Here is a 230,686-nt window from a genome sequence, read left to right as displayed (position 1 = left end):
CGTGACCGGAGGTGTCGGCGAGCACCGTGCCGTGGAGGCGGACCGAGGCGCAGCCGAGCGGGACCAGGCGCAGCCACGGGTCGGCCATCAGCATCGGTTCCAGGGTGGCGAGGGAGGCGCGCCACGTCGGCGGGGCCGGGACCGGGTCCGGGGTGCGGGAGCCCTCCAGCTCGCCCAGGGCCACCCGGTCCGAGCCCGGATAGGGGTGGACCAGGGCCGAGGACTCCTGGCCGTGCGGCAGCAGCGGGACCGGGGCGCCCACGGCGGAGTGGCGGATGGCCACGACCCAGCGGCCGGTCTGGCGGCCCCAGCACCACTGGCGGACCGTGCGGACGCGGCCGTCGTCGGTTTCCAGGCGCAGCAGGGCCACCCAGCGGTCGGTGATGCCGGGAGAGGCCTTGACGGTCTCCTCCGGGATCGTCACGCCCAGCCTGGAGCGCGGCTGCACGTGGCAGAGCAGGTGGAGTCCGCCCAGGCGGTCGGCCACGTCGGAGGTCCACCGGGGGCCGGAACGGGCGACGATCTCCTGGATCTCGGCGACGGCGGCGGCGACGCCGGGGACCTGGGCGTCGATCATGCGGGCCGTGAAGGCCTGCCACCACGAGGCAGGGCGGCCGGGCAGCGAGGCCACGCCGGCGGAGGCCACGTCCAGCAGCCAGTCGCGGAGGCCCTCGATGCCCGACGACATCGCCGCCGCTCTGCGATCCGCCGTCTTCTCGCGGGCGCGGGCCCGGCGTGCCACGGCTTCCGGCGACGAGTCGAGCTCGCGGGTGGCGCGGCGAGCCGTCCACTCCTCCACCCAGGCGGGCGGCAGCGCGTCCGGGATGTCGAGCTCCTGCAGGCCCACCGCGTGTTTGCACGGGAAGCGGCGGGACGGGCACGTGCACTTCGCGGAGCCGGCCGCCAGGTCGACGCACACGCGGTACGGGGTGGAGCCCGACCCCGTGTAGACGCCCCACAGCACCGGCAGGGCCTTGCCCAGGCCCTGCCAGCGCGTCGGAACGGCTCTTGTCCTCACGTCGACCAAAGTAGCGAGGACCCCTGACAGAAAATCAGGCCGGACCGCGACGGGCCCAGGTCCACGCGTACGCCGGGTCCTCACAGGCCTCCGCGGCCTCGCCGAGCTCCAGCGGGCGGAACGTGTCGACCATGACCGCGGTCTCGTCGAAGTAGTCCACGCCGAGCGACGCCTCGACGGCACCCGGCTGCGGGCCGTGCGTGCAGCCGGAGGGGTGCAACGACATCGAGCCGATGCCGATGCCGGAGCCCTTGCGGGCCTCGTAGTTGCCGCCCACGTAGAACATCAGCTCGTCCGAGTCGACGTTCGCGTGGTTGTACGGCACGGGCACGGCCAGCGGGTGGTAGTCGACCTTGCGCGGGCAGAACGAGCACACCACGAAGTTCGGGCCCTCGAAGGTCTGGTGCACGGGCGGCGGCTGGTGCACGCGGCCGGTGATCGGCTCGAAGTCGCGGATGTTGAACGCCCACGGGTACAGGCACCCGTCCCAGCCGACCACGTCGAACGGGTGGTTGGCGTAGGTGAAGCGGGTCAGCCCGGCGCGGTGCCGCACGAGCACGTCGACGTCCTCGCCGTCGACCAGCAACGGCTCGGAAGGCCCGCGGATGTCCCGCTCGCAGTACGGCGAGTGCTCCAGGAACTGCCCCTTCGCGGACAGGTAGCGGCGAGGCGGCCCGATGTGCCCCGTCGCCTCCAGCACGAGCAACGACATCGGCGACGAAGGCACCACGCGGTACGTGCACGAGGTCGGGATCACGACGTAGTCGCCGTCGCCGACGGTAAGAGCCCCGTAGATCGTCTCGATCACGCCGGAACCGGCCTGCACGTACAGCAGCTCGTCACCGAAAGCGTTGCGGTACAACGGCGACGGAGCGTTGGCCACGACGAAACCGATGGTCACGTCCGGGTTCCCGAACAGCTTGCGCCGTCCGGTCACCGCGTCGACCTCGTCGGAAGCCCAGGTCAGATCGGTCGTCTTGAAGTGCCGCGGCTTCAGCGGCAGGTTCGGCGCGACGGATCCGCGCTCGTCCTTCACCGTCTCCGCGTTCACGATCGCCGTGGGCAGGTACCGGTGGTAGAGCAGGGCCGAATCGGCCGAGAACCCCTCGACTCCCATCAGCTCTTCCGCGTAGAGCCCACCGTCCGGTTTGCGGAACTGGGTGTGGCGCTTTCGGGGGATCTCCCCGACCTGGCGGTAGTAGGCCATGACGTGTCTCCGGGCGTTCGACTATCGGACATCTTTGTTCAGTTGGCGGTACACGGCTAGCGTGTCAGCCGTGTCAAGCGCTGTCGAACTCCGTGCGCCCGGTCCGCGCGGTACTCCGCCCCTGCTCGCGAGGCTTGTGGACGATGCCGCGCTCTTCCCTCCGGGGAACGCGTCGATGCCCGACGCGGTGCGTGGCCACCTGGACGGACGAGTCGGCGAGTGGTCCGGTGTCATGGGCCTCTTCCTGTGCCCGGCGTCCAGACTCGCCGAGCTGATCACCGAACTGATCAAGGTCAAGCCGCCGAAGCCGATCGCGCTGAGTCTCGTGATCGACACAGGTCTCGGCGGGGTGCCGAAAGCCGTGTCCATCGTCGAGAGCAGAAGCGAGCTCCTGGCGCTGCGCATGGTCGAGATGCCCGCACCGTCCGATGTGGACGAGGTGTGGCTAGAGCGCGTGTCGGAGTTCGTGCCGGAGGACGTCATCCGCGTCGTGGAGCCCCGTCGCGGCGGCTCCGAGTGGCTCGACGGCGTCCGCAGGGTCATCGAGCACGGCAGCTGGCCCAAGCTCCGCTGCGGTGGCCTGAGCCAGGAGAACTTCCCCAGCGTCGACGAGGTCGCGGACTTCCTGTCCGTCGTCAGCGGTGGCGGCGTCGCGTTCAAGGCGACCGCGGGCCTGCACAAGGCCGTCCGCCACACCGACGAGCAGGGCTTCACCCACCACGGCTTCCTGAACCTCCTCGTCGCCACGGCACGCTCCCTCAGCGGCCGTGACGTCCGCGAGGCGCTCGCGAGCACCGACGCCGAGGCGCTCACCGCCGAGGCCAAGGCGCTCAGCGACCAGGCCGCGCACGCCGTCCGCGGCGTCTTCGCGAGCTACGGCTCGTGCTCCCTCGCCGAACCGATCGCCGACCTCGAGGAGCTTGGACTGCTGTGAGCTGGATCAGCGACCCGAACTTCACCGAAGACCAGCCGTTCGGATCGCAGACCCTCCCCTACGGCGTCGTCGACGGGGGCGTGGCCGTCCGCGTCGGCGACCAGGCGTTGCTCCTGAAGAGCCTCGCGCTGGGCAAGTGCAGCGAGCTCGTCCAGGGCGACTCGCTGGACCCGCTGCTGAAGGCGGGCCGGCCGGCCTGGAGCGCGCTGCGCGCCAAGCTCAAGGAGATCGTCACGGCGACCTCCGCACCGAAGGGTGCCGAGCTCACGGGCATCGAGTCCGCGAAGCTGCCTTTCACCGTCGGCGACTACGTGGACTTCTACTCGAGCAGGCACCACGCGGAGAACGTCGGCCGGATGTTCCGCCCGGACGGCGACCCGCTCACCCCGAACTGGACGCACCTGCCGATCGGCTACCACGGCCGCGCGGGCACGGTGTACGTCTCCGGCACGGACATCGTCCGCCCGAACGGCCAGAAGCGCGGCAGCGAGGGCCCGAAGTTCGGCCCCTCCGAGCGGCTCGACATCGAGGCGGAGGTCGGGTTCGTCTGCGGCGGCCCGCCCGCGGCCAACGTGTCCACGAGCAGGGCAGCCGAGCACGTCTTCGGCGTCGCGCTGGTCAACGACTGGTCCGCGCGCGACATCCAGGCGTGGGAGTACCAGCCGCTCGGCCCGTTCCTCGCCAAGTCGTTCGCCACGTCGATCAGCGCGTGGATCACCCCGCTCGAAGCGTTCTCAGTTGCACGCGTCCCGACGCCGCCGCTGCCGAACAAACTGCACGACTACCTGACCACCGACCAGCCGTGGGGCCTGGACATCACGATCACGGTCGAGCTGAACGACACGATCGTCGCGCGGCCTCCGTTCCGCGAGATGTCGTGGTCATTTGTGCAACAGCTGGCGCACATGACGGTGAACGGGGCTACCGTGCGCCCAGGTGATCTGTTCGCTTCCGGCACGGTCTCCGGACCGGAGAAGGACGAGCGCGGCTCGTTCCTCGAACTCAGCTGGGGCGGCAAGGAACCGTTCAAGCTCGACGACGGCTCCACGAGGTCCTTCCTGGAGGACGGCGACACGGTCAGGCTGACCGCGACGGCTCCCGGTGAAGGCGGCTCGGTGGTGGGTCTAGCCGAGGTGGTGGGCACAGTTCGGAGTGCGTGATGGTCGGAGCGACGAAGGAGAGCTCGCTGACCCTGGAACGGGGTCTGGCGCTGCTCCAGGCGGTCGCTGAGGCGGAGTCCGAGGCCCCGTCGATCTCGGAGCTCGCCACGGCCATCGGCGCGTCCAGGGCCGCCGTGTACCGGCTCCTCGTCCCCCTCCAGGCGCGCGGTCTCGTGCGCAGGGAGGGGTCGAAGGTCCGGCTCGGCCTGGGCGTGCTGAGACTCGCCTCCAACGTCCTCCCCCAGCTCCGGATGGCGGCGAACCCGGCTCTGCGCGAGCTCGCGGAGAAGGTCGGCGCCACCGCGCACCTGACCGTCGCGGACGGCAGCGAGGCCCAGGCCGTCGCCGTCGTCGAACCGTCGTGGACCGCTTTCCACGTGGCGTACCGGGTGGGTTCCCGCCACCCGGTGCACCGCGGGGCGGCGGGCAAGGCGATCTCGCAGCCCGTGGAGAGCTGGGTGGTCTCCGCCGGCGAGCTGCAGCCCAACGCGTACGGCGTCGCGGCACCCGTCCGCGGCGTTCCCGGCCTCCGCGCCTCCGTGGGCGTCGTGGCGCTGGAGAGGCTTGACGCGGACATCGTCGGCCCACACGTCGTGCGTGCGGCCGAAGAAGTGGCGGCAGCGCTCAAATGACGGAAGAGCGGTTGAGGCGCTGGCGGTTGCTGCTCGGCCCGAGCGCGGAAGACGTGGCTCAGCTGGGCGATGACGACCAACGGCGTGATGGCGCGCTCACGGGGCTCTACGGCGGCGGCAGCGAACGCGGTGCCGGTCTCGGCGCCAGCTCCCCGCAGCTGCACCGGTGGCTCGGCGACGTCCGCAAGTACTTCCCCACCTCGGTCGTCCAGGTGATGCAACGGGACGCGGTCGAGAAGCTCGGTCTCAAGCAACTCCTGCTCGAACCCGAACTGCTGCAGTCGGTCGAGCCGGACGTGAACCTCGTCGGCACCCTGCTGCAACTCTCCCGCGCCATCCCCGCCCGCACCCGCGACACCGCGAAAGCCGTGGTGCGCAAGGTGGTCGAGGACATCGAGAAGCGCCTGAAGGACCGGCTCGTCGAGGCCGTCCGCGGTGCCGTCGACCGCTCACGGCGCACGCACCGGCCGCAGCTGCAGGACGTCGACTGGGCCACCACGATCAAGGCCAACCTCAAGAACTACCAGCCGCAGCACAAGACCGTCGTCGTCGAGGACCTGATCGGGCACCTCAGGCGCAGCCGGACCGCGGCGATGCGCGACGTGATCCTGCTCGTCGACCAGTCCGGTTCGATGGCGGACTCGTTGGTGCACGCGGCGGTTCTCGGTTCGGCGCTCGCGAGCATCCGCTCGATCTCGACCAGGCTCGTCGTGTTCGACACCGAGGTCGCGGACCTGACCGACCAGCTCAGCGACCCGGTCGACCTGCTCTTCAGCGCCCAGCTCGGCGGCGGCACGGACATCAACCGCGCGGTCGCCTACGCGCAGACGCAGGTCCGCAGGCCCACCGACACGGTCATCGCGATCATCAGCGACCTCTACGAGGGCGGGTCGGAGGCCGAGCTGCAGCGCCGCGTCCGCGAGCTGGTCGCGAGCGGCGTCACGGTCGTGAACCTGTTGGCGCTCAGCGACTCCGGCACGCCCGCCTACGACCACGAGCTCGCGGCGAAGCTGTCCGCCCTCGGCGCACCCGCGTTCGCCTGCACGCCGGACAAGTTCCCCGAACTGATGGCGGCGGCGCTGCGCAAGGACGACCTCACGCAGTGGGCGGAGTCCGAGGGCATCGCCACGGGCCGTTAGCGCTCCACGACCCGTCCACGCGTGAGGAACGCGAGCCCGCGCGTCATCGCCACGACGCGCCCGCGCTCGTCCGGTCCCGCGATCCACACCCGGCCGGTGTGCCGGATCAGCACGCGCGCCCTCTCCGGCAGCTCGGGCAGCCGCAGGTTGTTCTCCGAGCCGTCGACCCTCAGGTACGCCTGGCGCCCGATCCGCCGGCCGGGCACGAAGCTCACCGACACCGGCCGCCACGGGAACCGCTCGATCAGCTGCAGGGTGCCGCGGCGCGTGAAGAAGTGCCGCAGTCCCGGCGCGGCCAGCTCCAGCACCACCGGCACGGACAGCACGGTGAGCCACAGCCAGCCGATCATGAGCACGACGCCGAACACGGCGACGGCGAAGAAGATGTGCCCGACAGCGCGACGATCCGCCCGCACCAGGCAGGTGTCGCTCCAGTTCTGGATGATCATCTCTGCACACGCGCCGGGATGAGCTGCGGCACCCCGCGGAACGTGACCACCGTGTTCCCTGCCGAGTCCGGCGGCACGAACCACACACGGCGATGCCGCGCGATCCGGCCGCGGAGAAGAGGACCGACGCGCAACGTCAGCAAAAGCGGCGGCGAAGACAGCACGACCAGACGCCCTCCTTCCCACTGCACATGGGCGAAATGCCACGGTTCACCTTCCGGTAAACGCACCGGACGGCGACGCGTCACCACCCACAGCACGGCCGCGGCGAAGAACAGCAGCACCAGCGCCACCGGTGAGGACCACGACCACACGAGTACCAGCACGAACTGGAGGGCGAAGGCCGCACCGGCCAGAACGGTCCACATCAGGGCGCGACGGCTCGCCCGGTCGACACAGTGCCGGGTCCACCGATCGTCGAGCGCCGTCACCTCGGTGGACGGCTTGTTGGGCACGACCACCTGTCCACCGTACAGGTGACACTTCCGTCAGCTGATGTTGTGAACGTGAGCTCACAGTGTTCAGGCAGTCGTCGCCTTGCGGCGGCTGCGTTGGCCCGCACCGGTGATCCGGGCCTTTCCATGGCGATACCGCTACCCACATCGTGAGACCGAAACCGGTTCCATCGAGCGTGTTGACCCAACCGGTCTTGTCGCAGCCTGCGCCGCAACTCGGCTATGCCGACACGGGCGATCCGGCAGGCCAGGCGCCGGGCTGCGCAGCATCCCGATCGCGTTGAGATCGTCCAGCACCGACGTGCGGAAGCCGTGGACGAGGCGGGTGATGAGCTTGTGGAGGCCCGTCCCGACGCGCGTTCGCGACCTGGGCGTGCAGCGCGCAATACGAATCTGGGTCTTGCGCCACCGGTTCGATGGAGTCCGGCCCGGTACGCCCGGCGGCCTGCGGTTGCAGAGTGCTTGGGCCAGATCCCGCGTCGCCCCAGCTCCTCGATTCCACCAACTTCGCCACGGACACTTCCTCGCCGAGATTCAGTCCACCGATCCAAAACGCCGGAATACCAGAACTTCAAGGGAAGATCACTTAACTCGCAGCCAAATGGCCAGTAACTGCCCGAACCGTGCAAAAGGTGAGCTAAATACCATTTGAGTGCACCCAAATCCTCAGTCCACCAGAGCGTCGGCATCGAGACCGTACGCGCGCAGTGCCACTGCGGTGGCAGCTTCGACGTCTCGGGCCAGAAAAGCTTCTCGCAAAGCTTCTTTGGATTGTTGGCCGAGTTGGGCATAATCGGGCACACGAATCTTCTTGAGATACTGCGACTGGAACCGAAGCGTGTTGCCACGCATGCGGATCGAGTACGCCTCGACGAAGGCTTGCGCCACCCGCGACAGCAGGATTCCGCCGAGTACCTGCATGTCCCAATGCGAGGACACAATGTAGTACAGGTTGTGATGAGGGTAGCAACCTTCGTTCTCCAGGACAGGATTGAGCGAGATCTGCATGTCCTGAACAAGTAGCTTCGCACTCGAAAGAAGGTCGTGATTTACTTTGTCGACAGTGCGGTGCCAGTTCTGCGGGTTGACTTTCGCAGTATAGCGCTTGGCAAGGCGGGAGCGATGCCCAGCAAGGTAATTGGCGAGACCAGGATAGCTAGCAAGGTCAACCAGAACACCGCTCCGACTCCATGGATTGACCAAGTACCTCCTGCCCCACACGAAGTCACCGGATCTCGTGTCTCGCGCCATCGCGAGGCGCAGCAAGCGATCGCTTTCTATTCCATCCAATGCTGGGTCATCCTCGTTCAGGATATAGACGTTGTCCGCCCCCGTCGTGATTCCTATGCCAACCCGAGTACCTGTTTCAAGATTGTGCAGTGGAGCGAAGTTGTCATTGAGATACTTGACCAGGGATACGCGAGCAGGACTGCCAATTGGCCACATCTCATCGCCGGGAAACCACTGCGGAAGTCGAAATGCGCGGTATCCGCATCCCACTGTCGTCCTGTCGTTGGACTGGAGTGTCCAAGCCGTCAGCTCGTGCGCCGAAGGCTCAGCGAACCGTCTATTAGTCTCAGCCACGACCGCCGAGCGTTGCGCTCCACGACTCAAGACCGTAATAGCCGGGTATGCCGCAACGGGTGTCTCAAAAACATCGACATTACGCACACTCAACACGGCATCGACACTGTAGCTTTGAGCGACGAATTCCCTCAGCGCCGTACCGTACTGGTTACGCATCCAGCGATCGGGGCAGATGAAAGCCAGCCGCCCACCAGGTTTGAGCGACCGCAGAGCACACTCGTAGAAGCCGACGTACACGTCTACCCTTCCCGACATCGTCGGCCATCGCGATCTATACGCTCTACAAAGACCTTCGTCAATATCATCGAACCGAATATAAGGAGGGTTTCCCACGATCACGTCGAAGTCGGGTCGCACGCCTTCGGCGATCAAATCAGAATTAGCCTGGGCCGACAACAGGTAGTCACCGTGACAGACCCAACTCTGGGCCAGCACATTCGCCGTGCTATAAGACACCCCGAATCTCAACAGCACGGCAATCACCGCTTCCCGGCACCGCTCGACGTTGGATAGCTGCACGTCGCAAGCCTGGACCAACAGAATTGCGCGGTCATCGATGACGTGTCCGCGGGCAACCGCACTTGCCATCAACCGCTCCACCGCCGGGACCAGGAACGCACCCTGCCCACACGCCGGCTCCATCAACCGCAACTCGGTAAGATCTCGATCAACGGTATATCCAGCGAGGTCAAGCATCACTTCAGCGACCCATCGCCGAGTGAAAACTTCCCCGTACTCTATCTGAGCGGCTGACCGAATGGCCGTTATCACCGGCTTCTTCGCAGCGGGCAGACTTACCGAATGCGCCACGTAGCTCTGCACGGTCATGCTCCTCACTTGAATGGGGCAGATGACATGAGGCCATCTCGTCGCGGAGAGATTCGTCCGCGGCAGAATCCATGAGAGCACACAGCACCGACAGGAAGTTCCGCCCAACATCTCAGTAGAAGATCAACCTCAGGAGGACGCAAAAGAGTTTCACAAATGCCTATGGCACAAAAAGGAAGCCATAGCCAACATGCAAACTAACACCGATCACACAAAAACTCACCCACCGTCACTGGCTCGCGGTCGACGGTCGCGCCAACACGGCTGGACCCGAGCTCGCAGAAGTTCACCCGATTGCGCAAGCTGTGGCAGCAGAACCCACCGGACGATCAGTCACACATGCTGCGAACCAAGGTCAGGCGAAGAGTGAGGCTTGATCACCCTGCCCGAGAATGAGGTCGCCATTCACCCCGGCCTTGTACCCGAGCCCGGCAGAAAATTTCCGGACAGCGAGCCGGAAGTTTCTATGACCAACTTCATCCGCGACATCACGATAGCTGAATTGCCGTTTTCGAGGATCAGCAGTGATCATTATCCACACTGCCTGGTAGAGGTCCTCCCGGACAAGCTCTCGACCCATGATCGCCAAGCGTTCGACATAAGAGATTCCGCCAGGCTCGCGCGGTGTGAATAGGGAACGCTGAGGGTAGTGAGAGTTTGTGCGACGGGAACTCGCTTCGTGGATCGACGGCTCGTCCTCGGTCACGAAGACATACGCCAGCCAAGGTTGCGTGGGTCCCAGCAATTTGTTTTTGCAGGCATACCGGACATCGATGGCGTTTCCGATCGCTTCTTCAGCACGGTTGTTTGCGTTGTTTCCAAGGCTTCCCACCTGACTCTTCAGCTCGACGAGACCCACGATGTGGTCGCCGTGAATGACTGCGAGGTCCCAGCTCTTAGTGGGACGGAACCAGCCGGGAAGTACCCTCTTGGCAGTGCTGGTGAAGATCATACTTGCAGGAAAACCAGCAGCTACGAACTCCCCGAGAAGGAGGTCTTGCAGAGCGTTTAGATGTCTCCCGCCCGTCACTGAGTCCCTGGTGCCGCCTTGCGTGCGCTTGGCGTCCTGTTGCTGCTTGTCCTTCTGCGCCCAGAACGCGAGCAACGCGCGCTCCACCGGATCGTGCGGTGACGCCTCCACCTCAGCGCCCCGTCTTGGTGCAGCGCTTCTTTTCGGCTGCGACTGCCGCCATCACGACATTCACCCTGCCTACGATCTCGGCGGCGAACGTCGCCGCGCAGGCATTCGCCATCGGTTCGTCGTAGGAAACTCCCCCGTCAGGATCCCGCTTGGTGGTCAGGAACCAGCCACCTTGGTAGACCTTGTGGTTGAAGAACCGCTGAATCATGGTTTGGTAGCGCTGGCTGTAGGTCAGGCCTTCAAAAACCCGGTCCGGTGGGAACAACGTTCTCGCTGGACGCAGTGGCCGCTCGGTTTCTGTGGACTCCTGCAGGATGAAGACATAACCGAGCCATGCCGACATCTGCCCGAAAGGCTCGAACTCCTGCTGGGCAGCGTGAACATCGGTCGCCGACCCGAGAGCTTCCTCGAAGCGGTTGTTGTAATTCTTTCCCACGCTGCCGACTTGAGACTTGAACTCTATGGCAGCGACAAGGTTTCCCTCGTAGATCACTACGAGATCCCACTGCTTGGCGACCCGGTAGTGACCAGGCAACGTCGGTGTACCGACGTAGATCGACGATTCAGGCACACCTGCTTCGACGAAGAGCTGCTTCACCACACGTTCGAAGCCGCCGATGTGACCGCCGGCCCGCGCTGCTCCGCCTGCGGCACCTCCGTCGGGGAGACGAGCCGTCTGCTCGTCTCGTTTGAACCAGAACTCCTCCACGGCCGCTTGGATCTGGTCACCACTGATCGTTGCCACGTACGCCCCCCACCTCGATCCGGGCGGCTTACTCTAGATCATCAGGGGTGAGCTTGTAAGCCGTCAAAGCAGCAACGGTCGCTGCTTCCACGTCGCGGGCGCGGAACGCGATCTTGAGGGCCTCCTTCGTCTCATCGCCGACGTCATCGGGGTTGGGTACCCGGATCTTCTTCAAGTACTGCGATTGGAAACGCAACGTGTTTCCTCGCATGCGAACGCTGTAAGCCTCGATGAAGGCTTGTGCCAATCGCGACAGGAGCAGACCGCCAAGGACCTCCAGGTCCCACTTCTCGGAGACCACGAAGTACAGGTTGTGGTGCGGATAGCAGCCTTGGTTTTCCAGAACAGGATTGATGGAGGTCCTCATGTCCTGGATCAACAGCTTCTGCTGGTGGATGAGGCTGTGGTTGACCTTGTCGATCGTGCGATGCCAACTACTCGGATTCGCTTTGGCCGTGTGACGCTTCACCAGTTGATCTCGGTGCTTCTCGAAGTAACCAGCCAGGCCTGAATACTTGTCCAGATCGACCAATGTGCCATCCGGAGCCCATGGATTCACCAGGTATCTGCCGCCCCACTGGAAGGTTCCTGAGCGGGTGTCTGACACCATGGCCAATCGCAGCAGCCGATCCTGTTCAACGGCGGCAGCGTCCGAGTCGCCTTCCTTGACCACATAGACCTTGTCTGCACCGGTGGCAACACCGATCCCAACGCGCGTACCTGTGTGCGGGTCGTGCAGTGGACCGAAGTTGTCGTTGAGGTGTTCGATCAGCGCAACACGAGCCGGGCTTCCTGATGGCCACATCTCATCACCAGAGAACCAATGCGGAAGCCGGAATGCCCGGTAGCCGACGCCCTCAGCCGCAGTCTCACTGCCGGCGGTCCAGGTCGCCAGTTCACGAGCCGAAGCGGCAGTGAACTGGCTGGTGGCCTCCGCTACGACCGCCCGGCCTTGTTCCCGCCGACTCAACACCGTGACTGCGGGGTATGCGGAGACTGCGGACTCGAAGGCGTCGACGTCGTGCATTGTCCAAACGACATCGACGCTGTAGTCACGAGCGACGAGCTGGCGAAGGGAGGCTCCGTACTGGTTACGCATCCACCTGTCCGCGCAAATGAATGCGAGTCGACCACCAGGCTTGAGAGATCGCAGCGCCCTCTCGTAGAAGCCGACGTAGATGTCGGCCCGGCCCGACATCGTCGGCCACCGCGACCGGTACTGCGCGCTGACCTCGTCGTCCATCTCTTCGATCCGGATGTATGGAGGGTTGCCGATCACCACGTCGACATCGGGCTGGACACCGGGATTGATCAAGTCTGCACCGGCCTGAGCCGACAGGAGGTAGTCAGAAGCTCGGACCCAGTGCCGTGCCAACACGACAGAGACCTCTCGACTCACCCCTCGGTCTTGTAGGAGTGCGAAGATCGCTTCGCGACAATGAGCCACGTGCTGCGGCTGAAGATCAAAAGCAGCGATCGCGGTCTTCAGTCCCTCATCGACGGAGCGTCCAGTGGCAGCGATGCTGGCGAGCAATCGCTCGACTGCCGGCAACAGGAACGCACCCGCTCCGCAGGCAGGCTCCACCAAACGCAGCTCTGCGAGATCGCGATCGCTGGTGTAGCCAGCGAGATCCAGCATCACTTCCACGACCCATCGACGAGTGAAAACCTCGCCGTACTCGACAGGGCTGGGCGCAGGTGTTCTGACCAGTGTCACGCGCTGCACTGTACGGCGCGCTGGCCAAGCCGCAATCTGCGCGACGCGCTGTCGCCAGCACGACATTCCCTGATCGAGCCAGTGATCAACAGACGCTCATGAGGCACCAGTCAGCGGATCGCCGAAGATCCTTACGGCTGATCTGTACCTCCGTCTCGTTTGGGAGGCGATCGTGGAAGTATCGGTCACGTGAACTCCGCGGGCTCTGCCAATGGGCCGCGCAGCGAGCGCTGATCTCACGGAACGCGCGAGCGCGTTCTCACGCAGTGCGGACAGCTCGATCGCGCGAGCCGCGTAGCGACGCGCCGTGACAGGATCACCGCTGTCCAGGTTCTATGACCAGATCCGTCACCACCTCGGCCGCCTTGATCGGATCGCGCCAGGTGACCATTCCAGGTAAGGCCGAATCAAGTTCATCTGTTCGTACTGCCCATGCTCTAGGTCAAATAGGCAGTTCCAGGTGTGCCCGCTTACCTATGTGGTGACACTTCCCTTCCCGAGCGAAGCTAAGTTAGGCTTGCCTAACCTTCGAGGAGGTGGAGCGGTGACCGACACCCAGACCAAGCGCCCACCGGCGCCGCACGCCGCCGAGCGCGCCAGGACGATCACCGCTCGCGGTGGTCACGCCGCACTGCTTCCTCAGGCTGGTTCCCGCACCAGCCCGCTGTTCCACCACGTGCACCCGTGCGGGACGACGATCTTGCTGCTGCCGGATGAACATCCGCTGGTCGGGCAGCTGTGGCAGACGCCGCGGGCCGAGGTGACGGCGATGCTGGAGATCGCCGACCAGGCTCCGGTGCCGTTGCGCGAGCCCGTCCGCGGCCTGCTGTGGCTCACCGGGTGGGTCGCCGCGCTGGAGGGTCAGGAGGCGCGGGACGAGATCCTCGCGGTCGCCGACGTGCGGCCGGACCACCGGCTGCTGGACGCGGGCCACGGCGCTTCCGTGCTGAGGCTCACACCCGCGTCGATGGTGATCGCGGACGCCGAGGGCACGTCGTCGATCCGGCCGGAGCAGTTCGCGAGCGCGACGCCGGACCCGTTCTGCCGCAACGAGGACCACTGGCTGCGGCACCTGGAGGCCGCGCACCGCGACGTCGTCGGCCAGCTCGCCCGGCACCTGCCGGAGGAACTGCAGGGCGGCCACGTGCGGCCGCTCGGGCTCGACCGGTTCGGGTTGCGGCTGCGCGTCGAGGCCGAGTGCGACGATCACGACGTGCGGATCGCGTTCTCCAAGCCGGTCAGCACTGCGCAGGAGCTCGCCGCCGAGCTGCGACGACTGATGGGCTGCCCGTTCCTGTCCCAGAGGTAGCCTCGCGCGGGTGACCTTGATTCCCGCCGACGAGAAGCGCGGTTACCAGCTCGAACTGCTGATCGTCTTCAGCATGACGCTCGGGTTGTCCGGCCTGCGCAGCCTCGTGCGGCTGATCGACAGCCTGCTGCAGCCGACGCCGCTCAACCAGCAGTCGGTGGCGATCAACGTCCCGCAGGCGCGCGCCGACCTGCTGGACCTCGTGGCTCAGCTGCTCGGCGTGCTGCAGCTCGCCGCGTGGGGCGGCATCGGCCTGTACCTGTTGTGGCGCACCGGGATCAAGCTCCGGGTGATCGGCCTCGGCGGGACGCGCAAGCTCGCGGACGCGCTGGGCGCGCTGGGGCTGGCCGCGATCATCGGCATTCCTGGTCTCGCGTTCTACTTCGCCGCGTGGGCGCTCGGGCTGAACCTCGCCGTGCAGCCGTCCACTTTGGACAACGCGTGGTGGATGAACGTGGCACTGATCCTCGCGGCCGCCGGCAACGCGTGGGCGGAGGAGGTGCTCGTCATCGGGTACCTGATCACGCGGCTGCAGCAGCTGGGGTGGCGGCAGTACACGTCGCTGGTCGCCGCGGCTGTGCTGCGCGGGTCGTACCACCTCTACCAGGGCTTCGGCGGGTTCGTCGGCAACCTGATCATGGGCTTGGTGTTCGGGTTCTACTGGCAGCGGACCAAGCGGTTGTGGCCGTTGGTGATCGCTCACACGATCCTCGACGTCGTCGCGTTCATCGGTTACACAATGTTGCGCGGCAAAGTGAGCTGGTTGCCTTAATGATTCGAGGGTAGTGTCCGCTATTCCACACCATTTGTTGCGATTTTGGGCCTGAGAGCGGCGATTTGTGCTGTTCAGGGTTACGCTCGACCGGTGACTGCGCACACGATCGCTGAGACCGAAGCACTCCCGGACGCCGCGCCCCGCGTGGACAGCGAGGTCGGCCCGCTGCGCACGGTGCTGCTGCACCGGCCGGGCAACGAGCTCAAGAGGCTCACCCCGCGCAACAACGACCAGCTGCTGTTCGACGGCGTGCCGTGGGTCGATCGCGCGCAGGAGGAGCACGACGCGTTCGCCGCGACGCTCACCGCCCGCGGTGTCGAGGTCCTGCTGCTGGCCGACGTGCTGGTCCAGGCGCTGGAGGACAACCGCGCGCGCATCGCGGGCATCCACAGCGCCGTCAACGAACGCCGCCTCGGCATCGACCTGGCCGACGCGCTGCGCAGCCACCTCACCTCGCTGCCCGCTCCGCAGCTGGCGCAGGTGCTCATGACCGGCATGACGTTCGAGGAGCTGCCCGCCGCCGAGGGCGCCTCGCTGGTGCGCAAGATGCACCACCCGATCGACTTCGCCGTCGACCCGCTGCCGAACCTGCTCTTCACCCGCGACTCGTCGGTGTGGGTCGGCGACCGGGTGGCCATCACGTCGCTCGCGCTGCCCGCCCGCGACCGCGAGACGACGCTGACCGACCTGATCTACGCCTACCACCCGCGGTTCCGCCGCACGGGCCGCGCGTACGGCGCCCACTCGGCACCGCTGGAGGGCGGCGACGTGCTGCTGCTGGCGCCGGGCGTGATCGCCATCGGCGTCGGCGAGCGCACCACCCCGGCGGGCGCGGAGTCGTTCGCCCGCTCCGCGCTCGCGGACGGCCTCGCGCACACAGTGCTGGCGGTGCCGATCGCGCAGGAACGCGCCACGATGCACCTCGACACCGTCTGCACGATGGTCGACCGCGACGCCGTGGTGATGTACCCGGCGATCAGGCACAACCTGTCCGCGTACCCGATGCGGCTCGACGGTGACGGCGGCGTGCGCGTCGACGGCCCGGTGCCGTTCCTGGAGGCGGCGGCCGAGGCGATGGGCATCGAGAAGCTGCGCGTGATCGACACGGGCCTCGACCCGGTCACCGCCGAGCGCGAGCAGTGGGACGACGGCAACAACACGCTGGCGGTCGGCCCCGGCCTCGTCGTCGCGTACGAGCGCAACGTCGAGACGAACGAGCGCCTGGAGGCGGCCGGCATCGAGGTGCTGCGGATCGCCGGTTCGGAACTGGGCTCCGGCCGCGGCGGCCCGCGGTGCATGTCGTGCCCGATTGATCGCGCACCATTGGTGTGATCGTTAGGAATGCCTAACCTTTGTTTGGTTCACCTTTCCAAACAAAGGTTAGCTTTTCCTGGAATGCGGAGATCATCGCTTTGAGCTAACGTACTCCGCATGGCATCGAACGTGAAGAAGATTATCTCCAAGAAGTCGAAGTTCCACGAGCTCCTGCAGGCTCAGGTCGGCAACGAGTTCTCCGCTTCGCAGCAGTACATCGCGCTCGCCGTGTGGTTCGACAACGAGGACCTCCCGCGCCTCGCGTCGCACTTCTACAAGCAGGCTCTCGAAGAGCGCAACCACGCGATGATGATCGTCCAGTTCCTCATGGACAACGACATCCCGGTCGCCATTCCCGGCACCGACGCCCCGATCAACGACTTCAAGGCGCCGCGCGACCTCGTCGAGCTGGCCCTGCGCCAGGAGCAGCAGGTCACCGACCAGATCGTGGCGCTCGCCAAGGCCGCCCGCGAGGAGGGCGACTACATCGGCGAGCAGTTCATGCAGTGGTTCCTCAAGGAGCAGGTCGAGGAGGTCTCCTCGATGAAGACGCTGCTCACCATCATGGACCGCGCCGACGGCAACATGTTCTACGTCGAAACGTTCCTGACCCGCGAAACCGTGGGCGACAGCGGCGGCGACTCCGGCGCTCCCACCGCCGCCGGTGGCACGCTCTGAGCTTTTCCTTCGCACGCTCGGGTGCCTGGTTTCGCAAAGTCCGCCTCACCGTCACGGGTGGGGCGGGCTTTTTCGGTTGAGCCGCGCCGCCTGCCGCGTGAGGTATTCCCGTTCGGCGAGGTTCGCCGCTTTCTTCGCCGCCTCGGCGTAGAGCCGCGCCGCCGTTTGCTCGTCGCCGTCGCGTTCGTGGAGGTATGCGGCCACGGCCGTGTAGCGCGGCAATGAGTCGTCGAGTTCTCCGAGTGCTTTCAGCCCGGCGCGCGGCCCGTCCGCCTCGCCCACGGCCACCGCGCGGTTGAGCCGCACGACGGGGCTGTCGGTCAGCGCGGCCAGCTCGTCGTACCACTCGACGATCTGCACCCAGTCCGTTTCCGCGGCCTCTGGCGCGTCACAGTGCAGGGCCGCGATGGCCGCCTGGGCCTGGAACTCGCCGAGCCGGTCCTGCGCGAGCGCCGCCTGCAGGATCTCGACGCCCTCGGCGATCATCGCCGTGTCCCACCTGCTGCGGTCCTGGTCGGCGAGCGCGACCAGGCTGCCGTCGTCGGCGGTCCGGCTGGCCCGCCTGGCGTGGTGCAGGAGCATGAGCGCGAGCAGACCAGCGACCTCGGGGTGATCAATCGCGGCCGCGAGCTGCCGGGTGAGCCGGATGGCCTCGGCGGCGAGGTCGACGTCGCCGGAGTAGCCCTCGTTGAAGACGAGGTAGAGCACGCGCAGCACGGTGGCCACGTCACCGGGCTGGTCGAACCGCACGCCGCTGACCGTCTTCTTGGCCCGGCTGATGCGCTGGGCCATGGTCGCCTCCGGCACCAGGTAGGCCTGCGCGATCTGCCGAGTGGTGAGACCACCGACGGCCCTGAGCGTGAGTGCGACCGCCGACGAGGGCGTGAGAGAGGGATGCGCGCACAGGAAGTAGAGCTGCAACGTGTCGTCGACGTCCGAGGCGGGCCCCGGCTCGGGTTCAGCGTCGACGAGGTCCTCACGCCGTCTCCGCGCCGACTCGGCCCGCGTCGCGTCGATGAACTTGCGCCAGGCCACCGTGACCAGCCAGCCCTTCGGATCCCGCGGCGGATCGGCGGGCCACACCCGAACCGCCTCGAGCAGCGCGTCCTGGACGGCGTCCTCGGCCGCCGCGAAGTCGGCTCCGCGGCGGACGAGGATCCCGATCACACCAGGGGTGAGGCTCCTCAGCAGTGCCTCGTCCATGTCACTCCGTGATCGTCGGCGCGTTGCCGTAGAACGGACGCAGCTCGAGCCATTCGTGGATCGGCTTGCCGTCCTTGCCCGGCGCCGCCGACAGCTCCCCTGCCAGCTCGACCGCGCGCTCGTAGCTGTCGACGTCGATCACCATCCACCCGGCGATGAGATCCTTGGTCTCGGCGAACGGCCCGTCGGTGACCGGCGGCTTGCCCTCACCGTCGTACCGGACCCACGTGCCCTCCGGCGCGAGCGCCTGCTCGCCGACGTACTCGCCGGTCGCCTGCAGCTTGGCCGCGAAGTCGCGCATGTACTGCAGGTGGGCGGTGATCTCGTCCTGGGACCACTGGTCCATCGGCACGTCGTTCACCGCCGCCGGTGCGCCGCGGTAGTGCTTGAGCAGCAGGTACTTGGCCATCTCCGGTGTCTCCCTCTGTGCTGTCGCGACCCATCTTGGCCGCTTTCACGCAGGGGACGGAGCCGTTCGCCGCTTCTCGACATCGCGTCTCGACATTTTTCGGCTAGACACCTGGGCAGTCGCTGGCGTTGAGGCGCTTCCGGACAGTCGTGACCGTGGCGCCGTCGGTCTCGAAGACGTACGTCCACCTGGGCGTCCCGGTCATCTCCACGCGCAGCTCGGTACCGCTCTGCGTCGCGGCCGGGTAGGCGGCCTTCACCTCGGCCACCGTCGAGCCGACCCCGATGCCGCGCTGGGTCTTGGCGATGCTCGGGAGGGTGAGCCGCACGATGCCCCTGGCCGGCGAGATGATCACGGCGTTGTTGTCGGGCACCGACGTCGTCGCGTAGGCAACGCACTTGCCCTCCGGATCGGCCGGGGTGCTCGGCTCGACCAGCGACTTCGTCTTCAGCGCGTCCGCCTCGCTCATACCGAGCACGAGCGCGCCGACCCCAGCCGTTTCCGACGGCGGTGGAGACGGGGGGACGCTCGTGCGCGGCTTGGTCGGGCTTCCCGTGGTGGTGCTGTTCGGGGGATTCGGCGGCGGGTTCACGGTCACGACCGAGGTCACGATCACCGTGCTGATCGACGGCGGGGGCGGGGACGAGGAGGACGTGGACGGCAGGCTCGTCGCCAGCACGTCGGCCGAAGTGGTGTCCGTCGACGGCGGCAGCTGGGTCAGCCCGATTCCCGCACCGACCAGCGTCACCACGGCGAGGGCGGTGGCCATCGCGGAACGGCGTCGTCTCCGGCGGTCCGCACCGCGAAGCACGGCGTCGGTCGCGTCCGGACTCACGTGCACGTCCAGGCGATCGTCGCTGAAGAGCCTGCGCAGCTCGTCGTCGAGGTCGTCGGCCACCGGTCAGTCCTTTCCCAGGCGGGTCCGCAGACTCGCCATCGCCTTGCTGCTCTGGCTCTTCACGGTGCCGCACGAGATGCCGAGCGTGTCCGCGATCTCGGCTTCGGAGAGGTTCTCGTAGTAGCGCAGCACGATCACCGCGCGCTGCCGTGGCGGCAGTTCGCGCAGTGCCTGCCAGAGCGGTTCGTTTTCGAGCCTGCTCAGCTCGGGAGCCACGGCACCGGTGTCGGGGAGGTCGGCGACGAGGTTCTCCCGGCGACGACGGCGCCAGATGCTGATGTGCGTGTTGGCCATGGCCCTGCGGACGTACGCGAGCGGGTCGTCACCCTTGCGCTGCACCGCCACCCAGCGCGACCCGACCTTCTCCAGCACGGACTGCACGAGGTCGGCCGCGTCGTGCGGGTTACCTGTCAGAGCGTGTCCGTAACGCAGAAGTCCGGGCATCGACACACGCACGAACTCCGCGAAATCCCCCACGGCTTCCGCTCTTCCTCCGCCGCGTTCGGCGGCCGACTCCAGTCTCAGCACCGCCGTCACGGCACGCCCCCTCCCCGAAGCGCCTACTGGCTTCGGGAAGTCCACGCCCTGGGGCGCCGGACGGTTGCCTCACTCAATCACAGAACGGCAACGGCTTCCGGTAGAACGAACGAACCGTCCTGCTGACACGGGAAGTCGTGGACCTCGACGACGGCGCTCACCGGGATCGGCCCGTACACGTGCGGGAACCACAGCGGCGAGTCGGCCACCGCCTCCCACCTGACCGGCACGTCGAACAGCTTCGGGTCGATCACGAGCAGCAGCAGGTCGCTCTGCCCGCGGAAGAACTTGCTCGCCGTCACGTGCACGACGCCCCGGTCGGAGCAGTGCACGAACTCCTCGCCCGCGGGCGCGATCGAGCCGGCCGGCTGGGCAGCAGCCCAGCCGGCCTTCGTGATGATGTGCAGGAGCACTTATCCACAGCTCCTTGTGGACAACCCTGTGGACAAGGTCACCGGAGCGTGATCTGACGGCCGCGCAGGCCGTCACGGGCCCGGCGCTCGGCGTCGGTCAGCGGCTCGTCGGAGGCCAGCGCCTCCAGCAAGCGTTTGCCCAGCGCCTCCGTCGGCTCAGCCCACTCGCGGGCGTGCATCTCGCGGTCGAGGTCCCACACCGGGACGAGGAGGCCGTGCGCGCGGAACGAACCGGCGTAGCGCGAGCCCTCGCCGAGGTCCAGCTCACCGCGGGCGGCCAGGCGCGCCATCGCGGGCAGCAGCTTCTCCTCCGGCTCCGGGCGGACCCAGCGCAGGTGCGCCTTGTCGCCAGCGTCCACCCAGTACGCGGCCTTCACACCGGCGGCTTCGAGGCGCTCGGTCGGCAGGATCGCCGCGTTCGCGCGCTCGAGCGACAGCGCCACCTCGCCGGTCGGCTCGGTGCCCTCCGGCATCCACCAGAGGAAGTCGGTGTGCAGCTCGGGCGTGATCTCGGCCTCGGGGTCGAGCAGGTCCTGCAGGCGGCCGGGGTTCTCGCCGTTGTCAGGGCCGACGACCGGCAGCACGTCACCGGTCTTGGCCTGCTGCGCCCACTGCAGCGCACGGGCCAGGTCGCGGCTGATGTCACCGGAGCGCGTCTGCACCTGAAGGCCGACGAACGGCACGTCGTCGCCCCGGATCAGACCGGCGGCCGCCATCGGCAGCACCGTGGCCAGCGTGACCTCGCGACCCTCCTTGACCGGCAGCTTCGCGATCGCCGACGGCACGAACTCGCGCAGCGCGATCAGCTCGCACTCGGCGGCCAGACCCTCGAACGGGCGGGACACGATCACGTCCGTCGCGCCGCCGGGAGCACCGTGGCAGGCCTTGTAGCGCTTGCCGGACCCGCACGGGCAGGGCTGCTTCGGGTTGATCCCGTCCTTCGGTGCGTCCTTGACCGCAGTCCGCTTGGCCACCTCGGCCCTCCTCGTGTTCAGGCTTGTCAGGTCGCCAAGTTAGCCGTCAGCAGGCGGCGCGTGTTCGCCGGGGCGTTCGTCGCGAGGTAGCGGACCCCCAGGTCACGGCACAGCGCGACGTCCTCCGGGCTGTCCACCGTCCACACGTACGTCTCGTGCCCCGCGCGCCTGGCCCGATCGACGTAATCGGGGTCGTTGCGCAGCACGTGCACGCCTGGTCCGGTGTAGTCGGCGAACGACGGCAGCGCACCGGTGCGGTAGCGGACGAGCCGGTCGAGCAGCAGGACCGTGCGGATGTCCGGCGCCTGCTCGCGGAACACCTTCACGGCGGTCGGAGAGAACGACATCATCACGATCTGGCTGTCGAGCCTGTGCCTCTTGAGCGCCTCGACGAGCTTGCGTTCGATCTCGTTGCGGTACCGGACCGGGTGCTTGGTCTCGATGAAGAGCTGCACGTTCGTGCCCTTGACCAGCTCGAGCAGCTGGTCGAGCACGAGCAGCTCGGCCGGCTGACCGTGGCGGTGCCAGCTGCCGTAGTCGTGCTTCTTCAGCTGTTCCAGCGTGAGCGCGCTGACCGTGCCACGGCCGTTGGACGTGCGGCTGAGCGTGCGGTCGTGCACACACACGATCTCGCCGTCCTTCGACAGCCGGATGTCGCACTCCAGCCCGTCCGCACCCTCCTTCAACGCGAGCTCGTAGGCGCCGATGGTGTGCTCGGGACGGTCGGTGGACGCGCCACGGTGCGCGACGACGGAAGGTAGCTGCACAAGTACGAACGATAGTTCCTGCGCAACAATTTGAGTCATCAATCAAATGGACGTGGACGAAACCGGGATCGCGACTTACCGTCCCGCCTTGTGACGTTCGACCAGCGCGATCCCGCGTTCATCGCCGACCCGTACCCGGCCTTCGCCGCCCTGCGCGAAGCCGGTGAGGTGCATCACCACGAGCAGATGGGCGTTGCCGTCGCCGTCTCGCACGCCGCGTGCTCGGCCGTGCTGAGGCACCGGTCGCTCGGCCGGATCTGGTCGGACGTGAAGCCGGTCGAGCAGTTCATGGCGTTCAACCTGCTGCACCGCAACTCGCTGCTGGAGAACGAGCCGCCCACGCACACCCGCCTGCGCCGCCTGGTCGCCGCCGCGTTCGGCCGCGGCCACGTCGAGCGCCTCCGCCCGTGGGTAGCCGAACTGGCCGACCGGCTGGTGGACGAGCTCGTCGCGAAGATCGGCGACCAGGGCCAGGCCGACCTGCTCGCCCACGTCGCCGCACCGCTGCCGGTCGAGGTGATCGCCGAGCTGCTCGGCGTCCCCGGCCAGGACCGCTACCTGCTGCAACCGTGGTCGAACGCCATCGTGAAGATGTACGAGTACGGCCTGCCGCTTGAACAACAGCAGGCAGCCGAACGCGCGGCCGCGGAGTTCGTCGCCTACCTGCGCGAGCTGGTCGCGTTGCGCCGCAAGAACCCCGGCTCGGACCTGGTCTCCGACCTGGTCGCCGTCACCGACACCGACGGAGCCAGGCTCACCGAGGACGAGCTCGTCGCCACCGCCGTGCTGCTGCTGATGGCCGGCCACGAGGCCACGGTCAACGTCATCGGCAACGGCGTGTTCGCCCTGATGAAGCACCGTTCGCAGTGGGAACGCCTCTCGCCGGAGATGATGCCGACGGCCGTCGAGGAGCTCATCCGCTACGACTCGCCGTTGCAGCTCTTCGAACGCACCGCCACCGAACGCGTGGAGATCGCCGGCCACGTCGTCGAGCCCGGCGAGAAGATCGCCGCGCTGCTCGGTGCGGCCGCGCGCGACCCGCTGGTCTTCGAGAACCCCGACACCCTGGACGTCGGCCGCGAGAAGAACCAGCACCTCGGGTTCGGCATGGGCATCCACTACTGCCTGGGTGCTCCGCTGGCCCGGATCGAGGTGGAGGCGGCGCTGTCGTCCTTGCACCGCAAGCTCCCCGGCGCGGTGCTGGCCGCGGAACCCGACCGCCGCGCGGAGTTCGTGATCCGCGGACTGCACTCCCTGCCACTTGCTGACGGAGAGTGATCGTCCGACCCGAGCACTTCGGGCCAGAACATAGGCCTTGAATGAGTCAGGACCGGCGCGGACCACCCAACCCCGTGCCTACTCTCATGATTCGGCCCCGCTCGACCGTTGCCTTGCACCAACTCTCCCGCCCGGCCGCCAACCCGTCCATTGGACGTCGGCGCACGGTGCGGGGGCCGCAGCGGACGTCCCGGCGCACTGGAGAACCCCATGCGCAGACGTTTGATGATCGCGGGCGCCGCGGCGTCCGCCTTCGTGCTCGGCCTGCTCGGTCCGGCAGGCGTCGCCGGAGCGGCTGTCGGCCCGGTCGGGACCGCCGCCGGGTTCGAGGACGACGACGCCAACCTGATCCCCGAGTCCCCGATCAACTTCGACTGGAACAGCTTCTCGCCTGCCAGCTGGACCGGCACGGCCGGCACCAGAACCGCGAACAAGACCACCGCGGGCTGGGCTTTCACCGGCCTGGAGGACCGGCAGGCGACCACCTCCGACTCCGGCTTCGCCGGTGGCACCAAACAGGACGACAGCTGTGCATCCGTCATCACGGCGAAAGCGTCCAACAAGGACGACCTCAAGCGCGTTTACGTCGCGAGCAAAACCGTCAACAACAACGTGTTCCTGACGCTCGCATGGGTCCGCATTCCGCAGAACACCACCTCGCCGAGCGCGCACGTGGCGTTCGAGTTCAACAAGGGCACCACGGCCTGCGCCGGTTCGTCCGGCCTGGTGCAGCGGTCCGCCGGTGACATGCTGATCGTCTACGACTTCGAGGGCGGCGGCACCCCGGTGCTGAAGCTGTCCCGCTGGATCACCTCCGGCGCGTGTGAGGTCGGCAGCAACACGCCGCCGTGCTGGGGCACGGCGACCACGCTGGCGCAAGGGGTGGCCGAGGCGAAGGTCAACACCGCAGCGTCCGCGTTGGACACGGTGGCCCCGTCGAACGAGACGCTCGGCCTGCACGAGTTCGGTGAGGCGGGCATCAACCTGACCGCGGCCGGTGTCTTCGCGCCCGGCGTGTGCGAGGGCTTCGGCAAGGCCTACGCCGTCAGCCGCAGCTCCGGTCAGTCGTCGACCGCGCAGATGAAGGACCTGGTCGGGCCGGGCAACGTCAACATCCGCAACTGCGGCTCCGTCGCCGTCACCAAGCTCGGCAGCGACGGCGGCAGCCAGGCAGGCGCCGTCTTCACGCTGTACAACGGCACCGGCACCGGCGGCACGGTCGTCGGCACCTGCACCGTGCAGGCCAACGGCTCGTGCACTCCGGCGTTCACCGACCTTCCGGTCGGCACCTACACCCTGGACGAGACGACGATTCCCGCCGGCTACGACAAGGATCCGAAGCTGCCGGACACGTTCGGCATCGCGGCCGGTGAGAACAAGACGGTGACGTACACCGACGTGGCACGTCCGGCGACCGTGAACGTGACGAAGAAGGACGACACCGGCGCACCTGTCGCGGGCGCGGTCTTCACGCTGTCCAACGCGAACGGCAGCTCGTCCTGCACGACCGATGCCGCAGGTATCTGCCAGCCGCCGTTCACGAACCTGGCGCCGGGCACCTACACGATCGACGAAACCACCGTACCGACCGGCTATGCGAAGGCTGCCGGCCTCCCTGCGCAGATCACGCTCGTGCGCGGTGAGACCAGGAACCTCGAGTACACGAACCCGAGGACCTTCAAGGTGATCGTGCTCGTCTGCCGTGAAGCCGACAGCAAGCTCTACCCGAGCCCGGTCACGATCGACGGCCAGGCCTCCGGCAGCACGTTGTCGTCCGCTCAGGCGACCACAGCCGGTTTGAACGAGGCGGCGTTGTGCGGCATCTCGACCGGACAGCGCGGCGGGTTGCTGACCGGCAACCGCCCAGCCGACCCGATCAGCATCAACTAACCCCGCGGATAGCGCTTGGGGAGCTTGAAACCGCGCTCCTTCAACACCTTCCGCAACCGATCCGGGTAATCGGTGATCAGGCCATCGATCCCGGTGTCGATCATCTCGTGCATCCGTGACTCCTCGTCCACGGTCCACGGGATGACCGCGAGGCCCTGTCCGTGGGCATCGGTGACCAGTTCCTTCGTGGTCATCGTGTGCACCGGGGACAGGGCCTTCGCGCCGAAACTGCGCACCGCCTTCGCGACGCTGCCGCCGAAGTCGTCGAGGTTCAGGCCGCCCGTCCACGGCGAGCCGGGACGCAGGAACTCCGGCTGCGTCAGCGCCACCAGCGGGATCCGCGGCTCGACCTCGCGCACCCGCATCAGCGTGCCCCAGTCGAACGACTGGATCGTCACGTTGGGCAAGAAGCCGGAGCGGCGGATCTCGCGGACCGCGCGTTGCACGAACTGCTCGCGCGGTGCGGTCTCGTGCGGGGCCGCGGCCTCGACCTTGGTCTCGATGTTGAAGCGGATGCCCCACGCGTGGTGCCTGCGCGCCAGGTCGAAGAGCTCGGCCAGCGTGGGCATCCTGGCACCCGGCGAGAGCTCCTGGTCCGGGTACTGCGACCACCGCGTGCTGCCGCAGTCCAGGGTGCGGACCTGCGCGAACGTCAGGTCCTTCACGTACTTGCCCGCGTAGGGGAAGTCGGGGTCGCCGGGGAACGCGGGCTTGGTGTCGAGGCACTTCGCCGGGTTCGTCTTCCGGTCGTGCGTGATGACCTCGCGCCCGTCCCTGGTGATCTGGAGGTCGAGCTCCAGCGTCGTGACACCGAGTTCGAGGGCCTTGCCGAACGCCTTGAGCGTGCTCTCCACCGTGAGGCCGATGCCGCCGCGGTGGGCCTGCAGGTCGAAGTCCCGGTGATGAGCCTGGGCGACCCCTGGTGTGGCCATTGCGATCACCAGAGCCCCGATGAGCGTCCGCATTCACCCAACCTGGCACTCACGCGAGACGCCGGGAAGGTCCGTGAGGGCGAACGTCGGCTGAACAGATCAGCGCGGCGAGCCGGACGCGCGGAACGACCGCAGCGGCGGCTCGGGGGCGTCCTTCACCTCGAGCACCCGCATCAACCGCACGGACGCGGCGTCCACCGGCAGCAGCAGCGTGGTGATCCTCCGGACGACCAGCGCCGTCGTCACCGCGACGCCCGCCAGCACCAGGTCGCCGAACGCGTGCAGCAGCACTCCGTCGGCGAGCGCCTGGGTGCTGTCCCGGAACGACCACAGGACCGTGATCACGAACATCAGCCCCGACCCCGCCCAGAAGCCCCACCACCAGCGCAGGAGCTTCGACGGCCGGGGACGTTCGGTGGCGGACCCGTGTGCCACCGCGTGTTCGAGCTCGGCGAGCACCGCGCCGGGAACGACGAGGTTCATCCCCGGCACGATCAGCCCGATCAGGGCTTCGGAGTCCGAACGGGACGGCCCATAGCCCACGATGGTCGCGGCCACGTTCCGCGCGCGCCGCACCCAGAGCAGCGTGAGCACCAGCGACAGCAGACACCCGGTGATCGTGATCGCCGAGGACGACACCACCATTGCGTCCGACGCGCTGACCACCCCGGCGGAGAGCGCGCCGAAGCGGCTCAACGCGACCAGGACGTACCGCCAGACCTCGGAGAACGCGGCCCACACCGCCACGAAAGCGAGCAGCCAGAGCGAGTTCTGCGCCGTCCTGCCGAGCCTGCGCACGCCGTCGACCGAGTCGGCCTGCTCGACGGTGCCGGGCACCGCCGTCGGCCACCGCCACGCGAGCAACGGGAAACCCCAGCGCGGCGGGACCGGGTAGGTCGGCGGACCGCTGTAGGACAACCGCTGCGACCGGCGCGAGGGCTGCGGGTACGCACCGGGTGGCGGCGTCGCCACCCAGTCCACGCGCATCGGCTGCAACGGCTGCACGGTCAGATGACCTCGGGTTCCATGCCGTCGACGCCACCCTCGAGCGGACGGCCGTGGGCGTCCCAGTGCTGCATGCCGCCCTCGACGTTGACGGCGTCCCAGCCGTTCTCGTTGAGGTACTGGGTCACGCGGGCGGAGCGGCCACCGGCGCGGCACACGACGTAGAGCTGCACGTCGTTCGGCACCTCGTCGAGCCGGGCACCGATCTCGCTCATGGGGATGTGCAGCGCGCCGGGCGCATGGCCCGCGTCCCACTCGTCCTGCTCGCGCACGTCCAGCAGGACGGCGTCTTCCGGCAGCACGGCGGGAACGTCGGCGATCTCCACGCTTGGAACAGTCACGCCCTAGATGTTGCCATGCCGGAGGTTGCACGGACGTGAACCTCCGGCATGGCGCACCCTCAGCCCACCTCCGCGATGGCGGGCCCGAGCCTCGAGAACTGCTCCTCGCTGAGCGGCAGCGTGGCGCGACCGGCTCCGACGCGTTGCAGAACGCCCGGCTTGTCCGGATCAGGACGCACGTCCGGGCTGCCGAAGTTGCGCAGTTCGAGCCGCACGTACAGACCGTCCTTCCGGTACACCTCCAGCACCTGCTTGAGCGACTGGAACGGCTCGAACGGCCGAACACCGTGCAGCTGCATGACCGTGCCGTCGGCGAGGGACAGCCGTCTGGCCGGTTCACAGTCGCCGGTCGACCAGAGGTTGTCGTTCGCGTGCCACTGCGGGGTACCGGGGAACCTGCCGGCGGAGATGCTGAGGCTGCCGGTCCCGCCGGAGTCGGTCAGGTCGAACTCGATGGCGTCCTTGATGGAGTTGCCCGGCGCGTTGCTGACGGTCACCTCCGGCAGCTCCCGCCGCACCAGGTCGATCAACCCGTCGACGGTCTTGGCGGACAACACCTCCGTGCCGAGTCCCCACACCTCCAAGGGCTCCTTCGTGTTGCACAACGGAATCTGCAACACCGCGCGACCGGCGGGTGGAGGCGCGCTCGTCGCCGGCGACCACGTCCCGTACGGGATCTGCGGCGGGGTCTCGACCCTGGGCCAGCCCGTCGCGTGCTCCACCGTGGCGGGACCGTGGTCCGGCTGGTCGGCCGGCGTCGGGTCCGGCGCGGCGTGGTTCAGCGTCGTCGCACCGATGCCGATGCCGGCGACCACCGCGAACACGCCCAGCACGGCACCCGCGCGCTGGGCGAACACCCGGCGCCGGCCGCGCTTGAGCACCTGGTCCAAGGTCGTCGTGGGAGGCGGAGCGGAGACGTCGAGAGCTCCGCGCAGCTCGTCTTCGATGTTCATCAAGCACACTCCGAAGTGACCGGCTCGCCGTACGCCTCGCGGAGCGTCGCCAAACCCCTGGCTGTCTGACTCTTCACGTTGCCGATCGAGCAGCCCAGCTCAGCGGCCGTCTGCTCGATCGACAGGTCGTGCACGAACCGCAGCACGAGCGCCGCCCGCTGCTTCGGCGGCACCTGCCGCAACGCCGCGTGCAGCCGGGCGTCGGGATCGTCGAAACGACCGCCGACCCCGTGTTCGGGCAGGTCGGCGACCGGGTCCTCGCGACGACGGCGCCTGCTGTCGAGGAACAGCCGCGTCACGATGGTGCGCACGTAGGCCACCGCCGTGTCGCGCCTGATGCTCGGCCACTTCGCGTACGCCTTCACGAATGCGTTCTGCGCGAGCTCTTCCGCTTCCGACCAGTCACCGCACATCGCGTAGGCCGTGCGGCGCGCCCAGTCGAACCTGCTCGTGAAGAACTCCGAGAACTCTTCGTCTCGTCGCACTCCGGTCCCCCTGCTTTCGCTGCGTTCGCGTTGAATACGCGGCCAGCACCAGCAGGGTTGCACGCACGAAAAACGGGCCGCCCCCAGGGGGACGGCCCGTCTTCGAAGGTGGAACTGCTAGTGCGCGATGGCCTTTTCGGCGCCCGCACCGGTGAGGGAGCGGACCTCCATCTCGGCCTGCTTGACCGGGTCGGCCTTCTCCTTGGAGAGGATCGTGCCGACGTAGCCGAGCAGGAACGCGACCGGGATCGACACGATGCCGGGGTTCGACAGCGGGAAGAGCGCGAAGTCGGCGTTCTTGAACATCGAGGTCGGCTGGCCGGAGACCGCGGGCGACAGGACGATCAGGGTGATCGTCACGATCAGACCGCCGTAGATGCTCCACAGCGCGCCCGAGGTGTTGAACCGCTTCCAGAACAGCGAGTAGAGGATCGTCGGCAGGTTGGCCGAGGCCGCGACCGCGAACGCCAGCGCCACGAGGAACGCGATGTTCTGGCCGTTGGCGATGATGCCGCCACCGATGGACACGAGACCGATGACGATCGCGGTGATGCGGGCGACCTTGACCTCGGAGTCCTTGTCCTCCTCCTTGCCCTTCTTGATGATGTTGGCGTAGATGTCGTGCGCGAACGACGCCGACGCCGTGATCGTCAGGCCTGCCACGACCGCGAGGATCGTCGCGAACGCGACCGCCGCGATCAGGCCGAGCAGGATCGGGCCCCCGAGCTCCAGCGCGAGCAGCGGAGCGGCGGAGTTGGCCTTGCCGGGCGCCTTGTTGATCGCGTCCGGGCCGACCAGCGCACCGGCGCCGTAGCCGAGGACCAGCGTGAACAGGTAGAAGATGCCGATCAGCCAGATCGCCCACACGACCGAGCGACGGGCTTCCTTCGCCGTCGGCACGGTGTAGAAGCGCATCAGGATGTGCGGCAGACCCGCGGTGCCGAGCACCAGCGCGAGAGCCAGCGACAGGAAGTCGAGCTTCGTGGTGCCGTTCTTGCCGTAGGCGAGACCGGGGCCGAGCAGCTTCTCGCCTGCCTTCGGCGCGTTCTCGACGGCGGCGCCGAGCAGCGACGACAGGTTGAACTTGTACATGCCGAGCACCCAGAGGGTCATGATGCCCGCGCCGGCGATCAGCAGGACCGCCTTGATGATCTGCACCCAGGTGGTGCCCTTCATGCCGCCGATGAGGACGTAGGCGATCATCAGGGCGCCGACCACGGCGATGACGAGGGACTGGCCGCCCGTGCCCGTGATGCCGAGCAGCAGGGCGACGAGACCACCGGCACCGGCCATCTGGGCCAGCAGGTAGAAGAACGAGACGGCCATCGTCGACGTGGCGGCGGCTGCGCGGACCGGACGCTGGCGCATCCGGAAGCTCAGCACGTCGCCCATCGTGTACTTGCCGGTGTTGCGCAGCAGCTCGGCGACCAGCAGCAGCGCGACGAGCCACGCCACCAGGAAGCCGATCGAGTACAGGAAGCCGTCGTAACCGTTGAGGGCGATGGCGCCCGCGATGCCGAGGAACGACGCGGCGGAGAGGTAGTCACCCGCGATCGCGATGCCGTTCTGCGGGCCGGTGAAGGCACGACCGGCGGCGAGGTAGTCGGCAGCGGTCTTGGTGTTGCGGCTCGCCCTGATGACCACGAACAGCGTGATCAGGACGAAGACACCGAAGATGCTGATGTTGAGGATCGGGCTGGACTCGTTCACTTGCCGTCTCCCTCGAGCTCACCGCGGAGCTTCTCCGCCAACGGGTCGAGGTGCTTGTTGGCGTGCCGCACGTAGAGCGTCGTGATCACGAAGGTGGACACGAACTGCAGCAGGCCGAAGATCAGCCCGACGTTGATGTTGCCGATCACCTTGGTCGACATGAACCCGTGCGCGTAGTCCGCGAGGAGCACGTACAGCAGGTACCACGCGAGGAACAGTCCGGAGACGGGGAACACGAACTTGCGCAGACGATGCTTCAGCTGCGCGAAGTCATCACTTGCTTGGACGTCGACCCACTTCTGCGCATCGGGGGCCGACTCGCTCGGGGTGTGCTCAACAGTGCTCACAGTCCCCTCCTCGCGGTACTCGTCGTAGGTGTCAGCAACGTGACGGGCACGTAGCGCCTCCAGGTGCGGTCCTGTTCTTGGTGGAGAACCGTATGGAGACTTGAGTCACTCAGGTAAGGCCCCGTTCGTGCCCATGCGCCCAGCAGTCGGGTGATGCGACGAACGGTCAGTATGCGTAGACGAACAGCACTCTGCGTGACCAGATTCACCGTTCACCGATTCGAGTGACCAATTTTCACCCATTTGAAACAGTGAACACTCAGCGTGTTCGACTAGCTCCCCTGCGCTTGTCCTCGGCCATCCTCGCCTTCTCCTCGGCGGTGCCGAAGCGTGCGATGTCGCGGTCCCGGATGAAGCCCAGCGGGTCGGGCGCGTGCAGCCTGAGCAGGATCTGGTTGACGTCCGCGGGGGCACGCCTGCGGGTCGCCTTGCTGACGACGATCATGGTCATGAACGCGATCGGGACCGTGATCAGCGCTGGTTGCGTGAACACGGCGGGGGCCCAGCGCCCGGTGTAGGAGCTGACCACACTGATCACCTGAGCGCTGATCACCATGCCGCCGCCGACGACGAGACCGCACACGGCACCGACCCACGTGAGGCCGCGCCACCAGATCCCGAGCACGAGCAGCGGGCAGAACGTCGACGCCGCGAGAGCGAACGACATGGCCACGGTCAGTGACGCATCGGACCGCGGGAGCAGCAGAGCAAGACCGATTGCGACGAGTCCGGTGAACACGGTTGCCCACCGGAAGTCACGAACCTTGCCCGGCATGATGTCCGTGGAGACCACCCCGGCGACCGACACCACGAGCCCCGACGAGGTCGACAGGAACGCCGCGAACGCACCGGCCGCGACGATCGCGCCGAGGATCTGGCCGCCCAGGTTCGGCACCATCGTCTCCGGCAGCATCAGCACCGCCGCGTCGGTCTTGCCGTTCACCAGCAGCTGCGGCAGGTAGAGCCGGGACAGCACGCCGAGCACGGTCGGGAAGATGTAGAAGAGGCCGAGCAGGTAGAGCACGTGCAGCGCCGTCCGGCGGGCCGCCTTGCCGTCCGGGTTGGTGTAGAAGCGCACCAGGACGTGCGGCAGGCCCATCGTGCCGAGGAACGTCGCGAAGATCAGCGAGTACGTCTTGAGCAGGTCGGAGATGCCGCCGGTCTGCGGCCGCGTCCAGTCGTGGTTGTTCGTCGGCGAACCCTCGACCACCGGAACCGGGCTGCCGGCCGGGAACTCCATGACCGTGCCGGGGCTGAGCTCGTAGACGCCGCGGCTCCAGTAGACGGCACCGTCGGCCGCCCGGCCGTCGATCTCTCCGTGCACCGTCAGCTTGAGCGGCTCGTCGACCCGGAGCTTGATCACCTGCTCGGCCACGGTGATCGACTCGGCCTTGGGGAACCTGATCACGCCGTCGTCGCTGATCGGCTGCGTGCCCCGGTCCGGCGAGGCGAGGAACACCACGAACAGCACGAACGTCGGCGCGGCGATCGCGAAGAGCTTGCCCCAGTACTGGAACGCCTGCACCAGCGTGATGGCGCGCATGCCGCCGCCCAGCACGTTGATCACCACGATGACCGTGACGATCAGACCGCCGCACCACGGCGGCAGACCGGTGATCGTCGTCAGCGTGAGACCCGCGGACTGCAGCTGCGGCACCAGGTACAGCACGCCGATGCACACCACGAAGAACGTGCTGAAGTGGCGCACGTTCACCGAACCCAGCCTGGCCTCGGCGAAGTCGGGCAACGTGTAGGCGCCCGACCTCCGCAGCGGCGCCGCCACGAAGAGCAGCAGCGCGAGGTATCCGGCGGTGAAGCCGATCGGGTACCAGAGCGCGTCGATGCCGTCCTTGAGCACGAGCCCGGCCACGCCGAGGAACGACGCCGCGGACAGGTACTCGCCGGAGATCGCGGCGGCGTTGCGGGTGGCGGGAATGGCCCGGCGCGCCACCAGGAAGTCCGGCGTGGTGTTGGCCTTGCGCGACCCGACGTAACCGAGCAGGAACGTCACGGCGGCGACGGCGACGATGGCGCTGAGGCTCCAGATGGTGGCGTTCACGTCAGCGGTCGACCATGTTCACGAAGTCGCGCTCGTGCCGTTCGGCCTGCCTGCGGAACACCCACCCGACGCCGTAGAGGATCGGGAAGGGCGCGAGACCGAGCACGAGCCACGGGATCGGGATGCCGAGGATCTTCAGATCCCCGATCTGCGGGAACAGGAAGAAGGTGATCGGCAGCAGGCACATTCCGATCAGGACCGCGAACGCGAGCCCGAACGCGGAGCGGAGCTGCTGCTTGATGAGGTCGCGCACCAGCTTCTCACCGACGCTGGTCTGCTCCTCCAGCTCGATGATCGTGCGCAGCGCCTTGCCGCGGGACTTCGTCGAGTCCGCGAGCACGACCCTGCGCCTGCGTGGTTTGCGGGCCTGCTCACCGAGCCAGGCCTCGCGGGCGGCCTGCTCGGGCTTTCCCGCGTCGTGCCTGCTCACCAGCCGCTCTTCGGCGGTCGCACGATCCGTTCCTTGAGCTCCTTGGTGTGCCGGCGGCTGACCGGGAGCTCCTTGGCGTTCTCGCCGGTGCCGATGACCACCGCGTAGCCGTTCGCCGTCATCCGCAGCTCACTCACCAACGGCAGCGCGACGAGGTACGACCGGTGGATGCGCACGAACCCGGCGTTGGCCCAGCGTTCCTCGAGCTGGGCGAGCGGGATGCGCACCAGGTGGCTGCCGTCCTGGGTGTGCAGACGGGCGTAGTCGCCCTGCGCCTCGACGTACCGCACGGACGCGCGCGGCACGAGCTTGATGGTGCCGCCGAGCTCGACGGGGATGACCTCGTCGTCACTCGGTTCGGCGGCCTGGGCCATCGGCGCGGCGTTCGAGGCGGGCGGTGGCACGGCCGTGCGGCCCACGCGGTCCGCGACCCGGGAGATGGCCTTGAGGACGCGTTCCTCGTTGATCGGCTTGTTGATGAAGTCGAGCGCGCCGACGTCGAACGCCGTGACGAGCGCGTCGCGTTCCTCCACGCCCGTCACGAAGACGAGGGCGGGCGGATACCGGAACGCGCTGAGCACCCGTGCGAGATCCATGCCGGACAACCCGGGCATGTTGATGTCGGCGAACACCGCGTCGACCGGCGGCATGCCGGCCTTGGTCCTCGCCATGACCTCCTGCTCGTAGTCGCCCCTCAGGATGCGCAGGGCCTCGGCGGCGTCGAACGCCGTGAGGACGCGCCGGATGTGGGGGCTGCTCTCGAGCAGGAACTTGATCTCGCTCAGGCCGGGAGCCTCGTCATCGACTGCGAGGACGAGGAGACCGGCGTTGTCATGGGTACTCACTGTGTCGGGCATCTTGCCCATCAATGTGCGGTCATGTCTACGTCAGGGCTTGACTCGACACGCCATGCGAAACCGAACTGATGCTCACAGCCCGAATCGGGACCAGCGAGCACGTTCCTCGAGGCTCGCGAGCACCTGCGTCACGAGATCGCCCGATCGGGTGGACGCGGCCGCGAGCCCGAGCTTGGCCAGCAACGGCTTCTTCGGCTCGGCGACGGTCAGCTCGGCGTCCGGGAACCGCTTGGCGATGACACTGCGGATCGTGCCGATGCCGTCGACCAGACCGAGCTGCTGGGCCTTGGTGCCGGTCCAGATCTCGCCGCTGAAGAGGTCTTCCTCGGCCTTGAGCTTGCTGCCGCGGCGTTCGGTGACCCACGCCTTGAACTGCTCGTGCAGATCGGCGTGCAGGCCCTTGAGCCACTCGACGTCCTCGGGCTTCTCGGCCTGGAACGGGTCGAGCCGCACCTTGTTCTCCCCCGCCGTGTAGACGCGGCGCTCGACGCCGGCCTTGTCCAGCAGGCCGTTGAGCCCGAACCCGGCGCTGACCACACCGATGGACCCGACGAGGCTCGTCCCGTGCGCGTAGATCTCGTCCGCCGCGCACGCCAGCCAGTAGCCACCGGACGCCGCCACGTCCTCGCAGAACGCGAGCACCGGCACGTGCTTCTTGGTGGCGAGCTCGCGGATGCGCTCGGCGATGAGCGCGCTCTGGGTCGGCGCACCGCCGGGCGAGTTGATGAGCAGAGCCACGGCGATCAGCCGCTCGTTGTCGAACGCGCGGTTGATGGCCGTCTCGACGTTCTGGAGGCTGATCGTGTTGCGCGCGACCGGCGAGGACTGCGGGGTGATCACCCCGTGCAACCGCACCGCAGCGACGACCGGCGGCCGCTCACCCCGGTCCATGACCCTCGGGAGACGGGCCGCGATCTTGTCCGTGACGCTCATGTACTCGACAGTACGTGCGTTTCGCGTGCACGCGGGAGCCCAACTGCGCTGTCGGTTGCTCCCGCGTGACGTTGAACACGTGGTGCTAGGTTCGGCTTGTGACGTTCAACCCGATCCGCTGGCTCGAACGGTACGTCGAGTGGTGGGACGACCGGGGCAGGCAGAACGCCGCCGGGCCGACGCCGATGCACATCTACTGGATGTGGGTGAGCTGGAGCGTGTGCGCCGTCGTGCTGATCACGACTTTGGCTGTTGCAGCACGCTGACCTGCGGTGCTGTGGAACTCAGCTCAGCACTTGCAGCTGGAGAAACCCTTCGCGGTGCACTTGATGCAGACACGGACGCGTTCGGGTGCTTGTTGTTCCTGCAATGGATGATGCCCTTAACTCGCGGCCGGCCCTCGTTGCACAAAACGGCCGGCTGTTCATTGGTCAACACCACAATCGGCAGGTTGAGCTTCCGGGTTGAGGATGGTTGCGAACTCAACTTCAGGCCCGGGGAGTCAGGCGCGGATCGCGGGCTGCTCGTTCGTCATCGGCTCGTCGGTGAGCTGCGATCCCAGGTTCAGGTTCGGCAGAACGTTCCGCGCGAACTTCGGCACCTTCAGGATCACCTTGGTGCCCGCGTTGGGCGCCGTCTCCACGACCAGCGCGTACTCGGCGCCGAACACCGTGCGCATGCGGTCGTTGATGTTGCCGATGCCGACGTGCGCACCCGTCTGGTGCGCGTCCTTGATGTCGTCCAGCCGGTCCGGGTCCATGCCGACGCCGTCGTCCTCGACGCTGATCAGCGCCTCGTTGCCGTTGTCCTCGGCGGTGATCGTGAGCATGCCGCCGCCGGGCTTCTTGGCCAGGCCGTGCCTGACCGCGTTCTCCACCAGCGGCTGGAGCACCAGGAACGGCAGCACGACCTGCAGGACCTCGGGGGCGATGCGCAGGCGCACGTTCAGGCGGGAGCCGTAGCGGGCCTGCTCGATCGTCAGGTAGCGGTGGATGTTCGTGAGCTCGTCGGCCAGCGTCGTGAAGAGGCCGTCGGTGCGGAACGAGTAGCGCGTGAACTCGGCGAACTCCTGCAGCAGTTCGCGGGCGTGGCCCGGATCCGTGCGGATCAGCGAGGAAATGGTGTTCAGCGCGTTGTAGACGAAGTGCGGCGAGATCTGGGCTCGCAGAGCCTTCACCTCGGCCTGGGCGAGGGCCTGGCGCTGCTTCTGGACGACCTCGAGCTCGAGCTGCGTTGAGACGAAGCGGGCGGTTTCCTCGGCCATGCGGATCTGGCGCTTGGAGGCGACACCCGAGACGACGATCAGGGTTCCCGCCACGTCGCCCTCGACAACCAGCGGCACGACCACGACGCTGTGCAGGGAGCAGGGCCCCTGGAGCTCGCAGCCGAGTTTGCGGTGGTCGACGTGTTCCTTGTGGCAGTTGTTGATGGCACGGGCGACCGTGTCGCGGAGGTACTCGTAGTGGTCGTTCGCGCCGCCGTCCCAGGACAGGACGGTGCCCTCCTCGTCGGTGATGGCGACCGCGACGCACCGCAGCATCTCGCGCAGGTGAGGGGTCGCCTTGTCGGCGGCCTCCTGGGTCAGGCCCGCGCGAAGGTCGCTCGACGCCTTGGACATGCGGTCGAGCATGTCCATCACAGCATCCTCCACGGAGGTGCTGACTCGTCGAGCGCGGCACAGCATCACGAAGAGGCCCAGAACGGCCAGGGTCGCGATGACACCGAGCACGGCGCGCTCGGTCAACAGGTCGCCCACAAGGCACATGCTGTGCTGTGGGGCGCCCCTATAGCAAGAGGCGCGCCCGGCGTACCCCCGTACGGTCCACCGATCCGGGTAGACATCCGATGACTTTGGGGAGAGGGTGTGCGCGTGAAAGTGGCCCTGTTCGCGACCTGCCTGACCGACACGTTCTTCCCGTCGACGGCACGTGCCGTCGTACGTCTGCTGGAACGGCTCGGCTGCTCGGTGGAGTTCCCGCTCGACCAGACGTGCTGCGGTCAGATGCACTTCAACACCGGATACCGCGAGCAGGCGAAGCCTCTGGCGCGCAAGTACACCGACGTCTTCCAGGGCTACGACTACGTCGTTGCGCCATCCGGGTCATGCGCGGGCATGGTCCGGGAGATCCATCCCACGCTCGGTACGGCTCCGCCCCGGACGTTCGAGCTCGCCGAGTTCCTCGTGGACGTGCTGGGCGTGACGGACGTGGGTGCGTGGTTCCCCCACCGGGTCACCTACCACCCCACGTGTCACTCGCTGCGCATGCTGGGCGTCGGCGACAAGCCGTTGGCGCTGCTCAGGGCGGTCAAGGGACTCGATCTGGTGGAACTTCCGGATTCGACGCACTGCTGCGGCTTCGGCGGCACGTTCGCGGTGAAGAACGCCGAGACGTCAACGGCGATGCTCGCCGACAAGATGCGGTGCGTGCTCGACACCGGCGCCGAGGTGCTGAGTGCCGGTGACAACTCCTGCCTCATGCACATCGGCGGTGGCCTGTCGCGGCTGCGCGCGGGCGTCCGGCCGGTGCACCTGGCGGAGATCCTGGCTTCGACGGAGGAGGACCCGTGGCGCGCAACCCCGTGACGTGGCTGGGCAGCCCGACGTTCCCCAAGGCGGCCAAGGCGGCGTTGAACGACACCCAGCTGCGGCAGAACCTGCGCAAGGCGACGGGGACCATCCGGGAGAGGCGCGCCGCTGCCGTCACCGAGATGACCGATTGGGAACAGCTCAGGGTCGCCGGCGAGCAGATCAAGAACGACGTGCTGGCGCGCCTCGACACGCTCCTCGTCGAGCTGGAGGAGTCCGTCACGGCACGAGGCGGCGTCGTGCACTGGGCACGCGACGCCGAAGAGGCGAACCTGATCGTGCTCGGCCTCTGCCGTGAGGAGAACGCGAACGAGGTCGTCAAGGTCAAGTCCATGGCCACCGCCGAGATCGGGCTCAACGAGGCCCTCGAAGCCGGTGGCGTGCACGCGATCGAGACCGACCTCGCCGAGCTGATCGTGCAGCTGGGTAACGACCGGCCGTCGCACATCCTGGTGCCCGCGATCCACCGCAACCGCTCGGAGATCCGCGAGATCTTCCAGCGGCGCATGGGGGTCGAGGTCTCCGACGAACCGGCGGACCTCGCCGAGGCGGCACGCGTCTACCTGCGCGAGAAGTTCCTCACCACGAAGGTGGCCATCTCGGGAGCCAACTTCGCCGTCGCCGACACCGGGTCGATCGTGGTGCTGGAGTCCGAGGGCAACGGCCGGATGTGCCTGACGCTGCCGGAAACCCTGATCACCGTGATGGGCATCGAGAAGCTCGTGCCGACGTGGCAGGACCTCGAGGTCTTCCTGCAGCTGCTGCCCCGCTCGTCCACAGCGGAACGGATGAACCCGTACACGAGCGTGTGGACCGGTGTGACGCCCGGCGACGGCCCGCAGAAGTTCCACCTCGTGCTGATCGACAACGGCCGCACGGCGACGTTGCGGGATTCCGTTGGGCGCCAGGCACTCCGGTGCATCCGGTGTTCGGCGTGCCTCAACGTCTGCCCGGTCTACGAGCGCACCGGCGGCCAGTCGTACGGTTCGGTCTACCCCGGACCGATCGGCGCGATCCTGACGCCGCAGCTGGTCGGCGACATGCACGACCCGCAGGCGGCCTCTCTTCCTTACGCCTCTTCACTGTGCGGCGCGTGCTTCGAGGTCTGCCCGGTGCGGATCGACATCCCGTCGGTCCTCACGCACCTGCGCGCGGAAGCCGTGGAGGCGAAGGGACGCACGGCCGAATCCGTCGCGATGGCCGCGGCCGCGTGGATCTTCGCGGAGGCCTCGCGGTACGAGAAAGCGCAGAAAGCCGGTTCCCTGGCCCGGTTCCTGGCGAAGGACGGGCGGATCACGTCGTTGCCGTGGCCGGGTTCGAAGTGGACGTCCTCACGCGACGTGCCCGCACCACCGGCCGAGTCGTTCCGCGCCTGGTGGAGGAAGAACCGTGGCTAGCGCACGAGAAGAGATCCTGGCTCGCATCAGGAACGCGAAGGTCCCGGCGGCGCAGCCCGTCGTCCGCGGCTACCACCGGGAAGGCCCCGGCGGCGTCGAGCTGTTCGCCGAACGGGTCGCCGACTACCGCGCGGTCGTGCACGTCGTGTCGAACGTGCCCGAAGCGCTGACGTCGTTGCGGGGCAAGCGGATCGTGGCACCGGCGGGTGTACCGGAAGAGTGGCTGATCGAGGGCGTCACGTGGCTGCGCGAGCCGTTGTCGATCGAGGAGCTCGACCAGGCGGACGGCGTGCTGACCGGGTGCGCGGTGGCGATCGCCGACACCGGCACGATCGTCCTCGACGGTGGTGAGGCCCAGGGACGCCGTGCGCTCACGCTGCTGCCCGACTACCACGTGTGCGTGGTGCGTGCGGACCAGATCGCAGCGTCGGTGCCGGAGGCTCTTCAGCGGCTGGAGCCGACGCGGCCGCTGACGTTCATCAGCGGCCCGTCGGCGACGAGCGACATCGAGCTCAGCCGGGTGGAGGGCGTCCACGGCCCGCGCACCCTGGAGGTGCTCGTCGTCGATCAGCAGTGACCGCTGCCGCTGCCGATGCCGACCTCGTCGTAGTACCAGGTGCGGGCGACGACGTAGATGCACTTGTTCTTGCCGTACACCTTCACGGGACCCGCGTAGTACTGGAACTTCCCGCCGTCCTCGTCGATGTTGTAGCCGGGGCGGTTGTTGTCCTCGCGCCAGTCCTCGTTCATCAGCGTGATCGAGGCTTCGTGCTTGAACTGCGAGTAGTAGGCCGTCTTGACGTTGACGGCGCAGTTGTAGCCCGTGCTGCCGTTGTAGTAGAGCCGGATCGTGCTCAGGTGGTTGCCCACCTCGGACTTCACCTTGTAGGTGTCGATCAGCGAGCCGGAGCACCCGTACTCGGCGGCGTTGGCGTTCATCGGCGCGACGACGAGGGCCGCGGCAGCGGCCGCGACGACAGCGGCAGCCTTCCTCAGACGTGTCATGCGGCTGAGGCTGAACGAGGCCGGTTAAGCGGTGGTTATTTGAGCAGGCGGGACAACCGGCGGTCGGCCAGCGGCTTGCCGCCCGTCTGGCACGTCGGGCAGTACTGGAACGCCTTGTCCGCGAACGACACCTCACGAACGGTGTCGCCGCAGACGGGGCAAGGCAGTCCGGTGCGCGCGTGGACCCGCAGGCCGGACCGCTTCTCGCCCTTGAGCCGGGCGGCGTCCTGACCCACGGACCGCGCCACCGCGTCGGTCAACGTGCTGATCATGGCTTCGTGCAGCCGGTCCAGCTGTTCGGAGTCGAGCTTGCCCGCCGTCGCGTACGGCGAGAGCCGGGCCATGTGCATGATCTCGTCCGAGTACGCGTTGCCGATGCCCGCGATCAGGCTCTGCTCGGTGAGCGCCGTCTTCAACCGCTCGGTGCGCTTGGCCAGCAGGTCCTCGAGCTGCGTGCGGGTGATGCCCAACGCGTCGGGGCCCAGCCTGGCGACGCTCGCGATGGTCTTCGGGTCGCGCACGATCCAGGCCGCGAGCCCCTTCTTGGTGCCGGCTTCCGTCAGGTCGAACCCCGGCCCCTGACCGGGCGGACCCAGGTGCACCCGCAACGCCAGCGGACCGCGGCCCTGCTTGGGCGGTGGAGCGGACAGGGTGTCGGCCCAGCGCAGCCACCCGGCCCTGGCGAGGTGAACGACCAGGTGCAGGCCGTCCGCGACCTCCAGGTCGAGGTGCTTGCCGTGCCGGTGGGCGGCCACGACCTCCTGGCCGTGCAGCGCGGTCCACGGCGGGTCGAACGTCTTGAGCACCTGCAGTGACGCCACGTCGACGCGGTGCACGGTTCGGCCCACCGCGTTCTCACGCAGGTGGTGGACCAGTGCTTCTACCTCGGGTAGCTCGGGCACCGGTCCAGTGTCGCATCAGTCGACGGGTTGCAGCGGGCCCTCGACGTCGGGCAGCGAGTGCATCTCGATCGTGCGGGCAACGCGATTGGCCTCCTGGCGCACCGCGAGCGGGCCCCTGACCTGGCCGACCCACCGCTCGGGAGGCAGCTCGTCCGCGGTGGCCTTGCTCTCCGCGACCAGCGTGTGCGGCCGGCGCAACGCCCAGCGGACCGGGAAGAACGCGAACAGGAAGACCAACGCGAGGATCAGCCACGCGGGCACGACCACCTGTTCCGGCGTCCACGCGATCAGCACGACCGTCATCACGACCAGCATCCCTGCCATCATGATGCCCGGCAGGACGCCACCGCTGACGTCGTGCTCGAAGTCGTCGGACTCCACCGGGTTGCGCCACTCGATGCGGCTGTGGACCGTCCACATCCGCCCGTCGGCACCGCGCACCAGCCGCGTCATGAACCCGTCTCCCACGCTCGTTCGGTCTTGGGAAAACCGTACCGAACGCGAGGTGAGCCTTGTGGGTGAACTCCGCCGCCCTTGATCGTCACCGTCAGTCCTGAGCCGGCGGCGGCTTCGGGTAGAGCGTGATCGTGGTGGCCGTGGTCTGCGGCGTCGAGCAGGGGCTGGAGGACGACGGCGTCTCGGACGTCGAGGGCGCCGTGTTCAGCGACTTCACCTCGCGCACGGTGGTGGACACGGTCGTGACCACCTCGCTGGAGTTCGACGACGACGCGACGACCGGCATCGCCCGCTCGGCCGGCGGTTCCCTGCGCTGGTCGCTGACCGGCGGCGGCGCGTAGGACGTCGTCTTGCGCACGGTCTCCTGACGCTGACCACCACCGGGGTTGACCACGTTCTCGCGCGGCTGCTCCCGCTGCTGCTCGCCCTGGGGCGGCGGCGCGACCACGAGCTCCTGGTCGTGGCTCGAGCTGGACGACCCCGACGTGACCATGGCGATCACCGGGTTCTGGTCCGGCTGCAGCACCGCGACACCGGCCCCGCCGTTGAACACCGCGGCCATCGTCCCGATCAGGCCGACGGTCGCCACGCTCGCGGCGGCGACGGCCAGCTTCGCCTTGCTGATCAGCACCTTCCCGGCGAACGCGAGGCCGAGCGTGGACGGCACGATCAGGAACGCCGCGTTGGCGCGCAGGGTCGCGCAGACCTCGTTCAGCTCGGTGTAGAGCTGTGCACAGGAAGAACAGGTGTCCAGGTGGGCCCGGATCCGGCGTTCCTCCACGCCCTGGACCCCGCCGGCGGTGAACGTGCCGAGCTTCGACCTGATCGCCGCGCACGACGAACGCCCGTCGTCCGCGGCCAGGTGCGCCTGCAGGTACGCAGCACGCAGACCCTCACGCGCGCGCCGCGCCAACGCCGACATGGCATTGGGCGAGAGACCGAAGTGCGGTGCCACGGAGGCGGGCCGTTCGCCCTCCACCTCGACGCGCCACAACACGACCCGCCAGCGTTCAGGCAGGCTGGAGAAAGCCCTGGTGATGAGGTTGTGCTCGACCCGCCGGTTCGCGTTGTCACCCACGGGTTCGACGCGGCGGCCCAGCTCCTCGTCCTCGACCGGGACGTCACGACGCCGCCCGCTCCACTCCCACGCGACGCGGCGAGCCACCGTCAGCAGGTAGGTGCGGACGTGGTCGGTGGGACCGCTGCCACGCCGGATCGCCTGCAGCATGCGGAAGAACGCCTCGGCGGTGAGATCGTCGGCCTCGGCCGCCTCGCGGACGTGCCTGAGTGAGAAACGGCGGATCGCGTCCGCGTGCCGGGAGAACAGTTCGCCGTAGGCCGAGTCGTCTCCGTCGCGCACCCTGGCGAGCAGGTCCCGGTCGACCTCGTTCTCGTCGACCATCACGTGGTTCAACATGCCACAAGGGGCCAGAACTGCTCCTGGTCGAGAACAGGTCGATATACAAGACCATCCGATAGTCGTGGGCTGATCAGCGCAACGCATCCGGTGACGAGACGGTCACAGGTGGGCGTCGGACCGTCGGACGAAGAAGATCGAGCGACTATCGTCACGACCGTGGTGGACTGGCGGGAACGCGCTTCGGCTCTGGTGCCGGAACTTCGTGCTGTCGCCGAGACCGAGGAGTGGTCCTGCCACGTCTTCTTCTCGGAGCTCTCCCAGCTGACGATGGAAGCCCACCGCGAGCAGAACGACGACGTGCTGCGCCGCGCGTACGGCTTCGCGCACTGGTGCTTCCACCAGCCGGAGCAGTTCCTGGAGAACGCCGCGCTGGTCAGCTTCTACGAGCACGTGTTCGACGACTGGGACCTCCGCGAGGAGGTCGCGGCCTGGCTGCCGTGCGACGTGCTGCCCAAGGTGCGGGCGCTGTGGGAGTGGCGGTGGCCCAAGGAGCAGTTGACCGAGGTAGATCAACTGTTGGCCGGATTACAGCCCCCCGGTCGAGACGCGGTTTGAGGCTGTTGTATAGTTCTTCTCGTAGCAAGGCAGTGCGGATGTAGCGCAGTTGGTAGCGCATCACCTTGCCAAGGTGAGGGTCGCGAGTTCGAGTCTCGTCATCCGCTCGGCTTCACTCAGGACGGCCTATGCCCACCAAGGGCGTGGGCCGTTCTTCGTTTCGCCATGATGTTGGGGGGACGACCCCCCAAACCCCCCGCGTGAAGAACATCCGCGCGCCCATCGCTTGCCGAACCTCGCAGCCGCACCAGGCACCGAACCCCGCGGCCCCATCGCGTGCCGGACCCGCAGTCCCATCGAGTGTCAGACCCGCAATCCCATCGTGTGCCGGACCCCGCAGGCGCACCAGGCACCCAACCCCGCAGCCCCGCATGGACTCGGCGAGCACCTCATCGCTCGGGAAACTCGCGGGCTGCACGAGCTGGCCCCGATCTTCGGCACCGACACGGGGAGGCAGCACGACGGTCACGGGACGACTGTTCCATCCCGGCACGTGGTTCTCGGGGTGATCGCCAGGCCCGTCCGTGGAAAGGTGGTCGGTGTCCGCTCGAACCGTTCGGTTCGGGCTCGTGTGAGAAGGACTTGGAGACCATGGCAGTCACCCAATCGGCAAGCGCGCACTGGGAAGGCTCTCTCATCGAGGGCAAGGGCAACGTCAACCTCGACACCTCCAAGAGCGGCAGCTTCGACATCGACTGGAAGGCGCGCGCCGAGGAGGCGGGCGGCAAGACCAGCCCCGAGGAGCTCATCGCGGCGGCGCACTCGTCGTGCTACTCGATGGCGCTCTCGCACGGTCTCACCGGTGCGGGCACGCCGCCCACCTCGATCGACACCAACGCCAAGGTCACCTTCGTGGCGGGCCAGGGCATCACGGCCATCCACCTGACCGTGCGCGCCAACGTGCCGGGGCTGACGCAGGAGGCCTTCGTCGAGGCGGCCGAGGGCGCCAAGAAGAACTGCCCGGTGTCCAAGGCGCTCGCGGCCGTCGAGAACATCACCCTCGACGCTGCGCTCGTCTGAACCGCAGCTCCGCAGGCCCGTGGCTGATCAGGTGCCTGCGATAGCGCACGGGCTGCTCGGCCACCTCGTACGAGCGGTCGAGCAGCTCTTCGGCCACGATCCGGCCTTCCAGTCGCGCCAGCTGGGCGCCCAGGCAGTAGTGCGGGCCGTGCCCGAAGCCCAGGTGTCCCGGCACTGACGGCCTGCCGGGGTCGAAGTCCTCGGTGAACACGCGCGGGTCGCGGTTGCCCGCCGCGTAGTCGAGGAACAGGTGCTCGCCTTCGGCGATCTTGGTCCCGGCCATGGTCACCGGGCACGTCGCCGTGCGGAAGAAGCCGATGAACGGCGAGTCGAGCCGCACCACCTCCTCCACCACGCCGCCCAGCCGGCGTTCGCGGCGGTCGAGGCGCAGCAGCATGCTGGACAGCATGTTCGTGGTCGAGTCGGTGCCGGCCACGACCACCGCCAGGCACAGCGAGAGCCGTTCCTGTTCGGACAGCTGGCCGCCCTTGAACGCGTCCGAGCGCCCGAAGTAGGCGCAGAACTCGTTCATGCCCGTGAAGTACGACCCGAGGACCCGTTCGCTGACCTCCTCGCCGCTGGTCAGCTCCAGCACGGGTGCCACGAACTCGCGGAACAGCGGGAAGTCCTTCTCCGGCACGCCGAGCACGTCACCGACGACGCCCAGCGCGAACGGCGCGGCGAACTCGCTCACGAAGTCGGCTTCCTCCGGCAGGGCGTCGAGCAGCGCCCGTGCCCGTTCCCTAATTGGGTCAGCCATTCGGCGCACGGCCGTTGGAGTGAATTTCTGATTCGCCGCGGCACGAATTCGGGCGTGCCTGGACCCGTCCGCCGCGTTCAGCGATGACATCAATTCCAGCAATCGCCGCTGCTCCGGCGGCAGCAGTGCCGCTACGGCCGCGACCTGCGGTCCTGTCATGTTCCGGGAGGAGAACGTCACCGGATCAGACAGCACGGCACGCAGCTCTGCGTAGGCGGTCACCCGCTGGGCGTTGATTCTCGGGTCGAATTCCATTGCGATATCTTGGCGCGGTTCCAGCCTTTGTCGGGGGCTGACGACAGGACGAAAAACGTGATCATCCGGCTGCTCGGACCGCTCGAACTCACGGGCCCGAACGGAGCAGTTCAGCTCAGCAGCGCGGGACAGCGGACCCTCGTGGCTCGTCTCGCCCTCAAGCCAGGCGAGACGGTCCCGAAGAGCGCACTCGTGGACGCGCTCTGGTCGGACGAGGTGCCCGCGACCGCCACGAAGACGCTCCACAGCCTCCTCGCCCGTCTGCGCAACCAGATCCGGGACGCCGGGCTCGGCGAGCTGATCACGACCCGCGAACCGGGCTACGTGCTCAACGCGTCCGCCGACACCGTCGACGTCGCACGGTTCGAGGCGCTCGTCGCAGCAGCACGAGCGAGCAACGACCCGGTGGAGTCCGCACGGCAGCTGCGTGAGGCGCTCGCGTTGTGGACAGGTGATCCGCTGGCGGACTGCCGGCCGGGTGAGTGGACGCGGCAGGAGTCCGCGCGGCTCACCGAGCTGCGGATGGACGCGACAGAGGCGCTGATGGACGCGTCGCTCGCCCTCGGGGAGCACGCCGCGGTGGCGCCGCTGGTGAACTCGCTGGTCGAGCAGCACCCGTTCCGCGAACGGCTGTGGGAACAGCTGATGATCGCGCTCTACCGCTGCGGGCGGCAGGCGGAGTCGCTGGCCGCGTTCCACCGGGCCAGGGGTGTGCTCGTCGACGAGCTGGGCATCGAGCCCGGCACCCGGCTGCGCGACCTCGAACAGGCGGTGCTGTCCGGCGATCCGCGCCTCGACCTGCCCGAACGCGTTCCGGTGGTGGTGCGCGGAAATCTGCCGGCCGACCGGTCGAGCTTCGTGGACCGCCCGGAGACCGAGCACGTCGCCGACCTGATCAGGCAACACCGGCTGGTGACGCTCGTCGGTGTGGGCGGGGTGGGCAAGACCCGGCTCGCGGTGCACGTGGCGCGGGGTGAGCAGCCGCCGGACGGGGTGTGGCTGGTCGAGCTGGCCGCGTTGCGCGACAGGGCGCTGGTGCCGCACACGGTGGCCGAGGCGCTGGGCGTCGTGGACCAGACCGGGCGCGGGCAGCTGAGCGTTCTCACCGAGTTCCTGGCCGACCGGGATGCGTTGCTGGTGCTGGACAACTGCGAACACGTCGTGGACCACTGCGCGGTGTTGGTCGACACGCTGCTGCGGGTCGCGCCAAAGCTGCGTGTCATCGCCACGTCCCGGCGCGCGCTCCGGGTCTATGGCGAGCAGGTGATGTCCGTAGCGCCGTTGTCCGTGCCGTATCCGGCGGCGACCTTGTTCGCCCAACGGGCCAACGCCGCGGTGCCCGGCTCGTTCGTCATCACGGAGGCGAACGAGCAGGCCGTCACGGACCTGTGCCGGCGGCTGGACGGCATCCCGCTGGCGATCGAGATGGCGGCGCTGCGGGTGCGGGCCCTGACCCCGGCGCAGCTGCTGGAACGGCTCGACGACCGGTTCAGGGTGCTCACCGACGACGGACGAACCGCGTTGCCCCAGCACCAGACCCTCCTCGCGACCATGGACTGGAGCTTCGACCTCTGCTCGCCGCGCGAACAGCTGCTGTGGGCGCGGGCCTCGGTCTTCGCGGGCAGCTTCGACCTCGCCGCGGCCGAGGCGGTGTGCTCGGACGACGCGCTGACCGCGGATTACATGTTCGACGCGGTGGACGGCCTGGTCGACAAGTCCGTTCTGCAACGCGAGGAACACGCGGGCGTGGCGCGCTATCGGTTGCTGGAGACCATGCGCCAGTACGGGCAGACGCGGTTGCGTGCGAGCGATGAGGAGTCACGGCTGCGCTTGAGGCATCGCGACTGGTACGCCGGGATCGCCGAGCAAGGCGAGCGCGCCTGGTTCACACCGCGGCAGGCCGCGACCGTCGGGTGGATGACCGCCGAGAGCGGCAACATCCGCGCGGCGCTGGAGTACTCGCTGACAACGCCGGGTGAGGCCGACACGGGCCTGCGGCTGGCGGCGACGCTGTGGTTCTACTGGGTCGGCTGCGGCCGCTTCGCCGAGGGACGGCACTGGCTGAACTGGGCGCTGTCGCTGGAGACCGAGCCGTCGCGGGCGCGCTGCAAGGCGTTGTGGGTCACGGGGTACGTGGCGACGTTGCAGGGCAACACGTCCGCGGTGCCCGCGCTGCTGGAGTCGTGCCGCGCGGAGGCCTCGCTGCTGGACGACGAGGACGCCGACGTCTACGCGACCTACGTGCAGGGCGCGGCGGCGGTGTTCGACGACGACCTGCCCACGGGTGCTTCGCTGCTGGCGGAGGCCGATCGGCGGCACTCGGAGCTGGGTCACCTGGACAGCAACGTGATCATGGCGCGGGTCGCGTTGGCGATCACCGTGGCCTTCGGCGGGGAACTCGATCGGGCGGCTGCTCTGTGCACCGAGGCGCGGTCCGTGTGTGAGGAGAACGGCGAGCTCTGGGCGCGCGCGTACGCGTTGTACGTCCTGGCATTCGTCGCGATGGGACGCGGTGACGTCGTGGAGGCCCGTGAGCTGGCCACTTCTTCGTTGCGCATCAAGGAGAAGTTCGACGACCTGCTGGGCATAGCGGTGTCCGTGGAGCTGCTGGCGCTGATCTCGGTGGTCACGGGCTCCGCCGCGCACGCCGCGTTGCTGCTGGGTGGCGCGGACCGGGTGTGGCAGTCGGTCGGACTGCCCCTGTTCGGGTCGGCGAACTTCGCGGCCTCACACGACCAGTGCGTGGCGTTGTGCCTGCAGGCGTTGGGTGACGAGACCTATGCCGCCGAGTTCGCACGTGGGTCGGCGATGACCGTCGCGCAGGTGGTGGCGGCGGCGCAGTCGTGACGCAGGCGCGGTGCAACCGGGCGCGAGGACGCTGCTTGGCATGAGGACCACCGTGCGCACACCCGATGCGAACACGATCGAGGAAACCCTCAAGCTCGCGGCGCGGGCACCGTCGTTCGGCATCGTTCCACCCTGGCGGTGGCGCAAGGGCAACGAATGCCTCGAACTGCTGACAACACGCGACGACCAGACGGCGTTGCTCGCGTGTGGCGCTGTTCTGCACCACGTGCGCGTCGCTCTCTCGGCGATGGGCTGGGACTGCCACGTGCTGCGGTCCACGGGCCCCGACGGCCAGATCGCGTCGGTGCACCCGCGCTGGGAGCTCGATCCGTTCTCGTGCGAGGTGGCCCCGGCGGCGGCGATCTCGCTGCGGCGGGCGGATCCCCGGCCGTACCTGGCCGACGAGGTGCCGGACTCGGCGCTGACGTGGCTGCTGCACGCGGCCCGCGCCGAGAACTGCGACCTGGAGCTCGTGGCACGGCGCAACGGCGTGCTGCTCCGGCTGATCGGCCACGACTGGCTGCGGATGGGCGAGGCCGTCAGCGCCGTGCTGCTGGCGTCGACCGTGTGGGGTCTGGCGTCGCAGCCGGTGCTGCACGAGGGGGAGGTGCTCGTGCGCGTCGGCTGGCAGTCGCCCAACGCCGAACCGTTGCCCCAGTCAGCACGCTAGGTCTTCCCCTGGCAGGGACCATGTGTGCGTGGACCGCGACAGAACGCTCGCGCACCTGAGCGACGACGACTGGCTGAGACCCGACTCGTCGTCCACCCAGCTGTACCGCGACCTGTGCGCGTTGCGCCAGCTCCCGGTGCGAGAGCTGACCCCCACGTCGCTGCACCTGCTGGTCACGCATCAGGTGGGCCTGGACGTGACCGTGCTGCTGGCGCTGGAACACGTCGAGTCGGAGCCGCTGCGGTCGTTCGCGCTCTACCCCGGCGACCTGCTCGCCGCTCTACTGAGAGTAGATCCCTCGTTCTGGACCGATCACCCCGAGTTGCTGGCGCGGATGACGGTCCTGCTGGACCGCCTGCGCACGTTGCCGGAGGGCGACTGGCAGCTGCTGGTGTCCGCGGCCGAGCAGTTTCCCGGTTAGGCGCGCGTTAGGCGTCTCTTTGCCGCCGGGTGAGTTGCTGGTGCCATGGCAAAGACTCTCGCGGCCGCCGGCCTCACGCTGGCTTCTCTCGCCGCCACCGCAGTGTTCTTCTCCCCCGTGGCTTCTGCCGAGACGTGCAAGGCCTCCTACTACGACGGTGGCGGCACCACCGCCAGCGGTGAGCGCTTCGACCCCAACAAGCTCACCGCCGCGCACAAGACGTTGCCGTTCGGCACCAAGGTCAAGGTGAAGAACCGCTCCAACAACAAGACCGTGACCGTGCGGATCAACGACCGCGGCCCGTACGTGACCGGCCGCTGCATCGACCTGACCCCGAGGGCCTTCAAGGCCATCGCGCCGTTGTCACAGGGCGTGGTCGGCGTGACGGTCACCAGGGTTTAGTTGAGTAGAAAACAATCGTTTCGCTTGACCCGATCGAGTGAACGAGATAGGCAATCCGGGTGTTGGCGGCGATGAGTGGGCCGGGTCGGCTCGCAACCGGTGCGCTCCTGGGTGCTGTCGTCGCTGCGTTTTACGTGCTCGCACCGCATGTCGGATCGCTCGCATCGGGCGATCCGACCCAGCCCGGCGACGACAAACCGGCCCGTGTCTCACTCATCAACACGCCTTCGTTGATGCCCACGCCGACCGAAGTACCGTCACTGACAGTGTCGTCCAGCCCGTCGTCGTCCGCGCCGTCTTCTTCTTCCAAGACAACGACTACGACCACCACCACGACGACCGTCGTCACGACGACCACGACTCAGCCGCCGAAGCCCACCACCACGACGACCACGCGGCCGCGGCCCACCACCACGACCACGACCACGCGGCCGTGCGGAATCATCTTCTGCTGATGCGCAGTTTCAGCCGGTGATCGTGAACTCCACGATGTCGCCCGACTCGACGCGGTCGATCGGCAACCCGTCGACGGGCCGTGCCGCGAAGTCGACTCCGAACGGCCGGGACTTGATCACCACGACCTTCCTGATGCCGTAGTGCTTGAGCACGTCGACGCTGCGCTGGTCGGGGAAGTTCTTGGTCGCCTCTGAGATCTCCTGGTACTGCGGGGGGAAGTTGCCGGAGTTGCCGTTCGCCAGCTTCGGGAAGCCCTCGGTCGACCAGAGCAGGTAGGTGAACTCGCTGGTCTCGTCGATCGGCAGCATCAGCAGCGGCTCGCGCGTCTCCGCGAAGACCCGCCGCACGTCCGGCGGGATGCCGGGGTTCTCGACGTGCGGCCAGCGCGGAATGCCCTCCAGCAACGCCGCCAGCGCGGGCACCAGCAGGTAGATCGCGATGAGCTGCAGCGCGACCTGCGTCCGGTCGACCAGCAGCCTGCCGAACTCGGTGACCGCACCCGCCGCGAGCAGAGCGAGCGGCAGAATCGCCCAGAGCATCAACCGCCCTGGCGTCCGCATGGCGTTCCAGCCGGGCAGGTGGTCCCACAGGAACTGGTAGAGGGCGCCGTCGAGGAAGTTCACCCCGAGCGCCAGCACGACCGAAACGACCACCACCGACGCGAGCAGCGCCCGCACCCGGACCCGCCACGCGCTGACGAACAGGCCGATCACGGCGAGCAGCACCACGACCAGACCGGGGAACAGCAGCTTCTCGCCGATGCCGGGTTCGGGGATCGCGCTGTGGTCGTTGAAGATCGTCTCAACCCAGAGCCACGTCTCGTACGGAGTGGTCCACAACCCGTTGACGGGCGGCGAGAACACCTGGATCTCCCGCCAGGTGCGCTTGAACCCGTACGTGTCGAGCACCCGCATGTACGGCACGATCAGGAACCACATGACCACGAGGAACGCTGCGGCACCGTACGCGTTCGCGGCCACCACCCGGAGCCCGCGGCGCCAGGCCGTAGCCGCGATCACCAGCCCGACCACGCCCATCAGGTAGACGAAGGGCAGCCCGATCGCGAACCCGATCGACACCTGCCAGGCGGCGATCAACCACCCGGCGAAGATCCACCCCGGCCTGGCCTCGGTCCGCCCGCGGAACGAGTACCCGTGACCGCGGGCGAGCGCCCACAGCGCGAGCGCGATGCCACCGGTCGACACCACGTTGAGGTGGTGCAGGTGAGCGAGCCGCCACGGCGCCCACGCGAAGACCACACCGGCCAGCGCGGCACCCTGCCAGCTGCTGCCCAGCTGCTTGGCCAGCAGGTAGCACCCGGTGAACGCCAGCGCGAAGGCCAGCACGAACGCGACGTTGTACCGGAAGACCGCGGCGTACTGGCCGTCCCCGAAGAGGCTGAGCGGCAGGTACCCGAGCAGCGAGTCGGTGAAGGCGAAGTTGTCGACCGCCGGGTAGAACTGGTTGGCGGTCCAGAGGTCGCCGCCCTCGGTCGCGAAGTGGTGCAGCCAGGCCAGTTCCCACGTCTGCAGGAGCGGGTCGCCCAGCCCACCGGTGATCAGCGACCTCGGGTTCAGCACGATCCGGAAGTTGAAGACCAGCGAGATCAGCAGGCCGAAGTAGAACGCGACCGCGCCCTCCGAGCGGAACAGCCGTCCGGCTCTGCCGGCCACCGTGGTCCAGCGGACTCGCTGCGTGTCCTTGCTCGGTCCGGAAACAGCGTCCGGCGCCGAAATCGCCCCCACGAGCTGGCCCTTCTGTGCGTTCAGCCGGTCATCCCCCGAAATGGCCCAAGCCGATCGGGCACTCAGGTGACTGTACTTCGCGCGTGAAAGGAGTTGGTCAGGGTTGGCCGGAGACGTTCAGTCCTGCGGGGCAGCTCACTCCCGTGCCACCGAGCCCGCAATACCCGTACGGATTCTTGGCGTCGCTCAGGTACTGCTGGTGGTAGTCCTCCGCGTAGTAGAACTCCTCGAGCGGCTCCAGCTCCGTGGTGATCGCGCCATGACCACTGCCGAAGAGCGCCTGCTGGTAGACCGCCCGCGACGCCTCCGCGGTGACGCGCTGCCCTTCGTCGGCGTAGTAGATGCCCGAGCGGTACTGGGTTCCGACGTCCGCGCCCTGCCGCATGCCGGAGGTCGGGTCGTGGCCTTCCCAGAACACCCGGAGAAGTGCCTGGTAGGGCAGCACGACGGGGTCGAAGACGACCAGCACGGCCTCGGCGTGGCCGGTCCGGCCCGAACACACCTCTTCGTAGGTGGGGTTGGGCGTGCTGCCCGCCGTGTAGCCGACGGCGGTCGTCCACACGCCGGGGGTTTGCCAGAACAACCGCTCCGGGCCCCAGAAGCACCCCATGGCCACGACCGCCGTGCGCAACGCCGAGGGGAACGGCGGTGTGATGGGGCGGTCGGTGAACACGGCGTGGAACGAGGGTACCGTCTGCGGCGTCGAACGCCCCGGCAACGCGTCGTGCGGGGCAATCAGCTTCGTCTTGCTGCGACCGAACAACGCCATTGCTCCAATCTAAGGGTGTCGTGTGCCACAAGGCGGTCACAACTTGCCAGGTCGGCGCGATGGCAAACAGTCAGCTTCGGCACAATGTTGCGGTCTGACGGTTATCTGGAAGGGGGGTGCCAGGCGTGACCTGGCAAGAAGAGCTGCAGAAGCTTGACCTGGAGCTGGCCTCGGGTCGGATCTCTGCGGACGACTACCGCCGCCGCCGGGACGAGGTGCTGGCCGGTTCCGCGTCGGCCCCGGCACCGCCGCAGCAGCAGGGCCCCTTCGCGCCGCCGTTCCGCTGGCAGGCCACCCCTCCGCAGCAGGGGCAGCCGCCGGCCAACCCGGACGCGACCCAGGTCGTCGGCACCGGTCAGGCAGCACCGACCCCGGACGCGACGCAGGTCGTGAACACCCAGCAGAAGGGTGACGCCGACCGCACGCAGTTCGTCCGGCCGGTCACCGGGCCGAACCCGCAGCAGGGCGGCTGGCAGTCCCAGGCGCCGATCTCCGCGCCGCCGCCGTGGACCACCGGCGACGGCGGTTTCGGTCCGGTCGGCGATCCGTCGCCCGGCTGGATCGCCCAGGGTCCCGAGGCGTTCGACGACGCGGGCGAGCGCAGCGGCAAGGGCAAGATCTTCGCCATCATCGGCGTGGTCCTCGTGCTGGCGCTGATCGGCGGTGGCATCTGGTGGTTCACCAGCAGACCGAGCAGTGGTGGCGGCGGCGAGACGACGGCGCAGACCACCTCGCAGACGCCCACGAGCAAGCCGAAGCCGAAGGACGACCTGGAGATCGCCGAGCTGCCCGGCACCCAGGAGGACCAGTCCGGCATCAAGACGTTCGACGACGTCGTCGCGCAGAAGCTCCTCACGGACGAGGAGAACGCCGCGTACACCACGGCCGGTGCCTCGAAGGTCCGCGTGGGCGTGTCGAAGCTGCCGAACGGTGACGTCGTGCAGGTCATCACCGTGCAGGCGACCGACGCCGCCGCGGCGGCCACCGCCGTCGAGGCGCTCAGCGCCCTGCAGGTCAAGTTCGGCATGAAGCCGTACTCCGGCGTCTCTCCCGCCAGCGTGTCGACGCACCAGGTCGACGTCGCCGGCGACAAGAAGGGCTCTGTGCGCGCGCACTACGTGCACAAGAACACGATCGTGCGCGTGCAGGTCGCGGGCAAGGACCAGGCTGCGATCAGCAAGGACTTCGACACCGTCCTCGCCGCGCAGCTCAGTGCGCTGCCCACGGGCGCGTGATCTCGACGGGCGACCCTCGGGTGGTCGCCTGCACGGTGGCAACACGTGCCCAGCACCCCGCAGCGCGGGTGCTGGGCACGTCCTACCTGAGGCACCACCCCGAGCACGAGTTCGTCGTCGTCGATCTCGAGGACCCGCCGGACTGGCTGGGGTTCTCCGACGACGAGTACCTCGACCTGGCGACGGCACACGACGTTGAGGAACTCGCCGAGGTCGTGACGCCGAGAGCGGTGCGGGGTCTGCTCGCCAAGTACGACGTCGTGGTGAAGCTGCCGCCGCGCGCCCTCGTGCTGGCTCCGCTCGCGGTCGTCGCCACCAGGGGTTTCGTCGACCTGTCCGGCTCCGCGCTGGCGCACTGGAACCTCCACGAGCGGTCGGTGGAGGGCGCGAGCCTGATCAGGTTCGACGACTACGACCCGCGCACGCCGTGGGTGCCCGCGCCGAACTGCGAGCGCGTGTTGTTCTCCGAGCGGCCCGAGCTGAAGAAGATCTACGACGACTACGCGGCTCTCGTCGAACCGAACGACGTCCCGTACCGCTTCGGGTCCCTTTCGGACGGAACACCGATCACCGCACCGATGCGCACGCTCTTCCGCGAGGCGCTGACGCCGTCGAACCCGCTCAACCCCACCGTCGACAGGCCTCCGCACGCGTTCGACGGCGAGCGCTTCCAGGAGTGGCTGCGGCTCCCCGCGACCCCCGTCGAACGCGTCAACGGGTTCAACCGGCTCCTGCTGGCCGTGTGGCGATCACGCGTCGACCTGCAGACCGCGTTCCCGCAGCCGTTCGGCCCCGGTTTCCGCCAGTGGTGCCATCTGCACGGCCGGCACGAGGGCGTGCCGGAGTGGGCACTGCCCGGCGACCCGATCGAGCCCGCCCCGCCCGCTGACGAGTTCGGCGTCAACGTCGCCGGCTACCACACGGCCGAGCTGGGCATCGGCGAGATGGGCCGCGTGATGTTGCGGGTGCTGGCCGCGTCGAACGTCCCGCACGTGTCCGTGGTCGAGGAGCACTCGATCACCACGACCGTCCGAACCGGACTCGAAGCACCGGACTCCGTTGGCGCGCCCCGTTTTCCGGTCAGCCTGATCACCGTGAACGGCGATTTCACCGACCCGCTGCTGGCAGCGCACCCCGAGGTGGGGCACGACCGCTACCGGATCGGGTTGTGGGCGTGGGAGCTCGAGGAGTTCCCCGCGTCGATGCACCACGGGTTCGCCCACGTGGACGAGATCTGGACGGTCAGCGAGTTCTCCCGGCGCGCCATCGCCGCACACTCGCCGGTGCCCGTGCACGCGATCCCCGTTCCGGTGCCCGATCCCGGTGAGCCGCGCCGCGAACCGGCCGACCGCACGCGGTTCTTCTTCGCGTTCGACTACAACAGCACGGCCGGCCGGAAGAACCCGTACGGACTGGTCACCGCTTTCCAGACGGCGTTCGAGGGGCGTGCCGACGTCGAGCTGGTGATCAAGTCGACGAACTCCCACTCGAACATCTCCGCCGCGGAACGCCTGCGGCTCCAGGTCGCGGGCGACGAGCGGATCACCCTCGTGGAGCGCTACCTCTCCGTCGAGGAGCTCGCCGACCTGTACGCCACCAGCCATGCGTACGTGTCGCTGCACCGCGGTGAGGGCTTCGGTCTCACCGTCGCCGAGGCGATGATCCGCGCCATCCCGGTGATCTCGACGGACTACTCGGGCACGGCGGAGTTCGTCACCGAGGAGACCGGCTGGCTGATTCCGCACACCACGACGCCCGTCGGTCCCGGCTGGGCTCCGTACCCGGCCGACTGCCACTGGGCCGATCCGGATCTGGACGCCGCCGCGCGCGCCATGCGAGAGGTCGCGGACAACCCGGAGGAGGCCCGCCGACGCGGCGCGACCGCCCGAGCTCATCTCCTGCGGACCCGCACGGTCGAGGCCGCCGCACGGTGGACGACCGAACGCCTGACAGCGGCCCACGAGGCGTGGCGGGCCCGGCGCCAGGAACACGTGCCGGAGCCTCCGTCGCTGGCGAGACGTGTGGCGCGCCGGATCGTCAGGACTGTTCGAATCCCCTGATCCACCTCCTTGACCTGCACTAGAATTCGTGCACACCTCTCTCTGCACTCCCTGGACGGCTGATGTCGGAAGCACGCCTGGCGGACGCACTCGCGCGCCTGGATCAGAACAAGGAACTGCGGCTCCCACTGCGGTCCCGTGACCTGCTCGGCAGGCTCGCGCTGCGTTTCCTCTGGCGGCGCCAGGTGAAGTGGCAGATCGAGACGAACATCGCGAGCCGCGACGCTCTCACGGCGTTGAGCGAGATCGTGCACAACCAGCAGCAGGTGCCGAGGGCCGAGCTGGCGCACGAGGTCCAGCAGCTGCAGCGCGCGGACCAGAACATCACGGCCGGGCTGAACCAGCGCCTCTACGCGGCGATGGGCAGCATCCGCACCGAGCTCGGCGACCTGCGCCTGCAGCTCGTCGACACCGGTCTGCACGCAGAGAAGGTGGACCAGCGCCTCGACGCGATCGAGTCCCAGCTCGCCGAGCTCACCGCGGCCGCCCGCGACGCCCGCCTCCGCAACGCCCAGGTCGACCTCGTGCTCGACCGGTTCCGCAGGTCGGAGGGCACCGAGGTCGAGGTCACGGTGCCCGCCAGGGCGAACGGCGTGGAACTGGCCGTCGCGGAGCTGCTCGACGGCCCGGTCGAACATGTGCGCACCGCACGCGCGGCCCATCTGCCGGTGGTGGAAGGCCGCGGCACGGTGTTCGACGCCGCGCCGTCGCGAGGCGAGTGGTTCGAGGTGCTGCGCGAGGCTGGCATTTCCGTGCTCGGCGCGTCGGCGAACCCCTCGGTGGTGAAGCACAACGCGGAGCTCGGCTTCCACGTCGAGGAGGCGGATCCGCTGGACGCGCTCACCCGCGTCGACAAGCGCTCTCTCGGCGCGGTCACGGCGTTCCGCTTCGTCGAGCGGCTGTCGGTGGAGGCGTTGTCGCAGTTCGTGTCGCTGGCCGCGGAGTCGTTGCGGCCGGGCGGCGTGCTGCTGGTCGAGAGCCCGGTCGCCGGTCCCGAGTTCCACGTCGACCCGTTCGCGCTGCGGCCGGTGCACCCCACCTACCTGCGTTTCCTCGCCGAGACGGCCGGTTTCGCCGAGGTGTCCGTCGAGCAGCGGGAACACCCGCTCGGCGCACGTTTCACGCTGACCGCGCGGATGTGACCGTGCGCTACAGCATGTGGAGCCCGTTGCCGCCCGACCGCAGCGGGATCGCCGACTACACGCACGAGCTCCTCGCCGAGATGGACGACGTCGAGCCCGTCGGCCGCACGAGTCCGCGAGCGCGGTCGACGGGGCTGGCGTGCTACCAGATGGGCAACCACGCGGGCGCGCACTCGTGGATCTACGACCAGGCGCTCAAGGTGCCCGGCGTCGTCGTCCTGCACGAGATGTCGTTGCTGGACTTCAACCTCGGCTACTGCCGCGGGCTCACCCCCGAGTTCTACAAGGAGCTGAAGGACGCGCACGGCCCGATCTGGGGCGACCCGAACGACCCGGCGCTGCTGCACGGGCTGCCCGCGGTCGAGGTCGACGGGGTGAAGTCGCTCGACAGCCGCACCATGACGCTGGAACACCGGGTCGTGACGGCGAGCCGCGGTGTGATCGTGCACGACCCGCATTCGGCCGAGCTGCTCCGTGAGCGCTTCCCCGGCAAGCCCGTCTTCGTCGTGCCGCACGGCGCGCCGCTGCGCGACGACACCGACCGCGACGACATCCGGTCGCGCTTCGGCTGGACCGACGAGCACGTGGTGTTCGGTGTCTTCGGCGGGTTCAACCGGATCAAGCGCATCCTGGTGACCGTGCTCGCGTTCGCCGAGGTGCGCAGGCGCTGGCCGAACGCGCGGCTGCTCATCGCGGGCCACGTCGACTACCCGGACGTGCACGCCGACGTCGTCAGCACGATCGCGCAGTTCGGTCTCGAGGACTCGGTGCACCTGGAGCTCAGCCCGCCGAAGAAGGTGTTCGAGGACCTGATCACCGCGACCGACGTCGTGGTCAACCTCCGCTGGCCGACGATGGGCGAGACCAGCGGCGTGATGATGCGGGCGTTCGGCGCGGGCCGCATGGTGATCACGAGCGATCTGCCCCAGCACCGCCACCTCGACGAGGCCTTCTGCCCGCGCATCCCGATCGAGCCCGCCCGCGAGGCGGAGGCGCTGGCCGCCCTGCTGGAGAAGGTGGTCGAGAACCCGGCCGCGGCGCGGGCGGCGGGCAAGCTGGCGCACGACTGGGTCGCCGCGCACGCGACGTGGCCGATCGCCGCCGAGGGCTACCGGAAGGCGCTCGACAGCGTCGCCGCGGGCGAGCGGCCTGCCGACGTCGCGCTCCCCGGCGTGAACCTGTTCGCCGACCTGCGCGCGACGACCGGTCTCTCCGAGTCGTTCCGCCGCGCGGGCCTGGCGATGCGCCGGGCAGGCGTGCCGATGACGTACACGGAGTTCAACTCCCGCGCGCCGGTCCGCACGGTCCAGGTGCCGCGCGAGATGCTGGAGCTGCGCGGCGGCAAGGACTACCCGCTCGACCTGTGGATGGTGAACCTCAACGAGTTCCAGCTCATCCCGGAGACGGCGCTCGACCGGTACACGATCGCGCTGTGGGCGTGGGAGATGCCGGAGATCCTCGACTACACCCTTCAGCAGCTGCCGCGCGTCGACGAGCTGTGGGTCGTGTCGTCCTACGTGGCCGAAGCGTTCCGCACGGCGACCGACGTGCCGATCACGGTGGTGCCGAACGTGGTCACCGAGATCTCGCCGGTACCCGACCGGGCCAGGTTCGGCCTGGACGAGGACGCCTTCGTGGTGCTGTTCACCTTCAGCGCCTCGTCGAGCGACGCGCGGAAGAACCCGTGGGGCGTGATCGAGGCGTTCAAGCGGGCCTTCGCACCGCACGAGCGCGGCACCACCGCCCAGCTCGTGATCAAGGTCGTCGACCTCGACATCTTCCCGTTGATGGCCGCGGCGCTGCAGGACGCGGTCGCGAGCGTCAACGGAGTGCTGATCACGGGCGACCTGACCCGCGCCGAGATGGACTCGCTGCTCGCGAGCTGCGACGTGTACGCGTCGCTGCACCGCTCCGAGGGCTTCGGCATGGGCATGGCCGAGGCCATGTCGATCGGCAAACCGGTGGTGGCCACCGGTTACAGCGGCAACACCGACTTCATGCCGCCCGGATCGGCTGGCGTGGTCGGGTACCAGATCCGCCCGATCACCATGGCCGACCACCGCTACGACGAGCGCTTCGCGGACTGGTACCGCCCCGGCCTGCTGTGGGCCGAGCCGAACGTGGCCCAGGCCGCCGGATGGCTGCGCCGCCTGGCGGACAGCCCGTCGCTGCGCGCCCAGATGGGTGCGGCCGCGAAGCAGGCGATCTGGGAGCGGTGCAGCTACGAGGCGGTCGGCAAGGTCATCCGCGACCGCATCGAGGCTATTTACGAGGAGCGTTCTCCAGCTCGATGAGCCGTGCCTCGAGCGCGGCGATCCGCTGCCGGGCTCGCGCGGTCTCCCGTTCGGCGTGCTGTGCGGCCTTGCGCAGCGCGTCGAACTCGGCCAGCTCGTGCTCGTGCGCCCGTTCGGCTTCCTGCACGGCCTCTTCCAGCCGGCGGATGTACGCGATCTCGGCCATCCTGGCCGCCCGCTGTTCGGCGACCTCGGCCCGGACGTACTTGTCGAACACGTTCGCGGGCACCGCGAGCAGTTCGAGCGCCTCCGCGTCGCCGGCCTGCGCGTAGAACCTGTTCAGCCCGTCGAACAACGCGCACCGGTAGCCGGCCTCGGTCATCAGCGGGTCCCACTCGTGGTGCGCGGGCTTGGTGGAACCGGGCTCGGTCGCCTCGACGACCACCACGCGCGGCCGGTGCCGGTCCCAGTCGGCGCCCTCGATGACGCCGCGCTCCTCGCCCTCCACGTCGATCTTGAGGAAGTCGATGTCGCCGGGGTGCTCGTCGAGCACGTCGGCGAGCGTGCGGACCTCGACCTCGATCTCGACGATCTCCAGAGTCGACTCGGCCTGGTACGTGCTCGCGAGAACGCTGTCGAGCGTCGACCACCCGGACCGGTTCACGACGTGGTGCAGCACCGCCGAACCGGGCTTGGCCCCGAGCGCGACCGCCAGCGTCACGTCACCGGGCCGCGCCTTGCGCAACGCCTCCGCCTGGGCGGGGATCGGCTCGATGTTGATGCCGCGCCAGCCGAGGTCGTAGAAGTGCTTGGTGACCGAGTCCTCGACCGGATCAGACGCGCCGACGTCCACGTAACGGCCGGTCGTCCTGCCGTGGAAGAGCCGGGCGAGGAGGACGTCCTCCGCGTTCTGCGCGTACGAGATCACGGTGCAGACAATATCGGTCTGCCCGGTGCGGCAACCCGCGATCGCGGCGCTGCGTCTCTACCATCGACAGCTGAGGGAGCCCCGGGAGGACTCGATGGCACCAGTGGTGATATTAGTCACATTGGCCGGATTGGCGTTCCTGACGCGAACCGTAATGGCCGTCCTGGCCGTTTCCTCCAACAAGGACGCCAGTGATTACCCTAAGCCACAGACGTCCACCAATTGAGATACTCGTTCGGACTACGGCTTACGGACGAACGTTGACTTACCGTACGATCCTTTCGGGTCGTATGACTGAACGGTCACCCAATGGGGACCTCACAGGGGTAGGTGCGCCATGGACCACGCACTGAGCAAGGTCATCGAGCTGCGCGAGAGCGGTTTTCAGTTCCTCCACCTGAGGGACGACGCCGGGCAGCTCGACCGCATCATGGCGTTCAAGCAGCGCAGAGGCTTCATCGACTCGATCCTGTTCTGGTCCGAGACGGAGGCGCGCGCGGGTCGTCTGCCCGCCGTCCGCGACTCGGCTCGACCGGCCCAGGCCGTCTGGATCTACGAGGGCCCGCTCATCGAGGCCGTGGACCGGCTGCTGGACCTGCCGGAGCCCGGTGCGCGCAACGCACCCACGTTGATGAAGGCGACCGCTTCCGATCTGGCCGTCGTCACGACGTTGCCATTTAAGTTGAAGCTTCCACCGGGCGCGATCGCCTAACTTTTGTCAGTCGTTTTCGAAGTCGCCGCGCTTGATGGCGCCGATGAACGCTGCCCAATCGGGCGCGGCGACGACCGATTCTGTCCGGTTTTTGGAGTCGCGCACGCGCGCGACTGAGCCATTCAGCGCAATCTCGACGCAGGCACCGTCGCTGCCGCCTCCACTGCGACTGCTCTTACGCCACATATCTACCTCTCGGCAGCCAACCTCTCGATCCACGCGGCGGACTGTTCGGGGGTCAACGCCAGCTTCGAGAGGTGTTTGAAGACAAGGTTAGCGGTCTTCAGTCGCTCGGGATCCTCGATGTTGATCGAGCCTGCCATGTGCTCGATGTAGAGCACCTGCGGGTCCCCGGCGAACGGGAGATCCAGGAGGATGAACGGCCCGAACTGCCCGTCGTGCAACCCCGCCGACTCCAAGAGCACCTGGATCTTCACGTTCGGCAGCCGACCCGTTCTGACGAGATGCACCAGTTGCTCACGATCAGCGTTCCTGAGGGCGGCCTCGGCGATGATCGCGTGGTACTGCAGCGGCTTGTCGCCCACCAGCCGCTGCTGTCGGCGTTGCCGGACGGCGATGTCGTTCTCCGTCCACTTCTTGGACCGCGGACTCGTCGTCCCCGCGAAGACGGCTCGCATGTACCGCACGGTCTGCAGTTGTCCAGGGATGAACCCGAGCTGGAACTCCCGGACACGTGAGGCATCGTGCTCAAGGCTGAGGTAGCCCTGCTTCAAGATCCCGTAGGCGCGCCACCAGCCCTTCTCCTTGGCCAGCTCCCACATCTCGATGTACGGCGCTTCCTCGTCGCCGATGACGCCGTAGAGGTCGAGCATCGCTCGCAATGCGTGGATGTCCGGCACCTGGCCGTTTTCGATGCGGCTGATCTTGGGGACGTTGTAGCGCAGCCGCTCGGCGACCTGTTGCTGGCTCATACCCGCACGTTCACGCAGCAGTTGCAGCGCCTCTCCCAGGCGCTGCTGCCGGAACGTGGGTTCAGCCACGGTCCAAACGGTACGGGCATGATCCGCAGTTTGAGATTCTCACTTCGCAGGTGCAGTGAGGACCGTCGTTCGCATGGACCACTTCCACCGCATCGAGTACCACCGGCGGTTGCCTGGCGGCGGGCTGAGGCTCGAGCATGCCGAGGAGGTTGTGGATCATGGTTGGTACATAAGAAAAGGCGACGAGTGGCGGTGCCGGTACACCGTCGAGTGCGCCCACGACTTCATGGCTCGCGCCGGAACGAAGGCGGGTCTTTACGCGATATCGGTGTGGCGCGGCGAGGAGCGCGTCTGCACGGTCGCGGTGGACTGGCGTCCCACCAACGGATGAAGAAGTTCCCTCGCCTGAGTTACGGAGCTTGATGTAGAGGGGTCGAACACGACACCTTCGCGCCCATGAACCTCAGGAAGACCATCACGGGGGCCGCTATCGCCCTCGGCGGCGCCACCGTCATGCTCGGCCTGGGCGGCACCGCGCACGCGGACGTTGCCAGCACCGCAGTGGAGACGACGCCGGACCTCGGCGGCCAGCTGGGCGACGTGGCCAGCGTGAGCGACCTCGCGTCGGTCAACACGGCGGACGCCGCCGGCAAGATCCAGGCCATCAACGCGCAGGACCTCGACGCGACCGCGATCGTGGAGAACGTGGACGCTGGCGCCAACGGCGTTCCCGCCGCGACGCTGCTCGGCCTGAACGAGCCGCAGGGCCCGCCGCACGGCGAAGCCGCGCTCGACATCTGATCCAACCAGTACTTCCTGGCCGGGGCGGCGCCCGATTCCCTCCCCCTCGAATCGGGCGCCGTTCCACTTTTTAGGAGCGGAACGCCTTGAGCCTCAAGAAGATCGTCGCTTCCGCCGGTCTCGCGGCCGGTGCGCTCGCCGCGATGGCGGGCACTGCGAGCGCGAGCCCGCTTCCCCAGGTCGACGACTCGATCAAGCAGGTCTCCGACCTCGCCGGCAGCGCGGGCATCAGCACGCTGCACAACACCGGTGGCGGCGTGTCGATGGTCCACGACGGCACCGAAGTGATCGGCGGCTAGCGACCCACCGCGTAGCCCTGCGTGCCGCGCGGGTTCGCACCGGCGCGCAGGAGTCCGTCCGCTGCGTCCCTCGCCACGGCCGACATCCGGCCGAGAGTCCACTCGCCGGCGTCCACGACCTGGTGGCCCTTGCGCCGCAACGCTTCCAGGACGTCCGCGCCGGCGCGTGACTCGATGACGAGTTCGCCAGGGGTCCAGGCGCGCGGGTAGAACGAGCTCGGGAACGCGTTCGAGTGCCACATCGGCGAGTCGATGGCTTCCTGCAGGTTCAGGCCCGCCCTGTGCGCCAGCCAGAAGCCGAGCTGCCACTGGTCCTGCTGGTCGCCGCCGGGCGTGCCGAACGCGAGCGCCGCCTCGCCGTCGCGCAGCGCCATCGAGGGCGACAACGTGATCCGCGGGCGCTTGCCGGGGGCCAGCGAGTTCGGTAAATCCTTGTCCAGCCAGAACATCTGGGCGCGGCTGCCCAGGCAGAAGCCGAGCGACGGGATCGTCGGCGACGACTGCAGCCAGCCGCCGGACGGGGTCGCGGACACCATGTTGCCCCAGCGGTCCACGACGTCGACGTGCACGGTGTCGCCGCGCGTCACGCCGGAGCGGGCCACCGTCGGTTCGCCGATCGCCCCGGTCGGGTCGGACGTCAGCACCGCAGGCCCGCTGATGATGTGCTTGGGCAGCAACGGTTCCCGGCCGTCGGGCGAGCCGGGGCGAAGCTCGTAGGAGGCCGTGTCGTCGATCAGCGCACGGCGTTCGGCAGCGTAGGAACGCGACAGCAAGGTCTCCAGCGGCACGTCACCGGTGTCGCCGTACCAGGCCTCGCGGTCGGCGAAAGCGAGCTTCGCGGCCTCGACGGCGAGGTGCACGGTCTCCGCGGTGGGCTTGCCGTCCACATAGGACAGGTCGTAGCCCTCCAGCAAGCGGAGCTGTTGCGCCAGAACGGGTCCCTGCGTCCACGCACCGGCCTTGACGAGCGACCACGAGCCGAAGTCGACGATCAGCGCGTCTTCGTACGACGCCTCCCACGACGCCATGTCGTCACCGGTCAGCACACCGGCGTGGTCGCGGCCGGAGTCGTCGCGGAAAGCCGTGCGGCAGAACTCGTCGACCTGCGCGGCGACGAAACCCTGCGACCAAGCGCGGCGCGCGGCCTCGATCTGCGCTTCCCGGTTCGAGCCTGCGGCCTCGGCGGCGGCCAGCAGCCACTCCCAGGTGTCGGCCAGCTTCGGGTTGCGGAAGCGGCCACCCCGCACGGGAAGCGATCCGCCGGGCATCCACTGCGCGGCCGACGTCGGCCAGTGGTCGCGGAACAGGTCCGAGACCATCTCGATGGTGTCGACGACGCGGGCCACGAGCGGGAACCCGTCACGGGCGTAGCCGATGGCCTTGTCCAACACGTCGCGCAACGACTTGGTGCCGTAGTCACGCAGAAGAGTGAGCCAGCCGTCCCACGCACCCGGCACCGTCGCGGCGAGCAGGCCGCTGCCGGGAACGAGGTCGAGGCCCAGCGACGTGTAGTGCTCGATGGTGGCACCGGCGGGCGCCACGCCCTGCCCGCACAGCACGCGCGGCGCCGATCCGGCGGCCGCGAAGATGATCGGGACCTCGCCGCCGGGGCCGTTGAGGTGCGGTTCTACGACCTGAAGCACGAATCCGGCGGTGACAGCGGCGTCGAATGCGTTGCCGCCATCCTCCAAGATGGCCATGGCGGCCGACGAGGCCAGCCAGTGGGTCGATCCGACCATGCCGAAGGTGCCGACGAGTTCGGGGCGCGTGGTGAACACCCCATAAAGGTATGCGACGCTAACTAAATTGCGTGACTCCGAGTGACGCACGCCCCACGCCCGAATGGAGCAGTCCAGCGCGTGCCAACGCGTCGGCGTCGAGGTGGTTTCGAGCGTCGACGATGACGTGACCGTCCATCAGCTCGGCGACGCGCGTCCAGTCCAACGTCCGGAACACGGGCCAGTCGGTCAGCAGCACCACGGCCTCGGCACCCTTCACCGCCTGGTACGGGTCGTCGACCAGCAGCATCCCGGCCACCGGCCCGGTCACCTCCGGGTCGAACGCCGTCAGCTCGGCACCGTCGAGCACCAGCTGCTCCGCGACGGCCAGCGCGGGCGAGTCGCGCAGGTCGTTCGTGCCGGCCTTGAACGCGAGCCCGAGCACGCCGATCCGCACCCCGGCCAGCGAACCGCCGCACGCGGCACGAACCTTGTCCACGATCCGCAGCTGCGCCCGGACGTTGGCCTCGATCGTCGACCGGATCAGTCCGAAGTCGACACCGACCGCCTCGGCGATCTGCACCATCGCGTGCGTGTCCTTCGGCAGGCACGAACCGCCCCAGCCCGGCCCCGGCCGCAGGAACGACTGCCCGATCCGCTTGTCGTAGCCCATGCCCTCGGACACCGACTCGATGTCGGCGCCGAGCAGTTCGCACAGCTCGGCGACCGCGTTGACGTACGAGAGCTTCATCGCGAGGAAGCAGTTCGCGGCGTACTTGACCATCTCGGCGCTCGCGGCGTCCATGAGCACGGTCGGCGCACCGAGCTTCGCGAACAGCGCCGCGACCCGCTCGGCCGCGGACGGCGAGTCGGAGCCGACCACGATCCGGTCCGGGTGCAGGAAGTCGCGCACGGCGGTTCCCTCGCGCAGGAACTCCGGGTTCGAAACGACAGCCACGTCCTCACGCCCGAGCAACGCGCGCACGCGTCCCGACGTCCCGACCGGCACCGTCGACTTCGTGACGATGATGGCCCCGTACGGCAGCACGTCGGAGATCTCCGCGGCCACCGACTCGACGGCGCTCAGGTCGGCCGCCCCGCCCGCGCCCATCGGCGTCGGCAGGCAGAAGAACACAACCTCGGCGTCGGCCACCGCCGCGGCGGCCCCGACCACGAACTCCAGCCGACCGGCCGCCTGCCCCTCGACGACGAGCTCGGCGAGCCCCGGTTCGAGGATGTCGACCTGCCCGGCCCGCAGCCGCGCGACCTTGAGCTGGTCGACGTCCGCGCAGACGACGCGGTGTCCGAGCGAGGCGAGGCAGGCTCCCGTGGTCAACCCCACGTAACCAGTGCCCACGACGGCGATCCGGCGAGCGAACATGCGGGTCACCCTGACAGGCTCAGTTGGCGTCCCGGAGAACTCCGTACGACTTTCGATGTAGCTGACCGTGACAGATCTCCTACCAGAGGTCTACCGGCGCGGCCGATGCGTTCGAACACCTTCGAACGGCACAGTTCAGGCATGGGAGTACTGGCTATCGCGACGATCTTCATCGCCCTCGCACTGCTGGCGGCGGTGCCCCTCGTGGCACTGCTGCACTGGTCCGACCGTTGAAGTACAGGTAACGAGCGTTAACCTCCTCGCGAGCAGTTCGCTTTGAGGAGGATGAAGGCATGGAGATCTCGGGTACCGCGGCCATCGTCACCGGTGGCGCGTCCGGTCTCGGCGGCGCGACCGCACGTGCGCTGGCGGCGCGTGGAGCGCAGGTGTTCGCGCTCGACCTGCCCAGCGCCATCGAGAAGGCCGACGTCGTCGAGAACGTCACCTACCTGGCCGCCGACGTGACCTCCGGCGAAGAGGTCCAGGCCGCCGTCGACACGGCCGCAGGCTCCGGCAACCCGTTGCGCATCACGGTGAACTGCGCGGGCATCGGCCCGTCGTCCCGCACCGTCGGCAAGACCGGCCCGCACGACCTCGACCTCTACCGCAAGATCATCGAGGTCAACCTGATCGGCACCTTCAACGTCCTGCGCCTGGCCGCCGCCGCCATGGGCAAGACCGAGGAGCTCGAGCACGGCGCCCGCGGCGTCATCATCAACACCGCCTCGATCGCCGCGTTCGACGGCCAGATCGGCCAGGTCGCCTACGCCTCGTCCAAGGGCGGCGTCGTCGGCATGACCCTCCCGGCCGCCCGCGACCTCTCGTCGGTCGGCATCCGCGTGCTGACCATCGCACCCGGCATCGTCGACACCCCGATGCTCGCCACGGTGTCCGACGAGTTCCGCGCGGGTCTCGCGGCCGGGGTGCCGTTCCCGAAGCGCCTGGCCCAGCCGTCCGAGTACGCGCAGCTCGCGGTCTCGCTGATCGAGCACGACTACCTGAACGGCGAGGTCATCCGCATGGACGGCGCTCTCCGCATGGCCCCTCGCTAGAGGTCGCCCGCGTACGGCAGACGTGACATGGCGTCCGAGGTCATCCACTCGCGCAGGCGGTGGGTGGCCCGGACGTCGTCCTCGTTGTACTCCAGCAACCGCCGCCGCTGCTCGGTGTCGAGCGCGTCGCCGTTCATCCCGACGGCGGCCCGGTACCAGCGCATGGAGTTCTCGCCGCCTGCCTCCGGGTCGCGCCACTGGAAGCCCGCGACCGGAGCGATGATCTTCAGGCCCTTGCCGTGGGCGCACAGGAACTGCTCGCGGACGATGCCGAACAGGTCGACCCAGGAGTCGGACTCGATGAACTCCTTGACCTGGGCGGTCGTCGGGATGCCCGGCTTGCCCGCGAAGCGTTCGGCCGACGCCAGCAGCCAGCGGTTCTCCGCGAGCTCGTTGTAGCAGTAGGCGCGGAACGACAGCCCTCGTGCCTTGGCGCGCAGCCGGATGCCGGTCAGCCACGTCCAGAACTCGGCGAAGCTGCGCGCCTCGTCGTCGCACGGCAGCGCGTCCCACGTGACGAAGGCGCGGTAGCCCTGCTCCTCGTCGATGTCCTTTCCGGACAGCAGGCAGCCCCACATGTACGCGCCGAGATCACCGAAGCTCTCCATGTCGACGTCGACCTCGACGTCCGCGCGCGGCACCTTCATCTCGGGCACCCGGCGCACCAGCGTCAGGTCGCGCAACCACGCCCGCGCCAGCACGACCGCGTCACCGAACGGCATGCCCACCAGCTGGATCGGGCCTTCGGCGTGCGGGTCCAGCTCGGCCAGCGCGTCCACAGTGGACAGACCGATCTTGCGCAGCGCCACCGCGTCCTCGCCGCGCACGACGAGGCTGACGTCCCGCCCCTGCCTGAGGTCGGCGTCGCAGGTCGGCCACCACGGGCACGTCTTGCAGTCGACGATCCGCGACGGCCTGGCCAGCGGGTCCTTCTGGTTCACCGCCGCCAGCGCCACGGCCAGCCGGTCGGAGAACCGCGCGTCGTACTCGGCCAGCGCGGTGCGCCCGCCGGGCCACGTCGGCGCTTCGAGGTCGTGCCACAGCACCACGTCCGCGTCCATGCCGATCACGCCACCGGTCGCCCGGCCGTGCGCCGCGTAGCCGGCGGCCTGCAGCTGGCGCTGTGCGTGGGCCAGCCGGAGCTGGTCACGCGGCTGGGGCCGGACCTTGCGGTGCGGGTCCGTGCGGCTGCCACCGGGCAACGGCATGGTCAACGGACTCGTGCGCGCGCCCTGGCCGGGATCGGTGATCTTGTGCCGCACGACGAGCACCGGCACGTAGCCGGTGGAGTCCTTGACCAGCAGGTCGATGCCACCGCGACGACCACCACGCGGGTCACGCGGCAGCGCGGCGCCCCAGATGTACGGCGCGCCCATCTCCATCGCGGCGAGCGTGACGCGTTCGCGGTCCGCGCTGCGCACGTCCGGCCCGTTCGGCACCTCGAAGAGGTTCGAGCCGACGATCCGGCCGAGGGCGTCCGCCACCGCGCGACGATGGTTCGTCGCGTCCGCTTTCCGTTGTTCCGAAGCCGGATCCGGCGCCGCTTTGGGAGCGTCGCGCATCTCCGGATCGTTTTCGAGGTGCACCCGCCGCCGACAACGAGTGACCACGCCGGCGTCGAGCTGCACCTGGGAAGTCACTGATGCAGGGTATGTCGCGAGTCGACCTCATGTGTCAGCAACCTGGGCAGTAAGTTTCATCTGACGGAGGAGGTGTACCCGAATGGCGCGCAAAACCGGGCATCTGATCACGCCCAAGAGGGCCAAGAACCTGGTCGGAGTGGCGAAGGTGGTCGCCCCGGCGCTCATTCCGGTCCTCGCTCCGGTGCTGGCCCGCGGTGCCGGGATGCTGAGTGAGCAGTACGACCGCTATCGCGCACGCCGTCTCGGCATCGATGTCGCCGACATCGGCAAGTACTCGGGTTACGGCGCCCGATTGCACGCACGGATTGTCGGTTTCTCCGACTCGTTGGAGTCATTGCGCGCTTCCGACGAAGCGTGGGTTTCGAAGACCGAGACCCGGCTCGCCCAGCTCCTCGCCGCCGTTCGTGCCTCCGAACGCATGCCGACGGCCCGGCGCAAAGCCGCGCACCGGGCCGTCGGAACCGATCTGGACGTGCTGGAACAGGAACTGCTCAGGCGCCTGAACGTGCGCTGACCTCCGGAACCTTCCCGGTCACCTCGGCCACGGCCTTCACCGCCGCCTCCTCGACCACCTGACCGGGGTCGAGGTGCGCGGTGACCTCCTCCATCACCTCGGCCACCCGTTCCTCACGCTTGATCATCGGGTCGGACCGCAGGTCACGGGCCAACGACACGCACAGCCCGACCATCACGACCATGAACGGCAAGGCCGCGATGATCGTGAGGTTCTGCAGGCCTGTCAGCGCGTTCGAGCCGCCGACCAGCAACATCACCGCGGCGACGGCACCGGTCAGCACGCCCCAGAAGACGACCACCGGTTTCGTCGGCCTGATCGACCCGCGCTGGGAGAGCGTTCCCATCACGATCGACGCGGCGTCCGCGCCGGACACGAAGAAGATCGCCACCAGCACCATCACGACAACACCGGCGATCGCAGCCAGCGGGAACTGGTCGAGCAGCGCGAAGAGCTGCGACTCCGGCGACGACTGACCCGCCAGGTCGACCCCGGACCGCTGTTCGAAGATCGCCGTCCCGCCCAGGATCGCGAACCACACCAGCGACACCGCGGACGGCACCAGGATCACGCCAGCCACGAACTGCTTGATCGTGCGGCCGCGCGAGATCCGCGCGATGAACATGCCGACGAACGGCGTCCACGAGATCCACCACGCCCAGTAGAAGATCGTCCACCCGGACAGCCACGTCTCCGTCGCGTCACCGCCAGAGGCGGCGGTGCGGCCCGCCATGTTCGCGAGCTCGCGGAAGTAGTCGCCCAGCGCGGTCGGCAGCAGGTTCAGGATGAACACGGTCGGACCGACCACGAACAGGAACAGGGCCAGCACCACGGCCAGCACCATGTTGATGTTCGACAGCCACTGGATCCCGCGAGCGACACCCGAGACGGCGGACGCGACGAACGCCACCGTCAGCACCGCGATGATCGCGACGAGCACGCCCTTGCCGACGTTGCCCGCCCAGCCGGCCGCCTCCAGACCGGACCCGATCTGCAACGCGCCCAGCCCGAGCGACGCCGCCGAGCCGAACAACGTCGCGAAGATCGCCATCACGTCGATGGCGCGGCCCCAGCCGCTGGCCGCGCGGCGACCCAGCAGCGGGGTGAACGCGGCGCTGATCAGCGAAGACCGGCCACGGCGGAAGCTGCCGTACGCGATCGCGATGCCGACGACGGCGTAGATCGCCCACGGGTGCAGCGTCCAGTGGAAGAGGGTGGTGGCCATCGCGGTCTCGAGCGGATCGCCCGAAGTCCCAGGTGGTGGCTTCACGTAGTGCGAGAGCGGCTCGTTGACGCCGTAGAACATCAGACCGATGCCCATACCGGCGCTGAACATCATCGCGACCCACGAGACCGTCTTGAACTCGGGTTTCTCGTCGTCACGGCCGAGCGGGATCTTGCCGTAGCGGCTGAACGCGAGCCACAGGGCGAAGACCACGAACCCGGAGGCCGAGATCACGAAGGCCCATCCCAGATTCTGGATGATCCAGCCGAGCGCCGTCTTCGAGAAGGTGGCGAGACTGGAGGTGCCGACGATTCCCCAGGTCACGAACGCGAGCGTCAGACCTGCAGCAACGCCGAACACGACCCGGTCGGTACGGCCCGGCTGGTCGCATTGGTTGTGCATGCGAACCTAGCTACCCGCTCATAGACCGCGGCAAACTCACCCGATTACCCTCACCTGCGTGAGCACACGGTCGAGTGAGTTGCGCACCCTGCGTGGTGCCGCACTTGCGCTGACCTCGTCCGCGCTCACGATCGCCGCACACGGGCTGGGCGGCGGAGACCTGTCGGAGTTCGTCCACGCGGTGCCGCTCGTCGTGCTGATCGCGTTCGCCGCGGGCAGCCTCGCCGACAAGCGCACCGGGCGGCTCTCGGTCATCGCCGGGCTCGCCACGGCCCAGCTCGCGCAACACGTGCTGCTGACCTGGGTCAACCACGAGCACACGAACACGCTCACTGGCCGGATGTTCGTGGCGCACCTCGTCGCCGCGACGCTGACCGGACTGCTGCTGTTCCACGCGGAGAACGCCCTGTTCAGGCTGTTCGCCGCGGTCACGCGCCTGATCCCCCGCAGGCTCACGCCGTTGCCGGTCACCAAGCCGGTGCGGACGTTCACGAGCACGCCGTACACGCAACGGCAGCACGTGGCGTTGTACACGCGTGCGCACGGGCGACGCGGGCCACCGAACAACTCCTGATCACCCAATCACCCAATCCCCTTGGCAATCAGGAGCCACAACTTCATGTCGACAAATCGATTTGGCGTGCGCACGCTCGCCGTCCTCGGCGTGGCCGGGCTGGCCGTCCTCGGCACCCCGGCCATCGCATCCGCGCACGTCAGCGCCCAGCCCTCGGAGTTCACCCAGGGCGGCCGCGCGACATTCGCGTTCCGCGTCCCGAACGAGCGGGACAACGCGGGCACGATCAAGCTCGAGGTCACCCTCCCGCAGGACACCCCGCTCACCTCGGTGCGCACCAAGCCACTGCCCGGCTGGAAGGCCGAGGCCGTCAAGGGCAAGCTCGACAAGCCCGTGACGGTCGGCGGCAAGGAGATCACCGAGGCGTTCAAGACGATCACCTGGACCGCCGACCCCGGCGTGAAGATCGGGATCAACGAGTACCAGGAGTTCTTCGTCGCGCTGGGCACCCTGCCGGAGGGCAAGGACAAGCTCGAACTCCCGGCCAAGCAGACCTACGAGAACGGCGAGGTCGTCGACTGGAACCAGTCGACCGGCGCCGACGGCAAGGAGCCGGAGCACCCGGCGCCCGCGCTGAAGCTCGCCCCGAAGAAGGCCGCCGCCGACGACCACGGCCACGGCGCGTCCAACACGAGCACCGAGACGCACGAGGCGTCGGCCTCCACGAGTTCCGACCAGACCGCCCGCTACCTCGGTGGCGCCGGCCTGGCCGTCGGCGCGCTCGGCCTGGGCTTCGGTGTCGGCGCCATCCTGCGTTCGCGGCGCAAGGCATGAAGCGCGCGCTCATCGCGTGCCTGATCGCTGGTGCGGCCGTGCTCGTCACGGCCGCCCCCGCGGCGGCGCACAACGCACTGATCAGCAGCGACCCGAAGGACAAGTCCTCGCTGGAGGTCGGACCGTCCACGGTCACGCTGACGTTCGACCAGGACGTGCAGGGCGGCCAGGGCATCAACAAGGTCACGGTCGTCGACGGCGGCGGTGGCCACTACGAACTGCCCGGCGACCCGATGATCAAGGACAACACGGTCACCCAGGCTGTCGGCGCACTGGGCAAGGCAGGGCTGTACAAGATCGGCTACCGCATCCTGTCCGCGGACGGCCACCCCGTCTCCGGTGAGCTGACGTTCACGCTCACGAAAGACGGCACCGGCACACCGCGGGCGGGAGCGGCGAACGACGGCTCGGGCACACCGCGAGGGGAAGCGGCGAACGACGGCTCAGGCGCCGACCCGCACTCGCAGGGCGACCTGCCCATCTGGGTGTGGATCGCCGGCGCCGTGGCGCTGCTCTTCGGCGGCGTGTTCTTCGCCTTGCGCGGCGGAGGCACCAAGGCATGAGTGACGTCCGGACCGCCGCTCCCTCCCACTACCGCGTGCTCGCCGGTCTCGTCCTCGGTGCACTCGCGGGCATCGCGCTCGGCCTCCTGCTGGCACCACCCGTCGTGGTTGCCGGGATCGTGGACGCCGGGGCGGCGGTCCGGTACGGCCTGCCGGTCACCCGAGTCCTGCTGGACGTCTCGGCGACCATCGTCGTCGGGCTGTCGATCCTGCCGAAGCTGCTCGGCTTCGACCGGCCCACGCACACCGAACCGGTGATGCGCCTCGCCCGGCCGGCGGCGGTCGTCGCCGCCGCCGTCTGGGTCGCCACGGCACTGCTGGCGATCGCGCTGCAGGCCGCTGAGCTGCGGCCGGGCAGCGACGTCAGCATCGGCAACGCGATCGAGTACATCGCGAACGTCGGCGCGGGCAAGGGCCTGCTGTTCAGCGCGGCCTGCGCGTTCGTCTACCTGTTCGTCGGCGTGATGGCCGTGCGCAGCGGCGAGTCGGTGCCCGCCGAGCTGCGGATCCTCATCTCGATGTTCGGGCTGCTGCCGATTCCGGTGACCGGGCACGCCTCCAACTGGAAGTACCACGACTACTCGATGGTCTCCATGGAGCTGCACGTGCTGGGCGCCGCCGCGTGGACGGGCGGGCTCGGCGCGGTGATGGCGCTGGTCGCCTACCGCAAGGGGCTGCTGGCGGTCGCACTGCCGAAGTTCTCCAAGGTCGCGACCATCTCGCTGATCGTGGTGTCGGTGACCGGCCTGTTCAACGGGTTGCTGGAGCTGATCCTCAACCCGGTCGTGCCGTTCCCGCAGTCGCTGTTCACGACCGGCTACGGGTTGCTGTTCATCGGCAAGGCGGTGTGTGCGGGACTGATCGCGCTGCTGGGCGCGCACATCCGGTGGCGGTTGCTGCCGAAGATCTCGCAGCACAAGGTCACCGCGATCGTGCAGTGGGCCGTGCTGGAGGTGACCATCATGGGCGTGGCGTTCGGGCTCGCCGTGGTGCTCAGCCGGGCGCCCGTCAGCTGAACCTCATCGCCACGCGCACCAGGTCGGCCACAGCACGCGACCTGCTGTGCGGTGGCCACGCGATCACCGTCGTCACCTTCGGCGCGTCCACCACCGGTACCGCGACCAGGCCTTCGAGCAGACCGGTGCGCACCACCTCGGGCATGACCGCGACGGCACGGCCGAGCGCGATCATCTGGAACAGCTGCGTCAGGTCGTGCACCTCCACGCCGGGGCCGGGGAGGTAGGTGCCGTCGGGCTCCGGCCAGCGCGCGAGTTCTGGCAGGTCGACGACGTCGGCCATCCGCAGCTGCGTCGCTCCCGCCAGTGGATGCGAGCTCGACAGGATCGCGAACTGGCTCTCGGCGTGCAGAGGCTCGACGTCGAGACCCGCTGTCGAGTCGAACGGTTCGTGCAGGATCGCCACGTCGGCACGGCCGTCGAGCAGCGGCTGCGCGGTGTGGGCCTGGCACAGCAGCAGGTCGACGGCGACCGCGCCCGGCTCGGCGGCGTAGGCGTCGAGCAGCTTCGCCAGCAGTTCGCTGGAACCGCCGGCCTTGGCGGCCAGCACCAGCGAAGGCCGGTCGACGTTGCGTGTCCGCCTCTCGGCCGCGGCGACCGCACCGAGGATCGACCGCGCCTCGGCCAGCAGCACCGCGCCCGCCTCGGTGAGCGAGACCTTGCGGCTGGTGCGGGTCAGCAACGCGACGCCGAGCCGGTGTTCGAGCTGGGCGATCGTCCGCGACAACGGTGGCTGGGCGATGCCGAGACGGTCGGCGGCCCGGCCGAAGTGCAGTTCTTCCGCGACCGCGACGAAGTACCGAAGCTCCCGGGTCTCCACACGTGCACGCTATCGATACCGGCCGGGTATCGCTGCCACACCGAAGTGATGTTGGTCCTGAACGCGTGTCCGACCACGATCAACTGCATGAGCGAACAGACGATTGCGCTGGTCACCGGCGCGAACAAGGGCATCGGCTACGAGATCGCGGCCGGTCTCGGGATGACCGTCGGAGTCGGCGCGCGAGATGCCGGACGTGGCGAGGAGGCGGTGGCGAAGCTGCGGGCGAACGGTGTCGACGCGTTCGCCGTGCCGCTGGACGTGACCGACAACGAGAGCGTCAAGGCGGCAGCAGCGCTGTTCGAGGAACGGTTCGGCCGCCTCGACGTGCTGGTCAACAACGCGGCGATCGCCGGAGCCTGGCCGGCCGCGCCGTCCGCCGCCACACCGGAGAGCCTGCGGGAGGTGCTGGAGACCAACGTCGTCGGCGTCGTCCGGGTCACCAACGCGATGCTGCCGCTGCTCACCCGTTCCGCGCGACCGCGGATCGTCAACCTGTCGAGCCACCTCGCGTCCCTGACCTTGCAGACCACGCCAGGAGTGGAGTTCGGCGAGATCAACGGCACCTACACGCCGTCGAAGACGTTCCTGAACGCGCTCACCGTCCAGTACGCCAAGGAGCTCACCAACATCAAGATCAACGCGGCCTGTCCCGGTTATGTGGCGACCGATCTCAACGGCTTCCAGGGGAGGGACACACCCGCGGAGGGAGCCAGGATCGCGATCAGGCTGGCCACCCTGCCCGACGACGGTCCTACCGGAGGCCTGTTCGACCACAGCGGACCAGTCCCCTGGTGATTGTTCAACGTGAAACATTCACAGGGCTCGACGAGTGGTCCGATCGGCGCGACGAGCTGCCCACGAATGGACTAGTCGGTGATCAGTCGAGCCGAAGATTCCTCACGCATGCGCGCCAAGCGGTTCATCGTCCGCTGGCCGCGGCGGTCCAGCTCGCGGCTGTCGATCCAGCCGTTGGCGTAGTAGCGGTAGTCCTGCGCCAGAGCCACGAGCTCCGCGAGGTAGTCGGCCGAACGGCGCCGTCGCTCCTCGTCGAACGACGCCAGCAGCGGTAGCTGGGTGTCGACGACCTCGTCGAGCAACTGCGCGGACCGCAGCGCTCTCTTGGAACGCCACCTCCGAGTAAGGCTCACGCGCCGCACCTCGTCCTTCGCCCCGACCTGCCGCACCTTAGGCGTGGATTTCTCGCCCGTCGATGCTGCATTCGTGGGAGAAGGCTCTGGCGTTACCGGTTCGTGTCCCACACCATCCAAAAGTGGTGCTATAGGACCCAAACGAGATTCGACTAGGCGGCCGTGTCGGCTCCGGTGAAGCGGGCGACGCGGTCGGCCAGCTCGCGGGCCTCTGGGTTGTTGCGGCGCTTCTCGGCTTCCTGGCGCAGCGGCTCCATGCGCTGCTTCGTGCGGACCGACTTGAGGCTTTCCGACAGGTCGACGGCCTGGCGGCCGATCTTGGCGCCGTGGTCGATGTCGCCTTCGAGCAGGTGGTTGATCGCCATCGAGGTCAGGTTGAACGAGCGGCTGCGCGCGTACTCGTCACCGAAGTTGTTGATCGCCTTGGACAGGGCGGGGATCGCGGTCCGCGTGTACTTGGCATCCACAGTCTGTGCCAGCTCCGTGTGCACCGTGCCGATCATGGACGAGAGGTCGATCTCGTTGAAGAACTTGGCCCAGGCCGGGGCTTCCGCGACGTTCGCGCGGGAGAACTCGTCGCGCGCGCGGCCGAGCAGCTTGAGCGCCTGCTCGTCGGAACCCATCTTCGCGTAGGCCCAGGCCTCGTTCGCGCACAGGATGCCCACGGCCAGTTCGGAACCGGAGTTCTGCGCCGCCAGCTGACCCAGCTGGAACACCTTCAGTGCGTCGTCGGGGGCGTTCTGGTGCAGGTAGACGCGGCCCATGCGGTACAGGATGTTCGCCATCAGCGCCTCGTTCTCGCCCTGCTTGGCGAGGTCGAGCGCCTGACCGAAGTGGTTGCGGGCCGAGTCCATCAGGCCCGTGTCGAACGACGTCCAGCCGGCGAGGTTGTGCAGGTCGGCCAGCGCGACGTAGAGGCGCTGCCGAACGACGTCGGTCGAGCTCGCACCGAGCATCTGCTGTCCCCAGGACAGCTGGGCGACCACGGCGTCGCGGCAGGAACCGCCGCCGTACTGGTAGTCGAGGGCTCGCAGAGCACGCGTCGCCGCTTCGACCTGGCGCACATCGGTCATGCCGATGCGTCCCGGAGCCGGAGTCTGTGTGGGGTGAGAAACCCACGACCCGGAGTCCGCTCCGAACACGGCCGCGCCCACTGTCACGGCGGCGGCGTGCGCGAGGAACTTCCGACGCTTCACCGACTCGTCCTCCTCAGGATGGGGTGAGTCCGCGGTTGCGGCCACCCTCACTGCCGTTGTCTCGTCATAGGCGAGACCCATGTATCCACGTGGGACACCCAGGCCAACGGCGATCCGCGTCAGGACGTCATAAGCCATCACCTGGCGTCCCTTGAGGATCTCCGAGACCTCGGACTGCGACTGACCCGTGAGCGCCGCGATCTGGCGCTGGGACACGCCGTGCCGTCGGAGCAGCCGGTAGACCGAGCTGATCTCTCGTCGGGCCAGTGCGTCCCGCATCTCCTGCTGATCCCACACCTCGGCGGGAATCGGAGAGCCCTGGGAACCCATGGTGTTCATCGCGCACCCTCACAGTCCGTTGGGCGTCATCGGCAGACTAGGGGCAGGTCCCCGAGCCCGAGAAGTCCTCTTCGGCGAGGCTGATCGGCCCCACCGAACACCGCTTACCGCTCACCGTAAGACTTCCACCGGTCAGCGCTGTGACGTCCCGTTCCGGCATGAATCATCGCAATCTAGATTCCGGTAAGCGAGTGAGCACGGAGAGGAACGACCAATAGTGGACAGCTCCTCCCCGAGTTCCACCTCCATTGTGGAGACGGGTGACACCGACTCCACATGGCGCGGCACGACGACCGGGCAGCGTCGGACGTGGCAGATCAGCTGCGGCGACGTGGTCGACCGGGACCGCCAGCTCACCGTGAAGGTCGTTCAGGGCCAAGTGGTTCTGGTGGGACCTCCCGGTGAGACGGCAGTCTTGTCCCACGACCAGCTCGTACAGCTCAGGGCTGCGCTACGCGAAGCCGCCGACCAGGCGGAAAGGTGACGGTGACTTCTTCGATGGACGCGATCCTCGGACAGGTTCTTCGCAACGCTGTGTGGGAACGTCTCGACCTGCTCACGGAGCTGGCGAGCCGCGCAGATGCCCCGTCCCTGCTGTCGGTGGCTCGATCCGAGCTCCCTCGGCTGACCGAGGGATGGCGTGCTCTGCTGGCAGCGCACGAGCCGGACGAGAAGGGCAACTGCCCCGAGTGCTCCGGCCGCTGGCGCCAGCAGAAGTCACCTTGCTCGGTGTGGCGCGCCGCGTACGAACACCTGGTTGCGGGCGGACTCGCCCCGCGCCCGGCTCGCCACCTGCGCGAGGCTCCGGTGACCCCTCCTGTCACCAGAACCCGCCGCGCGGTGGCTCGAGCCCACTAACGGGCCTTTGCGACTGACCTGGCGTCCCCCCGACACGACCAGGTCTGCAAACGGCCTACTGACCGGTGGTCCGCGATGGGCGAACCCCCGACCGCGACATCGCGGACCCCGGTCAGCTCAACAACTCCACAGATTCCCGCGGGCCGGTGACGTGCACCTTCCCTCCCCGACCGTTGTCGGTCCGCGGTCACCACGTCGGCCCCTTGCCTGCACCTCCCGCGCAGGCAAGGGGCCGTTTCCACGCTCACGCAAGGGTCCCCCCGTGAAGGGGAACCCTTGCTGCAATTCTTCCAGGCACCACCGACAATTCCAGGCCAAGATCTCGACCTGTCCACAGGTCAGCGGTGGGTGCCGGTCCTCCAGGCCAGGTACGAGGTCAGGCCGGGGAACAGCCGGCCGGAGATCTCGAAGGCCTTGAGCTGCCACGGGAACAGGTGCTCAGCGCGTTCCTTCTCCACGGCGTCGACGATCGCCTTCGCGCACCGCTCCGGCGTCACCGTCGGGATCAGCCTCGCGATCGCCGGAATCCGCTCCTCGGCACCGGGGTTGTTGTTGAAGTACTCGCTGGAGACCTTGCCCGGCACCACTTCGCTCACACCGACGCCGGTGCCTCGCAGGTCGAGCCGCAGCGACGCAGTCAGACCTCGCAACGCCCACCGCGCCGACTGGTAGCCCACGCAACCGGGAATCGGGAGGCGTGACACCGGCGAGTTCACGTTGACGATCCAGCCGGACCGCCTGGAACGCATGGCTCCCAAGTACTCCCTGGTCAGCAGCAACGCCGCCACGTATGGCACAGCGGTCATCGTCTGCAGTTCGTCGGCCGAGGTGTCGTCGAGGAACAACCAGCGGCCGACGCCCGCGTTGTTGACGAGCACGTCAGGCGCTTCGACCTCCTCGGCGAGCGCGCGGATCTGCGCGGCGTCCGCGAGATCGGCCGGGTGGGCGGAGGCCGAGCCACCGAACTCGGTGATCCGCTTGACCTGTAGATCGAGCAGTTCGGCGCTCCGGGCCACAAGGTGGACGTGCGCGCCGTGTGCCGCGAACCGGAACGCGGCCTCCGCGCCGATCCCCTGGGACGCTCCAGTGACCAGAACCCTCTTGCCCGACAGCTGCATCAGACCACCGATCGCACTCGACTCATCAACACCGCCGCCAGCGCCGTCGCCAGCGCGGACGCCGCGAACAACCCGCGGTAGCCACCAAGGTTGGCCAAGATCAAGGCGGTCAGCAAGGGGGCCACGACCTGCGGCAACGCGTTGGCGACGTTCAGCACGCCGAGGTCCTTCGCCCGGTCGGACGCGGCGGGCAGCACCTGGGTGAGCAGGGCGATCGCGACCGCCCAGTACGTGCCGAAACCGATGCCGAGCAGCGGTGAGGCGACCAGAACGGCCGTCCAAGTGGGCCAGATGACCAACAGCAACGCGGCGAGCGCCATGACGGCCGACGCGAGGTACACATACGGCTTGCGGCGCCCAGAACGATCACTTCGTGCGCCGAACAGCACCGCTCCTGCGGCGAGTGCCACCCCGTAGAGCACCATCAGCACCAGCAGACCGTCTTCCGGCGACGGGTGGTGCACCACGTCACCGAGGAAGAACAACAGGTACAGCGTGCCGAACGCGTTGCCCAGGTTGATCATGAAGTGCCCGAGCCACGCCCACGCGAAGTCGGGGTGCTCGCGGGGCGAGATCCAGAACGTCGGCCGCACCGGCTTCACGATCAGCTGCGTGTCCGGTGTCCTCAGCACGAAGAACAACCCGCCGGTCACAACGATCACCGCACACGTCAGGTAACCCGCCGGCAGGCCGCTGACCAGCAACGTCACCACGACCGCACCCAGCACCGTGCCGAGCATCTGACTGATGCCGATCAATCCGCCGACCTGCGCCCGCTGCACGACCGGCACCCGGTCGGGCACGGCGGACGTCAGCGCGGCGAGCATGCCGCCGATCCCCGCCTGCACCAGGCACCAGCCGAGCGTCATGACGAACACCGAGTCCGCACCGGCCAGGACGCCGAGGCCGATCGCCCCGACGACCGAGCCGCCCACCGTCCACGGGTGACGACGGCCGAACCGCGAGGTCGTGCGGTCGGACAGGAACCCGATGAGCGGCACCACCAGCAACGACACCAGGGCGCCGACACCGGTGACAACGCCGAACACGAACTCCTTGCCCGCCTTGTCCAGCAGCTCGGCCTGCTGCGGCAACAGCACCTGGATCGGTGCGTAGATCGCGAGCCACAGTCCGAGGTTCGCGACGAACAGCCACGCCATCCAGCTCCGTCGAACCGGGACGATCGGCTCGGCCAGTGCCTCACTCACCACTGATCACCTTTCTGTACCAGTGGAACGAGTCGCGCGGAGTGCGTCGCTGGGTCTCGTAGTCGACGTGGACCAGCCCGAACCGCTGCGAATAGCCGGCCTCCCACTCGAAGTTGTCGAGCAGGGACCACACGAAGTAGCCGGACACGTCCGCCGCCTGCGCTGCCTTGAGGTGTCCGTCGAGGAAGGAGATCCGGTCGGCGTCCTCGATCTCGTCCGGGAAGCTGCAGCCGCTCTCGGTGACGTACACCGGCGGCAGGTTCGGGTACCGCTCGCGGAGCTGGGTGATCATCTCCGTCAGCCCGGACGGCACGATCGGCCAGCCGAAGCCGGTCCGCGGGTACTCGCCGATCTCCACCAGCTCGAACGGCAGCGGGTTGCCCTCCGACGGCGACTTCAGCCGCGTCGGGTTGTAGTAGTTCACGCCGTAGAAGTCGAGCGGCTGGTGAATCGTCCGCAGGTCACCGTTCTCGATCGGCAGCCGATCCGCGACTGCGTCGGAATATCGGCCCGACAGAAGTGGGTCCGCGTACAACCAGTTGTGGATTTCGCTGTACGCCTCGGCAGCTGCTACGTCGTTCGGAGCAGCCGGCCAGGCGGGCGTGTGGTTGTTCGCGGTGCCGACCTGGTTCGCGTTGAACGACCGGAGCACTTCCACCGCACGACCGTGAGCGAGGTTCAGGTGGTGGGCGGTCGGCAACGCGTCGAAGAGCAACGTCTTGCCCGGCGCGTGCTCACCGATCGCGTAGCCCTGCAACGTCACCATCGCGGGCTCGTTGATCGGGATCCACAGCTTGACCCGGTCGGCGAGACGGTCGGCGACCAGCGCGGTGTAGTCGGCGAACCGGTCGGCGATGTCCCGGTTGAGCCACCCGCCCTCGGCTTCGAGCTCCAGCGGGGTGTCCCAGTGGTAGAGCGTGACCACGGGGGCGATGCCGACGTCGACGAGCGCGTCGACCAGGCGGTCGTAGAAGTCGAGCCCCTCGGCGTTGACAGGTCCCTTGCCCGTCGGCTGGATGCGCGGCCACGCGATGGAGAACCGGTACGCGTTCACGCCGAGCTGTGTCATGAGCGCAACGTCTTCACGCCAGCGGTGGTAATGATCGCAGGCGACGCTGGCGTTGTGGTTGTCGTGCACCGGAGCGAACTCGTCCCACACGGAGGGACCCCGGCCGCCCTCGTTGAACGCGCCTTCGATCTGAAACGCGGACGTCGACACTCCCCAGAGGAAGTCGCTCATCGATCCTCCAAATGTGAAACTTGTTCGGATCGTAGGCGTGTTGACAGGTTCAGGGAAGTGAAAGAGCCGTACAACAGGCAAGATGGAAGCACCCGAACTACTGGGAGTCGCCGTGACGAGCACCACCCCGCTTCGCCGTCAGCCCGTCCAGCAGCGCAGCGCCAAGCGAGTAGAGCGAATGCTCGAGGCCTGCGCGACCCTCATCGACGAGGTGGGCTACGACGGCGTCACCACGACGTTGATCGCGGAGAGAGCGGGTGTGGCGGTCGGCTCGCTGTACCAGTTCTTCCCGGACAAGAGAGCCGTCGTGCAGGCACTGACCCTGCGCAACGTCGACAGGTTCTCCCAGGGCATCACCGAACGGCTCGAGAAGGCGACCCTCGAGCACTGGTGGGACGCCGTGGACACGGTGTTCGACGTCTACGTGACGATGCACCGCGAGATCCCCGCGTTCGGGAAACTGCACTTCGGCGACGTCGTGGACATGCGGCTGCTGGACGATCGCCGCGACAACAACGCCGTCATCTCCGACAAGATCTCCGAGCTGATCTCCGGCAAGTTCGGGATCCCGATGAGCGAGGTCCAGCTGCCGATCGCGATCGCGGTCGAGGCCGCGGACGCCGTGCTGAAGATGGCGTTCCGGAACAGCTCGACCGGCGACCAGGCGATCCTGCTGGAGGCGAAGGTGCTGGTCAGGGGCTACCTGTCGTCGCGCCTCCCGGCCTAGCCGAAGTTGCGGCGCTCACCGCGGTACGTGGGCACGGTCCGTTCGATCCGGTCACCTCGCACCAGGTGCACCTCGTCGAACCGCTCGAACAGCTCGCCCGCCTTGGCGTGCCGCATCCAGACCCGGTCACCGATCTTCAGCTGCTCGGCGGCCTTGCCGGTGACTGGCGTCTGCACCTCGCCCGCGCCTTCGAGGCCGAGCGTCTTCAGCCCCTCCGGCAGGTACGGCGACGGCTGCCGGTCGGGCGTCGGTGTGCCGGACGCGATGTAGCCGCCGGCGAAGAGCGTTGCCGTGCGCTTGTTCGGCTTGCGGACCACCGACAGCGCGAAGAGCGCCGCGGGCACCGGCTTGAACGACTGGTAGGCGTCGAAGAGGGTCGGGCCGAAGAGGCCGGAGCCTGCCGCGAGCTCGGTGACGGACGGGTCGGAGCCGGTCAGTTCGAGGCTGCCGGTGCCGCCGCCGTTGACGAACTCCAGGTCTGCCACCTGCCTGACGGCGGTGATCGCGGCGGTGCGGCGGGCCACCAGCTCGGGGCCGGACTTGGCCTGGATGAGCCGGATTCCGATGGCGCGCAACGGCTGGCCGGGCGGGTTGTCGCCGAGGCCCGCGATCTGGCCCTCGTACGCCATGACGCCGACGAGCTTGAAGCCTCGCCGTTGGGTGATCCTGGCGGCGAGCGCGCGGGCCTGCTGCGGGGTGTGGATCGGCGAACGGCGCGGACCGATGTGGACGCCGGGCAGCGGGCGCCACGAGACGTCCAGTTCGAGGCACACGCGGATGTCGGAGTGCGGGCCGATCGCGGCGTCCACGAAGTCGAGGTGCTCGATCGAGTCGACCATGATGGTGACGCGCTGACGTGCGGTTTCGTTGGCCGCGAGCTTTTGCAGCGCTGCGCGGTCAGCGGTCGGGTAGGCCACCAGCAGGTCGTCGCTGACGTTCTGCTCCGACAACCACAGCGCCTCGGCCAGCGAGTAGCACATGATCCCGGAGTAGCCGGGCCGTTCGAGTGCCCGGCTCACCAGGTCGCGCACGCGGATCGACTTGCTCGCGACCCGGATCGGATGACCGGCAGCGCGGCGGGCGAGGTCCGCCGCGTTGTGGTCGAAGGCGTCCAGGTCGACGATCGCGAACGGAGGATCCAGGTCCTTCGTCGCGACGTCGAGTCGTGTTCTGCGCATGCACTGACGGTACGTCGTCAACCCTTGAAACGTGAAGAGCTTTCACTTACGTTACTCGCAGGTCACACTCTCTCGTGGAGGTCCGTGTGTGGACGAACTGGGCTAGAACGGCTTCGTGCACGCCTACGCGCGTCGTCCACCCGACGAGCACGGACGAGATCGCGGCGGCGGTCGTGTCCGCCGGCCGTGTCCGCGCGCGGGGCAGCGGTCACTCGTTCAACGACATCGCGGTCGCGCCCGAGGTGGCGCTCGACCTGAACCGTTGGACGGGAATCGTGCGCGCGGACACGGAGTCCGGCCTGGTGACCGTCCGCTCCGGCACCCCGCTGCACGTGCTGAACGCCGACCTGCACCGCCTCGGCCTCGCCATGCCGAACCTCGGCGACATCGACGCCCAGACCATCGCGGGCGCCGTCTCGACCTCCACCCACGGCACCGGCGCCAAGCTCGGCGTCCTGGCCACCGCCATCGCCGAACTGGAACTCGTGCTGGCTGACGGATCCGTCGTCACGTGCTCTCGCTCGGAACGCCCCGACCTGTTCAACGCCGCCCGCGTCGGCCTCGGCGCGCTCGGCATCATCAGCACGATCACGCTCCAGTGCGTGCCGTCGTTCGTGCTGCAGGCCTCCGAGGCACCCGGCCGGCTCGACGCCGTGCTGGAGCAGTTCGACGACCTGTGCGCGGTCGAGGACCACGTGGAGTTCCACTGGTTCACGCACTCCGACCGGGTGATCCTCAAGCGCAACAACAGGATTCCCGAGCCGGCGAAGCCGCTCTCCCGCGCACGCCAGCTCTGGGAGTACGAGGTCATGGAGAACGCCGCGTTCGGCGCGGTGTGCAAGGTGGCCAAGACGTTCCCGCGCTACACCCGCAAGCTGAACGAGATCTGCGGCTCGCTGATCTCCGAACGGTCCTATTCGGACTACTCGCACAACGTCTTCGTGACGCCGCGCCGAGTCCGGTTCGTGGAGACCGAGTTCTCCATCCCGCGCGAGACGCTGATGGACGTCATCGCGGAACTCCGCGCGGTCGCGAACAAGCTCGGCGACCGGGACGCGCTGATCGTGCCGTGCGAGGTGCGAGTCGCGCAGGCCGACGACATCTGGCTGTCCACCGCGTCGGGCCGCGACACCGCGTACATCTCGATGCACCAGGCGCTCGGCATGCAGTACAAGGCCTTCTTCGACGCGTACGCGAGCATCGCCGCGTCCGTCGGCGGACGTCCGCACTGGGGCAAGATGCACGACCTGACGGCGACCGAACTCCGTCCGCTGTACCCGCACTTCGACGACTTCCTGCGGGTGCGGGACGAAGTCGATCCTGGCAGGACGTTCACGAACACCTACCTGGACCGGGTGCTCGGCTAGAGAATCGCGCGAACGGCGTCGGCGACCGGCGTCTCGCCGTTCGTGAGCTCCAGCGTCTTGCCGATCGTCTGCGGCGCGTTGAGCAACTCCGCCAGCACGGCAGCGACGTCCGCCCGAGTGACCGACGCCCGCGGCAACCGGGGCGCTGCCAGCGTGACCAGTCCGGTGGGCGGGTCGTTCACCAACGGTCCCGGCCGCAGGATCGTCCAGTCGAGGTCACGGGACCTGAGGTCTTCCTCGGCCAGCTTCTTGGCCTTGAGGTAGACCGCGAACTCCGGATCCACGGACGGGGAGTCGGCGGACTCGATCCCGACGGTCGACACCTGGACGAACCGCCGCACCCCCGCCTCGACCGCGGCCGAGGCGAACAGGGCGGCGGCCCCGTAGTCCACGGTGTCCTTGCGGGCGGCTCCTGAGCCTGGCCCTGCGCCTGCGGCGAAAACCGCGGCGTCCGCGCCGTTCAAATACGCGGCGACCGAGTCCAGGTCGGAGGACTCGAGGTCGCACAGCACCGGAACGGCTCCGGCTTCCTGCACGTCGCTGAAGTGATCGGGGTTGCGGACCAGTGCTGTCGCCGCGTCTCCACGGGTGGCCAGCTGCTGCTCCAGAAGCAGCGCGATCTGCCCGTGTCCGCCGGCTATGACTACTCGCATGCCCCCGACCGTAGATCAGGAGGCGGTGGCGAGCACCTGCTCGTAGACGAGCTCGTTGACCCAGCGGGTGATGGCGGTGTCCTCGGCCGGCACGGTCTCCTGGCGGCCGGAGACGTCGACCGAGAGGTCCTTCTCGTCGTCGGCCAGCAGGACCGAGACGCCGTAGCGGCGGACGCGCGGCAGGCAGTTCGACAGGTAGTCGTGCGAGAACGCGACCGACTCCGGGAGGACGACCGCGGCGTTGCCGTAGCGGGCGAAGGGGACGGCGGACGCGAGCGCGGTGCGCCAGTGGCGGGCGACGGCCAGGACGCCGACGATGCGGACGGCGGCCGGCGGGACGCGGCCTTCCATCTCCGGCCACACCCACGTGGAAACGGTGGTCTTGTCGGCCTCGGGGCCCGCACCCACGCACACGCGCTCGGCGTGGGCGTCGGCCAGGAGCTCGGCCACGACGACGACCTTGCGGCCCATCAGGACCATCTCCGGCAGAACCACGCCGTGCCAGCCGAGGCGGATCGCCGCAGCGGCTGCCAGCTCCTCGACGGACGCGGGCAGTTCCGGAACCGGGAGCGCGGTGGTCGACAGTCCCTGTGCGCTGCCGGGTGCCGCGATCCTTGCTGGGGTGCTGCTCACGCCAGTGCCTCCTCGCCACCCGCGGCGGGCGATCCGCCGCGTTTCGACTCGTGCTCTGGATAAGGCGTACCAGGAAGCGCGCGGCCCGCCCCCGGGTCACCGCACCCCCTGCGATCGACGGCGCCGACCGGTCGGTGACCGGTCGAAGAGCAGCGCGGGGAGTTCGGTCCTACGGTGCTGCCGTCTGGGTGACGTTAATCCGGTTGGACGCACCAAAAGTGCTGCTCAGAGTGGGTGCGCTACGCGTGGGGACGAAAAGCCGGTCAGCGGCACCGGTCACCGCCCGTCGACCGTTCACCGCGCCAGAACGACCACCTACATGATGATCACGGTCTTGCCAGGCCCGTGACCTGCGAAAACGTCAGTCGCCTCGCGCAGCGGCACCCGGCGGCTGATCGGCACGGTCAGGTCTCCCGCCTGAACCATCGACGCGAGGCGCACGAGCGTTTCCCGCGACCCCTTCATGCCGAAGTTCTGGGCCGGATCGCTGGAGACGTAGTTGGTGTTGAAGGCCAACGGCGCGTAGCGCGCGTTCGCCTCGAACGACGAACGGTCGGCGCTGACGAGATCGATCAGAGCGTCGGCCTCGACGAGAGAGTCGCCCCGGCCGATCGGGATCACCCGCTTGCCGGCCGCACGAGCGATCTGGACGGCGAACGAACCCACGCCGCCGTTCGGCCCGATGATCAGCACGGATTGCGCGGAACCCAGCGACTCGACCAACTGCAGGGCGGTCATACCCGCGGTCGGCAATGCGGCGGCAACGGCGGGATCGAGGTCTTCCGGCAACGGAGCCAACGCGTTCCCCGCCGGAACTGTGACGTACTCGGCGTATGTACCGATGCCGACGGGACGGTGGAAGAACGTTCCGAAAATCCTCTCTCCGGAACCAACGACCTCACCCGCCCCGTCAGTTCCGGGAACCAACGGGAACCGGTGTTCCGCGGAACCGCGAAGCATGCCGTCGACGACTTTGCGGTCGAACGGGTTCACGCTCGCCGCGAACAAGCGCACCTTCAACTCGTTCGGACCCGCTTCCGGCTCGGGAAGCTCCACGAGTTCGAGTTCCGCGCCGAAGTCCGCCGCCGCTATCGCCCACATGCCGACCCCCGAACGAGTGACAGACATCACCTGTTGGATCAAGGAATCTGATACTGCCGATCAACGAAAGAACCCCCCTCGCGGATTCCGCGAGAGGGGTTCCCTCTGTCTTTCGATGGGCAAGGGGGGAGTTGAACCCCCACGTCCTTTCGGACACACGGACCTGAACCGTGCGCGTCTGCCATTCCGCCACTTGCCCCTGGAGACGTGGAGAACACTAGCACGCGTCCAAACCAGGTTCCTAATCGCCCCCTGTAGGCCGGGTCGCACCCGGATACGATCGGTACAGGAGCCCGTCCGAGCGGAAGGAGTTGACGTGGGCCTGCAACGCTTCGAGCGCAAGTTGGAAGGTCTTGTCGGCAACACCTTCGCGCGCGTGTTCGGCGGCAACGTCGTGCCCCAAGAGGTGGCACAGGCGCTGCAACGGGAGGGTGAGAGCAACATCCGCGAGCTCGCGGGTGGCAGACTGCTAGCCCCCAACCACTACAAAGTGTTGCTCGGACCTCAGGACCACGAGCGTCTTGCGGGCGATGAGCAGGATGAACTACGCATCACCCAGCTTCTCGCAGAGGGCCTGCGAGAGCACCTGGCCGAGTCCGGATGGGATACCTATGGTGACGTCGTAGTCTCCCTGGAGCGCTCCGAGGCGCTGCACACCGGACAGTTCCGAACCAGCTCGTCCGTCGACCCCGACGTGAAAGCGGCCAGCCGACGGTCAGCACCACCTCGCACCGCAGGAGACCGATCCATGAGCCAGCCACCCGGCTACGGACAAGGACAGGGCCAGCCCGGCCAGGACCCTTATGGTCAGGGCGGCTACGGCCAGCAGGGTTACGACCAGCAGGGCTACGGCCAGCAACAGGGCTATGGCCAGCAGGGGTACGACCAGGGCTACGGCCAGCAGGGCTACGACCAGGGTTACGGCCAGCAGGGCGGCGGCTACGGCGGCGGCCAGCAGGGCTACGACCAGGGCTATGGCCAGCAGGGTTACGACCAGGGTTACGGCGGCGGCCAGCAGGGCGGCGGCTACGACCAGGGTTACGGCCAGCAACAGGGCTACGGCCAGCAGGGCTACGACCAGGGTTATGGCCAGCAGGGCGGTGGCTACGACCAGGGTTACGGCCAGCCGGGCGGGTATGACCAGGGTTACGGCCAGCAGCCGGCCTACGGCCAGCCTGGCGGCTACGACCAGGGCTACAACCAGGGCGGATACGCCCCTCCGGCCACCCAGGGCGCCAACCGCCAGCTCAACGCGACCCTGCACCTCGACGACGGTTCCAACCGCACGTACAACCTCAAGCAGGGTGGAAACGTCGTAGGACGTGGGCAGGAAGCCGACTTCCGCCTCCCGGACACGGGTGTCTCCAGGCGCCACCTGGAAATCTCCTGGGACGGGCAGAATGCGATGCTCGCTGATCTCGGTTCGACGAACGGGACCACGGTGAACGGCACGCCAGTGCAGACTTGGCAACTCGCGGAGGGCGACGTCGTCCGCATCGGCCACTCGTCACTGGTCTTCCGCACCGCGGGCTGAGGTCGACACGGGCGTCGGTAAGCAACTCAAGGCAGGAGCGGTTACAACCGGTGGCCGAGCTGGTGATGCAGCTGACCAGAGCAGGCTTTCTCGTGCTTCTCTGGCTCTTTGTGCTGGCCGCCCTACGTGTGGTCCGCTCTGATCTTTACGCAGCCTCAGGGCTCCGGGCGTCAGGTCTGCCCGGTTTCCGGAGGTCCGAGAAGTCGGCGAGGGGAAGCAAGGCGCCGCGTCAGCTCGTGGTCACCCACGGTGCGCTGACCGGCACCCGCATCTCGCTCGACGGCAGGCCGATCCTGATCGGCCGCGCTGACGACTCCACTCTCGTCCTGGACGACGACTTCGCGTCGACCAGGCACGCGAGGCTGTCCATGCGCGGCACCGACTGGTACGTGGAGGACCTCGGCTCCACGAACGGCACCTACCTAGACCGAGCCAAGGTCACCGCACCCCTGCGAGTACCTCTCGGCACCCCGATCCGCATTGGCAAAACGGTGATCGAGCTGCGCTCATGACCTTGGTTCTTCGATACGCGGCCCGCAGCGACAGGGGCCTGGTTCGCTCCAACAACCAGGACTCCGTGTACGCGGGCCCTCGCCTGCTCGCAGTCGCCGACGGCATGGGTGGCCACGCCGCCGGTGAAGTCGCGAGCAAGGTGGTCATCGCCTCGCTGGCCCACGTCGACGACGACGAGCCTGGCGACGACCTCCTCGGCAAGCTCCGCGACGCGGTCGCGGCCGGCAACGGCGCCATCTCCGAACTGGTCACGAGCGACCCGGACCTGGAGGGCATGGGCACCACGCTCACGGCCATCCTGTTCGCGGGCAACAGGCTCGGACTGGTGCACATCGGCGACTCGCGCGCGTACCTGCTCCGGGAGGGCACGTTCGCGCAGATCACGCACGACGACACGTTCGTCCAGTCGTTGATCGACGAGGGCCGGATCACGCCGGACGAGGCCGCGAGCCACCCGCAGCGCTCGTTGCTGCTGCGCGCCCTCACCGGCCACGACTTCGAGCCGAGCCTCACCGTGCGCGAGGCACGCGCCGGCGACAGGTTCCTGCTCTGCTCGGACGGCCTGTCCGGCGTCGTCTCGCAGGAGACGCTGGACGAGGCGATCCGCATCCCCGACCCGCAGGCCTGTGCGGACCGGATGATCGAGCTCGCGCTCAAGGGCGGCGGCCCCGACAACGTCACGGTGATCGTGGCGGACGTCGAGGACGTCGACTTCGGCGACGACTACCCGATCGTCGGCGGCGCGGCCGGTGATGGCAGCGAGGAGCACAACACCCCGCCGGACTCCGCTGCCTCCAGGGCGAGCGCGCTCACGCAGCAGCGCCCGCCGATGCCGCAGCGCATGGAGGCACCTCCGCCGCCACCGCAGGACCCGAAGCGCAAGAAGCGCAACGCCATCAAGGCGTTCGCGATCATCTTCGTGCTGCTCCTGCTGACCGCCGCCGTGGCGGTCGGCGGCAAGCTGTGGCTGGGCACCCAGTACTACGTCGGCGCCACCGAGGACGGCCAGGTCGCGATCTTCCGCGGCCTCAACGGCACCGTGCTCGGCTTCAAGCTGTCGTCCAAGGTCGAGGACTCGTGCCCGCCCGGATCGACCGGCTGCACGCCGATCACGCTGAAGGACCTGCAGGAAGGTGGTCGCAAGACCATCACCGCGGGCATCCGCAGCGACAACGGGATCGACGGCGCGCGCGCCGCGGTCAGGTTGCTGCGCACCGAACACCTGCTGCCGTTGTGCAAGGACACGTCGTCGACGTCGAGCAACCAGACCAGCCCGACGAGTCCCACGAGCCCGACGAGTCCCACCACCACGACCAGCCAGGCGCCGGCGAACGGTTCGCCGAACCCGGAGACTCCGACGAGCGAGTCGTCGCCCACCACCGGGCAGAAGGTCGGCGTGGAATGCCGGGAGGGTCCGTAGTTGAAGGGCTCGCCCGTCCCCGCCGGGGAAGGCTCACCATCCGCGTCGGTGGCGACCAGCACGTCGCCAGGACTGCGACCGCCGACGCGGCGCGGCACCGAGCTGGTGATGCTGGCGTTCGCGGCAGGACTCGTGACGCTGGCGCTGATCCTGGTGGAGCTCAACCAGGAGCGGTCGCTCAGCCTGAGGATCATCTACCTCGGTCTCGCGTACCTCGGTCTCTTCGCCTGTGCGCACCTCGCGGTGCGCAGGTGGGCGCCGTACGCCGACCCGGCGATCCTGCCGTGCGTCGCGTTGCTCAACGGGCTCGGCCTGGTGGTCATCCACCGGATCGACCTCGCCATGGAGGGCACCGTCTTCCCGGACGGCTCGACGTGGGACCCTGTAGCGTTCAAACAGGTCATCTGGACCGCGATCGGGTTGTTGCTGTTCGCGGCCACGCTGAAGTTCCTGCCGGACCACCGCACGCTCGCGCGGTTCGGCTACACGTTCGGCCTCGCCGGACTGGTCGCGCTGATGCTGCCCGGTGTGCTCCCCGGCTTCATCGCGCCCGAGATCAACGGCGCCAAGATCTGGCTGCGCGTCGGCCCGCTGTCGATCCAGCCGGGTGAGTTCGCCAAGATCCTGCTGATGGTCTTCTTCGCCGCGTTCCTCGTGTCGAAGCGCGATCTCTTCACCACCGCGGGCCGCCGTTTCCTCGGCATGGACCTGCCGCGCGCCCGCGACCTCGGTCCGCTGTTCGCCGCGTGGGGCGTCGCGGTCGCGGTCATGGTGCTGCAGAAAGACCTCGGCTCGTCGCTGCTGTTCTTCGGCATCGTGCTCGTGCTGCTCTACGTCGCCACCGAACGCGCGGCGTGGGTGGTGCTCGGCGTCGGCCTGTTCTCCGGCGGCGCGGTCATCGCCTGGAAGCTCTTCACGCACGTCCAGCAGCGCGTGGCGAACTGGCAGGACCCGATCGCCCGCTACGACGTGCTCGGCGGCGGCTACCAGATCTCGCAGTCGCTGTTCGGGCTCGCGACCGGCGGCATCGGCGGCGCCGGCCTCGGTGCCGGCCGCCCGGAGATGATCCCCGAGGCGAACACCGACTTCATCACCGCCGTGATCGGCGAGGAGCTCGGCTTCGTCGGCTTCGGCGCACTGCTGCTGATCTACATGGTCTTCGCGCTGCGCGGCCTGCGCGGTGCCATCTCGGTGCGCGACAGCTTCGGCAAGCTCCTCGGCGGCGGTCTCGCGTTCGCCGTGTGCTTCCAGGTGTTCATCGTCGTCGGCGGTGTCACCAAGCTGATCCCGATGACGGGTATCACCGCGCCGTTCCTGTCCTACGGCGGTTCGTCGCTTCTCGCGAACTACATCCTGGTCGCGTTGCTACTGCGAATTTCTGCCGCGGCGAGGGCCCCGCAGCGGGCTCCCAAGCCGAAACCGCAACAACCGGCTATCGCCGACCAGCACACTGTGATGGTGGAGCGTCCCAAATGAACACACCGCTCCGCCGTGTCGGCATGGCCATGATGGTGATGATCGTCCTGCTCCTGGGCAACGCGACCTGGGTGCAGGTGATCAACGCCGACGAGTGGCGCAAGAACCCGTACAACAAGCGGGTGCTCCTCGACGAGTACGCCCGCAAGCGCGGCCTGATCACGGTGGCCGACGGCACGGTGATCGCGGACGTCAAGGAGACGACGGACCGTCTCCGGTACCTGCGCACCTACAACAACGGTCCGGTGTACGCGCCGGTGACCGGCTACCTGTCGGTCACCTACGGCACCTCCGGCATGGAGCGCGCGGAGAACGACCTGCTGAACGGCTCGGACGACCGGCTGTTCGCCCGCAGGGTCTCCGCGCTGATCACCGGTCGCGACCCGGTCGGCGGCAACGTCCAGCTCACGCTGGACTCGAAGGTGCAGCAGGTCGCGTACGACCAGCTGACCGCGAAGGGCTTCACCGGCTCCGTCGTCGCGATCAAGCCGTCGACCGGCGAGATCCTCGCGATGGTGAGCACGCCGTCGTACGACCCGAACCGGCTCGCGAGCCACGACGGGAACGAGCAGCAGGCGGCGTGGAAGGAACTCACCGCCAAGGGCAACGGCAACCCGCTGATCAACCGCGCGACGCAGGGTCTCTACCCGCCCGGCTCGACGTACAAGGTCGTCGTGGCGGCCGCGGCACTCGCCGACGGCAAGGGCAAGGACACCCAGTACACCGCGGCGGGCACGATCAACCTGCCCGGCACGTCGAACGCTCCGTTCCCGAACTTCAACGGCCAGCCGTGCGGCCCCGGCCAGACGGTGTCGATGGAGACGGCGCTCGCCAAGTCGTGCAACACGGCGTTCGGTGAGATGGCGGCGCAGGTCGGCAAGTCCAAGCTGACGGCCCAGTCGAACAAGTTCGGCTTCAACGACTCCGACCTGAAGGTGCCGCTGTCGGTCGAGACCTCGACCCTCGGCGCGATCCAGGACGAGGCCGCGCTCTACCAGAGCGGCATCGGCCAGCGCGACGTGCGCGTGACGCCGCTGCAGAACGCGATGATCGCGGCGACGATCGCCAACGGCGGCAAGAGGATGCAGCCGTACCTGGTGTCGAAGGTGCTGGGGCCGGACCTCAAGCCGATCGACGAGACCGACCCCGACGAGCTCGACACCGCCATGACGACGGCGAACGCCGGCGTGCTGCGCGACATGATGATCCAGTCGGAGATCAACACCGGTGGTGAGGGCCGGCTGGCCAACATCCAGGTGGCGTCGAAGACCGGTACCGCCGAGCACGGCGAGAACGTCTCGCAGAACAAGCCGCACGCCTGGTACATCGCGTTCGCGCCGGCGCAGAAGCCGGAGATCGCGATCGCGGTCATCGTTGAGGACGGTGGCGACCGCGGTCTGGGTGCCACCGGTGGCAAGGTCGCCGCGCCGATCGGGCGCGCCGTGATGAACGCGTACCTGGCGGGTCGCTGATGCTGACCACGGGCCAGCTCCTCGCCGACCGCTACCGCCTCACCAGGCGGATCGCGGTCGGTGGCATGGGCGAGGTCTGGGAAGGCGCCGACGAACGGCTCGACCGCCGAGTGGCCGTGAAGGTCCTCAAGGCCGAGCTCTCCGGCGATCCCGAGTTCCTGCACCGCTTTCGCACCGAGGCGCGGATGACCGCGTCGCTCAACCACCCCGGCATCGCGTCGGTGCACGACTACGGCGAGACCGCGTCCGTCACCGACGGACCGGAGGACACCGCGTACCTCGTGATGGAGCTCGTCGAGGGCGAACCGCTCGCGACGATCATCTCGCGGGGCCGGCTTTCGGCGGACGTGACGCTGGATCTGCTGGAGCAGACCGGAAACGCGCTGCAGGCAGCCCACGAACGCGGGCTCGTGCACCGGGACGTGAAGCCGGGCAACATCATGGTCACGCCGTCGGGGAAGGTGAAGATCACCGACTTCGGCATCGCGAAGGCCGTGGACGCGGCACCCGTGACGCGGTCGGGCATGGTGATGGGCACCGCGCACTACATCGCACCCGAGCAAGCTCTTGGTGGCGAGGCCGAACCCGCGAGCGACGTTTACTCGTTGGCGGTGTGTGGTTACGAATGCCTTGCCGGACACCGGCCTTTTCTGTCGGACAACGCGGTGACCGTCGCCATGATGCACATCCGCGACATCGCCCCGCCGCTGCCGCCGGACGTGCCGCCGGGTGCTCGGGCGTTGATCGAGGCCACGCTGGTGAAGGACCCTCGGCAGCGCTACCGGACGGGTGGCGAGTTCGCCGCCGCGGTGAGCGCGGTGCGGGTGGGCCAGCCGTTGCCGACGCCGTCCGGGTTCACCATGCCCCAGATGGCACCACCGCCCCAGATGGCACCGCCTCCGCCGCCACCCCAGGTCTCGCAGCCGCTGCCGGTTCCGCCGCAGATGCCGCACCACGCGACCGGCCCCGGCCGTCCTGGCACCCATCCCGGCATGCGACCGGCGCACCAGACCGGCACGTTCACGCCGATGCCGACACCACCGGGGAGAAACCGGACCGTCGTCTGGGTTATGGTCGCTCTCCTGGTGACCGTGCTGCTGGTGCTCGGCGTGGTCGTCGTCTGGAAGCTGACCATGAAGCCGAACGACGGCAACGGGCAACGTGGCCTGCAGACCACCGCGAGTTCGACGATCCCTCCGGCGAGCGGACAGGCGAAGCCCGACTCCGCCGACCGGATACCGGGCAACGTGCCGAAGCGGATCGACGAGGACGACTACATCGGGCGTTCCGGCGACGAAGTCAGGACCGAGCTGATCGACCACGGCCTGGAGCCCAAGGTGCAGACCGCGCAGGGCACAACGCCGGGCGACCTGAAGAAGTGCCGGGTCACCGCCATCGCGCCGACAGGCGACTTGGCGGCTGGCTCGCAGGTGAAGGTGACATGCGCGCCATGAGCAAGACCAGAACCGAGTTGGGAACACCGTCGACGAGGAGCGGGACGAAGCACCGATGAGCACTCCGCGACTGCTCTCAAACCGCTACGAACTGGGTGAGACCCTCGGGTACGGCGGTATGTCCGAGGTCCACAAGGGGCGGGACGTCCGCCTCGGCAGAGACGTGGCGATCAAGGTGCTGCGCGCAGACCTCGCCCGCGACGCCCAGTTCCAGGAACGCTTCCGGCGCGAGGCGCAGAACTCCGCCGCGCTGAACCACCCCGCGATCGTCGCCGTCTACGACACCGGCGAGACGCAGACCGAGTACGGCCCGCTGCCGTACATCGTCATGGAGTTCGTCGACGGGCGAACGCTGCGCGACATCGTGAAGACGCAGGGTCCGCTGTCGGGCAAGCGCGCGATGGAGGTCATGGCCGACGTCTCGGCCGCACTCGACTTCAGCCACCGGCACGGCATCGTCCACCGCGACGTGAAGCCGGCGAACGTGATGATCACCAAGTCCGGTGCCGTGAAGGTGATGGACTTCGGCATCGCCCGCGCCGTGCACGACGGCCAGGCCGCGGTCACCCAGACCGCCGCGGTGATCGGCACCGCCCAGTACCTCTCGCCGGAGCAGGCGCGCGGCGAGTCCGTCGACGCCCGTTCCGACGTCTACGCCGCCGGCTGCGTGCTGTTCGAGCTGCTCACCGGTGAGCCGCCGTTCACCGGCGACTCCCCCGTCGCCGTTGCGTACCAGCACGTGCGGGAGGACCCGAAGCCGCCGTCGTCGCTGAACCCGAAGGTGTCGCCGCAGCTCGACGCGATCGTGCTGAAGGCGATGGCGAAGGGTCCGGCCAACCGCTACCAGTCGGCCGCGGAGATGCGGGCCGACCTGGTGCGCGTGCTCTCCGGCCAGCGTCCGTCCGCTCCGGCCGTGATGACGGCCGAGGACCGCACCGCCGTGATGAACGAGCAGGCGTCGCGCGCTCCTCGCACCCAGGTGATGTCCGGTGGCGGCGGCAGGCACCGCCCGGCCGCGTTGAAGTCGGAGCCGGAGGACGACTACGACCCGATCGCCGACGAGGAAGAGGAACGGCGCGCCAGGCGCAAGAAGGCCATCATGATCACGCTGGTGGCCATCCTGTGCATCGCCGTGCTCGGCCTGGCCGCGTGGATCACCAGCAACATCATGGACACCGGCAGCAAGACCACCGACAAGGTGTCGGTTCCGTCGATCGTCGGCCGGAGCCCGCTGGAGGCCAAGGAGCTGATCAACAAGGCCGGTCTCGTGCCGCAGCAGCAGGAGGTCGCCTGTGAGCCGGGTGCGAACGGCGCACCGGCCCCGTGCACGGCCGACCAGATCTCCAAGGTGATCAGGACCGACCCGCCGGAGGGCACCCAGGTGCAGAAGGGTGCGCAGGTCACGATCTTCGTCGGCGCGCCTCCCGGTGAGGCCACCGTGCCCGACCTGAAGGGCAAGACCCCTCAGGAGGCGCAGGCGATCATCGACAAGGACCCCGGCGGCTTCAAGCTCCAGCAGAGCGCCGACCCGGTCGAGGTCGACGACACCAAGCTGCAGGGCAAGGTCGCGTCGCAGAACCCGGAGTCCGGCCTGAAGCTGAAGAAGGGCGGCACGATCACCATCACGCTCGGCAAGGCACCGGACAAGCAGAACGTGCCGAACGTCGTGGGCAGTGACGTGAACGACGCCAAGCAGACGCTGGAGGGTTCGGGCTTCAAGGTCAGCATCGAGCAGACCGACAGCACCAAGCCCGAGGGCCAGGTCGTCTCGCAGACCCCGGCGGGCAACAGCAAGGTGACCAAGGACACGGTCGTCACGCTGAAGGTCTCGAAGGGCAACCAGATCGAGATGCCCGACCTGTCCGGCCTGACCCAGAAGGAAGCCGAGAACAAGCTGAAGTCGCTGGGCTGGAACGGAAACCTGAACGTTCAGCAGCAGCAGGTCAACGACCCGTCCCAGGACAAGACGGTGCTCTCGCAGAACCCGACCAAGGGATCGCCGATCACCAAGGGCGCGACGGTGACGATCACCGTCGGCAAGTTCGGGATCGTGACGACCTAGCGCGGTGGTTGTGCAGGGGGCGGCTTCCTTCGTGGGAGCCGCCCCTTTTTGTTACTGGCGAGCGGCCGCGGCGAGCGTGCGCATGCCGTTCTCGAGCTGCGCGACCGTGGCCTCCGGCACCTCGTAGCCGCAGACCTTGAGCCAGTTGGCGAGCATCCGGTGGCCGCCGTCGGTCAGCACCGACTCGGGGTGGAACTGCACGCCCTCGACCGGAAGTTCCTTGTGGCGCATGGCCATCACGATGCCGGTCTCGGTCTTGCCGGTGACCTCGAACTCCGCGGGAATCGTCTCCGGCAGCACCGTCAGCGAGTGGTAGCGCGTCGCGATGAACGGCTTCGGCACGCCGTTCAGCACACCCTTGCCCTCGTGGAAGACGATGCTCGTCTTGCCGTGCAGCAGTTCCGGCGCGCGGTCGACCGTTCCGCCCCACACCACACCGATCGCCTGATGGCCGAGGCACACGCCGAAGACCGGCTTGCCGGTGTCGGCACACCGCTTGATCACGTCGATGCTCGCCCCGGCGCGCTCCGGTGTACCGGGGCCAGGGCTGACGAGCACGCCGTCGACCTTCGCGATCTCGTCGAGGTCCACCTCGTCGTTGCGCCGCACGACGCACTCGGCCCCGAGCTGGGCGAGGTACTGGACCAGGTTGTAGACGAAGCTGTCGTAGTTGTCGACCACGAGCACGCGCATGTACGAAGCCTAGTCGGTCGCGTCGAGTGAGTTAGCTCTCGTCTTCGTTGAGGTTAGGCTACCCTAAAATAGGTGTCATGAGTCGTCCCTTGCGCGTCGCGGTCGTCGGCGCCGGTCCGGCCGGTGTGTACGCCGCCGACATCCTGACCAAGTCCGACGTCGACGTGCAGATCGACCTCTTCGAGAAGCTGCCGGCGCCCTACGGCCTCGTCCGCTACGGCGTGGCCCCCGACCACCCCCGCATCAAGGGCATCGTCGGCGCCCTGCAGAAGGTGCTCGACAAGCCGCAGGTCCGCTTCTTCGGCAACGTCGAGTACGGCGTCGACATCAAGCTCGACGACCTGCGCCAGTTCTACGACGCGGTCGTCTTCTCCACCGGCGCGTCCGCCGACCGCGAGCTGGACATCCCCGGCATCGACCTGCCCGGCAGCTACGGTGCCGCGGACTTCGTGTCCTGGTACGACGGCCACCCGGACGTCCCGCGCACCTGGCCGCTGACCGCCACGTCGGTCGCGGTGCTGGGCGTCGGCAACGTCGCTCTGGACGTGGCGCGAATCCTCGCCAAGACCGCCGACGAGCTCCTGGTGACCGAGATCCCGCAGAACGTGTACGAGGGCCTGGCGTCCTCTCCGGTCACCGACGTCCACGTGTTCGGCCGCCGCGGCCCGGCCCAGGCCAAGTTCACCCCGCTGGAACTGCGCGAACTCGACCACTCGCCGAACGTCGAGGTGATCGTCCACGCGGAGGGCATCGAGTTCGACGAGGCCTCGATGCACGCGATCAGGACCAACAAGCAGGTCGAAATGATCGTGAAGACCCTCCAGGAGTGGGCGATCCGCGACGTCGGCAACCGCCCGCGCCGACTGCACCTGCACTTCCTGGAGGCCCCGGTCGAAGTTCTCGGTTCCGATCGCGTCGAGGGCCTGCGCACCGAGACCCAGGAACTGACCGGCGACGGCACCGTCCGCGGCACCGGCGTCTTCACGGACTGGGACGTCCAGGCCGTGTACCGCGCCGTCGGCTACCTCTCCACGCACCTGACCGACATCCCGTTCGACCACGTCTCAGGCACGATCCCGCACCTCGCGGGCCGCGTGCTGGACCTGGACGAGGTGCCCATCCCCGGCGTCTACGTCACCGGGTGGATCAAGCGCGGCCCGATCGGCCTCATCGGCCACACCAAGGGCGACGCGCTGGAAACCATCACGAGCCTGCTGGAGGACGCGTCGTCCCTCCCCCGCGCCACCTCGGCTGCGCCGGACGCCATCGTGCAGTTCCTCGAGCAGCGCGGCGTGCCGTTCGTGACGAACGAGGGCTGGCGCAAGCTCGACCTGCACGAGATCGCACTGGGCGCCGCCGAGGGCCGCGAGCGCGTGAAGGTCGTGTCGCGCGAGGAGATGACCGCGATCTCGAACGGCTGACCGCCGTTTCCCCGATGAAGCCGCCATCGTGTGTGGGCGCGATGGCGGCTTCACTAATTTCGGTGGCGATCGCTCGGAGACTGGTCCTGTGAACGACGAGCTCCGCGACCGCCTGCTGCGCCTCAACGCCGCCTTCGTGGCCAACGAGGTGCAGCCGGACGTCGCGGTGCGACTCGCGTGCGATCTGCTGGAGGCGGGCGTGGACTCGCCCGCGTTGCGCGAGCTGGCCGGAGAGTCGCCGACCCGCCTCACCGTCCGCCAGGTGCGGCCGCTGGTCGCCGCGGCACTGGCCGAGCTGCGCCTCCCCGTGCTGACCCGGCACCAGGTGGGCTGGGTGCTCGCCCGCGACGTCGCACGTCAGCTGATCAGCGGTGAGTTGCGGCGGGAGCTCGGGGCGAACCGACTGTGGATCATCGGGCAGTGGCACGGCCTCGACGAGCTCAAGACGGAACTCGCACCGGAGGAGATCATCCGGCGGGCCGAGACCCAGCTCGCCGGGTGGTGACGATCGTGGACCCCGTGCTCCGCTCGCGGCTGCTGCGCCTCAACGCCGGTCTGCTCCTCCCCGACCAGGCCGTGTGGCTGGCGTGCGATCTGCTGCTCGCCGGGTACGAGACACCCGCGCTCGTCGAGCTGGCCGGCGAGTCCCCCACCGACCTGCGGGGCTGCGACGCGGAGGCGCTCGCCGACCGGGTGCTCGCGGAGCTCGGCACATCCCGGCTGAGCGAGGAGGAGTCGAACTGGGTCGAGTGTCGCGACCTCGCCCTCGACGTCATCAGCGGCGAGGTGTCACCCGATGACTGGGCTTACCGCCTCGTGCCGCTCCGCGAGCTCGGGGACGCCGACGAGCTCGACGAACTGAGGATGATCGCGATCCACGACCCCGCCGCGGTGGCGGACCGCGTCCTCCGGTTCGCTCACGAGTGCGTGCGGATCGTGGATGCGCGGCTCACTGGGTGGTGACGTTGTTGAACGGCAGCTTCGGCTCCGCCCACGGGAACACCACGAACATCAGCAGCGCCACGACACCGGCCACCAGCACGACCGCCTCGATGATCCGCAGATACAGCGGGCCCGGCAGGTGCCGCCAGATCCAGCCGTACATCAGCCCTCCGTCATCTCTGGCGGCACGAAGCCGTCGGCCACCGGGTAGCTCTTGGTCTCGATGGCGTGCACGATCAGGCGCTGCCGGTCGGAGAAGCGCGGGTGGCAGGTCGTCAGCGTGAGCAGCCGGGCCTGCTTGTCCGGGGGCACCGTGGTGTTGACCTGGTGCGGGATGGGGGCGATGACCTCGCCCTGGGTCGGCACGACGATCTCCTGGCCCACGGTCTTGGCGTAGGCGTCGCCGTGGGTGGTGGACAGCGGGGCCACACCGGCGCAGGCCGGGTCCTTGGACTTCGGGTTCGATGCCCAGCCCGCCACCTCGTTGCTCATCGGCAGCACCCGGTAGACGAACCACTGGGTCTGGGTCTGCACCACGACGGCGTTGCAGGACTGGAGCAGGTCGAGATCGTTGAACGGGGCGCCCTTGCCGACGCGGTGGCCCGCGATGGCGAAGTTGCCGGGTTCGCCCGGTTGGGCGGTGTCCTTGTAGTGGCCGGGGCCGATCTCGAGGTGCTTGTCGGTGGTGCCCTCGACGACCGAGAACTTCCAGTCGTTGCCGAAGATCGGGATGTACATCTTCGCGAAGGCCTTGCCCTCGATGAGGGTCAGCTTGTTCTGGCGGTTCGGGTCCGACGGGGGCGGCGTGACGGTGTTCGAGCCCCATTCGGAGTCGAGCGCGGCCGTGGCCTCCTCCTGCTTCTCCGCGGAGAGCAGGTCGGTCACGTAGACCTCGTACACGACGAACAGCAGCACGACCAGGCCCATCGTGATGAGGGCCTCGCCGAAGCCGCGCACCGCCTTGCGCGCGAAGCTGTCCGGCGGCGGGGCGGGCTTGTCGTCCTCGTCGTCGTAGTAATCGTCATCGTCGTAGTAATCGTCGTCGTAGTCGTCCTCGTCCTCGACGCGCGGGATCACCTCGGTGGGCGGATCGACCGGGCGGGGACGGGGCGGACGCGGAGGCATTCCCCGCGGAGGCTGACCCATGCCCCGCGGAGGAGTTCCCGGCGGCGGGCCCTGCGGCATCCCGCGAGGGGGCGTTCCCGGCGGCGGGCCGGCTGGACGGCGCTGCGGGGCGCCCGGAGGGGGCAGGCTTCCGGAGAAAGCGCTGGTGAACTGGGTCGCGTCGGGGGGCGGCAGCGGGCGCGGCGACGGTGTGGCCCGCACGTGCTGCAGGTCATCACGACGGGGTGCAGGACGCCGTGGAGGCGGCTGCTGCGGTCCCGAGTTCACCTGAGAACCTCCGCGCGGACTGTGAACTGAAAACAACTGCGTCTGCCAGGTGGTTCGCTGACCACCTTCGCTACGTTAACGTGTCTCCCGAGTAGTGCACGTAAACTTGCGTCACTCACGGATATCCACGTCAGGCGAGGACAGCATGCCCAAGTCGAAGGTCCGGAAGAAGGCGGTCTACACCGCACCCACTGACCGCCGCACGCCGGTCAAGGTCAAGGCAGCGGGGCCGTCTCACCCGGTCTACGTCGTTGTCATGCTCGGCTTCATGCTGCTGGGTCTCGCGTGGCTGGTCGTCAACTACATCGCGGCCGAGAAGATCCCGTTCATGCTCGAGCTGGGCGCGTGGAACTTCGCCATCGGCTTCGCGCTGATGATCATCGGTCTGCTGATGACGATGCGCTGGCGCTAGCCACGCAGGCTCACACGAGTCACCGTTCGTACAGGTCGGCCCGGACGTCACACGTCCGGGCCGACCTTTGTTCTCACCGGGTTTACCTGGTTCACCGCAGCGTCACCGAAGCACACGGCTGTAAGTCATCCCCATTGGGGACAAGTCCTGTGGACAACTTTGCGAGAAAATGCACAAGCGTCGGTTTCCCCTCACGCCGTGCCGTTCAGTTGTCCACATTTCATGCGGGACACTCGACGGTGTGACTCGCACCTGGTCCACTCCCGCCCCGCTCGTCGTCGGCGCGTGGGTGCTCGCTGCACTGCTCGCCGTCGCCACGGTCCTCGCCGACGACAACGCGGGCCGTCTCCTCGTCGGACTGGCAACGCTGCTGGTCAGCTACCTCGCGGCGTTCGCGACGATCGCCCGGCCGCGCCTGTCGGCGGACGCGAACGGGATCGCCGTGCGCGGGTTCGCGAACACCACGCACCTGCCGTGGCACGAGGTGAAGGTCAAGCTGCAAACCACCCGCCGGCTCGGCAGGGAGCAGCAGACATTGGAACTCGACGCCGACGACCGTCTCGTGGTGCTCACAAAACTGGACCTCGGCGCCGATCCGGAAGAAGTCGCCGGAGTGCTGCACGCCCTTCGGCCCTGATTGTTCAGCGGCAGGTTCGGAGCGTCTCGGCGGCGATCTCGGACAACGTGTCGAGTTGTGCCGTGCGCAGAGCGAACATCCCGAGGAGCAACAGGATCGCGAGCGTGAAGGCGACGGTCGTGTAGACGTTGCGGGTCTCGCGCGGCGCCTTGACCATGGCGAGCGTCAGCAGGCCGCCGATGACGGACCCGCCGAGGTGCCCGAGCAGCGAGGCGTTGGTGAAGAAGTTCGACACCAGGTTGATCACCACGACCACCACGACCGTGGAGATGTCCCGCTTCTTGCGCCGCCACACCACGAGCAGGGCGCCCATCAGGCCGAAGACCGCGCCCGACGCTCCCGCGAGGTTCTGGCACACCGAGCCGAAGTAGAACGCCGCGGCGCTGCCGCCGAGCAACGACAGGAAGTACACGCCGACGAACCGCAGCCGACCGAGCTCGGGCTCCACGTGGTTGCCCACGATGTAGAGCACGGCCATGTTCAACGCCAAGTGCAGAAGGCCGAAGTGCAGGAATCCCGAGGTCACGAACCGCCAGTACTCACCGGCGGCGGCGAAGGGCGGGATCAGCGACAACGTCTGGAAGAGGTCCGACCGGTCGTTGTCCTGCACGCTTCCCGACTGCACCACGGTGACCAGGTAGGCCAGCACGTTGAGCGCGATGAGGATCGGCGTGATGAGCACCCGCCTGCCGGAGTCCTCCGCACCCACGAGCGTGCGGGCACCGCGGACCGAGCGCTTGCCCTCGTTCACGCAGTCGACGCACTGCATGCCGACGGCGGCATCGCGCAGACATTCCGGGCAGGCCGGACGGTCGCACCTGGTGCAGCGCAGCCGGGTGGGCCGATCGGAATGACGCGCGCAGACCGGGGTTTCCGGCTCCGCTCCGATCGGCCCGTCCGGTGGCACGGGTGCGTTGCTCACGCGCGTTCGATCGTGATCCGCTCGATCTTGATGTCGTTGACGGGACGGTCGGCCGCACCGGTCGTGGTGTTGCCGATCGCGTCGACGACGTCGCGCGACTCCTGGTCGGCGACCTCACCGAAGATCGTGTGCTTGAAGTTCAGCCACGTCGTCGGTGCCACGGTGATGAAGAACTGCGAGCCGTTGGTGTTGGGCCCGGCGTTCGCCATCGCCAGCAGGTAGGGCTTGTTGAACTGCAGTTCCGAGTGGAACTCGTCGGCGAAGCGGTAGCCGGGGCCACCGCGGCCGGTGCCGGTCGGGTCGCCGGTCTGGAGCATGAAGCCGGCGATCACGCGGTGGAAGAGGGTGCCGTCGTAGAACGGGCCCGAGTCCGTGCCGCTCGCGTTCTTCTCGGTGTAGTTCTTCGTGCCCTCGGCGAGCCCGACGAAGTTCGCCACCGTCTTGGGGGCGTGGTCGGGGAACAGGTTGAGCCGGATGTCGCCCTGCGTGGTGTGCAGGGTCGCCGTCACCTTGGTCCCGACGAAGGATTCGTTGCTGTCAGCCACCACCCCATCGTGCCATCCACGGGCGCGGATGTTCAGGAAGGGGCACCATGGGGTATCTGCAGGACATCACCGGACGACAACGTGTGGAGCACAGAATGGACGAGGTGGACGTCATGACCCGTGCCGGCGAGTCCGTTGGCAAGGCTGTCGGCACCGGTCTGAAGGCCGCGCGTCAGGGTGTCGTTCGCGCTGGTCACGCCGCTGAGGTGAAGCTCGCGGAGCGTGGCATCACGGCTGACCAGGTGCGCGGAGCCCTCGTCGAGCGGGCCGACACGCTCATGAGCAAGGCGGAGGACTGGGAGAAGCAGACGCGCCGTTCCCGCAAGCGCCTCGCCAAGAAGAGCGCGAAAACGCGTGCTGAGCTCATGAGCAAGGCCGAAGAAGTGCGCAAGGAAGTGAAGAAGGCGGCCAAGCACGCGCGCAAGGACGCCAAGTCGCGTGCCAAGGAGATCCGCAAGGCCGCGGCCAAGATCGGTGCGGACGCCCCGAAGCGCCGCCGCTGGCCGTGGGTGATGGGCCTTCTGATCGCGGCCGCGGTGGCGGCCTACATCGCCATGACGCGCAGGCCGGAAGAGGTCCACCTGCAGGACGAGGAGCAGGCCCCGATGCCGGAGCCGGTCCTCAACGGGCAGGTGCCGACCCAGAAGGAACCCGTCAAGTAGGTCGCGAATACAGCAGAACGGGTGGTCTTCCAGTTCGGAAGACCACCCGTTCGCGTGTTCGGTTAGCTAGTCGGTCAGACCGCCATCGGCAGCTGGCCGGTCACCGCGCCGAGGTTGTTGAACTGGCTGAACGCCGGCACCTCGGTGGCACCCATGAGGCCGTCCGCGAACGCCAGGTCCAGCGGCAGGGCGCGGGTCCGCGCCTCTTCCTCCTCGCTCGGGTCCAGGTAGGTCACCTCGGTGACGGCCTGGCCCAGCACCTCGACGGGCAGGTTGTAGATCAGCAGGTCACCGGAGACCGGCACGTCCATGATGCGGCCCGACAGGTCGCTGCCCGCGGGAGCGGTGGAGTGCTTGCCACTGGCCACGGCCGCGGTGAAGGTCTCCGCGGTGGCGGTGGCGTTGCCCGCGGCGGCGACCGCGACGCTCACGACCTTGACGATCGCGGGCACCTCGGCACCGATGCTGTTGCCGGCGACCGAACCGTCCTCGGAGGTCGTGGTGTCGTCGCCGCCCGCCATCGCGACGGTCTTGTCGTGAGCGCACACCAGGGCCTGGCCGCCCAGCGAGCCCGCGAGGGACACGACCTGCACGACCGGCGCCGCGTCGCCGCGCACGATGTTGCCCGACACCGAACCGCCGTCGCCGTGGGTCTCGCGCGCACCACCGGCGGCCGAGAAGGTGTCGACGGCGGCGGACGATTCGGCGATACCGGGCGCGGCCGCGGCCACGCCGAAGACCTCGGCCACACCAGCCCAGGCGACCGGGACGATGTTGCCGGACAGCGACCCGTCGGTGCCGTCGGTGCTCTGCTCGCCACCGGCGACGTGGTTCACGACGCCCTCGTGCGAGGCGAACGCGTTGCCGCCGACGGTGCCGGCGATGCCCGCCGGGTTGACGACCGGCTGGGTCACGGCGCCCTCGAGGAGGTTGCCGGAGAGCGAGCCGCGGTTGCCGTTGGAGACGGCGTCGCCACCGGCGACGAAGTTCGCGAGCTGGGTGCCCTCGGCGTCGGCCAGGCCGAGGCCCGACAGCGCGTTGTCTGCCAGCAGGAGCGACGCGACGACCGGCACGTTCGCGACGTTGCTCGCGGCGGTGCTGTTCTCGCGCGTGCCGTCCGGCGTTCCGGCGACGGTGTCCCCACCGACCGTGACGTACTTGACCGAGTCGGGAGCCTTGGCGGTCGCCATGCCGCCCAGGGTGTAGGCCTGGCCGACGGCGTTCGCGGCCGCGATGACCGGCACCTGGGCGATGTTGCCGCCCAGCACCGAGCCCGTGCCCTTGGTCTCCAGCGGTCCACCTGCGGTGACGTGCTGCTCGCTGGTGGCGTGCGAGTGCGCCTGGCCCGCGGCCGAGACGGCGTCGGAGAACAGCTCGGCGAGCAGGGCGACCGGGACGGACGCGATGTTGCCGCCGAGGGTGCTGTCCTCACCGGTGGTCGTGGCGGGGCCGCCCGAGATCATCGTGTTGGTCTCGTCGTACTGCGCGGTCGCGTTGCCGGCACCGGCCACGGCCGTGCTCGACAGACCGTGCGGCAGCGAGACGGGCACCTGCACGACCTGGCCGGATCCGGCGCTCTCCGCGCCACCGGTCCGGATCGGGCCGGGGCTCGCGGTCGACAGCTTGGTCTTCGACCCGCTCGCGTCCGCGTTGCCGCCGACGGTGACGGCGTCACCGCACAGCTCGCAGGGCAGGGCCAGCGTCGGCTGCGCGACCAGACCCGACAGCACGCCGCGGCGGCCCTCGGTGAGGACGTACTCGCCACCGGTGCGCGAGGGCAGCGGGGTACCGACCTCGGCGATGCCGGTGTCGTGCGAGTGCGACGTCGTGTTGCCCACGAGGTTGTAGGAGCCGGCGTTCAGGCCGACCGGGTGGCCGTGCGAGAAGTCGGCGATGCTGCCGCCGCCCGCGCTCTCCGTGCCGTCGGACTTGAGCCCACCGTCGATGCGGCCGATGTCGGTGCTGCAGCCGTCGGTCTCGGCGGTGCCGAGGCCCGCGATCGCGTTGTTGTTGAAGCCGACCGGCAGGGACTGCCGGATCGCGGCGATGATGCCGTTCAGCGTGCCCTTCCGGCCGCTGGTCTCCCAGTCGCCGCCACCGTGGACCGCCATGAGCGCGCTGTTCTGCGTCTTGGCGGTGCCACCGACGCCGATGGCGTTGCCGGTGATCTGGGTGGGCACGTAGCCGGTGATACCGGCGATGATGCCGGTCAGGGTGCCGTTGTCGCCGTTGGTGGTCACGGCGTTCGGGCGGTGGTACCAGTACTCGGACTCGTTCGTCGTCTCGACGTCGCCGAGGACGGCGATGGCGTTGCCCGAGATGTCGATCGGAACCATGCCGTCGACGGGGATGGTGGTGCCGCTCAGCGGGTGCCCGGCGGGGAGCACCTTGAGCGGCGGGACCAGCTTGCCCAGCGGCCCGGTCTTGATCTGCTCGTTGTGGATCGGCGGCGGCGCGACCTCACCGAGCGGGGTGCCGATCTTGTTGTTCGCCGCGTGGATCGGAACGTCCACGCCGGGCCCGCTGAGCAGGCCGGCCGGCGCCGAGCCGTCGACGGAACCGTGCGGCAGCGGCGGGCAGGTCGCGTCGCAGCCGCCGGCGTTCGCGACGCCGGTGCCGAGGGCGATCATTCCTCCGGTAACCAGTGCGGCTTGGATACCGCGCTTGGCCCAGATGCGCATTGCTACTCCTGTTCGGGGATTTCTCGTGCGAAGGGGTCGCAACTGCGCGGTTCGACGGCGCTGGCACAACGCTGACCGAGGGGGCGGCGAAGCTCAGCGGGCTTCCGCGAACCGCGCGCTCGGATCAGTCAGGGGTGCGGCCGGGCTGCTTCCCGACCCGCACCGACATGACGCGGACGACAGACGTCCAGGTCCGGCACGCCAGCTGACCGGCTTCGGTCGTGCGCGTGGCGTGGCAGGTGCCGTTGAGCTCACCCCGGCGAGGAACGACAGGCGAAGAGTCGTTCCGCTGCCCGTTGGTGGCGTTCGACGACGGCAGCGTCGAAGCCGCCTCCGACACGATGACGTCGGAGGCGGCGGTGGGAGGAACCGGTTCGGTGACGAACCGGACGACCGGCGTGCTCGACGCCGGTGATCCCACGTGGACCTCGTCGAGGTCCAGGCGGGAGGCTGCGGATGCGACGACGTCGCCCTGCCGGAGATCGGCGGGCGACGCGAGCGGCAGGTCGGTGGCGAACTCGTGGAGCAGCGCGAGGCCGGTGTCCAACGAGATCGGCAACGCCGGTGCCGGCACGAGACCGCGTCCTGCGTCGAGCACGCGGCCCGGCAGTACGTCGGCCTTCGCCGCGTCGGTGACCGAACTGATCACAGTGGTGGTAGCGGTCTTGGTGACGGTCACGCCGTCCTCGACCACGTCCGCCCACGCGGGTGCGGACGTGATCACCGCTGCGGCGATGGCACCTCCGACGACCAGCAGCGCACGGCGAAGAAGCCGCGAGAGGCGGCTGTCCTTCCCCGTTTGCCGGTCTTCGGCGCGCACGAATCCCTCACTGCAGATCAGTTGACGATCCACAGCATGTACGCCAAATGGCCCAACGTCGCGCCGGAAACGCGTTGATCACCGCAACGAGTGATCAAATTCCTCAGATCTTGAGGTTGGTGATCGCGGTCTCGGCGATGCGACGCGCCTTGATCGACTGCTTCTGGTTGCTCGTCACGACCACCGCGGCATCGCCTTTCGAGACGGCGTAGACGACACCGGTGTCGCCGCTGACGTAGCCTCCGGTCCACCCGGCCGGTGAGCTGGCGGGCTGCGACCCGTCCGGCGCCGCCTCGTTCACGATGAGCTTTGCGACACGCGCATCACCGACGTACACCCGAACGGTCAACTGGATCTCAGTCGCGTTGGCGTAGAAGAAGCACGCCGGGTGAGGCGCGTCCGTTGACAGTTTCACTTTGGGAACGCGCTGCCCGTTCGCCTCGGCCACGAAGTTCGTCGCGAGGTACGGGCAGGCGCCGTCCTTCTCGGGCTGCGGCGCGGGCGGGACCGTCGGAGCCGCGCTGGTCGTGGTGGTGACCTGCTGGGTCGAGGTCGTGGGAACCGGCACGTTCTGGGCGGCATCAGGGCCGCACGCGGCGAGGACGCCGAGCAGGGGCAGCAACAGTGCTCGTTTCATAGGAGCAACAGTCAACCAGACCGCCGATCAGGCGTGAGCGGCAGACTAAGTGACTGGTCAACTTCTTACCCTGCCCGGAAGGACCATTCGCCATGCAGTTTCTGGAGCAAAGACGTGACCAGGCCTTGGCCCTGTTCCGGATCGTGATCGGCCTCTTCTTCCTGATCCACGGCGTGCAGAAGCTCCTCAAGGGAACCTCGCTGCTCTCGTGGCCCGCAGGCCCCGCCAGCCTCATCGAACTGATCGGCGGCGCCCTGGTGCTGATCGGCTTGTGGACCCGATGGGCCGCACTGATCAGTTCCGGCGCCATGGCCTACGCCTACTTCGTGGTGCACCAACCGCGCGGCCTGCTGCCAATCCAGAACGGCGGCGAGCTGGCAGCGGTCTACTGCTGGGCGTTCCTGCTCCTGGTCTTCACAGGCGCCGGCGCCTGGAGCATCGACCAACTCCGCACCGCCTCAAAGAAGAGGTCACTAACGAACGCCTAACCCCAACACATGCGGCAACCACCCCACACACCAGCCGCAAACACACCGAAGCCCTGTTCGCCACAGCAGCGAACAGGGCTTCGGCAATCAAGATCAGGTAGGGCGGCGATGCCGAAGGCAAGCCGACCGGGCGTCCGGGGGCGAAGCCCCCGGCTGGGGTCTGGGGGCTCGGCCCCCAGAAAACACTCGGAACGTAAAAGGCTCGCGCTCTCTGCGAGCACGAGCCATCCATACGTGGAGACGAGGGGAATCGAACCCCTAACCCCCGCCTTGCAAAGGCGGTGCTCTGCCAATTGAGCTACGTCCCCGGGATCTTGGGGCGGCGAACCGCCCACGAGATCAGACCGAGATCAGTCGGTGGGGGCGGTGGCCTCGCGCCACAGGTCCGCGTCAGCCTTGGCCGAACGGTTGCGCTTCACGAAGAACAGGACCGCACCGGCGACGACGACGAGTGCGATGATCTTCTTAGCCACTCTGAACCCCTCCAAAGACTGTTATGCCCCGACCTACCGGACCAGCCTACAGGCTTTTCAGGTCTTCAGCCGGGGCTCCGGAACTCGCATCCGGACAGAAACGATGATGATTCGAGAGAAGTTCGAATCGAGTGGGCCTAGGAGGACTTGAACCTCCGACCTCTTCATTATCAGTGAAGCGCTCTAACCGCCTGAGCTATAGGCCCTCGATCGCGTTACCCCCTTGGGGGCGACGAAGAAGACCTTACAGGATCGTCCTTCGTCGCCCCAAATCGGGGGTCACTCGCGCTCGGAGAGGGTCAACTCCAGGCCGCCGGCCAGGTCCGCGGACACGTTGTAGACGAACGCGCCGACGGTCGCGAGGGCGGTGAAGAGCACGATGTTGACGGCGCCGATGATCGCGGAGACGCCGAACACGCGGCCCGCGCTGATCAGCGGTTCGCCCGGCTCGTTGGCCTGGAGCAGGTCGTTCGCGGTGCTGTTGATCTTGTCCCACACGCCCATGCCGTGCAGCACGCCGTAGAGCACGCCGACCGCCACGAGCCAGACGAAGAACAGCGCGACGCCGAGCACCAGGGCGAGCTTGAGCACCGACCACGGGTCGACGCGCTTCACCTGCAGCGAGGCTCGGCGCGGGCCGCGGCCGGGGCGGCGGGCCGACGGGGTGGCCGCGGCTGGACGGGCGGTGCCGCCCATGTTCACCGACGTGCGGCTGCTGCCCAGGCCCACCGGCACGGCCGAGCCCGTGACCACGGGCTTCTGCACCTTGACGGTGTCCGGGTCGGTGGACGGGAACGCCGGTTCCTGGGGCGGGACGGGCGGCGCGGCCGGAGCCACGTACGCCTCGGTCGAGTCCTGCTGGGCGGCTTCCGTGTCGTTCGTCACGCGCTGCCAGGGCGGCGGTGCGGAGACGACGACCGGCTCCTCCGCCACGGCGGCGACCGGCGCCACCGGTTCGGCAGGAGCAGCGGGCGTCTCGACCGTGACCGTCTTCTCGTCGGCAGAGGCAGCGGCAGGGGCAGCAGCAGGAGCCTCGGCGGAAGCGGGTGCGGCGGCCTCGGCCGCCTTCTCCGCCGCCACGGGCTTGGTCTTGTCCTGCGCGTTGCCACCCGAGGAACCGGAGGCCGCCGGCGCGGCCGAGTCCGACTTCTCCGCGTTGTCCTTCTGCGGAGTCGGCTTGGTGATCACCGCGGTCTTGTCCGCGTCCCGACCTTCGCGGTTCTCGGGTGGAGTCACGAGCTGTCCTTAGCCTCTCGCTAGCAATTCCGACTACTCGGCCGAGTCGGTGGGGGTGACTGCCTGGTCGGCGGCAGAGCCCTCCGCGGCAGACGTCTCACCGTTAGTGACGTCGCTGGGCTCGTCCGCGTTGCGCGCGACGGCGATCAAAGTGGTGCTCTCGCCGAGGTTCATCAGCCGCACGCCCTTCGTCTGCCGTCCAGCCTTGCGCACCTGCTCGGCACGGGTCCTGATGACCCCGCCGCTCGAGGTGATGGCGTAGAGCTCGTCGTCGACGTCGACGATGAGCGCGCCCACCAGCCTGCCACGTCGGCGGTCGTGCTGAATGGTCAGCACACCCTTGCCGCCACGCCCCTGGACCGGGTAGTCCTCGATCGGCGTTCGCTTCGAGTACCCACCGTCCGTCGCGACCAAAACGAACATGCCCTCCTGGACGACGCCCACCGAGAGCAGCTCGTCGTCGGCGTTGAACCGCATGCCCTGCACGCCTGACGTGGCGCGACCCATCGGGCGCAGCACGTCGTCGGTCGCGTGGAAGCGGATCGACTGGCCGTCGGCGGAGACCATGAGCAGGTCGTCGTCGGCCGAGCAGAGCACGGCTCCGACCAGCTCGTCGTCCTCGCGCAGGTTGATGCCGATAAGACCACCCGATCGGTTGGAATCGAAGTCGGACAGCTTCGACTTCTTCACCAGACCCTTGCGGGTGGCGAGCACGAGGTAGGGCGACACCTCGTAGTTCTTGATCTGGATGACCTGCGCGATCTCCTCGTCCGGCTGGAACGCGAGGAGGTTCGCGACGTGCTGGCCGCGCGCGTTGCGGTTGGCCTCGGGCAGCTCGTACGCCTTCGTGCGGTACACGCGGCCCTTGTTCGTGAAGAACAGGATCCAGTCGTGCGTCGAGCACACGAAGAAGTGCTGGACGATGTCGTCCTGCTTGAGCTGCGCACCCTGCACGCCCTTGCCGCCGCGCTTCTGCGCCCGGTAGAGGTCGGTCTTGGTGCGCTTCGCGTAGCCGGTGCGCGTGATCGTGACGACCACGTCCTCGACGGCGATCAGGTCCTCCATGGACACGTCACCGTCGAACGGGATGATCTTCGTGCGGCGGTCGTCGCCGTGCTTCTCCACGATCGCGAGCAGCTCCTCGCGCACGATGGCGCGCTGCCGCTCCGGCTTCTCGAGGATGTCCTTGAGGTCCGCGATCTCGACCTCGATCTCGGCCAGCTGGTCGATGATCTTCTGCCGTTCGAGGGCGGCCAGGCGGCGGAGCTGCATCTCCAGGATCGCGTTGGCCTGGATCTCGTCGACGTCGAGAAGCTCCATCAGGCCGGTGCGCGCGATGTCCGGCGTCTCCGACCGGCGGATCAACGCGATGACGGCGTCGAGCTGGTCGAGCGCCTTCACCAAGCCGCGCAAGATGTGCGCGCGCTCTTCCGCCTTGCGCAGCCGGAACTTCGTCCGCCTGACGATGACCTCGATCTGGTGCTTCACGTAGTGGCGGATCAGCTGGTCGAGGCGCAGCGTGCGCGGCACGCGGTCGACCAGCGCCAGCATGTTCACGCCGAACGAGTACTGCAGCTGGGTGTGCTTGTAGAGGTTGTTCAGCACGACCTTCGCCACCGCGTCGCGCTTGAGCGTGACGACGATGCGCATGCCGATGCGGCGGTTCGACTCGTCCGCGATGTTCGCGATGCCGGTGAGCTTGCCGTCGCGCACCAGCGCGGCGATGTTCTCGACCAGGTTGTCCGGGTTGACCTGGTACGGCAGCTCGGTGACGACGAGGATCGTGCGGCCCTTGGCGTCCTCGTCCACCTCGACGACCGCGCGCATGCGGATCGAGCCGCGGCCCGTCCGGTACGCGTCCTCGATGCCGGAGGTGCCGAGGATCTGGCCGTACGTCGGGAAGTCCGGCCCCTTGATCCGGGCGATCATCGCCTCGAGGGTCTCCTCGTCGGAGGCCTCGGGGTTGTCCAGCGCCCACACCACGCCGTCCGCGACCTCGCGGAGGTTGTGCGGCGGGATGTTGGTCGCCATGCCGACCGCGATGCCGGAGCTGCCGTTGATCAGCAGGTTCGGGATGCGCGACGGCAGCACCTCGGGTTCCTGGATCCGGCCGTCGTAGTTGTCGCGGAAGTCGACGGTCTCTTCCTCGATGTCGGCCAGCATGTGCATGGCCAACGGGGAGAGCCGGCACTCCGTGTACCGCATGGCGGCGGCGGGGTCGTTGCCCGGCGAGCCGAAGTTGCCCTGCCCGTCGATCAACGGGTAGCGCATCGCCCACGGCTGGGCGAGACGCACCAACGCGTCGTAGATCGCCGAGTCACCGTGGGGGTGGTAGTTGCCCATCACGTCGCCGACGACGCGCGCGCACTTGTTGTAGCCGCGGTCGGGACGGAAGCCTGAGTCGAACATCGAGTACAGAACGCGGACGTGCACGGGCTTGAGCCCGTCCCGCACGTCCGGCAGCGCACGACCCACGATGACGGACATCGCGTAGTTGATGTACGAGTTCTGCATCTCCTGCTGGATTTCGACCGGCTCGATGCGGTCGCCCTCCGGGGGCAGGGTCGTCTCGGTCACTGCTTGAACTTCCTTTCGGGCTGCGGCCAATGCCCTTCGCCGCTACCACCACAGGCTGGACATGGAACGTTGATGTCTCTCGGGGTGTGCCCCGTGCCGTTGCAGACGGTGCACTGCTCGAGGTCCATGCGTTCAGATGTCCAGGAACTTGATGCTCTTGGCGTTGCGGGTGATGAACGAACGGCGTGCCTCGACGTCCTCGCCCATGAGCACGCTGAACAGCTCGTCGGCGGTGGCCGCGTCGTCCATGGTGACCTGCCGCAGGATCCGGTTGGCCGGGTCCATCGTGGTCTCCCACAGCTCCTCGGCGTTCATCTCACCGAGACCCTTGTACCGCTGGATGTTGTCGTCCTTGCCGAGCTTCTTGCCGGCCGCGAGGCCGTCCTTGATCAGCGCGTCGCGCTCGCGGTCGGAGTAGGCGTACTCCGGCTCCGCGCGCTGCCACTTGATCTTGTAGAGCGGCGGCTGCGCGAGGTACACGTGGTTGTGCTCGATCAGCGGCTGCATGAAGCGGAACAGCAGCGTGAGCAGCAGCGTGCGGATGTGCTGGCCGTCGACGTCGGCGTCGGCCATCAGCACGATCTTGTGGTAGCGCAGCTTGGAGAGGTCGAACTCGTCGTGGATGCCGGTGCCGAGCGCCGTGATCAGCGACTGGACCTCGTTGTTCTTCAGCACGCGGTCGATGCGCGCCTTCTCGACGTTGATGATCTTGCCGCGGATCGGCAGGATCGCCTGGTACATCGAGTCGCGCCCCTCCTTGGCTGAGCCGCCCGCGGAGTCGCCCTCGACGATGTAGAGCTCGCAGCGCTCCGGCTCGGTCGACCGGCAGTCCTTGAGCTTGCCCGGCAGGCCGCCGATGTCGAGCGCGCCCTTGCGGCGCACCAGCTCGCGGGCCTTGCGGGCGGCGATGCGGGCCTGCGCCGACGACACCGCCTTGGTGACGATCGCCTTCGCCTCGTTGGGGTGGCGCTCGAACCAGTCGGCCAGGTGCTCGTTCGTCGACTTCTGCACGAACGACTTGGCCTCGCTGTTGCCCAGCTTGGTCTTCGTCTGGCCCTCGAACTGGGGCTCCTTGAGCTTCACCGAGATGATCGCCGCGAGACCCTCGCGGATGTCGTCACCGGTGAGGTTCGCGTCCTTCTCCTTGAGGAGCTTCTTCTCGCGCGCGTACTCGTTGACCACGCGGGTCAGCGCGGCGCGGAAGCCCTCCTCGTGGGTACCGCCCTCGTGCGTGTTGATCGTGTTCGCGAACGTGTAGACCGAGGGCGTGTAGCCGGTGTTCCACTGCATCGCGACCTCGACCTGCAGGTCGTCGCCCTGCGCCTCGAAGGAGATCACCTTCTGGTGCACGGCGTCGCGCGTGTGGTTGATGTGGCGGACGAAGTCCTCCAGACCACCCGGGTAGTGGTAGACGCGCTCCTTCACCGCGGCCTTGTGGCCCTCGGCGTCGGCTTCCTCGTCCTCCTCCGAGATCCGCTCGTCGCGCAGGATGATCGTGATCCCCTTGTTGAGGAACGCCATCTCCTGCAGGCGGCGCGCGATCGTCTCGACGTTGTACTCGGTCGTCTCGAAGATCTCCGGGTCGGCCCAGAACGTGACGGTCGTGCCCGTCTCGTCGGTCGGCTCGCCCCTGCGCAGCTCGTGCGCGGGCTTCGAGTTCTCGTAGCGCTGGGTCCAGACGTACCCCTGCCGCTTGATCTCGACCTCGACGGCGGTGGACAGCGCGTTCACCACGGAGATGCCGACGCCGTGCAGACCGCCGGACACCGCGTAGGAGTCGCTGTCGAACTTGCCGCCCGCGTGCAGCACGGTGAGCACGACCTCGACGGTCGGCCTGCCCTCGACCGGGTGGACGTCGATCGGGATGCCGCGACCGTCGTCGATCACCCGGACGCCGCCGTTGGCCAGCAGGGTGACGTCGACAGTCGTCGCGAACCCGGCCATCGCCTCGTCAACCGAGTTGTCCACGACCTCCTGGACCAGGTGGTGCAGACCGCGCTCGCCGGTCGAGCCGATGTACATGCCCGGCCTCTTGCGCACTGCCTCGAGACCCTCGAGGACGGTGATCGAGGACGCGCCGTACTCATTCTTCTTAGCTGACACGGGCCTGGAGTCTCCTCGCTGATGCGGGCAGGGCCCGCACTGTGTTCCCACGCTTCTGGGATGTGGTGACGCTCTCCCGTGATTCTACCGGGCCACCCCGACAGAAAGGGGTCAAGGACACCTTTGATTCGGTCACAGACGCCCTCAAGTCGTCCCGGATGGGTGCGGACGGCTGAAACGGGGGTTCAAATCCGCTGGTGAACGCTCATTGCGCCACAGAACGGCCGCTGAGCCCTTGACAGGACCTCACCCGTAGGTGTCACGCGGACCGCGCCCTGGAACGTGCCTGGGGCCGTGTCGCCAGTTCGGGGCGTCCGGCCCCTTGATCTTGAGCCGTTTCACGACGCCGTGACCGATGCCCGCGGCGATCCTCTTCAGCAGGTCGCGCTGCAGCAGGCGCAGCTGAGTGGCCCACGCCGTCGACGAAGCCTGGACCGTCAGTTCCCCGTCACTGAGCGCGATCGGTTTCGCGTGCTCAGCGACGTCCTCTCCCACTAATTTTGCCCATCGGGCGAAGACCTGGCCACCCTGAAGTTGCTCGACCCAGCCCCGGTCGGCGGCGATCCTCGACGCGATCCGCCCGATCATCTGGGGGTCGCGGTCGTCCGGTCCCGGCCCCGACCAGCGACGCCGGCGCCGGTTGACGGGACGGCCCGTCGACTTGCTGCCGGGGGTGCGTCCGCGGGCCTTCGCACTCGCCTTCGCGGCCTCGAGAGCCGCTCGTGCGAGGTCAGAACCCTTCAGCGGCTCACCCTCAGGTGTGAATGAACCTGTGGACAAGTCCTGATTTGTGACGGAGTTATCCACACCATCCACAGACTTGTCCCCAGATGTGTGGGCGGACACACCCGATCGAGCTACATGTTGGGGATCTGAAGCCTGTGAGTCAGACACGCCGTACCTCCCCGCCCTGCACCTCGAACCTGGCACCGCTCAGCTCGTCGGGAACGTCCTCCGCCACCGCCGCGGTGATCAGCACCTGCTCGGCGGCGGCCGCGACCTTGGCCAGCTGTTGCCGCCGGCCGCGGTCGAGCTCCGCGAAGACATCGTCCAGCACGAGGACCGGTTCGATGCCGTCGACACGCATCAGCTCGTACCCGCCGAGCCTCAGCGCGAGCGCGAACGACCATGACTCTCCGTGACTGGCGTAGCCCTTCGCGGGGAGCTCACCGAGCGTGAGGTCGAGGTCGTCGCGGTGCGGGCCGACGAGGCACACCCCGCGTTCGATCTCCTGCCGCCGCACCCTGTCGAGCTCGGCCAGCAACAGGTCCTCGATGCTCTCCTTGTCCTCCGGCAGCTCGCCGACGCTCGACCGGTAGGAGATGAGCGCCGGACGTGACTCCGGAGCGACCTCCGCGTACGCCGAGGTCACGTGGCCCGCCATGTCGCGGACCAGCTTCATCCGCGCGGCCAGCAGCTCCGCGCCGTGCTTCGCGAGATGCCCGTCCCAGACGTCCAGCGTCGACAGGTCCGCCGATCGGGAGTGCTTCACCGTCTTCAACAACGCGCTGCGCTGCTTCAGGACACGGTCGTAGTCGCTGCGAACGCCGGCGAACCGCGGCGCGCGCAACACCAGCATCTCGTCGAGGAACCGACGCCGATCACTCGGATCGCCACGCACCAGAGAGAGGTCCTCCGGCGCGAACAACACCGTGCGCAGAATCCCGAGCACATCGCGCGGACGCGGCACCGGACCGCGGTTGATCCGCGCCCGGTTCGCCTTGCCCGCCGTGATCTCCAGTTCCACGAGCAGTTCGCGGTCGTCGTTGACCACGGCCGCCCGCACGACAGCGCGCTGAGCACCGTGCCGGATCAGCGGTGCGTCCGTGGCGACGCGGTGCGAACCCAGCGTCGCCACGTATCCGATCGCCTCGACCAGGTTCGTCTTGCCCTGACCGTTGCGCCCGACGAGCACCGACACGCCGGGCTCGAACGCCAGGTCCGCGAGCTCCCACGACCGGAAGTCGCTGACCTGGAGATGTCTGACGTGCACCTGCTAGCCCTGGGTGCTGCCCGAACCGGACGACGGACCGGCGAGGTGCACCGCGTGGCCACCGAACTGGTTGCGCAGCGCGGCGACCGCACGCATCGCGGGCGAGTCCTCCTGCCGCGACTGGAACCTGGCGAACAGCGCGGCCGAGATCACCGGGAGCGGCACCGCGTTGTTGATGCCCTCCTCGACGGTCCACCGGCCCTCACCGGAGTCCTCGACGTAACCGCGGAGATCGTCGAGCTCCGGGTCCGACTGGAGCGCGCGCACCAGCAGGTCGAGAAGCCACGACCGCACAACGGTTCCGCGCTGCCACGCCGAGATGACCGCGGGCACGTTGTCCACGACGTCGGTCTTGTCGAGCAGCTCGAAGCCCTCTGCGTACGCCTGCATCAGGCCGTACTCGATGCCGTTGTGCACCATCTTCGAGTAGTGGCCGGCACCGACCTTGCCCGCGTGCGCGAAGCCCTCCTCGCGCGGACCCTCCGGACGGAGCGCGTCGAAGATCGGCATCGCCTGCTCGACGTGCTTCGCGTCGCCGCCGACCATCAGCGCGTAGCCGTTCTCGAGCCCCCACACGCCACCGGACACACCGCAGTCGAGGTAGCCGATCTCCTTCTCCGCCAGCAGATCCGCGTGGATCTTGTCGTCGGTGAACTTGGAGTTGCCGCCGTCGATCACCAGGTCGCCGGGCTCCAGCAGCTCGGACAGCTCCTTCACCGTGTTCCTGGTGATGTCGCCGGCGGGCACCATGACCCACACCACGCGCGGCGCCTCGAGCTTGGAAACCATGTCCGCCAACGACTCCGAGTCGCTGACCTCCGGGTTGCGGTCGTAGCCGATCACCTCGTGACCGGCCCGACGCACCCGCTCGCGCATGTTGAAACCCATCTTGCCGAGGCCGACGAGTCCGAGCTGCACGGTGTTCTCCCCTAAACGTTTCTCGTTACCCGGTAAGGGTTTTAGCCGGGCAGGCGAACGGGCATCAGGAGGTACAGGTAGCCCGGCGCCACATTCCCATCCTCGTCCACCGGCTTGAGCAGCGCCGGTCGGCTGGGTGTGGTGAACGACAAGTGGACGCGGGGCGTGCGGACCGCTCCGAGACCGTCGAGGAGGTATCCGGGGTTGAACGCGATCGTCACCGGGTCGCCGGTGTACTCGACCGGCAGCTCTTCCTCGGCCGAACCCTCGTCGTCGCCACCGGCGGACAGGCGCAGGCCGCCGTCGACGAACTCGAGCCGGACCTGGGTGCCGCGCTCGGCGACGAGCGACACGCGCTTGATCGCCTGCTGCAGCGCGTCGATGTCGATGATCGCCGCGGCGGAGTGCTCGCTCGGCAGCAGCTGGCGGTACTTCGGGAAGTCCGCGTCGAGCAGACGGGTCGTCGTGCGCTTGCCGGAACCCGACAGACCCAGCAGGCCGTCGTTCGCCGCGAGCGACATCTCGACCTTGCCACCGGACGAGCCGAGCGTCTTGGCCGCGTCGCCGAGCGTGCGGGCGGGGACGAGGACGGCGACCTCGCCGAGGGAGGTGTCCGGCTCCCACGGGAACTCGCGCATCGCGAGCCGGAAGCGGTCGGTCGCGACGAGGGTCAGCTTGCCCTCGCCGATCTCCACGCGGACACCGGTCAGCATCGGGAGCGTGTCGTCCTTGCCGGCCGCGACGGCGACCTGGGCGACGGCCTCGCCGAAGACCTCGCCGGGAAGCTCACCGATGAGCTGCGGCATCGACGGCAGCGCCGGGTAGTCCTCGACCGGCATCGTCGGGAGGCTGAACCGCGCGCTGCCACAGCTGATCATCATGCGAGCGCCGTCGACGGCGATCTCGACGGGGTGGTTCGGCAGCGCCTTGGTGATGTCCGCGAGCAGACGACCCGAGACCAGCGCGCGGCCGCCGTCGGCGATCGTCGCCGGGACGCCGACCTGGGCGGAGACCTCGTAGTCGAAACCGGAGACCGTCAGCGAATCGTCCGACTCCGCGTCGAGCAGCACACCGCCCAGCACGGGGACCGGCGGGCGGGACGGAAGGCTGCGGGCGACCCAGGCGACAGCGTCGGCGAGGCCGTCGCGTTCGACGCGGATCTTCATGAGGCGTCCTTTCCTCGACAGTCGACAAGCCCAACCACGACAACATGCCAGTGGGGGTTAGGGAGCCTCGCCTCGGCCTGACCCGAGGTGCGGAGCAACCACGTTAGAGCGTCCTGGCCCTTCCCGTCACTTCGGGGTTCGGGCACCGATCCCCGGGAGCTGTCCCCCGCTGTTTTGCATTTGAAGTTCTTCTTGGAAGAGATCAACAGCAGTAACAGTAAGGGCTGTGGATTGTGTGGACTGCCGTTAAACGCGCAGGTCGGGACCCCATCGTCCATGTGGACTAAGGGGGGATGGCACCCGGGGACAGATCGGCGCACCCGGGGACAGCCGGTTGTGCACACCTCGCGATCCACAGATCGTCCACAGTTGTCCCCGGGTGCGTCCCCGGGTGCGGGGCAGTTGTACCCGGGTGTTCAACAGGCATCTGTGGCCAGATCGTGGCCCGCGTCTCAAAGTTTTCTGGTTGTCCCCACCCCTTCGAGTGCGGTGGGCGAACAGCAAGCCCGTCCACGCGTCCGGGCACCCTCCGCTCCACCCAGGTTCGAGCGCGCGCGTACGTGCCGTGCGCGCCGGTTCCCGGGTGCGGCGCGTTGCGGGCGAACGAAAAAGGGGCCCTCCGTGTCGGAGGACCCCTTCGTTGCTACCCGGGTCGGATCAGGGAGCGTGGCGAGCGCGCTGCTTGATCCGCGACGTCAGTTCCTGGACCTGGTCGTAGATCCGGCGGCGCTCCGCCATCTCCTTGCGGATCTTCTTGTCCGCGTGCATCACCGTCGTGTGGTCGCGGCCGCCGAACGTCTGCCCGATCTTCGGCAGCGACAGGTCGGTCAGCTCGCGGCACAGGTACATGGAGATCTGTCGCGCCTGCGCGAGCGCCTTCGTCTTGCCGGGGCCGCACAGGTCGTCGATCGTCACGCCGAAGAACTCGGCGGTGACCGCCATGATCGTCGGCGCGGTGATCTCCGGCGCGTGCGAGTCCGGGATCAGGTCGCGCAGGACGATCTCGGCGAGCTGGACGTCGACCGGCTGCCGGTTGAGCGACGCGAACGCCGTGACGCGGATGAGCGCGCCCTCCAGCTCGCGGATGTTGCGCTCGATGCGGGCGGCGATGAACTCCAGCACCTCGGCCGGGGCCGCGAGCCGGTCCTGCGCCGCCTTCTTGCGGAGGATCGCGATCCGGGTCTCGAGCTCCGGCGGCTGGATGTCCGTGATCAGACCCCACTCGAACCGCGTGCGCAGGCGGTCTTCCAGCGTCTCCAGCCGCTTGGGCGGCCGGTCGCTCGACACCACGATCTGCTTGTTCGTGTTGTGGAGCGTGTTGAACGTGTGGAAGAACTCCTCCTGCGTACCTTCCTTGCCCTCCAGGAACTGGATGTCGTCGACGAGCAGCACGTCGATGTCCCGGTAGCGGCGCTGGAAGGCGACCTTGCGGTCGTCGCGCAGCGAGTTGATGAAGTCGTTGGTGAACTCCTCGGTCGACACGTACCGCACGCGCATGCCGGGGAACAGGCGCTGGGCGTAGTGCCCGACGGCGTGCAGCAGGTGCGTCTTGCCGAGGCCGCTCTCACCCCAGATGAAGAGCGGGTTGTACGCGCGGGCCGGCGCTTCGGCCACCGCGACGGCGGCGGCGTGCGCGAAGCGGTTCGAGGCGCCGATGACGAACGTGTCGAAGTTGTACTTCTCGTTCAGCCTCGTCTGCGACGGCGACGGGTTGGCCGGCCTGGTGAACGGGGTGCCGCCGTTGGCCGGCGCGCCCCCGGCGGTGTTCGCCGTGTTGAAGGTCGGCCAGATCTCGGTGACGGCGGCGAGCGCGTCGCCTGCCTCGTCGACCTCGTCGGAGTCGGAACCCTCCGCGGTCGGGTCAGTGGTGACGGCGTCGTCGGTGAGAACCGGAACGTCGCCGTTCGGGATGCCCGGCACCGGCTGGACCGACTGGACCGACTGGACCGGGATGGGAGTGGTCGGCGGGGTCACCGGTTCCGGCGAGTCGACCTTCACCGCGAGCGAGACCGTGCGGCCGAGCCTGCGGGACAGCGCGTCGGTGATCGGGTCGCGCAGTGCGCGTTCGATCGCCTCTTTCGCGAAGTCGCTGGGAGCCGCGAGCAGGGCCGTTCCATCCAGCAACCCGATCGGACGGGTGACCCTCATCCACGCGCGTTGCTGAGGGGACAGGTGGCTCGTGGCGAGCTCCTGCACCACCTCGGCCCACACGAGACCAAGATCGACCTGCTGGTTCGACACCTCCGCGCTCCCCTCCCCTCCACCGGAGCCCATGACTCCACACGTGGACACGGAGAATAGAGGCATCCACAGAGTTATCCACAACTGTGCACTAAACGGTGCGTTGTGTTGCCGGTACGGTGGCGGCTCCCTCGCCAGCTCCGGCATGCGCGAGGGAAGAACGGTAACAAGGCCCGCCACGCCTCACAAGACGTGGCATCGGCCACCCCGATTTGGTCGCCGCACCCGGGCATGCGTACCCTCGTACGAGTCTCCCGCTTGCGACGGGCGCCTTTCGCGCGCCTACGTCCACTGCCGTCGGGGACAACCACATGGCTTTGTCAGCAGTGAAGCACCGGGAGAACCGACCGTGAGCAAGGGTAAGCGCACCTTCCAGCCCAACAACCGCCGCCGCGCGAAGACGCACGGCTTCCGGCTGCGCATGCGCACCCGCGCCGGCCGCGCCATTCTGGCCGCGCGCCGCAGCAAGGGCCGTGCCCGCCTGTCCGCCTGATCGCGGCTGGTAAGCGCAGCGTCGTCGTGCTTCCACCGGCCGCCCGGCTCACCCGCAGCCAGGACTTCGGCCTGGTGGTCCGCCGAGGCCGCCGCGCCGGACGACCCCGGTTGGTCGTCCACGCCTTGACGCCTGACGTGCCCACCTTGGATTCGTCCAAGGTGGGCTTCGTCGTGAGCAAGGCCGTTGGCAACTCGGTGGTCCGCCACCGCGTCTCCCGGCGTCTGCGCCACGTGGTGCGGGCTCAGCTCGAGTCGATGCCGCCGGGAACTCTTGTCGTCGTGCGAGCGTTGGCTCCGGCAGCCGAGGCGTCGAGCTCGGAACTCGCCGCCGACTTCTCCTCCGCTCTGCGCAAGGTGCTGCGATGACCACGTTGCCCGCGAAGGTCGCGCTGCTGCCGGTGCACTTCTACCGGCGCTTCATCTCCCCGCTGCTGCCGCCCACGTGCCGCTTCTACCCCAGCTGCAGTGCGTACGCGGTGGAAGCGCTGACCGTCCACGGTGCGTTGCGAGGAACCTGGCTGACGATCCGCCGGTTGCTGCGCTGCGGACCCTGGCACCCTGGAGGCCTGGACCCCGTTCCGCCGAGGCGGCAGGTCCCCGACGTATCCACCGAGGAGTAGCTCCCGTGCTCAACTTCATCTACTACCCGGTGTCCTTCATCTTGTGGTGTTGGCACTGGGTGTTCGGCAAGGTCTTCGGTGAGTCGAGCGGCTTCGCCTGGGCGCTGGCCGTCATCTTCCTGGTCTTCACCCTCCGCGCCATCCTCTTCAAGCCGTTCGTCGGCCAGGTGCGCTCCATGCGGCGAATGCAGGAGTTCGCCCCGGAGATGCAGAAGATCAAGAAGAAGTACCCGAACGACCGCCAGCGCCAGGCGCAGGAGATGCAGAAGCTGCAGTCCGAGCACGGCGTGAACCCGCTCGGCGGCTGCCTGCCGATGCTGGTGCAGATCCCGGTGTTCATCGGTCTGTTCCACGTGCTGCGCTCGTTCAAGCCCGGTTGGGGCGAGGTCTACTTCTTCGACAAGCAGGGCGTCGACTCGTTCGTCAACGCCAAGCTCTTCGGCACCAACCTCTCGACGTTCATCACGATGCCGTCCGAGCAGCTCGCGCAGTTCGGCACCGAGCGCCTGAACGTCATCCTGGTGTCCGTGCCGCTGATGATCGTGGCGTCGATCGCGACCCACTTCACGGCCCGCCACTCGGTCGCCCGGCAGAACCAGGCCGCGCTGGACAACCCGCAGACGGCCATCATGAACAAGCTGACGCTCTACATCTTCCCGCTGGGCGTCCTCGTCGGTGGCTTCTTCTTCCCCGTCGCGATCCTGCTGTACTGGCTCTCCAACAACGCGTGGACGCTCGGCCAGCAGCACATCGTCTACAAGCGCATCGACGCCGAGGAAGAAGAGAAGAAGGCCACGGCCGCCACCACCCGCCAGGCTCTCGCCCCGAAGCCGGGCGTGAAGCCGGTCAACCCGAAGAAGCCGGCGCCGGGTGCCAAGCCGGCCAACGGAGCCAAGCGCATGCCGACGGCGGGCCCTGGGGGCTCCTCGTCGTCGAGCTCCGCCGACGGCAGCTCCAACACCGAGATTCCCGGCCTGATCCAAGGCCGATCCACCAGCAAGAAGCCGGGCAGCAAGAAGCGCCGCTGATTTCGGGCGTTGGCCCCGGAGAGGAGACATCGTGTCGGAGACCTTGCAGGCGACCGACGTGGAGGCGTCGTCGTCGGACGAGGCCGAGCCGCAGTCGCAGAGCAAGACCGAGGACCTGCTCGTCCAGGAAGGCGACATCGCGGGTGACTACCTCGAGCGTCTGCTGGACCTGCTCGACTACGACGGCGACATCGACCTGGACGTGGAGGGCGGCCGCGCGGTCGTCAGCATCGACGGCGGCGAGGACCTGTCGAAGCTCGTCGGCCCCCGCGGCAACGTTCTCGAATCGCTCCAGGAGCTCACCCGCCTCGCCGTGCAGCAGGAGACGGGCGTCCGTTCCCGTCTGATGCTCGACATCGCGCAGTGGCGTGCGGGCCGTCGTGCGGAGCTGGCCGAGCTCGGTCGCTCCACCGCCGAGAAGGTGCTGGCGTCCGGTGAGCGTGCTCGCCTGCACCCGATGACGCCGTTCGAGCGCAAGGTCGTGCACGACGCCGTCGCCGCCATCGCGGGCGTGCACAGCGAGAGCGAGGGTGAGGAGCCGCAGCGGCGGGTCATCATCTTCCCCAAGCCCTGACGGCTGCTGCTTCACCACACGGCCCCTGGTTCCCGTCGGAACCAGGGGCCGTTTGCTGTCACTGTTCCACGTGAAACCGAGCGGCCCACCAGTCGGCCAGCCACTCCTCCTGCTCCCCCGTGTCCGGCACCGGGAAGCCGCGAGCCTCCGAGATGAGCCGCCACGCCTCGTCCGGCTCGACGCCGTCCATCGCCAGCAACAGGCCGGCCAACAACGACGACCGCCCGATGCCGGCCCAGCAGTGGAACACCACGTGCCCTCCCGCGCGGTAGAGCGCGTAGATCGACGCGACCGGCTCGACGATCTCCGAGCCGAGCGGTGCCGTCCGATCCTCGATCGGTACGCAGACGAACTGCAGTCCCGCTGCGGTCACCACCGCAGCCTGTTCCTCCAACTCGCACTCGACGCGTTCGTCATCGGTCTGAGCGGAGACCAACACGTCAACTCCGAGCCGGCGCAGTCCCCGGACGTAGGGCTCCAGCTGAGCGCCGCCCGGCGGATGAGCCATCGTTGAGACGGTCCCCGGACCCTCGTACGCGACCGTGTAGATGGTTGGACGCAACTTTCCCCCAAGTTTCACGTGAAACGGCGCTCAGGATTTGGCGGAGCGCACGGTCGATCCGTCATGATGGTGCCCTGGCATTCGCCAGCTTTTCCACCGGCCGCCGGAACGCCGCCGCCGCGTGGTTTCACGTGAAACGCTCACGGACGGAGAACATGGCCGGGGAGTTGCCCGACAACGCGAAGCTCGTCTTCGGTGAGCACGTTGACCGTGCCGCCGAGTTCGTCAGGCTCCTGGAGGAGCACGGCGTCGAGCGTGGACTCATCGGTCCTCGCGAAGTCGACAAGATTTGGGATCGGCACGTGCTCAACTCGGCGGTGATCGAGGAGCTGTTCCAACGGAACGAACGCGTCGTCGACGTTGGCTCGGGAGCTGGGCTGCCGGGTGTGCCGCTGGCGATCGCGCGGCCGGACCTGAGGATCACCCTCCTGGAGCCGATGGCGCGCCGCATCGCGTGGCTCGAGGAAGTTGTCGAGCGCCTGGAACTCGACAACGTGACGGTCCTCCGCGGGCGGGCCGAGGAAGGGCCGATCCGCGCTCAGCTGAAGAACTGTGACGTGGTGACTGCCCGAGCCGTGGCTCCGTTGGAGAAGCTCGCGAAGTGGTGCCTACCGCTCCTCAAGGGTGGCGGGCGGATGATCGCGCTCAAGGGCGAGCGCGCGCAGGAGGAACTGGATCGCGACGGGACCGCCGTGGAACGCGCTGGGGGCGTCAACGGCAAGGTCGTCGTCGTGGGAGCGGACGTACTTGAGGTGCCAACGACGGTGTTGATCGTCGAGCGCCAGACGAGGAGGGATCGGTGAGCGTGTACCCGGAGTTCCAGGCAGCCGATGTTCCACGTGAAACCGAGCCCAAACCCAAAGCCAAGCCGACCAACAACGGAGATGACAGCGCCGTGGTGTGGACCCCGATTGCAGAAGAGGCGGCTCGTGCGGCAAGCGTGCTGCACCCCGACGAGTCACTGCTCCCCCGACCCTCGCACCGGCGGGTGCTGACGGTCGCGAACCAGAAGGGCGGCGTCGGCAAGACGACGAGCACGGTGAACCTCGCCGCCGCTCTCGCGATCCACGGGCTCAAGGTGCTCGTGATCGACCTCGACCCGCAGGGCAACGCCAGCACCGCGCTCGCCGTCGAGCACCGCTCTGGCACGCCATCCGTCTACGAGGTGCTCATCGGCGAGATCTCCATCGCCGAGGCCGCTCAGGTCAGCCCGACGTCTCCGAACCTCTACTGCGTGCCCGCGACGATCGACCTCGCCGGCGCCGAGATCGAGCTCGTCTCGATGGTGGCCCGCGAGTCGCGACTCAAGGAGGCGCTCTCCCCCGAGGCGCTCGACCAGCTTCAGCCCGACTACGTCTTCATCGACTGCCCGCCGAGCCTCGGCCTGCTGACCGTCAACGCGATGGTCGCGGCTCAGGAGGTGCTGATCCCGATCCAGTGCGAGTACTACGCGCTGGAGGGTCTGAGCCAGCTGCTGCGCAACATCGAGCTCGTGCAGCAGCACCTGAACCCGGACCTCGGCATCTCCACGATCCTCCTCACGATGTACGACGGCCGCACCAAGCTCGCCGACCAGGTGACCAGCGAGGTGCGCAGTCACTTCGGCGACACGGTCCTGAAGACCGTCATCCCGCGCAGCGTGAAGGTCTCCGAGGCGCCAGGATTCGGTCAGACGGTGTTGACGTACGACCCGGGCTCGCGCGGGTCGATGAGCTACCTCGACGCCGCCAAGGAGATCGCCGTGCGCGGAGCCAAGGAGGAGGGCGCATGACGGAGCAGCGCAAGGGCGGACTCGGGCGCGGCCTGGCCGCATTGATTCCCCAGGGTCCTCCGCCCGGTGCGCCGAGCACCATCCGGCCCGCCGCGGCCGGCAACGGGGCGGCCGCGGCCAAGCCTCAGCCGGTCGGCGAGGTCGCGGGAGCGGTGTACCGCGAGATCGCGGTCACCTCGATCAAGACGAACCCCAAGCAGCCGCGCCAGGTGTTCGACCAGGACGCGATCGACGAGCTGTCGTTCTCCATCAAGGAGTTCGGGCTCATGCAGCCGATCGTCGTGCGCGAGCTGGGAGGCGACTCCTACGAGCTCGTCATGGGCGAGCGGCGCTGGCGGGCCACGCAGCAGGCCGGGCTCAAGACCATCCCGGCGATCGTGCGGCAGACCGCCGACGACGTGATGCTGCGCGACGCGTTGCTGGAGAACATCCACCGCGTCCAGCTCAACCCGCTCGAAGAGGCGGCGGCCTACCAGCAGCTGCTCGAGGAGTTCGGCGTCACGCACGAGCAGCTGGCGGACCGCATCGGTCGCAGCCGTCCGGTTGTCACGAACACGATCCGGCTGCTGAAGCTCCCCCTCCCCGTGCAGAGGCGAGTCGCCGCAGGCGTGCTCAGCGCCGGCCATGCCCGCGCGTTGCTCGGTCTCGACGACGCCGGCATGCAGGAGGACTTGGCGGCCAAGATCGTGGCGGAGGGCCTGTCCGTCCGCGCGACCGAGGAAGCGGTGACGCTCGCCAAGAACGAGAAGCCCAAGAAGGAGAAGGCCGCCCCGCGCAAGCAGATGCACGCGCCGGGTCTGCAGGAGCTCGCCGAGCGCCTCTCGGACAACTTCGACACCCGCGTGAAGGTCGAACTCGGGCAGCGAAAAGGCCGGATCGTCGTTGAATTCGGGTCAGTTGACGATCTTGAACGGATCATCGGACTGATGAGCCCAGAAGCGACAATTCGGACATCGGAGTAAGCCCATAGGATCACCCACGGGCCTTATGTCACGGTGACGATGACGCCCCGCAGCTGAAAAGCTACGGGGCGTCACCTGTGAGCGGAGATCAACGAGCGACAGCGCGCTCGATCAAACCGGCGTAAATCTCGCCCAACGACTGCCCCGCCGCCTCGACGGCCATCGGCAGAAGCGACGTCTCGGTCAGACCCGGCGATACGTTCACTTCGAGGAAGTAGACCGTGCCGTCCTCGGCCACCACCGCGTCGGTCCGCGAGACGTCCCGCAGCCCGAGCAGCCGGTGCGCAGCCACCGCGAGTTCCCCGACCGCCTTGGCCGACGCCGCGTCCAGCCGGGCCGGCGCGTGGAAGTCGGTCAGGCCCGCGGTGTACCGGGCGGTGTAGTCGTACACGCCGCTCTCCGGGACGATCTCGACCGCGGGCAGCGCCGTCGGGCCGTCCGGGCCGTCGACGACCGTCACGGCCACCTCCACCCCGGCGATGAACTGCTCGGCCAGGACGGTGTCTCCGTACGCGAGGCACCCCACCATCGCGGCCGGGAGCTCCGCGGCCTCGCGCACCACCTGGGCGCCGAGAGCCGAGCCACCCTGGTCCGGCTTCAGCATCAGCGGCAGTCCCAGCGTCGAGACCATCGCGTCGAGCACCGGCTGGGCACCCAGCTCGCGGAACGTCGCGTGCGGCAGGACGACCCACTCCGGCGTTGCCAGCCCGGCACGGGCCAGTTCGGCCTTCGCGGTCGGCTTGTCCCACGCCCGGCGGCACGCCCGCGAGTCGGTGCCCACGTACGGGACGCCGAGCATCTCGAGGATCGCCTGCACCGAGCCGTTCTCGCCCTCGCCGCCGTGCAGAGCGACGACGACGGCGTCCGGGCGGTGGTCACGCAGGCGCGTCAGCAACGAGGCGTCGGCGTCCCACTCCTCCACGGTCACGCCCACCGACCGCAGGGCGGCCGACAACCGGCGACCCGAGCGGATCGAGACCTCGCGTTCGTGGGAGAGCCCACCGGACAGCACAGCGACCATGCGGTCAGCCACAGCAAAACTCCAAGGATCAGGCGGTGTCGGGCGACGGGGTCTGCGGACCGGACAGCTGGCGGCCCGGCGTCGCCCCGAAGGTCGCGTGCAGCTGCATCTCTTCCTCGATGACGTTCGCCAGGCGGCGGACGCCTTCCCGGATGCGTTCCGGCGTCGGGTAGCAGTACGAGATCCGCAGCTGGCGTGAGCCGAAGCCGTCCGCGTAGAACCCAGTGCCCGACGCGTACGCCACGCGGGCCGTCACGGCGCGGGGCAGCATCGCCTTCGTGTCGATGCCCTCGGGCACCGTCACCCAGACGTAGAAGCCGCCGTCGGGAATGTTCCACGTGGAACCTTGCGGCATGTGCTGCTCGAGAGCGGAGATCGCCGCGTCCCGGCGCTCCCGGTACGCCTCGCGGTAGGTCTTGATCTGGCCCTTCCAGTCCTGGGTGGCCAGGTAGCGCGACACGATCATCTGGTTCAGCGTCGGCGGGCACAGCGTGGCCGACTCGGCCGCCAGCACCAGCTTCTCGCGGACCGCGTGCGGCGCCAGCACCCAGCCGACCCGCAGGCCTGCGGCGAACGTCTTTGAGAACGACCCGAGGTACACGACGTTGTCCGGGTCCATCGACCGCAGCGCCGGGTACGTCTGACCGTCGAACCCGAGCAGGCCGTACGGGTTGTCCTCCACGACCAGCACGCCGTAGGAGCGGCAGATCTCCAGGATCTCGGCCCGCCGCGACACCGCCAGCGTCACGCCGGCCGGGTTGTGGAAGTTCGGGATCGTGTAGAGGAACTTGACCCTCTGACCAGCGCGTTTGCAGGATTCGAGGGCCTCTCGCAGCAGCGACGGCACGAGCCCGTCCGCGTCCATCGCCACGTGGACGACCTGCGCCTGGTACGCCGTGAACGACCCGAGAGCGCCCACGTAGGAGGGACCCTCGGCGATCACCACGTCACCGGGGTCGCAGAAGATCCGGGTGACCATGTCGAGGCCCATCTGCGAGCCGACGGTCACCACCACGTCGTCCGGGTGGCCGTTGATGCCTTCCAGCGCCATCACGTCGCAGATCTGCTCGCGCAGCAGCGGAACACCGTGCGCCGAGCCGTACTGCAGCGCCACCAGGCCTTCCGAAGCCACGAGCTCACCGATCTCGGCCGACAGCGACTCGAGCGGCAGCGCGGCCAGGTGCGGCATGCCGCCGGCCAGCGATACGACCTCAGGACGTGACGCGACTGCGAAAAGTGCCCGGATCTCCGATGCCGTCATCCCTGCCGTGCGCGCTGCGTAGCGGCGGAGGTGGGGGTCGAGGCTTCTGGCGCCCTGCTTGGCGGGCTGTCCGGGCATCGTCATGTGGGACTCCTGCAATGGGAAATGTCCCGAGCGAGTGTAACCGTCGTCCCGTTCAGGGCACGTACCTTCCGGGTTCCGTCACATTCGCCTACCCTCGTACGGGTCTACTGTGCGTGCTCAGAGGTGGAGGTCGGGGTGTCGCGACGCGTTGTGGGCGTCACGCTGGACAACCTGGAGCATCTCTCCAAGCACAGCAGGACGTGCGTTTTCTGGGAGCTGGCCCCTCACCTGCGTGAACAGGCGGAGGAATACGGTGACACCGAATTCGAGAAGGAAGCCTGGGTCTCCAGCGTCCTGCTCGAATGGGGTTCGTGCGGCCGTCTGATCTACTGCGACGGAATTCCCGCAGGTTCGGTCTTCTACGCACCTCCCGCCGCCGTTCCGCGCAGTGCGGCCTTCCCCACGTCCCCGGTGAGCCCGGACGCGGTCCTCATGACGTCGCTGGAGGTCCTTCCGGAATTCCGAGGGGGAGGACTCGGGCGAGTGCTCGTCCAGGCCGTGGCGAAGGACCTGACGCGTCGTGGCGTGAAGGCCATCGAGGCGTTCGGCGACATGCGCCCGGACGAGGAAGAGCGGAGTTGCGTCACACCCGCTGAGTTCCTCACGAGCGTCGGCTTCAAGACCGTGCGGCCGCACCCGCGCTGGCCCCGGTTGCGCCTGGAGCTGCGCAGCGCCATCACGTGGAAGGAAGACGTCGAGGCCGCCCTCGAACGCCTCCTCAACAGCGTCACGGTCTCGACCGCGGAGCCCAGCTTCCGCCCGGTCTGACCAGCAAGAAGGCCCCCGGCGAACCGGGGGCCTTCTTCGTTCTGCAGATCAGCTCTTCGACATCTCGTAGCGCAGAAGGTCGTTGAACGTGAACGTGCCCGTCGGCTGGTCGTCCTTGCCCAACAGGTAGAGACGCTTCACGGCGACGAGGATGCCCTCGGCCACGATGTCGCGGAAACCTGGCGTCGCCAGCCTGGCTCTGTCCTCGGCATTCGTCAGGTAGCCCACCTCGACGCGGACGGCCGTGCAGCGGGTGAGCCGCAGCAGGTCCCACGACTTCGGGTGCGAGCCGCAGTTCCGCATCGACGTGCGGGCGGTGACCTCGCGCTGGATGAACCCGGCGAGGGCCTCACCCACGGTCGACGAGGTGCCGTTGCCGGTGCCGTAGTGGAACGTCGCCACGCCCTGCGCGTGCGGCGAGGAGTTGCCGTCGCTGTGCAACGACAGGATCAGGTCGGCGCCCGCCTCGTTGGCGAACCGGGCCCGCTCGGCCTCGTCCGGGCAGTTGTTCGGCCCGCGCGTGAGCAGCGCCTCCATGCCGGTGGCGGCCATCTTGCCCTCGAGCCGCCTGGCCAGGTCCAGCATCAGGTCGGCCTCGGACACGCCGTCCACGACCACACCGCGATCCTGGCCGCCGTGGCCGGGGTCGATGACGATGCGCTTGCCCGACAGGCGCGAACCCGCGTTGCGGACCCGCTCCTGCTCGCGCAGCAGCACCGGGCGGCCACCGCGGACCTTCGGCTGGAGCTGACGCAACGCGCGCACGGTGTCCGGACCGCACATGCCGTCCACGATCAGGCCGTAGTCCCGCTGGAAGTTCTTCAGCGCCTGCTCGGTCTGCTGGCCGAACACGCCGTTCGCGCGGCCCGCGTCGTAACCCAGCTCCAGCAGGCGTTCCTGCAGCATCAACACGTCGTCGCCGGTGGTCGGCTGCGACATCAGGTACGCGAGCGGCCGGTCCCCCAACCGGAATGTCGCGTCGCGCAGCGCACGGTACGTCGCCGGGCCGACGATGCCGTCGATGATCAGCCCCCGCTGCTGCTGAAACGCGCGCACGGCGTGCTCGACCTGCTGGTCGAACACCGGCGGCGCCTGTGGGTCGGCCGGCGGAAGCATTCCGAGCCTGGTCAGGGTCGACCGGATCTCGGCAACATCACTTCCGACGTCCCCGCGGCGGAGCAGCTGCATGCACCCTCGCTCGACTAGGGCGCCGAACTTGGTCGGCGCGTCAGTTGGGAAGAAGTCCTTATTGTGCCCTGCTCCGAAGAGTGATCGATGCAGGGCTACTCACAGTCGTACCGAGATCACGTTCCCGGCACGAAACGAACGTGACCCGCCCGTCTTATCGATAGACGGGCGGGTCACGTTGCGCGTTGCAAGCGACTTGTTTAGCCGATGCAAGTTTTTCTCAGCCGATGACGTCCTGCAGGTCGTTGAGCAGCGCGGCCTTGGGCTTCGCGCCGACGATCTGCTTCACCGGACGGCCGCCCTGGAACAGGATCAGGGTCGGCACGGACATGATCTGGTAGTCGCGGGCGATCGACGGGTTGGCGTCGATGTCGACCTTGGCGATGGTGAGCTTCTCGCCGTGCTCGGCCGCGATCTCCTCCAGCACCGGCGCAACCATCTTGCACGGGCCGCACCAGGTCGCCCAGAAGTCGACCAGCACGGGCTTCTCGCTGGTCAGCACGTCGTCCGCGAACGACTTGTCGGTCACCGTGACGGTGGCGCCTGCCATGTTCTCTCCCAACTAGCAGTAGAAACTTCAGTGAGCCGAGCCGTAGCCGCCGCCGACCGCCTCAGCGGCGATCTCGGCCTGCTCCTCGCCGTGCTCGGCGAGCCACCGTTCCGCGTCGATCGCAGCGCTGCAACCGGAGCCGGCGGCGGTGATGGCCTGGCGGTACTCGTGGTCGACGAGGTCGCCGGCAGCGAACACGCCGTCCAAGTTCGTGTACGAGGTCTTGCCCTTGGTGAGGACGTACCCGTTCTCGTCGAGGTCGACCTGGCCCTTGACCAGCGCCGAGCGCGGGTCGTGGCCGATCGCCAGGAAGAAGCCGGTGACGGGCAGCTCCGACTCGGCGCCCGTGACCGTGTCCTTGACCTTGATCGACGACACCGTGCCGTCACCCAGCACGTCGGTGACCTGCGTGTTCAGCTGCCACTTGATCTTCTCGTTGGCGCGGGCGCGCTCGAGCATGACCTTGGAGGCGCGGAACTCCTCGCGGCGGTGGATGATCGTCACGGACTTGGCGAAGCGCGTGAGGAACGTCGCCTCCTCCATCGCCGTGTCACCACCACCGACGACCGCGATGTCGTGGTCGCGGAAGAAGAAGCCGTCGCACGTCGCACAGGCCGACACACCGCGGCCGAGCAGTTCCTGCTCGCCGGGGATGTTCAGGTAGCGGGCAGCGGCACCCATGGCGAGGATGACGGCCTTGGCCTGGTACTCGACGCCGTTGGCGACGACCTTCTTGATCTCGCCGGTCAGCTCGACGGACTCGACGTCCTCTGCCCGCAGCTCAGCACCGAAGCGCTGCGCCTGCTCGCGCATCTGCTCCATGAGCTCGGGGCCCATGATGCCGTCGCGGAAGCCGGGGTAGTTCTCCACCTCGGTCGTCGTCATCAGGGCACCGCCGTACTGCGAACCCTCGAAGACCAGGGGTTCGAGCTGCGCACGGGCGGCGTAGACCGCCGCGGTGTAGCCCGCAGGCCCCGATCCGATGATGATCACGTTGCGCACGCTCACGGCCCCAGCAACTCCTCGATCTCGTCGTCTGACTGGCTCAACGGATCGTAGGTGCAGCTAATTCCGTGACTTGAGCGACTACCGAGGCTTGATGGTGGTGTCCGCGAGGACGCCCTCCGGCTTGTCGGGTCCGCAGGTCTTCGGATCCAGCACGACCAGGCGATACTGCCCGAGACCCGCCGGCAGGATCGCCATCACCGCGTCCCTGCCGTCGAGCGTGATCGGGCTGATGCCGAGCGGGTTGCCCGAGCTCGTGATGCCGCCGCCCTTCAGACAGCCGGCGAGGCGGTCCGGGGTCTCCAGCGGGCCGAAGTTCTGCGCTTTCAGCACGTCACCGACCGCGGAGCCGAGCTCGTCACCCTTCACGGCGAGCGGCGGAGAAGTCACGTTCGTGTTCGTCTTGGGGGTCTCCTGCGCCACCGGCGGGTTGTTCGCCTGCTGCGCGCCGGGAGACACGGCCAGCACGATGCCGAACGCCGCGGCCGCCGCGACCAGCACACCGGCGCCACCGAGGCCGAGCCTGCGGTTGCGGCGCCTGCGGGCCTCGTCCAGCGACACGACCGGAGCCGCGGGACGAGCCTCGGCCGCGAGAGCAGCGTCGATCCGCGCCGCCACGTGGTCGGGCATCGGGATCGGCGGCAACGCGTGCAGGTCCTCCAGCGTGGCGTCCAGCGCCTGCAGGATCTCCCTGGCCTCGGGGTCCGCCTCCACCCTCGGGCGAAGCTGTGCGGCGACCTCAGGGGGCAGCACGCCCGCGTGCAGATCCGCGATGAGGTCTACCGACCACGGCGGACCCATCGGCACGCGCTCCATGCCGGTCATCGGCCCTCCCACTGACGTTGCTCTTGCACATTCACACCGTCAGCTGGGACGTTCGCATCTGCGATTCGGTTCCTGAGGTGCCCGAGAACTTTGGCGAGCTTGGCGCGACCTCGCGCACACCGGCTCTTGACCGTGCCCTCCGCGATGCCCAGGAGCTGCGCCGTTTCGGCGACCGAGTAGCCCTCGACGTCCACGAGCACGATGGGCGCGCGCTGCTCTTCCGGCAGCTCCATCAGCGCTTGCTGCACGATCAGGCTGGTCTCGCGGTCGCTCATCGCGTCACGCGGCGCGACGGGCTCGCCGGGCCCGGCCTCGGGCAGCGGCACTGTCGGTCTTGTTTGTCGTCGCCTCATCCGGTCGAGGCACGCGTTGACCACGATCCGGTGAAGCCAGGTGGTGACCTGTGACTCCGCGCGGAACGACGAGGCCGCGCGGAAGGCCGAGATGAACGCCTCCTGCAGCGCGTCCGCGGCCTCTTCCGGGTCGCGCAGCGTGCGCAACGCCACGGCCCACATCCGGTCGCGGTGCCGTTTCACCAGCTCCGAAAACGCGTAGGGGTCACCTGCGGCGTGGGCCGAGATGAGGTCGGCGTCCGAGCTGGCTGCGGCGGTCACGCTGGGGAGGATAGCGAGCGTGATCACAGATCACCCGGAAGGGCCTGCCGCTTGCAAGGAACGCGGGGGCCCCGCGTTCCCCTGGAGGAAACGCGGGGCCCCCGCGTTCCCGTCGCAGCACGCCTACTGGGCGCGGGTGTAGAGGATCTCGCGGATTTCCGACTGGTTCTTGCCGCCGCCGGTGTTGGTCAGCTGGGTGATCCAGATCAGCACGTGCCCGGTCGGCTCGTGCTCGCTCAGCTGGATCTGGGTCTGCCCGTTGGACAGGTCGCCCTCACCGATGATCTTCGTCTCCTCCAGCGGCGAGTCCAGCGACGACGCCACCCGGATCTGCACGTGGGTCTTCTCGCTCGGTGAGGTGATCGTCACCGAGGCCAGCCGCACCGGCTCCGCGAACGACGCCATCAGCCCGATGCCCGGCTTCAGCGTCGGGAACTGCTGGAAGTAGTTGTCGGTCCGCCAGAACGTGCTCGCGTTGTTGTCGACCGCGCGGCTCGCCTGGTTCGCGTTGTCCGGCTGGTTCGTGACGTCGTAGACGCCGATCTGACCCGGCTGCACCGGTCCGGCCGGTGCGGGCGCGGGTGCGGACTGGCCGTTCGACCCCGGCTGGTTGATCACCACGGTCGGGCCGCCGCCGCGCGAGGGCTCGTCGCTGAAGAACCCGACGATCTGCACGCTCAGCCACACGATCACGGCCAGCGTGGCGACCGCGAGCACGCCGACGCTGATCCACAGCTTCTTCTTCTGCTGCTTGTCCTGCACCGGGCGCTGTGTCGTCCACACGACCTGTTCGTCGTCGTCCCCGGACGACACGGCCGGGATCAGCGAGGTCTCGGCCTCCTCGGCCGCGATCTGGTTGAGGACCTGCAGGATCGCCGCGGACGTGCGGATGCCGCCGACGCTCGTGTCCTCCAGCGACCGCACCGCGACCGACGACAGCTCGTGCGGCAGGTACGGGTGCAGCGCGTTCGGTGCCACGACGGAACCGTCCGGCCCGGTCGGGGCCACCGGCACTTCGCCGGGGCCGCCCGGCAGCGCCCACCGGCCGGTGAGCAGCAGGTACAGGATCGCGCCGAGGCCCTTAACGTCGTCACGTGCGATCGCGTCCGGCCGCGGACCGGGGAACGCGAGGCGCAGGCGGCCGTCCGAGGTGACCCGGATGCGCTGCGGGTGGTCGGCGCCCAGCACCAGACCGGCGTGGTGCGCGCCCTCGATGGCGGCACCGAGCGGTTCGAGCAGGCGGGTCGCGGCACCCGCCGGCAGCGGGCCCTCCGCGATCAGGTCCATCAGGTCGGTGCCCTGGGTCCACTCGGCCACGACCATGCCGAGGATGCCCTCGTCCGGCCGGATGCCGGTGCCCGGCGTGAGCACGTCGATCACCCTGGAGACACCGGGGTGCGTGAACGACGCCGCGTGCATCGCCCGTTCGACCGTCCTGCGGGCACGGGCGGCGGCTGCACCGTCCGCCAGATCACCCAGCAGCACGGTCAGCGCCACGTCCCGGTTGAGCTGACCGTCGCGGGCTCGCCACAGTTCGGCGTTGGACCGGGCGTCCGTTCCGGATTTCGCGAGCAGCCGGTAGCGGCCGTTGCCGATGACGCCGCCGGGGACCAGGGCGGCGTGAACTCCGCTACTCACGGGCACGAGGGTACGGGACGGGGCTCACGACGAGGGGTCACCGCCGCCGCACCAAACGGTTGATCTTGTCGATCGCCGGCTTCATCTCGGGTACCTGGAACGCCGCCAGAAGGCCGTACGAGAGCGGCAAACCGATCAACGTCACCACGATGACCTCGACCCAGCTGGACACGAACACGCTCGGGGATCCGAGCGCCTGCTGCACCAGCCAGTTGACGCCCTTGGCCACCGCGAACGCCAGCGACGACGCCACCACGGTGAGGCAGACGGTCCAGATGGTGAAGCCCGTGCGCAGCCGGCCGAGCCGGATCCGCAGCCACACCTGACCGACGACGGCGCCGAAGACGAAGCTGAGCGCCATGGCGAGCGACACGCCGACGGCGAGCTGGGTGGCGTCGCCGGGCGCGGACACGTTGAGGAACACGTAGAGCAGTGCGATGCGAACCGCCACGATCAACGCCTGGATGTACGTCGGCGTGCGTGCGTCCTTCATCGCGTAGAAGACCCGCAGCTGCAGCAGCGTGATCGCGTACGGCACGAGGCTGAACGCCGAAAGCGACAGCGCCAGGCCGATCCGGGTGCCGGTCACCACGCCGGCCTCGCCGTACGCGAAGGCGGCGAGACCGATGGACACACCGGACACCGTCATCAGAGCGCTGAACGGCATCAGCAGGATCGACGACATGCGGTTGCCGAACAGCAGGTCGCGCACGATCGCGTCGTTGTCGTTGTGCGCGGCGGCCCTGCTCATCTTCGGCATCAGAGCGGTCAGCAGCGAGACGCCCAGCACCCCGTAGGGCACCTGCGAGATGAGCCACTGGTAGTTGAACGCCACCAGCGTGCCCTTGGCGTTGGTCGCCACGTTGGTCAGCACCGTCATGCTGGCGAGGCCGAGCCCGACGTACAGCAGCACCCAGAACGCGAGACCGCCGAACTCCGAGAGCCGGGAGTCCCAGCCGAACTTCCACTTGAACCGGAATCCGGTCTTCTTCAACGCCGGGACCAGCACGGACGCCTGCACGGCCACACCGAGGGCCGTGCCGAGACCGAGCACCAGCAGGTGCACGTCGGTCATCCGGACCGGGTTGAGCGTGAGCTCGCCGGGCAGCATCGCGTAGACCGCGAGCACCACGATGACGACGACGTTGTTCAGGACCGGTGCCCACGTGGGCAGGCCGAACACGTGCCGCGCGTTCAGCACGGCGCTGAGCAACGCCGTCAGACCGTAGAAGACGATCCCCGGCAGCACGAGGTACGCGAACGCCGTGACCAGCTCCGGGTTCGCTTCCTTCGAGTCGGCGATGTAGATGTCGGTAAGCAGCGGCGCGCAGGCCATGGCCAGGACCGTGCCGACACCGAGGATCAGCGTGCCCATGGTGATCAGCCACTGGGCGTACGACTCGCCGCCGTCGCCGTCCTCCTTCTCGGCGCGGACCAGCAGCGGGATCGCCACGCTGGTCAGCACGCCGCCGAGCAGCAGCTCGTTGATCATCGTGGGCAGCGTCGACGCCGCCTGGTAGGAGTCGCCGAGGGTTTCACCGCCGATGACAGCGATCAACAGGACCTTCGAGAGCAGGCCGGTGGCGCGGCTGACGATGGTCGCGATCGCCATCGAGCCGCTGGCCCTGGCTACCGAGGGGCCTTGTTGCTGGGGGGTCTCTGGTTCGGTGGTCGTGGCTGTCTCGCTCACGCGCTCGACTTCTCCGGTGTCACGTTCTCGATGGACGGTGCTTCGCCGCCGCCCTCGCCGTTGCGAGCGCGGACCCGCTTGTAGATGCGCCGTCCGGAGAGCAGGACGAGCGCGATCGCGGCGATCACGGTGACGATCACCGTGATGGTGCCGTAGGCGGACGACGACACCTCCAGCTTGACAGTGTCACCCAGAGCGACGCCCTCGGGAGTGGTCAGCCGGACGTTCACGGGGAACCGGCCGGAGCGCAGCACCTCGACCGGCACCCGCACGACGCGCTCGCCGCGGGCGGGAAGGACCTGGTCAGCGAGGTCGAGCTTGCGGATGCCCGGGGTGTCGGCCAGCACGATCCGCACGGTGACGCGGACGTCGAGCTTGTTCGTGATCGTGACCGGGATCGGGCTGTCGCCGGAGCCGAGCAGGATCGGGCTGGCTGGCGGCGTGACGGCGACCATCCCGGTCAGCGAGTTCAGTTCGGCCTGGCTGATGTAGGAGGCGGACCGGGCGCCCTCCTCGTTCGCCCGCCACGCGCCGGACATCGCTCGCAGCAGCCCGAGCCACAGCGGACCGGCGAGGTCGGCGGGTGACGCGTGCTCGCTGTCCTCCTGCTGCATGGCAGCGACCACGCCGCTCAGCTCGACGCTCTGCCTGGTCACCGAGTCGGCGACGGGGGCGGAGATCTCGCGCGCGCCGGCCTCCGGCGGGTAGGCGATCTTGGCCGTCGTCACCGACGGCGTGGCCTTGGTGAGCTCCTCGAGAGAGGTCTGGGCCGCGTAACCGCTGCCGAGCAACCGCTGGGCGGCGCTCAGGAACTCGGTCATCTCCGAGAGCGGCGCGTTCCACCTGCGCGGTGGCGTGACCACCACGTTGCGGCCGTCGCCCTGCCAGCCGGCGCGGTAGACCAGCACCGAGAGCGCGTTCTGCACCGACACCGGCTGGTTCTCGACCGGCGTGGTCACCCCGGACAGGGTGCGCGGCCGGGACCCGCTGCCCTGCAGCGCGTCCGAGACCATCGAGTCGATCTTCACGGCGGTCACCGGGTGTTGGCCGCCGATGCCGACCGGACCGGTGCCCGGCGCGTCGGCCAGGCCCGTCGGGTCGAGCAGCACCGCCTTCATGCCCGCGTACTTCTGCTCGGGCAGCGGCGTGGCCAGCTCGTCGAACGTCGGCTGGTCCAGCACGCCGTCCTCGGGCCAGACGAAGTCGGGCAGCGGCTGCACGCCCAGGATCTGCTGGATGAGCTTGGGGCCGTCGGTCAGCGCGAGCGTGCGCATGGTGGCGAGCTTCGCCCGGTTCAACGCCACGAGGTCGGCGTCGGCGTACGGCAGCGCGACCACGCAGCGGCCGGTGACGGCGAACTTGAGCCGGTCGAGCCACAGCTTGGCCTCGGCCCTGCCCCTGCCCTCGCCGCCGCCGCGGACCCGGTAGCCGGTGCTCATGGCCTGGACGGTGCGCAGCAGGTCGGGGTCGATCGCCAGGCACATCGAGGTGCTCATGGAGGCGATGGCCTCCTCGTAGGCCTGCAGCAGGCCGTACAGCCGTCCGGTGGCCGAGAGGGACGTGGCCAGCTCGTCGTCGACCAGTTCGGACTGACCCTCGCCGCCGAGCCGGACCAGCCGGGGCCGGTCCGCGACGGGCCACAGCACGGTGAGCTTGGCGGGAGCGCCCGGCTTGCCCTTCGTCTCGCCGCCGGGAACGCCCAGCACGGGCAGCAGCGTCGAGAGCGCCGCGAGCCGCGCCTGGCCGCCGTAGTCCGGCTTGCCGTTGATGTTGGCGAGGATCGGGTAGATGCCCGGCTTGTCGATCGCGAGCGAGGTGGGCTCGGGCCCGCGCAGCGGCACCTCGAGCGTGAAGTCCTTCTGCTGGCCAGGCTCGAGCTCGTCGGCGACCTCGGTGAACTTCGGCTGGACGAACTCGGCGGCCGCGGGTTCGCGCAACGCCTTGCGCAGGTCGTCCTCGGTGTCGAGCGACTCGCCGCGCTCCAGGCGCAGCACGATGTCGGAGACCTTGCGGTCGCCGACGTTGACGATCTTGCCGGTGATCTTGACGGTGGCCGGGGAGTCACTCGTCACGAACCGCGGCGTGAGCTGGCTGATGTCGAGCCGCAGGAACTGGGGCTGCTGCTGGCCCGGCTGGGCCGAGAGGGTTCTGGTCGCCCACACCTGGGTGGCGGGCGCGAAGGGCAGCGCGTCGGCCTGGTCCGGCTGGGACTGCTCGACGGCGCCCGCGGGCGGCGTCACGGTCACCAGGAACGCGGCGACAGCGGCTGTGCAGACGAGCTTCCTCACGCTCACGCCGACTCCGCTCCGTTGCGGCAGCGGTCGGCGAGCAGTTCGGCGGCTCGGCGGACCAGGCGGCGCTCGTCGGCATACGCGAGTCGCTCGTCCAGTTCGCCGAGTGGCACCCACGCCACCTCGGTGACCTCCACGTCTTCGTCGGAAAGCTCTCCCCCCAGCGCTTCGAGGAGGAAGTGGTGAACCGTCTTGTGCACCCTGCGGTCGTCAGCGACGAACCAGTAGTCGATCGACCCCAGCGGGCGCAGCACCCTGCTATGAATACCGGTCTCCTCGGCGACCTCGCGCACCGCGGTCTGTTCCGCGGTCTCGCCGGCCTCGATGTGACCCTTCGGCAAAGACCACAGCAACCGGCCCCGCCGGTCAAGTCTGCCGATCACCGCCGCCCGTTGCTCGCCGTCGAGCACCAGGCCACCCGCCGACGTCTCGTCGACGGTCTTCAGCCTCCGGCCCCGGCGCCTCTTCCGGCGCCCCGGTTTGGGACCACCTCCGGATCGTGCGGCTGACGGGGGCATACGGCCGATCGTACTTACGAACCTTAAGTACGCTGGTTTCTCGTGTCTCGATCGCTCCAGCAGAATGCGGTGGTGGAACAACCCGCCGTCACACCAGTCGTCGCTGAGCTCGCCGCTCGGTTCGCCGCCGAGGGCAAGCGCCTCTACCTCGTAGGTGGCAGTGTGCGCGACGCCGTGCTGGGGCGCCCGACGAACGACTTCGACTTCACCACGGACGCGCGACCTGCGGAGATCCAGAAGCTGCTGAGCGGCTGGGCCGACGCCCAGTGGGACACCGGCATCGCGTTCGGCACGGTCGGCGCGTCGAAGAAGGGCGAGATCCTCGAGATCACGACCTTCCGCGCGGACGTCTACGACGGCGTCACCCGCAACCCCGAGGTGACCTTCGGCGACAGCATCGAAGGCGACCTGGTCCGCCGCGACTTCACGGTCAACGCCATGGCGTTCGACATCGCGGCCCGCGAGTTCGTGGACCCGACCGGAGGCCTGCAGGCGGCTCGCGACGGCGTGCTGGACACACCGGCGACCCCGCAGGAGTCGTTCGGCGACGACCCGTTGCGGATGCTGCGCGCGGCGCGGTTCGTCTCCCAGCTGGGCTTCACCGCGGCGCCGCGGGTGGTCGAGGCGATGCGGTCGATGGCAGGCGAAATCGCCCGCATCACGCCGGAGCGCGTGCAGGTGGAGCTCTCGAAGCTCCTGTGCGGCGCGCACCCGCGCCGCGGCATCGAGCTCATGGTCGAGACCGGGCTGGCCGACATCGTGTTGCCAGAGCTCACGGCCATGAAGCTGGAAATCGACGAACACCATCAACACAAGGACGTCTTCGACCACTCGCTGGTTGTGCTGGAACAGGCAATTGATCTTGAAGATGTTGATCATTCACCCGATCTGGTGTTGAGGATCGCGGCCCTCCTGCACGACATCGGCAAACCGGCGACCAGGAGGTTCGAGCCGGGCGGTGGCGTCTCGTTCCACCACCACGAGGTCGTGGGCGCGAAGATGGTCCGCAAGCGCTTGCGGGCGTTGCGGTACTCGAAGGAGATCACCGAGGACGTCGCCAAGCTCGTCTACCTGCACCTGCGCTTCCACGGCTACGGCAACGGCGAGTGGACCGACTCGGCCGTGCGCCGCTACGTGACCGACGCGGGAGATCTGCTGCCGCGGCTGCACAAGCTCGTCCGTGCCGACTGCACGACGCGCAACAAGCGCAAGGCGAACCTGCTGCGGCGGACGTACGACTCGCTGGAGGAGCGCATCGCGCGCATCGCGGCTGAGGAAGACCTCGCGCGCGTGCGGCCGGACCTCGACGGCAACGAGATCATGAAGCTGCTCGGGTTGCCGCCGGGTCCGCAGGTCGGTGCCGCGTGGAAGTTCCTCAAGGAGCTGCGGCTCGACCGCGGACCGCTGGAGCGCGACGAGGCCGAGGCGGCGCTGCTCGACTGGGCGCGCGAGCAGGGGATCACTCCGCCATCCCGGTGACGCATCGTGAGCGCATGAAATCCCCGCGTTAGCGAACTGACAGCGCCGGGCTGCACCATTGACGTGCGCTAGGGGTGCGCATGGGGGTGGTGCAGATGTTCACGTGGGGACTTTCCGCAGGTCCGGCGGTACACGACCTGGACGTGCTGACCGACGACCAACGGGCGGTGCTGCGGTGTCTCGCGCGCGGTCACGCCGACCACGAGATCGCGCGCGTGCTCGGCATCGGGCAGCAGCGGGTGGCCGACGAGGTGGCCGACATCCTGCGGCGCCTGGATCTACCCGATCGGGTGGCTGCCGTCGTTTTCGCTCACGAGGCCGGGATGCTGCACCTGCCGTTTCCGCGCTAGGAGCAGCAGGTAGGCGGCCAGACCGACCAGGTAGAGGCTCGCGGCGGTGAGGATGAGACCGGGCGAACGCCCGTCCAGGGGGACCACCGTCGCCGTGATGGACACCGCGGTGACCTGCGTGACGTTGAACAGGGTGTCGTAGAGGGCGAACACCCGGCCGCGCACTTCGTCGCCGACGTCGTGCTGCACCGCGGTGTCCACGCAGAGCTTGACGATCTGACCGGCGAAGATGATCACGAAACTGGCCGCGAGGATGGTCGGCAACGTCATCGGCAACCCGAGCCCGACCTGGGCGGACGCGGTGAGGAGCAGCGCGGCGCAGATCGTGGTCCTGACGCCGAACCTGTCGACGATCCGGTCGGTGAGCACACCGGCGAGCAGGATGCCAGCGCCACCGGCGACGGCGACCTCGCCGAGCCCGCCGATGCCCGCCTTGAGGATGCCGACGTCCTCCAGGCTGTAGCGCATCAGCAGCAGCGTGACCATGAGGCTCACACCGAACGCGGCCCGGTGCGCGAGCAGAGCGGCCAGCCCCGCCGTGACGTTCGGGGTGTGCCAGGTGGCCTTCGCGCCGTCCAGCAGACCGCGGGCGACGGCCTTGAACGCGTTGGGCGGCTCGTCGACCTCGTCCGGCCCGAGCACGCCCGCCCTGAACCGGCTGGCGATGAACGCGCTGAGCAGCATGCCCACGACGGCGATGCTGGTGGTCCACGCCGATCCGCCGTCACCGGCGCCGAGGAGCGTGCGGAACCCGATCGCACAGGCCGCGCCGACCACCGCCGTGATCGCGCCCGCCGTCGTGGCCAGCGCGTTCGCCTCGACCAGGTGGTCGGAATCGACGACGTGCGGCAGGGAAGCGCTCAGCCCGGATCCGACGAACCGGCCGATGCCCATGACGACGAGAGCGGAGACGTAGAGCGGCAGCCCGCTCAGCCCCGCGCCGACCGCGAGTGCGGTGAGCAGCACGAACGCCGCGCGCGAGAGGTTCGCGACGACGATGACCTTCTTGCGGTCCCACCGGTCGAGCAACGCACCCGTGAACGGCCCGATGATCGAGTACGGCAGCAGGAGCACGGCGAACCCGGCCGCGATGGCCGCGGGATCGGCCTGCCGCTCGGGGTTGAAGAGCACGGCGCCGGCGAGCCCGGCCTGGAAGAGACCGTCACCCCACTGGGAGGCGAGACGGGTCGCGAGAAGCCTGCGGTACTCGGGGATGCCGAGGAACCGGCGTGATCCCCAGTGGTGCTTCTCCACCGCAAGCGTTGTCACTGTTGCACTCTATGCGCGCGTGGGTGAAAACCACGAAAGCCGGACCTCACGGTCCGGCTCCCCTGGATCGGATGCCAGGTCGCCTCTCGGCGCGATGCACGACGCGGCTCCAGCCGTACGGTATTCCGCGAAGGCGGTTGTCTGTTGAGCCCGGGGGACACAAAGACATCCGACACCTGAGTCTAACCGGGCGCGGCCCTGAGTTGTTCCGGCGATCACGGATGATTTCATGGTGACGTGCGTCCCGATGCCGAGGTCGAGCCAGGCTCCCTGTTGGTTGCCGCCCCGAGCCTGAACGACCCGAACTTCAAGCGCACCGTCGTCTACATCATCGACCAACGTCCAGAGGGGACCCTCGGCGTCGTCCTGAACCGCCCTTCCGAGGTGGCGGTGCACGACGTCCTGCCGCCGTGGGGCCCGCACGTCACCAAGCCGCGGTGCATCTACATCGGTGGCCCGGTCGAGCAGAAGACGGCGCTGTGCCTGGCGGCCCTGAAGGCGGGCACCGACCCGTCCAAGGTGGAGGGTCTGGTCGGAGTGCAGGGCCCGGTCGCGCTGATCGACCTCGACGCCGAGCCCGACGACCTGATGCCCCTGGTCCGCGGCCTGCGCGTGTTCGCGGGCTACAGCGGGTGGGGCGAGGGCCAGCTCGCCGGCGAGATCGACCGCGGCGACTGGATCGTCGTCACCGGCCTGGCCGACGACGTGCTGGTGGGCGCGAACGTCGACCTGTGGGGCAGGGTGCTGCGCCGGCAGGGCATGCCGCTGGCGCTGCTGTCGACCTACCCGACCGACGTCCGCACCAACTGATTCACGTGAAACTTCGGATCACAGCCCGGTGAGCGGCGAGCAACCGCCACCACCGCAGGCGCAGCCACCGCAGCCCTTGGGCTTGACAGGCTCGGGCACCAGCGCCGCCGCCCGGCTCCCCGCGATGCCTCCGGCGAAGGCGATCCCGAGGGCGCCCACCAGTCCGATGATCCCAGCGGTGACGGCCAGGTCGGCCATGACGAACGCCATCGTGCCCGACACGATCGCGACGACACCGGCCGCGACGTTCGGCACCCCGGCAACGCGGTTGGCCAGTGCGAACGTCTCCTCGTCACGCAGAGCCGCCGCCGTGCGCACGCCGACGAAGCGGTTGCGCCGCAGCTTGCCCTGCAGACCCAGCAGACCGACCGCGCCGAGAGCGACGCCGAGCACACCCAGGACGACCGACAGCACGATGTTCACCACACGAGGGTAAGGCGAATCCTCAGTTCACCTGGCAGTCACCCCGGTCAGATGTGCTGTGCGCCATGCTCAGACGACTCCTGCTCGTCCCGGTGCTGCTCGGTCTGTGCGCGACTCCCGCGCAGGCGCACAACCCCGAAGTCCGGTTCATCACCGAACACGTCGTGCCGAAAGGCCTGGTCGTGGGTGGTACGACGGTCGGTGGCCTCTCCGGTCTCGACTACGACCGCCGCACCGGCAAATGGATCCTGATCAGCGACGACCGCGTGGCGCCCCGGTTCTACGAGGGCAGGCTTTCGCGCAAGGGCGTCGAGTTCACGGACGTGCACTCTCTCGTGGGTCCCAACGGCCCGTATCCGGCGGGCACGGTCGACCCGGAGGACATCCGGGTGGATCGCCGGACCGGCGACCTGCTGTGGAGCCAGGAGGGCGACCGCACGCCGACCACGCTCATCGACCCGTCGGTGCAGTTCAGCAAGCGTGACGGGGCGTTCGGCCGGGCCTTGCCCACGCCCGAGGACCTCAGGATGAAGCCGGAGTCCGGCCCGCGGCGCAACGAGGCCCTGGAAGGCCTGACCTTCGCTCTCGGCGGCACCCTCGTCGTGACCGCCGTCGAAGGCCCGCTGCTGCAGGACGGCCCGCCGGCGACCCCGGCCAAGGGCGCGGTCTCCAGAGTCGTCGTCCAGACGCGCACCGGCCAGGTCGTCGCCCAGTACCGCTACCAGCAGGAACCGCTGTTCGCCCCGGACGCGAGCACGGGCGTCACGGCGATCCTGGAGAAGTCGCCCGGCGTCTACCTCGTCCTCGAACGCTCGTACAGCCCGACTCTCGGCAACAAGGTCCGGCTGTTCGAGTACCGGCCGCTGCAGAACCGGAAGCGCCTGCTCGCGGACATCGGCACGTTCCCGGTGAGCAGGGTCGACAACCTGGAGGGCATGGCCTGGGGCCCGGACGGCACGTTGTGGCTGGTCTCCGACGACAACTTCAACGCGACCCAGGTCACCCAGTTCATCGCGCTTGCGGTGCGCTGATACCGTTGACGACATGAGCACGGCCCGCCTGCTCCTTAGTTAGCCGCGCAGACCTGATCGAAAGACGGTCGGCGCGGCAGCCCCCATGCCCTCTCGGGCTGGGGGTTTCGTCATGTCAGGGGCAGGATCGATGGAGAGGGACTCATCATCATGAGCACGGACGCGGCGGAGATTCCCGCCTACCGCTACACCGCCGAGCTGGCGAACCAGATCGAGAAGCGGTGGCAGCAGTACTGGGAGGACCACGGCACCTACCACGCGCCGAACCCCGCCGGGGCGCTCAAGGGTGACGTGCCCGCGGACAAGCTGTTCGTGCAGGACATGTTCCCGTACCCGAGCGGTGCCGGGCTGCACGTCGGCCACCCGCTGGGCTTCATCGGCACGGACGTGTTCGCGCGCTACCACCGCATGAACGGCCGCAACGTTCTGCACACGATGGGCTTCGACGCGTTCGGCCTGCCCGCCGAGCAGTACGCGGTGCAGACCGGCCAGCACCCGCGCAAGACCACCGAAGACAACATCAACACGTACCTGCGCCAGATCCGCAGGCTGGGGCTGGGCCACGACGAGCGGCGTCGCATCTCGACGATCGACCCCGAGTACTACAAGTGGACTCAGTGGATCTTCCTGCAGATCTTCAACTCCTGGTACGACCCGGACGCGCGCAAGGCTCGTCCGATCGCCGAGCTGGTCGCCCAGTTCGAGTCTGGCGAGCGGGACGTTCCGGACGGTCGCAAGTGGTCTGAGCTGTCTTTTGCCGACCAGCAAAGGATCTTGGGCGATTTCCGCCTGGCCTACTTGTCGGAGGCGCCCGTCAACTGGTGTCCCGGACTGGGTACTGTGCTGGCGAACGAAGAGGTCACCGCCGACGGACGCAGTGAGCGCGGCAACTTCCCGGTGTTCAGGAAGAACCTGCGCCAGTGGATGATGCGCATCACCGCGTACTCGGACCGGCTGATCGACGACCTGGACCGGCTGGACTGGCCGGACAAGGTCAAGGCCATGCAGCGCAACTGGATCGGGCGCTCGCATGGTGCCCGTGTCCGATTCGCGGTGGGAGACGAGAACATTGAGGTCTTCACGACCCGTCCGGACACGTTGTTCGGCGCGACCTACATGGTCCTGGCACCGGAACACGAGCTGGTGGACGCGATTGCGGCGCCCGATCGCGTGGCAGACATCGCGGCGTACCGACGGGCTGCGTCCCTGAAGTCCGAACTGGACCGTCAGGAGAACAAGGAGAAGACCGGCGTCTTCATCGGGGCGTACGCCACGAACCCGGTGAACGGCCAGCAGATCCCCGTCTACATCGCCGACTACGTGCTGATGGGCTACGGCACCGGCGCGATCATGGCCGTGCCCGGCCAGGACCAGCGCGACTGGGACTTCGCGAAGAAGTTCGACCTGCCGATCATCCGCACGGTCCAGCCGCCCGCCGACTTCGACGGCGAGGCGTACACCGGCGACGGCCCCGCGGTGAACTCGGGCTTCCTGGACGGCCTGTCCATCGACGACGCCAAGAAGACGATCATCGGCTGGCTGGAGGAGAACGGCCACGGCCACGGCACCGTCCAGTTCAAGCTGCGCGACTGGCTGTTCAGCCGCCAGCGCTACTGGGGCGAGCCCTTCCCGATCGTCTACGACGAGAACGGCACCCCGATCCCGCTGCCGGAGTCGATGCTGCCGGTCGAGCTGCCCGACGTCGACGACTACTCCCCGCGCACGTTCGACCCGGAGGACGCGGACACCGAGCCGTCGCCGCCGCTGTCGCGCGCGACCGAGTGGACCACCGTCGAGCTGGACCTGGGCGACGGTGTTCGCACGTACCGCCGCGACACGAACACCATGCCGAACTGGGCGGGTTCGTGCTGGTACCAGCTGCGCTACGTCGACCCGGTCGAGACCGAGCGGTTCGTCAACCCGGAGAACGAGAAGTACTGGCTGGGCCCGCGCACGGCCGAGCACGGCCCGACCGACCCCGGCGGCGTCGACCTGTACATCGGCGGCGTCGAACATGCAGTTCTGCACCTGCTGTACTCGCGCTTCTGGCAGAAGGTCCTGTTCGACCTGGGCCACCTGACCGGCGACGAGCCGTACCGCCGCCTGTTCAACCAGGGCTACATCCAGGCGTACGCGTACGTCGACCCGCGCGGCGTCTACGTCCCGGCCGACGACGTCGTCGAGGAGAACGGCAAGTACTTCTACAACGGCGAAGAAGTCCGCCGCGAGTACGGAAAAATGGGCAAGAGCCTGAAGAACGTCGTCACGCCGGACGAGATGTGCGAACGGTACGGCGCCGACACCTTCCGGTTCTACGAGATGTCCATGGGCCCGATGGACGTCTCCCGCCCGTGGGCGACCAAGGACGTCGTTGGCGCACAACGCTTCCTGCAGCGCCTGTGGCGCAACCTGATCGACGAGACCGACGGCTCCCTGCGCGTGACGGACGAGGAGCCCTCGGTCGAAGCGCTGCGCCTGCTGCACAAGACGATCGCCGGCGTCCACGACGACTACGCCAACCTGCGCTACAACACGGCAGGCGCAAAGCTGATCGAGCTGAACAACTACGTCACCAAGCACTACGCCGCCGGCACGCCCCGCGCCCTGGCCGAGCCCCTGGTGCTGATGCTGGCCCCGCAGGCCCCGCACGTGGCCGAGGAACTGTGGGCGAAGCTGGGTCACACGGGCTCGCTGGCGCACGGCCCGTTCCCGGTGGCCGACGAGCAGTACCTGGTCGAGGACACCGTTGAGTACCCGATCCAGGTCAACGGCAAGGTCCGCTCGCGGGTCGTCGTTTCGGCCTCCGCCTCGCAGGACGAGATCAAGGCCGCGGCACTGGCCGAGGAGAAGATCGCCGAGCTGGTCGCCGGTGGCGAGCCGCGCAAGGTGATCGTCGTCCCCGGTCGCCTGGTGAACGTCGTTCTGTAGCACCGAGACGAGCCGGCGCGGCTACGGCTGCGCCGGCTCGGGCCACAACTCCGGCGCCGGGCCGAACGCGCGCCGGGCGGCCCGGACCGCCAGGGCAGCCACGGTGGCGTTGGCAGCACCGCCGATCGCCGCGCCGATGCCGAACGGGACAGCACGGCCGAGCACGACGATCCCCTGCTTCGTGCCGTACTTGGTGATGAAGTTCTTGCCCAGGACCTTGTTGATCTGTTTCAACGTCGCCGTCGGCACCATGCTGACGAGCTGGCGAGCCCAGTGCTGGCCGGTGCGCTCGGCGACCTTGCCGATGGTCTTGGAGCCGGACTCGCCGAGCAGGATGCCCAGTACGAGGGTCCGGCGGCGTTCGATCTCGTCGAGCGCGACTCCGTGGACTTCGGCGACCGAGAGCACGAACAGGGCGCTCAGTTCGAGCGAGGAGAGTGCTTCGCCCGCCGACAGCGCCAGCGCGATACCGGTGCCGACACCTGGCGCGGCCGCGGCGCCCCCGACAGCGGCTCCTGTGCTGGCCAGGGCGCTGACGTACATCTTCTCCAGGGTGCTGACGACCTCCGCCGGTGTCGCCTCCGGATTGCGCTGGCGGGCCCTGGCGATGTTCTTGCGGACCAGCGGTGTCTGGAGGCCGATGGCCTTGTCCAGCAGATCGAGGACGAACTGTCCCCGCCCGCCCGGCGACGAGACCGGCCCTTCGAGGGCGTCAGGTTGATCAGGAGATGCTGCCGGATCCGTGGCGTCGACCATGGTCATATGTCGCCGAACACCTGACCGGCGCTACACCGCTCATCGAGCCGAGTCGTCCTCCTGGAACCCGATGTCCGACAACATCTGGTCGAGCATGCTGTCGAACATCGGCTCAGGGTTGCTCACCGTGAACGGGAACCTCCCGAACACCTCCAGCGCCACGTGCCCGTACAGCCGCACCCACGACTGCACCACGTGGTAGATCTTCCCGAGATTCAGGACGTCGTCCTCGATCGTCACCCCGTGCACCGACACCGCGTCCATCAACACCTGTTGGAACCTGACCAGGTCCTCGTGCAGCACTTCGGGCACTTCCTCGTCCGCGTGCTTGACGACCAGGTTCGACGCGATCAGCCGACCGGCCAGCTGCAGGAACACCGACCCGAACTGGTCGGCGCCCAGCGGGTCGCGGGGCGAGGCGAAGACCAGCGCGAACTCCTGGGGATGGGCGAGCGCCCAGCGGCGGAAGCCCCGGCACACCGCCCTGACCTGGCACCCCACCTGCCCTGACGTGTCCGCGGCGAGGTCCGCGTAGAGGACTGCTGCCATGTCGGCGCAGATGTCGTCGCAGAGTTGCCGCAATAGCGCGTCGTGGGAGTCGTAGTAGCGGTACAAGGCGGGCGCGGTGATGCCCAGCTCGCGTGCGATGGCACGCAGGGTCACCGCGTCGCGGCCGCGTTCCACCAAAAGGGCGCGGGCCGCCTGCCGAATCTCACGCTCGGTTTCTGCGCGGAGCCGTTCTCGGCGAGTGGCCTCGGTCATATGTCACTCCATCGGGTTGTAGACCTCGTCCACCGCCCGTACGGTTTTTGGTGAACGGTGTTTACAAGAGTTCACGGGATTTACAGCACGGTAACCCAGGAGGCCGTCGTCGATGTTCGCGAAGTGGGGCTCTATCGCATATCGCCGCCGGTGGGTGGTGTTGATCGCGACCGTACTGCTCGCCGTGCTCGGCGGCGTGTGGGGCATGGGCGTGTTCGACAAGCTCAGCCAGGGTGGGTACGAGGCTCCTTCCAGCGAGGCGGCGCGGGCCGACAAGGTAGCTGAGGAGGCGTTCGGGCGGCAGAACGGTGATGTGATCGTCATTTATCGCGGCGATTTCGCGAACCCGCTCGAGCTCAAGAAGATCGCCGACCACATCAGCGGCTTCCCCAAGGACGACGTGCTGAAGACCGTCGGGCCGGTGCCGTCCGACGACAAGCAGCAGGCGCTGGTCGCCATCACGCTCTCCAGCGGTGACTCGAACGAGCAGATCAAGCAGTTCGAGGACATCCAGAAGCAGCTGAACGTCGACGGCTTCACCCAGCAGGTCGGTGGGCTCGTGCCCACCCAGAAGGCCATCAACGACATGTCGCAGGCGGACCTGACGCGTGCGGAGATGTTCTCGTTGCCGCTGGTCCTGCTGTTGCTCGTGATCATCTTCGGTGGTCTCGTCGCCGCCAGCCTGCCGGTGGTCGTCGGCGGGCTCGCGATCATGGGTGCGCTCGGCGTGCTGCACGGCATCGCGATCTTCACCGAGGTCAACTCGTTCGCCGTCAACGTCGCGTCCCTGCTCGGCCTGGGCATGGCGATCGACTACGGCCTGTTCATGGTCGGACGGTTCCGCGAGGAGCTCGCGGCAGGGCGCACGACCGAACAGGCGGTGGGCCGGACCGTGGCGAGTGCCGGCCGCACCGTCATGTTCTCCGCGACGCTGCTGGTCATCGCGCTGGCCGGGTTGCTGATCTTCCCGCACGGCTTCCTGAAGTCCCTCGCGTACGGCGGCATGTCGTCGGTCGCGATCGCCGCGCTGGTCTCGCTGACGCTGCTGCCCGCGTTGCTCGGCGTGCTCGGCCACCGGGTCGACAAGCTCGCCATGCCGTGGCGCAAGAAGGAGCCGAGCGAGCGCGGCTGGCGCAGCCTGAGCGGCAAGGTCATGAAGCGGCCGCTGCTGTTCGCCGTTCCGCTGATCGCGGTTCTCGCTGCCCTCGGCGCGCCGTTCCTGAACGTCCAGTTCGGACAGGTCACCGAGAAGGTGCTGCCGGAGGGCAACGCCGTGCGCGTGGCCACCGAGAACATCAACCACAACTTCTCGGCGCTCTCCAACACCGGTCTCAAGATCGTCGTCAAGGGTGGCGACCAGGCGGCTGTCCAGGAGTTCCTGGGCAAGGTCAAGGACGTCAAGGGCATCGGCGAGGTCCAGCCGCTCGGCGCGGACAAGGGCGTCACGTCCGCCTCGGCCGGGCTGGAGCACGACGCGCTGAGCGACGAGTCGAAGCAGGCGCTCGAGGACGTCCGGGCGCTCACGCCTCCGCCGAACGCCGAGGTCCTGGTCGGCGGCACCACGGCCATCGTCACGGACTCGCTCGACGCCATCGCCGACGGGCTGCCGTTGATGATCGGGCTGCTGGTCGGCGCCACGCTGATCCTGATGTTCCTGGCGTTCGGCTCGGTCGTGCTGCCGATCAAGGCCGTGGTGATGAGCGCGCTGTCGTTGTCCGCGACGTTCGGCGTGCTGGTCTGGGTCTTCCAGGAGGGCCACGGCGCCGACCTGCTCGGCATCACGCCGGGACCGCTCGAGTCCGGCATCGTCGTGCTGATGGCCGCCATCGTGTTCGGTCTGTCGACGGACTACGAGGTCTTCCTGCTCAGCAGGATGGTCGAGGCCCGCGGGCAGGGCGCCACGACCGAGGAAGCGGTGACCACCGGCCTGGCCAAGACCGGCCGGGTGATCACGTCGGCTGCGCTGCTGCTGATCGTCGTGACCGGTGCGTTCGCGTTCTCGCAGGTGGCGATGATGCGGTTCGTCGGCGTCGGCATGATCCTCGCGCTGGCGCTCGATGCCACGGTCGTCCGGATGCTGCTCGTGCCGGCCGTGCTCAAGCTGCTCGGCAACGCCGCGTGGTGGTCACCCGGTCCGCTCAAGCGGATCCAGGAACGCCTCGCGCTTCACGACGAGCCGGTCGACGACGACTTCGACGACGAGGTGCGCGAGCCCGTCGCGGTCGGCTGACCGGGAGGGAAGGCGATCATGGCCGCGTCGAACTGGCGCGGCCTCGTGTCCCGCAGGTCGGCGGGCTTCATCCGGTAGGTGGCGAGCACCGTGTTCGAGCTGTCCAGGACCGTCGTCGTCGCGCCGGTCGCGAGGAAGACCCTCGGGTCTCCCGGCGCGATGGCGACGCTCGGTGCGTTGATGGGCAAGCGTTCGCGGACCGTCATGGTCGCCGTGTCGATGACCGCGACCGACCCCTCCTTCGCGAGCGCCAGGTAGACGGTGGCGCCGTCCGGGGTGACGGCGAGGCTGCCCGCTCCCCTGCCGACGCTCATCGTGCCGACGACCTGGTTCGTCGTCGTGTCGATCACCGACAGCGTGCCCGGCGTCTGCTCGCCCAGCCGCATGCTGCTCACGTAGAGGCGCTTGCCGTCCGGTGAGATCGCCAGGTACTGCGGCAGGCCGCCGACCTGCACGGTCGAGGTCTGGAACGCCGTCGCCGTGTCGACCAGGCCGACGGTGCCGTCCTGCGCGTTCGCCACGTAGAGGATCTGGTTGTTGGGGTGGACGGCGAGACCCTGCGGCTGGCCGGGCACCTTGACCGCCGCGACCAGCTGGAAGGTCTCAGGGTCCACCACCGCCACGCCACCGCTCGCCGACACGTAGAGGCGCTTTCCGTCCGGGCGCATCGCCGCGTGGGAGAGCTGCACCTGCGTGAAGAGCCGGTCGATCACCGCGCCGGTGTTCGGGTCGACCTCGGTGATCGCGCCCGTCCAGCCGTTGACCACGTAGACCCGCTGCCCGTCCGGCGACACGGCGACACCGGTCGCGCGGCCCGCCGTGTCGGCGTGCGCGAGCACCGTGCCGTTCCTGGTGTCGACGACTTGGACGAGCCCGGTCTTGGCCACCACGTACGCGCGCGGAACCGCCGCTGCAGAAGTGGTCGTGTAGTCGTGCCGTTGCTCGACACCCATCGCCGCGATGGCCGCTGAGAGCGCTAGAACCGCGGCCACGAGGCGTGGCTTTGCCATACGCCCGATGGGACCACTTCTGGGTGCTTTCGATCTACTTCCGTCACCCGTCAGAGGGAAATCTTTGCCCGGTCGTAGTACTACTCGGGAGTTCGAGCGCTGGCGACCAACTTGGCGTAGCGGGTACCTGCGGTCAACAACACCAGACCGGCGCCGAGGAACGCCAGCACGCGGGCGACACCGTCCAAAGCGGCCAGGTCGAACGTGACCAGCTTGATCACCGCCGCACCGACCAGGATCAGACCGGAGATTCGCAGCGCCTTGTTGTTGATTCCCTTCACCAGCAAGAACAACGCGGCGATCGTCCACGACACGGTGACCACCGAGTGTCCGAAGAGGAATCCGCTCTCGTCCGGCGAGACGAGCAGCGCCGCGCACAGCACCGCACCGGCCGCGCCGTAGAGCAGCACGAGCCCGGCGGCGATCCACGGGACCGGGTGCTTGGCCGGCTCGCGCAGCACCTGCATCTTCAACGCGGCCCACGGCGCGGTGGCCGCGAAGACGCCCAGCACGAGCGCCGTGACGAGGCCTGCCGCGTAGTCGCCGGAGCCGACGGTGACGTAGCGCGGTTCCTCGACCAGCCACGTGATCGGCACGGCCTGACCGACCGCCATCAGGAACCCGACGGCACCGAACACGATCGACCCCACCAACGCGCTGCGCTTGTCGAGCCGTGCCGCGAGGAACGCGAGCAGCACCGCCTCGGCCAGCACGATCGCCGTGCGGACGTTGCCGTCGAGCGCGATCACCGTGGTCTGGAACAACGCGAGCATGCCGGTCGCCCCGGCCGCCGTCGTGAACGAACGCGGCAGGTCGGGCACCATCCAGATGGCCAGCAGCACCGCGGCCACCGCACCGGCGAGCACGGAGTTGGCCGGGTCCTCCAGGAGCGTCGTCGCGAACAGCGCGGGCAGTGCCGAGCCTGCGACCAGCGCGACCGCGACGATGTCGTCCGGCCGCTTCCGGATGGTCAGCAGTGCGACCGTGATGCCGACGACGGTCGTGGCAGCGGCGACCCCGACGACCGTCCACTCGTAGTCGCGCGGGATGGCGTTCGCCGTGGTGAACAGCGAGGCGATGATCGGCGGGAAGCCGCCGGCGATCGCGAGACCCGGCCAGTTGCGCTGGATCTGGACCGGTGTGCTGGCCATCTTCAGCACCAGCAGGAACCCGACCAGCAGCACCGTGAAGCCCTCGGTCAAGATCGGCGCACAGATGGCGCACGCTGCGACGACACCGACCGCGAGCGTTTGCGAGTCCCACCGCAGCGCGAGTACGACACCGGTGGCCGCGACGCCGAGCCCGACGACGAGACCCACCGGCGGGGGCAGGTACTCGTAGAGGCTCGTCGCGGCGATGACGTCGAGGTAGAGGCCAGCGAAACCGGTGGCGGCCAGCGCGAACGCCCCGGTGCGACCGGCCGGGTTGCGGTGCAGCCAGATGCCGATGCCCACGAGCGCACCGCTGAAGACCGCACCGCCGATCACGCGCGGCAGCGGACCGAGCCACCCGCGCTGGATGGCGAGGATCAGCAGCAGCACGAAGCCGAGCACGGTGATCGCACCACCGACCCAGGCCAGCAGCTTCGACCCGGCACCGTCCTTGCCGAGCTTCTCGAACAGCGACTCGCGCGGCTGCGGAGGAGCCCACGGCTGTTGAGGCGGAGGCTGCGGCCACTGCTGCTGCACCGGTGGCGGCGGCACGACCGGTGGCGCCGGAACCGCGACAGGAGGAGCCGCCACGGGTGGTGGGGCGACCGCGGCCGAGTGCTCCCGCATCTCCGCGCTGATCGTGACCAGCCGCTGCCCGATGGCCGCGAGCTCCAGCGCGAGGCGCTGTTCGTACCCGAGGCGGTCCTGTCCGTTCATGAGATCAGGGTGAGGCAGAGCACGTCTGGTGACATCCGTACACCTACTCATCCGGCTTGACTACATCCATGTGTAATCGATTAACTACGGCCTCGTGACGACCATGAAGGACGTCGCGCAGCACGCAGGCGTCTCCACGGCCACCGTGTCGCGCGTGCTGAACGGCCATGCCGCGCCGACCCCCGAGACCCGTGAGCGGGTGCTCGCGGCGATCGAGGAACTCGGCTACCGGCCCAACGCCCTGGCCCGGTCCCTCCGGACCACCAGCACCCAGACCCTCGGTCTGGTGATCAGCGACCTGCTGAACCCGTTCTTCGCCGAGATCGCGCGAGCGGTCGAGGACGAAGCCCGGTCACACGGCTACTGCGTCGTGATCGGGAACGCCGACGAGAGCGCCGAGCAGGAGGCCACCTACGTGCGCACCCTGCTCGACCGCCGGGTGGACGGCCTCCTGCTGTGCCCCGCGACCGACGACCCGAGCCTGGTTCGCGAAGTGAGCGCAGGTGGCGTTCCGCTCGTCCTGCTCGACCGGACGGTCAGGGGCGCGACATGCCCCGTCGTCCGCGCCGACGGCAGCGAGGCATTGACCGCGCTCGCCCGGCGGCTCGTCGGCGCCGGCCACTCCCGCATCGGTGTGATCGCGGGACCGCCGAACACCTCCACTGGAAGAGAACGAACCGACGTGCTCACCGCCGTGCTCGGTGGCGTGGCGCAGATCGTGCACGGCGACTTCCGCCAGGAGAGCGGCAGCCAGGCCGCCGCGAGGCTGATCGACGACGGCGCCACCGCGCTGGTCGTCATGGACAACCTGATGGGCCTCGGCGCGTTGGGCGAGATCAGGGCCCGTGGCCTGCAGATCCCGCACGACATCGCGCTCGCGGTGTTCGACGACCAGCCGTGGTTCCCGCTGCTCGACCCGCCGATCACGGTCATCGCCCAGCCGACCGTGGAGATGGGCCGTGCCGCCGCCCGCAGCCTGCTGGCCCTGATCAACGGCCAGCAGCCCGACGACGTCCGCCTCACCGCGAAGCTCGTGCTGCGCGGTTCGTGCGGGGAGGCCGAGCTGTGAAGACGCTCATCACCGCCCGTGGCATCACCAAGCAGTTCGGCACGACCAGGGCGTTGGACGGGGTCGACCTCGACATCAACGCCGGTGAGGTCCACGTGCTGCTCGGCGAGAACGGTGCGGGAAAGTCCACTTTGGTCAAGGTGCTCGCGGGCATCCACAGCCACGACGAAGGCACGATCGAGGGCAAGGCCAGCCTCGCCGTCATCCACCAGGAGCTCGCGCTGGTCCCCGAGCTCAGCGTCGCGGAGAACCTGTTCCTCAACCGGTTGCCGAAGAAATTCGGCTTCGTCGACCGGGCCGAGATGCGCCGCCGCGCCCCCAAGCTGCTCGAGCGGGTAGGTCTGAACGTCGACCCGAACGCCAAGGTCAAAGACCTCGGCATCGCCCAGCAGCAGATGATCGAGATCGCTCGCGCGCTCGACAAGAACGCCGGCGTGCTGATCCTCGACGAGCCGACCGCGGTCCTCACCGACACCGAGACCGACCGGCTGCTGGAGATCATGGCTCAGCTGCGCGAGAACGGCGTGGGTCTCGTCTTCATCACCCACCACCTCGACGAGATCCAGCGCATCGCCGACCGCATCACGGTCCTGCGCGACGGGCGCAGCGTCGGCGTCCTCGGGCCGAAGGCCACCACTCAGCACATGATCGAGCTGATGGTCGGCCGCCCCATCGAGGAGCAGTACCCGCGTGCCCGCAAGCGTCCGGGCCAGCCGCTCCTGCGCATCTCGAACTTCACCAGGCGCGGCGTCTTCCGCGACATCAACATCGAGGTCCGCGCGGGCGAGGTCGTCGGCGTCGCCGGTCTCGTCGGCGCTGGCCGCACCGAGGTCGCGCGGGCGGCGTTCGGCGTGGACGACTACGACTACGGCACGGTCGAGGTCGACGGGAAGCCGTTGCCCCGCAACAACGTCCAGGCCGCCATCAAGGCAGGGCTCGGCCTGGTCCCGGAGGACCGCAAGGGCCAGGGTCTCGTGCTGACCGCGTCCGTCGGGCAGAACCTCGAACTGGCCACGCTGGCGAACCGCGACTCCAAGCGCCTGACCGACATCGCGGGCAAGCTCCGGATCAAGGGCCGCGTCGATCAGCCCGTGAAGGAACTGTCCGGCGGCAACCAGCAGAAGGTCGTCATCGGCAAGTGGCTGCTGGCCGACCCGAAGGTGCTGATCCTCGACGAGCCCACGCGCGGCGTCGACGTCGGCGCCAAGGTCGAGATCTACGAGCTCATCAACCGCATGACCGCGCAGGGACGGGCCGTGCTGCTCGTGTCCAGCGACCTGCCCGAGGTGATCGGAATGAGCGACCGCGTCGTCGTGATGGCACACGGCCGAGTGGCCGGTGAGCTGCCGAAGGGCGCAACCCAGGACCAGGTGATGGCACTCGCCGTGCAGGAGATCTCCGCATGACCACGATCAACAGCAGTCGCCGTACGCCCCAAAAAATGATGGCTGAGAACGGAGCGCTGGCAGGGCTCCTCGTGCTCGCTGTCGCGATCGCGATCATGCAGCCGGCGTTCCTCTCCGCGCAGAACCTGCTCAACGTCGGCGTACAGGCCGCAGTCATCGCGATCATGGCGTTCGGCATGACGTTCGTGGTGGTCGCGGGCGGCATCGACCTGTCGGTCGGCAGCATCGCCGCGCTGGCCGCCATGGTCGGCGCGCTCACCGCCGGTCCGGTCGGCCTGGTCGTCGGTGCGTTGTGCGGCCTCGTGAACGGCGCGTTGATCAGCTACGGCAAGCTGCCGCCGTTCATCGCGACGCTAGCCATGCTCAGCGTGGCGCGTGGTCTGACGCTGGTGTTCTCCGGAGGTCAGCCGCACGAGACCGACGCACTGGTCACGTTCCTCGGCTCGAACCTCGCGCCCAGCCTGCCGTTGCCGCTGCTGCTGATGCTGGCGTTCTTCGGCGTCACCGGCCTCATCCTCACCCGCACGAACCTCGGCCGCCGCATGTACGCGATCGGTGGCAACGAGGAGGCCGCGAAGCTCAGCGGCATCGACGTGCGCAAGCAGAAGCTCTGGATCTACGCCCTTTCCGGCCTGTTCGCCGCCGCCGCGGGCCTCGTGCTCGCGGGACGGCTCGGGTCCGCCGGTCCGCAGGCAGCGGTCGGTTACGAGCTCGACGCCATCGCCGCTGTCGTCATCGGTGGTGCGTCCTTGTCCGGTGGCGTTGGCCGCGCCACCGGGACGTTGGTCGGCGCACTTGTGCTCGCCGTCCTGCGCAACGGCCTCAACCTGCTGCAAGTTCCGCCCTTCTGGCAGCAGGTCGTCATCGGCGCGGTGATCGCTCTCGCCGCGTTGCTCGACTCACTTCGCCGTCGCTGAGAAATCCCGAACAGGTAAGGAAGACACCAATGAAGGTGACCCGACGGATCGCGCTGACGCTCGGTGCCGCTGCGCTGCTGGCGACCGGGTGCAGCGGAACAGGGGCGTCCGGAGGCAGCGGCATCACCGTCGGCCTCGCGGTGTCCACTTTGAACAACCCGTTCTTCGTGGAACTGCAGCAGGGCGCGCAGGAGATGGCGAACCAGCTCGGTGCCAAGCTGACCGTGGTCGACGCGCAGAACGACGCGACGAACCAGGTCAACCAGGTGCAGACGCTGGTGACCCAGGGCGTCAAGGCGATCATCCTCAACCCGGTCGACTCCAAGCAGGCCGCGCCCGCCGCCAAGGCCGCCGAGATGGCGAACATCCCGCTGATCTCGGTCGACCGCGCGGTCGAGGGCGGCAAGGTCGCCGCCGAGGTCGCCTCCAACAACGTGTCGGGCGGCAGCCTCGCTGCCATCGAGCTCGGCCGCGCCACCTCCGGCGAGGTCGCGCACCTCAAGGGCATCTCGGGCGCGTCGGCGTCGCGTGACCGCGGCCAGGGCTTCGAGCAGGGCCTGAACAGCGGCAACATCAAGGTCGTCGCCACGGCCGTCGCGGACTTCGACCGCGCCAAGGCCCTGAACGAGACCACCAACCTGCTGCAGGGTCACCCGAACATCAAGGGCATCTTCGCCGAGAACGACGAGATGGCGCTCGGTGCGATCAAGGCGCTCGGCGCCCGTGCCGGCAAGGACGTCATGGTCGTCGGCTTCGACGGCACGCCGGACGGTCTGAAGGCGATCCAGGACGGCACGCTCGTCGCGACCATCGCGCAGCAGCCCAAGCTGCTCGGCTCCAAGGCCGTCGAGCAGGCCGTGAAGGCGGCCAAGGGCGAGCCCGTCCAGCAGGTCGTGGACGTCGAGGTCAAGGTCATCACGAAGCAGAACGTGGCAGAGTTCATCAAGTAGCGCGGCAACTGGTCACATTCACCTGATCGAGAAGGCCTGCGAGCTGGTGATAGCTTTGGCGGTGCCGGTTGAGACGCTCAACCGGCCTACCGCCGGGCTGGCGGGATGTCAGGTCTGTGGAGCCTGTGTAAGACCGTGGGCGGTACACCGTCCCTCCGCTGGTAACCCAGGCGGCAATGGGCTGAGAAGCAGAAAGTTTCCAACCGCGAGGATGGATTGCCCCGGCCTCGGTCGTGGGTAGGAGGCCAACAAGTGACGAACACTCTGCTTGTCCTCGGGTCCGCCAACGCCGACCTCGTGGTCGAGGTCGGCAGGCGGCCCGCCGGCGGTGAGACCGTGCTCGGCGGCGACACCGTCGTGCTGCCCGGCGGCAAGGGCGCGAACACCGCCGTTGCCGCCGCTCGCGTCGGTGCCGGGGTTTCGCTCATCGGTGCTCTCGGCGGCGACGGGTACGGCGAGCTGCTGCGCGAGTCGCTTGAGTCGTCCGGTGTCGACACCAAGCTGGTGAAGACGTCCGCACGGCCGACCGGCATCGCCTACATCACCGTGACTCCGGACGGCGAGAACTCCATCGTCGTCTCCCCCGGCGCCAACGCCGACGTGTCACCGTCCGATGTGGACGCTGTCTCGTTCGACGGCGCGCAGGTAGTGACGTGTTCGCTGGAAGTGCCGCTGGAGACGGTGATCCACGCGATCGGCGTGGCAGCGAAGGTCGGCGTGCGGACCGTGCTGAACCTGTCGCCGGTCGCCGAACTGCCGGCGGAAACGCTGAGGCAGCTCACCGTGCTGATCGTGAACGAGCACGAGGCCGCGCAGCTCGCGCCCGACTTCCAGGGCTTGCTGCAGCTCGGCCCGCAGTCCGCGGTCGTCACGCTCGGCGCGCGCGGTGCGGCCGTTGTGACCGGGGAAGGCATCACGGAGGTGCCGTCGATCGAGGTCGCCGAGGTCGTGGACACGACCGGCGCCGGCGACGCGTTCGCGGGCGCGCTGTCCGCCCGGCTCGCCGAGGGCGACACGCTCGTCGACGCCGCGAAGTACGCGGCGAAGGTCGCCGCGCTTTCTGTCACGAAGGCGGGCGCGCAGCCGTCCTACCCGACCGCGGCCGAGGTCAGCGCGTCAGCGGCGGAATGACCTGCACCGGGTCGCCCTGCCCGGTGAAGTCGAAGACGGCGAGCTCCTCCTGGGTGCCCAGCTTGGCTTCCAGCCTGCGGAGCTTGCCGTCGGCGTCGAGCCAGTAGCGCAGCCGCGCGTCGGTCGCGTCCTTCTGCTTCGGGCCCTCGAAGACGTCGACGGCCGTGTCGCCGATCCGGTCCGAACGCAGCCAGCGCGCCGAGCTCTGCAGCAGCAGCTGGGCGTTCTCCGGCCGGTCCGAGCCCAGGTTCACCAGCAGCCGGAGCGCGCCGTCCAGTTCGGAGCCGCGTTCCCGCAGGTCCCTGACCTGCCAGTCGATCATCGGCACCGGGTCGACCGGCTTGGCCGACGGGTTCGTCGCGAACGCCATCCTGCCCAGGTTCCACTGCACCAGGCCCCGGGAGAACTCGTCGTCACGGCCGTCCGTGCGCATGCCCGCGTAGCCGAGGTGGTTCACGAAGTCGACCCGGCCGTCCAGCACGAGCTTTCCACCGGGCGACGGCACGGACGCGGTGAACGCCCTGATCCCGGTCGTGTAGTTGGAAAACCTGACCAGCGCCAGCCGTTCCGCCTCGGGGACCGACAGCGGCCGGGGGTCGGGCGTGGAGCTGCAGGCCGTCACCGCGAGGGCCAGCGCGAGAACCGTCTTCCTCACGACCGCACCGCCGCGCGGTCGTCGAACAGGTCCTCGGTCGGCACGCCGTACTTCTCCACGTTCGGTGCCTTGTCCGGCAACGGGCCGCTCGGCATGTCCGGCTGCAGCGGCGGTGCGGCGACCTGGTTGAACGGGATCCCGCGCGGTGCGGCGGGTTTCGGCAACGGGTCGCCGACGCCGCCGTAGCACTGGCCGTCGTCGAAACAGTTGTTCCTGCCGGGTGCGCGTTTCGTGGCCACGTACAGCACTTCCTGGCCGTTGCGGGTGATCACGTTGTCGTCGAACCGGTTGTCCAGCGGCGGCAGGTCCTCGCTGGACCCGAGCGCGATGCCGGCACCGGGGTTGCCGGTGATCAGGTTGCGGGACACCAGGTTCCGCGTACCGCCCGCGATGCCCACACCGAGCCCGAACGCGCCGTCGGCCTGCGCCGGTGAGAGCGCCTCGGAGTTGTCCGACACGAGGTTGCCGACGAACGTGGCGTCCTCCTGCGGGACGAACGCCTCCTGGTAGTCGGAGTTCGAGGTCATGCCGACGCGGTTGCCGCTGAACCTGTTGCCCAGCACGTACATCTGGCCGGACGCGTTCGTGCCCTCGTAGCCGACGGCGTTGCGCTCGGCGACGTTGCCGCGCACGACGATGTCGCACGGCTTGCACTGGCCGACGTAGAAACCGGAGTCCGCGCTGCCGCTCGCGTAGCTCTGCTCGATCACGCCGTGCTGTGCGTCGAACGCGTAGATGCCGTACAGCGCGTTGTTGCTGGCCGTCACGTACGAGACGCGGAAGCCCTGCAACGGCGGGAACTTCTGCGTGTCGAGCTTGGTGTAGCCGTTGCTGCCGCGGCCCATCCCGCCGTTCTCACTCAGTCCGGTGACGAGCACGCCGTTCAACGTGTGGTTGCGGACCGTCAGGTTCTGCACCGAGACGTCCGGGGCGGTGACGACGATCCCGTTGGCGCGCTTGACCTCGCCGTCGATGATCACGCTGCCGCGCTGGGTGCCCCTGATCGTGAGGCCCTTGGTCCTGACCTGCACCGACTCCTTGTAGACGCCGGGGGACACGATGATGGTCGCGCCCTCCTGCGCCGCGTCCACGGCGGCCTGGATGGTGGTCAGCTGCGCCGGGACGTTGATCTCGGGGCCGAGTTTCGGGTCCGCCGCCGGTGAACATCCGGCGACCAGGAGCAGAGCGGCAAAGGTGTACGGAGCGCGCACAGCCGGTCACCGTACTGCGCCGTTCGGCCTACTGTCACACTGCCCCTGTGGGCCAACTCTCACGACGCCGTCTGCTGTACGGCGCTGCTGCCATTGGGCTACTCGGCGGCTGCGGCTCGCCTGAACGGCAGCCGGGGGTCGTCACCCCGCAGCAGCGGCACGCCGACATCTCCGTGTGGGACGCGTCCTCGGTGCCGTCTGCGCAGGTCAGTTCGTCGGTCACGGTGACGTGGGGGCACGGGGTCGACGGGTTGCCGGAGTTCCCCGGCGACGCGGTCCAGCCGCAGGACCTGGGCGGAAAGCTGTTCCTGCAGATCTGCGGTGACGACCCCGGCGCAGTGCGAGATGCGGCCTTGAGGTTGCGGCCCGAGGGGCGGTTGCGGTGGCGTGAGCAGGGGTTCTGCAACCCCGACCGCACCAACGTGCTGGGCTTCCAGGACGGGATCGTCTTGCCGAAGACGCCGGAGGAGTTCGAGCGGGAGGTCTGGCTGCCGGACGGGTCGACCATCGCGGTCGTGCGCCGGATGAAGCTCGACGTCGCCGGGTTCACCGCGCTGCCGGTCAGCGAGCAGGAGCGGATCTTCGGACGGCGGAAGCACGACGCCGTGCCGTTGTCCGGTGGCGAGGAGGTCGATTTGTCGGCAAAGACCCCGGACGGCGAGTACGTCATCCCGGCCGACGCGCACGTCCGGCGCGCGCACCCGTTGACGGCGGGGGCAGGCCTGATGCTGCGCCGCTCCTACAACTACGCCGAGGGCCTGATCTTCATCTCCTTTCAGCGCGAGCTGCGGACGTTTGTGAACACGATGTATCGCATGACCGATGGCGACGCACTTTTGCGTTACGTCACGACCACCAGCTCAGCGGCGTTCCGCATCCCGCCCCTGGATTAGTCACACTGAGCTGTCGTCGGTTCCCGGTGGAAGGGTATGGTCTAGACCATGTCGAGCGCGCGGCTGAGCGGTGTCGGTGTCAGCAGCGGCCGGGCTTCCGGCCCCGTGGTGAGGGTCGCAGAGGCCCTGCCAGAACCTCCGCTGGGCCCGCGACCTGCGGATACAAAAGTAGAAGCCTCCCGGATCCGCCCGGCCACCGAGGTCGTGGCGCAGCGCCTGATGGAGCGCGCGAAGACCGTCGAGGGCGAGGCCCGCGCCGTGCTGGAGACGACGGCGGCGATGGCGGGCGACCCGTCCCTCATCAAATCGGCAGAGAAGCTCGTCGTCGACGAGTCGCTGCCCGCCGCCCGCGCGGTGCACCAGGCGGCGCAGAAGTTCGTCACGGCGCTGCAGGCCGCCGGTGGCTACATGGCCGAACGCGCCCGCGACGTCCAGGACGTCCGCGACCGCGTGGTCGCCGAGCTCCTGGGCCTGCCCGCGCCGGGCGTTCCCGACCTGGATTCGCCGTCCGTGCTGGTGGCGCGCGATCTGGCGCCCGCGGACACGGCAGGTCTCGACCCGTCGAAGGTCCTCGCCCTGGTCACCGAGGAGGGCGGCCCCACCTCTCACACCGCGATCCTCGCCCGTTCGCTGGGCATCCCGGCCGTCGTCGCCTGCCGTGGCGTGCTCGCGCTGGACGTTCCCGCTCTCGAAGTCGACGGCGACACCGGCCAGGTCCGCGAGTCGGACGGCAAGGTCCGTGCGGCCGGCACGGGCAAGAAGGCCACGTGGAACGGCGTGGGTGTGCTGAAGGACGGCCACCGCGTGAAGGTCCTCGGCAACGTGGGTTCGCCCGCGGACGCCGCCGCCGCTGCCGCCGCCGGTGCCGAGGGCGTCGGCCTGTTCCGCACGGAGTTCTGCTTCCTCGACGCCGCGGAGGAGCCGAGTGTTGCCGATCAGACTGCTGCGTATGCGGCTGTGCTGGCGCCGTTCAAGGGCAAGCCGGTCGTGGTGCGCACCCTCGACGCGGGCGCGGACAAGCCGCTGGCGTTTCTGAACCCGGACCCCGAGCCCAACCCGGCGCTCGGTGTGCGCGGTCTGCGCGTCGCCTTCGACCGCCCGGACGTCCTGGACCGCCAGCTCGAAGCCATCGCGGCCGCGGCAGCCGAGTCCGGTGCCGACGTCTCCGTCATGGCCCCGATGGTCGCCACCGCCGCCGAGGCCTCGTGGTTCGTCGCCCGTGCCCGCCAGGCGGGGATCAAGCGCGCCGGCGTGATGGTCGAGGTGCCGTCCGCCGCCCTGTCGGCGCGGGAGATCCTGCAGGTCGTCGACTTCATCTCGATCGGCACCAACGACCTGGCGCAGTACGTCTTCGCCGCCGACCGCCAGCTCGGTGGCGTGGCCGCGCTGAACGACCCGTGGCAGCCCGCGTTGCTGCGACTGATCGCGCAGGTCGGCGAGGCGGCCACGGCGGCGGGCAAGCAGATCGGCGTGTGCGGCGAGGCCGCGGCCGACCCGTTGCTCGCGTGCGTGCTCATCGGCATGGGCGTGACGTCGCTGTCGATGAACCACACGGCTCTGGCCGATGTCGGCGCCAAGCTCGCCACGTCCAGCATGGACATCTGCCAGCTCGCCGCCCGTGGCGCGCTCGCGGCGGGCGACCCGGCGACGGCGAAGCTAGCTGCGCGGGCTCCGCACTAGTCCGAGGAACGCCGACCACGCCTTGGCCGACACCGGCAGGTGCGTGGTCGGCGCCTTGCTGTCGCGGATACCGATGCCACGCCCAACCTCGACGCAGTCGCTTGAGTCCGCGCTGTAGGAACTCTTGCGCCAGCTCGACATGCGAACGCCTCCTCAGATCAACATGCTGGTGATCAGCTCCTTTGATTGTTCCGGATCCAATGCCTGCTGGTCGAGCAACTTCAGCACGCTGGAGTAGACGGCGAGCGATCTCGTGTCTTCGAGGAAGAGACCAGAGGTCTTGCCCTCGATGAAGATCACCGGATCGAACTTCTCATAGCTGAGCTGAAGGAACGACCCTGAGGTGCCTGCGTGCGCACCGATGGCGGTCGGCACGACTCGCAGGGTGATGTAGGAACGTTGTGCCATCCCGAGAAGATGGATGTATTGATCCTTCATGACGTCGGATCCACCCACTGGTAGACGAAGAGCCTGTTCGTGGAGGAAGAACACGAACGTACGGCTCGGGTGGAAGAGCTTGCGGCGTTCGAGCTTTGCGGCGATGACCTTCTCGTAGTCGATCGACTTGTTGCGAGCTTCCTGGTCGATGACTGCACGCATGTAGTCAGCGGTCTGAAGGTGGCCGGGAATGAGATTCGCCGACCAGACGGTGATCTCGTTGGCGAGCCGCTCCTGGTTGAGGAGAACAGGCACCTGGTCCGGTGGACCCTCGTCGGGAATCTTGAGGTAGCCGCTTTCGCGAGTCTCGTGGAACAGTCCGACGAGGTAGCGCACCTCGTCAGGGCTGACCCGGCAATACCCGAGCAGCTGCCTCAGATCGGCCTCGGTGATACCGCCTTTGCCTCGCACCAGGTCGGAGAGCTTCGCTTCGTCCCAGCCGAGTGCTTCTGCGAGTTTGCGGTGGGTGAGCCCTGTCTGTTCGATCGCGCGCCGGACGCCTTCGCCGAACTCGCGTCCGACCACACTGGACTTTCGTCGTGGCATGGAGATGAAGCTAGGAGTGCTGCTCCCCTTCGCTCCATTGTTTCCGCCCGAATATCCCTGAAGGAAGTAGTTTTTGGAGCCGGTACAAGTCCTACCTTTGTGCCACTAAGTGGAGTTCATCAAGCACATTGCGCATCAACGGATGGTCTTCCGTTCCTCTGCGTATGGCCGCAACAACGCGCCTGAGTGGTGGTGTTCCGGCGACTGGCACGCCACGGACGGCATTCCGCGGTGCCAACGCCACCCCGGCCCCGGCCGCCACCAACGCCTGGATCGCGCGGAAGTCGTCAGAGGTGTGGCGGATCCGCGGTGCGAACCCCGCCTGCGCACACGCCATCTCCACGACGTCGCGCAGCGGGTTGCCGGGCAGCGTCACGACCCAGTCCTCGTCGGCCAGCGCCGCCAGGTCGACCGGTCCGCCGACGAGCGCGTGTCCCGGCGGCAGCACCACGTCGAAAGGCTCGGTGTAGAGCGGAAACGTGGTGAAGCGGTCAGTCGACCGGTGTTCCTCGGTGATCGCCACGTCGATCTCGCCGTCCAGCAGCAGCCGCACACTCTCGTGCCCCTCGGCGTCGCGCACGGACAGTTCGATCGACCGTTCCCGCAACACCGCCAGCGCGGGCGCCACGACCTGGGTGATCGCCGACGCGAACGCCGCGATCGCCACCCGTCCGGCGGTGCCGGAGGCGAGAGCGTCCAAAGTGGCCTGTGCGCGTTCCAGTTCCGCCGCAACGACATTGGCGTGCGCGACGAGCAGTTCACCCGCGGGAGTGAGCGACACCCTCCGTCCTTTTCGGAGCAACAGCGGGTGACCGGCCTCCGACTCCAGGGCCGCGAGCTGCTGCGACACCGCTGACGGCGTGAGGTGCAGCGCAGCAGCTGCGGCCGTCACCGTGCCGTGGTCGGCGAGTGCGCGCAGAACGCGGAGGCGTCGTGGGTCGATCACCCGCTCATGATGAGGGTTCACGCGCCACAGCAGCCATGCGGCGCAGCTCCGCCGCGGCCGCCCACATCGCTTGCCGGGCGTGCCGGTCGCAGGCCAGGAACGAAGCGAACCCGTGCACCAACCCGTCGTGGTGCAGGTGGGTCACCTCGACGCCGGCGGCCCTCAGCCGGTCGGCGTACTCGGTCCCCTCGTCCCGGAACAGGTCGAACCCTCCGGTCACCACGCAGGTCGGTGGCAGGCCGCGGAAGTCGGGAGAGCGCAGCGGCGAGGCGTACGGCTCGAGCAGCCGCGTGAGGTCCTGGGTGTAGCAGGCCCGGTACCAGTCGACCACCTCGCTGTTGAGGAAGAACCCGCTGCCGAAGAGCTGTCGCGACCGGTGCTCGCTCAGCCCGTCGACGGCGGGGTAGAGCATCAGGTTGAAGGCGGGCTTCGGCACCGCTTCGTCGACGCACCGCTGCGCCACGACGGCCGAGAGCGCTCCGCCCGCGCTGTCGCCGCCGACCCCCACCACCCCGTCGACGCCGCCGAAGTGCTCAGCGTTCGAGGCGATGTGCCGGAACGCCGCGTAGGTGTCCTCGACTCCGGCCGGGTAGGGATGTTCCGGGGCCAGGGCGTACTCGACGGCCACGACCCGCACGCCACCATGCTCGCTGAGGAAACGGCAGATCCCGTCGTGGCTGGTCAGGCTGCCCAGCACGAAGCCGCCACCGTGGAAGAACACCAGCAGCGGAAGCGGACCGGACGCACCGGGAGGGCTGTACACCCGCGCCGGAATCGGGCCGTGCGCACCGTTCACGACGGTGTCGCGCACCTGCACGTCCCGCCCGACACCGGCGAGCAGCACGGACGACGCGATGTCGAAGTCCCTGCGCACCGCCACCAGGTCGGGCACCACGTTCGGCGCGGCCCTCGGCACGGCCCGTTCCAGCGCGATCAGCAGTTGAGCGGTGGGGCTCAGCTGCGCCCCCTCGACCTGGACTGGTGCGCCGACGATCGCGCGGATCACCCGGTCGGGCAGGCGCAACGCGGCCGCCACCCCGAGCGTGGCCATGCGCAGGGCGACCCGCTGCCGTGAACTCGTGGACACGATCTGATCGTCCACCGCCCGCGAAACCGGGTGTGTCCATCTTCGAACGTTTGCGGAACGATTTCCGCGTACCTCGGACGGACCGATCACCGCTCGATGATGGGGGATTCCACCTCGCCGTTCACGGTGACGTTCTGAGGCACGATCGGGTCGATGCCGGCCTTGTCCAGCAGGAGGTACACCTCGGTGGCGATGGGCGTGCCGCGTGGCAGGCCGTGCTGGGGCGTGGTGATCACGTCCGACTTGGAGTGCGGCAGGCCGGTCTCCGCCTTGAGCCACAGCTGGGTTTCGACGTCGGAGAACTGGAACGTCGGCGGTGCGGGGATCGCCACGCCGACGATGCGCCCCTCGGGCCGGTCCACGTCCGGGAGGGAATGCGCGCCGTCGAGGTTCTTGAGCAGCTCGAACGCCGCCCGTCGTTGTTCGTCGCGCACGTTCGCGCTCATCAACCCCATGGCGAGAGACGCGGTCTTGTACGTGTCCTTCCCGCTGATGGTCTCCAACGCGTTCTTCAGCTCCACCGGGTCGGCGGGCAGTGACTCGAACGAGTCGAATCGTGCGTTGCTGTGCAGGGACATCTGGAATCCGGCGACGTTCGTCTTCTGCACGGCAGGCTTCATCGGGCCGATGCGCACCGAGCGGCTCCCACCGACCTGTGGAGCTGTCGCCGGCTTGCCCGCTGCTTCCCACTTGGCGGTGTCGTCATTGGAATAGGGCATCACCTCGCCGTCCTTCTGGACGACCGTGACTTGCGTGTCGGCGGTCAGCCACTGGTCGGTCTTGGAGTGGAAGCGCACGGTGTACGGGTTCGCCGGGTCGCCCACGATCATCAGCGACGTCTGTTCCGTCAGCACGTGCCACCACGACGCGGGCGCGGCAGGCTGCACCGGCTGGGTGGGCTTCGGCAGCAGGACGACCACGAGTGCGATCACCGCCGCCGCGACCAGCAACGGAGTGAACCGCCTCAGGGACCGCAGCCGGACAGATCGCGGCCGCGGCAGTGCGGTGATGCGCGCGAGGTCGCGTTCCATGCGCTCGGGGTCGACCTCCGGCGTGGGCGGCTTGACCCGAGCCAGGTCCTTCATCAGGTCTTCCATGACTCCCTCGCACGGTCGGAGTTCGATGTCGAGAGAGCCGCCTGCAACCGTCGCCGGGCCCGGTGCAGTCGCACGAAGAACGTCGACGTCGTGCAGCCGAGCACCTGCGCAGCCTCGGCCGCGCCCAGACCGTGCCACGCGATCAGCGTGAGCACCTCCTGGTCGGCCTCGGACAGACCGGCCAGCGCTGCCCGCAGCTCGATGAACGCGAAGTCGTCGTCAGCCGGAACGTCCGCGAGCTCGTAATGCGTGGTTTGGCGGCGGGCCGCGCGCACCAGGTTGCGGGCGATGCCGAGCAGCCACGGCAACGCGTTCGACGGCATCTTGTCGAGCTTGCGCCAGGCGATCGTGAAGGTCTCGCTGGTGATGTCCTCCGCACGCTGTGCACCCGCATGGCTCGCGGCATAGGCGAGCACGCGCGGGTAACACTCGCGGTAGACAGCCGTGAAGTCCTCCACGATCGCCCCTCCCTCTTCACGAGGTACTGCGCGAATCGCCAGGATTCTTACCGTTGTGTGTCGTGGGTCACATCTTGGCGCGAGCGGCGACGAACGCGTCGACCGCCCGGTTCACGTCCTCCGTGGTGTGCGCGGCCGACATCTGCGTGCGGATGCGCGCCTTGCCGTGCGGCACCACCGGGTACGAGAAGCCGATCACGTAGATGCCCTGCTCCAGCAGCAGATCGGCCAGCCGGCCCGCCTCGGCCGCGTCGCCGATCATCACCGGGATGATCGGGTGCTCGCCGGGCAGCAGATCGAAGCCCTCCTCGGTCATCCGCCTGCGGAAGAGCTCCGTGTTCTCCCTGAGCCGGGTGAGCAGCTCGGACGAGCTCGACAGCAGGTCCAGCGCGGCGATCGCGGCCGCGGTGATCGACGGCGCGAGCGAGTTCGAGAACAGATACGGACGCGAGCGCTGGCGGAGCAGTTCGATGATCTCCGCGCGGCCGGACGTGTAACCGCCGGACGCACCGCCCAGCGCCTTGCCCAGCGTGCCGGTCACGATGTCGACGCGGTCCTGCACGCCGAAGAGCTCGGGGGTCCCGCGGCCGGTCGGGCCGGTGAAGCCGACGGCGTGCGAGTCGTCGACCATGACCAGCGCGTTGTACCGCTCGGCCAGATCGCAGATCTCGTCCAACGGCGCGAGGTAACCGTCCATCGAGAAGACGCCGTCGGTCGCGATCAGCCGGTAGCGCGCGTCGGCCGCGTCCTTGAGCTGGCGCTCCAGGTCGTCCATGTCGCGGTTCTTGTAGCGGTAGCGCTTCGCCTTGCTGAGCCGCACGCCGTCGATGATCGACGCGTGGTTCAGCTCGTCGGAGATGATCGCGTCCTCCGCGCCGAGCAGCGTCTCGAACAGGCCGCCGTTCGCGTCGAAGCACGAGCTGTAGAGAATCGTGTCGTCGGTGCCGAGGAACTCGCTGAGCTTGCGCTCCAGTTCCTTGTGCGGCTCCTGCGTGCCGCAGATGAACCGCACGGACGCCATGCCGAAGCCCCACTTGTCCAGCGCGTCCTTCGCGGCCTCGATCAGGCGCGGGTGGTCGGCGAGGCCGAGGTAGTTGTTGGCGCAGAAGTTCAGCACCTCGGCACCCTCGCCGACCCGCACGGCGGCCTTCTGCGGCGTGGCGATGACGCGTTCGGACTTGTAGAGCCCGGCCTCCCTGATCTCCTCGATCGTCCTGCGGAGGTCGTTCTTCAGCTCGCCGTACATCAGGCTCCCGTCCAGTCGAGGATGACCTTGCCGCACTTGCCTTCGCGCGCGGTGGCGAACGCCTCCGCGTGCTGCGTGTGGTCGTACCGGTGCGTGATGACCGGTGCGAGGTCGAGGCCGCGCTGCAGCAGCACGGTCATCGAGTACCAGGTCTCGAACATCTCGCGGCCGTAGATCCCCTTGATGTGCAGCATCTTCAGCACGACGCTGCTCCAGTCGACGGGGAACTCCTCCGCGGGCAGCCCCAGCATCGCGATGCGACCGCCGTGCGCCATGTTCGCGATCATGCTCTGGAGCGCCGACGGCTTCCCGGACATCTCCATGCCGACGTCGAAGCCCTCTGCCATGCCGAGCTCGTGCTGGGCCTGCTCGATCGTCTTCTCGGCGACGTTCACCGTGAGGTCGACACCGACCTTGCGCGCGAGGTCCAGCCGGTGCTCGGAGACGTCGGTGATCACGACGTTGCGCGCACCCGCGTGCTTCGCGACGGCGGCGGCCATGATGCCGATCGGCCCGGCACCGGTGATGATCACGTCCTCGCCGATGACGGGGAAGCTCAACGCGGTGTGCACGGCGTTGCCGAACGGGTCGAAGATCGCGGCCACGTCCAGGTCGACGGGCGTGCGGTGCACCCACGCGTTCTGCTCGGGCAGCACGACGTACTGCGCGAACGCCCCGTTGGAGTGCACACCGAGCCCACGCGTGTTGGCGCACAGGTGCCGACGGCCGGCCTTGCAGTTGCGGCACGTCCCGCACACGAGATGGCCTTCGCCGCTGACCAGGTCACCGACCTTCACGCCGGTCACGGAGGCGCCTGTCTCCACGACCTCGCCGACGAACTCGTGCCCGAGAACCAGCGGCGCCTTGATGTTCTGGGCCGCCCAGTCGTCCCACGAGTCGATGTGCAGGTCGGTACCGCAGATGCCGGTGCGCAGGACCTTCACGACCACGTCGGTGGGTCCCGGTGTGGGGTCGGGGACGTCGGTCAGTTCGAGGCCAGGCCCAGCGGCGACCTTGACGAGAGCCTTCATGCGGGAAGTCTCACCCTTTGCTGCTTGTGCAGTCCATCAGGACTTTCTGAAGTTCTTGTGCAGCTCAGCTTCATTGGCGATGTTGCGCACCATGCCGCCGAACACAACGCCGTGGAACGGCCAGACCACCGCCCAGTAGAGGTGTCCGGCGAGCCCTTTGGGCACGAACACGGCGCGTTGGCGGTAAGTGGACCCGCCCCGCTCACCGTCCGCCACTCGAATGCGGTGGCGCACCGTCTCGTGCACCTGCACGTCGGCGCGGCCGCAGCAGCCGGGAGCGTTCGACTCCGGCCTTGCGTTCCCGCTCGTCCAAGTGCGCGGAGCCGCTGATCCAGGCGTGGTCAGTCGGCAGCAGACCATCCAGCTCGCCCGGCACCGACGTGCCCGACCAGCGATCTCCCCGCGGCGTCGCGGACCTGGGCCAGTGCGAACTCCACGGCCTCGTCGTAGCCGAGGTTTTCGCCGGGCAGCACCTTCTCCACATCGCGCTCGCGGCACACCACCTCGTGGATCAACGATTCGATCAACGCCCCCGCCATCGACCCGGCCACCGGCGTCACCAGGAACACCCAGTACGCGGACAGGTGCGGAGTCAGCAGCGGCACCGGCAGCACCAATCGTTTGCGCAGACCGGCGACCAGCGCATACCGCTGAATCATCTCCAGGTACGTGAGCGCGTCCGGTCCGCCGATGTCGAACGTCCGGTTCGCGTCCACCGTCGTCGCGCCGACCAGGTACCGCAGCACGTCCCTGACCGCGATCGGCTGGATCCGGTTGTGCACCCACCGCGGCGTGACCATGACCGGCAGCCGTTCGGTGAGGTACCGCAGCATCTCGAACGACGCCGACCCGGACCCGATGATCACCGCGGCCTGGAGCACCACGGCGGGCACCGACGACCGCAGGAACACCTCACCGACCTCCTTGCGGGAGGCCAGGTGAGGCGAAAGGTCGCCGGCCGGATGAAGTCCGCCCAGGTAGACGATTCGGTGCACCCCGACGCGTTCCGCTGCTCGCGCGGTGTTCTCCGCGGCTTTCCGGTCGGCGTCCGCGAAGTCCTTCGAGTGCAACGAGTGCACGAGGTAGTGCACGACCTCGATGTCCCGCATGGCCTCGTCGAGGTCGCCGAGCACGTCACCGCGCACGATCTCGACGTCAGCGGCCCACGGGACGTCGCGCAGCTTCTCCGGCGACCGCACCAGGCAGCGCACCCGGTGGCCTTCCGCCAGCAGCCTGGGCACGAGCCGTCCGCCGAGGTAGCCGGTCGCACCGGTCACGAGACACCGCATGCCCCGATCCTGCGCGCCACGACGTGCGGCCGCAGATCAGCGCTTGCGCTTGATCACCACGCTTCCGCCGCGCACCGAGCCCCTGACCTGGAAGTGCGGGCTGCCGACGGCGGTGTGGACCTTGTCCTTCAGCTCGCCCGCGGTGATCTCCACGGCGTCGACGTTGACCGACGACCCGGCGGGCAGCACGAGCTTCACCGACCCCAGCGACACGTCGAGGTCGACGTTGACCACCGGCGGCACCTCGGCCGCGGTGAAGTCGAGGTTCGTGGTGCCGAGCGTGTTGCGGATGACGAGTTCACGCGGCACGACCCAGTGGCCCTTGCGGACCGTCGTGCCCATCGTGTTCTTCAGCTCGGTGCGCGCGTTGGCCAGCTCGGTGTTGACCATGCCGGGCAGGTCGATCAGCACCGCGTTCAGATCGGCCCTGGTCACGGCGGCGAGAGCGGTGTCCGTCCGCGTCGTGAACTCGTCGAGCGTGATCATGCCGCGGCCCACCGCCTTGTTCAGCAGGCTGACGACGTGCTCACGTTCCGGATCGGACACGCGTAACTCTCTCGGGTCTGTCATTTCTCTGCCTCCGGTTCGCTGTCGAGACCGTGCTCGATGGCATAACGCGCCAGCTCCACCCGGTTGTGCAGTTGAAGTTTCCGCAAAGTCGACTGGACGTGGTTCTCGACCGTGCGGTGGGAGATCACCAGGCGGTTCGCGATCTGTCGTGCGGTCAGGCCCTTGGCCACCAACCGGAGTACCTCGGTCTCCCGGTCGGTCAGCTGCGGCTTCTCGTCGGAGCCGTCCGGTGCGGCGGCCATCCGCCGGTACTCGCCGAGCACCAGCCCGGCCAGGCCCGCGGTGAACACGGCGTCGCCCGCCGCGGTGCGGGTCACGGCCTCGACCAGTTCGTCCGCCGACGCCGACTTCACGAGGTAGCCGGACGCGCCCGCCTTCACGGCCTGCAGCACGTCGTCGTGCTCGCCGGACGCGGACAGCACCAGCACGCGCGTCTCCGGCAGCTCGCCGGTGATCAGCAGGGTGGCGTCGACGCCGGAGAGTTCACCGAGGTTGAGGTCCATCAGCACGACGTCGGGCCGCACCGCCTTCGCGATGCGCACCGCCGAGGCGGCGTCACCCGCGGTCGCCACGACCTCGAAGCCCCGCTCCGCCAGGTCACGTGCGACGCCTTCGCGCCACATCGGGTGGTCGTCCACGACCATCACCGAGACCGTCATCTTGCCGCCCCCTTCCTGAACACCCGAACCTCCCACTCCGTGCCCTCCCCCGGCCCGGTCTGGAGTTCCAGCGTGCCGCCGAGTGACTCGACCCGGCCTTTGATCGACTTCTCGATGCCCATCCTGCCTTCCGCGGCAGCGGACGCGATCCGGCCTTCCGGGATGCCGGGACCATCGTCCCTGACGCTCAGCACGATTTCCTCTCCGAGGTCCTCGAGCAGCACCCACGCCCGTGCGTCCTCACCGGCGTGCTTGTCCACGTTGGACAGTGCTTCGCGGACGAGCGAGGTGAGTTCGACCGCGGTGGTGGCGGTGAGCATGACCTGGGTGGCCGGAGTGGACACCTGGACCTTCGGAGTGGCCAGCAGCTGCAGGCCGGGGCGCAGGTCGATCTCTCCGTCCACAGTGGAGTCGGTGGGAGCGGCGGCCACCAGGTTGCGCAACGCGACCTCCTGCTCGCCCGCGAGCTTGGCCAGTTCCGCGGCCTCACCGCCGACCTCCAGCCCGCGCTTGCGCACTCGGGCGAGCACCTGCAGCACGCTGTCGTGGATCGAGCGGGCGAGCCGTTCCCGTTCCGCCGTCGCCGCTTCCGTGCGCAACGCCTGGGCGAGCCGCACCGCGGAACGCCGCGCCGTGGCCGACGCCATGCCGACGACCATGCCCGCGCCCGCGAGCAGCACCACGTCGCGCAGCAGGTCGAGACTCGGCACGCCCTTGGACAGGTAGGTGAAGAGGCCGACGGTCAGTCCACCGGCGAAACCCGCGGCCGCCCCGCCGAGCGCCCCCAGCGCGACCGCGGGCACGCACGCCCAGATCGTGGTGATCAGCGGCACGTTCAGCGTCAGCAGCTGGTGATCGGACATGATCAGCTGCGACAGCGACATGAGTCCGCACGTCAGCGCGAGGTCGATCAGCACGATCGGCCAGCGCCTGCCCCACGTGGTGCTGTAGGCGCGGCTGGTGAAAACGGACCACAGCGCCATCACGCCGAGCGTCGTCCACGCGAGCCAGGGCCGGATGTACTCGGATTGGTTCGCGATCACGTTCGCCGCCGCGAAGAGAAATGTGACTATGCGTAGCGCAATCGTCCCGCGCCACAGCGGCGTGGCCGGGTCGTCGATCGCCTTCGTCACACGTTCGGCAGGCAGTTTGGGCACGCTGTGCTCCTTTCAGGCAACATCCTGCCGCGTGAACGTGCGCTGGCTAACCCCCAGGTGGCCGTCTTCTGCCGAACGGAGGAATGTGCGACGCTCTCCGGGTTCGGGGCAGCGCTCCCGGTTGGGGGGAGGGCAATACAGGTGCGGGACTGGCCGGTGTGGACTTTGCGGCGGCCTGCGCTCTGCTACTGGGTGATCATCGACATCGCCGCACTGGCGATCGTCACCTACGCGATCATCTCCACCCCCACCCCGTCACCCACCGAGATCGGCCGCTTCGCCGCCATCGCGGGCACGGCGGGCGCGGTGATCATCGGCAGCTCGATCTACAGCCACCGGCTCGGCGAGACCGAGCGCAACCCGTGGGCGGCACATCTCTCCTACCTGACGGGCGGCATCCTCGCCCTGCCCCCGAACCTGTTGGTCCTGCTGCTCTTCGGCCCTGCCCTGCACTGCCTGCTGGCGCAGCGCCCCGAGACCTACCGCTGGCTGTTCACCCTCAGCGCCACGACGCTGGCCGTCTTCGCCACCCGCTTCCTGCTCGGCTGGTCGAACCCGCGCGCCAGCCTCGTGGTCATGGTGCTCGGCGCCGTGGTCCTGCTGACCCTGCGCGCGGCCCTGATCGCGTACGGCCTGAAGCTCCGCCGCCCCACCGCCACCTTCGAGGAGAACGTCGGCGAACCCATCGACGTCATCCTCGGCATCGTCGCGGTGTCGATCGGCGGCCTGATGGGGTGCGTGGCCGAGAACAACGCCATCCACGTCCTGATCGCCGGACCGTCACTGGCCCTGCTGGAACGCGCCGCCCAGCTCCCGCAGTGGCGCCGCTCGGCCCAGCGCGACGCCAAGACGGGCCTCGCCAACGCCGTGCACTGGGACAGCCGCGCCCGCTACGAACTGACCAAGGGCGCGAGCCGCGCCCGTCCCATGGCCGTGATGCTGCTCGACCTCGACCACTTCAAGAAGGTCAACGACGAGGTGGGCCACCTCGCCGGCGACGCCGCCCTCGCCGCGATCTCGTTGCTGCTGCGCGGCACCGTTCGCCGCGGCGACCTCGTGGGCAGGTTCGGCGGCGAGGAGTTCGTCGTCCTGCTGCCGGACGCCACGCCGGACGAGGCGGAGTCGGTGGCGGAACGGGTGCGCAAGGCCGTGGCGGCGCTGCGGGTGCCGACGATGGCGACCGACGGCAAGCCGCACGAGCTGCGCGGGCTGACTGTGTCGATCGGGGTGGCCACGACCACGCGCTTCGGTTACGAGCTGCCCGACCTGCTGGTGGCGGCCGACGCGGCGTTGCTCGCGGCCAAGGCGTACGGCCGCAACCTGGTGTCGATGGCCTAGAGCTCCTCGACGCGTTCGCTCCTGTCGTCCTTCGGCGCGGTGTCCTGCGGGTTCAGCACGTCGACCTTCTCCGGGTCCTCCTGGGCGTCGGCGTCCGACACCAGCGACCGGATCCCGGAGTTCAGCACCGCCAGCAACGGCACCGCGAGCAACGCCCCGGCGATGCCGCCCACGACCAACCCGCCCGCGATCGCGATCACGACCGCCAACGGGTGGAGCTTCACCGCGCGGCCCAGCAACAAGGGCTGCAGCACGTGCGACTCCAGCTGCATCACGCCGATGAGCACCGCGAGCACCACCAGCGCGGCGATCGGTCCGTTGGTAACCAACGCGATCAACACGGCCACAGCGCCCGTGAACACCGCACCGACGATCGGGATGAACGCGCCGAGGAACACCAACGCCGACAGAGGCACCACCAACGGCACCCCGATGATCGCCAGCCCGATGCCGACGCCCACGGCGTCCACGACCGCGACAGCTGCCGTCGCGCGCACATAAGAAACGAGAGAGCCAAATCCTCGGCGACCGGCCACGTCCACACGTGCGCGCACGTCGCGAGGGACCGCACGGATCACAAACCGCCAGATGCCGTCACCGTCGTGCAGGAAGAAGATGAGCGTGAACAGCGCGAGCAGCAGCCCGGTCAGCACCTCGCCGAGGGTCGCGGCGGTGGTCAGCGCACCGGACGTGATCTCAGCCTGGTTCTCCTTGATCGTCTTCACGATCTCGTTGATGTAGTTCTGCAGCTGCGCGTCGGACAGGTGCGCCGGCCCGTCCTTCAGCCACTTCTGGATCGTGTCGAGCGACGCAGCCACCTGGGTCTGCAGCTCGGGAAGGCCGCGGGAGAACTCGCTGATCACGAACGTCAGCACGCCGCCGAGCACGCCGATGCCGAGGATCATCATCACCGTCGTCGCCACGCCGCGCGGCACCCGCCACTCGACGAGCTTCGCCACGCCGGGCGAGAGCAGGGCGGCGAGCAGGAGCGCGATTGCGACCGGGATCACGATCGAGGCGAGGAAGCCCAGCACGTACGCGACCACGTACAACGCGGCCACCACAACGACGAACCGCCAGCTCAGCGCGGCACTCACCCGCAGCAGCAGTGGAACGCGGCTGCTGATCTCCGACTCCCGTGCGCTCACATGCCTCACGTTAACTGTTCGGACCCTGGCGAACGCGGAACCTGATAGGGATGATCCGTTCGTCAGGGGAGGACGAAGTGATCAAGCCGGAAGACTTGACCGAGGTCGAGCGCCAGGTCGCCGGGGCCTATGCGGGTGGCACCGAGTTCGACCTGACCGGACAGAGCGTCCGCGGCGAGGTGCTCACCGGACTGCTGACCGGCATGTACCGCGTACCGCGCAAGGGATTGCCCGCGCTGCGGCTGCGAAACGCGCGGATCACCGGGAGGTTCGAGCTCGAGGGCACCCGCGTGACGCGCGTGATCGACCTCACCCACTGCACGTTCGAGGAACCGCTCGACCTCCGCATGGCCCGCCTCATCGGGCTCAGGCTCCGCGGCACCCGCGTGCCCGGCCTGCAGGGCCGCAACCTCCGCGTCTTCAGCGACCTCGTCCTCGAGGCCGGTTTCACCTGCAACGGCACGGTCGACCTCACCGACGCCGCGGTCGACGGCACCCTCCGGCTGGCCGGCGCGGTCCTGCGCAGCGACACGTCCCACGCGCTGCTCGGCGCCCGGCTCCGGGTGAGCGGGTCCGTCCAGGCCATCGCGATGCGCGCCAACGGAGAGGTCCGGCTCCGGGGTTCCACGATCGGCGGCAGCGTGCACCTGGGCGGCGCGCGGCTGATCAACACCGGTCGTGACGCGCTGGACGCGTCCGGCATCGTCGTCGCGGGCAACGTCTTCTGCAACGCCGAGGGCGGCCGGTTCACCGCGGACGGCCGGGTGCTGTTCGACGGCGCGCGGGTCGGCGGCAACCTCGAGTTCACCGGTGCCCGCCTGCACTCCACGCACCGCGTCGACAACCAGGTGCTGGTCCTGCCGCACGGATCGGCCGACGAGGCCGCGACGCTCGTGGCCGACCGCATCCGGGTCGAGGGCAACGTCGAGCTGGACGACGGCTTCACGAGCACCGGCACCGTCCGGCTGCCCAACGCGAGCGTCGGCGGATACCTCCGGTTGTCGGGCGCGGTCATCGGGCCGAGGGAGGTGGCGGAGGAGCTCGCCGGTGACGTCACGAACCGCATCCCCGTGGCCCTGCACGCGGACGGCATGCAGGTTCGCGGCGACGTCGAGGCACGCAGCGCGGTCAACGGCGCGGGCGTCCGGTCGCACGCGTTGCAGACCTACGGCCAGGTCCGGCTGTCCAACGCGCACATCCAGGGCAGCGCGAGCATGTCCGGGGTCTCGTTGCACGGGCCCGGCATCGACGTCCTGTTCGCCGACCGCCTGGAGATCGGCGGCACGCTCTTCCTGCGCGAGCTCAGGGCGAAGGGGTCGATCCGCCTGCAGAACGCGAACATCGGCTCCACATTGGACATGTCAGGGGCCGAGCTGACGCTGCCGCGGCTGCGCCCCAACGGCACGCAGAAGCCGTCGCTCGACGCCCGTGCCATCACGATCGGCAAGGACCTCCTGTGCAGCCGCGGGTTCACCGCGGTCGGCGGCGTGCGGCTCCGGCTGGGCGAGGTCGGCAAGATGGCGACGTTCAGCGACTCGCACCTCGGCTCGACGTCCGCGGACATCGCGCTCAACGCGTACGGCCTCACCGTGCACCAGTTCCGCCTGCACATCCCCGCGGGCCAGCAGCCCAAGGGCAAGGTGGTGCTGAGCAGGCTCAAGGCGGTGTCGGTCACCGACGGGCCTGGGCTGTGGGACGCGGAGGGCGGCGTCGCCGTCGACGACTTCGAGTTCGCCGGCATCACCGCCGATCCCGAGGTGCCGGTCGAGACGCGGTTGAAGTGGCTGCTCAAGGTGCAGCCCGACTTCGCGCCGGGACCGTACGAGCAGCTCGCCGCCGTCTACCAGCAGGGCGGTGAGGAGGAGCTCGCGCAGAAGGTCCAGCTGGAGAAGCAACGGCGGCGCTACTCCGAGCTCGGTCGTGCCGGGCGCGTCTGGGGCGCGGTGCAGCGGTGGACCGTCGGCTACGGCTACCGGCCGTGGCTCGCCATCTGCTGGCTCGGCGTGTTCTGGCTGGGCGGCGCGCTCTGGTTCAACTGGCACCCGATGGTCAAGCTCAACTCCGACGAGGACCCGGTGTGGAACGCCTGGTTGCTGTCCCTCGACCTGCTGCTGCCGATAGTCGACTTCGGCCACGACGGGAAATGGCAGTTCACCGGTGTCTCGCAATGGATTTCCGGGCTGCTCGTCGCCGTCGGCTGGGTGCTCGCGTCGACCGCGGCTGCCGGTGCGGCGCGGGTGCTGAAACGGGTGTGATCTCGCCGGGGGAGTTCACACGATGTAGTTAACCGAGCGCTCTCAGCGTGCATTCGGGGCACCGAAACTGGCAAAGTCGCCGACGTCGACTTGATCACCTTGATCGTCGGCGAATCCCTTGAGTGCCACCGAGTAGCGAGGTTTCCTGCGTTGTTCTCCGCCGACCTGCGAGCGAAGACGGGAGCGAACGGCATCCGCCGGTTCGCCACCCGCGCGCTGCTCGCTGTCGGTGGCGCGATCGCGGGTACTGCCGTCGCCTGGGCGCTCACCACGTCCGCTGCCAGCGCGGCCACGGACTCCGCGGAGCAGTTCGACGTCGTCACCAAGATCGTCTCTGTGGACGAGAAGCTGCCGGTCGTCGTCCCCGCTGCCACCGCGGTGCACGAGCTCGACGAAGCGTTGCGCGCCGAGCAGCAGAAGGCTCGCGCCGCTCTGCCCGACGTGCACGTCCAGCAGGCGGTCGAGCAGATCGCCGAGCGGATCCTGCCGCAGGTCAACAGGATCGGTCAGTCCCAGACCGCCGCTACCGAGCGGTCCATGGACGTGATCTTCCAGGAGACCCCGGCCGCCACCGAGGCCGCACAGCCGGCTCCGGTGGTCTCGCAGGTCACCGGCACGTCCGGTGGTTCGTGGACGGATCTGTTGGAGCACCACGACCTCGTCGTGCCCTCAGAGCAGCACCCGTCCCTGCCAGGCAACCCGTTCCCGAAGCTGCCCGTCCCGGCCCCCGCGCCGGTGCAGTGCTCTTCGTGCTCCGACGGTTCTGGTTCGGTGAAGGGCAGCACGATCGCTGCTCTGGCTGCGTCCGGCAACGGTCACGGCACCGCGGTGACGCGCGCTCTCGCGCCGTCCACCGACGAGGTGACCGTGACGCCGGGCAAGCAGCCCGGTATCAACCCCGACTGATTTCAGCGCGCGGTCCGCGGCAGCCACCTCCCCGGCTGTCCGGAAATCGACCGTCGCGCTTTTTTCTCGCGCTCCTTCCGGTCGATCACCGCGTGCGACTCCCCCGGTGATGACGCGCCCTTCCCCAAGCGCGTCCGGCCCCACCCTCAAAGCCCCCGTCGTGAAGACGGGACATTTGGAAGGAGATCCAATGCAGACCTGGGCAAAGCGCGGTATCCAGTCCGCGTTTGTCACTGGTGGTTTGCTGATGCTCGGTACGGGCATCGCTTCTGCCCAGGAGAACGTCAACCCGGACGCGCAGCCGTCCCCCGTTGACGCGGGCGTCTCGGTTCCGCTGAAGGTGGACCAGAACAACCTGGGCACCCCCGTCAAGAACCTGAACGTTCCCAAGATCGACCGCACGATCAGCACGGACCGCGTCACCAGCGCGGTGCCCGTGCGCACGGCAGCGCCCGTCGCGCACCCGCTGATCAGGCAGGCCGCCGGCCGCGTGCAGGGCACTGCCGCTCAGGGCCTGTTCCGCGGCAACACGGTCCAGGCGCACGTCGACGTGCCGATCGAGATCTGCGGCAACGCGATCGCGGTCCTCGGCAACTCCGAGGTGGCCGGCGAGTGCACGCAGGAAACGCACCGGGACGGCACGATCGTCACCGACGGCGAAGGCCAGGCGCTCGCCGGCAACGTCGTCGCCGTCAACCACGTGCTGCCCGTTCAGATCACGGGCAACGCGATCGCGGCGGGTGGCAACGCCGCCACCGCGACCGACGCCTCGCAGGTGTCGACCACCGGCGGCCCCATCACCACCAACGGTGACAGGGGTGCCGCGTCCGGCAACGTCGTCGCCGAGCAGGGCGCGACGCCGGTCCAGATCACCGGCAACGGCGTCGCCGGCCTCGGCATCGCCGAGGTCGCCTCGACCGCCGACACCTTCGCGTCCTCGAAGGGCAACGTCGCCACCAGCGGCAAGAACGGCTCGCTCTCCGGCAACGCCGTGCCGATCCCGCTGGCTCCGCTGTTCGAGGTGAACGGCAACGCCGTCGCCGCGGTGGCCAACGCCGCCACCGACTCGACGCAGACGGGTGCCGCGTACGCCGGTGGCCACACCGGGACCGACGGCGACCCCGCCACGCTCTCCGGCAACATCGCCGAGCCCGCCCTCGCCGGCCCGATCACGGTCGACGACAACGCGGCCGCCGGCGGTGGCAACGCCACGGCGGTCAGCGACACGACCAACGAGTCGATCGCGGGTGGCCAGACCAACACCAACGGCAACGGCTCCACGGGCTCCGGCAACATCGCCGGTGCGCCGATCTCGCTGCCGACCTCCGCGGGTGGCAACGGTGCCGCGGTCATCGGCAACGCGCTGACCGACCACAAGAACGACGCGACGTCGAAGGCCGGTGGCCCCGCCTACACGCTGGGCGACAACTCGGTCCTGTCCGGCAACATCGTCGACGCCCCGCCGGCCACCGCCGTGGACGTGTGCGGCAACGGTGCCGCTGCCGGCGGCCAGGCCGCCGGTACCTGCGAGAACGACGTCAAGTCGCTCACCGGTGGCTACCAGGGCACGATCGGCAACGACTCGGTCGTCTCCGCCAACGTGGTGCAGGCTCCGGTCGCGGCTCCGGCTGAGGTCTACGGCGTGGCCGGTGCGCTCGGCGGTGCCGCCACCGGCTCGGCGGACGAGACCAAGGAGGTTCGCTCCAGCGGTCAGCCGAACACGCAGGACGACCACGGCACGGTCTCCAGCAACGTCGTGACCGCGCCCACCGCGGCCGCGGCTCAGGTCTTCGCGGTCACCGCGGGCCTCGTGGGCAACACCGAGTCCGACACCGCGAACGACACGACGGTCTCCGCCGGGTACGCCCCGAAGGCGACCGGCAAGAAGAGCTCGGTGTCCGGCAACATCGTCCAGGCCCCGACCTCGACGCCGGCCCAGGTCTTCGGTGACGGCGTCACCCTGGTCGGCAACAACACGACCTCGGGTGACAACGCCACCGACATGAAGGCGGGCGGCGACGCGCTCACCACCGGTGAGCAGGGCTCGATCACCGGCAACGTGATCTCGGCTCCGGTCGCGTCCGGCACGCAGGTCGCGGGCTGGGCGGTCGGCGGCGGCAGCAACGTCGACGCCGCGGCCACCAACGACCTCGACTCGGTCGCCGGTGGCGACGTCAACAGCAACGGCGACGGCGGCTCGATCGCAGGCAACCTGATCGGCGCGCAGGCCACGCCGTTCACGCCGGTGCCCGGCAACTCCGTCTCGGCTGCGGGCATCACCAACTCCGACACGCTCACCGACACCAACATCGTGGCGGGTGGCGACAGCTACTCGACCGCTGAGGACGCCTCGGTCTCCGGCAACCTGATCCACGTCCCCGCCAACGCCATCGCCGGCGTCTACGCGGACGCGGTGGCGGCTGCGGGTCAGGCCTCCACGGTCACCGACAAGACGTCGCACACCCAGGCCGGCGGCAACATGTTCACGGAGGGCAGCGGTCCGCTGTCCGCCCGCGAGATGACCGTCCCCGCCGAGGTCGCCGCCTACGTCCGGCGCATTCCGATCGAGGTCATCGGCCAGGCGACCACCGCGGGCACGAGCGACGACACGCAGCTCACCGGTGAGGACGAGGGCACCCTGCGTGCCGCCAAGCTCAAGGGCATCGAGCTGCCCAAGGGCGTGGACAGCCTGCTGAAGGCCAACGAGGTCCCGGCGTTCCACGGCATCGACCAGCTGCCGGTGAACACCCTGCCGAGCCCGGAGGGCCTGACCGCACTGGCCGGCCAGCTGCCCACCCCGGCGCTGCCCGGTGTCGCGCAGGAGCGCACCGAGCTGCCGACCGGTCCCGGTGGCGTCGCGAACGTGAACCCGAACGTCCAGGGCCTGCCCCTGGGCCAGGTGCTGGAGGCCACCAAGGGCCTGCTCCCCGGTGCCGCCGCTGAGCGTTCGCTGCCGTCCCTCCCGGTGACCGCCCCGGCCCTGCCGGTGCCGGTGCAGCTGCCCGGTCTGCCGACCGAGCGTTCGCTGCCCGCTCTGCCGCTGGACGGCCCGGCCTCCCTGTCGGGTCTCAACCTGAACCCGACCCAGGGTCTGGCCCCGCAGGCCGACGAGCGTTCGCTGCCGCAGCTCCCGCTGAACGGCCCGGCGCTGTCGATGATCGACCCGGCCAACCTGTTCCAGACGGTGACCGGCTCGCTGTAACACCCCGCAGGTTGTAACACCCTCCTCCGGTAAGAAGCTGAGCCCCGGCGACACGACGGTGTCGCCGGGGCTCAGTGCCGTCTTCAGCGGCTCTCGGCCGTGGCGATCACGTCGTCCGGCGCGCTGTCCCCGTCGCTCGTCACCCAGTGGATCTGCGCGCTCTCCCCGACCAGCTGCCTGATCAGCGACGCGATCGGCGAGCCGTCCCCGAAGTCGTGCTCGGCCAGCACCGCGAGAACCGTGTCGCGGTAGCGGGCCACGGTGAAGTCCGGCCGCAGACCGGCGCGCAGTGCGTGCGCCGCGTCCAGCAGGGAGTCCGGCGCGGTGATCAGCACGAGAGTGACGAGGGTGCCGCGCGTGCGGGCGCGGATCAGTGACTGCTCCAGGCGGTCGAGCAGCAGCGCGTGTCCGGGCAGGCCCGTGAGCGGGTCGTGCAGCACAGACCGTGTCTAGCCGAGGTCAGGCCCGTTGACCAGCATCGCCGCGCTCAAGGGGGTCAGCCGAGCGCGTGAACGTCATCCTCGGAAGCGGCGAAGACCTCCCCGGAGAACGCCGCCCGAGCCGCAGCCAGCGCGGCGAACCTGTCGTTGCCCGGCCAGAAGTGCGTGAGCATCAGCCGACGAGCACCGGCCTGCCGTGCCCACGAACCGGCCGCGGCCGCCGTCATCAGCAGGCCGGAGGTGTCGCCAGGACGGTCGGTCGCCTCGACGATGAACAGGTCCGCGTTCCGCCCCAGTTCAGCCAGGGCAGGCGAGGGCCCGGTGTCACCGGTGTAGGCGAGCACGCGGGACGACTCCAGCCGGACACCGGCGTTCTCGACGAAGTGCGGCAGGTCGACGCCGGTCAGCTCGAACGGCCCGACGTCCCACGTACCGGGCAACGCGAAGACGTCGAACACCTCGCGCAGGGACACGTCGGGTTCGAGGCCCTGCAAGCGGTCGAGCACTCCCGGCGGGCAGTACAACGGCAGCCGGCCGCGCCGCCCGTAGTACTGCATCCGGAACAGACCGTGCAGGTCAGCGCAGTGATCAGGATGCTCGTGGGTGATCACCACGGCATCCGGCCCCGACGGCCACAGCTCCAACAGCCGAGGCAGGGTGCCGTAGCCCAGGTCCAGCACGACCCGGAAGCCGGACTCCTCCACGGCGAACCCGCTGCACGCCCTGCCCGGTTCCGGGTAGGCGCCACAACTCCCGAGCACCGTCAGCCGCACGACTTGCTCAATCGGTGAGGTCTCACCAGCCCATGATCCATCGGCTGGCGAGCCGTCGAACCGCGAGGATGGCCGACATGACGCTGCCTGCCCTCCCCGAGGAGTCCTTCCACCGCGTGCTCTGCGTCGTGGCGCATCCCGACGACATGGAGTACGGCACGTCCGCGGCCGTCGCCCGCTGGACCGCGCGCAACATCGAGGTCGGCTATCTCCTGCTCACCCGAGGCGAGGCAGGCATGCCGAACCCTCCGGAGGAAACCGCCCGCCTGCGGCTGGCCGAACAACAGGCGGCCTGCGCCGTCGTGGGCGTCGAACACCTGACCGTCCTCGAGCACCCGGACGGCGTGCTCGTCTACGGCCTTGACCTGCGTCGCGACATCTGCCGGGAAATCCGCCGCTTCAAGCCCGACGTGGTGTTCGGCGGCGACTACGCGGTCGAAACACCGTTCGGCTTCGACCAGGCCGACCACCGGGCAGCCGGCCTCGCCACCCTCGACGCCCTGCGCGACGCGGGCAACCGCTGGGTCTTCCCGGAGCAGATCGACGACGAGAACCTGGAACCGCACTCCCCGCGCTGGTACATCGTCCCCGGCCTGGCCGGCTCTGGCGCCACCCACGGCGTCGACGTCACGGGTGAACCGCTGCGCCGCGGCATCGCCTCGCTGGAGGCGCACGCCGCCTACCTGGCCGCGTTGCCCGGCCACCCCGCGCCTGCGGACTTCATCCCGAAGTTCACCGCGATGGGCGGCAAGGCCATGGGCGTCGAGCACGCGGTGCTGTTCCGCGCCCACGACCTGCAGGCCCCGCCGGAGTTCTTCACCGAGGCGATGCAGGACTGACGGCAGCGAGCCGCTCCTGCAGCCGGGCGTGCCGGAACTGGTACACCGCACCGACCTGCCGCAGCACGCCGCGGCGGTGCGCGTCGTCGAGGAAGGCCATGATCCGGAACGGGAGCTGGCCGCGAGCGGCCAGCCACAACCGGGTGCAGCCGAACGCGCCCCAGGCCCTGGACAGGCAGACGCTGAGCCCGACGCCCAGCCCGAACAGGCCGCCGGCCAGCACCGTGTGCTCCACGCCGGGCGTAATCGTGATCACCTGGCCGCCGATGAGCGCCCCGGCGATGCCGTACACGACGGTGCCCGGCTTCGGCGCGAAGTACCGGCCGAGCAGCGCGGCGGCGACACCGCCGGCGAGGCTCAGCACCACGTCGAATCTGCCGTCCAGGATCTGGATGGTCGGCTCGTCCTGGGTGAGGCGCAGCGCGAGGCCGTAGAACAGGCCCAGTGACACGGTGAACGCCAGCGTGAACGACAGGGCGGCGGCGCGGTCCTGACGCAACACGGTGCCGGGGCTGGACACCCGGTTGACGTCCAGCGGTGTGCCGAGCCAGACGTGCACGCCGACGGCCAGGCCGAACACCACCGCGACGAGGCCGATCACCCCGGCCGGCAGAGACCAGCCGAAGCCGAGGCAGGCCCCTGCCGCCGCGCCGGCCGCGAACCGGCGCGCGAACCGGCCGGCGATCCCGGTGAAGGTGGCCTCGACGCGTTGCGGGCCTGGGCGGCGGCCGACGCTGTGCGTGATGACCCCGGCGAGGCCGAAGGAGATGCCGTAGACCGCCGCGGTGACCGGGTTCGCGGCCAGCAGACCGGTGAGCGCGAACAACAACGCGGGCGGCAGACCGAGGTACAGGCCGACCGCGAACCGCGGCACCGCCCGGTCCAGCCGCCACCAGGCGAGGTCGCGGGTGTGTTCGCGTTCGAGCTGGCGGGCGAGGAACGACAGCCAGCGCTCGACGTGCTCCGGGTCGTAGTCGCGCGTCCGGCCGCGCCGGGCAGGCGGGGACGGCCGGCGCGCGTACACCGAAGGCAGGTACGCGTCGAGCAGGTGCCGCTCGATCGCCGCGCGGTCAGGAAAGCGTGCGGTGTCGCAGAGTTCGCCGGGGTCGGTGGCCGGGTTGGCGTAGGCGGTGCGGGCCAGGTCGACCATCAACGGCGTGCGCAGGGCCTGGGCCAGCACGCCGGTCGGCTCCCGCCTCAGCCGTTCGACCAGCGGCTGCCACCTGGTCTCGCCGGGACGTCGCCGCGCGGTCAGGAACTCGACGGCGTCCTCGATCTCCACCGGCTCGATCTCCACCACGGCGGCCCTGGTCAGGAACGAGCCCGCCGCCCGCACCGCGAGCTCGTAGTCGGCCCCGCGACAGGTCACCACCAGCGGCCGGCCGGAGCCGACGGCCTGGTCCAGGGCGTCGATCGCGGCCGTGTGCAGGCCCGGCGGCGTCTCGTCCAGCCCGTCCAGCACGGGGATGATCCGGCCTTCGAGCACCAGCCGCAGCCCGGCGTCCTCGCCGTAGACGGCGGTGTTGGCGAGTCCCGGATACTCCTCGACCAGCCGCCGGGCCAGCCAGGCGTCCAGGTGCTCATGATGCGGGTTCCACGACGCCAGCGTCAGCAGCACGGGCACCGGCTCGCCCGGCGCAGGGTCGGCGAGCAGGCCGAGGGTGAGCAGGATGGCGAGCACCGACTTGCCGGCGCCGGGCTCGCCCAGCACTACCAGCTGCCGGGACGGGACCTGCCGGAACTTGGCCACCACGTCGGTCAGGTCGCCGCTCAGCACCAGCCGCTCAGGGCCGTCGCCGGGACGGTTGCCCAGCACCGCCGACGCGACGGCCGCCACCTCGCGTTCGGTGCTCGACCAGCGCAGCGGCACGGGCCTCGGCCGGTGCAGCGACCGCATCTCGGCCTCGACCGTCCACTGCCGGGTGATCGCTGCCGCGAGTTCCTCGGTGGCGCGATCCAGATCGCCGGCCGGTGCCGGCTGTGCGCGCTGCGGCCGGTTCTCGCCGCGGAGGATGCGTTCGTGCAGCTCACAGACGTCCGCGCTGGGGTCGATGCCCAGCTCCTCCGCCAGTCCGACGCGCAGCTGCCCGAACACCTTGAGCGCGTCGGCCTGCCGTCCCGCGCGGTCGAGAGCGACCATGAGCTGGGCGTGCGGCCGTTCACGCAGCGGGTTCTCGGCCACGATCTCGGCCAGCTCGTCGATGACCTCGCGGTGCTGACCCAGCGCGAGCTGCCAGTCCACGCACGACTCGAACGCGTCCAGGCGCTGCTCGTCCAACCGTGCCGCGCGCCCGGCCAGCACGCCGCTCGCGAGCCCGTCGAGGGCCGGGCCGCGCCACAACTTCAGCGCCGTCCGGATCTCGCGCACTGCCTCGCGCAGCGCGCCCCTGCCGGCCAGCCGCCGTGCCTCCGCGACGTGCTTCGTGAACCGCAGGAGGTCGAGCTGCTCGTCGGTGACGACGAGCCGATAGCCGGGGCCGTCGGTGACGATCAGCTGCTGCTCGGTGTCGCCCAGCCGGTCCCGCAACGCCGACACGCAGTTCTGCACCTGCTTGGTGGCGGTCGCAGGCGGCTCGTCGTCCCACGTCGACTCGATCAGCCGCGCCATCGGCACGACCACACCCGGACTCAGCAACAGCGTCGCCAGCACCCGCTGGTGCCGGGTGCCCGGCAGCGTCAGCCGACCCCGAGCCGTCCAGATCTCCAGTGGCCCCAGCACACAGAAGTCCATCGGCCCCTCCCCGAGTCGTGATCTTAGCCGCGTGACCTGCGGAAGGACGCAACGATGACGAGGCGAGGACGGATCCCGGCAGCGTGGTGCTCGTTCGGTCACCCGCCCCAGTGGTGATCGATCGAGAGGAGACCAGCACATGTCCAAGATCCGCTCCGCGGTGGCTCTCGCCGCCACCGTGGCCGGCCTCGCCACCGGCGTCGTGTTCGCACCGACGGCCAGCGCGGCCAACCCGACCTGGGCGGTGACCGCCCTGAGGTCGGGCGCCCCGATCGCCAAGGCCAACGGCGACTTCTCCAACAACGGCGGCGTGTACGCGACGACCGGCATCAACTACGTCGACATGTCGAACAACGGAAGGGGCGTCTACGTCGAGGTCGAGTTCTGGTTCTACCTCTACCTCGGGCCGGGGCTTCCCGAGGCGTGGCACATGAACGACGTGAAGCAGACCCCGCGCACTCAGCGCATGAGGTACGTACCGACGGAGCTGTCCACTCGCCTGCCCGGCAACGGCAGCAAGGCCCGCGCGAAGATCAAGGTGTGCGAGGACGTCCCCAGCCGGGGAGACGTGTGCTCCACGAAGGCGGTCGTGTCCTTCGACTACTGACCTGAGCCGGATCGGCGAGACGGACGACGGCGGTGAAGCCGTCGTCCGCACCGTCAGGCCTGGGCCAGGTCGGTGAAGCGGCTGTAGTGCAGCTGGTGCGCCACGGTGATGGTGGCGGTCGGGCCGGCACGGTGCTTGGCGATGATCAGGTCGGCCTCGCCGGCGCGCGGGTCGTCGCGTTCCCAGGCGTCCGGGCGGTTGATCAGGATGACCATGTCGGCGTCCTGCTCCAGCGAGCCGGACTCGCGGAGGTCCGACAGCATCGGGCGCTTGTCGGTTCGTTGTTCGGGACCGCGGTTCAGCTGGGAGATCGCGATGACCGGGACGTGGAGTTCCTTGGCGATCAGCTTCAGCGAGCGGGAGAACTCCGAGACCTCCTGCTGGCGGGACTCGGACTTCTTACCGGAGCTCATCAGCTGGAGGTAGTCGACGACCATCAGCTTGAGGTCGTGGCGCTGCTTGAGGCGGCGGGCCTTGGCGCGGATCTCCATCATCGTCAGGTTGGGGCTGTCGTCGACGAACAGCGGGGCTTCGCTGATCTCGCTCATCCGGCGGGCCAGGCGGGTCCAGTCGTCGTCGCTCATCTTGCCGCCTCGCATGTCGCCGAGGCGGATGCGGGCCTCGGCGGAGAGCATGCGCATGACGATCTCGGTGCGGCTCATCTCCAGGCTGAAGATGGCGCTGGTCAGGCCGTGCTTCACCGAGCACGAGCGGGCGAAGTCGAGGCCCAGCGTCGAGTTGTGGGTCGGGATCATCGTCTCGCCCGCGAGGTACAGGTGGTCGTGGTTGTCGACCTCCACGCACCGCACCGGCACGGACGCGATCGGGCGCACCGCCACGATCTCGACCTGGTCGTGCCTGCCGAGGCCCGCGATCAGCTCGTCGACGTCGCGGCGCAGGCGGGCGAAGCGGCCGTCGATCTGGAGCGCGGCCAGCAGTTCCTCGCGCTGCTTGCGCGAGGCGCGCAGGTAGGCGGCGGGGATGTGCGGGTCGTCGGCCAGGTCCAGGTCCTTGGCCACGCGCAGCTCTTCGTCCGTCAGCTCCAGGTCGCCCAGGCCCGACAGGAACAGGCCCAGCGCGCGGGGGGACAGCGGCAGCGACGCGGTGGGCAGCTCCCAGGCCGCCGACATGCGCACGAAGACGCGGCACACGCCGACGCGCTGGAAGAGCTGCGCCGTCGTGCGGATCGCCCAGAACCCGCCGGTCTCGCTGCACGACTCCGTCAGCCACTGGTGCTCGGCGTCGGCCACGATCACCGCGCCGTCGGAGAACTCGACCTCGAAGCACGGGCGGCCGGTCATGACCTCGGTCGCGGCGACCACGCGCGTCGGGCGGCCGTCCGCGCCGATCAGGAAGTCACCGACGGAGACCGACCCCATCGTGGTCCAGCCCGACGGCGTGGGCAGCGGGGTGTCGAGGGCGAGCGCCTTGCCGACACCAGGACGGGCGGCGACGATGATCATCTGGCCGCCGTGCAGGCCGTTCGTCAGCTCGTCGAGGTCGGCGAAGCCCGTGGGAATGCCCTGCGAGATGCCGCCGCGGGACGCGATCGCGTCGATCTCGTCCATCGTCGGCTGGAGCAGGTCCTCCAGCGCCACGTAGTCCTCGGTCGTGCGGCGGTCGGTGACCTCGTAGATGGCGGCCTGCGCGCGGTCGACCACCTCGTCGACGTCCGCGCCCTCGGCGCCGTTGTAGCCGAGCTGCACGATGCGCGTGCCCGCCTCGACCAGACGGCGCAGGACGGCCTTCTCGGCCACGATCTCGGCGTAGTAGCCCGCGTTGGCCGCCGTGGGCACCGTCGCGATCAACGTGTGCAGGTACGGCGCGCCACCCACGCGCAGCAGCTCGCCGCGGCGCTCGAGCTCGGCCGAGACGGTGATCGGGTCGGCGGGCTCGCCGCGGCCGTACAGGTCGAGGATGCAGTCGTAGATCGCCTGGTGCGCGGGACGGTAGAAGTCGTTCGGCGCGAGGGCCTCGATGACGTCCGCGATGGCGTCCTTAGACAGCAGCATGCCGCCCAGCACCGACTGCTCGGCTGCGAGGTCCTGGGGCGGCTGACGCTCGAATCCGGGTTCCGCCATACCCCGGTCGTCCACCAGCGCCACTGCCACATCACCCCTGCGAAGAGTCGAGAGCCCGGTGCCTGCCCCCTAGTTGTACAGCGCGGCACCGACAATTCCGGGCGGCCACGCTGTGCGATGACCATCGCCCGTGCAGCGACGCTAGAGGGACCCGTCCGGAGCAAGCAAACCAGCGTGTGGATTGCCCTGTGGACAACTGGGGGACAACCTGTGGATGGTTGCTCACAGGGGTGGAGAGGCTGGGGACAACCTGTTGACAACCGGTGGGGTGACGGAAATAACGCCAGCTCAGGCCCTGTGAACAACTTGTGGAAAAAGTTGTGCGCCACACCCTCGGTGTGTCGCGAAAAACGGCCTCTTCGGCGTGTCGCGACCGGCCTGGGCGCACCGGTTATCCACAGGAAGTGGACTGGGTGGTGCTGGTCCGAACGAGCGAAAGCGCCACCCACCCGGAGCATTCCGGGTAGGCGGCGCTTCAGCAATCGCAGCGAGCGTGAAGTGCCCCCGAGGGTGTCACGTCACGCGGTTCGCCTTGCGAGTCTTACTCGCTGACGATAACGCCAACGGGGTCTGCGGGGTCGCCCCCGCAACAGACGCGCGAGGACGAGCCCTGCGAAGCCGCGTCAGCGGCGAGTAGGGCTCGCTACTCGGCCGAGGTAACGACGAGCGGCAGCGCCACGGTCACCTCGGGGTGGAGGCGAACCGTCACCGAGTGCTTGCCCGTGGTCTTGATGTGACCCGGCAGCTCGATGGCGCGCTTGTCCAGCACCGGACCACCGGCGGACTTGACGGCAGCCGCCACGTCCGACGAGGTGACCGAGCCGAACAGCTTCTTGGAGCCCTGCGCCGCCTTGGCGGTCAGGGTCACGCCACCCAGGCCCTCGAGAGCGGCCTTGAGCTCCTTGGCGTGGTCCAGGTCGCGCACGCGGCGGGTGTCCTGCGCGCGCTGGATGACCTGGATCTGCTTCTGCGCGCCGCGGGTCGCGACGATCGCGAGACCGCGCGGGAGCAGGTAGTTGCGGCCGTAGCCGTCCTTGACCTCGACGATGTCGCCGGGCGCGCCAAGGCCGGAAACGTCAGCGGTGAGGATGAGCTTCATCGCGAATGTTCCCTTCTCTTAGCGGGCGGTCGAGGTGTAGGGCAGCAGGGCCATCTCACGGGCGTTCTTCACGGCAACAGCGACGTCGCGCTGGTGCTGCGAGCAGTTGCCGGTGACGCGGCGGGCACGGATCTTGCCGCGGTCGGAGATGAACTTCCGCAGCAGCGTCGTGTCCTTGTAGTCGATCAGGTTCGCGCTCTTGTCCTTGCAGAAGGCGCAGACCTTCTTCTTGGGCTTGCGCACAGGCGGCTTGGCCATGTGTCTCTAACTCCTGAATTACGCAGTGATCAAGTTCTGGATGACCGGTGCGGCGGTCTAGAAGGGGGGCTCGTCGGCGAAGCCACCAGAGCCGGCCGGCGGGGCGGAACCCCACGGGTCGTCTGCCGGTGCGCCACCGCCACGGGACTGCGAGGGGCCGCCGCCGAAGCCGCCGCCACCGCCGTCTCCACGGCTGACCTTGTTGACCTTCGCGGTCGCGTAGCGCAGCGAGGGGCCGATCTCGTCGACCTCCAGCTCCACGACGGTGCGCTTCTCGCCTTCCTTCGTCTCGAAGGAACGCTGGCGCAGCCGCCCGGTGACGAGCACTCGCGAACCGCGGGTGAGCGACTCGGCCACGTTCTCGGCGACCTGCCGCCACACGTTGCACCGCAGGAACAGCGCTTCGCCGTCCTTCCACTCGCCGGACTGGCGGTCGAAGGTGCGGGGCGTGGAGGCCACCGTGAAGGAGGCCACCGCAGCACCGCTCTGGGTGAAGCGGAGTTCCGGGTCGGCGGTCAGGTTCCCGACCACCGTGATCGTCGTCTCACCAGCCATGTCTTGGGAGCTCCCCTAATCGAGGTTCGTCAGGCCTTGGCGGCCGACTTGGCGGGCTCGCGGCGCAGGACCTTCGTCCGGAGCACCGTCTCCTGCAGACCGAGCTGGCGGTCCAGTTCCTTCACCGCGTCCGGAGTCGAGGTCAGGTCGAGCACCGCGTAGATACCCTCGGTGTTCTTGTTGATCTCGAAGCTCAGCCGGCGCTTGCCCCACACCTCGACCTTCTCAACGTTGCCGCCCGTGGTGCGGATCACGTTGAGGAACGTGTCGAGAGACGGCGCGATCGTGCGCTCGTCAAGGCTGGGGTCGAGGATGACCATCACTTCGTAATGACGCATGAGGACCACTCACCTCCTGTGGACTCGCGGCCACGGGCTTTCCGTGGCAGGAGGGTCGTCGCGTCAGCAACTGAAGAAGGTTAACAGAGCGCGTCCGGCGACTACGCAGGGGTGCGGCGGAGCACCCAGGTCCGCACCAGCGCGCCCGTCACGCAGGCCAGCATCAGCACCGCGAGCAGCACCGGGAGGCCGACGCCACCGGGACCGCCGAGCCTGGGCAGCGCGGTCGCGCGACCGGCGGCCTGCACCGGGTCGCCGTCGACGCCGTTGCCGTTGGAGGCACGGGGAACCTGCGAGCCGTACCGCACGCCGGGCGACGGCGAGTAGAGGCCGGGCATCGCGAACGGCAGCGAGCCGTAGCTGAACAACGGCACGCGGCCGAAGTTCGTGCCGAGCGAGTAGAGCGAGAAGTCGCGGTTGTTCGGCGCACCCTGCGGCGTGCCGGGTGTGCCGGGGTTCACACCGGGCTGCTGACCGGGTGGGGTGCCCGGCTGCGGCTGGGGCTGCCCGACCGGCGGTTTCTGGGCCCCGATACCGCCGACCGCCTGCTGCGAGGCGTCCGCGATCGCCTTGGTGCCGTCCTGCACCGGCGCGGCGGCCTGGTTCACGCCCGTCACGACGACCTGACACCCGCTGGTCAGGGTCGCGCGCACGGTCTTGTCGAGTGTGCCGATGATCGGCCCGAGCAGCGGGATCTTCACGAGCTCCGCCATCACGGCGTTCGCGATCGTGGCACCGCTGATGGTCGTCGTCCCGGCCTGCACCACACCGATCGGCATGGGCTTGACCTGCGAGAACGCCTGCTTGAACGGCTCGACGAGCGGCGGTCCGAGCAACGGCACGGCACGCACCAGGTCGGTCACGGGTTGCAGCACGGCGTTCGGGCTGAGCGAGACGGGGGTGCCGGGAGTGCCCTGCACCGACGTGGCGCAACTGCCCACGACGATGGGCTCCGCGGCTGTGGCCGGAGTGACGCCCACAGTGGCGGAGGCCAGCGCGAGAAGCGTCGCGGCGGTGACGCTCAGCAGTCGCATGCCAACCCCTTTCCTACTCTCAAGTAACGACCGTAGGTCCTGGTGGTGACGCGAGCCACCCCCAGTTTTTGCAATTACTCCTATCGGCGGCGCCTGCGATGGCGTTATGGACGCCGTCTACCCTCCTTGTTCATGCGCATCGGGGCCCATGTCCGCGACGACGACCCGGTCGGCGCCGCGGCCGAACGCGGGGCCGAGGTCGTCCAGTTCTTCCTGTCCGATCCACAGGGCTGGAAGAAGCCGAAGCCGCACCCGCAGACGGAGGCCCTGCTGGCCTCCGATCTCGAGGTGTACGTCCACGCCCCGTACATGATCAACATCGCGTCGCTGAACAACAAGATCCGGATTCCGTCCCGCAAGAACGTGATCCAGCACGCCGAGGCCGCCGCCACCGTGGGCGCGAAGGGCCTGATCGTGCACGGCGGGCACGTCACCAAGGGCGAGGACCCGGCGGACGGCTTCGCGAACTGGCGCAAGTTCTTCGAGCGGCAGGTCGCGGAGGGCGGCTTCGCGGTCCCGATCCTGATCGAGAACACCGCGGGCGGCGACAACGCGATGGCCCGCACGTTCGACTCGCTCAAGATGCTCTGGGACGCGGTCGGCGAGTTCGGTGCGGGCTTCTGCCTCGACACCTGCCACGCGTTCGCCGCGGGCGAGGACCTGGTCGGCATCGTCGATCGGGTGAAAGCGATCACCGGCCGCATCGACCTCGTGCACCTCAACAGCTCGCGCGACGAGTTCGGTTCCTCGCGCGACCGGCACGACAACATCAAGACTGGCACCATCGACGCCGATCAGCTCGTGGCCGTCGCCGCGAGCGCGGGATGCCCCGTCGTGGTGGAGACACCCGCCGAGGGCCAGGCCGACGACATCGCGTTCCTGCGCGACCACACCGGCCGGTGAAAACGGTGCACGAGGTGGTGAGCGTGACGCCCGAGCGTGGCGATGCCGGGCGTTCCGCGCACCGCTTCGGCAGGGCGGCCCTCGCCGTGCTCGTGTTGCTGTGCGGGCTCACGCTGCTGCTGGGCTTCATCAACAAGGACCGGTGCACCGGTCCGGCGTTCGACCAGTGGGGCCGCACGCAGCCCGACTACGACGAGCGCAACAAGGAAGAGGTCTGCTACTCCGACATCCAGCACCTCTGGATCGGGCGCGACATCGACCGGCACGTCTTCCCGTACGTCGACGGCGGCATCAACGACAGGGGCATCCTCGTCGGCGGCTCCGTCGAGTACCCGGTGCTCACCGGCCTGGTGATCTGGGCGGGAGCGATCTTCGCGCACAACGACGCGGAGTACCTGCTCTACTCGTCGCTGCTGATGGCGCCGTTCGGCCTGCTCACGGGCTGGATGCTGGGCAAGCTCGCCCGCTGGCGCGCCCTGCTGTGGGCCATCGGGCCACCGCTGATCCTCTACGCGTTCCACAACTGGGACCTGCCGGTCGTGCTGTGCTCGGCGGCCGCGGTCTACGTCGTGCACCGCTGGAACCGGCCACTGGTCGAACGGGCGACCGTCGCCTCGGTCCTGCTCGGGCTCGGGTTCGCGTTCAAGGTCTACCCGGCGGCCTTCGTGCTGCCGCTGATGCTCTTCGTCGCCACCGGCGGCTGGCGCGGCCGGGAACTGCCGGAGGGCAAGAAGGCCGACATCGCCGGCGCGGTCAAGGTCGGGCTCGCCTCGATCATCACCGTCGTGCTGGTCAACCTGCCGTTCGCGTTCGCCGGCTACGACGGCTGGCTCGCGTCGTTCGAGTTCCAGCAGCTGCGCCGGGTCGACATCACCACGAACTCGATCTGGTACTGGGGCCTGCGGCCGTTCATCGGCGACGACGCGATGCAGTCGCTGGTCGGCGTCATCTCGCCGATCACGATCCTGGTCTCGTTCGCGATCGCGGCCGGCTACGGCTGGCTGCGGTTCCGGCGCGAAGGCACCTACCCGTGGATCGCGGTGTCCGGCGCGATGCTGTGCGGCTTCATGCTGCTGCACAAGGTCCACTCACCGCAGTACACGCTGTGGCTGGTGCCGTTCCTGGTGCTGCTGCGCGTGCCGCTGATGTGGGCGTTCGCGTACTTCGCCGTCGACCTGGCGATGGGCATCGGGATCTTCCGCTGGTTCTGGGCGATCGAGTTCGGTCAGCCGGCCGGGATCTACGACAGCTTCTCCGCGCAGGCCGTCATGATCGGCGTGTGGGGCCGGGCAGCGCTGCTGGTAGCCCTGTTCGTGGTGTTCCTCAAGGCGCGTGACGTCACCGAGGACGACCACGACGACACGAAGTTCATCCGCGGAGCAGTAGCAGCCAAGAGCTGAGCCGCCGCAGACTGCACCCGTGAGGGTGATCATCGTCCTGGCACTGCTGCTGGTCTGCGGCGCCTCCGGACCGCACGAGCGGTCGGCGGCGATCCGCTGGCTGCCGGTGTGGCAGGCAGTGCCGACGCTCTCCACCTCCGTGCCGGACCAGAGCGTGCGCTCGACCGTCGACCTAGGTGCGGGCGGCACGTCCGTCCGCCTCCGCCTGTCGAACCTGATGGGTGTCACGCCGGTCCGCGTCGAGCAGGTCACCGTCACGGCGGACGGCGTGTCCCGGCAGCTGACGTTCGGCCGCTCCCGCAGCGTCACGATCAGGCCGCGCGACGAGGTCCACAGCGACGCCGTGCAGCTGAAGGTGACCAGCAGGCTGCAGATCAGCACGTACACACCGGCGGGCACGCCCTGTCAGGCCCGTGCGCACCGCATGATCACGTCGGCGCGGTCGTACGTCTGCCTCGTCTCGGCGGTCGAGGTCGCCGGCTTCACGGCTCCTGGCGCGGCGGTGATGTTCGGCGACTCGATCACCGAGGGCGAGCGGGACGACACCTGGCCGTCCCTGGTCGAGAGCGACCACGCGATCCTCAACGCGGGCATCAGCGGCAACGGCGTGGTGCACGGCCCGGCCCCGATGATCACCCGGCTCCACCGGGACGTCCTGCACAGCGACGAGGTCCGCAAGGTCGTGCTGCTCGGCGGCATCAACGACATCCAGAGCGACGTCAGCGCGGACAGCGTCATCGCGGGCATCCGCACGATCCAGCTGCGCTGCCGCAACGAGGGCGTGCAGCTGCTCGTCGGCACGCTCACGCCGTGGCGAGGCTGGGTGAACTGGACTCAGGCGCGGGAACGGCAGCGTCAGCGGACGAACGACTGGATCCGTGCCACCTTCCCCGACGCGATCGACTTCGACGCCGCCCTGCGCGACCCCGCCGACCCGCTCAGACTGCGTCCGGAGTTCGACTCCGGTGATCACCTGCATCCGAACGGTGCCGCATTCGGTGCGATGGCTCGCCTCGTGCGGGTGTGACGACCTGCCGGTCCGGCGCGTCGGCCAGGACGCCTGCCAGCGGGTCCTCGTCGCCCGCCGCGCGGACGAGGTCGCGCTCCGGGTGGTAGATCTCCTTGAGGATGAGCACGCACAGACCGATGACGGCCGCGTCGCGCAGCAGCACGGCGCCGAGGAACCAGTCGATCGGCAGGCCCTTGTTGTCGGTGCCCAGGTAGAAGTACATCCGCGGCACCCACACCAGCGCGTCCACCGTCATCCACGCCAGCAGCAGCTTCCAGCGCGGCAACGCGAGCACGGCCAGCGGCACCAGCCACAGCGAGTACTGCGGGCTCCACACCTTGTTCGTCAGCAGGAACGCCGCCACGACCAGGAACCCGAGCTGGGCGAGCCGCGGCCTGGTCCGCGCGCTCAGCGCGACGTAGGCGATGCCGGCGCAGCAGACGAGGAACAGCACCGAGCTGACCGTGTTGAGGACCGTCGGCGCCTGACCCTGCTGCAGTCCGGGGTCGAAGCCCTGCCACCCCGTCCACTGCACCAGCACGTTGTAGAGCGTGTCCGGGTCGGCGTTGCGCTCGGTGTTGAGGCGGAAGAACTCCTTCCACCCCGTGTGCGAGGCCGGGTTCAACGCGATCGGAGCGTTGACGAGCGCCCACGCCCCAATGGCCGACGCAGTGGTGGTGAGGCCCGCCTTCAGCCGTTCGGAACGCCAGCACAGCAACAGCAGCGGCCCGAGCAGGAACAACGGGTAGAGCTTCGCCGCGCCACCAAGACCCAGCAGCACACCGGCGAGCGCGGGCTTCCTCCGCGCCCACGCCAGCAGACCAGCCGTGGCGAACGCCGTCGCGATCGTGTCGAAGTTCGTGAACGCGTGCACGATGACCAGCGGCGACACGGCGGCGATCGCGGCGTCCCACATCCGCCGCCGGGCGATGCGCGCAACCGAGAACACGGTCACGAGCCAGGCCACGGCGAGCCAGAACGCCGTGACGTTGAAGTACACGATGACCGTCATCGGCAGGCCGGGCACCAGCGCCACGAGCCCCTGCGCCACACGCGCGTTGAGCCACTGGAAGACACCGGTGACGACGGGGTACTCCATGTACCGGACGTGCTCGGTCGGTTTGCCCTCGTCGTCCTTCCACGACGTGATGTACGGGAAGGATCCGCGCTGGTCGAGCCGTTCCGCGGTGTAGAGCGGCACGGTGTCGGAGTAGCAGAGCGCTGTGAACTGCCTGCTCCCGCGCCAGTCGAGCTGGACCTGGCCCTTGTCGTCGACGTACTGCTGGATGCACGGCGACTTCTGCACCCAGCCCGCCAGCAACGTCAGCACGGCGAGCAGCAGGATCACCCGCAGCGCCGTCCAGAAGTAGTTCCTGCCGACCTGCGCGTGCTCGCCGAGCGGGCCGCCGAACGGTCTGCTCAGGGTGCGGGCGAGCGACTCTGTCCAGGTGGGGGCGACGCGCTCTTCGTGGGTGAGCGAGTCGGTGTCCTCGGCGGGAAGCTCGGCAGGGCTGCTGGGCACGTCGCGGATGTTACGGCCAAGACCGTTTCGGCGTGGTCAACATGTCCGACCACGCCGAAACGGTCAGCCGGTGATCAGTTGCAGGGCGGGACGTTCGGGTTCGGGTCGTGGCCGGTGTCCAGGTCGAACCCGTTCACCCAGCCCTCGCGCCAGCCCGGCCTCATCGCGGAGTAGGTGCTGGTCGCGTGACAGTTGATCACCACCGTCTCCCCGGCGCTGAGGTAGTAGTAGATCGTCGGGCTGCCGACCCAGCCCTGGTAGACACCGGTCGTCCGCACCGCCTTCGTGGCGAACTTGTTCACGAATCCCCCAGATCCGCTCAGTTGAAGGTCCTCACCCGGAACCGGTTGATCCGGTCGTTGAACTCCTCACCGACCCACGAGGTGTTGCCCTTGTAGCCGTTGCTCGGAGAGTTCGGGTTGTGGTCCTGGAGATAGCCGACGGTGTACCCGCAGGCACCGTGCACCTCGAACGACGAAATGCGGTTTCGCCAGGCGGTGAAGTTCGTCGCGTCGAGATCGACCACGTAGCCGCTCGAATCGCAGGTGCCGAAATTCCCGTACCAGCTGATGTAACCGTTCCAGGTGTTGTAGTCCGCGTTGTCGTACCACGTCATGAGCTTCGTGGAAGCCATCGCGGTGGCAGCCTGCAGCTTCGCCGAGTTGTCGAGGCTGTCGCACGTCATCTTCGTGCTCTGCTTGTCCGCGCTCGTCACCACAACGCAGTACTTCTGGGCCGCGGCGGCCTCGGCAGGCGCGGCCGTCGTGGACAACAACGCCCCCACGAGCAGGCCGAACGGAACGATCTTGTTCATTCTTCCCCCAGGACTTTCAGTTGATCGCGCAGAAAGGCGTCAGCACCAGCAGTCGTTCAGGAAGAAGCCGTAGATCTTGTCGTTGAACTGCGCTCCGTAGTAGTCGGGCACCGAGTAGACGTCGCCGTCGATCCACTGGATGTCGGCGTTGGCGTAGTGCCACACCGAGCCCGCGTGGCAGTTGCCGTGGAGCCGGAAGGAGGAGATCCGCCGGTTCCACTCCCGGTAGACCTCTTCGAAGTTGACGGTGTAGCCCTCGTGGTCGCAGGTGCCGTACGCGCCCATCCAGGTCATCTGCCCGGCGCTGCCGTCGTAGTGCCAGTTGTCGTACCAGGTCATGAGCGGCGTCAGGGCTGCGGAAGCGGCCTTCAGCTCCGGCGCGTCCGCCTTGGCCGCACAGGTGATGACCGGCGGCGCGTTCCTGGTCTTGAGCACTGCGACGCACTGGTTCTTCGCAGGCGCGGCCTCGGCGATGCCCGCGGACATCAGCAGCGGCATCGCCAGGACGGCGGACAACAGCACCGTGATCTTGCGTCTGATGTTCACAATTCCCCCAGAATCTCTCTGAATATCTTTCAAGAACGCCTGGATCGGCGTCGTCTGTGTGCGAGGAATGCTCCAGCGGACGCCGTCAGCGCAATTGCCGCGCCTGTCCACCAGAAGGGTCCTTCGTCCTTGTGATCAACGGGACTGGTCAACGCCTTCACCGGGTCGACCACCCCGAACCCGTATTCGGGATCCCTGCCGGGGGCACCGCGATCCTCCGCGGTCGCGGTGAGCAGCCCGACGACCTCCTGCGCGCTCAGGCCCGGATGCCGGGCTCTCACCAGCGCCGCCACACCGGACACGATCGCCGCCGAAAAGCTGGTGCCGGACTTCCCCGTGCCGGTGACCCCGACGCCGGGCGCGGAGAGTGCGACCTCCGCACCCGCGACGCTCACGTCGGGCCGGAACGCCCCGTCCTGGCCGACGGCGGACACCGCCAGCACGCCGGGACCGTTCGCGGGTGCGCGCACCCCCGTGTCCCGGTCCGCGTTGCCCGCCGCGGCCACGACCACAACATCGTTATCGGCGGCGTACCGCAGCCCCTCGTCGAACGTGCCGGTCGCGGAGCTGCCGAGCGACAGGTTCAGCACCCGTGCGCCGTGGTCGACGGCCCACCTGATCGCGGCGTTCGCCTCGACGCTGTTGCCGCTGAGCTTGACCGGCAGGATCTTCGCCTCCGGTGCGACGCTCACGACCAGCTCGGCCACGTCGGTGCCGTGTCCGAGCTGGTCGCGCGTGCCGGTGCCGAGTTCGGGGAACTCGGCACCGGGCAGCACGGCGCCGGCGAGTGCGGGGCGGCCGTCGTCGACGCCGGTGTCGACGACTCCGACGACCACCCCGGTGCCCTTGGACAGCTCCCAGGCGTGCTCGAGGCCGAGCTGCCCGGACAGGTCCGCGAGCATCACGAGGGCCAGCAGGAGTTTCATCGCCGGATCAGTAGTCCCACGCCAGGTAAGGGCTCGGCGGCGGGTTGTTCGAGTCGGCGATCTTCTGCAGGATCATTTGAGCGGCGTCGTCATGGCTGTCGTCCTTGGGCCGGATCGCCATTCCTGGTCCGCCGTACAGGTATCCGTTGTCCGTGGGGAACTTCATCAGATCCTGCGTGTAGTGCCAGACGAACGAGCTTGCGTCGCACGGTCTGATTTCCAGGTAGTTGCCAGGCGTGTACCAACCTTCGTGTGCCCCCAGGCACAGGCCCGTACCGCGATGGACGACCTTGTAGGTGGTCCAGTCACGGGGCTTGATGTCCTCCGGCGCCGGGATCGTCTGCCCGTCCTTGCTCAGGAACCAGTGATCGGTGAACGTGCCCGTGCACGGCTGCTGTCCCACGGGAGAAGCACGCTCGGGGTCCCTGGGCGCCAGACACTTGCCCGTGGCGTTGTTGACGATCGGACCGATCCTGACCTCACCAGGCGACGGGGTCGGGGACGAGAACGTGATCGAGTCGAAGACCATGATCTGGTTGTTGCCCGGCCCGCCGTTGGGCGTGACCGAGCTCAGGGTCACCTTCGGCGCGTTGTTGAAGACGTAGGAGCCGATGAGCGCCCACTTGTTGGCGAACTTCGACTGGTCGACGACTCCGGTCTTCACGACGCCGTCCTTGGTCTCGACCCGGTACTGCGCCTCAGTGGCCTTGTTCTTGCCGTGCGCGGGAATGAAGGCCCACACGTCCGCCTTGCCGCGAAGCGTGGCGTTGAGCTTCCACTCCGCGGTGATCTCGGCCTTGCGGTCGGTCGGGTTGTCGCCCTTGACCGTGGTCTGCCACATGTGACTGCCCAGACCACTGCCGATCTGGTGCAGATCGACCATCGCGGCCGGCCTGCCGTCGGTCCGGAAGGTCATGCTGCCGGACGACGGCGGCTGGTTGCACGGCCGCTGCCTCAGGTTCGGCGCGCTGTGGTCGATGTAGAGGCTGCTGCCCTGGATCGGCAGGTTCGCCAGGTCGCAGGTGGGCGGATAGCTGACGCCGTCGGAAACGGACGACTCGTTCGCGTACTGCGGGTAGTCGTAGCGGATGAACGGAAAGCCGCAGGTGGACGAGCAGTTGTCGGACTTCCACGAGACCGAGCTGTGCCACCAGCACCTCAGGTCGTAGTAGCCCGCGGCGTCCTGGTGAGCGCAGGGTCCCGTCGGTTCGCCGATCGTGCTCTCGTCCTCCGGCGTGCTGGGGTTGTCCGGCTTGTTCGGCGTGTACTGGCCGTCGCGCACGCAGTTGTTGCTCGCGTTGCAGAACGTCCACCGGTCGGGCTTCACGTTCCGGCGGTTGAACTCGGGTGAGCCGGGAGAGCCGGGAGTCACGTTCGGGTCGCCGTTCCACGTGGCGTTCAGGAAGAGCGCCACCTCGGTGTTCTCGTCCTCGGCGCCGGACGGCGGGAAGGCGGCGAAGCCCATCACCTTCTCCGGGTAGGGCCACTTCTGCGGGGTGGCGAAGTCCCTCGGGTTCTCGCCGAACGAAGTGCGGTTCGGGTCGTACTTGGGGTTGGCCGGGTTGTTGCTCCAGCCGACGCCCCACGCGGTCGGGTCCTTCTGCCCCTGGGCGTTGAAGCCGGAGTTGTAGGCCCAGACGGCCAGGAACCAGTTCTCGATGTTCGAGAAGTCGTTGTCGTGGACCTTCATCCCGGCGTTCTGGACCTGGTTCCACTTCTCCTGGATCTTCTGCAGGCCGGCTGCGACGTTCGCCGCGTAGTCCGTGGCGATCGCGAACTTCTGCTGGTAGGTGAGGCTCGTGTCCGTCTTCCGCATGCCGTCGGTCATCTGCGTCACGCCGTAGCCGCAGTCCGCGTCGGAGAAGTCGACGTCCCAGTCGTTGTCGGGGTTGCCGTCGTAGATCGGCAGCCCGTAGTAGTTGCCGATCAGCGGGTTTCCGAGTTCACCCGGCAGCGCGTGCCGCGCGGCCTGCCACAGATTCGACTCCTGGCCCATGATGCCGAGCAGGATCTGCGCGGGCACCTTGCCCCGTCCGCCGGTGTTGACCATCGGGTGCTGCGGGAACAGGCCCTGCGGGGTGTAGCTGCCGTTGTTCAGGTTGCGGTAGCCCGGCGAGCGCGGCACGGTCAGGTAGCCCTTCACCGCGAGGTCCGCCGCCCACTCGACCTGCTTGGGCTTCGGTTGGTACACCTGGATGTTCGTGTCGTTGCGCGGGATCGCGCAGGTGTAGCCGGGGTCGACCTCGCGCGGCTTGAGCGCTGCGACGGCGTCGACGGTGAAGCCGACCTCCTTGCCCGTGCGGAGGCTCTTCGCCTTCAGGTGCCACGCCTGGGGATCGCCCTGCACCGCGGAACCGGTCGGCAGCTGCTCGATGATCGCCGTCTCGCCGTTGGTCGACACCTCGGCGCGGGCGTCGACGTCGAGCTTGCGGACGAACTGGGGCAGCGTCTTGACCTCGGCCGCCTTGCCGGTGATGAACACCTTGCCCGCCGAGCCCGGCGCGACACCGAGCTCACCGGCCTTGCCGGTCGCGAGCGTGGTGGTTTTCGCTCCGACGCCGGCGGTGGCGCGCTGGATGCTCACCTTGGTGGTGTCCTCCGGCGCCACGAACACCACGCCGTTCTCGGCGTCGGGGCGCAGGAACGACGGCGTGCCCTTGGTCAGGGCGAGCCGCCTCTTCTGGCCGTCCCTGCCGACCTTGAGCACACCGCCGCCGCTCGCGACCGCGAACCCCTCCTGGAACGGAACGGCTGAGGTCAGCTGGCCGTCGAGGTCGGTCGGCTTGCTGAGCTGGGCCGACTTGGCGTCGACGGTGAGCAGCCGGGTCTTGCCGCGGTCCTCCTCGCCGCCCTGGGTGAGCGCGACCGTGTCACCCGTGCCGCAGCCGGGGTTGAAGTACGCGAGCGTCGTCTTCACCGGCAGCTTCTTGACCTCGCCGGAGACGAGGTCGACCACGGCGGTGAGGCCGCCGCGTGCGAACAGCTGGTCCTTGTTCGTGAACGTGCGTGGTGCGTACACGACCACGGCTTTGGTGCCGTCGCCGGTGACGCAGGCGTTGCCGATCCACTTGTCGGTTTCGAGGGCCTTGGTGCCGAGCGTGGCGACCGTGCGCCACGAGTAGCCGGTCTTGGCCTCCGCCACCAGCACGTGGAACCCGGTGCCGTCGCCGTAGGTGGTCCAGAGCCGGTCACCGGACTGCTGCCAGCCCTGCCCGAGCAGCTCCTGCCGCTTCTCCGCGGGCACGACGGGTGGCTCGACCGGTGGCTTGGGCCTCAGCGGTGCGGCCGCGTCGGGATTCGCCGGCGGAGCGACCGGAGCGGGTTTCGCCTCGGCCTGAACAACGGTTGCGAGCATCAGTGCCGCAGCGCCTGCGGCGACCAAGGCTCGTCTTCGGATTTTTGACAACGCTCATCCCCCCAATTTGTTTTCGGGCATGCCGACCAGACCTGCGAGCGCGCACTGGCGTGCTTGAACAGATCTGCGGATTCGGGTGAAGGAAGTCAGACGTGGATCAATGCGGAAACAGTTGAACGCACGTGTCATCCCCCACGGACAATCGCGGCTCGAGCTGCGCTTCCTGCCTCTCCGGGCAGGCCGAAAAAGACTGAGCGCAGAAGCTCAGCCGAAACCCCGACAACGACAAAACTCGGCGTGGTGCTCTCCGAGTCATCCCCAGTGGGCACGAGGGCCCCGTTGCGAGCGGCCTCCCCCGGCCCTCGCTGGAAATGAGTTAACCGGCCACTCAGTGCGACGTCAAGCCCACCGTTCGCAGCAAGGCCGATGACCCCGGCGGGCACTTGCGGGAAGCGGAGAGCTGCGCGCCCGGTCGTCCCAGGAGGGACGAACGATCAGTTGGCACGGACCAGCGATTCGCACGACGGGAGTTTCGTCGCGGTGACCGTGCTGGATCGCGACAGCGGGACGGTGATCGTGAAGGTGTAGCACTCGGTTTTTCCGGACGAGCCGAAAAGCGAGCTCGTCACGACGTTGACAGCCGTGTCGAACGAGACGTTTTTCTGTCCGCGGCGCGCCTGCGGATCTCCGTCACTGTCCCGGGAGGTGACTCGCATGATCTCCTCGTCGGTCAGAACGCCGTCCTCCGCATGCGCCAGGAGGTTGTTCCTGATGCTCTCCACCTGGATGGTCATCTGCCTGTCGGGGTCGGCCCTGTGCAGGAATCTGACGATCGTGACGGTGATCAGCACTATTGCTCCGGCCACCAGAGCGAGCAATATCAGGCAGCCCCAGCGGAGCCAGGATCTACCGGCTCCGCTGGGGCGCGTGGAATTCGTCTCGGTCATCCTCCGTAGTTTATCTCGCGGAGCTTGTTCTCCAACAGTCTTCCGTAGCTGTAGGCCCCGGCCGTGGTCGGGTGGAACGCTTCCCGGCTGAGGCAGGCGCCTTCGAAGATGATGCAGAAGCCGAACTTGTCCCCGGGGTGGGAATCACCGTCACCGTGTGGTCCGGTCACGAGGCCGTGGATCGACGATTCCCGATCGCAGGCGTTGTGGCCGGCGAAATGACTCACTGCGTCCGCGTAGGCGACTGGTGCGCCGAGCCTGTTGACCATCTCGTTCGACTTGTCCCTCATGTACTTCGCGAGCGTGCTCAGGGCGGCGGATTCCTTCGTGCCGATCCCCGGCACGCAGGTTTGCGTCGTGCTGAAGAGCTCGGGATAACCCATCAGCAGGATCTTGGCGTTGCGGGCCCGTGTCTTGATCCGGTTGATCACGCGCTCGACCTTGGTCAGCGCGTTGTCGATCGACGCCTTGTACTTGGGGATGTAGGTATCCCGGTCCGCACAGCCGACCAGTGGGGGCAGGCATTCGACCACCGCGTCGGTGAATCCGGCGTCGTTGCCGCCGATCGACAGTGTGACCAGGGTGGTGTTCTCGTCGAGCACACCACTGTCCACCTGCCTCATTTCGTGATACTGCCCGTTCCCCTTCTGGTAGTTGTCCGGTTCCGACCACGAGAACGGGACTTCTGTTCCCGAGACACCTCCGTCGACGTTCCACGTCTGGGCACCCGAACATGCGACGAATGCCAGCTCGACATCCTTCGAGAAACTGTCGGAAGCGTTTCCGACGTAACCGTTGATTCCGGGCAGTGTGAACTTCCTGGGCCAGGCGTCATCACTTCGCCTGCACGCGTTCCACTCACGCTTGCCGTGGTTGTTGTCGGTTTCCCGTAAATAGTTGCCGGCACCCTCGCCGGACGCGTAGGAGTCTCCGAGCGCGGCGATGATGTGCTTGGGCTTCTGCGCCAGCGGCTGGAACGCGACGGCGTCCCAGGCGATGTCCTCGGAGCCGAGCCCGTCCTGCGTGATCGAGCTCAGGCGAACGATCGGTGCTCCCGCGAACTTGTAGACACCCAGTGAGACCCATTTGTTCCGCTCGGTCCTCTGGTTGACGAAACGCGACCGCGGCGGCGTGCCATCACGCAGATCGATCTCGTATCTCGCCTGCTGGGTGTGTGCTCCGTGATCGGGAATGTGCACCATCACGCGGGCCCAGCTGAGCGCCTGGTTCAGCGTCCAGGTGCCGGTGACCTTCATCTTTTTGCCGAAGGCGTCGTTGCTGTTGGTGTGGGCGAACCAGAAGTGGCTGTTGAAGCCGGCGCCGATCTGGTGGAAGTCGATCTTCGACGGGTATCGGCCCTGCCCGTCGCTTCCGAACTCGAGGTTGAAAGAGCCTGAGTTCGGTTGCCTGGTGCAGGATCTCGCCGAAGGCGCGTCCGTGTCGTCGACGATCAGCGCACCCTGCACACCGATCGGGGAGCAGTTCGGCGGGTAGCTGATTCCGTCCGGCTGATACCCCACGTCCGGGTCGCGGAACCTGTTGGTCGAGTAACCGCATTGTTCGGTGCAGTTCGACTTCCAGGTGGAGGAGTTGTGCCACCAGCACTTCAGGTCGTAGTAGCCCTTTGCGTCGCGGTGGCCGCACGGACCGACGGGCTCACCGATCGTGCTTTCGTCCTCCGGTGTGCTGGGGTCGTCCGGCTTGTCGGGCGTGAAGGACGAGTTCTCGTCGCAGTCGTTCAGGGTCTTCACGCAGAAGAGGAAGTTGTCCGGCTTGACTTTGCGTCGGTAGTCGGCGCTGTTCCACCACGCGTACGCGTAGCCGGATGCGACCACACCGGGAGAGACCACGGCCTCGATCGGATGCCCCGCCCAACCCATGATCTTCTCCGGGTACGACCAGAGCTGCGGGTTCGCCGCATCGGCGTACCCGTTCTCGAGGAACGGCGCGCGGCTGCGCGGGTAGTTCGGGTTGGCGGCGTTGTTCGCCCAGCCGAGCCCCCATGGGTTGCTGCCGTTCTGCGGGTTGAACCCCGAGTTGTAGGCCCACACGGCGAAGTACCAGTTCTCCAGCCACTGCGGGTCACCGTCGTTGACCTTCATCCCGGCCCTGCGGGTCTGGTTCCACTTGTCCTGCAGGATGCGCAGGCCGGCTGCGATGTTGGTGGCGAAGTCGACGGCGACCGCGAGCTGCTTGTTCGCCGGCAGCGCGATCTCACCTGGCTTTTCGCGTCCCGCTTTGCGCATTCCGTCGGTGATCTGCGTGATGCCGTAGCCGCAGTCGGCGTGATCCCACCTGATGTCCCAGTCGTTGTCCGGGTTCGCGTCGTAGATGTTGACGCCGTAGAAGTTGCCGATCAACGGGTTGCTGGTCACGCCGGGAAGCGCGTAGCGCGAGGCCTGCCAGAGGTTGGACTCCTGGGCGAGGATGCCCAGCATCACCTGCGGCGGGACCGAACCGCCGCCTTCGAGCGGGATCGGTGGGAACAGCCCCTGCGGCGTCCACGCGCTCGTCATCCCCGACTGCTTCCAGTTCACCTCGCGCTGGATGTTCAGTCCGCCCGTGACGGCGTAGTCCACCGCCCACTCGACTTGCCGAGGAGTCGGTTGGTAGACCTGGATGTTCGCGCTGCTGCGCGGAATCGCGCACACGGACTCGTCGTCGAGCGGGCTGTTCGGCGATCCAGCCGCCGTCATCTCACCGCCGGAGGCGGAGAGCTTCGGGCTCGGCGCTGAGCCGACCGCGGACTGGGCCTGCGGCAGAACTGTGAACGCCGCGGACTTCCCGGTCGCCGCGACCTTCGCCTCGACGCGCACGGGCTTCGAAGCCGCCGGATCCGCCTGAACGGCGCCCTGGTCCGGTGTCCTGGCCCGTTGCACACCCGTCACAGCGAGCTCGCCACGCACCGACATCGTGCTCGACTTGGGCACGTCAGCACGGGCGACGCTCGCCGGGAGCTGCTTGACCTCGTCGGCCTTGCCGGTGATGAAGACCTTGCCGGTCGCGCTCGCGGTCAGCCCGAGCTCGGTCAGCGGTCCCTTGGCCAGGGTCTTCACCGGAGCGTTCTTGGTGACCCGCTCGAGCCGTCGGACGAACGACGTCCCGCCTTCGGTGTCCAGGAAGACGACGCCGCCGTCGGAGTCCGTCCGCAGGTAGAACGGCAAAGAGGAGGTCTTGGCGAGATGCCGTGCTCCCTTGGCGTCCACGGTGATGAGCCGGCCGTCGTCCGCGGCGACAATGCCGTCCTTGGTGGGAATCGCCGAGGTCACCTGGCCCGAGATCTCGATGGGCTCGGTCGCGGTCGCCGCCGCCGCGTCGATCTCGACCAGCCGCGTCTTGCCCTTCGACTCCGTCGCGAGCTGGGTGATCACCGCACGTTCGCCGTTGCCGCAGCCGGGACTGTAGTAGGCGATGGTGCTGTGCACCGGCAGTTTCGTCACGGCACCGGTCTCGAGGTCGACCGTCGCGGTGAAGCCGCCGCGCTCGAACAGGTGGTTCTTGTTGGTGAAGGTTCGTGGCGCGTAGACGACCACGAGCTTCTTGCCGGAAGCGGTGGCGCACGCGTTGCCGATCCACTGGTCGGCTTCGAAGCCCGGCTCGACCAGCGACGTGACGGTGCGCCACGCGTAGCCGTCACTCGCGCGAGCCCCGAGCACGTGGAAGCCGGTGGCGTCACCGGTGGTGGTCCACGCGATGTCGGTGGACTTCTGCCAGTCCTTGCCTATCACCTCGGTCCGCTTGTTCTGCGGAACGGACGCTGGCTCGGTGCTCGCCGCGGTCGCCGGCGGCGGTGCCTGGTCGATTGATTTGTCGGTCGCGGCCGAAGCCGGTTCAACTGTGGTGACCAGCAAAGCTGCAACGACGGCCGCCGCGACGGTCTCAGATCTTCCGCGCAGGCCCTTTCCTTGCGATCTTACCTTCGGTAAGCGCATGAATCCCCCAGGCTCTTTCTTCAATTTTCGTCAAAAAACCTGAATACGCCATTCGAGTGGTGGTGAGGCTCTTTGATTCCTGTTCTCACTCGCCCCCGAAATTGGTATAACAGTCCGCCTGGTGTGGTGTCAACCAGGGGGTTGTCGGTTGAACAGCAGCTACTGGACAGGAATTCGTCGTCGGTGAAAGTCGATCATCATTTTCGCGGTGCAATGAAGGGCGACGTCAAGTCTGCCATTCGTCGCAAGGCTGATCACCTCGAACGCAAAGCGGGGCCTGGCGTCCAGCGCCAGGCCCCGCTTTGTCTGAATTGTCAGCCGTCAGCCACCTCAGGGGGTGGGGTTGGGATCCGGATCACCGGGCTTCGGCCGGCCCGACGTGCTCGGCGGGCACTTGAGCGGGAAGCACGGGTTGTCCGACGGCCTCGTCGGCTCCGTCGACACGGGAGCGGACGGAGTGTTCGACGGAGTGTTGGAAGGCGTGTTGGACGGGGTGTTCGAGAGCGTGTTCGACGGCTTCGGCGGGTTGAAGTTGCCGAGAGGCTTCGGCTTCGCGAACTTCTCCACCGGCATGCCCGAGAGCGCCGCGTCCATGAACTTCTTCCAGATCTGGCCTGGCAGGCCACTGCCGAAGATCGCCTTGCCGTTCTTGTCCTTGATCGGCTTGTTGCCCTGGTCCTTGCCGACCCAGACCGACGCGGAGAGCTGCGGCGTGTACCCGACCATCCAGGCCTTCGAGTTCTGGTCGACGCTGTCGGGGAGCTCGTGGGTACCGGTCTTGCCCGCGCACTCGCGGTTGTTCGCGCACGGGATCCTCGAGTACGCCGGGATCTCCTTCAGCGTCTCGGTGACGTTGTCCGCGATGTCGCGGCTCTTCTCCTCCACCGGGTCGAACGCGGGCACGGCCTTGTCCGCGTGCTGGTAGAGGATGTCGCCGTTGGGGCCCTGGACCTTGGTGATGAAGAACGGCTCGCGGTACATGCCGCGCGCGGCGAACGTCGCGAACGCCGACGCCATGTCGAACGGCCGCACCTGGGCGTTGTCCGCGCCGATGGAGATACCGGCGTTGGGCGGGTTGCCGCCTTCACCGACCAGCGTCTCCTGCGCCTTGCCGTTGACCACGACGGTCTTCGGGATGCCCGCGGCGTGCGCGGCGTCCGCGACGGCCTTGGTGCCCGTGCCGTTGGGGCTCGCCACCATGTCGTAGAACACGGTGTTGAGCGATTCCTTCATCGCCTGCCTGATGGTGCACTGCTTGCCGCAGGTGGTGTTGCTCGCGTTGCGGATCGGCACACCGGCGATCGTGCGCGGTGTCGCGTCGTAGGTGTCGCCGATGCCCTTGCCCATCTTCAGCGCGGCGACCAGGTCGAACGGCTTGAACGACGAGCCGGCCTCCTGGATCGTGCCCTTGGCGTAGTCGATGCCCTTCAGGCCGTCCTTGCCGGGGTAGTAGGCCCGGACCGCACCGGACTGCGGGTCGATCGCGCTGAGCGACGTGCGCAGCTCAGGGTCCTGGCCCTCCATCACGGTGTTCACCGCGTCGGTGGCCGCCTGCTGCATCTTCGGGTCGATGGTCGTGTGGATGGTGACGCCGACCTTCTGCGCCTTCTCCATCGTGATGCCGACCATCTCGCTGTCCATCTCGTCCTGGACCTGCTGGCTCACGCGTGCGAGCGGTCCTTCGAGACCACCGGGCTGGTTGTCCCCGAAGGACAGCGGCTCCGGCCACTGCTGCGAGTCGTAGTAGGCCTGGTCGATCCACTTCTTCTGAAGCATCTGGCCCATGACGTACTTCCACTGCTTCTGCGAGTACGCCTTGTCCTCGGACCACGAGGGCGTCTGGATCATCGCGGCGATCAGCGCGGCCTCGGAAGGAGTGAGGTCCTTCATCTCCTTCTTGTAGTACACCTGCGCCGCGGCCTTGAAGCCGTTCGCACCACGACCGAAGTACACCGTGTTGAGGTATGCGGTGAGGATCGTGTTGTGGTCCGACTCGTTGCTCATCTTGAAGGCCTTGACGACCTCGGTGAACTTGCGGGTCAGCGTGGGGTCTTCGTTGCCGGTCGCCTTCTTGATGTACTGCTGCGTCAGACCGGAACCACCACTGGAGCCACCGGTCGCCTGGATCCAGACGGCGCGCAGGATGGCCTTGGCGTCGAAGCCGGGGTTTTCGTAGAAGTTCGCGTCCTCGGCCGCCAGCACGGCGTGCTTGACGGTGTCGGGGATCTCCTCGTACGTCAGCATCGTCCGGTTCTGACCGGGCGAGGTGATCTTGCCCATCTCCGAGCCGTCGGAGTAGAGCAGCGTGATCGTCTTGTCCTGCGACGCCGCGACCTCGTCCGGCCGCGGCCAGTCGACCAGCGGGTACGCGACCGCGACCGCGATCACCGGGCCGAGGATCATCAGGCCCAGAGCGACGAACGCGCCGATGCGGACGCGCTTCCAGATCTTCTTCTTGCGCAGACGGCGCTCCTCCTCTTCGGTGAGCTCCGGCTCGTCGTCGTAGTACTCGTCCTCGTCGTCGTCGACACCGGCGAGCAGGAACTCGTCCTCTGGCTCGCGGTGCGTCAGGAGGTCGGGCTCGCGCTGCGGCGGCCGGTTGACCGGCGGCAGCTGCGTGGTCCGCTCCTCACCGGGACGCTGAGGCACACCGGGACGTCCCGGACCGCCGGGGCCGCCCTGAGGGCCACCAGGACCGTTCGGGCCGTTCGGGCCGCCGGGACGACGGCCGCCGGGAGGCGGTGGCACCGGCATGCCGCCGGGCGGTGTGGGGGGACGGCCGCCAGGACCGCCCTGAGGGGCCGGTGGACGGCCTGGACCGCCCTGGGGGCTTCCCTGGGGCGCGCCTGGTCCGTTCGGGCGGCGTGGGGGCTGCTGCTGTGGGAATCCACCGGGTGGCGTGCCACCCTGGGGAGGGCGCGCGAAACCGCCGGGCGGGGTGCCCGGTCGTGGCTGATTCGGGACATCGCGCCTCGTGCCGCCGCCGTCCGGGTCGTCCCCGGTCGGCCACTGCGGCTCGCCTCCGCGCTGCCGGTCATCATGCTGGTCGTTCACGTGAAAGGCCTCCCAGACCAGCGTGCATCAGCACGCGGTTCGGTGGTCGTACTTCATTCGGAGCAGTGTCACCTGTGGGTCATTCCGCCGCAGTCCTCCTGCGGGGCTTTTCCAGCCCACGCTTCCCCAGGACGTATGACTGCACCAGGTGGTTCCAACTGCACGTGCGACAGACTTCAACGACGTACACGGTGAACTCGTCGAAGAGGGTTGCCATCTTCACGAGTTCTTCAGGTGTGCGCGCCGAGCCGGTCGCGTGCTTGAGCTCGTCACCGTAGACCCACGAGACGTTCGTGAGCGGTTCCTTCCGGCACACCGGGCATGGCACTTCCGTCGCCGTCCCGTGGAACTTCGCAGCTCGCAGCAGGTACGGGGACGCGTCGCAGACCTCCATGGTGCCCGTGCGGCCAGAGTAGACCTCCGCCAGCAGCGCACGCCGCTGCAGCGAGTAGTCCACCACCTGCCGTTGGGTCAACACGTGACCAGAGTACGTGCCGACGGCTTTGGTCATGATGGGCCGTTCAGGGCAGCGCGGCCGGGCGCGATATGACGGTGTGCCACATCCCACAGTTGAGAGGGGCAATCGATGTATCGCGGCGATATAATCGCCTCACCTATCGGTGCAGGTGCGAGGAGGTGACTCGTGTTCGAGTTCGCGCTGCTCGGCCTGCTGCACGAGGCGCCCATGCACGGCTACGAGCTGCGCAAGCGCTTGCACGACCTGCTCGGAGCGTTTCGCGCGTTCTCCTACGGATCGCTGTACCCAACTTTGCGGCGACTCCAACGTGCGGGCCTGATCGTGGAGGAGGGGCCGGAGGAGTCGGCTCTTTCTTGGGGACGTCGGGCTCGCAAGGTCTACAAGCTGACCCCTGAGGGGAAGGAGCGGTTCGCCGAGCTCCTCGCCGACGCGGGTCCGCAGACCTGGGACGACGACTCGTTCGGAGTCCACCTGGCGTTCTTCTCCCGCACGCCGGCCGACGTCAGGATCCGCATCCTGGAAGGCCGGCGCCGGTGTGTCGAAGAACGCAGGGAGGGGCTGCGCGAGCGGCTCACGCGCACGGGTGAGCAGATCGACCGCTACACCCGTGAGCTGCACAGGCAGGGCCTGGAAAGCACGGAGCGCGAGGTGCGGTGGCTCAACGAGCTCATCGCGCACGAACAGTCCGAGCGGGACGAGTAGTACTCATCTTTGATCAAGGAGGACTCGGCAATGGGCGGAAATCGCCGCACCGTTCGAGTGGCCATCGTCGGGGTTGGCAACTGCGCGGCGTCGCTGGTGCAGGGCGTCCACTACTACAAGGACGCCGACCCGAGCACCCGCGTGCCCGGCCTGATGCACGTGCAGTTCGGTGACTACCACGTGCGTGATGTCGAGTTCGTGGCGGCGTTCGACGTCGACGCCAAGAAGGTCGGTGTCGACCTGGCAGAGGCCATCGTGGCCAGCGAGAACAACACGATCAAGATCGCGGACGTGCCGCCGCTCGGCGTCGTCGTCCAGCGCGGTCACACCCTCGACGGTCTCGGCCGCTTCTACCGGGAGACGATCGAGGAGTCCGACTTCGAGCCGGTCGACGTCGTGCAGGCGCTGCGCGACGCCGAGGTCGACGTGCTCGTGTCGTATCTGCCGGTGGGCTCCGAGGAGGCCGACCGCTTCTACGCCCAGTGCGCCATCGACGCCGGTGTGGCGTTCGTCAACGCGCTGCCGGTCTTCATCGCGTCGGACCCGGAGTGGGCGGAGAAGTTCCGTGCGGCCGGCGTGCCGATCGTCGGTGACGACATCAAGTCCCAGGTGGGTGCCACCATCACGCACCGCGTGCTGGCCAAGCTCTTCGAGGACCGCGGCGTCCAGCTCGACCGCACCATGCAGCTGAACGTCGGCGGCAACATGGACTTCCTGAACATGAAGGAAATGGAGCGCCTGGAGTCCAAGAAGGTCTCCAAGACCCAGTCCGTGACGTCGCAGCTGTCCCGTGACATCGGCAAGGACAACGTCCACATCGGCCCGTCCGACTACGTGGCGTGGCTCGACGACCGCAAGTGGGCGTACGTCCGCCTGGAAGGCCGTGCCTTCGGCGACGTGCCGCTGAACCTGGAGTACAAGCTCGAGGTCTGGGACTCCCCGAACTCCGCGGGCATCATCATCGACGCCGTCCGCGCGGCGAAGATCGCCCTCGACCGCGGCATCGGCGGCCCGATCCTCTCGGCGTCGTCCTACTTCATGAAGTCCCCGCCCGTGCAGTACTCGGACCCCGAGGCCCACGCGGCCGTCGAGGCGTTCATCCGCGGCGAGTAGCTTGAACCATGAACGGCGCTTTTGTGCACCTGAAGTGCACAAAAGCGCCGTTCATCGTTTCCTCAGCGCTTCGAGAGCCGCAGCTTCTGCCAGCTGCCGTCCGCGGTCCACCCGCCGTCCACGGGCAACGCCACACCGTTGACGTACCGCGCGTTGTCGCCAGCCAGGAACCTCACGGCCTGCGCGATGTCGTCCGGCACCGCGAACCTGCCCACGGGCACGTGGTTCGTGATGTCCTCGTCGACGTAGTGGCCGCCGGCCTGCGACTCGACGTCCATCTCGGTCTTGACCCAGCCGGGACACACGGCGTTGACCCTGATCCCGCGGCCACCCCACTCCACGGCCAGCGTCCTGGTCAGCCCGATGAGCCCGTGCTTCGTGGTGTTGTAGGCGCCCGGTCCGCCACACCCTGCAGCCCGGCGACGCTCGCGATGTTGACGACGCACCCGCTGCCCTGTTCGAGCATCACCTTGCCGAGCGCCTTCGTGAGCAGGAACGGCCCGGTCAGGTTGACGGCCATGATCCGTTCCCACTGCTCGAGCGTGGTGTCCTCGAACGGCACGATGCCGGCGATCCCCGCGTTGTTGACCAGCACGTCCACCCGCCCGTGGGTGCTCATGACGTGCTCGGTCAGCCGCTCGACGTCCGCGGCGCTGGCGACGTTGCCGACGATTCCGTCCTTGCTCTCCTGCAGGTCGAACCCGACGACGGCGAACCCGTCCTCGCGCAGCACGTCCGCGATCCGCAGCCCCATGCCCTGCGCCGTGCCGGTGACCACAGCAACTCGTTGCGTCATGAGCGCCACGCTAGGCACCGCGCGGTCGCTGCGGGAGTCACCCTCTCCGGTTCTGGTGCTGAGCATCAGGACCGGCGGTAGACGCTCACCAGCACGCCGTGCTCCGCCTCGCCGGGCTTGGCCGGGACCAGCCCGTGCACCAGCGATTCCAGGTGTTCCTGGAGTGCGCGGGCCTGTTCCGCCGTGAGCCGGAGGACGCGGTGGAACAACAGGTGCCCGTCGTCGGCGGTGGGGATCTCCTCGGCGACGGCCGCCAGCATCGCCTTGGTCGCTTCGCCACCATCGCCCGCGTCGAACCGGTAGCTCCTGGCGGTCTTGACGAAGTACTGCTCGGTGCCGCCGCGAACGGTTCGCGTGGGGCCCTTGCGGACCAGCCCGGCTTCGACGAGCACACCGAGGTGGTGGGCGACGTTGCCCTTGTTGATGCCGAGGCGGTGGGTCAACTGGCTGATCGTCGCCCCGTCCTCGCCGATGGCGCGCAGGAGCCGGTGCCGGGTCGGGTGGGCGAACGCCCGCATCTGCGCGGGGCTGGTGGCGTCGATGACCTCGTACTGCGGTGAGCGCGTCATCCATCAAGCGTCAAGAGCTGTTGTCGCTTGGTCAAGCCGGTTGCTTGACTTCGGTCATGATCGAAACCAGTCAGCTCATCTCCCACGTGCAGGAACTGGTGGGCGAGCGGTACGTCCTGCGGGACCACGCGGCCGCCATCGTCGCCGATTTGGACGCCGTGGAACTCGCCGGCCTCACGCCGGAAGCGGCGGCCGCGGCCCTGACCCAGCGCCTGCAACGAGCCAACAACGACCGGCACCTGCGCGTGCGGCATCGGCCAGAAGGCGCGGCATCGGACTTCTCCGGGGCCGAGCACGAGGCCCGGCACGCGGCCGAAGCCCTGCGCAACGCCGGTGGCTTCCGCCGCGTCCAACTGCTCGACGACGGCGTCGGGCTCATCGAGATCGCCCCCTGCATGTCGCCGGTTCACCTGGCCGAGCCGTACGTCCGCGCCGCCTTCACGCTCGTGTCCTCGGCCGCCGCGCTCGTGATCGACCTGCGTGCAGGCCGCGGCGGCACTCCCGAGACGGTCGCGCTGATCTGCGGGCACCTGCTCGGCAAGGAACCGGTGCACCTGCAGGACGTCGAAGAGCTCGGCTGCCCGCCGCGGCAGTTCTGGACCTCGCCGGCGGCCACGCGGATCGACGGACCCATCCGGGTGCTCACCAGCTCCACCACGTTCTCCGGCTGCGAAGAGCTCGCCTACAACCTGCAGGCGCTCGGACGAGCCGTGGTCGTTGGTGAGACGACCGGCGGTGGCGCTCATCCGGTCGAGGCGTTCCGGCTGACCGACGTCCTGGAGCTGCACCTGCCGACGGCGAGGTCGGTCAACGCGGTCACCGGCACCAACTGGGAGCAGGTGGGGGTCAAGCCCGACATCGCGTGCCGGGCCGACGACGCACTGGAAACCGCCCTGCGCGACCTTCACCTCGAACCGGTGTGACCAACGCTATCGTCGCCCGGTGCGCACGCTGCTGGTCGCTCTGCCAGGTCTGGTCCTCGCCGGCATCGGCCTGACCCACCCGCACCTCCTCGACGCGACCACCGCCGGGTGGTGGCAGAACATGCACATCATCCTGGCGGTGATCTTCCCGCTCCTCGGTGCGGCGCAATGGGTTCTGCTCGCCGACACCCCGAAGCTCGTGCGCTACCCCGCCCGCGTCGCCGCGTTCGGTTACGTCGTCTTCTACGGCGCACTCGACGCGCTGGCCGGCATCGGCGGTGGCGCGATGACGTTGGCCAACGGGGGCCGCAGCGCCGCCGACGCGCCGATCTTCAAGATCGGCAACCAGCTCGGCCACGTCGGCGCGTGGTGCTTCTTCGCGGTGAGCCTCGCGATCGCGGTGTGCGTGCTGCTCAAGCACAAGGTCAAGGCGATCCCGGGAGCCGTCTTCCTGCTGATCGGCAGCTACCTGTTCCTCGACAGCCACATCTACTGGCCGAAGGGCGTCATCGCCTGCACGTCCATCGCGATCGGCATGGCCGCGATCAGCTACGTCAGCGCACCCGGCAGGTCGGCGATCGAGGACAGCACCCGCACCTGAGCCAGCACGTCCTCGGCGGGCGGGAAGTGCGGGTTCGGCACCGCGAGCACCGTCATTCCCGCCGCCAGGGCAGCACGAAGCCCGTTCGTGGAGTCCTCGACGGCGTAGCAGGCAGCCGGGGAAACGCCGAGCCGCGAAGCCGCCAGCAGGTAGACGTCCGGTGAGGGCTTGCCGGCGGCGCACTCCTCCGACGACACCGCGACGGGCACGGGCAACCCGGTCACGTCCAGGAACACCTTGATCAGCACAGCCGGCGCCGACGACGCGATCGCGACAGGGAAACGATCGGCCACCGCACGAACCGCGTCCACGGCGCCGGGAATCACCGGCAGGTGCGTCGCGTACGCCTTCTCTATCTCGGCGATCACACCGGCGGAAGCCTCCCCGGGAGAAAGCCGGACGCCGACCGACGACACCAGGTAGGCACCCCACTCCGGCGTCGACATGCCCTGCATGTCCCGGGTGGCGGTGGGAGTCCAGACACCCCCGTGGGCGCGGGCGAAGGACTGACGCACCTCGTCCCACACCTGCTCGGAGTCGATCAGCACGCCGTCGAGGTCGAAGATCACCGCTTCCACACTCCGAACCGTACCCCGTGACGCATGATGCTTCGTCATGCTAACTAAAATCTGTTAGGGTAGCTAAGTGAATTTCAAAGCTCAGCCCAAGCAGGTGTGGATCACGGCGTTCGCCGCGGTCATCGCCTTCATGGGGATCGGGCTCGTGGACCCGATCCTGCTGTCCATCGCGGAGGGTCTGCACGCAACACCCGCGCAGGTCACCCTCCTCTTCTCCTCCTACCTCGGCGTCCAGGTCGTGGCGATGCTCTTCACGGGCGCCGCGACGGCGCGGTTCGGGGCCAAGCGCACGCTCGTCGGCGGGCTGGCGCTCATCGTCATCGCCACGCTGGCGTGCTCGGCGGCAGGGAGCATCGGCCAGCTCGTCGGGCTGCGGGCCGTGTGGGGGCTCGGCAACGCCTTCTTCATCGCGACCGCGCTCAGCGTCATCGTCGGTGCGGCGAGCGGTGGGCAGAAGGGTGCGATCCTGCTCTACGAGGCGGCGCTCGGCCTCGGCCTCAGCGTGGGGCCGTTGCTGGGGGCTCTGCTCGGCAGCATCTCGTGGCGCGGGCCGTTCCTCGGCACCGCGATCCTGATGGCCGCCGCGTTGATCCTTTGTGCAATCTTCCTGGCCAGGGACTCCCACCACGAACGTCCGAGGATCGGCCTGCTCGACCCGCTCAAGGCGCTCAAGCACCCCGTCCTGCTCCGCACCTCGATCGGGGCCGCTCTCTACACGGCCGCGTTCTTCACGGTTCTCGCCTGGTCGCCGTTCGTGCTGCGGTGGGGCGCCGTCGAGATCGGACTGATCTTCTTCGGCTGGGGTGTCTGCGTCGCCGTGTCGAGCGTCTTCCTCGCGCCGCGGCTCGCCGACCGCATCGGCGAGAAGAGCGCAATCATCGGATCTGTGCTGGCCTTTGCCGTGCTCATGCTGCTGATGGCGGTGCCGAGCAAGCCGCTGCTGGTGCTGGCCGTGATCGTGAGCGGTCTGGTGAGCGGTCTGCTGAACACCCTGTTCACCGGTGCCGCGATGAGCGTGAGCGACGCACCGCGGCCGGTCGCGAGCGCCGGGTACAACTTCCTGCGCTGGCTCGGGGGTGCCCTGGCTGCGACGTTCGTCAGCCACCTGGCGCAGCCGTTCGTCGTCGCGGCGGTCCTCTGCCTGGCCGCCGCCGGGCTGCTGACGTTCAACCGGGCGGACACAAGGGACGTTCCGTCCGAAGCTGTTTTCGCTGGTGAACAACTTGTGGGTTAACAAAGCATGAACGGTCGCATACGGTCGGTTGCGGTTCCCGCACCGACCGTAGGAGGCCTCCACCATGATCCCACTGCCGCTTGTCAACCACAGGGTCGGCAGAGCAGCGGTGACTTGCGAGTACCGCTGCGGTGACGCGTGCTTCCACGACGTCCCGAACACCTCGGACAACCCCTACTTCGGCGACCTCGTCAGCCGTCGCACCGCACTGAAGGCCGGTGCTGTCGTGGCAGCCGCCGCCACCGTGGCGCTCCCGGCGACCGCGGCCGCCGCACCCGAGTCCCAGGGCCGCCCACCCAAGGGACTCGACTTCAAGCCCGTCGAGGTCAACACCAAGGACGAGGTCGTCATCCCCGAGGGGTACGAGCAGGGCGTCGTGATCCGCTGGGGCGACCCGCTCTTCCCCGGCGTGCCGGAGTTCGACTTCGACAACCAGACCTCCGCGAAGCAGGAGAAACAGTTCGGCTTCAACTGCGACTTCGCCGCGATCCTGCCGCTGGACCCGTTGGAACTGACCGGGATCATGGTCACCAACCACGAGTACACCAGCGAGAAGTTCATGTTCCGCGGCTACGACGCGAACAACCCCACCGAGGAGCAGGCGAAGATCGCCTGGGCCGCGCACGGCCTCTCGGTGTTCATGATCAAGCGCTCGCTCTTCTCCGGGCACTACCGGCCGCGCTTCAGCAGGTACAACCGCCGGATCACCCTCAACACGCCGTTCGAGGTGCGCGGTCCGGCCGCGGGCAGTGACCTGCTGAAGACCTCTGTGGACCCGACCGGCACGAAGGTCTTCGGCACGATCAACAACTGCTCCGGCGGCGTCACGCCGTGGGGCACGATCCTGTCCGGCGAGGAGAACTTCAACCAGTACTTCGCCAACGCCGCCGGACGCAACGACCCGCGCCTGACCCGCTACGGCGTCACCGGCACCGCGACCACGCGCAAGTGGGAGCGTTTCGACAAGCGCTGGGACCTCGCGCAGGAGCCCAACGAGGTCAACAGGTTCGGCTGGATCATCGAGCTCGACCCCCACGACCCGGACTCCACCCCGGTCAAGCACACGCACCTCGGCCGCTTCAAGCACGAGACCGCGAACATCCGCGTCGCCGACGACGGCAGGGTGGTCGCGTACTCGGGTGACGACGAGCGGTTCGAGTACATCTACAAGTTCATCTCGAACGGCAAGATCAAGCACGGCAACAGCAAAGCCGCGCGCCGCCACAACATGACGCTGCTCGACGACGGCACGCTCTACGTCGCGAAGTTCAAAGGCGACAGTCCGGCGTCCGAGATCGACGGCACCGGAAAGCTGCCAAGCGACGGCAAGTTCGACGGCACCGGCGAGTGGATCCCGCTGGCGGCGGGCAAGAAGTCGTTCGTGCCGGGCATGACCGCCGAAGAGGTCTACGTCTTCACGCGCATCGCCGCCGACAAGGTCGGTGCGACCAAAATGGACCGTCCGGAGGACATCCAGTGCCACCCGCGCACCGGTGTCGTCTACTGCGCGCTCACCAACAACGTCGAACGCGGCGTCACCGCGGGCAAGGAAGGCCCGACCGAGCCGAACCCCAGGATCAACAACCGGCACGGCCAGGTGCTGGAGCTGACCGAGCGCAGGAACGACGCGCTCGCGCTGACGTTCAACTGGGACCTGTTCCTCGTCTGCGGTTTCCCCAACGACCCCAACACGTACTTCGGCGGCTACGACAAGTCGCAGGTCAGCCCGATCTCCAGCCCGGACAACCTGGCGTTCGACCGCCACGGCAACCTGTGGATCTCCACGGACGCCGACGGCAAGCTCGACGGGCTGAACGACGGCCTCTACGGCGTGCCGCTGGAGGGACCGGAACGCGGCCACCTGAAGCTGTTCCTCACGGTGCCGAAGGGCGGTGAGACGTGCGGTCCGGTGATCGGCGAGCGGGTCATCACGGTCTGCGTGCAGCACCCCGGTGAGGTGGACGGGGCAAGTGCGGACAAACCGGCTTCCCACTGGCCGGACGGGGGCAGTTCGCAACCTCGGCCGTCGGTCGTCGCCGTGTGGCGCAAGGGCCGTCGTACGCTGGGTGAAATCGGTTGATCACCCAGCGTTGCCCGGTCGTTCGGGCGTAGCGCGTGTTCGCCTGCCGTTCACCTCGTGGACGGCAGGCGATCTCGTTGGGCTCTTAGGTTCGGCCAGTTCCCACACTGACCGATCTCGGAGGCCTGCGTGTCTTCACCCACCGATCGGGGCCGCCGTCTGCTGCCCCTGCTCCCGACGAACCACCCGCTCGGGCGCCAGGCAGTCACCTGCCAGTACCGCTGCGGCAACGCGTGTTCGCACGAGGCTCCCAACACCTCGGACAACGCGTACTTCGGCGACGTCGTCAAGGAGGTCGTGAGCCGCCGCGGCATGCTCAAGGCCGGTGCGGTCGTCGCGGCCGCCGGTGCCGGCGCGCTCGCGTTCTCCGGCGCGGCCGCTGCCGCCCCCGCGGACGTCGACCTCGACCTCGACCTCGACCTGAAGTTCGGCCGCGACCGCGACGGACTCAACTTCGAGCCGGTGCAGCCCAACACCCTCGACGAGCTCGTGGTGCCCAAGGGCTACCAGTCCGACGTCGTCATCCGCTGGGGCGACCCGGTGCTGGCGGACGCGCCGAAGTTCGACTTCGACAACCAGACCGCCGCCGCCCAGGCGAAGCAGTTCGGGTTCAACAACGACTTCTGCGGCCTGGTGCCGTTGCCGGGCTGGGACCGCTGGCTCATGGTGAGCAACCACGAGTACACGTCCGAAGAGTTCATGTTCAAGAACTGGGACGCGAACAACCCGACCGAGGAGCAGGTCAAGATCGCGTGGGCCGCGCACGGCCTGTCGGTCGTCCAGGTCGAGCGCGACCACCGCTCCGGCCAGCTGGTGCCGTCCAAGGACCGCCGCAAGTACAACCGCCGCATCACGCTGACCACGCCGTTCGAAGTGCGTGGCCCGGCAGCCGGCTCCAAGTACCTCAAGACCTCAGCCGACCCGAGCGGCAAGGTCGTGCTGGGCACGCAGAACAACTGCTCCGGCGGCGTCACGCCGTGGGGCACGATCCTGTCCGGCGAGGAGAACTTCAACCAGTACTTCGCCAACGGCGGTCAGGTCGCCGACGCCACCACGAAGGCGCGTCTCGCCCGGTACGGCATGTCCGGCGGTGCCACCACGCGCAAGTGGGAGCGGTTCGACAAGCGCTTCGACCTCGCGCAGGAGCCCAACGAGGCCAACCGCTTCGGCTGGATCGTCGAGATCGACCCGCTCGACCCGACCTCGACGCCGGTCAAGCACACCGCGCTCGGCCGCTTCAAGCACGAGGGCGCGAACGTCATCATCGCTCGCGACGGCCGTGTCGTCGCGTACATGGGTGACGACGAGCGCTTCGACTACATGTACAAGTTCGTGTCGGACGAGTGCTACCGGCCGGGCAACTCGAAGTTCGCCCGCGAGCACAACAAGCGCCTGCTCGACTCGGGCACGCTCTACGTCGCGAAGTTCACCGGCGACAGCCCGGCCGCCGAGATCGACGGCACCGGCAAGCTGCCGTCCGACGGCGAGTTCGACGGTTCCGGTCAGTGGATTCCGCTGGCGCACAACGACAAGTCGTTCGTCGAGGGCTTCACCGCCGAGGAGGTCTACGTCTTCACCCGCCTCGCCGCCGACAAGGTGGGCGCCACGAAGATGGACCGCCCGGAGGACGTCGAGCCGTCGCTGAAGAACCGCCGCATCTACGCCGCGCTCACCAACAACACCGACCGCGGCAAGCCGGGCAAGGAAGGTCCGACCGAGATCGCGCCGCGGGTCAACAACAAGCACGGCCACATCCTGGAGATCGAGGAGCGCCGCAGCGACAACACGGCCACCACGTTCTCGTGGAAGCTGCTGCTGGTCTGCGGTGACCCGACCGACCCAGGCACCTACTTCGGCGGATTCGACAAATCGCAGGTCAGCCCGATCTCCTGCCCGGACAACGTCGCGTTCGACTCGCGCGGCAACCTGTGGATCTCCACCGACGGCAACGCGCTGAAGTCCAACGACGGCCTGTTCGCGGTGCCGGTCGAGGGCAAGCGCCGCGGTCAGGTGAAGCAGTTCCTCACCGTGCCCAGGGGCGCGGAGACGTGCGGCCCGGTCATCACCGACGACTTCGTCCTGGTGTCCGTGCAGCACCCCGGCGAGATCGACGGTGCGTCGGCGAACAACCCGCAGTCGCACTGGCCGGACGGTGGCACGTCGCAGCCGCGTCCGTCCGTCGCGGTCGTCTGGCGCAAGGACCGTCGCCGCATCTGCGACTGACTGTGCTCGCCCGATCACTCCTCGAAGTCGTTTGACCCGGTGCAGCCATCAGGCCGTATCCTCTGATGGCTGCACCCGGACAACGAAGATACGTCGCACTGTCTGTCCATTAGGAGTGGGTCAATGAAACGAGCTCGGCTGGTGTTCGTCGCAACAGCTCTGTCAGTCGTCGCGACAGGTGGCGCCGCCTCGACCGCCATGCCAACTCCCGCCGAGATGAACGGACCCGAAGCGCAGGTCGCGCCCGCCGTCCAGGTCCCGCCCGGCAACAAGCTTGTCGCCAAGTTCTACGCCAGGGGCGTGCAGACCTACATCTGCACCGCCGGAGCCTGGAAGGGCCTCGAACCCGCCGCCACCCTGGCGGACCGGCTCGGCAGGGCGGTCGCCCTGCACACCCGCGGCCCGATCTGGGTGTCCACTGTGGACGGCAGCGCGGTCGAGGCCGCTCCCGTCGACGGTGCCCGCAACGAGGTTCCTGGCGCGGTGCCCGAACTCCTGCTGAAAGCCAAGTTGACCAGGGGCACCGGCGTGTTCGCCGGCATCAGCTACGTCCAGCGTCTCGCCACCAAGGGCGGCCTCGCGCCCGCCGGTGGGTGCACCGAAGGTGCTCAGACCTCCGTGCGCTACGAAGCGCTCTACACCTTCTCCGCTCCCGCTCGCTGAACCAGCGCCACCACGGCAGCGCTGACCATCGTGACGCCGACGACCCACAGTCCGGTCTTCTGGGTTCCGGTGAGGTCTCGCAGCCACCCGGTGACGTAGGGCGCGGCGAACCCGCTCACGTTCCCCAACGAGTTGATCAGGGCAATCCCGCCCGCAGCAGCCGTACCACCGAGGAAACTCGTCGGGAGCGCCCAGAACGTGGGCAGAGCAGCACAGACACCGATCGCGCACACCGAGACCGCGACCATCGCCGCAACGGGGTTTTCGAGGTACAACGCGACCGGGATCGCCACGCCTCCCAGCAACATCGGCGCGGCAACGTGCCACTTCCGTTCTCCGGTGCGGTCTCCGTGCCTGGCCCACAGGACCATGGCGACCGCACCGAGAACGTACGGAATGGCGTTGATCAACCCGCGCTCGACGATGCCCGCTCCCGGCGCGAGCCCCTTGATGATCGTCGGGAGGAAGAACCCCAGCGTGTACAGCCCGTACACGATCCCGAAGTACACGAAGCTCAACGCCAGGATCCGCGGGTGCGTCAGAGCCTTGCGCAGTGGCCAGTGCTCTTTCTGCGGCTCTTCGACGGCCTCCTCCGGCCTGTCCGGCAACCAGAACCACGTGACGAACGCCAGCGCGATCGCCGGCAGGCCCTCGATCAGGAACATCGTGCGCCAGTCCGTCCACTGGATCAGCAACCCGCTGAGCGTGGCCCCGAGCGACGTCGAGATCGGCACCGCCACCATGAACAGCGCGACGATCCGCGCCCGCTCCTGCTGCGGGAACCAGTACGTCAGGTACAGGATGATCCCAGGGAAGAACCCGGCCTCCGCCACGCCCAGCAGGAACCGCAGGACGATCAGCACGGTCCCGTTGGGCACGAACGCCATGGCCGAGGCGACGATCCCCCAGCTGATCATGATCCGGGCGATCCACCTGCGCGCGCCGAACCTGTGCAACGCCAGGTTGCTCGGCACTTCCAGGAGCAGATAGCCGATGAAGAACACGCCGGACGCGAACCCGAACACCGTCGCCGAGAGCTTGAGCTCTTCCGACATCCCGTTTGGCCCCGCGAACCCGATGTTCACCCGGTCCAGGTAGTTGATGAAGTAGAGCAGGCACAGATACGGCAAGATCAACTTTCGAGGCACGTTACGGTTCCCCCATGAGTGATCGTCCGGTCGCCCTCGTCACCGGGGCATCCAGCGGAATCGGCTCGGCCATCGCCCGCAGTCTGGCCCCAACCCACGATCTCCTGCTAGGCGGACGCGACGAAACGTCCCTGTCCCTGCTGGCAGCGGAACTCCCCGGCGCCGAGGCCTGGCCGTTCGACCTGACGAACCTCGCGTCAGCCGACATCGCCCACATCGCGCGCCTGGACGTCGTGGTGCACAGCGCCGGAGTCGCCCTGCTCGGCCCGCTGGGCGAGGCGTCCGCCGACGTGTGGCGCCAGACGTTCGAGCTCAACGTCGTGGCGGTCGCCGAGCTGACCCGCCTCCTGCTGCCCCAGCTCCGCGCGTCCTCCGGCCACGTGGTGCTGATCAACTCGGGCGCCGGCCTGCGCGCCAACCCCGGCTGGGGCGTGTACGCGGCCTCGAAGTTCGCTCTCCGCGCCTACGCGGACGCCCTGCGCGCCGACGAACCGTCGTTGCGCGTGACCTCGGTGTTCCCCGGCCGGACCGACACGCCGATGCAGCGCGAGGTGCGGCGCCAGGAGGGTGGCGAGTACGACGCCACGCAGTACCTCGACCCGGCCTCGGTGGGGCGCGCCGTGGCGTCCGCCGTGCTGGCGACGCCCGACGCGCACATCACCGAGCTCGTGGTGCGCCCGCGACCGCGTTGATCAGGCGGTCCGCAGCCGCTGGGCCACCGCCGTCACGCCTGCCTGGGCTTCCTGCCTGTCGACCCGCGTGGACTCCCCGCCGGCCACGACGTGCTCGCCGCCCACCCAGACGTCGGTGACCCGGCGAGCCCCGGACGCCCACACGAGGTTCGCCAGCAGCTGCGCGTCCGGCGCGTCCAGCCCGGTCGCGAACGCCGGGTCGTCGGCGTCGACGTGCACGACGTCGCCCCAGCGGCCGGCCTCCAACGCGCCGATGTCGTCCCGGCCGAGAGCCGCGGCTCCACCGCGGGTCGCCATCAGCAACGCCTGCGCCGCCCCGAGCACCGTCGCGTCCATCTTGGACACCCGAGCGAACAGCCCGGCCAGCCGTGCCTCCTCGAACAGGTCCAGGTCGTCGTTGGACGCGGGCCCGTCCGTCCCGAGTCCGACCGAGACACCGGCGGCCAGCATCTCCGGCACCCGCGCGATCCCCGAGGCCAGCTTGGCGTTCGAGCCGGGGCAGTGCGCCACGCCGACGCCGAACGACGCGTACAGGGCGATGTCGTCATCGGACAGATGAACCGAGTGCGCGGACAAAACCCGCCCACCCAGCACGTCCGAGGCCTTCAGCAACGCCGGAACCGATCCGTACTCCGCCCGCTGCGCCTCGTCCTCGAACGGCGACTCGGCGACGTGCACCATCAGCAGCGCCCCGCGAGCGCGTGCCTCCTGGGCGATCGAGGTCAGCTGCGAGGGCGAGAGCGTGTAGGCGGAGTGCGGCCCGTACGCGAGCTCGATCCGCCCGTCCGCGGACAGCAGCCCGTCCGCGTCGATCCAGGCGGAGATCTCGTCGGTCATCGACCGCCAGGACATCCCCGGCACGTCGAGGATCGCCGCGCCGAACACCACCCGTGACCCGGCGGCCCGCACGGACGAAACCAGCTCGGGGCCGTGGAAGTACATCTCGGCCGAGGTGGTGACGCCGTGCCGGAGCATCTCCACGGCGCCCAGCAGCATGCCCGTGCCGACGTCGGCCGCGGTCATCCGCGCCTCGTTCGGCCACATCTGCTCCTGCAGCCACCGCAGCAGCGGGAGGTCGGAGCCCAGGCCGCGCAGCACCGTCATCGGGCTGTGCGCGTGGGTGTTCACCAGACCGGGCAGCAGGATTCCGGAGAGCTGCCGGACCTCGCCGTCGAAGGCGGGAGCCTC

General features: G+C 68.4%; 218 protein-coding genes, 4 tRNA genes and 2 pseudogenes (2 of these 224 cut by a window edge). 94 read left to right on the top strand and 130 right to left on the bottom strand.

Annotated elements, in window-relative coordinates:
- Positions 1-1,018, bottom strand: the 5' portion of a protein-coding gene (locus IEZ09_RS06110; protein WP_189252553.1) for an SWIM zinc finger family protein. It extends 146 nt beyond the left edge of the window; the window shows 1,018 of its 1,164 coding nt (coding positions 1-1,018); the start codon lies at positions 1,016-1,018; its stop codon lies beyond the left edge, outside the window.
- Positions 1,019-1,052: 34 nt separating this feature from the next.
- Positions 1,053-2,225 carry a homogentisate 1,2-dioxygenase gene (locus IEZ09_RS06105; RefSeq protein WP_189252552.1) on the bottom strand — a complete coding sequence of 391 codons (1,173 nt, stop codon included), beginning with the start codon at positions 2,223-2,225 and terminating at the stop codon, positions 1,053-1,055.
- Between the two features lie 70 nt (positions 2,226-2,295).
- On the opposite strand from IEZ09_RS06105, the gene IEZ09_RS06100 reads away from it, so the two are divergent.
- From IEZ09_RS06100 to IEZ09_RS06085, 4 genes are read left to right on the top strand one after another with little or no spacing between them, the layout of a single operon-like run.
- Positions 2,296-3,159, top strand: a complete 864-nt coding sequence (locus IEZ09_RS06100) for a hypothetical protein (protein ID WP_268247600.1) — start codon at positions 2,296-2,298, stop codon at positions 3,157-3,159.
- Entirely contained in the window at positions 3,156-4,319 is a 1,164-nt protein-coding gene (locus IEZ09_RS06095; protein WP_189252551.1) for a fumarylacetoacetate hydrolase family protein, read from the top strand. Before IEZ09_RS06100 ends, IEZ09_RS06095 begins: the two co-directional genes overlap by 4 nt.
- Positions 4,319-4,951: an IclR family transcriptional regulator gene (locus IEZ09_RS06090; protein ID WP_189252550.1), complete on the top strand. Its 633-nt coding sequence runs from the start codon at positions 4,319-4,321 to the stop codon at positions 4,949-4,951. Before IEZ09_RS06095 ends, IEZ09_RS06090 begins: the two co-directional genes overlap by 1 nt.
- Entirely contained in the window at positions 4,948-6,090 is a 1,143-nt protein-coding gene (locus IEZ09_RS06085; protein WP_189252549.1) for a VWA domain-containing protein, read from the top strand. The genes IEZ09_RS06090 and IEZ09_RS06085 overlap by 4 nt, the downstream gene beginning before the upstream one ends.
- Here IEZ09_RS06085 and IEZ09_RS06080 read toward each other — a convergent pair.
- The 6 genes from IEZ09_RS06080 to IEZ09_RS06055 all read right to left on the bottom strand — a co-directional run bounded on the left by IEZ09_RS06080 (position 6,087) and on the right by IEZ09_RS06055 (position 13,012).
- Positions 6,087-6,539: a hypothetical protein gene (locus tag IEZ09_RS06080; protein WP_189252548.1), complete on the bottom strand. Its 453-nt coding sequence runs from the start codon at positions 6,537-6,539 to the stop codon at positions 6,087-6,089. The two genes, IEZ09_RS06085 and IEZ09_RS06080, sit on opposite strands and share 4 nt — an antisense overlap.
- Positions 6,536-7,000, bottom strand: a complete 465-nt coding sequence (locus IEZ09_RS06075) for a hypothetical protein (protein ID WP_229812276.1) — start codon at positions 6,998-7,000, stop codon at positions 6,536-6,538. The genes IEZ09_RS06080 and IEZ09_RS06075 overlap by 4 nt, the downstream gene beginning before the upstream one ends.
- 660 nt (positions 7,001-7,660) lie before the next feature.
- Positions 7,661-9,403, bottom strand: coding sequence for an Eco57I restriction-modification methylase domain-containing protein (locus tag IEZ09_RS06070; RefSeq protein WP_229812275.1), 1,743 nt, complete (start codon positions 9,401-9,403; stop codon positions 7,661-7,663).
- 361 nt (positions 9,404-9,764) lie between these two features.
- Positions 9,765-10,550 carry a PaeR7I family type II restriction endonuclease gene (locus IEZ09_RS06065; RefSeq protein ID WP_189252546.1) on the bottom strand — a complete coding sequence of 262 codons (786 nt, stop codon included), beginning with the start codon at positions 10,548-10,550 and terminating at the stop codon, positions 9,765-9,767.
- Position 10,551: 1 nt separating this feature from the next.
- Entirely contained in the window at positions 10,552-11,295 is a 744-nt protein-coding gene (locus IEZ09_RS06060) for a PaeR7I family type II restriction endonuclease (RefSeq protein ID WP_189252545.1), read from the bottom strand.
- A 28-nt stretch (positions 11,296-11,323) separates the two neighbouring features.
- Complete coding sequence (locus IEZ09_RS06055) at positions 11,324-13,012, bottom strand: Eco57I restriction-modification methylase domain-containing protein (RefSeq protein WP_229812274.1); 1,689 nt, start codon at positions 13,010-13,012, stop codon at positions 11,324-11,326.
- A 544-nt stretch (positions 13,013-13,556) separates the two neighbouring features.
- Here IEZ09_RS06055 and IEZ09_RS06050 point away from each other — a divergent pair.
- The 4 genes from IEZ09_RS06050 (at position 13,557) to IEZ09_RS06035 (ending at position 17,088) form a co-directional block, all read left to right on the top strand.
- Complete coding sequence (locus IEZ09_RS06050; RefSeq protein ID WP_189252543.1) at positions 13,557-14,321, top strand: DUF2470 domain-containing protein; 765 nt, start codon at positions 13,557-13,559, stop codon at positions 14,319-14,321.
- 73 nt (positions 14,322-14,394) lie between these two features.
- Positions 14,395-15,093, top strand: coding sequence for a CPBP family intramembrane glutamic endopeptidase (locus IEZ09_RS06045; RefSeq protein ID WP_189252687.1), 699 nt, complete (start codon positions 14,395-14,397; stop codon positions 15,091-15,093).
- 147 nt (positions 15,094-15,240) lie between these two features.
- Positions 15,241-16,428, top strand: coding sequence for an arginine deiminase (locus IEZ09_RS06040; RefSeq protein WP_189252686.1), 1,188 nt, complete (start codon positions 15,241-15,243; stop codon positions 16,426-16,428).
- A gap of 99 nt (positions 16,429-16,527) precedes the next feature.
- Complete coding sequence (locus IEZ09_RS06035) at positions 16,528-17,088, top strand: ferritin (RefSeq protein ID WP_189252542.1); 561 nt, start codon at positions 16,528-16,530, stop codon at positions 17,086-17,088.
- A gap of 51 nt (positions 17,089-17,139) precedes the next feature.
- Here IEZ09_RS06035 and IEZ09_RS06030 read toward each other — a convergent pair whose 3' ends face one another.
- The 7 genes from IEZ09_RS06030 to IEZ09_RS06000 form a co-directional block, all read right to left on the bottom strand.
- Positions 17,140-18,291 (bottom strand): RNA polymerase sigma factor, encoded by a 1,152-nt coding sequence (locus tag IEZ09_RS06030; protein WP_189252541.1) that lies wholly within the window; start codon positions 18,289-18,291, stop codon positions 17,140-17,142.
- A gap of 1 nt (position 18,292) precedes the next feature.
- Positions 18,293-18,700, bottom strand: a complete 408-nt coding sequence (locus tag IEZ09_RS06025) for a YciI family protein (RefSeq protein WP_189252540.1) — start codon at positions 18,698-18,700, stop codon at positions 18,293-18,295.
- Between the two features lie 103 nt (positions 18,701-18,803).
- On the bottom strand, positions 18,804-19,598 hold the full coding sequence (locus IEZ09_RS06020) for a hypothetical protein (RefSeq protein WP_189252539.1): 795 nt from the start codon (positions 19,596-19,598) through the stop codon (positions 18,804-18,806).
- 3 nt (positions 19,599-19,601) lie between these two features.
- Positions 19,602-20,042: a SigE family RNA polymerase sigma factor gene (locus tag IEZ09_RS06015; RefSeq protein WP_189252685.1), complete on the bottom strand. Its 441-nt coding sequence runs from the start codon at positions 20,040-20,042 to the stop codon at positions 19,602-19,604.
- 170 nt (positions 20,043-20,212) lie between these two features.
- On the bottom strand, positions 20,213-20,548 hold the full coding sequence (locus tag IEZ09_RS06010) for a DUF952 domain-containing protein (RefSeq protein ID WP_189252538.1): 336 nt from the start codon (positions 20,546-20,548) through the stop codon (positions 20,213-20,215).
- A 38-nt stretch (positions 20,549-20,586) separates the two neighbouring features.
- On the bottom strand, positions 20,587-21,522 hold the full coding sequence (locus IEZ09_RS06005; RefSeq protein ID WP_189252537.1) for a DUF5926 family protein: 936 nt from the start codon (positions 21,520-21,522) through the stop codon (positions 20,587-20,589).
- Positions 21,523-21,548: 26 nt separating this feature from the next.
- Positions 21,549-22,289 carry a glycerophosphodiester phosphodiesterase family protein gene (locus IEZ09_RS06000; protein ID WP_229812273.1) on the bottom strand — a complete coding sequence of 247 codons (741 nt, stop codon included), beginning with the start codon at positions 22,287-22,289 and terminating at the stop codon, positions 21,549-21,551.
- Positions 22,290-22,379: 90 nt separating this feature from the next.
- On the opposite strand from IEZ09_RS06000, the gene IEZ09_RS05995 reads away from it, so the two are divergent.
- On the top strand, positions 22,380-23,567 hold the full coding sequence (locus IEZ09_RS05995) for a cytochrome P450 (protein WP_189252535.1): 1,188 nt from the start codon (positions 22,380-22,382) through the stop codon (positions 23,565-23,567).
- A 210-nt stretch (positions 23,568-23,777) separates the two neighbouring features.
- Positions 23,778-25,457, top strand: coding sequence for an MSCRAMM family protein (locus IEZ09_RS05990; protein WP_189252534.1), 1,680 nt, complete (start codon positions 23,778-23,780; stop codon positions 25,455-25,457).
- On the opposite strand, the gene IEZ09_RS05985 is transcribed toward IEZ09_RS05990, so the two are convergent.
- The 11 genes from IEZ09_RS05985 to IEZ09_RS05935 all read right to left on the bottom strand — a co-directional run bounded on the left by IEZ09_RS05985 (position 25,454) and on the right by IEZ09_RS05935 (position 35,509).
- Positions 25,454-26,422, bottom strand: coding sequence for a glycerophosphodiester phosphodiesterase (locus tag IEZ09_RS05985; RefSeq protein WP_189252533.1), 969 nt, complete (start codon positions 26,420-26,422; stop codon positions 25,454-25,456). The genes IEZ09_RS05990 and IEZ09_RS05985 overlap by 4 nt on opposite strands.
- Positions 26,423-26,488: 66 nt before the next feature.
- On the bottom strand, positions 26,489-27,394 hold the full coding sequence (locus IEZ09_RS05980) for a DUF4328 domain-containing protein (RefSeq protein WP_229812272.1): 906 nt from the start codon (positions 27,392-27,394) through the stop codon (positions 26,489-26,491).
- Positions 27,395-27,396: 2 nt separating this feature from the next.
- Positions 27,397-27,735, bottom strand: a complete 339-nt coding sequence (locus IEZ09_RS05975; protein WP_229812271.1) for a rhodanese-like domain-containing protein — start codon at positions 27,733-27,735, stop codon at positions 27,397-27,399.
- 59 nt (positions 27,736-27,794) lie between these two features.
- On the bottom strand, positions 27,795-28,688 hold the full coding sequence (locus IEZ09_RS05970; protein WP_189252532.1) for a hypothetical protein: 894 nt from the start codon (positions 28,686-28,688) through the stop codon (positions 27,795-27,797).
- Positions 28,688-29,173, bottom strand: coding sequence for a SigE family RNA polymerase sigma factor (locus IEZ09_RS05965; RefSeq protein ID WP_189252531.1), 486 nt, complete (start codon positions 29,171-29,173; stop codon positions 28,688-28,690). Before IEZ09_RS05965 ends, IEZ09_RS05970 begins: the two co-directional genes overlap by 1 nt.
- Before the next feature lie 117 nt (positions 29,174-29,290).
- On the bottom strand, positions 29,291-30,883 hold the full coding sequence (locus IEZ09_RS05960) for a monocarboxylic acid transporter (RefSeq protein ID WP_189252530.1): 1,593 nt from the start codon (positions 30,881-30,883) through the stop codon (positions 29,291-29,293).
- Complete coding sequence (locus IEZ09_RS05955) at positions 30,880-31,230, bottom strand: DUF485 domain-containing protein (RefSeq protein WP_189252529.1); 351 nt, start codon at positions 31,228-31,230, stop codon at positions 30,880-30,882. Before IEZ09_RS05955 ends, IEZ09_RS05960 begins: the two co-directional genes overlap by 4 nt.
- A gap of 259 nt (positions 31,231-31,489) precedes the next feature.
- Positions 31,490-33,289 (bottom strand): sodium/solute symporter, encoded by a 1,800-nt coding sequence (locus IEZ09_RS05950; protein ID WP_189252528.1) that lies wholly within the window; start codon positions 33,287-33,289, stop codon positions 31,490-31,492.
- A 1-nt stretch (position 33,290) separates the two neighbouring features.
- The gene (locus IEZ09_RS05945) at positions 33,291-33,719 is read right to left on the bottom strand and encodes a hypothetical protein (RefSeq protein WP_189252527.1); all 429 of its coding nucleotides are present in this window, start codon (positions 33,717-33,719) and stop codon (positions 33,291-33,293) included.
- Positions 33,716-34,585, bottom strand: a complete 870-nt coding sequence (locus IEZ09_RS05940) for a LytR/AlgR family response regulator transcription factor (protein ID WP_189252526.1) — start codon at positions 34,583-34,585, stop codon at positions 33,716-33,718. The genes IEZ09_RS05945 and IEZ09_RS05940 overlap by 4 nt, the downstream gene beginning before the upstream one ends.
- A 63-nt stretch (positions 34,586-34,648) precedes the next feature.
- Positions 34,649-35,509, bottom strand: coding sequence for a S49 family peptidase (locus IEZ09_RS05935; protein WP_189252525.1), 861 nt, complete (start codon positions 35,507-35,509; stop codon positions 34,649-34,651).
- A gap of 98 nt (positions 35,510-35,607) precedes the next feature.
- Between IEZ09_RS05935 and IEZ09_RS05930 the strand changes: the two genes are divergently transcribed.
- Positions 35,608-35,775 (top strand): hypothetical protein, encoded by a 168-nt coding sequence (locus tag IEZ09_RS05930; protein ID WP_166048541.1) that lies wholly within the window; start codon positions 35,608-35,610, stop codon positions 35,773-35,775.
- A 236-nt stretch (positions 35,776-36,011) separates the two neighbouring features.
- On the opposite strand, the gene IEZ09_RS05925 is transcribed toward IEZ09_RS05930, so the two are convergent.
- Complete coding sequence (locus tag IEZ09_RS05925) at positions 36,012-37,274, bottom strand: sensor histidine kinase (protein ID WP_189252524.1); 1,263 nt, start codon at positions 37,272-37,274, stop codon at positions 36,012-36,014.
- Between the two features lie 111 nt (positions 37,275-37,385).
- On the opposite strand from IEZ09_RS05925, the gene IEZ09_RS05920 reads away from it, so the two are divergent.
- From IEZ09_RS05920 to IEZ09_RS05910, 3 genes are read left to right on the top strand one after another with little or no spacing between them, the layout of a single operon-like run.
- Entirely contained in the window at positions 37,386-38,093 is a 708-nt protein-coding gene (locus IEZ09_RS05920; protein WP_308202374.1) for a (Fe-S)-binding protein, read from the top strand.
- Complete coding sequence (locus IEZ09_RS05915) at positions 38,075-39,493, top strand: LutB/LldF family L-lactate oxidation iron-sulfur protein (RefSeq protein WP_189252523.1); 1,419 nt, start codon at positions 38,075-38,077, stop codon at positions 39,491-39,493. Before IEZ09_RS05920 ends, IEZ09_RS05915 begins: the two co-directional genes overlap by 19 nt.
- A complete protein-coding gene (locus tag IEZ09_RS05910) occupies positions 39,486-40,070 on the top strand; it encodes a LutC/YkgG family protein (protein ID WP_189252522.1) in 585 nt (194 codons plus the stop codon). The genes IEZ09_RS05915 and IEZ09_RS05910 overlap by 8 nt, the downstream gene beginning before the upstream one ends.
- Here the strand turns inward: IEZ09_RS05910 and IEZ09_RS05905 are convergent.
- The 4 genes from IEZ09_RS05905 to IEZ09_RS05890 all read right to left on the bottom strand — a co-directional run bounded on the left by IEZ09_RS05905 (position 40,061) and on the right by IEZ09_RS05890 (position 43,273).
- The gene (locus IEZ09_RS05905; RefSeq protein ID WP_189252521.1) at positions 40,061-40,498 is read right to left on the bottom strand and encodes a hypothetical protein; all 438 of its coding nucleotides are present in this window, start codon (positions 40,496-40,498) and stop codon (positions 40,061-40,063) included. The two genes, IEZ09_RS05910 and IEZ09_RS05905, sit on opposite strands and share 10 nt — an antisense overlap.
- A gap of 35 nt (positions 40,499-40,533) precedes the next feature.
- A complete protein-coding gene (locus IEZ09_RS05900; protein ID WP_189252520.1) occupies positions 40,534-41,400 on the bottom strand; it encodes an Fpg/Nei family DNA glycosylase in 867 nt (288 codons plus the stop codon).
- A gap of 15 nt (positions 41,401-41,415) precedes the next feature.
- A complete protein-coding gene (locus IEZ09_RS05895) occupies positions 41,416-41,853 on the bottom strand; it encodes a DUF983 domain-containing protein (RefSeq protein WP_189252519.1) in 438 nt (145 codons plus the stop codon).
- Positions 41,854-41,947: 94 nt separating this feature from the next.
- On the bottom strand, positions 41,948-43,273 hold the full coding sequence (locus tag IEZ09_RS05890) for a sigma-70 family RNA polymerase sigma factor (RefSeq protein ID WP_229812270.1): 1,326 nt from the start codon (positions 43,271-43,273) through the stop codon (positions 41,948-41,950).
- Between the two features lie 159 nt (positions 43,274-43,432).
- On the opposite strand from IEZ09_RS05890, the gene IEZ09_RS05885 reads away from it, so the two are divergent.
- From IEZ09_RS05885 to IEZ09_RS05875, 3 genes are all read left to right on the top strand, one after another.
- Positions 43,433-43,831 (top strand): DUF7674 family protein, encoded by a 399-nt coding sequence (locus IEZ09_RS05885; RefSeq protein WP_189252518.1) that lies wholly within the window; start codon positions 43,433-43,435, stop codon positions 43,829-43,831.
- A 34-nt stretch (positions 43,832-43,865) separates the two neighbouring features.
- Positions 43,866-43,938 (top strand) — tRNA-Gly (locus IEZ09_RS05880).
- A 484-nt stretch (positions 43,939-44,422) separates the two neighbouring features.
- The gene (locus IEZ09_RS05875; protein WP_189252517.1) at positions 44,423-44,851 is read left to right on the top strand and encodes an OsmC family peroxiredoxin; all 429 of its coding nucleotides are present in this window, start codon (positions 44,423-44,425) and stop codon (positions 44,849-44,851) included.
- Here IEZ09_RS05875 and IEZ09_RS05870 read toward each other — a convergent pair.
- Positions 44,826-45,611, bottom strand: a complete 786-nt coding sequence (locus tag IEZ09_RS05870) for a cytochrome P450 (protein ID WP_189252516.1) — start codon at positions 45,609-45,611, stop codon at positions 44,826-44,828. The genes IEZ09_RS05875 and IEZ09_RS05870 overlap by 26 nt on opposite strands.
- Before the next feature lie 312 nt (positions 45,612-45,923).
- Here IEZ09_RS05870 and IEZ09_RS05865 point away from each other — a divergent pair, with 312 nt between their 5' ends.
- Genes IEZ09_RS05865 through IEZ09_RS05850 form a run of 4 tightly spaced genes read left to right on the top strand, consistent with a single transcriptional unit; the run spans position 45,924 to position 50,206 of the window.
- Entirely contained in the window at positions 45,924-48,713 is a 2,790-nt protein-coding gene (locus IEZ09_RS05865) for an AfsR/SARP family transcriptional regulator (RefSeq protein ID WP_189252515.1), read from the top strand.
- Positions 48,714-48,753: 40 nt separating this feature from the next.
- The gene (locus tag IEZ09_RS05860; RefSeq protein ID WP_189252514.1) at positions 48,754-49,383 is read left to right on the top strand and encodes a hypothetical protein; all 630 of its coding nucleotides are present in this window, start codon (positions 48,754-48,756) and stop codon (positions 49,381-49,383) included.
- 28 nt (positions 49,384-49,411) lie between these two features.
- Entirely contained in the window at positions 49,412-49,804 is a 393-nt protein-coding gene (locus IEZ09_RS05855) for a contact-dependent growth inhibition system immunity protein (RefSeq protein ID WP_189252513.1), read from the top strand.
- A 45-nt stretch (positions 49,805-49,849) separates the two neighbouring features.
- Entirely contained in the window at positions 49,850-50,206 is a 357-nt protein-coding gene (locus tag IEZ09_RS05850; protein WP_189252512.1) for a septal ring lytic transglycosylase RlpA family protein, read from the top strand.
- Between the two features lie 130 nt (positions 50,207-50,336).
- Here the strand turns inward: IEZ09_RS05850 and IEZ09_RS05845 are convergent, their stop codons facing one another.
- From IEZ09_RS05845 to msrA, 3 genes are all read right to left on the bottom strand, one after another.
- Entirely contained in the window at positions 50,337-50,555 is a 219-nt protein-coding gene (locus IEZ09_RS05845) for a hypothetical protein (RefSeq protein WP_189252511.1), read from the bottom strand.
- A 115-nt stretch (positions 50,556-50,670) separates the two neighbouring features.
- On the bottom strand, positions 50,671-52,407 hold the full coding sequence (locus IEZ09_RS05840; protein ID WP_189252510.1) for a putative glycosyltransferase family protein: 1,737 nt from the start codon (positions 52,405-52,407) through the stop codon (positions 50,671-50,673).
- 97 nt (positions 52,408-52,504) lie between these two features.
- Positions 52,505-53,176 carry a peptide-methionine (S)-S-oxide reductase MsrA gene (msrA, locus tag IEZ09_RS05835; protein ID WP_189252509.1) on the bottom strand — a complete coding sequence of 224 codons (672 nt, stop codon included), beginning with the start codon at positions 53,174-53,176 and terminating at the stop codon, positions 52,505-52,507.
- Between the two features lie 125 nt (positions 53,177-53,301).
- Between msrA and IEZ09_RS05830 the strand changes: the two genes are divergently transcribed.
- The 4 genes from IEZ09_RS05830 (at position 53,302) to IEZ09_RS05815 (ending at position 59,907) form a co-directional block, all read left to right on the top strand.
- Positions 53,302-54,411 carry a flagellar basal body protein FliL gene (locus tag IEZ09_RS05830; protein WP_189252508.1) on the top strand — a complete coding sequence of 370 codons (1,110 nt, stop codon included), beginning with the start codon at positions 53,302-53,304 and terminating at the stop codon, positions 54,409-54,411.
- Positions 54,412-54,446: 35 nt separating this feature from the next.
- Entirely contained in the window at positions 54,447-56,471 is a 2,025-nt protein-coding gene (locus tag IEZ09_RS05825) for a glycosyltransferase family 4 protein (RefSeq protein ID WP_189252507.1), read from the top strand.
- Positions 56,472-56,533: 62 nt separating this feature from the next.
- On the top strand, positions 56,534-57,613 hold the full coding sequence (locus tag IEZ09_RS05820; protein WP_189252506.1) for a hypothetical protein: 1,080 nt from the start codon (positions 56,534-56,536) through the stop codon (positions 57,611-57,613).
- 2 nt (positions 57,614-57,615) lie between these two features.
- Positions 57,616-59,907, top strand: a complete 2,292-nt coding sequence (locus IEZ09_RS05815) for a glycosyltransferase (protein ID WP_229812269.1) — start codon at positions 57,616-57,618, stop codon at positions 59,905-59,907.
- Here the strand turns inward: IEZ09_RS05815 and IEZ09_RS05810 are convergent.
- The gene (locus tag IEZ09_RS05810) at positions 59,876-60,775 is read right to left on the bottom strand and encodes an FkbM family methyltransferase (RefSeq protein ID WP_189252505.1); all 900 of its coding nucleotides are present in this window, start codon (positions 60,773-60,775) and stop codon (positions 59,876-59,878) included. The two genes, IEZ09_RS05815 and IEZ09_RS05810, sit on opposite strands and share 32 nt — an antisense overlap.
- Positions 60,776-61,112: 337 nt before the next feature.
- Between IEZ09_RS05810 and IEZ09_RS05805 the strand changes: the two genes are divergently transcribed.
- The gene (locus tag IEZ09_RS05805) at positions 61,113-61,487 is read left to right on the top strand and encodes a hypothetical protein (protein ID WP_189252504.1); all 375 of its coding nucleotides are present in this window, start codon (positions 61,113-61,115) and stop codon (positions 61,485-61,487) included.
- Between the two features lie 6 nt (positions 61,488-61,493).
- Here IEZ09_RS05805 and IEZ09_RS05800 read toward each other — a convergent pair whose 3' ends face one another.
- Positions 61,494-61,673 carry a DUF397 domain-containing protein gene (locus tag IEZ09_RS05800; protein WP_189252503.1) on the bottom strand — a complete coding sequence of 60 codons (180 nt, stop codon included), beginning with the start codon at positions 61,671-61,673 and terminating at the stop codon, positions 61,494-61,496.
- A gap of 2 nt (positions 61,674-61,675) precedes the next feature.
- Positions 61,676-62,488, bottom strand: a complete 813-nt coding sequence (locus IEZ09_RS05795; protein ID WP_189252502.1) for a helix-turn-helix domain-containing protein — start codon at positions 62,486-62,488, stop codon at positions 61,676-61,678.
- 73 nt (positions 62,489-62,561) lie between these two features.
- Here IEZ09_RS05795 and IEZ09_RS05790 point away from each other — a divergent pair, with 73 nt between their 5' ends.
- From IEZ09_RS05790 to IEZ09_RS05780, 3 genes are all read left to right on the top strand, one after another.
- On the top strand, positions 62,562-62,819 hold the full coding sequence (locus tag IEZ09_RS05790; protein WP_189252501.1) for a hypothetical protein: 258 nt from the start codon (positions 62,562-62,564) through the stop codon (positions 62,817-62,819).
- Positions 62,820-62,884: 65 nt separating this feature from the next.
- The gene (locus IEZ09_RS05785) at positions 62,885-63,229 is read left to right on the top strand and encodes a hypothetical protein (RefSeq protein ID WP_189252500.1); all 345 of its coding nucleotides are present in this window, start codon (positions 62,885-62,887) and stop codon (positions 63,227-63,229) included.
- A gap of 86 nt (positions 63,230-63,315) precedes the next feature.
- Entirely contained in the window at positions 63,316-63,528 is a 213-nt protein-coding gene (locus tag IEZ09_RS05780) for a hypothetical protein (RefSeq protein ID WP_189252499.1), read from the top strand.
- Here IEZ09_RS05780 and IEZ09_RS05775 read toward each other — a convergent pair.
- Positions 63,525-65,306: a gamma-glutamyltransferase family protein gene (locus IEZ09_RS05775; protein ID WP_189252498.1), complete on the bottom strand. Its 1,782-nt coding sequence runs from the start codon at positions 65,304-65,306 to the stop codon at positions 63,525-63,527. The genes IEZ09_RS05780 and IEZ09_RS05775 overlap by 4 nt on opposite strands.
- 19 nt (positions 65,307-65,325) lie before the next feature.
- Positions 65,326-66,627 (bottom strand): UDP-glucose dehydrogenase family protein, encoded by a 1,302-nt coding sequence (locus tag IEZ09_RS05770; protein ID WP_189252497.1) that lies wholly within the window; start codon positions 66,625-66,627, stop codon positions 65,326-65,328.
- A 293-nt stretch (positions 66,628-66,920) separates the two neighbouring features.
- On the opposite strand from IEZ09_RS05770, the gene IEZ09_RS05765 reads away from it, so the two are divergent.
- A complete protein-coding gene (locus IEZ09_RS05765; RefSeq protein ID WP_189252496.1) occupies positions 66,921-67,679 on the top strand; it encodes an SDR family NAD(P)-dependent oxidoreductase in 759 nt (252 codons plus the stop codon).
- Here the strand turns inward: IEZ09_RS05765 and IEZ09_RS05760 are convergent.
- Positions 67,676-69,319 (bottom strand): TM0106 family RecB-like putative nuclease, encoded by a 1,644-nt coding sequence (locus tag IEZ09_RS05760; protein WP_189252495.1) that lies wholly within the window; start codon positions 69,317-69,319, stop codon positions 67,676-67,678. The two genes, IEZ09_RS05765 and IEZ09_RS05760, sit on opposite strands and share 4 nt — an antisense overlap.
- Before the next feature lie 82 nt (positions 69,320-69,401).
- Here IEZ09_RS05760 and IEZ09_RS05755 point away from each other — a divergent pair, with 82 nt between their 5' ends.
- Positions 69,402-69,836 (top strand): DUF6474 family protein, encoded by a 435-nt coding sequence (locus IEZ09_RS05755; RefSeq protein ID WP_189252494.1) that lies wholly within the window; start codon positions 69,402-69,404, stop codon positions 69,834-69,836.
- On the opposite strand, the gene IEZ09_RS05750 is transcribed toward IEZ09_RS05755, so the two are convergent.
- Positions 69,814-71,463: a BCCT family transporter gene (locus IEZ09_RS05750; RefSeq protein ID WP_189252493.1), complete on the bottom strand. Its 1,650-nt coding sequence runs from the start codon at positions 71,461-71,463 to the stop codon at positions 69,814-69,816. The genes IEZ09_RS05755 and IEZ09_RS05750 overlap by 23 nt on opposite strands.
- 58 nt (positions 71,464-71,521) lie before the next feature.
- Here IEZ09_RS05750 and IEZ09_RS05745 point away from each other — a divergent pair, with 58 nt between their 5' ends.
- The 4 genes from IEZ09_RS05745 (at position 71,522) to IEZ09_RS05730 (ending at position 74,390) form a co-directional block, all read left to right on the top strand.
- The gene (locus IEZ09_RS05745) at positions 71,522-72,037 is read left to right on the top strand and encodes a hypothetical protein (RefSeq protein WP_189252492.1); all 516 of its coding nucleotides are present in this window, start codon (positions 71,522-71,524) and stop codon (positions 72,035-72,037) included.
- Positions 72,038-72,103: 66 nt separating this feature from the next.
- On the top strand, positions 72,104-72,811 hold the full coding sequence (locus IEZ09_RS05740) for a YcnI family copper-binding membrane protein (protein ID WP_308202369.1): 708 nt from the start codon (positions 72,104-72,106) through the stop codon (positions 72,809-72,811).
- Entirely contained in the window at positions 72,808-73,374 is a 567-nt protein-coding gene (locus tag IEZ09_RS05735; RefSeq protein ID WP_189252490.1) for a copper resistance CopC family protein, read from the top strand. The genes IEZ09_RS05740 and IEZ09_RS05735 overlap by 4 nt, the downstream gene beginning before the upstream one ends.
- Positions 73,371-74,390 (top strand): CopD family protein, encoded by a 1,020-nt coding sequence (locus IEZ09_RS05730; protein ID WP_189252489.1) that lies wholly within the window; start codon positions 73,371-73,373, stop codon positions 74,388-74,390. Before IEZ09_RS05735 ends, IEZ09_RS05730 begins: the two co-directional genes overlap by 4 nt.
- On the opposite strand, the gene IEZ09_RS05725 is transcribed toward IEZ09_RS05730, so the two are convergent.
- Positions 74,383-75,210, bottom strand: a complete 828-nt coding sequence (locus IEZ09_RS05725; protein WP_189252488.1) for a LysR family transcriptional regulator — start codon at positions 75,208-75,210, stop codon at positions 74,383-74,385. The two genes, IEZ09_RS05730 and IEZ09_RS05725, sit on opposite strands and share 8 nt — an antisense overlap.
- A gap of 87 nt (positions 75,211-75,297) precedes the next feature.
- Between IEZ09_RS05725 and IEZ09_RS05720 the strand changes: the two genes are divergently transcribed.
- Positions 75,298-76,008 carry an SDR family oxidoreductase gene (locus IEZ09_RS05720; RefSeq protein ID WP_189252487.1) on the top strand — a complete coding sequence of 237 codons (711 nt, stop codon included), beginning with the start codon at positions 75,298-75,300 and terminating at the stop codon, positions 76,006-76,008.
- 71 nt (positions 76,009-76,079) lie between these two features.
- Here IEZ09_RS05720 and IEZ09_RS05715 read toward each other — a convergent pair whose 3' ends face one another.
- The gene (locus IEZ09_RS05715) at positions 76,080-76,361 is read right to left on the bottom strand and encodes a hypothetical protein (protein WP_189252486.1); all 282 of its coding nucleotides are present in this window, start codon (positions 76,359-76,361) and stop codon (positions 76,080-76,082) included.
- A gap of 152 nt (positions 76,362-76,513) precedes the next feature.
- The gene (locus IEZ09_RS05710; protein ID WP_189252485.1) at positions 76,514-77,896 is read right to left on the bottom strand and encodes a helix-turn-helix domain-containing protein; all 1,383 of its coding nucleotides are present in this window, start codon (positions 77,894-77,896) and stop codon (positions 76,514-76,516) included.
- A gap of 217 nt (positions 77,897-78,113) precedes the next feature.
- On the opposite strand from IEZ09_RS05710, the gene IEZ09_RS05705 reads away from it, so the two are divergent.
- Both IEZ09_RS05705 and IEZ09_RS05700 read left to right on the top strand, forming a co-directional pair.
- Positions 78,114-78,380, top strand: a complete 267-nt coding sequence (locus IEZ09_RS05705) for a hypothetical protein (protein WP_301324896.1) — start codon at positions 78,114-78,116, stop codon at positions 78,378-78,380.
- 14 nt (positions 78,381-78,394) lie between these two features.
- Positions 78,395-78,754: a hypothetical protein gene (locus IEZ09_RS05700; RefSeq protein WP_035909125.1), complete on the top strand. Its 360-nt coding sequence runs from the start codon at positions 78,395-78,397 to the stop codon at positions 78,752-78,754.
- A 338-nt stretch (positions 78,755-79,092) separates the two neighbouring features.
- On the opposite strand, the gene IEZ09_RS05695 is transcribed toward IEZ09_RS05700, so the two are convergent.
- From IEZ09_RS05695 to IEZ09_RS05685, 3 genes are read right to left on the bottom strand one after another with little or no spacing between them, the layout of a single operon-like run.
- A complete protein-coding gene (locus IEZ09_RS05695) occupies positions 79,093-79,872 on the bottom strand; it encodes an SDR family NAD(P)-dependent oxidoreductase (protein WP_189252484.1) in 780 nt (259 codons plus the stop codon).
- Positions 79,872-81,032, bottom strand: a complete 1,161-nt coding sequence (locus IEZ09_RS05690; protein WP_189252678.1) for an MFS transporter — start codon at positions 81,030-81,032, stop codon at positions 79,872-79,874. The genes IEZ09_RS05695 and IEZ09_RS05690 overlap by 1 nt, the downstream gene beginning before the upstream one ends.
- A 40-nt stretch (positions 81,033-81,072) precedes the next feature.
- Positions 81,073-82,320: a GH1 family beta-glucosidase gene (locus IEZ09_RS05685; protein ID WP_189252483.1), complete on the bottom strand. Its 1,248-nt coding sequence runs from the start codon at positions 82,318-82,320 to the stop codon at positions 81,073-81,075.
- Between the two features lie 82 nt (positions 82,321-82,402).
- On the opposite strand from IEZ09_RS05685, the gene IEZ09_RS05680 reads away from it, so the two are divergent.
- Entirely contained in the window at positions 82,403-83,047 is a 645-nt protein-coding gene (locus IEZ09_RS05680; RefSeq protein ID WP_370467643.1) for a TetR/AcrR family transcriptional regulator, read from the top strand.
- Here IEZ09_RS05680 and IEZ09_RS05675 read toward each other — a convergent pair.
- A complete protein-coding gene (locus IEZ09_RS05675) occupies positions 83,044-84,225 on the bottom strand; it encodes an amino acid deaminase/aldolase (RefSeq protein ID WP_189252482.1) in 1,182 nt (393 codons plus the stop codon). The two genes, IEZ09_RS05680 and IEZ09_RS05675, sit on opposite strands and share 4 nt — an antisense overlap.
- 86 nt (positions 84,226-84,311) lie before the next feature.
- Between IEZ09_RS05675 and IEZ09_RS05670 the strand changes: the two genes are divergently transcribed.
- Complete coding sequence (locus IEZ09_RS05670; RefSeq protein ID WP_229812267.1) at positions 84,312-85,592, top strand: D-arabinono-1,4-lactone oxidase; 1,281 nt, start codon at positions 84,312-84,314, stop codon at positions 85,590-85,592.
- On the opposite strand, the gene IEZ09_RS05665 is transcribed toward IEZ09_RS05670, so the two are convergent.
- From IEZ09_RS05665 to IEZ09_RS05650, 4 genes are all read right to left on the bottom strand, one after another.
- Complete coding sequence (locus IEZ09_RS05665) at positions 85,589-86,245, bottom strand: NAD(P)H-binding protein (protein WP_189252480.1); 657 nt, start codon at positions 86,243-86,245, stop codon at positions 85,589-85,591. The two genes, IEZ09_RS05670 and IEZ09_RS05665, sit on opposite strands and share 4 nt — an antisense overlap.
- 15 nt (positions 86,246-86,260) lie before the next feature.
- Positions 86,261-86,878: a hypothetical protein gene (locus tag IEZ09_RS05660; RefSeq protein ID WP_189252479.1), complete on the bottom strand. Its 618-nt coding sequence runs from the start codon at positions 86,876-86,878 to the stop codon at positions 86,261-86,263.
- A gap of 315 nt (positions 86,879-87,193) precedes the next feature.
- A complete protein-coding gene (locus tag IEZ09_RS05655; protein WP_189252478.1) occupies positions 87,194-88,006 on the bottom strand; it encodes an NADP-dependent oxidoreductase in 813 nt (270 codons plus the stop codon).
- 89 nt (positions 88,007-88,095) lie between these two features.
- Positions 88,096-88,178 (bottom strand) — tRNA-Leu (locus tag IEZ09_RS05650).
- 117 nt (positions 88,179-88,295) lie between these two features.
- On the opposite strand from IEZ09_RS05650, the gene IEZ09_RS05645 reads away from it, so the two are divergent.
- The 7 genes from IEZ09_RS05645 to pknB are packed head-to-tail and all read left to right on the top strand — an operon-like array spanning position 88,296 to position 97,910.
- Positions 88,296-89,513 (top strand): FHA domain-containing protein, encoded by a 1,218-nt coding sequence (locus tag IEZ09_RS05645; RefSeq protein WP_189252477.1) that lies wholly within the window; start codon positions 88,296-88,298, stop codon positions 89,511-89,513.
- Between the two features lie 50 nt (positions 89,514-89,563).
- A complete protein-coding gene (locus IEZ09_RS05640; protein ID WP_189252476.1) occupies positions 89,564-90,025 on the top strand; it encodes an FHA domain-containing protein FhaB/FipA in 462 nt (153 codons plus the stop codon).
- Complete coding sequence (locus IEZ09_RS05635) at positions 90,022-91,446, top strand: PP2C family protein-serine/threonine phosphatase (RefSeq protein WP_189252475.1); 1,425 nt, start codon at positions 90,022-90,024, stop codon at positions 91,444-91,446. Before IEZ09_RS05640 ends, IEZ09_RS05635 begins: the two co-directional genes overlap by 4 nt.
- A gap of 48 nt (positions 91,447-91,494) precedes the next feature.
- A complete protein-coding gene (locus IEZ09_RS05630; protein ID WP_229812266.1) occupies positions 91,495-92,922 on the top strand; it encodes an FtsW/RodA/SpoVE family cell cycle protein in 1,428 nt (475 codons plus the stop codon).
- Positions 92,919-94,394, top strand: a complete 1,476-nt coding sequence (locus tag IEZ09_RS05625; RefSeq protein ID WP_189252474.1) for a peptidoglycan D,D-transpeptidase FtsI family protein — start codon at positions 92,919-92,921, stop codon at positions 94,392-94,394. Before IEZ09_RS05630 ends, IEZ09_RS05625 begins: the two co-directional genes overlap by 4 nt.
- Positions 94,394-95,848 (top strand): serine/threonine-protein kinase, encoded by a 1,455-nt coding sequence (locus tag IEZ09_RS05620; protein ID WP_189252473.1) that lies wholly within the window; start codon positions 94,394-94,396, stop codon positions 95,846-95,848. Before IEZ09_RS05625 ends, IEZ09_RS05620 begins: the two co-directional genes overlap by 1 nt.
- A 55-nt stretch (positions 95,849-95,903) precedes the next feature.
- Entirely contained in the window at positions 95,904-97,910 is a 2,007-nt protein-coding gene (gene pknB / locus IEZ09_RS05615; protein ID WP_189252472.1) for a Stk1 family PASTA domain-containing Ser/Thr kinase, read from the top strand.
- Positions 97,911-97,961: 51 nt separating this feature from the next.
- On the opposite strand, the gene IEZ09_RS05610 is transcribed toward pknB, so the two are convergent.
- Complete coding sequence (locus tag IEZ09_RS05610) at positions 97,962-98,603, bottom strand: aminodeoxychorismate/anthranilate synthase component II (protein WP_189252471.1); 642 nt, start codon at positions 98,601-98,603, stop codon at positions 97,962-97,964.
- A gap of 77 nt (positions 98,604-98,680) precedes the next feature.
- Here IEZ09_RS05610 and IEZ09_RS05605 point away from each other — a divergent pair, with 77 nt between their 5' ends.
- From IEZ09_RS05605 to IEZ09_RS05595, 3 genes are all read left to right on the top strand, one after another.
- Positions 98,681-100,024, top strand: coding sequence for an FAD-dependent oxidoreductase (locus IEZ09_RS05605; RefSeq protein ID WP_189252470.1), 1,344 nt, complete (start codon positions 98,681-98,683; stop codon positions 100,022-100,024).
- Positions 100,025-100,112: 88 nt separating this feature from the next.
- Positions 100,113-100,529 (top strand): hypothetical protein, encoded by a 417-nt coding sequence (locus IEZ09_RS05600; RefSeq protein WP_189252469.1) that lies wholly within the window; start codon positions 100,113-100,115, stop codon positions 100,527-100,529.
- Positions 100,530-100,534: 5 nt separating this feature from the next.
- Positions 100,535-100,987 (top strand): hypothetical protein, encoded by a 453-nt coding sequence (locus IEZ09_RS05595; protein WP_189252468.1) that lies wholly within the window; start codon positions 100,535-100,537, stop codon positions 100,985-100,987.
- Here IEZ09_RS05595 and IEZ09_RS05590 read toward each other — a convergent pair.
- Both IEZ09_RS05590 and IEZ09_RS05585 read right to left on the bottom strand, forming a co-directional pair.
- Positions 100,974-101,129, bottom strand: coding sequence for a hypothetical protein (locus IEZ09_RS05590; RefSeq protein WP_189252467.1), 156 nt, complete (start codon positions 101,127-101,129; stop codon positions 100,974-100,976). The genes IEZ09_RS05595 and IEZ09_RS05590 overlap by 14 nt on opposite strands.
- The gene (locus tag IEZ09_RS05585; protein WP_189252466.1) at positions 101,129-102,091 is read right to left on the bottom strand and encodes a class E sortase; all 963 of its coding nucleotides are present in this window, start codon (positions 102,089-102,091) and stop codon (positions 101,129-101,131) included. The genes IEZ09_RS05590 and IEZ09_RS05585 overlap by 1 nt, the downstream gene beginning before the upstream one ends.
- Positions 102,092-102,503: 412 nt before the next feature.
- Here IEZ09_RS05585 and crgA point away from each other — a divergent pair, with 412 nt between their 5' ends.
- Positions 102,504-102,770, top strand: coding sequence for a cell division protein CrgA (crgA, locus tag IEZ09_RS05580; RefSeq protein WP_030465604.1), 267 nt, complete (start codon positions 102,504-102,506; stop codon positions 102,768-102,770).
- A 241-nt stretch (positions 102,771-103,011) separates the two neighbouring features.
- Positions 103,012-103,407 (top strand): PH domain-containing protein, encoded by a 396-nt coding sequence (locus IEZ09_RS05575; protein WP_229812265.1) that lies wholly within the window; start codon positions 103,012-103,014, stop codon positions 103,405-103,407.
- 4 nt (positions 103,408-103,411) lie between these two features.
- Here the strand turns inward: IEZ09_RS05575 and IEZ09_RS05570 are convergent, their stop codons facing one another.
- Positions 103,412-104,329, bottom strand: coding sequence for a rhomboid family intramembrane serine protease (locus IEZ09_RS05570; RefSeq protein WP_189252464.1), 918 nt, complete (start codon positions 104,327-104,329; stop codon positions 103,412-103,414).
- On the bottom strand, positions 104,326-104,874 hold the full coding sequence (locus tag IEZ09_RS05565) for a peptidylprolyl isomerase (RefSeq protein WP_189252463.1): 549 nt from the start codon (positions 104,872-104,874) through the stop codon (positions 104,326-104,328). The genes IEZ09_RS05570 and IEZ09_RS05565 overlap by 4 nt, the downstream gene beginning before the upstream one ends.
- 47 nt (positions 104,875-104,921) lie before the next feature.
- On the opposite strand from IEZ09_RS05565, the gene IEZ09_RS05560 reads away from it, so the two are divergent.
- Positions 104,922-105,536 (top strand): hypothetical protein, encoded by a 615-nt coding sequence (locus tag IEZ09_RS05560; RefSeq protein ID WP_189252462.1) that lies wholly within the window; start codon positions 104,922-104,924, stop codon positions 105,534-105,536.
- 74 nt (positions 105,537-105,610) lie between these two features.
- Here IEZ09_RS05560 and IEZ09_RS05555 read toward each other — a convergent pair whose 3' ends face one another.
- The 3 genes from IEZ09_RS05555 to IEZ09_RS05545 form a co-directional block, all read right to left on the bottom strand.
- Positions 105,611-108,217, bottom strand: a complete 2,607-nt coding sequence (locus IEZ09_RS05555) for a hypothetical protein (protein ID WP_189252461.1) — start codon at positions 108,215-108,217, stop codon at positions 105,611-105,613.
- Positions 108,218-108,341: 124 nt separating this feature from the next.
- Positions 108,342-109,037 carry a hypothetical protein gene (locus IEZ09_RS05550; RefSeq protein ID WP_189252460.1) on the bottom strand — a complete coding sequence of 232 codons (696 nt, stop codon included), beginning with the start codon at positions 109,035-109,037 and terminating at the stop codon, positions 108,342-108,344.
- A gap of 103 nt (positions 109,038-109,140) precedes the next feature.
- Positions 109,141-109,674, bottom strand: coding sequence for a DUF2020 domain-containing protein (locus IEZ09_RS05545; RefSeq protein ID WP_189252459.1), 534 nt, complete (start codon positions 109,672-109,674; stop codon positions 109,141-109,143).
- A 92-nt stretch (positions 109,675-109,766) separates the two neighbouring features.
- On the opposite strand from IEZ09_RS05545, the gene IEZ09_RS05540 reads away from it, so the two are divergent.
- A complete protein-coding gene (locus tag IEZ09_RS05540; RefSeq protein ID WP_189252458.1) occupies positions 109,767-110,162 on the top strand; it encodes a DoxX family protein in 396 nt (131 codons plus the stop codon).
- Between the two features lie 235 nt (positions 110,163-110,397).
- Here IEZ09_RS05540 and IEZ09_RS05535 read toward each other — a convergent pair.
- From IEZ09_RS05535 to dnaA, 11 genes and pseudogenes are all read right to left on the bottom strand, one after another.
- Positions 110,398-110,470, bottom strand: a tRNA-Ala gene (locus tag IEZ09_RS05535).
- Positions 110,471-110,515: 45 nt separating this feature from the next.
- Positions 110,516-110,635: pseudogene (locus IEZ09_RS46230) on the bottom strand (DLW-39 family protein); the annotation flags it as partial.
- Between the two features lie 132 nt (positions 110,636-110,767).
- Positions 110,768-110,841: transfer RNA gene (locus IEZ09_RS05530), tRNA-Ile, on the bottom strand.
- A gap of 73 nt (positions 110,842-110,914) precedes the next feature.
- The gene (locus IEZ09_RS48135) at positions 110,915-111,586 is read right to left on the bottom strand and encodes a DUF3566 domain-containing protein (RefSeq protein WP_370467650.1); all 672 of its coding nucleotides are present in this window, start codon (positions 111,584-111,586) and stop codon (positions 110,915-110,917) included.
- Positions 111,587-111,904: 318 nt separating this feature from the next.
- Positions 111,905-114,448 carry a DNA gyrase subunit A gene (gene gyrA / locus IEZ09_RS05520; RefSeq protein WP_189252457.1) on the bottom strand — a complete coding sequence of 848 codons (2,544 nt, stop codon included), beginning with the start codon at positions 114,446-114,448 and terminating at the stop codon, positions 111,905-111,907.
- Between the two features lie 132 nt (positions 114,449-114,580).
- On the bottom strand, positions 114,581-116,551 hold the full coding sequence (gene gyrB / locus IEZ09_RS05515) for a DNA topoisomerase (ATP-hydrolyzing) subunit B (RefSeq protein ID WP_189252456.1): 1,971 nt from the start codon (positions 116,549-116,551) through the stop codon (positions 114,581-114,583).
- A gap of 246 nt (positions 116,552-116,797) precedes the next feature.
- A complete protein-coding gene (locus IEZ09_RS05510) occupies positions 116,798-117,331 on the bottom strand; it encodes a DciA family protein (protein ID WP_229812264.1) in 534 nt (177 codons plus the stop codon).
- Between the two features lie 106 nt (positions 117,332-117,437).
- Positions 117,438-118,544, bottom strand: coding sequence for a DNA replication/repair protein RecF (recF, locus tag IEZ09_RS05505; protein WP_189252455.1), 1,107 nt, complete (start codon positions 118,542-118,544; stop codon positions 117,438-117,440).
- A 3-nt stretch (positions 118,545-118,547) separates the two neighbouring features.
- Positions 118,548-119,462, bottom strand: a complete 915-nt coding sequence (gnd, locus tag IEZ09_RS05500) for a phosphogluconate dehydrogenase (NAD(+)-dependent, decarboxylating) (protein WP_189252454.1) — start codon at positions 119,460-119,462, stop codon at positions 118,548-118,550.
- A gap of 41 nt (positions 119,463-119,503) precedes the next feature.
- Positions 119,504-120,628 (bottom strand): DNA polymerase III subunit beta, encoded by a 1,125-nt coding sequence (dnaN, locus tag IEZ09_RS05495; RefSeq protein ID WP_189252453.1) that lies wholly within the window; start codon positions 120,626-120,628, stop codon positions 119,504-119,506.
- A 657-nt stretch (positions 120,629-121,285) separates the two neighbouring features.
- Positions 121,286-122,869 (bottom strand): chromosomal replication initiator protein DnaA, encoded by a 1,584-nt coding sequence (dnaA, locus tag IEZ09_RS05490; RefSeq protein ID WP_189252452.1) that lies wholly within the window; start codon positions 122,867-122,869, stop codon positions 121,286-121,288.
- 349 nt (positions 122,870-123,218) lie between these two features.
- Between dnaA and rpmH the strand changes: the two genes are divergently transcribed.
- The 5 genes from rpmH to IEZ09_RS05465 are packed head-to-tail and all read left to right on the top strand — an operon-like array spanning position 123,219 to position 125,586.
- Positions 123,219-123,362 carry a 50S ribosomal protein L34 gene (gene rpmH, locus IEZ09_RS05485; protein ID WP_090060594.1) on the top strand — a complete coding sequence of 48 codons (144 nt, stop codon included), beginning with the start codon at positions 123,219-123,221 and terminating at the stop codon, positions 123,360-123,362.
- Positions 123,363-123,388: 26 nt separating this feature from the next.
- Entirely contained in the window at positions 123,389-123,730 is a 342-nt protein-coding gene (gene rnpA, locus IEZ09_RS05480; protein WP_189252451.1) for a ribonuclease P protein component, read from the top strand.
- Positions 123,727-123,984, top strand: a complete 258-nt coding sequence (yidD, locus tag IEZ09_RS05475; RefSeq protein WP_030465621.1) for a membrane protein insertion efficiency factor YidD — start codon at positions 123,727-123,729, stop codon at positions 123,982-123,984. Before rnpA ends, yidD begins: the two co-directional genes overlap by 4 nt.
- 5 nt (positions 123,985-123,989) lie before the next feature.
- Positions 123,990-125,012: a membrane protein insertase YidC gene (yidC, locus tag IEZ09_RS05470; RefSeq protein ID WP_189252450.1), complete on the top strand. Its 1,023-nt coding sequence runs from the start codon at positions 123,990-123,992 to the stop codon at positions 125,010-125,012.
- Between the two features lie 58 nt (positions 125,013-125,070).
- A complete protein-coding gene (locus tag IEZ09_RS05465) occupies positions 125,071-125,586 on the top strand; it encodes a Jag family protein (protein ID WP_370467649.1) in 516 nt (171 codons plus the stop codon).
- Between the two features lie 58 nt (positions 125,587-125,644).
- Here the strand turns inward: IEZ09_RS05465 and IEZ09_RS05460 are convergent, their stop codons facing one another.
- The gene (locus tag IEZ09_RS05460; protein WP_189252449.1) at positions 125,645-126,094 is read right to left on the bottom strand and encodes a protein-tyrosine phosphatase family protein; all 450 of its coding nucleotides are present in this window, start codon (positions 126,092-126,094) and stop codon (positions 125,645-125,647) included.
- 209 nt (positions 126,095-126,303) lie between these two features.
- Here IEZ09_RS05460 and rsmG point away from each other — a divergent pair, with 209 nt between their 5' ends.
- The 3 genes from rsmG to IEZ09_RS05445 all read left to right on the top strand — a co-directional run bounded on the left by rsmG (position 126,304) and on the right by IEZ09_RS05445 (position 128,881).
- Positions 126,304-126,951: a 16S rRNA (guanine(527)-N(7))-methyltransferase RsmG gene (gene rsmG, locus IEZ09_RS05455; RefSeq protein WP_189252673.1), complete on the top strand. Its 648-nt coding sequence runs from the start codon at positions 126,304-126,306 to the stop codon at positions 126,949-126,951.
- A 92-nt stretch (positions 126,952-127,043) separates the two neighbouring features.
- Positions 127,044-127,919: a ParA family protein gene (locus tag IEZ09_RS05450; RefSeq protein ID WP_229812295.1), complete on the top strand. Its 876-nt coding sequence runs from the start codon at positions 127,044-127,046 to the stop codon at positions 127,917-127,919.
- Positions 127,916-128,881, top strand: coding sequence for a ParB/RepB/Spo0J family partition protein (locus IEZ09_RS05445; protein WP_189252448.1), 966 nt, complete (start codon positions 127,916-127,918; stop codon positions 128,879-128,881). The genes IEZ09_RS05450 and IEZ09_RS05445 overlap by 4 nt, the downstream gene beginning before the upstream one ends.
- Before the next feature lie 88 nt (positions 128,882-128,969).
- Here the strand turns inward: IEZ09_RS05445 and IEZ09_RS05440 are convergent, their stop codons facing one another.
- The gene (locus tag IEZ09_RS05440; protein ID WP_189252447.1) at positions 128,970-129,914 is read right to left on the bottom strand and encodes a D-alanine--D-alanine ligase family protein; all 945 of its coding nucleotides are present in this window, start codon (positions 129,912-129,914) and stop codon (positions 128,970-128,972) included.
- Positions 129,915-129,930: 16 nt separating this feature from the next.
- Entirely contained in the window at positions 129,931-131,247 is a 1,317-nt protein-coding gene (locus tag IEZ09_RS05435; RefSeq protein ID WP_189252446.1) for an aminotransferase-like domain-containing protein, read from the bottom strand.
- A 135-nt stretch (positions 131,248-131,382) separates the two neighbouring features.
- On the opposite strand from IEZ09_RS05435, the gene IEZ09_RS05430 reads away from it, so the two are divergent.
- Positions 131,383-132,015: a GNAT family N-acetyltransferase gene (locus IEZ09_RS05430; RefSeq protein WP_189252445.1), complete on the top strand. Its 633-nt coding sequence runs from the start codon at positions 131,383-131,385 to the stop codon at positions 132,013-132,015.
- 48 nt (positions 132,016-132,063) lie between these two features.
- Here IEZ09_RS05430 and IEZ09_RS05425 read toward each other — a convergent pair whose 3' ends face one another.
- From IEZ09_RS05425 to IEZ09_RS05385, 9 genes are all read right to left on the bottom strand, one after another.
- Positions 132,064-133,203: an N-acetylmuramoyl-L-alanine amidase gene (locus tag IEZ09_RS05425; protein ID WP_189252444.1), complete on the bottom strand. Its 1,140-nt coding sequence runs from the start codon at positions 133,201-133,203 to the stop codon at positions 132,064-132,066.
- A gap of 220 nt (positions 133,204-133,423) precedes the next feature.
- A complete protein-coding gene (gene trxA, locus IEZ09_RS05420) occupies positions 133,424-133,753 on the bottom strand; it encodes a thioredoxin (RefSeq protein WP_030465632.1) in 330 nt (109 codons plus the stop codon).
- Positions 133,754-133,780: 27 nt separating this feature from the next.
- On the bottom strand, positions 133,781-134,761 hold the full coding sequence (gene trxB / locus IEZ09_RS05415; protein WP_189252443.1) for a thioredoxin-disulfide reductase: 981 nt from the start codon (positions 134,759-134,761) through the stop codon (positions 133,781-133,783).
- Positions 134,762-134,839: 78 nt separating this feature from the next.
- Positions 134,840-135,583 (bottom strand): RsmA family anti-sigma factor, encoded by a 744-nt coding sequence (locus tag IEZ09_RS05410; RefSeq protein WP_229812263.1) that lies wholly within the window; start codon positions 135,581-135,583, stop codon positions 134,840-134,842.
- A complete protein-coding gene (gene sigM / locus IEZ09_RS05405; protein ID WP_030465635.1) occupies positions 135,580-136,197 on the bottom strand; it encodes an RNA polymerase sigma factor SigM in 618 nt (205 codons plus the stop codon). The genes IEZ09_RS05410 and sigM overlap by 4 nt, the downstream gene beginning before the upstream one ends.
- Positions 136,198-136,320: 123 nt before the next feature.
- On the bottom strand, positions 136,321-137,835 hold the full coding sequence (locus tag IEZ09_RS05400) for a protein kinase family protein (RefSeq protein WP_189252442.1): 1,515 nt from the start codon (positions 137,833-137,835) through the stop codon (positions 136,321-136,323).
- A 37-nt stretch (positions 137,836-137,872) separates the two neighbouring features.
- Entirely contained in the window at positions 137,873-139,525 is a 1,653-nt protein-coding gene (murJ, locus tag IEZ09_RS05395) for a murein biosynthesis integral membrane protein MurJ (RefSeq protein WP_229812262.1), read from the bottom strand.
- Complete coding sequence (locus IEZ09_RS05390; protein WP_189252441.1) at positions 139,522-141,819, bottom strand: DUF6049 family protein; 2,298 nt, start codon at positions 141,817-141,819, stop codon at positions 139,522-139,524. The genes murJ and IEZ09_RS05390 overlap by 4 nt, the downstream gene beginning before the upstream one ends.
- Positions 141,816-142,334, bottom strand: a complete 519-nt coding sequence (locus IEZ09_RS05385) for an NUDIX hydrolase (RefSeq protein WP_109630078.1) — start codon at positions 142,332-142,334, stop codon at positions 141,816-141,818. Before IEZ09_RS05385 ends, IEZ09_RS05390 begins: the two co-directional genes overlap by 4 nt.
- A gap of 42 nt (positions 142,335-142,376) precedes the next feature.
- Between IEZ09_RS05385 and IEZ09_RS05380 the strand changes: the two genes are divergently transcribed.
- Both IEZ09_RS05380 and IEZ09_RS05375 read left to right on the top strand, forming a co-directional pair.
- Positions 142,377-143,813, top strand: a complete 1,437-nt coding sequence (locus IEZ09_RS05380) for a CCA tRNA nucleotidyltransferase (protein WP_189252440.1) — start codon at positions 142,377-142,379, stop codon at positions 143,811-143,813.
- Positions 143,814-143,893: 80 nt separating this feature from the next.
- A complete protein-coding gene (locus IEZ09_RS05375; protein WP_189252439.1) occupies positions 143,894-144,163 on the top strand; it encodes a response regulator transcription factor in 270 nt (89 codons plus the stop codon).
- Here the strand turns inward: IEZ09_RS05375 and IEZ09_RS05370 are convergent.
- A complete protein-coding gene (locus IEZ09_RS05370) occupies positions 144,092-145,432 on the bottom strand; it encodes an MFS transporter (protein ID WP_229812261.1) in 1,341 nt (446 codons plus the stop codon). The two genes, IEZ09_RS05375 and IEZ09_RS05370, sit on opposite strands and share 72 nt — an antisense overlap.
- A 237-nt stretch (positions 145,433-145,669) precedes the next feature.
- On the opposite strand from IEZ09_RS05370, the gene IEZ09_RS05365 reads away from it, so the two are divergent.
- A complete protein-coding gene (locus IEZ09_RS05365; protein WP_189252438.1) occupies positions 145,670-146,242 on the top strand; it encodes a YqgE/AlgH family protein in 573 nt (190 codons plus the stop codon).
- Positions 146,243-146,260: 18 nt separating this feature from the next.
- Here the strand turns inward: IEZ09_RS05365 and IEZ09_RS05360 are convergent, their stop codons facing one another.
- Positions 146,261-146,665 (bottom strand): SdpI family protein, encoded by a 405-nt coding sequence (locus IEZ09_RS05360; RefSeq protein ID WP_189252437.1) that lies wholly within the window; start codon positions 146,663-146,665, stop codon positions 146,261-146,263.
- 65 nt (positions 146,666-146,730) lie between these two features.
- On the opposite strand from IEZ09_RS05360, the gene IEZ09_RS05355 reads away from it, so the two are divergent.
- Both IEZ09_RS05355 and leuS read left to right on the top strand, forming a co-directional pair.
- Entirely contained in the window at positions 146,731-147,696 is a 966-nt protein-coding gene (locus tag IEZ09_RS05355) for an esterase-like activity of phytase family protein (protein WP_189252436.1), read from the top strand.
- Positions 147,697-147,846: 150 nt separating this feature from the next.
- Entirely contained in the window at positions 147,847-150,624 is a 2,778-nt protein-coding gene (leuS, locus tag IEZ09_RS05350) for a leucine--tRNA ligase (protein WP_189252435.1), read from the top strand.
- 21 nt (positions 150,625-150,645) lie between these two features.
- Here the strand turns inward: leuS and IEZ09_RS05345 are convergent, their stop codons facing one another.
- Entirely contained in the window at positions 150,646-151,386 is a 741-nt protein-coding gene (locus IEZ09_RS05345) for a hypothetical protein (protein ID WP_229812260.1), read from the bottom strand.
- Positions 151,387-151,419: 33 nt separating this feature from the next.
- Positions 151,420-152,142: a TetR/AcrR family transcriptional regulator gene (locus tag IEZ09_RS05340; protein ID WP_189252434.1), complete on the bottom strand. Its 723-nt coding sequence runs from the start codon at positions 152,140-152,142 to the stop codon at positions 151,420-151,422.
- 157 nt (positions 152,143-152,299) lie between these two features.
- Between IEZ09_RS05340 and IEZ09_RS05335 the strand changes: the two genes are divergently transcribed.
- Positions 152,300-154,372, top strand: coding sequence for an MMPL family transporter (locus IEZ09_RS05335; protein ID WP_229812294.1), 2,073 nt, complete (start codon positions 152,300-152,302; stop codon positions 154,370-154,372).
- Here IEZ09_RS05335 and IEZ09_RS05330 read toward each other — a convergent pair.
- Complete coding sequence (locus IEZ09_RS05330; protein ID WP_189252432.1) at positions 154,309-155,382, bottom strand: YncE family protein; 1,074 nt, start codon at positions 155,380-155,382, stop codon at positions 154,309-154,311. The genes IEZ09_RS05335 and IEZ09_RS05330 overlap by 64 nt on opposite strands.
- A gap of 80 nt (positions 155,383-155,462) precedes the next feature.
- Positions 155,463-157,250, bottom strand: a complete 1,788-nt coding sequence (locus IEZ09_RS05325; RefSeq protein ID WP_189252431.1) for a DUF2339 domain-containing protein — start codon at positions 157,248-157,250, stop codon at positions 155,463-155,465.
- A gap of 103 nt (positions 157,251-157,353) precedes the next feature.
- On the opposite strand from IEZ09_RS05325, the gene IEZ09_RS05320 reads away from it, so the two are divergent.
- From IEZ09_RS05320 to IEZ09_RS05300, 5 genes are all read left to right on the top strand, one after another.
- Positions 157,354-158,319 (top strand): LacI family DNA-binding transcriptional regulator, encoded by a 966-nt coding sequence (locus tag IEZ09_RS05320; protein ID WP_229812293.1) that lies wholly within the window; start codon positions 157,354-157,356, stop codon positions 158,317-158,319.
- Positions 158,316-159,725: a sugar ABC transporter ATP-binding protein gene (locus tag IEZ09_RS05315; RefSeq protein ID WP_189252429.1), complete on the top strand. Its 1,410-nt coding sequence runs from the start codon at positions 158,316-158,318 to the stop codon at positions 159,723-159,725. Before IEZ09_RS05320 ends, IEZ09_RS05315 begins: the two co-directional genes overlap by 4 nt.
- 35 nt (positions 159,726-159,760) lie before the next feature.
- Complete coding sequence (locus tag IEZ09_RS05310; protein ID WP_229812259.1) at positions 159,761-160,642, top strand: ABC transporter permease; 882 nt, start codon at positions 159,761-159,763, stop codon at positions 160,640-160,642.
- A 29-nt stretch (positions 160,643-160,671) separates the two neighbouring features.
- Positions 160,672-161,592 (top strand): substrate-binding domain-containing protein, encoded by a 921-nt coding sequence (locus tag IEZ09_RS05305; protein WP_189252427.1) that lies wholly within the window; start codon positions 160,672-160,674, stop codon positions 161,590-161,592.
- Between the two features lie 252 nt (positions 161,593-161,844).
- Positions 161,845-162,723: a ribokinase gene (locus IEZ09_RS05300; protein WP_189252426.1), complete on the top strand. Its 879-nt coding sequence runs from the start codon at positions 161,845-161,847 to the stop codon at positions 162,721-162,723.
- Here the strand turns inward: IEZ09_RS05300 and IEZ09_RS05295 are convergent.
- The gene (locus IEZ09_RS05295; protein WP_189252425.1) at positions 162,701-163,378 is read right to left on the bottom strand and encodes a hypothetical protein; all 678 of its coding nucleotides are present in this window, start codon (positions 163,376-163,378) and stop codon (positions 162,701-162,703) included. The two genes, IEZ09_RS05300 and IEZ09_RS05295, sit on opposite strands and share 23 nt — an antisense overlap.
- Positions 163,375-164,589, bottom strand: coding sequence for a right-handed parallel beta-helix repeat-containing protein (locus IEZ09_RS05290; protein ID WP_229812258.1), 1,215 nt, complete (start codon positions 164,587-164,589; stop codon positions 163,375-163,377). Before IEZ09_RS05290 ends, IEZ09_RS05295 begins: the two co-directional genes overlap by 4 nt.
- Before the next feature lie 47 nt (positions 164,590-164,636).
- Between IEZ09_RS05290 and IEZ09_RS05285 the strand changes: the two genes are divergently transcribed.
- A complete protein-coding gene (locus tag IEZ09_RS05285; RefSeq protein ID WP_189252424.1) occupies positions 164,637-165,482 on the top strand; it encodes a Dyp-type peroxidase in 846 nt (281 codons plus the stop codon).
- A gap of 48 nt (positions 165,483-165,530) precedes the next feature.
- Complete coding sequence (gene ptsP / locus IEZ09_RS05280) at positions 165,531-167,162, top strand: phosphoenolpyruvate--protein phosphotransferase (RefSeq protein ID WP_189252423.1); 1,632 nt, start codon at positions 165,531-165,533, stop codon at positions 167,160-167,162.
- Here the strand turns inward: ptsP and IEZ09_RS05275 are convergent.
- The 13 genes from IEZ09_RS05275 to macS all read right to left on the bottom strand — a co-directional run bounded on the left by IEZ09_RS05275 (position 167,139) and on the right by macS (position 177,686).
- Entirely contained in the window at positions 167,139-167,303 is a 165-nt protein-coding gene (locus IEZ09_RS05275) for a DUF397 domain-containing protein (protein ID WP_189252422.1), read from the bottom strand. The genes ptsP and IEZ09_RS05275 overlap by 24 nt on opposite strands.
- Before the next feature lie 12 nt (positions 167,304-167,315).
- The gene (locus IEZ09_RS05270) at positions 167,316-168,146 is read right to left on the bottom strand and encodes a helix-turn-helix domain-containing protein (protein WP_189252421.1); all 831 of its coding nucleotides are present in this window, start codon (positions 168,144-168,146) and stop codon (positions 167,316-167,318) included.
- 91 nt (positions 168,147-168,237) lie between these two features.
- A complete protein-coding gene (locus IEZ09_RS05265) occupies positions 168,238-169,092 on the bottom strand; it encodes a LysR family transcriptional regulator (protein WP_189252420.1) in 855 nt (284 codons plus the stop codon).
- A 4-nt stretch (positions 169,093-169,096) separates the two neighbouring features.
- The gene (locus tag IEZ09_RS05260; protein WP_189252419.1) at positions 169,097-170,179 is read right to left on the bottom strand and encodes an alpha/beta hydrolase; all 1,083 of its coding nucleotides are present in this window, start codon (positions 170,177-170,179) and stop codon (positions 169,097-169,099) included.
- 86 nt (positions 170,180-170,265) lie between these two features.
- Positions 170,266-171,276, bottom strand: a complete 1,011-nt coding sequence (locus IEZ09_RS05255; protein ID WP_189252418.1) for a hypothetical protein — start codon at positions 171,274-171,276, stop codon at positions 170,266-170,268.
- Entirely contained in the window at positions 171,264-171,734 is a 471-nt protein-coding gene (locus IEZ09_RS05250) for an RNA polymerase sigma factor (protein WP_229812257.1), read from the bottom strand. Before IEZ09_RS05250 ends, IEZ09_RS05255 begins: the two co-directional genes overlap by 13 nt.
- A gap of 67 nt (positions 171,735-171,801) precedes the next feature.
- Complete coding sequence (locus IEZ09_RS05245) at positions 171,802-172,980, bottom strand: glycine C-acetyltransferase (RefSeq protein WP_189252417.1); 1,179 nt, start codon at positions 172,978-172,980, stop codon at positions 171,802-171,804.
- On the bottom strand, positions 172,980-174,011 hold the full coding sequence (tdh, locus tag IEZ09_RS05240; RefSeq protein WP_189252416.1) for an L-threonine 3-dehydrogenase: 1,032 nt from the start codon (positions 174,009-174,011) through the stop codon (positions 172,980-172,982). Before tdh ends, IEZ09_RS05245 begins: the two co-directional genes overlap by 1 nt.
- A 36-nt stretch (positions 174,012-174,047) precedes the next feature.
- On the bottom strand, positions 174,048-174,257 hold the full coding sequence (locus IEZ09_RS46220) for a DUF2867 domain-containing protein (RefSeq protein ID WP_370467640.1): 210 nt from the start codon (positions 174,255-174,257) through the stop codon (positions 174,048-174,050).
- Between the two features lie 95 nt (positions 174,258-174,352).
- Complete coding sequence (locus IEZ09_RS05235; RefSeq protein ID WP_370467639.1) at positions 174,353-175,300, bottom strand: NAD(P)H-binding protein; 948 nt, start codon at positions 175,298-175,300, stop codon at positions 174,353-174,355.
- A gap of 36 nt (positions 175,301-175,336) precedes the next feature.
- Positions 175,337-175,846: a DUF1707 SHOCT-like domain-containing protein gene (locus tag IEZ09_RS05230; protein ID WP_229812256.1), complete on the bottom strand. Its 510-nt coding sequence runs from the start codon at positions 175,844-175,846 to the stop codon at positions 175,337-175,339.
- A 20-nt stretch (positions 175,847-175,866) separates the two neighbouring features.
- Positions 175,867-176,529, bottom strand: coding sequence for a response regulator (locus IEZ09_RS05225; RefSeq protein WP_189252414.1), 663 nt, complete (start codon positions 176,527-176,529; stop codon positions 175,867-175,869).
- Positions 176,526-177,686 carry a MacS family sensor histidine kinase gene (gene macS, locus IEZ09_RS05220; RefSeq protein WP_229812255.1) on the bottom strand — a complete coding sequence of 387 codons (1,161 nt, stop codon included), beginning with the start codon at positions 177,684-177,686 and terminating at the stop codon, positions 176,526-176,528. Before macS ends, IEZ09_RS05225 begins: the two co-directional genes overlap by 4 nt.
- A gap of 141 nt (positions 177,687-177,827) precedes the next feature.
- Here macS and IEZ09_RS05215 point away from each other — a divergent pair, with 141 nt between their 5' ends.
- A complete protein-coding gene (locus IEZ09_RS05215) occupies positions 177,828-179,024 on the top strand; it encodes a GGDEF domain-containing protein (RefSeq protein ID WP_189252413.1) in 1,197 nt (398 codons plus the stop codon).
- Here the strand turns inward: IEZ09_RS05215 and IEZ09_RS05210 are convergent.
- On the bottom strand, positions 179,021-180,172 hold the full coding sequence (locus IEZ09_RS05210) for an AI-2E family transporter (protein WP_189252412.1): 1,152 nt from the start codon (positions 180,170-180,172) through the stop codon (positions 179,021-179,023). The two genes, IEZ09_RS05215 and IEZ09_RS05210, sit on opposite strands and share 4 nt — an antisense overlap.
- Positions 180,173-180,249: 77 nt before the next feature.
- Between IEZ09_RS05210 and IEZ09_RS05205 the strand changes: the two genes are divergently transcribed.
- The 3 genes from IEZ09_RS05205 to IEZ09_RS05195 all read left to right on the top strand — a co-directional run bounded on the left by IEZ09_RS05205 (position 180,250) and on the right by IEZ09_RS05195 (position 186,535).
- Complete coding sequence (locus tag IEZ09_RS05205) at positions 180,250-182,427, top strand: translocation/assembly module TamB domain-containing protein (RefSeq protein WP_229812254.1); 2,178 nt, start codon at positions 180,250-180,252, stop codon at positions 182,425-182,427.
- Between the two features lie 150 nt (positions 182,428-182,577).
- Positions 182,578-183,333, top strand: a complete 756-nt coding sequence (locus IEZ09_RS05200; protein ID WP_189252411.1) for a hypothetical protein — start codon at positions 182,578-182,580, stop codon at positions 183,331-183,333.
- 190 nt (positions 183,334-183,523) lie between these two features.
- On the top strand, positions 183,524-186,535 hold the full coding sequence (locus IEZ09_RS05195; protein WP_189252410.1) for a beta strand repeat-containing protein: 3,012 nt from the start codon (positions 183,524-183,526) through the stop codon (positions 186,533-186,535).
- Between the two features lie 83 nt (positions 186,536-186,618).
- Here IEZ09_RS05195 and IEZ09_RS05190 read toward each other — a convergent pair whose 3' ends face one another.
- Both IEZ09_RS05190 and IEZ09_RS05185 read right to left on the bottom strand, forming a co-directional pair.
- Positions 186,619-186,975, bottom strand: coding sequence for a nucleotidyl cyclase domain-containing protein (locus tag IEZ09_RS05190; RefSeq protein ID WP_189252409.1), 357 nt, complete (start codon positions 186,973-186,975; stop codon positions 186,619-186,621).
- A 56-nt stretch (positions 186,976-187,031) separates the two neighbouring features.
- A complete protein-coding gene (locus IEZ09_RS05185; RefSeq protein WP_229812253.1) occupies positions 187,032-187,748 on the bottom strand; it encodes an MBL fold metallo-hydrolase in 717 nt (238 codons plus the stop codon).
- A 68-nt stretch (positions 187,749-187,816) separates the two neighbouring features.
- Here IEZ09_RS05185 and IEZ09_RS05180 point away from each other — a divergent pair, with 68 nt between their 5' ends.
- On the top strand, positions 187,817-188,587 hold the full coding sequence (locus IEZ09_RS05180) for a PIG-L deacetylase family protein (protein WP_370467648.1): 771 nt from the start codon (positions 187,817-187,819) through the stop codon (positions 188,585-188,587).
- On the opposite strand, the gene IEZ09_RS05175 is transcribed toward IEZ09_RS05180, so the two are convergent.
- The gene (locus tag IEZ09_RS05175) at positions 188,565-191,318 is read right to left on the bottom strand and encodes an AfsR/SARP family transcriptional regulator (protein WP_189252407.1); all 2,754 of its coding nucleotides are present in this window, start codon (positions 191,316-191,318) and stop codon (positions 188,565-188,567) included. The genes IEZ09_RS05180 and IEZ09_RS05175 overlap by 23 nt on opposite strands.
- A 139-nt stretch (positions 191,319-191,457) precedes the next feature.
- On the opposite strand from IEZ09_RS05175, the gene IEZ09_RS05170 reads away from it, so the two are divergent.
- Positions 191,458-191,925 (top strand): hypothetical protein, encoded by a 468-nt coding sequence (locus tag IEZ09_RS05170; protein WP_189252406.1) that lies wholly within the window; start codon positions 191,458-191,460, stop codon positions 191,923-191,925.
- Positions 191,926-191,978: 53 nt separating this feature from the next.
- On the opposite strand, the gene dnaB is transcribed toward IEZ09_RS05170, so the two are convergent.
- From dnaB to IEZ09_RS05140, 6 genes are all read right to left on the bottom strand, one after another.
- Positions 191,979-193,937, bottom strand: coding sequence for a replicative DNA helicase (gene dnaB, locus IEZ09_RS05165; protein WP_370467646.1), 1,959 nt, complete (start codon positions 193,935-193,937; stop codon positions 191,979-191,981).
- Between the two features lie 712 nt (positions 193,938-194,649).
- Positions 194,650-195,105 carry a 50S ribosomal protein L9 gene (gene rplI / locus IEZ09_RS05160; protein ID WP_189252404.1) on the bottom strand — a complete coding sequence of 152 codons (456 nt, stop codon included), beginning with the start codon at positions 195,103-195,105 and terminating at the stop codon, positions 194,650-194,652.
- 18 nt (positions 195,106-195,123) lie between these two features.
- The gene (gene rpsR / locus IEZ09_RS05155) at positions 195,124-195,363 is read right to left on the bottom strand and encodes a 30S ribosomal protein S18 (RefSeq protein WP_030465683.1); all 240 of its coding nucleotides are present in this window, start codon (positions 195,361-195,363) and stop codon (positions 195,124-195,126) included.
- A 57-nt stretch (positions 195,364-195,420) separates the two neighbouring features.
- A complete protein-coding gene (locus IEZ09_RS05150) occupies positions 195,421-195,918 on the bottom strand; it encodes a single-stranded DNA-binding protein (protein WP_189252403.1) in 498 nt (165 codons plus the stop codon).
- A 29-nt stretch (positions 195,919-195,947) separates the two neighbouring features.
- Entirely contained in the window at positions 195,948-196,256 is a 309-nt protein-coding gene (gene rpsF / locus IEZ09_RS05145; protein WP_189252402.1) for a 30S ribosomal protein S6, read from the bottom strand.
- Between the two features lie 101 nt (positions 196,257-196,357).
- Positions 196,358-197,290, bottom strand: a complete 933-nt coding sequence (locus IEZ09_RS05140; protein ID WP_189252401.1) for a hypothetical protein — start codon at positions 197,288-197,290, stop codon at positions 196,358-196,360.
- Between the two features lie 132 nt (positions 197,291-197,422).
- Here IEZ09_RS05140 and IEZ09_RS05135 point away from each other — a divergent pair, with 132 nt between their 5' ends.
- Genes IEZ09_RS05135 through IEZ09_RS05125 form a run of 3 tightly spaced genes read left to right on the top strand, consistent with a single transcriptional unit; the run spans position 197,423 to position 200,620 of the window.
- Positions 197,423-198,193, top strand: a complete 771-nt coding sequence (locus IEZ09_RS05135) for a deoxyribonuclease IV (RefSeq protein WP_189252400.1) — start codon at positions 197,423-197,425, stop codon at positions 198,191-198,193.
- 23 nt (positions 198,194-198,216) lie between these two features.
- Entirely contained in the window at positions 198,217-199,593 is a 1,377-nt protein-coding gene (locus IEZ09_RS05130; protein WP_229812252.1) for a glycosyltransferase family 87 protein, read from the top strand.
- 19 nt (positions 199,594-199,612) lie between these two features.
- Positions 199,613-200,620, top strand: a complete 1,008-nt coding sequence (locus IEZ09_RS05125; RefSeq protein ID WP_189252398.1) for a GDSL-type esterase/lipase family protein — start codon at positions 199,613-199,615, stop codon at positions 200,618-200,620.
- On the opposite strand, the gene IEZ09_RS05120 is transcribed toward IEZ09_RS05125, so the two are convergent.
- The 10 genes from IEZ09_RS05120 to IEZ09_RS05075 all read right to left on the bottom strand — a co-directional run bounded on the left by IEZ09_RS05120 (position 200,532) and on the right by IEZ09_RS05075 (position 216,176).
- On the bottom strand, positions 200,532-202,124 hold the full coding sequence (locus tag IEZ09_RS05120; protein ID WP_189252397.1) for a glycosyltransferase family 87 protein: 1,593 nt from the start codon (positions 202,122-202,124) through the stop codon (positions 200,532-200,534). The two genes, IEZ09_RS05125 and IEZ09_RS05120, sit on opposite strands and share 89 nt — an antisense overlap.
- 74 nt (positions 202,125-202,198) lie before the next feature.
- Positions 202,199-202,426 (bottom strand): hypothetical protein, encoded by a 228-nt coding sequence (locus IEZ09_RS05115; protein WP_189252396.1) that lies wholly within the window; start codon positions 202,424-202,426, stop codon positions 202,199-202,201.
- A gap of 17 nt (positions 202,427-202,443) precedes the next feature.
- Positions 202,444-202,938 (bottom strand): hypothetical protein, encoded by a 495-nt coding sequence (locus IEZ09_RS05110; RefSeq protein ID WP_189252395.1) that lies wholly within the window; start codon positions 202,936-202,938, stop codon positions 202,444-202,446.
- 39 nt (positions 202,939-202,977) lie between these two features.
- Positions 202,978-203,484: a hypothetical protein gene (locus IEZ09_RS05105; RefSeq protein ID WP_189252394.1), complete on the bottom strand. Its 507-nt coding sequence runs from the start codon at positions 203,482-203,484 to the stop codon at positions 202,978-202,980.
- A gap of 29 nt (positions 203,485-203,513) precedes the next feature.
- Entirely contained in the window at positions 203,514-204,410 is an 897-nt protein-coding gene (locus IEZ09_RS05100) for a S8 family serine peptidase (protein ID WP_189252393.1), read from the bottom strand.
- A gap of 7 nt (positions 204,411-204,417) precedes the next feature.
- Complete coding sequence (locus tag IEZ09_RS05095; RefSeq protein ID WP_189252392.1) at positions 204,418-207,765, bottom strand: golvesin C-terminal-like domain-containing protein; 3,348 nt, start codon at positions 207,763-207,765, stop codon at positions 204,418-204,420.
- Between the two features lie 494 nt (positions 207,766-208,259).
- The gene (locus IEZ09_RS05090; RefSeq protein WP_189252391.1) at positions 208,260-208,712 is read right to left on the bottom strand and encodes a hypothetical protein; all 453 of its coding nucleotides are present in this window, start codon (positions 208,710-208,712) and stop codon (positions 208,260-208,262) included.
- Positions 208,709-212,644 (bottom strand): SGNH/GDSL hydrolase family protein, encoded by a 3,936-nt coding sequence (locus tag IEZ09_RS05085; protein WP_189252390.1) that lies wholly within the window; start codon positions 212,642-212,644, stop codon positions 208,709-208,711. Before IEZ09_RS05085 ends, IEZ09_RS05090 begins: the two co-directional genes overlap by 4 nt.
- Positions 212,645-212,974: 330 nt before the next feature.
- A complete protein-coding gene (locus IEZ09_RS05080; RefSeq protein ID WP_189252389.1) occupies positions 212,975-215,398 on the bottom strand; it encodes a transglycosylase domain-containing protein in 2,424 nt (807 codons plus the stop codon).
- 379 nt (positions 215,399-215,777) lie between these two features.
- On the bottom strand, positions 215,778-216,176 hold the full coding sequence (locus tag IEZ09_RS05075) for a DUF5318 domain-containing protein (protein WP_157985376.1): 399 nt from the start codon (positions 216,174-216,176) through the stop codon (positions 215,778-215,780).
- Positions 216,177-216,341: 165 nt separating this feature from the next.
- Between IEZ09_RS05075 and IEZ09_RS05070 the strand changes: the two genes are divergently transcribed.
- Together IEZ09_RS05070 and IEZ09_RS05065 are read left to right on the top strand one after the other, a co-directional pair.
- On the top strand, positions 216,342-216,878 hold the full coding sequence (locus IEZ09_RS05070) for a PadR family transcriptional regulator (protein WP_189252388.1): 537 nt from the start codon (positions 216,342-216,344) through the stop codon (positions 216,876-216,878).
- Positions 216,879-216,908: 30 nt separating this feature from the next.
- Positions 216,909-217,991, top strand: coding sequence for an inositol-3-phosphate synthase (locus tag IEZ09_RS05065; RefSeq protein ID WP_189252387.1), 1,083 nt, complete (start codon positions 216,909-216,911; stop codon positions 217,989-217,991).
- 62 nt (positions 217,992-218,053) lie between these two features.
- Here IEZ09_RS05065 and IEZ09_RS05060 read toward each other — a convergent pair.
- Positions 218,054-218,745: pseudogene (locus IEZ09_RS05060) on the bottom strand (SDR family NAD(P)-dependent oxidoreductase).
- 107 nt (positions 218,746-218,852) lie between these two features.
- Positions 218,853-219,356, bottom strand: coding sequence for an ArsR/SmtB family transcription factor (locus IEZ09_RS05055; RefSeq protein ID WP_189252386.1), 504 nt, complete (start codon positions 219,354-219,356; stop codon positions 218,853-218,855).
- Between the two features lie 56 nt (positions 219,357-219,412).
- Here IEZ09_RS05055 and IEZ09_RS05050 point away from each other — a divergent pair, with 56 nt between their 5' ends.
- Complete coding sequence (locus tag IEZ09_RS05050) at positions 219,413-220,279, top strand: S41 family peptidase (RefSeq protein WP_189252385.1); 867 nt, start codon at positions 219,413-219,415, stop codon at positions 220,277-220,279.
- Between the two features lie 19 nt (positions 220,280-220,298).
- Entirely contained in the window at positions 220,299-220,880 is a 582-nt protein-coding gene (locus tag IEZ09_RS05045; RefSeq protein ID WP_189252384.1) for a hypothetical protein, read from the top strand.
- Here the strand turns inward: IEZ09_RS05045 and IEZ09_RS05040 are convergent.
- A complete protein-coding gene (locus IEZ09_RS05040) occupies positions 220,829-221,458 on the bottom strand; it encodes an HAD family hydrolase (RefSeq protein ID WP_189252383.1) in 630 nt (209 codons plus the stop codon). The two genes, IEZ09_RS05045 and IEZ09_RS05040, sit on opposite strands and share 52 nt — an antisense overlap.
- Positions 221,459-221,525: 67 nt before the next feature.
- Between IEZ09_RS05040 and IEZ09_RS05035 the strand changes: the two genes are divergently transcribed.
- From IEZ09_RS05035 to IEZ09_RS05020, 4 genes are all read left to right on the top strand, one after another.
- Complete coding sequence (locus tag IEZ09_RS05035) at positions 221,526-222,692, top strand: MFS transporter (protein WP_189252382.1); 1,167 nt, start codon at positions 221,526-221,528, stop codon at positions 222,690-222,692.
- A 64-nt stretch (positions 222,693-222,756) separates the two neighbouring features.
- A complete protein-coding gene (locus IEZ09_RS05030) occupies positions 222,757-224,772 on the top strand; it encodes a PhoX family protein (protein WP_189252381.1) in 2,016 nt (671 codons plus the stop codon).
- Positions 224,773-224,901: 129 nt separating this feature from the next.
- Entirely contained in the window at positions 224,902-226,995 is a 2,094-nt protein-coding gene (locus tag IEZ09_RS05025; protein WP_189252380.1) for a PhoX family protein, read from the top strand.
- A gap of 123 nt (positions 226,996-227,118) precedes the next feature.
- Complete coding sequence (locus IEZ09_RS05020) at positions 227,119-227,658, top strand: DUF3455 domain-containing protein (protein WP_189252379.1); 540 nt, start codon at positions 227,119-227,121, stop codon at positions 227,656-227,658.
- Here the strand turns inward: IEZ09_RS05020 and IEZ09_RS05015 are convergent.
- Complete coding sequence (locus IEZ09_RS05015; protein WP_229812251.1) at positions 227,631-228,794, bottom strand: MFS transporter; 1,164 nt, start codon at positions 228,792-228,794, stop codon at positions 227,631-227,633. The genes IEZ09_RS05020 and IEZ09_RS05015 overlap by 28 nt on opposite strands.
- Positions 228,795-228,820: 26 nt before the next feature.
- On the opposite strand from IEZ09_RS05015, the gene IEZ09_RS05010 reads away from it, so the two are divergent.
- Entirely contained in the window at positions 228,821-229,498 is a 678-nt protein-coding gene (locus IEZ09_RS05010; RefSeq protein ID WP_189252377.1) for an SDR family oxidoreductase, read from the top strand.
- Here the strand turns inward: IEZ09_RS05010 and IEZ09_RS05005 are convergent, their stop codons facing one another.
- Positions 229,499-230,686, bottom strand: the 3' portion of a protein-coding gene (locus tag IEZ09_RS05005) for an amidohydrolase family protein (RefSeq protein WP_189252376.1). 117 nt of this gene lie beyond the right edge of the window; only the last 1,188 of its 1,305 coding nucleotides appear in the window; its start codon lies off the right edge, out of view; the stop codon is at positions 229,499-229,501.

The organism is Lentzea flava, from assembly GCF_014648475.1.
GTDB classification, from domain to species: domain Bacteria; phylum Actinomycetota; class Actinomycetes; order Mycobacteriales; family Pseudonocardiaceae; genus Lentzea; species Lentzea flava.
Note: the sequence above shows the minus strand (reverse complement) of the source record. Positions and strands in the feature narration are given on the sequence as shown.

Bases quoted from the DNA above. Each gene is read 5' to 3' on its own strand.
- IEZ09_RS05625 (WP_189252474.1), top strand. From the start codon at position 92,919: ATGAACACACCGCTCCGCCGTGTCGGCATGGCCATGATGGTGATGATC.
- IEZ09_RS05665 (WP_189252480.1), bottom strand. From the start codon at position 86,245: ATGCGAGTAGTCATAGCCGGCGGACACGGGCAGATCGCGCTGCTTCTG.
- IEZ09_RS05755 (WP_189252494.1), top strand. From the start codon at position 69,402: ATGGCGCGCAAAACCGGGCATCTGATCACGCCCAAGAGGGCCAAGAAC.
- IEZ09_RS05425 (WP_189252444.1), bottom strand. From the start codon at position 133,203: ATGCAGCTGCTCCGCCGCGGGGACGTCGGAAGTGATGTTGCCGAGATC.
- IEZ09_RS05435 (WP_189252446.1), bottom strand. From the start codon at position 131,247: ATGACGATGCCCGGACAGCCCGCCAAGCAGGGCGCCAGAAGCCTCGAC.
- IEZ09_RS05195 (WP_189252410.1), top strand. From the start codon at position 183,524: ATGCAGACCTGGGCAAAGCGCGGTATCCAGTCCGCGTTTGTCACTGGT.
- IEZ09_RS05445 (WP_189252448.1), top strand. From the start codon at position 127,916: ATGACGGAGCAGCGCAAGGGCGGACTCGGGCGCGGCCTGGCCGCATTG.
- IEZ09_RS05730 (WP_189252489.1), top strand. From the start codon at position 73,371: ATGAGTGACGTCCGGACCGCCGCTCCCTCCCACTACCGCGTGCTCGCC.
- IEZ09_RS05890 (WP_229812270.1), bottom strand. From the start codon at position 43,273: ATGTTGAACCACGTGATGGTCGACGAGAACGAGGTCGACCGGGACCTG.
- IEZ09_RS05310 (WP_229812259.1), top strand. From the start codon at position 159,761: ATGATGGCTGAGAACGGAGCGCTGGCAGGGCTCCTCGTGCTCGCTGTC.
- IEZ09_RS05305 (WP_189252427.1), top strand. From the start codon at position 160,672: ATGAAGGTGACCCGACGGATCGCGCTGACGCTCGGTGCCGCTGCGCTG.
- IEZ09_RS05695 (WP_189252484.1), bottom strand. From the start codon at position 79,872: ATGCAGCTGTCGGGCAAGAGGGTTCTGGTCACTGGAGCGTCCCAGGGG.
- IEZ09_RS05375 (WP_189252439.1), top strand. From the start codon at position 143,894: ATGGGGGTGGTGCAGATGTTCACGTGGGGACTTTCCGCAGGTCCGGCG.
- IEZ09_RS05905 (WP_189252521.1), bottom strand. From the start codon at position 40,498: ATGACACGTCTGAGGAAGGCTGCCGCTGTCGTCGCGGCCGCTGCCGCG.
- IEZ09_RS05325 (WP_189252431.1), bottom strand. From the start codon at position 157,250: ATGAACGGACAGGACCGCCTCGGGTACGAACAGCGCCTCGCGCTGGAG.
- IEZ09_RS05635 (WP_189252475.1), top strand. From the start codon at position 90,022: ATGACCTTGGTTCTTCGATACGCGGCCCGCAGCGACAGGGGCCTGGTT.
- IEZ09_RS05100 (WP_189252393.1), bottom strand. From the start codon at position 204,410: ATGAAACTCCTGCTGGCCCTCGTGATGCTCGCGGACCTGTCCGGGCAG.
- rpsR (WP_030465683.1), bottom strand. From the start codon at position 195,363: ATGGCCAAGCCGCCTGTGCGCAAGCCCAAGAAGAAGGTCTGCGCCTTC.
- IEZ09_RS05800 (WP_189252503.1), bottom strand. From the start codon at position 61,673: ATGTGGCGTAAGAGCAGTCGCAGTGGAGGCGGCAGCGACGGTGCCTGC.
- IEZ09_RS05090 (WP_189252391.1), bottom strand. From the start codon at position 208,712: ATGACCGAGACGAATTCCACGCGCCCCAGCGGAGCCGGTAGATCCTGG.
- IEZ09_RS05605 (WP_189252470.1), top strand. From the start codon at position 98,681: ATGAGTCGTCCCTTGCGCGTCGCGGTCGTCGGCGCCGGTCCGGCCGGT.
- IEZ09_RS05790 (WP_189252501.1), top strand. From the start codon at position 62,562: ATGGACCACTTCCACCGCATCGAGTACCACCGGCGGTTGCCTGGCGGC.
- rsmG (WP_189252673.1), top strand. From the start codon at position 126,304: ATGGCCGGGGAGTTGCCCGACAACGCGAAGCTCGTCTTCGGTGAGCAC.
- IEZ09_RS05055 (WP_189252386.1), bottom strand. From the start codon at position 219,356: ATGACGCGCTCACCGCAGTACGAGGTCATCGACGCCACCAGCCCCGCG.
- yidD (WP_030465621.1), top strand. From the start codon at position 123,727: ATGACCACGTTGCCCGCGAAGGTCGCGCTGCTGCCGGTGCACTTCTAC.
- IEZ09_RS05235 (WP_370467639.1), bottom strand. From the start codon at position 175,300: ATGCGGTGTCTCGTGACCGGTGCGACCGGCTACCTCGGCGGACGGCTC.
- IEZ09_RS05935 (WP_189252525.1), bottom strand. From the start codon at position 35,509: ATGAGCGTCACGGACAAGATCGCGGCCCGTCTCCCGAGGGTCATGGAC.
- IEZ09_RS05655 (WP_189252478.1), bottom strand. From the start codon at position 88,006: ATGTCTGTCACTCGTTCGGGGGTCGGCATGTGGGCGATAGCGGCGGCG.
- ptsP (WP_189252423.1), top strand. From the start codon at position 165,531: ATGTCGAGCGCGCGGCTGAGCGGTGTCGGTGTCAGCAGCGGCCGGGCT.
- IEZ09_RS05555 (WP_189252461.1), bottom strand. From the start codon at position 108,217: ATGCGCATCTGGGCCAAGCGCGGTATCCAAGCCGCACTGGTTACCGGA.
- IEZ09_RS05560 (WP_189252462.1), top strand. From the start codon at position 104,922: ATGGGGTATCTGCAGGACATCACCGGACGACAACGTGTGGAGCACAGA.
- IEZ09_RS05545 (WP_189252459.1), bottom strand. From the start codon at position 109,674: ATGAAACGAGCACTGTTGCTGCCCCTGCTCGGCGTCCTCGCCGCGTGC.
- IEZ09_RS05970 (WP_189252532.1), bottom strand. From the start codon at position 28,688: ATGAACATCGAAGACGAGCTGCGCGGAGCTCTCGACGTCTCCGCTCCG.
- IEZ09_RS05620 (WP_189252473.1), top strand. From the start codon at position 94,394: ATGCTGACCACGGGCCAGCTCCTCGCCGACCGCTACCGCCTCACCAGG.
- IEZ09_RS05245 (WP_189252417.1), bottom strand. From the start codon at position 172,980: ATGTACGGCGAGCTGAAGAACGACCTCCGCAGGACGATCGAGGAGATC.
- dnaB (WP_370467646.1), bottom strand. From the start codon at position 193,937: ATGCTGCTGTCTAAGGACGCCATCGCGGACGTCATCGAGGCCCTCGCG.
- IEZ09_RS05720 (WP_189252487.1), top strand. From the start codon at position 75,298: ATGAGCGAACAGACGATTGCGCTGGTCACCGGCGCGAACAAGGGCATC.
- IEZ09_RS05710 (WP_189252485.1), bottom strand. From the start codon at position 77,896: ATGAACACCATGGGTTCCCAGGGCTCTCCGATTCCCGCCGAGGTGTGG.
- IEZ09_RS05925 (WP_189252524.1), bottom strand. From the start codon at position 37,274: ATGTGCCTTGTGGGCGACCTGTTGACCGAGCGCGCCGTGCTCGGTGTC.
- IEZ09_RS05180 (WP_370467648.1), top strand. From the start codon at position 187,817: ATGGCCGACATGACGCTGCCTGCCCTCCCCGAGGAGTCCTTCCACCGC.
- IEZ09_RS05170 (WP_189252406.1), top strand. From the start codon at position 191,458: ATGTCCAAGATCCGCTCCGCGGTGGCTCTCGCCGCCACCGTGGCCGGC.
- IEZ09_RS06015 (WP_189252685.1), bottom strand. From the start codon at position 20,042: ATGCCCGGACTTCTGCGTTACGGACACGCTCTGACAGGTAACCCGCAC.
- rpsF (WP_189252402.1), bottom strand. From the start codon at position 196,256: ATGCGTCATTACGAAGTGATGGTCATCCTCGACCCCAGCCTTGACGAG.
- IEZ09_RS06030 (WP_189252541.1), bottom strand. From the start codon at position 18,291: ATGGACGAGGCACTGCTGAGGAGCCTCACCCCTGGTGTGATCGGGATC.
- IEZ09_RS05460 (WP_189252449.1), bottom strand. From the start codon at position 126,094: ATGGCTCATCCGCCGGGCGGCGCTCAGCTGGAGCCCTACGTCCGGGGA.
- IEZ09_RS05765 (WP_189252496.1), top strand. From the start codon at position 66,921: ATGGAGATCTCGGGTACCGCGGCCATCGTCACCGGTGGCGCGTCCGGT.
- IEZ09_RS06090 (WP_189252550.1), top strand. From the start codon at position 4,319: ATGGTCGGAGCGACGAAGGAGAGCTCGCTGACCCTGGAACGGGGTCTG.
- IEZ09_RS05330 (WP_189252432.1), bottom strand. From the start codon at position 155,382: ATGGCAAAGCCACGCCTCGTGGCCGCGGTTCTAGCGCTCTCAGCGGCC.
- IEZ09_RS06045 (WP_189252687.1), top strand. From the start codon at position 14,395: ATGACGCTCGGGTTGTCCGGCCTGCGCAGCCTCGTGCGGCTGATCGAC.
- leuS (WP_189252435.1), top strand. From the start codon at position 147,847: ATGAGCACGGACGCGGCGGAGATTCCCGCCTACCGCTACACCGCCGAG.
- IEZ09_RS05140 (WP_189252401.1), bottom strand. From the start codon at position 197,290: ATGCGACTGCTGAGCGTCACCGCCGCGACGCTTCTCGCGCTGGCCTCC.
- IEZ09_RS05985 (WP_189252533.1), bottom strand. From the start codon at position 26,422: ATGCGGACGCTCATCGGGGCTCTGGTGATCGCAATGGCCACACCAGGG.
- IEZ09_RS05675 (WP_189252482.1), bottom strand. From the start codon at position 84,225: ATGCGCAGAACACGACTCGACGTCGCGACGAAGGACCTGGATCCTCCG.
- pknB (WP_189252472.1), top strand. From the start codon at position 95,904: ATGAGCACTCCGCGACTGCTCTCAAACCGCTACGAACTGGGTGAGACC.
- dnaN (WP_189252453.1), bottom strand. From the start codon at position 120,628: ATGAAGATCCGCGTCGAACGCGACGGCCTCGCCGACGCTGTCGCCTGG.
- tdh (WP_189252416.1), bottom strand. From the start codon at position 174,011: ATGAAGGCTCTCGTCAAGGTCGCCGCTGGGCCTGGCCTCGAACTGACC.
- IEZ09_RS05875 (WP_189252517.1), top strand. From the start codon at position 44,423: ATGGCAGTCACCCAATCGGCAAGCGCGCACTGGGAAGGCTCTCTCATC.
- IEZ09_RS05270 (WP_189252421.1), bottom strand. From the start codon at position 168,146: ATGCCACGACGAAAGTCCAGTGTGGTCGGACGCGAGTTCGGCGAAGGC.
- IEZ09_RS05805 (WP_189252504.1), top strand. From the start codon at position 61,113: ATGGACCACGCACTGAGCAAGGTCATCGAGCTGCGCGAGAGCGGTTTT.
- IEZ09_RS05540 (WP_189252458.1), top strand. From the start codon at position 109,767: ATGCAGTTTCTGGAGCAAAGACGTGACCAGGCCTTGGCCCTGTTCCGG.
- IEZ09_RS05050 (WP_189252385.1), top strand. From the start codon at position 219,413: ATGATCGAAACCAGTCAGCTCATCTCCCACGTGCAGGAACTGGTGGGC.
- IEZ09_RS05225 (WP_189252414.1), bottom strand. From the start codon at position 176,529: ATGACGGTCTCGGTGATGGTCGTGGACGACCACCCGATGTGGCGCGAA.
- msrA (WP_189252509.1), bottom strand. From the start codon at position 53,176: ATGGCGTTGTTCGGTCGCAGCAAGACGAAGCTGATTGCCCCGCACGAC.
- IEZ09_RS05610 (WP_189252471.1), bottom strand. From the start codon at position 98,603: ATGCGCGTGCTCGTGGTCGACAACTACGACAGCTTCGTCTACAACCTG.
- IEZ09_RS05135 (WP_189252400.1), top strand. From the start codon at position 197,423: ATGCGCATCGGGGCCCATGTCCGCGACGACGACCCGGTCGGCGCCGCG.
- IEZ09_RS05585 (WP_189252466.1), bottom strand. From the start codon at position 102,091: ATGCCTCCGCGTCCGCCCCGTCCCCGCCCGGTCGATCCGCCCACCGAG.
- trxA (WP_030465632.1), bottom strand. From the start codon at position 133,753: ATGGCAGGCGCCACCGTCACGGTGACCGACAAGTCGTTCGCGGACGAC.
- IEZ09_RS06105 (WP_189252552.1), bottom strand. From the start codon at position 2,225: ATGGCCTACTACCGCCAGGTCGGGGAGATCCCCCGAAAGCGCCACACC.
- IEZ09_RS05175 (WP_189252407.1), bottom strand. From the start codon at position 191,318: ATGGACTTCTGTGTGCTGGGGCCACTGGAGATCTGGACGGCTCGGGGT.
- IEZ09_RS05030 (WP_189252381.1), top strand. From the start codon at position 222,757: ATGATCCCACTGCCGCTTGTCAACCACAGGGTCGGCAGAGCAGCGGTG.
- IEZ09_RS05085 (WP_189252390.1), bottom strand. From the start codon at position 212,644: ATGCGCTTACCGAAGGTAAGATCGCAAGGAAAGGGCCTGCGCGGAAGA.
- IEZ09_RS05410 (WP_229812263.1), bottom strand. From the start codon at position 135,583: ATGACCGGCATGGAGCGCGTGCCGATGGGTCCGCCGTGGTCGGTAGAC.
- IEZ09_RS05020 (WP_189252379.1), top strand. From the start codon at position 227,119: ATGAAACGAGCTCGGCTGGTGTTCGTCGCAACAGCTCTGTCAGTCGTC.
- IEZ09_RS06080 (WP_189252548.1), bottom strand. From the start codon at position 6,539: ATGATCATCCAGAACTGGAGCGACACCTGCCTGGTGCGGGCGGATCGT.
- crgA (WP_030465604.1), top strand. From the start codon at position 102,504: ATGCCCAAGTCGAAGGTCCGGAAGAAGGCGGTCTACACCGCACCCACT.
- IEZ09_RS05690 (WP_189252678.1), bottom strand. From the start codon at position 81,032: ATGGCGTGGCTGTTCGTCGCGAACCTCGGACTGTGGCTCGCGATCTAC.
- IEZ09_RS05590 (WP_189252467.1), bottom strand. From the start codon at position 101,129: ATGTACGGCTGGATCTGGCGGCACCTGCCGGGCCCGCTGTATCTGCGG.
- IEZ09_RS05095 (WP_189252392.1), bottom strand. From the start codon at position 207,765: ATGCTCGCAACCGTTGTTCAGGCCGAGGCGAAACCCGCTCCGGTCGCT.
- IEZ09_RS05340 (WP_189252434.1), bottom strand. From the start codon at position 152,142: ATGACCGAGGCCACTCGCCGAGAACGGCTCCGCGCAGAAACCGAGCGT.
- IEZ09_RS05735 (WP_189252490.1), top strand. From the start codon at position 72,808: ATGAAGCGCGCGCTCATCGCGTGCCTGATCGCTGGTGCGGCCGTGCTC.
- IEZ09_RS05010 (WP_189252377.1), top strand. From the start codon at position 228,821: ATGAGTGATCGTCCGGTCGCCCTCGTCACCGGGGCATCCAGCGGAATC.
- IEZ09_RS05785 (WP_189252500.1), top strand. From the start codon at position 62,885: ATGAACCTCAGGAAGACCATCACGGGGGCCGCTATCGCCCTCGGCGGC.
- IEZ09_RS05065 (WP_189252387.1), top strand. From the start codon at position 216,909: ATGGGCGGAAATCGCCGCACCGTTCGAGTGGCCATCGTCGGGGTTGGC.
- IEZ09_RS05680 (WP_370467643.1), top strand. From the start codon at position 82,403: ATGGAAGCACCCGAACTACTGGGAGTCGCCGTGACGAGCACCACCCCG.
- IEZ09_RS05895 (WP_189252519.1), bottom strand. From the start codon at position 41,853: ATGACGCGGCTGGTGCGCGGTGCCGACGGGCGGATGTGGACGGTCCAC.
- IEZ09_RS05940 (WP_189252526.1), bottom strand. From the start codon at position 34,585: ATGGGCAAGATGCCCGACACAGTGAGTACCCATGACAACGCCGGTCTC.
- IEZ09_RS05275 (WP_189252422.1), bottom strand. From the start codon at position 167,303: ATGTCGAGCTGGCGCAAGAGTTCCTACAGCGCGGACTCAAGCGACTGC.
- IEZ09_RS05990 (WP_189252534.1), top strand. From the start codon at position 23,778: ATGCGCAGACGTTTGATGATCGCGGGCGCCGCGGCGTCCGCCTTCGTG.
- IEZ09_RS06035 (WP_189252542.1), top strand. From the start codon at position 16,528: ATGGCATCGAACGTGAAGAAGATTATCTCCAAGAAGTCGAAGTTCCAC.
- IEZ09_RS05355 (WP_189252436.1), top strand. From the start codon at position 146,731: ATGCTCAGACGACTCCTGCTCGTCCCGGTGCTGCTCGGTCTGTGCGCG.
- IEZ09_RS05345 (WP_229812260.1), bottom strand. From the start codon at position 151,386: ATGACCATGGTCGACGCCACGGATCCGGCAGCATCTCCTGATCAACCT.
- IEZ09_RS05750 (WP_189252493.1), bottom strand. From the start codon at position 71,463: ATGCACAACCAATGCGACCAGCCGGGCCGTACCGACCGGGTCGTGTTC.
- IEZ09_RS05770 (WP_189252497.1), bottom strand. From the start codon at position 66,627: ATGTTCGCTCGCCGGATCGCCGTCGTGGGCACTGGTTACGTGGGGTTG.
- IEZ09_RS05700 (WP_035909125.1), top strand. From the start codon at position 78,395: ATGGACGCGATCCTCGGACAGGTTCTTCGCAACGCTGTGTGGGAACGT.
- IEZ09_RS05385 (WP_109630078.1), bottom strand. From the start codon at position 142,334: ATGCCCCCGTCAGCCGCACGATCCGGAGGTGGTCCCAAACCGGGGCGC.
- rplI (WP_189252404.1), bottom strand. From the start codon at position 195,105: ATGAAGCTCATCCTCACCGCTGACGTTTCCGGCCTTGGCGCGCCCGGC.
- IEZ09_RS05850 (WP_189252512.1), top strand. From the start codon at position 49,850: ATGGCAAAGACTCTCGCGGCCGCCGGCCTCACGCTGGCTTCTCTCGCC.
- IEZ09_RS05080 (WP_189252389.1), bottom strand. From the start codon at position 215,398: ATGCCGGTGCCACCGCCTCCCGGCGGCCGTCGTCCCGGCGGCCCGAAC.
- IEZ09_RS05110 (WP_189252395.1), bottom strand. From the start codon at position 202,938: ATGAACAAGATCGTTCCGTTCGGCCTGCTCGTGGGGGCGTTGTTGTCC.
- IEZ09_RS05320 (WP_229812293.1), top strand. From the start codon at position 157,354: ATGAAGGACGTCGCGCAGCACGCAGGCGTCTCCACGGCCACCGTGTCG.
- IEZ09_RS05870 (WP_189252516.1), bottom strand. From the start codon at position 45,611: ATGGCTGACCCAATTAGGGAACGGGCACGGGCGCTGCTCGACGCCCTG.
- IEZ09_RS05255 (WP_189252418.1), bottom strand. From the start codon at position 171,276: ATGGAAGACCTGATGAAGGACCTGGCTCGGGTCAAGCCGCCCACGCCG.
- IEZ09_RS05860 (WP_189252514.1), top strand. From the start codon at position 48,754: ATGAGGACCACCGTGCGCACACCCGATGCGAACACGATCGAGGAAACC.
- IEZ09_RS05150 (WP_189252403.1), bottom strand. From the start codon at position 195,918: ATGGCTGGTGAGACGACGATCACGGTGGTCGGGAACCTGACCGCCGAC.
- IEZ09_RS06025 (WP_189252540.1), bottom strand. From the start codon at position 18,700: ATGGCCAAGTACCTGCTGCTCAAGCACTACCGCGGCGCACCGGCGGCG.
- IEZ09_RS05685 (WP_189252483.1), bottom strand. From the start codon at position 82,320: ATGAGCGACTTCCTCTGGGGAGTGTCGACGTCCGCGTTTCAGATCGAA.
- IEZ09_RS06085 (WP_189252549.1), top strand. From the start codon at position 4,948: ATGACGGAAGAGCGGTTGAGGCGCTGGCGGTTGCTGCTCGGCCCGAGC.
- IEZ09_RS05820 (WP_189252506.1), top strand. From the start codon at position 56,534: ATGTCGGAAGCACGCCTGGCGGACGCACTCGCGCGCCTGGATCAGAAC.